This is a genomic window from Haloleucobacter albus, assembly GCF_052492075.1.
Window position 1 is genome coordinate 1 of sequence record NZ_JBQWAS010000021.1, and the last position, 162,500, is coordinate 162,500.

The following is a 162,500-nucleotide window of genomic DNA, read 5'->3' on the forward strand; positions in this document are numbered from 1 at the left end:
AAGACCGTCAACGTCAATGGCCCGCTCGCTCAGGGTCTTGAAGTTGACTATGATGGTGAGAAGCGCGCTGACCTGACGCTCAACGTCTCCGCCAATATCGGCAATGTCGGTAACGGCTCCAGCGTGCGCGTGCTCGAGGCCACCTCTCTGGCCGTGCAGTTCCAGGGTGCCTCCATCCTGAACTCCAGCATCCAGGTTGACGAAGACACCACCCAGACCGTTTCCATCGTGAACCAGTCTGTGGGTGATGCCGTGGTCAACGGTGACGGTTCCTTCCGCGACACCGCGATCGAAGATGGCGACGCCATCCGCACTCTCACCATCGCGACCGAAAACTCCGGTGACCTCACCGTGGGTGACGTATTCGTGGATGCCCTTGCCAACGCCAACAGCCTTCAGACCCTGAACGTGTCTGCGGCTTCCAACGGCGACATCCTGCTCGGCCTGATCGGCAATCGCCGCGGTGGTGAAGCTAACGATCTCGAGACGGTTTCCATCCAGGCTGCCGACTACGCCAATATCGCCTCCTTCGGTATCGACGCGGACGAGACTGATGGCGCCGGCAACAATGCGGCTGATATCTCCCGCATTGACGTTGTTGGTGGCGCGGAAACCCGCATCGGGCTGCTCGGCGCTGGGAATGATCTGCAGCTAGTCATGAATAGTCATGCTAACGTGCTTGGTACCGAGACCGCCACCGCCGGCCATAACTGGCTGCAGGCTGGCTCTGTTGGCGCCATGAACATCACCACTGCCGGTGAAGTTGTGGGTGGTGTCTTCGAATTTGCCTTCCAGCCGGATGGTCAGGGTTCGCTCTCCACCGTACATGAGTTCCTCAGCCTGGTTGGCCTTGATCTGGAAGCTCCTTCCACTGGCACCCTCAATGTCAGCGGCACGGGTTCCGTGAACGGCTTCTTCTTCGAAGACGAAGTGGTGAAGACCCTCGACGCTTCCGGTCTGGCTGGCGGTGACGCCGGCACGGTGACGACGGATGGCTTCGCGGCTTATCTCGGTGCCGATGTCGCCGGCGAGCTTGGTGTTGACACCGGTCGCGACTACGGCTTTGCCGTGCTGACCACGGAAGATGCCTCCTCCGGCTTCACCGTTCTCGGCTCTCAGGACGCGAACTATGTGGTCGGCACCAACTCCGACGACAGCCTGACGGGTGCCTCGCTCAGCGATCTGCTCATCGGTAATGCCGGCAATGACGCCCTCATCGGTGACGCTGGTGACGATATCATCTTCGGTGACAACACCGGTGCTGAACTGGCTGAACTGCCTGAAGGTGTTTCGTTCGGCAACGACACCATTGATGGTGGCGCTGGCAACGACATCATCATCGGTGGCGGTCAGGCTGCTGGCGGTCAGGACACCATGATGGGTGGCACGGGCGATGACGCCTTCGTCTTCCGTCTGGGCGAAGACTTCACCGGCCTGAACAGCGAAACCGGCAAGTCTTCGGTGGGTGCTGAAGTGTCTAACGACATCATCACCGACTTCGGCAACGGCAACGATGTTCTCGTGTTCGACGTTGATGCACCGAACGATTCCACCATTTACCTGTATAATGGTGCGAATTGGCAGCAGGTTAGCGGCACTATCGGTGCAGCGGGTAATGTGATCCTCCGTCAGGGCACCTATGCGGATGGCGGCGAAGGTACCTTCGTGGTCGACGCCAATGGTTCCGACTATCAGGTTCTCCTGATGAACGAAGGCGCGGACTTCGGCGCAGGTGATGGCAACGGCCAGAACCTGTTCAATGACGCCGATCACGAGATCGCCCTGCTCGGCGCGGCTGACGGTTCGGGTTCGCTCTCTGAAGGCAACTTCGTCTTCGTCTGATCCTCGCGGGTCACAAGACCAGACAATATGGACCCCGGCGCTATCCGCGCCGGGGTCTTTTTGCATCAGAACGTGTGGTGAACTGCTGCCGGCTTTCAGGGCATTTGGTGGGGCGCGCAGGGCGAATCACAGCCTGGCCAGCTGGCATTCCGCACAATCTCTGGAATATGGGTGCACGGGCTGGCTGAATAGCTGAAGCTGATGATGCGGGTGCAGAACTGAACGACATGCGTTCAGCAATTGGCCATTCTCAGGCTTCAACCACAGTTCACTATGTGTCTGACCGTCTTGGAAAGAGACGGAACGCGGCGGAGCTGGGCCAGTTCGTCGGAACAAACAGCAACGGAAATGTGGGTATGCGTCGTTCAATCACGAACACAAGCTATTCGCATCGTTCGCGAATTGGAGCGGGTGAAGGGAATCGAACCCTCGTATGCAGCTTGGGAAGCTGCCGTTCTACCATTGAACTACACCCGCATCTGGGGGCACCATAGCCAAGCTGCCCCCCTGCCAGCAAGAAAAATGCGCGCCGCCCGGCTGCTATCGCCCTCTCCTGTGCACAACCCTTTCTGCCCATGAGGCGAGCCAGACGCCTGCTCCGCCCCCAGAGCCTGCGCCCGGTTTTCGGGCTTGAGCTTGCCTGCCGCGCATGAGACATGAAGCCCAGAGACAAGCCCCTGTGTGCAACACCGCACCTTCTAGGAGAGCAAAGACATGGCTGATGGCAGCGGCGCACCCGCCCGCCCCGAGGCTCCTCCCGTCATTTCCGGTCTGTCGGCCTTCGCGGAAGATTATGATGTGATCCTCTGCGATGTGTGGGGTGTGGTGCACAATGGCCTTGCGGCCTTCGCCGCCGCCTGTGATGCACTGGAAAAAGTGCGCGCGGCTGGTGGCCATGTCATTCTGGTCTCCAATGCCCCGCGGCCCAGCCGCCATGTCGCTACCATACTGGACCAGCTCGGTGCCTCGCGCACAGCTTATGATACCATCGTGACATCCGGCGATGTCACCCATTTGCTGCTGGCGGCGCAGCCCGGCGCGCAAGTGTACCATCTGGGGCCAGACCGGGATCTGGGCCTGTATGAGGGGCTGGATCTCACTCTCGCCCCGCTTGAAGCCGCACAAACCGTGGTCTGCACCGGCCTGTTCGATGACACCTGCGAAACGGCGGATGATTATCAGCCCATGCTGCAACAGATGAGGCTGCGCAACATGCCCTTCATCTGCGCCAACCCGGATATTGTGGTGGAGCGGGGAGCGCAGCTCATCTATTGCGCCGGCGCCATCGCCGAGGCTTATGATGCCTTGGGCGGGCAAGCAGTCTATTGCGGCAAACCCCATGCGCCCATCTATGAAATCGCCATGAAGAAGGCCGAAGAATTGCGCGGTCGCCCGGTGGAGCGCACTCGCGTTCTGGGCATTGGCGATGCCCTGCGTACTGATATTACCGGCGCATCCCGAGCCGGGCTCGACAGCCTGTTTATTGCCGGCGGCATCCATGCGGCAGAACTGAATGCGGAAGATGGCGCTGCGCCGGATCTTCAGGCCCTGTCCCATCTTTTCCAGGGCCAGCCCCAGCCTCGCGGTGTGATGACGCGCCTCTCCTGGTAATGGGCCTGCTTCCAATGCGCCCCCTCTCCGGCTTGACGCATACGGGAAAGGGCGCGCATAGAGCGTCTGACATGTGAAATGGGCGGTCGCGCTGCGCATTGTGTGGAAGCCACCACCCATTCCACATTCATCCGGCCATTCCTGGCCTTCGGAGCGTAGCTGTACCAGCCTGCATGGCCCCGCCGCCGTGCAAACCGGGCGCAGAACACGCTCTCTTCAACCCTCGTTGAGAGGGCGATCCTCCGGGGCTGAGTGTCCGGGGCGGATCGCGCTCAAGCAGATCACTGCCGGATCATACCGCGATGATGCCTTCACCCGCCCCCGCCTTTCAGGAACTGTACGGGCCTGCTCCCCTGCCGGCAGAGCTGGCCCATCCGGTGCTGGCCATTGGCAATTTCGACGGGGTCCATCGGGGGCACCAGGCGGTATTCGAGGCCGCGAAATCCATGGCCAATGCGGTTGGTGCCAAGGCTCTGGCCCTGACGTTCGAACCGCACCCCCGCAGTTTTTTCAGCCCCGAAACCGCCCCTTTCCGCCTCACGCCGGAGGCCGAAAAGCTGCATCGCATCCGCGAGGCGGGCCTTGCCGGGGCCATCGTACTGCCCTTTGACAAGGCGCTGGCCACCATGGAAGCCGAGGATTTCGTGCGCGATATTCTGGTGGCGCGCTATCAGATCCGCGGCATTGCTGTGGGGTTTGATTTTCACTTCGGCAAGGCCCGCGCCGGTTCACCCGCCTTTTTGCAAGAGGCTGGCCAACGCTATGGCTTCGAAGTGAAAGTGGTGGAAGCATTGCGGGATGAGGGTGATCCCATCTCCTCCAGCGCTATTCGCCGGGCGCTGGCCTCCGGGCAGGTCGGCCATGCCACCCATATGCTGGGCCGCCCCTTCAGCGTAAGCGCCGAGGTGCGCCATGGCGAAAAACGCGGGCGCACCATCGGCTTTCCCACCGCCAATCTTTCTCTGGAAAACGGGCTGGAGCTGGCCTTCGGCATTTATGCGGTGCACGTCACCACCGCGCAGGGGCAGTTTAATGGCGTGGCCAATTATGGCCGTCGCCCCACCTTCGATAATGGCGCTGCCCTGCTCGAGGTGAATATCTTCGATTTCTCCGGCGATCTGTACGGCCAGACCCTGCATGTGGATTTCATCGCCTGGCTGCGACCGGAACTGAAGTTTGACGGAGTGGATGCCCTCGTTGCCCAGATCCGCGAAGATGCCCGCCACGCCCGCGAGCTGCTGGAAAAGAGCTGAAAGCCAAGCGCACGGAACCGCACCGAAACGCACGACAGAAAAGCGACCCCGCTCACCACTTTTGCAAGTTGAGTTAGCCACACCTTAACCGACGTCACGGCACAATTCACGCCAATCGTTCAGTCAAGGCTGTGTCTCTTGTCCGCATCCCCTACTGCACCGGCGCGTGATGATGAGCGCCGTTCCCCCTTCGTCCGCCTCTCCGCCCTGCTGGCGGGGAATGAGCCCGGCCGCGCGCCGCTCAGCGCCGCCGTGGGCGAGCCGCAACATGCCATGCCGGGTTTCGCAGGCGCAGTTCTGGCGGAGAATATCGCCAGCTTCAGTCGCTACCCTCGTGCGGAAGGCACCCCCACTTTTCGGGGCGCGGTCGCACGCTGGCTGCAACGCCGTTTCAACCTGCCCCGCCCGGTCGATCCCGAAAGCGAGGTGCTGGCGCTCAATGGCTCGCGCGAAGGTCTGTTCTCGGCCGCGCTGGTCGCCCGCCGCCTGCTATCGCACAAGGCGCGGCCGGTCATGCTGCTGCCCAATCCCTTCTATGCCGCCTATGCTGCGGGTGCCGAAGCTGCCGGCTGCGAAGCCATGGTGCTGCCCACCACCCGTGGCAGCGGCTGGCTGCCGGACCTTGACGCCCTGACACCCGAATTGCTGGAGCGTACGGTGGCGATCTATCTCGCCTCACCGGCCAATCCCCAGGGAGCCGTGGCCTCTCGCGCCTATCTCAGCCGACTGCTGGAGCTGGTCCGCCAGCACGATGCCTATCTGTTTTCCGATGAATGCTATTCGGAAATCTATCTGGGTGAAGAGGCCCCTACCGGCATTCTCGAAGTGGCGGGGCCGGATTATGCCCGCGCCATCGCCTTCAACTCCCTCTCCAAGCGCTCCTCCCTGCCGGGGCTGCGCGCCGGATTCTGCGCGGGTGATCCAGAATTTCTGAAGGCTTTTCTCGCCTTCCGCTGGGTAGCCGCCCCGCAGGTGCCGGAGCCCCTGCAAGCCGTGGCCGCAGCCGCACTGGATGATGAGGCCCATGTGGAGCATTCGCGCGCCCTGTATCGCGCAAAGTTCGATCTGGCCGACCGCATCCTTGAAGGGCGCTTCGGTTATGAGCGCCCTGGCGGCGGTTTCTTCCTGTGGCTGGATGTGTCGCATCTGGCCACAGCCGAATGCACAGGCGGCGAGGCCGCAGCACTGAAGCTGTGGCGCGAGCAGGGCCTGCGGACCGTGCCGGGGGGCTATCTCGCCCGGCAGGACCTGACCGGCGCCAACCCCTGCCAGAACTGGCTGCGCGTGGCTCTGGTGCATGATCTTCCCACCAGCGAAGAGGTGCTGAACCGCCTCGTCGCGGCACTGGACTGAAGGAGAGCCGCCCATGGCACGCCGCATGCCCGTGGACGCCGTGATGCATTCGCACCTGCAACCGCAGCGCTCGCGTTTTGACTTCATCCCCGAAGGGGTGCGCCAGGCGGTGCGGCGGCGCAGCCGGCAGATTGCCGGTCTCGCCATGATAGCAGCCGGCCTGCTGATGCTGGCCGCGCTGGCGACATGGTCGGCCTCCGATCCCAGTTTTTCCAATGCCACGGATTCGCAGGTCCATAATCTTCTGGGCCGGCCCGGCGCCATTCTGGCGGATCTGCTGATGCAGCTTTTCGGGCTGGCCTCGCTCGCTTTGGTGCTGCCACTGCTCTATTGGGGCTGGCGACTGGTGACTCACCGGCCCTTCGCCCATGAAAGGCTGCGCCTGACCGCATGGGGGGCCGGCCTGCTGGGGGCCTGCGCCTTTCTGGGCGCATTACCGCATCTGGGCACCTGGCCCACCCCCACCGGCCTTGGCGGGGCGATTGGCGATATGTTCCTGCGGCTGGCCGCCATATTCTCCGCAGACACACCCAACTTCATCGAACGTCTGGTCACCGGCATTGTCGGCGGCGTCATTGGTGCGACGGGCCTGTTTCTGGCCATGGCCGGCGGTCGTCGCAAACCCCTCAGCGCTTCCAGCACCGAATGGGATGAAGACGACGCCGATGAGGATGAAGAGGATGACAATACCGCTGTCTCCCTGGGGGCGCTCACCCATACGCTCCTGATGCTCAAAGCCCGGCTGACAGGCGCGGGCCTGCTGCATGGCCGCCGGCGCAAGGGGCAGAACAAGGGCGCAGCCAGCGCCCGCCAGGACAGAACGGAGCGTGCATCATCCGGCCGTGTCGAGCCCAATCTTGGCGGGGCGCGCCCCAGCCCTGTGGAGGCGGCCGCTCTCGCCTTCAGTGATGATGAGGCTCTGACCGGCGACACCCCGGCAGATGAAGACCGGGAGGATGGCCCCCTGCGCCGCCGCAAGGCCGGCCGCACAGGCGCACGCATGTCTGGCCGCTACCGCTTCCCCAGCCTGGATCTGCTGACCCCTCCACCGGCCAAGAGTGCCCCGGCCCTGAGCCCCGAAGCCCTCCGGGAATCCGCCGAACTGCTGCACAGCACGCTGGAGGATTTCGGCGTGCGTGGCGAGATTGGTGAAGTGCATCCCGGCCCTGTCGTGACCCTTTATGAGCTGGAGCCCGCGCCGGGCATCAAATCCAGCCGTGTCATCGGCCTGGCGGATGATATCGCCCGCTCCATGAGCGCGATTTCCGCCCGCGTGGCGGTGGTGCCGGGGCGCAATGTCATCGGCATTGAACTACCCAACCCGAAGCGCGACAAGGTGTTGCTGCGCGACCTTCTGGCCACGCGGGATTTCACAGATTCCGGGCAGAAGCTCGCCATCACTCTGGGCAAGACCATTGATGGCGAGCCCAAGATCGTCGATCTGGCCCGCATGCCGCATCTGCTGGTGGCCGGCACTACCGGCTCCGGCAAATCGGTGGCCATCAACACCATGATCCTCTCCCTGCTCTACCGCATGAAGCCGGAAGAATGCCGCTTCATCATGGTGGACCCGAAGATGCTGGAACTCTCCGTCTATAACGGCATTCCGCACCTTCTCACCCCCGTTGTCACCGACCCGAAAAAGGCCGTGGTGGCGCTGAAATGGGCGGTGCGGGAGATGGAAGACCGCTACAAGAAGATGTCCAAGCTCGGCGTGCGCAACATTGACGGCTTCAATGCCCGAGTACGCGATGCCGCCGAGCGCGGCGAAACCATGTCACGCACGGTGCAGACCGGCTTTGACCATGAAACCGGGGAAGCCATTTACGAGCGGGAGGAAATGAACCTCACCGCCCTGCCCTATATTGTCATCGTGGTGGATGAAATGGCCGACCTGATGATGGTGGCCGGAAAGGAAATCGAGGCTGCCATCCAGCGTCTGGCGCAGATGGCGCGTGCGGCCGGCATCCATCTCATCATGGCGACCCAGCGCCCCTCGGTGGATGTGGTGACGGGCACCATCAAGGCCAATTTCCCCACCCGCATCTCGTTCCAGGTTTCCAGCAAGATCGACAGCCGCACCATTCTGGGTGAACAGGGTGCAGAACAGCTTCTGGGCCAGGGCGACATGCTTTATATGGCCGGCGGCGGGCGCACCACCCGCGTGCATGGCCCCTTTGTCTCGGATGAAGAGGTGGAGGATGTGGTGGCGCATCTGAAGATGCAGGGTGTCCCGGCCTATCTGGATGACATCACCGCCATGGATGAGAACGAGGATGACAGCGCCCCCTTCGACAAGGGCAGCTTCGGCTCCGACAGCTCGGATCTTTACGATCAGGCTCTGGCCATTGTGATGCGGGATCGCAAATGTTCCACATCCTATATCCAGCGCCGGCTGCAAATCGGCTATAATCGTGCCGCCTCACTGGTGGAGCGCATGGAGGATGAAGGCGTCATCAGCCCACCAAACCATGCCGGCAAGCGGGAAATCCTGCTCTCCGATGAAGCCGCTGAATAGATGAGAGGGGTGGCATCCGCCCCTTTTCATTCCTGTGCACCTGCCCCATATGGTGCACCACAATCACAGGATCGCCATAGGCTTGCCTTAGGAAACACCGCGACCCTCACCAGCGAGTGCCCCACCACCGTGTCCTGCCTCCGAGCCCGAGAGCCCAAGATGATGCCGCACCGCCCGCGCGACTGGCGCGCCCTGAACGGCAGGCTGTTTCTCGCCCTGACTCTGGCAGGCAGCCTGCTGCTGTCTGCCAGCCCCAAGGTGCAGGCCCAGGATTTTCTCACCAATACGCTCGACAAGATCTTCAAGCCGCAAAGCCAGCAACCTGCCCAGCCGGACTGGCAAGCCAACCCGGAACCGGGCGGGCCGGCGGGGCAGCCCGCCCCCGTCCAGCCCATACCCGGTCATGCGCCGCCACAGCAGGGCGACGCCTTCTCTCCCGGTTTTCTGGGCATGGGCGGTGGCACCGCGCCGGAACAGGCGCAGGCCCCCGGATATGCCGCCCCCCTGCCCTCGCCGAACCCGCTGGCCCGCAGTGGCGCGCCCGCACCCGCGCAGACTGCCACCGCCCCCTCCGCCCCCGTGCAGGACAGCGGACCAACAGAGGATGGCCGCGCCACCCTCACCACGGTCCAGCGCATCAATGATTATTACAACTCCGTCCAGTCCATGACCGGCACCTTCACGCAGGTGGACCCGGACGGCACCCGCCGCACCGGTGATTTCTACATGCAGAAGCCCGGCCGCGTGCGTTTTCAGTATGATGCGCCGAGCCCGATGGAGTTGATCTCCAACGGCCAGTCGGTCGCGGTACGTGATCGCAACCTCAATACGCAGGACATCACACCCCTGAGCCAAACCCCACTGCGCTTCCTGCTGGCCAAGCATGTGGACCTGCTGCGCGATCCCCATGTGGTGGATATCGTGCAGGATGAGCGCTACGTCACCATCGTGATGGAGCAGAAGGTGCCGATGATGGGCACTTATCGTCTCCTGCTGATGTTCGACCCGAAATCGGGCGCGCTGAAACAATGGATCGTCACCGATCCTCAGGGCTACAACACTCAGGTGATCCTCACCGCGTTCAAACCCAACACCAATCCGGACCCACGCCTGTTCGTCATCAATTTCCAGCGTTTCCTGCGCTGATCCGGCAGGCCGCATATGGTTGATGCGGGGCCATGGAGGCCCCGCATCCCGTTTTCAGATCACGCCACCATTCACGCGCAGCACCTGGCCATTGACCCATGCGCCATCCGGCCCCGCCAGAAAGGCGACCGCCGCTGCGATATCCTCCGGCTCTCCCAGCCGCTCCAGTGGAGATTGGCGCGCCAGGCCAGCCACAACCTCCTCCGGCTTGCCATCCAGAAACAGTTCGGTCGCGGTAGGGCCGGGTGCAACGGCGTTGACGCTGATGGACCGGCCACGCAATTCCCGAGCCAGCACCTGTGTCATGGCCTCCACGCCCGCCTTGGTAGCGGCATAGACCCCGTAACTGGGCAGATACAGCCCCACAAGGCTGCTGGACATGCTGATGATGCGCCCACCCGCGCGCACCCGCCGCGCGCCTTCGCGCATGCCGTTGAACACCCCCTTCAGATTGGTGGCGATATGCTCATCGAACATGTCATCGCTCGCATCCCGCAACGGGGCCTGTTGCAGAATGCCGGCATTGTTCACCAGCACATCCACCCCTCCGAATGCCTGTTCTGCGGCATCGAACAGCCCCGCCACATGCTCGGCCCGGCTGACATCCCCGCGCACCGCCATGGCCTTGCGGCCGGTGGCGCCCAGCTCCGCCGCCAGCGTCTCGGCCTTTTGGCGGGAGCCGACATAATTGATAACGAGATGAAAGCCATCCGCCGCCAGCCTGCGGGCGATCGCGGCACCTATGCCCCGCGCACCACCCGTAACGATGGCCACCTGCGCATCCATCTTCCGCTCCATGCTCTTTCTCCTGTCCCGGTCTGAAGCAGAGCTGAAGATGGGCCTTCCCCACATGCGGATAATGAGGCAAATTCCGCCATCATTATCCGAACTATCCGAACAGAATGATGGATCGACTGGAGACCATGCGCATCTTCACCCATGTGGTGGAATTGCGCAGTTTCACCCGTGCTGCGGAAAATCTCGGCCTGCCGCGCTCTACGGTCTCCGATGCCGTGCGCCGGCTGGAGGCGCGCCTTGGGGTGCAGCTGCTGCAACGCACGACACGTCATGTCCGCCCCACCCCCGATGGCGACCTGCACTATCAGCGCTGCCTGGCCATTCTTGCCGATGTGGAAGAGGCGGAGAATGCCTTCTCCGGCTCGCAACCCAAGGGCATGGTGCGCGTGGAAATGCAGGGCTCTCTGGCCCGGTTCTTCATTCTGCCCCGGCTCCCGGCCTTTCTGGCCCGCTATCCAAATATGGACCTGCGCCTCAGCGAGGGAGACCGCTGGGTGGACCCGGTGCGGGAAGGCATGGATTGCGTGCTGCGCGTGGGCGCACTGCCGGACAGCGACATGATCGCCCGCCGTGTGGCGATGCTGGAGGAGACGACCCTCGCCTCTCCCCTCTATCTGGCCTGCCATGGCACACCCCGGCACCCCGATGATCTGACCAATGGGCATGAAATGGTTGGATTTCATTCCACTGCGACGGGGGGCGTTCTGCCTCTGGAGTTCATGGTTCGCGGTGAGACCCGCACCATCAGCCTGCCCACCCGGCTGACCGTCACGGCCGCAGAAAGCTATATGGCGGCGGCCGAACAAGGCCTCGGGCTGGTTCAGGTTCCGCGCTATCATGCCCTTGAGGCACTGGAACAGGGCCGCCTGAAGCCGGTTCTGGCCGAGTTTCCGCCCTCTCCCACCCCGGTCTTTCTGCTGCATCCACGGGGCCGGCAGCTTGCCCCGCGCGTGCGTATCTTCATGGATTGGGTGAGCCAGCAATTGGCCTCACAGGCATAAGGGCCAGCGGCGCGGCCTCTTGCCTGCCCTCTGCCTTCCACCCTTGCCTTCCACCCTTGCCCCCATCCGCCTCACAGGGTAAGCGAAAGGCTCCCTTTTCCCAACAGCGCGGCCCTGCCTTGTCTCTCACCGTCTGCACCTGGAACATCAATTCCGTCCGCATCCGCCTAGACCTCGTTCAGGCTGCAGTGGACGCCCTGAAGCCGGATATTCTATGCTTGCAGGAAACCAAGTGTCAGGATGACAAGTTTCCTCTCAAGGCGCTGCGAGGCATGGGCTTTGACCATATCGCCCTGAATGGCCAGAAGGGCTGGCATGGGGTGGCAACCCTGTCGCGCCACCCGTTCACTCAGGTGGAAAAGGGCGATTTCTGCGAAAAGGGCGAAGCGCGCCATCTCTCGGTGACGCTCGGTACCGAGGCCGGGCTGGACAAGCCACTGACCGTGCACAATTTCTATGTGCCCGCGGGAGGCGATGAGCCGGATGTGGAGATCAACCCCAAATTCGCCCACAAGCTGGCCTTTCTCGACCGCATGACCCAAAGCCCCGCGCTGTTGGCCGATGCTTCCGCACAGGATCATTATGCAGTTCTGGTGGGAGACCTGAACATCGCCCCGCTGGAGGCTGATGTGTGGAGCCACAAGCAGCTTCTGAAAGTGGTGAGCCACACGCCCATTGAGGTGGAAAAGCTCAATGGCGCACAAAATGCTGGCGGCTGGGTGGATACCATGCGCCGTTTCGTGCCCCCTCAGGACAAGCTCTTCACCTGGTGGAGTTACCGCTCCCGCGATTTCCGCGCCAGTGATCGCGGCCGTCGGCTGGACCATGTGTGGGCCAACCCGGCGCTGGCCACCCAGGCGCGCGCCATGACGGTGCTGAAAGATGCCCGTGGCTGGGAAAAGCCCTCCGACCATGTGCCCGTGGCCGTGACCTTCGGCTGACAGGATCACGCCGCGAAGCATTCATGGGATGGCAAGGCCCAAGCCCCGCTCCAGCTTACCCCCGCTCCGGCTTACCCCCGGCGCGGCAGGGGGCGACGGGCCGATGACCGGGGCATGGGGCGCGAACGCTCCAGTTCCGCACGCACGTCACCGAGTGCACCCATGGTCTCTTCCAGCCGGCTGGTCATGGCCCGCCGCAGCTTCTGCGCAGACTGGGGCGCGCTTTCCAGCACCTTGATGAACAGGGCGCGCGGCACATGAAACAGGCGGGTCTCTTCAGCCGCCACCGCCGTGGCAGGACGCTTCGTTTCCAGAAGCAGAGCCGTTTCGCCAATCAGAGCGCCGGGCTCCACAGTGCGCAGAAACGGGCCAGACGGCCCCGCACCATCCTGTAGCAGAATGGCGCCAGAGGCCACCACATAGCCGCCATCGGCCGCCTCACCCGCCTGAAACAGCACCGTACCGGCCGGAACATGCAGCTCTTCCACGCCGCAGGCCAACTGCCCCAGAGCCAGCCCATCCAGCACCGAGAAGGTGGAAATAGCGCGCAACAGCGCAAAGGTCTCGTCCACGCTCAGCAGCCTTCCTGTTTCATCTCATTTGTCTTCATGCGCCACCCGCGCGCCTCACGGCACCAGCCTGTAGCCACCCGCCTGCGTTTCCAGGAGGCTGGGATTGGCCGGGTCCGGCTCGATTTTCTGGCGCAGGCGGTAGATGTGCGTTTCCAGCGTGTGTGTCGTCACACCCGAATTGTAGCCCCACACCTCTTGCAGCAGCGTTTCACGCGGCACCGGCGTTTGCCCGGCCCGGTAAAGGAAGCGCAGAATGGCGGTTTCCTTCTCCGTCAGGCGGATTTTCGCGCCATGCTCGGTCATCAGCACCTTCGCGCCAGGGCGGAAGGAATAGGGGCCAATGGCGAAAACCGCATCCTCACTGGCTTCATGAGAGCGCATCTGCGCGCGCAGGCGCGCCAGCAACACCGAGAAGCGGAAGGGCTTCACAACATAGTCATTCGCCCCCGCATCCAACCCCATGATAGTGTCAGCGTCACTGTCATGGGCCGTCAGGATGACGATGGGTGCCTTGAAGCCATTGGCGCGGATCTGGCGCACAGCATCCCGCCCGTCCATATCCGGCAGGCCGATATCCATGATGACGAGATCCGCAGCGCCATTTTGCGCCGCAGCAATCGCGGCTTCTCCGGTTCCCGCCGGAATGGGCTCGAACTCTTCCTGAAGCGCCAACTGCTCGATCAGGGCATCGCGTAGTTCCGGGTCATCCTCGACCACCAGAATCTTCCACGCATTAGCCATAATACCCCTCCTGCCCCCTGAGCGGACACGCGAATCGTTCAACTACAGCATGGCATAAGACGACATAAAAATTATCCTGAAGGTGACGGCACGTAATTTGGTATTATAATACGCCGCTGCGGGGAAGAAGCTGTGGGTCTTTCACATCTCATGGTCCATCGTCGGGCCGGTCGGGCGCATCAGGGTCTGCTGCGGGCCGGGGCTCTTACCCTGCCGGTCGCCATTGGCCGCGCCGGCATATGGCCGGATAAGCGCGAGGGCGATGGCCGCAGCCCGGCCGGCACATGGCGCATTGAAAGGCTGCTTTACCGGCCGGACAGAGCCACCCGCCCGCGCACCCGCCTGCCCTGCTTTCCCCTGCACCCGCAGGATGGCTGGTGCGATGCGCCCGGCCACCGGCTCTATAACCGGCCCGTTCGCCTGCCCTTCCCCGCATCCCATGAGAAGATGTGGCGCGAGGATGCCCTTTATGATTTCGTGCTGGTGCTGGATCACAACAGCCGACCGGCGATGCAGGGGCGTGGTTCGGCTGTCTTCATCCATCTGGCCCGGCCGGGCTTTGCGGCAACAGAAGGCTGTGTGGCCCTGCGCCGGGCGGATATGCTGCGCCTGCTGGCGCGCCTTCAACCCGGCGCGCGCATCACCCTGCAACCGGGCTGAGGCTCATCACAGGCAGGGATGGATCAATCCAGTGTCTGGCGATAGCGCGCCATTGCAAGGCCCATGGCCATCAGCATCAGCACCACCAGCGCGAGAACATCCATCTGCAAATCGGCAAAACCCGCTCCCTTCAACATGACCCCGCGCACAAGACGCAGATAATGGGTCAATGGAAGCCCTTCCCCAAGGGTTTGCGCCCAATCCGGCATGCCCGCAAAGGGAAACATGAAGCCGGAGAGCAGGATGCTCGGCAAAAAGAAGGTGAAGGACATCTGCACCGCCTGAAGCTGGTTCCGCGCCAGGGTGGAGAAGGTGTAACCGATGCACAGATTGACAATAATGAACAGCAACGTCACGGCAGCCAGGAACAGCGGGCTCCCCTCCAGCGGCACCGAGAACAGCGCCATGCCGCACCCCAGAATAAGCAGGGCCTGCAACACCCCCACCATGATATAGGGCAGAACCTTGCCCAACATGATTTCCACCGGGTGGATGGGCATGGACAAGAGGCTCTCCATGGTGCCGCGCTCAAGCTCCCGCGTGACGGAAAGCGCAGTGAATACAAGCATGGTCACTGTGAGAATGGTGCCCAGAAGGCCCGGCACAATGTTGATCTGCGTATTGCCCGCCGGATTATAGCGCCGGTGCTGGATAATCTCGAACGGCGCATCGGCGCTGCCCTCCCCGCGGGTGCTCACGAAGCGCTCCCGCATCAGTGCGCTTTGCGTCACGCCCGCCAGCGCAGCCAGGGCATGGGCTGAACCGATAGGGTCTGTCGCATCTGCCGCCACCAGCAAGGCCGGCTTTTCTCCCCGCCTCAAGGCGCGTTCAAAACCAGCCGGAATTTCCACAAAGAACACCACCTCGCCGCTCCGAATGAGATGCTCGGCCTCAGCGGAACTGTCCACCTGCCGGACGAAGGAAAAGAAAGCGGTGTTATGCAAGGCGGCCAGAATGGCCCGGCTGACATCCGTATTCTCATGCACATGCACAGCCGTCGGCAAATGACGTGGCGTGGTGTTGATGGCGTAACCGAACAGCACCAGTTGCAACACCGGCGTGAGGATCATGGTGGCGAAAGTCACCCGGTCCCGCCGCAACTGGATGAACTCCTTCATCACCATGGCGCGGATGCGCCGCAGGCTGTTCATGAAGGAAGAGACCAGAGACAGGCTCATTGCATATTGTCCCGGCTCCGGTTCATCAGGTCGATGAACACATCCTCCAGCGATGAAGCCGCCCGTTTCCACAGCAGGCCCGGTGCATGGCGATATGGGGCGATGGCTGCCTCAAGGGCCGCCTCATCATGCCCGCAAACATGAAGAGCCGTACCGAAGGGCGCCACCATATTCACCCCTTCGCAAAGCTCCAGCTCGCGCGTAAGACGGGCAAGGGCCAGCCCCGCCACGCGGCTTTCCATGCCCTGCGCCGTCACTGTCCATGTCACAAGGCCGGAGCGTGATATCACCTCCTGCACCGTGCCGCGTGTCAGCAGTTTGCCATAGGCGATATAGGCGATCTCATGGCAGCGCTCGGCTTCATCCATGTAATGGGTGGAGACCAGAACCGTGAGCCCAGAAGCCGCCAGATCATGAATCTGCGTCCAGAATTCACGCCGCGCTTTCGGGTCCACCCCAGCGGTAGGCTCATCAAGAAGAAGCAGATCCGGCCCTGGCAGAATGCAGGCACACAAGGCGAGGCGCTGTTTCCACCCGCCTGAGAGCGAACCCGCCAGTTGCCCGCCGCGCCCACCCAGCCCCAGCTTTTCCAGCGTCTCCTGCGCAACCCTCTCCGGCTGCGGCACCCCGTAGAGCCGGGCGACGAAGTGCAGGTTTTCCTCGACAGTCAGATCCTCATAAAGAGAGAAACGCTGCGTCATGTAGCCCACATGCGCGCGAATGCGCCGCGCCTCGGTGCGAATATCCATGCCCAGGCAAGTGCCATGGCCGGCATCCGGGGTCAGCAGGCCGCACAACATGCGGATCGTGGTGGTTTTGCCCGATCCGTTGGGCCCGAGAAAGCCGTAGATCTGTCCCCGCTCCACCCGCATGGACAGACCATCCACCACCTTGTGACCACCGAAACTTTTGGAAAGCCCCTCAACATCAATCACCACATCCGGGGCGATACGGGCGGGTGGGGCCACCCCCCTCATATCTCATCCCCTCCGGCAAGGGAGACCGTAACGGGCTGGCCCGGCCGGGCATTGGCCGGCACATCAGGCCGCGCCTCCACCAGATAAACCAGCTTGGCGCGCTCCTCCCGGCTGTAGATGACAGGTGGAGTATATTCCGCAGTCTGCGCGATATAGCTCACCTTTGCTGTCAGCGGCGGGCAGCCATTGCAACTCACATTCACCACCATGCCGGGCTGAATGCGCGGCAAGGTTTCTTCCGGCACGAAGAAACGCACGCGAATACGCCCCGGCGGCAACAGCGAGAGAACAGGGCGACCTTCCGGCACCAGTTCACCCTCACGATAATAGACGGTCTGAATCGTGCCACCCTGTGGCGCGGTCAGTGTGCGCCAGCCCAGCCGCACCCGCGCGACATCCAGATCCGCAGCCGCAGCGGCCGCAGCTTCCCGCGCCGCCTCGATCTGTTTCTCGCGCGAGGCGATACGCGCGGCGGCGATGCGCTGGCGCACTTCATCCAGCGCCGCCTGTTTTTGTTCATACTGGTGCAAGGCGGCGTCCAGCATAGCCTGAGAGGCTGCCCCTCTGGGCACCAGATCCTTCTGGCGCTCCAGCTCAATGCGGGATAACCCCAGCGCGGCAATCGCACGGCGCTCCGAAGCTTCAAGAACGGCGATTTCTTGCGGACGCTGCAAGGGCGCCTGTGCATTTTCAAGCTGGGCCTGCGCCTGCTTCACCCGCGCTTGCGCACCCTGCATGGCCGCTTGCTGCGCTTCGGCCTCCAACCGGGCCAGACGCGCGCCGGCCTTCACCGTCTGCCCTTCTTCGACGACCGGCTCCACCACCCGGCCGGGCTCGATGGGGCCTATGAAGAGCAAATCTCCTTCAACATAACCGGAGAACTGGCCCCTCTCCCCATCATCACATGCGGCCAGAAGCGGCAGCAAGGCAAGCAGACCGACCAGATGGCGAATGGGCTTGCTTCCAAACACTAAGCGCATACAGGCCCGCATCATGTCTCCCCCCCCCGGATCGTTGCATTTCGACATATCGTCTTCAAAGCCCGCACCTTCCGCGGCGCCCCTGCGGAACAGGTTCACAGCGCCTCTTCAAGTGCGTGACGCACATGCAGTGATGAATGAAAAGAGCCAGAGCCGCGAGAACAGGGCAGAACAACGCCCTCATCTCACGAAAAAGTAACAACCGATTCGCAATGGATAGAAATGAAGTCAAATGGAGTCTTTATTCCAGATCCGGGAGATCTGGACACTATACACACCCGCATGTCGTAACCAGAAAATCCCAGAAATACACCCGACTTATCTGCTTTTCTCTACTCGCCATCACTGCAATCAGGACCAGCCTCTACATGAGCTACAGGTCAGTCATGTGACAAAGCCAAAACAGAGGCCAATCTTTTCATATCAATGGCAACGGGAAGGGAAGATTGGGGCCAGACAAACAAAAGGCCCCGCACAATGGCGGGGCCTTCTTTCTTGAACCGGGCCATTCCTGGCTGGCCCGCTCCTGTTCATTCAGCCGGGGGAGCATATTGCGGCGGCGGTGGCGGAAGCTTCCTTCGTCCCCCACCCAGATTGCCCAGCCAACGGCAGAACACATAGAAGACAGGCGTGAACACCAGACCAAACAGCGTCACGCCAATCATGCCCGCGAACACAGCCGTACCCAGCGCCTGACGCAGCTCCGCACCCGCGCCCGTGGCCCACACCAGCGGCACCACGCCGAGAATGAAGGCCATGGAGGTCATGATGATGGGGCGCAAACGCAGACGCGCCGCTTCCACCGAGGCTTCCCGCGTGCCATGCCCTTCATCCTCGAGCTGCTTGGCGAACTCGACGATGAGAATGGCGTTCTTCGCGGCCAGACCAATAAGCACGATGAAGCCCACCTGCGTGAGAATGTTGTTGTCCATTCCCCGCATGTTCACGCCCAGCAAGGCCGCCACCAGACACATGGGCACAATGAGAATGACCGCCAGCGGCAAGGTCAGGCTCTCATATTGCGCCGCCAGCACCAGAAACACGAACACCACACCCAGCACGAAGGCGAAAATAGCGGTGTTTCCTGCCTGTTGCTGCTGATAGGCCAACCCGGTCCATTCATAGGCGAAGCCCTGCGGCAGCACCTGCGCGGCAAGCTGCTCCATAATGTTCATCGCCTGCCCCTGCGAATAACCGGGAGCGGGCGAGCCATCCAGCTCGGCGGCGGGGTACAGATTGTAACGCGCCACACGATAGGGGCCGGAAATATCGCGAATGGTGGAGAAGGAGCCCAACGGCACCGTCTCACCCGTCGCGGAACGCACGCGGATGGCCAGAATATCCTTCGGGTCAAGCCGGAAGGGGGCATCCGCCTGCGCCTGCACCCGGAAGGTGCGGCCGAACATATTGAAGTCGTTCACATAGGTCGAGCCGATGAAGGTTTGCAGGGCTGCAAACACATCCGCCGTATTGATCTGGAGCAACTGCGCCTTGGCGCGGTCAATATCCAGATAGATCTGCGGCGTCGAGGTCTCGAACAGGGAGTAGACCTGCATCAGCCCCGGCGTCTGGGCGGCTGCGCCCATCATGCCATAGGTCGCATTGCGCAAGGCGAGGAAGCCCGCGCCATCACGATCCTGCACCATCATGCGGAAACCTGCGGCATTGCCGATGCCCTGCACGGGCGGCGGCTGCACCACGATCATCTGTGCTTCCTCAATGGAGGAAAGCTTGCCCATCAGAGCCTTCTGGATGGCTTCCGCGGTCTGATCCGCATGGCCAGTGCGCTTGGAGAAAGGCTCCAGAATGACGAACATGGCACCGGCATTCGGGGCATTGGTAAAGGTGGCACCCGAGAAACCGACAATATTGACGATATGGCCCACGCCGGGCGTGCCCATCACCAGATCACCGGCGCGCGTCATCACGTCCTCGGTGCGCTGCATGGCAGCCCCCGGCGGCAGTTGCGAGGCGACGATCAGATAGCCACGATCCTGCATGGGAATGAAGCCCTGCGGCGTGGAGGTGAAGATCCACCCGCCAAAGGCAAACAGGCCGGCATAGAGCACCAGCATCAGCGCCACACCGCGCACCAGCCGGGCGGTGAGCCAGGCATAACCGTTGCCCAGCCCCTCAAACATGCGGTTGAAACCGTTGAAGAAGGCTGTGAACGGCCGGGCGTACCAGGCCGGCCTCTGGTGGCCTTCCTTGTGTGGCTTCAGCAGCAGGGCGCACATGGCCGGAGACAGGGTGAGCGACACCAGCAGCGAGATCAGCGTGGAACCTGCAATGGTCAACGCAAACTGCTGGTAAAAGGCCCCCGAAATACCGGTAATGAAAGCGGTGGGAATAAACACCGAAGACAGCACCAGCGAGATGGAGACCAGCGCACTGCCCACTTCATCCATGGTCTTGTAGGCGGCATCACGCGGGGAGAGCCCGGCCGCGATGTTACGCTCCACATTCTCCACCACCACGATGGCATCATCCACCACGATGCCGATGGCCAGAACCAGCCCGAACAGGGAAAGATTGTTCAGCGAGAAGCCGAACAGACTCATGACGAAGAAGGTGCCAACCAGCGAGATCGGAATGGCGAGAATGGGGATGACAGCCGCCCGCCAGCTTTGCAGGAACAGCACCACCACCAGCACCACCAGAATGATGGCCTCAATGATGGTATGCACCACCGCATCCACGGACTGCGAGATGAACTCCGTCGGGTTGTAATAGGTCCCGTAGGCCATACCCTCGGGGAAGTTCTTCTCCATGCGCTTCATCTCTTCGAGCACGGCATTGCCGGTATCGAGCGCATTGGAGCCAGGCCGCTGGAACACGCCCAGCGCCACGGATGTCTGGCCATCCAGGAAGGAGGTGGAGGAATAATCCTGCGCGGAAATTTCCACACGCCCCACATCTTTCAGTCGCACCAGCGCATCGCCAGTCTGCTTGATGACGATATTGCGGAACTCATCCGGGTCGGTCAGGCGGCCCAGTGTGCGCACGGCAATCTGGAAGGCGCGCTGCTGCGGCACCGGCGGGGCGTTCAGCACACCGGAGGCCACCTGCACATTCTGCGCCTTCAGGGCCTGCACCACATCGGTCGAAGTCAGATTAAGCTGGGACAGCCGGTTGGGATCCAGCCAGATCTGCATGGCGTAATCGCGTGAGCCAAACACGGTGATGGAGCCCACGCCATCAATACGCGACAGCACATCCTTGATCTGGATGTTGGCATAGTTGGACAGGAACAGCGCATCCCGCGAATTGTCCGGCGAGAACAGGTTCACCACCATCAAAATGTCCGGGGAGGACTTGGCGGTGATAACGCCGACCTGCTGCACTTCCGCCGGCAGGCGTGGCTCGGCGATGGCGACGCGGTTCTGCACCTGCACCTGGGCCGTATCCAGATCCGTCCCCAGATCGAAGGTCACCGAAATGGTGAAGCGCCCGTCGGCCGTGGAATTGGACGAGATGTAGAGCATGCGCTCCACACCATTGATCTGCTGTTCGATGGGCGCGACAACCGTATCGGAGACCACCTCGGCCGAGGCGCCCGGATACTGGCCGCTAACGGTGATGACCGGCGGGGCGATTTCAGGATACTGCGCCACCGGCAGGCTGAAATAGGCCACCGCACCCAGAATGATAAGCACGGTGGAGACGACCGACGCGAAGATCGGCCGGTCAATAAAGAAGTGAGAAAAGCGCATATCGCCCCCCTCACTTGCCGGATGCGGCGTTATCAGACGCAGGCTTGTCCTGATCTGGCGCTGTCGCGGGCTCCTGCTCGACGGGCTCCTGCTCGGCACGAGGCCTGGCGGGCGCGGCAGGCGCGGCCTCCATGTGCGGGTCCACTGTCACACCCGGACGCACCCGCATCAGGCCATTCACAACGACCGTATCCTGTGGCGAAAGCCCGTTCTCGACCACCCGCAGATCATTACCCGCCTGTGCGCCGGGAACGATGAAGCGCTGGGCGACCTTGTTATCCGGCCCCACCACATAAACGAACTTCTTGACCTGCTCAGTGCCAATGGCGCTGTCCGGGATCACCACCGCCTCATAAGGCTCGGACGAATCCAGCCGGATGCGGGCGAACATGCCGGGGCGGAACAGGCCATCCTTGTTCTCGAATTCGGCACGCATGCGAATGGTGCCCGTGTCGCGGTCAATCACATTGTTCAGGAAGTCCAGCTTGCCGGTATGCACGAAGCCGTCATCATCAATCAGCTTCAGCTTCACCACATCACCGGCCACCCCTGCCCCGCCCTTGCGGCGCGTGAGCTTGAGGAAAGAGGCCTCGTCCATAGTGAATTCAAAGCGGATCGGATCAATGGAAACGATCACAGCCAGCAGGGTGGGAGAACCACTGGTGCCGCCGGTGACATAGTTACCCACGGACACCCGCCGGTCGCCGATCTGCCCGGAGACCGGCGCGCGCACTTCCGTGAAGTCCAGATCAAGCTGGGCTGCGCGCATCTGCGCTTCCTGCGAGTTCACCGTCGCAGTGGCTGTGCGCTCGGCCTGGGTGCGCTGATCGAAGGTTTGCCTGGAAATGGCGGTAGAGTTGCGATCCTTCAGCAACTCGGTTGCACGGGCCAGGTCGGCCTTGGTGAAATCCAGATTGGCCTTGGCCTGATCCAGATTGGCCTTGGCCTGATCCAGCGCGATCTCGAACGGGCGCTGGTCGATAGTGAAAAGCAGGTCACCCTGCTTCACCATCTGGCCATCGGTGAAGTGAATGGAATCCAGATAACCGGACACACGGGCGCGGACATTGACTTCATCCACGGCGATGAAACGGCCGACATATTCGTCATAGTCCGTCACGGTCTGGGTGCCGGGATGGGCGACCGTCACTTTGGGTGCCGGGGGCGGCCCCTGTGTGGTCTCCGCCTCGCCGCAGGCCGCCAGAGGCAGCAGAAGGGCAAGGGCGACCACAGGCAGCCGGCCGGAAAAGGGGCGCGCGAAAAACGGGCTGCCGGACAGCAACCCTCTGGAAAAACGGGACTTGGAAGACAAGCGCTTGATATGCGTCATCGAATCCGGCTCCTGACGGATGTCAGCCATCCGTGAATGATGTGGAGAAGGTTCGGCACCTCCCGCAACCGATGAGCCGAAACCGGAATGGGCAGACCGGATAGCACAGCCTGCCGCATTGCAAAACCCCTGAAAGATTGGAAGACCTTCAGACTGGCTGCTGCGGTGCGCGACGCCCCATCACGCCCGCAAGGAAAGAACGCCCGAGAAAAACAAGAACGCAACAGGCATAAACGATAGCCCCCCCGACGACAACAACCGCAAGGATCACCTCTTCACGGCCCCACATCGTGGCTGGCAACACATGGCGCGCCCCCTGCTCCAGCCCGAAAAGCGCGCCAGCCACCACCAGCAGCACCACGCCCAGCCGCAGCAAATGGCGCAGCAAGGGTGCATCCCCCACCGGGTAGCCGAAGCGACGGGCAAAAACGATCAGCAGCGTCAGGTTCACCCATGTGCCCACGGCTGTCGCGAAAGCCAGCCCCACCTGCGCCAGATGCCCCATCAGCGCAATTTTCAGTACCAGATTGAAGCTGAGCGCCAGCAGCGAGGCGATCATCGGCGTGCGGGTGTCGCTGCGGGCGTGGAAGGGGGCGATGAAGGCCCGCACCAGCACCACGGAAAGCAGACCCAGCCCATAGGCCTGAAGTGTGTCGGCCGCTGCGGCGGCATCAGCAGCTGTAAAGGCCCCGCGTGCAAACAGCGCCTGCATCAGCAGATCCGGCACCACCATAACGGCGGCGGCGAAGGGAATAGAAAGCAGAATGGCCAGTTCCACCGCCCGCGCCTGCGCATACGCCGCGCCGGCCTCATCTCCATTGGCAATGCGGCGCGACATGTCCGGCAGCAGCACCGTGCCCACAGCAATACCCACCACACCGATGGGCAACTGATAGAGCCGGTCAGCATAATAGAGCGCAGACAAGGCCCCCGACGGCAGGAAGGAGGCGATGATCGTATCAGCGAAAGCCGCGATCTGCGCACCGGCCGCCCCGATGATGGCCGGCCCCAAAGCCTTCAGAAAACGCTTCGTACCCGGATCCATCCGCGGCCGGCCCAGACGTACGCCAATCCCAGCACGCTCGGCATCCGCCCCCACCATCAGCACCTGCAACACGCCGGCAATGAGCACCCCCCAGGCCGCCGCATGCCCCGCGCTGGGAAACAGGCCCGCCGCCAGCAGGGTTCCAATCATGGAGAGATTGAGCAGAACGGGGGCCGCTGCGGGCACGGCGAAGCGCTCACACGCATTCAGCGTGCCCGACATGAGCGTGACCAGCGAAATCAGCGCCAGATAGGGAAAGGTGATCCGGGTAAGTGAAACCGCCAGATCAAAACGGAAAGGATCATCCGAAAGACCGGGCGCCAACAGCCCGACAAATTGTGGCGTGAAGCCCAATGCCAGCGCAAGCAGCACAATATGCGCAAGCAGCATGGCGGTAAGAATTTCATTGGCGAATGTTTTCGCCACCGACAGCCCATTCTGTTCCTTCAGCCGGGCATAGGTGGGAATGAAGGCCGCATTGAAGGCCCCCTCCGCAAAAATGGCGCGGAAATGGTTGGGCAGGCGGAAGGCCACCAGAAAGGCATCTGCCACCGGCCCGCCCCCCAGCACGGCCGCCATCACCACATCACGAAAAAAGCCCGCAATGCGCGAGAGCAGGGTGAAACCGCCGACGGAGAGGATGTTGCGGAACATGGAAGCCGATTGCGCCCTGAAACCCGGCCATGCCGGAAACTACGAATGAAGATGCGCAAATATGCGCCCTTGCGGCCGGGCCCATGAACAGGCGGGGCCTGTGCATATGCCACGAACCGTTCAACCCCACATCATGCCCGGTCAGACGGCCCCGACAGAGCCAGCATGATATGGTACGCGTTAAAAAATCGCCCCAGCCCCCGGCTGTTTCAGGCTGGCCGGAAACGATCGCGGATCTGCTGCTCCAGCTCATCGCGCACCGCGCGATAGGCTTCAAGCCGCTGTTCACGGTTGCCATTTTCCGTCGTCGGGTCGGGTGTCGGCCAGTATTCCACATCCAGCGCATTGGTGCGGGTGAGCTCCAGCGCCCGGTGATGCGCGCTTGGAGCCAGGGAAATCACCAGATCGAAACCCAGCCCCTCATATTCTTCCAATTCTTCCAGGCTGCGCGGGCGATGCCTGCTCACATCCAGCCCAATCTCATCCATCACCGCCGTGACGAAAGGATCCTGCTCTCCGGGAATGACCCCGGCTGAGCTGACATAGATGGATTTGCCGAACATATGCCTCGTCATGGCCGAGGCCATTACCGAACGCACGGAATTGTGCCCGCACAGAAACAGAACCGATTGCGGCCGTGCCGCACGCCCCGACATGAGCGCAGGTTCGGCGACGGACGCCATGCGTTCAGCCCTTCCAATGCAGCGCGCAAATCAGCGTGAAGAGACGCCGGGCGGTATCGAAATCAATCTCGACCTTGCCTTTCAGGCGTTCCCGCAGCAGCTCAGACCCATCATTATGCGCCCCCCGCCGCCCCATGTCGATCGCCTCGATCTGGCTGGGGGACGAGGTACGGATGGCCGCATAATAGCTTTCGCAGATCAGGAAATAATCCTTCACCACCTTGCGGAAGGGCGTGAGGGAGAGGTGGTGCTGCACCACCGGCTCCCCATTCTCGCGCTTGATGTCCAGCACGAGGCGGTTGTCCATCAGCGAGATATGGAGATGGTAGGGCCCCTCTTCCGGGTCGCCGCAGGGTACGAAGCTGTTATCCTCGATCAGGTCCCAGATGGCAGTGGCGCGCTCATGCTCGATATCCGAGCCGGCATGCCCGATTGAGGCCTCATCAAGGGTCACTTCGCTCAACCGCGCGGGCGACTTCTGTGGCATCTCTACATCCCTTCTCCTGCATTGGTGCGGATGGAAACAGAGCGCCCATGCGCATCCAGCCCCTCCACACCGGCGAGGCACACTGCGGCCGGGCCCAGCTTGTTAAGCGCATCCGCCGTGAGCTTCAGGATTGACGTCCGCTTCATGAAATCGAGCACAGAAAGACCCGAAGAGAAGCGCGCCGAACGGGCGGTGGGCAACACATGGTTGGAGCCGCCCACATAATCGCCAATGGCCTCGGGCGTGAACCGCCCGATGAAGATGGCCCCGGCATGGCGGATGCGATCCACCATGGCCTCGGCGTCCTTGATCTCGATTTCGAGATGCTCAGGCGCGATGCGGTTCACCAGTTCCGGCGCCTCATCGAATGTCCGCACCTTGATGAGCGCCCCATGGTCGCGCCAGGAAGCCGATGCAATTTCGGTGCGCGGCAGGGTGGCCAGCATGCTCTCCACGGCCTGTTCCACACGGGCCAGAAGATCAGCACTGTCACTCACCAGAATGGACTGGGCGGCCTTGTCATGCTCGGCCTGGGCCAGAAGATCAGCGGCGACCCAATCCGCATTGGCATCTTCATCGGCCACGATGAGCACCTCGGAGGGGCCCGCCACCATATCAATGCCCACCTGCCCGAAGACCTGACGCTTGGCCTGGGCCACATAGGCATTTCCGGGTCCGACAATCTTGTCCACCGGGCGAATGGTTTCGGTGCCATAGGCCAGCGCGGCCACGGCCTGCGCCCCGCCCACGCGATAGACCTCATCCACCCCAGCCAGCCGCGCCGCAGCCAGCACCAGCGGGGCAATCTTGCCATCCGGGGCGGGCACAACCATCACCATGCGCTGAACGCCGGCAACCTTGGCCGGCACCGCATTCATCAACACCGTAGAGGGATAGGCCGCCGTGCCGCCGGGCACATAAAGGCCCACCGCATCAACAGCCGTCCAGCGATGACCCAGCTCCACGCCGGCGGCATCGGTGTAGCGATCATCCGCCGGCTTCTGGCGGGCATGATGCGATTCGATCCGCCCCTTGGCGAATTCCAGCGCGGCGCGGGTCTTGGGGTCGATGGAGGCCAGCGCGGCATCCAGTTCGGCCTCGCTCACCCGCAGGCCAAGCGCATCGAGATCCACCCGGTCAAAGGTACGGGAGAGTTCCACCAGCGCCTTGTCGCCACGCGCACGTACATCCGCGATGATGGCGGCGACCTGCTGCTGCACATCCACGGCGGATTCACGCTTGGAGCCGAGAAACTCGGTGAAGCGGGCGGAGAAATCGGGCTGTTCGGTATCAAGATGAATGGGCATGATGGCCTTGCTAGATCAGGTTTGCCGTGGAGGGAAGCCCTGCTTGCGCACAACATGCAGGAAGCGATGCCAGAGTGCGTGGGTACGGCGCGCCATTCGGCGCAACCCAACAGCCCGAAAATGAGAAAGAGCCGGGCTCAGGAAGAACCTGACATGCGCCCGAAGGCCCGCTCAGACCCGGCGTCCGGCTTGTCACCCCGCTCCGCCTCATGGTGGGGCGCATGGGCGCAGCCCCAAGCCGGGCCCAGATCTCCCAGCCCCACCTCGATGCACTCCACATCCAGCCGCACTTCCGCGCCGCCGGAGAAGGTCAGCAACACATGGCCGGATGGCGCATCACCCGGAATGAAGGTGACCGCCAAAAGGTTCAGAACGCCATCCTGCTGCGCCACATCCATGCCCCGGCACTGCACCCCACGCACACGCTCGAAATGCAGCCCCGCCCTGCGGCGCAACTGGGCGCCTTCCTGAAGGCTCTCATCCCAATCGAACCGGTTAAGCACCAGGGCAAAGCGCTGGGCGCGGGGCAAAAACCCCATATCCACCCTCTGCACCACCGCATCCTGAAGATGGGCGGAGATGATGGAGAGGTCTTCCTCATCCAGAGCGAGAAGTTTCAGATCAGACATGGCAATCCCGCGGCTCCGGCATCATGGCAAGGTTGCGGCCCGTAAACAGCCGCACATCACCATGAAACTGAATACTCAAAGGGAGATAACCACCCGACCGCAGGGTTTCAATGGCGTCAGCCCCGGCATCCGCTCATGCCTGCCCTGCCCTGCCTTGCCTGCCCTGCCCGGCCTTCTCAGGCCCGGCCGGGAAGCTCGGCGGGTTCGGCAGCGGGGGCAGCTTCGGCAATATAGAGCCCTGCATGTTCCGCCGACATGGGCTGCGCGAACAGATAGCCCTGTCCCAGCTTGCAGTGATGGAAACGCAGCCACTGCTTTTCTTCCGGGTGCTCCACCCCTTCCGCCACGGTGGTGAGCCCCAGCGCCTCCCCGAGCCCGATCATGGAAGTGATGATCTTTCGGCATTGCGGATCAGACGCAATCCGGCGCGTGAAGGAGGAATCAATCTTGATCTTGTCGAAGGGCAGCTCCTGCAAATGGCGGAAGCCCGAATAGCCGGTGCCGAAATCATCCAGCGACATACGCATACCATTGGCCTTCAAGGCCGTCATGGCACGACGCGCCGCATCGAAATCCGCCAGAAAGGCTGTTTCCGTCACCTCGATCTCCAGGCGGTGCGGCGGAAAATCATGCTCGGCCAGAATGCTGAGAATAGTATGCGTCAGGTTCTGATCGAGAAGCTGGGAGGATGACAGATTGACGGCAATGACAATCTCCGGGTCCCAGTTGCGCGCATCTTCGCAGATACGCTCCAGCATCCGCGTCAGCACCATGCCGATGAGCCCGTTATCCTCCGCCACGGGAATGAACTCATCCGCCCCCAGAAGACCACGCTGAGGGTGCTGCCAGCGCGCCAGCGCCTCAAAGCCCACGATACGATGGCTCGTGAGATCCACCAGAGGCTGATAATAGGCCACGATTTCCCGGCGCCCCAGTGCCCCGCGCAATTCCAGTTCCGCATCGTGCCGCCTCTGCCGGCACTCATCCAGCTCACGATCATAGAGAGCGTAGCGATCCTTGCCGGCGGCCTTGGCTTCGCTCAGGGCCACATTCGCGCACTGCAACAGTTTGCTGGCCGAATTTCCATCCCCCGGATACCGGGAAATGCCAATACTGACCGTAATCTGTACATTCTTCTCGCAGCAGGCGAAGGGCTCCCGCATCATATTCAGAATGCGGGAAGCCGCCGCAAACAAGTCTCCTTCATCACCGCGCACCAGCAGGGCGAATTCATCGTCGCCCAGGCGGGCGACCATGTCATCATGGCCCATAATCTGCCGCAGACGCTCGGCCACCCGGCGCAGAACATGATCGCCATTGCCGTGGCCGCAGGCTTCATTGATGGTCAGGAAGCGGTCAATATCCAGCACCAGAACGGCCAGCTTCTCATCTTCCAGAGACGCCTGAACGATATGCTTCTTCAGCCTGTCCTGAAACAGCCGCCGGTTGGCGATCCCGGTCAGCGCATCATAATGCGCCGCAGTAGCCGCCACTTTTTCCGCCCGGTGGCGCTGGCGCATTTCCGCCTGCAACTGCCGCGCATGAATGAATGACAGAATAATCAGGGCGAATGTGAGAACGATATACAGAAGCAGCAGGCGGCTTTCCCGCCAGGGCTCCATATAGCTCAAAAACTGATACACGCCGCGATACAGCCCATCACCAGACAAAACCGCAAACGCCACCAGGCACAGTACAGCAACCGCCCCATACAAGACCCGGCGATCGCCTGAGAAAAGAACAGCACTTTCCTTTTTCGGCATATCCAGCCACCTCTGGATAATCAGCGCCTTCGCTCATCAGGCGATGTCGAACACATGTGCTGAACGCTCGCATGAGTGCCCTGATTATTTATGTCCGCACAGCTCACAGGGCGAGTCAATGCAGACTGTTGTTCACAGAGAACACTCCAACACCGGATACGAAACCGCTTTCTCGGGCGGCCGCAGCCAGCAAGGGCCTTCTGATACTTGCCCAAATACAAGCTATGGGCGCACAAAAAAGCCCGGCAACCTGAAGAGGCGCCGGGCTATGACATCAATTACTGATGCGCTCGATGACTGCACCGCAACGAGAAAGCTTTTCTTCCAGCTTCTCGAAACCGCGATCCAGGTGATAGACGCGCTGCACCAGCGTCTCACCCTCTGCTGCAAGGCCAGCAATCACCAGCGAGACAGATGCGCGCAGATCCGTCGCCATGACAGGCGCACCCGTGAGACGCTCGACACCTTCGACCGTGGCGGTATCACCATCCAGATGAATGCGCGCACCCAGACGGGCCAGCTCCTGCACATGCATGAAGCGGTTTTCAAAAATGGTCTCGGTAATGCGGGATGAACCACCGGCGCGAGTCATCAGCGCCATGAACTGGGCCTGAAGATCCGTTGGGAAACCGGGATAGGGCGCGGTGGTCACATCCACCGGCTGGATGCCGTTTCCTGTGCCGCGCACCCGGATGCCTTCATCCGAGCTGTCAATCTGCACGCCGGTTTGCCGCAGCACATCCAGTGCATTTTCCAGCAGATCCGCGCGCGCACCCTTCAGCATCACATCGCCACCCACCATGGCCGTGGCCATGGCATAGGTACCGGCCTCGATCCGGTCCGGCTGGACGGAATGGCGCGCCCCACGCAAACGGGAAACACCCGTAATCCGCAGGGTGGAGGTGTCCAGCCCCTCAATCTTCGCCCCCATCTTGATGAGGCATTCGGCAAGGTCTGTCACTTCCGGCTCACGCGCGGCATTTTCCAGCACGGTCTCGCCCTCGGCGAGCGTGGCCGCCATCAGCGCGGTATGCGTCGCCCCCACCGACACCTTCGGGAACACCACGCGCCCGCCCCTGAGCCCGCGCGGCGCGCTGGCCACCACATAACCGGCATCAATCTCGATATCCGCTCCCAGCGCCCGCAGGGCGTCCAGATGGAAATCCACCGGCCGGGTGCCGATGGCGCAGCCACCGGGCAGAGACACGCGGGCCCTGCCTATCCGCGCCAGAAGCGGCCCCAGCACCCAGAAGGAGGCCCGCATCCGCGACACCAGATCATAAGGTGCCGTGGTATCCACAATCACCCGCGCATCCAGCTCCAGCGTCTGGCCGGCGAAAGGATCATCGCCTGCGCGCTTGCCATTGGTGGTGATATTGACACCGTGATTGCCCAGAATGCGCTGCAACAACGCCACATCGGCCAGGCGCGGCACATTTTCCAGAATCAGCCGTTCTTCGGAAAGAAGGCTGGCGATCATCAGCGGAAGAGCGGCATTCTTGGCACCTGAAATGGGAATGATGCCTTCCAGCGCGTTGCCACCGACGATGCGAATCTTGTCCATACTGGTCTTGTCTCCGGCTGCCGGCGGAGCGGCCCAGGAGATCGGAAAGAGCTCGGCAAGGGCACAGCTGGCAGATGCAGATATCCGGAGCACATCCCGGCCGTCAGGACAGGAGTGGCTCCATGTTCAGGGCCCGTACTGCCGGTACGCCTGGCAGAGGGACGGGTGTTCCGCTTCCCTTTACGCGATGCGGAACGCAAAAACACCTCAGGACACCATCCACCGCACCGATGGCACCCCTTGCCTGCCGCCATTTCCAGCCCTGATGATGCCGACGCAACCAAGCGCGGGCCTCTCAGCTCTCGTCAGCCCTGCGCTTTTCATCCGGCGCACCCACCGCATCATGCACAAGCGTGCGCGGCGCTTCAGCACTGACATTCTCACCGCGAGCAGCTTCCTGCGCGCCGGCCCCTTCCGCAGCATCCGCCGTGCGGCGGGCGCGGGACTGAGCCTTGCGGCGCGCCAGATTGGCGCGCAAAGCCGCCGCCAGGCGATCTGTCTTTCCATTGGCTACAGACATGGAAAAGCAGGTAGCGCCGAAATTCGCTCGCGGCAAGACAGAAAAACTCACAACCCGCATACATCCATTCCTTGCACCACACTCCGGCATTAACCCTTGGTTAACCATGAAGAGGGAAGCTGGAAAGCATCCGGGAAGCCAATTCCTCCTCATCAGCATCTGCTTGCAGCCCGGACAGATCATCCTCCCAGCCAGACTGCGAGCCGCCGAAAGGCGGCTCTTCTTTGGTTAAAACCGGATGATGCGCCAGCAAGACGCCGTCTTTGCCCGATATCCCCAGCCTTGGCGGTGCGCGCACGCTTTATTTTTGCGCGCGCTGCCGCCTTGATGGCCCGGCATCAGCGGAGGCGTTCACAGATGCAGCGCGGCGAAAATGAACAGGCAGGAAGCGCCCGGCTTCCGCCACCCCGACACGGGTTCGAGCTGACCTTCCATCATGGGGTGGAACTGGTGCGCGCCGTGGAAGTGCGTCTGAGGCAGGCCGATGCGTGGCTGGATGTTTCCGCCCGCCCCGATCAGGCCACGCGTCTGAAGCTACTGACCCTTACCATGGAACTTTCCAGCGCCCTGCAATTGCTGCGCACCGCGCGCGAAGGGCAACTGCCGGCCCCCATCGCCCGGCGTGAGGCTGGCCGCCAGCTCCAGCGCCTTCAGGCCCTGCGCTCCATATCGCGGGGCGGGGCCTGCACAACCGAAACCCATGATCTGCTCCAGGCCGAATATCTGCCGCCCTTGCTGCGCCTGCCCCTGCTGCAACTTGCCGGCCTTCAGGCGGCCCTGACGCCCCGGCTTGAAACGCTGGCGGAAAATACCCTGCACCCGTCACACGACCTGTAACTGCCCCAATCTGCAACTGTGGGCGCTGCTGTCTGGGCGGATCTCAGGCCCAACGCCCCTCAGGGGCAGCCCAAAGCAAAACGCCCGGACCTGCGGCCCGGGCGTTTTGGATTCTGTCAGAATGAGAGGCTGGCAGCCCGGCCCAATCGACCGGCTGCGCCTCATCAGACTCACTTCAGCAGAGAACCGAACTTGTTCTTGAAGCGGGTCACGCGGCCACCGCGGTCCATCAGCTGCTGGGTGCCGCCGGTCCACGCCGGATGCGTGCGCGGGTCGATATCAAGCTGGAGGCTCTCGCCTTCCTTGCCATAGGTCGAACGCGTCATATACTCGGAACCGTCCGTCATAACCACCTTGATGAAGTGGTAGTCGGGATGGATATCGCTCTTCATTGGTCCAATCCTTTTCGCTGCGCCGGGCTTGCGGTCTAATCCGTGATCGACTCTTCGTGCCCTTCGCGCGCACAAATTCGTTTCCAGACGGAAGTGGCGGGTCTATAGCCGAGAGCATGGCCGGAGACAAGACGCAGCGTGCATTCTGCCGTCCTTTCCTCCCGCGTTTCATGCGCGATTTATAGCCGCATATGCCTGCGGCAGCCCTTACGCCTCTTCGGTTTTTTCGGCGACAGGCCGCCATTCCATACGATATGTACACCGCCCGGAGGCTGGATTCTCCCCCTCCCCGACGATTTTCAGGCCCATCTTTTCATAAAATCGCACGGCACGTGGATTTTCCTGGTTCACATCCAGCGCCACAAGGGCCGGAGAAACCTGTTTCGCCCCCGCCATCAGGGCTTCGGCAAAGCCGCCCCCCCAGAAAGACGGATGCACGGCCAGTTGATCAAGATATCCGGTGCCGGGATGGATCACCACGAAGCCCGCCACCGCAAAGCCCCCCTCCGCATCCGGCGCTTGCGCCACCACCATGCGGGCACCCTCCTCAACCAGGTGGTCGAGATGACTTTCCAGCCATGGGCGACGGGCTGAAAAATCAATATCCGGCAAGGTCTTCACCCAGCTTTCCACCCACAGATCCACCATGGCGGGACGATCTGCCGGAATGGCCGGGCGCAGGTGACAGGCGGCGGGCGCGGAAGAAGGTATCATGCGTCACATCCGCTGTGTGTGGCCAGCGCAGGCGCGAAGGGCCGCACCATCATCGCTCTGTCAATTTCAGTTCAATGCGGCGATTGCGAGCATAGGCTTCCGGCGTATTGGCGGTATCCATGGGCTGATATTCGCCAAAGCCTGCCGCAATCAGATGGCTGGGGCTCACCCCGCGGGCAATGAGATATTGCACCACCGCAATGGCCCGCGCGGAGGACAGCTCCCAGTTGGAGGGAAACTGGGCGTTGGAGATGGGCTGACGGTCGGTATGCCCATCAATGCGCAATGCCCAGCTCATATCCTGCGGAATGTCCTTTTCCAGCTCCAGCACGGCATCTGCCAGCTTATCCAGTTCCGCCCGCGCTTCGGGCCGCAGCGTGGCCGATCCGGGATCGAAGAATACTTCCGATTGAAAGACGAATCGGTCTCCCACAATTCGGATATCCGGCCGGTTGCCGAGAATGGCCCGCAGGCGACCGAAAAACTCTGAGCGATAGCGCGTCAATTCCTGCACACGCTGCGCCAGCGCCACATTCAGCCGCTTGCCGAGATCCGCAATCTTCGCCTGACTTTCCTTGTCCCGCGTTTCGGCGACATTCAGCGCCTCTTCCAGCGCAGCCATCTGCCGGCGCAGGGCCGCGATCTGCTGGTTGAGAAGATCTATCCGGGCCAAAGCGCTGGTTGCAGCGTCCTTCTGCAACTCCACCTCACGGGTCAGAGCCTGCTCACGCCCATTGTCGGAAGGGGCCGGCACGGCGGCAATCTGGCCACGCAGATGATCCCGCTCGGCCTCGGCCTCTTCAAGCGAAGCCCGCAAGGTCGCCAGTTCGCTGTCCGCCGCCTGGCCGGAGGCCCGCTCCAGCGACAGCAGATCCGTCAACTGGCGGATCTGCGCCTCAAGCCGTTGCAGCACCGTATCCTTGCCCATCATCTCCTGGGTCAGGAAATACTGGGTCAGGGTGAAAACAGAGAGCAGAAAGATGAAGACCAGCAGCAGGGTGGACAGCGCATCCACAAAGCCCGGCCAGTAATTGATGGAACGGTCGCGACCGCGCCGGCCAAGCGCCATGGGCTCAGCCCTCCCGATCCGAAGACGGACGGCCGGATGACGCACCGCCCGGCCCGGCGGGGTAGGAGACGGGACGGCTGGCAGGCCCGCCTTGAGAATGCCCACCCTGAATGTGCCCGGCTTGCGGGTTCCCGCCCTGCGCGGGGCTGATGGGCCGGCGCGGCACGAGGCGGCTCAACTCTTCCTGCTGGCGCGCCTGCGCCTCCACCACCTGTTTCAGCAGGGCCTGTTCGCTGCGCATATGCGTCACCAGCCCTTGCAGGCTTTCCGCCAGATGGGTGATGGCCCCGGTCACGCGCTGTGAACCGGCCTCTTCCATGGTCCGCTCCAGCCTGCTGATGGCCTCCACCAGCGGCTCATAGTCCATGATGGGTGGAGCAAGCTGCGGCGCATAGGGGCTGGCCTCGCCAATGGCGGCGGCCTGTCCCGGCTGGTCCATATCCCGCACAGTGGTGGAGAGCCAGTCTTCCAGATCGGTGTAGAAACGGTTCTGCGCCTGCCCGGCCTGAAGATCGAGAAAACCGAGAATCAGCGAGCCGGCAAGGCCGAACAGAGAGGAGGAGAAGGCCAGCCCCATGCCGCCCAGCGGCGCGGCCAGCCCGCTCTTCAAATCATCGAAGATGGTGCCCGAATCCGGCCCCACCTGGAGGGAGTTGATGACCCCGCTGATGGACGACACTGTTTCCAGCAAACCCCAGAAGGTGCCCAGAAGGCCCAGAAACACCAGCAGGCCCGTGAGATAGCGCCCAATATCGCGGGTTTCATCCAGACGAGTGCCGATGGAATCCAGAATGGAGCGCATCGTGGTCTGGGAAATGGCCATGCGCCCTACCCTGTCGCCCAGCAGGGCAGCCATGGGGGCCAGCAGGGTGGGCTGCTCGGCAATTGCGAGGCCGGGGTCGGAGAGGCGGAAGGAATTCACCCAACCGACTTCCGGGAACAACTGCGTCACCTGCCGGATGGCCAGCACGATGCCCACCACCAGCACGCCAAAGATCACCCCGTTGAGGCCGGGATTATTGAGAAACGCCTCCCAGATCTGGCGATACAGAACCGCACCCAGCGCCGCGCACAGGGCCAGAAAAACCGCCATGCGCACCAGAAAAATGCGCGGAGATGAGACCTTCACGAAAGGATCGACGACCCGTGCCATGGACGCTCCAGCAACCTCGACAGGCCCCGACTATGGCACAGTGCGCCGCAAATGAAACCGCAGAAGGCACAAAGCCGCAGCCTTTCCGGCATGTTCAGCACCATTCCGCTGAACCGCCCCCCTTTGCCGGCGGCTCACAAACGGAACACTGCATCCGCCGCCATGCGGGAAGCCTGCTTCTGTTCCAGCATCCCTTCCAGACGGATGATTTCCGCGCGCAGCGCAGCGATGCGGGCCATGATCTCTTCTTCCGAAAGGCGCGATACATCCGCGCCCACAATGATCTCCCGCGGCGGCGCAGGCTTTTCATGTTCATCCATGATGACTTCTCCCCTTCACCCTGCCGGACGGATGGCCGGCCTGTGCACAAAACCCCGTAATCCCCGGTTTCATCCCCTTCCCAGCCGGGGCCGGAAGCGGGAATATGCGGGTGAGACCATCTTGCCTCTTTCGCATGGGATTCAAAAATCCCAGAATCAATGTCTCGTCATATTGTCTTCCGGCCTGTCCCAGCGGGCGGGAAACGATGCCTCCCCATCGCCTCCTGCCCGGAGGCCCTGCACCGGAGTTCACCATGTCCACCACATCCGCACCGCTTCCCGCCAGTGTGCCCGCCACCATGACGGCCATCACCATCGGCGCATTTGGCGGGCCGGAGGTGCTGACGCCGGGCGAACGCCCCACTCCGGCCCCCGGACCGGGCGAAATTCTGGTGAAAGTCGAGGCAGCAGGCGTGAACCGACCGGATGTGATGCAGCGCAAGGGGCTTTATCCCCCGCCGCCCGGTGCTTCAGATGTGCCCGGCCTTGAAATTGCCGGCACCGTGGTGGCACTGGGCCCGCAAACCTCCCGCTACAAGCTGGGCGACAAGGTGTGTGCGCTGGTGGCCGGCGGCGGCTATGCGCAATATTGCACGGCACAGGAAGCCATAACCCTGCCGGTGCCGGAAGGTCTCTCCATGGCCGAGGCCGCCGCCCTGCCGGAAACCGTCTTCACTGTGTGGAACAACATATTCGAGCGGGGCCATCTGGCGGCCGGGGAATGGCTGCTGGTGCATGGCGGCACCAGCGGCATCGGCACCACGGCCATCCAGATGGCGAAGGCCTTCGGCGCACATGTGGCGGTGACCGCCGGCTCGGATGACAAATGCGCCGCCTGCATCCGGCTGGGAGCGGATCTGGCCGTGAATTACCGCGAGAAGGATTTTGTCGCCGAGGTGAAGAGCGCCACCGGCGGCAAGGGTGCCAATGTCATTCTGGACATGATCGGCGGCCCCTATATCCAGAAGAATTACGAGGCCGCCGCAGTGGATGGCCGCATCGTGCAGATCGCCTTCCAGAAGGGCGCGAAAGCCGAGGTGGATTTCATGCGCGTGATGATGAAGCGCCTTGTCCATACCGGCTCCACCTTGCGCGCCCGTCCGCTCGCCGAAAAAGCTGCCCTGGCCGAAGGCATCATGCAGAAGGTGTGGCCGCTCATCTCCGAAGGCCGCCTGCGCCCGGTGATGGACCAGAGCTTCCCCCTGGCCGAAGCAGCGCGCGCCCATGAGCGCATGGAGGCCAGCACCCATATCGGCAAAATCGTGCTGACAGTCTCGTAAGGGCAGAAGGCCGGGCGAGCAGAAGGGTCCACCCCACTGTGACCCACAGTCGCGCCCGCTCACCTTGCTGTACAAGCATTTTCAGGGGCTGAGAGCCGGAAACCGTGCACAAGCGGCTTGCCTTGCTCCAGCCCCATGGCTCATTTAGGGAACATGTTTCGCCCCGCCCGCAACGCCTGCCGGGCCCGGCGCGATGATCCGATTTTGGTCCGGAGACCAGATGTTGCGCCTCTTCCTCACCACACTGTTCGCCCTTCTGGTGAGCGCTTTTGCCATGCCCATGCCCGCCCTTGCGGTGGAGCCGGTGGCGGTGCAGGGCGATGCCAAGGTGACAGACCTGCTGCCCGCCGTGGAACAGAAACAGACCGAGGATGGCCGCTTCCAGTTCTCCACCGCCCCCGATGCCGAAGGCGTGGTGCGGCGTATTGAAGTCAACACCACCCAAGGCCAGCCTGACGGCAACTGGGTGCTTTTCGCGCTTTCCAATGAAAGCGACGAACAGGTGGACCGCCTGATTGTCGCCCCCCATTACCGCATGGTGGGCTCCGGCTTGTTCTGGCCGGATCTCGGTGAAAAGCGCATCCTGTCCCTCACCCCCAGCCAGGGCTTCAAGCCCGAACGCCAGAACTCACCGGATGCCGATGTGTTTCAGGTGACGCTGGACCCCGGCTCCACCGTCACCTTCGTGGCGGAAGTCAGCAAGGATGGCACGCTGCCCCAGCTCTATCTGTGGGAACCGGACGCCTACAAGGACAGGGTGAACGCCTTCACCCTTTATCATGGCATCGTTATTGGCATTGCCGCCCTGCTGGCACTGTTCCTCACCATTCTGTTCGTGGTGAAGGGCTCTGTCATGTTCCCCGCTGCGGCGGCGCTGGCCTGGGCGGTTCTGGGCTATATCGGGCTTGATTTTGCCTTCTGGTCCAAGGTGTTCGGGCTTTCGCCCGTCGCCGAGCAATTCTGGCGGGCGGCCGGCGAGGCCATCCTCACCGCCACGCTGCTGGTATTCCTGTTCGCCTATCTCAATCTCAACCGCTGGCATGTGCGTTATGTGCATGTGGCAGCCGGCTGGCTCACCTTTCTGGCTGCGCTGGTGGTGGTGGCGCTGCTGGACCCGCCGGTTGCCGCCGGCATTGCCCGGCTCTCCCTGCTGATTGTGGCCGTGAGCGGCTTTGGCGTGGTGCTGTGGCTCTCCCAGCGCAATTATGATCGCGCGGTGCTCATCATTCCCACATGGTCACTGCTGGTGGTTTGGGTGTTCATGGCCGGGCTCACCGTGGGCGGGCTGGTGAACAATGATCTCGCCGCGCCAGCCCTCTTGGGCGGGCTGGTGCTGATCGTAATGCTCATCGGCTTCACCGTGATGCAGCACGCCTTTGCCGGCATAGGCGCCATAGAAGGCTCCACCTCCGATCTGGAACGCCGGGCGCTGGCGCTGGCGGGCTCCGGCCTCATTGTCTGGGATTGGGATGTGGATTCCGACAAGATCTTCACCTCCCCGGAGGCAGAGGAAGCGCTGGGCCTGAAGCGCCATTCCCTGGAAACAGAGGCCGCCGGCTGGCTGGAAGTGCTGCACCCGGCAGACCGGGACCGCTTCCGCGCTACGCTGGATGGCATCATTGACCAGCGCCGCGGCCGCATTGACCAGGATTTCCGCCTCAAGGCAGTGGACGGGCATTATCTCACCTTCAACCTGAAGGCCCGTCCTGTGGTGGGGGCGGATGGCGAGGTGGTACGCTGCATCGGCACCCTGTTTGATGTCACCGGCGAACGCATCGCCGCCGAACGCCTGATGCATGATGCCGTGCGCGACAATCTCACAGGCCTGCCGGGGCGCGAACTCTTCCTCGACCGGCTGGACCAGGCCCTCATCATGTCGCGACAGGACCCGAGCCTGCGCCCCACCGTGATGATTCTCGATATTGACCGCTTCCGACAGGTGAATGTGGAAGTGGGCATGACGGTGGGCGACTCCATCCTGCTCACAGTGGCCCGGCGCATGTCGCGGCTGCTGAAGCCGCAGGATACGCTGGCCCGTATTTCCGGGGACCAGTTCGGCCTGATCCTGCTCTCTGAAAGCGATGCCGAGCGCATCACCACCTTTGCCGACACGCTGCGCCGCGCCCTGCGCGCACCGGTGACACTGGCCAGCCGCGAAGTGTTCGTCACCGCCTCGGTCGGTCTCGTGCTGCTGGGCCGTGAGCTGGGCAAGCGCGACGAGGTGCTGAAAGATGCGGAACTGGCCATGTATTATGCCAAGCGCATTGGTGGCGACCGCATCGAGGTCTATCGCCCCGCCATGCGCCAACAGAAAGTGGACAGCACCACACTGGAAAGCGAACTGCGCGAAGCGCTGGCCAAGGGCGAAATCGCCGTGCGCTACCAGCCCATCGTGCGGCTGGGCGACAGGGCCATTGGCGGCTTTGAAGCCTATATGCGCTGGAACCATCCGCGGCTGGGCGAACTGGCCTCGGCCGACTTCCTCGCCCTGGCGGAAGAAACCGGGCTGGTGCTGGATCTGGGCCTGCATGTGCTGGAAACTGCGGCAGCCCAGCTTTCAGAATGGCAGCGCATGTTGCGGGTGGACCCGCCCCTGTTCCTGCATGTGAATGTCTCTTCCCGCCACCTGCTGCGCCATGAGCTCATTCAGGATCTCAAATCCGTTCTGGCCCGCCATCCGGTGGCCCCCGGCTCCCTCAAGATGGAAGTGTCGGAAGCCATGGTGATGGAAAACCCGGAATATGCCACCGTTGTGCTCAACCGCGTGCGCGAGCTGGGTGGCGGCCTGTGCCTGGGTGATTTCGGCTCGGGCTTCTCCTCGCTTGGCTATCTGCAAAGCTTCCCGTTCGACACCATCAAGATCCACCAGCGTTTCGTGAGGGATACCGCCAAGGGTCCGGCGCGCGCGGCGCGCCCGGTAATTGTGTCTTCGATGGTCAATCTCGCCCATGATCTGGGTATGGACGTTGTCGCCGAAGGGCTGGAGCGCGAAGCGGAAGCCGATGAGATGACCCAGTTCGGCTGCGAATACGGGCAAGGCGTGGTGTTTGGCGAACCGCTGACCATGGAAGACTGTCGCGCCCTCATCGCCCCGGCCCCCGCCCCTTCCAGAAAGAAACAGGCCATGGCGGAGTAACCGCTTTCCTGTTTCCCTCATTCATATAACGGGGCGGGATGGTACGCGAGCATGGCACGGGGCATGACACGGGGCATGGCCAAACAGCCTGCCCCGCACAGGCCGGCCGCACACGCTTCTATTCAGGATAAGTCCCGCCGGAGGCGGCCTGATGCAACCTCGCGGAGAAGACAGCATCATCTGATGCCGCGCACTCCCACCGGCATGGCCAGATAGACGTACAGCCCCGGCTTTTCAGGCGTGCCCGGCTTCACTGGAGAGCATGGCCGGGTCAATGCCCAGCGCACGCAGGGCCAGCCCATAACGGCCTTCGAAATTGTCGCCGAAGATCAGATCATCCTGCGCCGGGCAAGTCAGCCAGCCATTGGCCTGGATTTCAGCTTCCAGCTGCCCCGGCCCCCAGCCGGCATAGCCCAGCGCCAGAACCGCCTTGTGCGGCCCCTGCCCGCAGGCTATCGCCTTGAGAATATCCAGCGTGGCCGTCATGCAGATATCATTCTCGATCGGCAGGGTGGAATTATCGACGAAATAATCCGCCGAATGCAGCACGAAGCCACGACCGGCCTCCACCGGGCCACCCTTCAGCACCGGAATGCCCGGCACGCTTTCCGGCAGCATGATGCGCTCGGATTCCGGCACCACATCAAGTTGCACCAGAATATCCTGAAAATTCAAACCCTCAACCGGCTGGTTCACCACAATACCCATGGCGCCTTCGGGAGAATGGGCGCACAGATAGACCAGCGTGCGCGCAAATCGCTCATCACTCATGCCCGGCATGGCGATCAGCATCTGCCCTTCAAGGAAGCCTTTGTCCTTGTCCTGGGTCGGGGATATCTCGGGTGCAGTCATAGGTTGAGGGTAACCCGCCAAGCTCCGTTTGGGAATGGACCGGGGAAAATGCCCCCTGTGGATACAGTTGTGCAGCCGGGCACAGCACGCTCAGGCGATGATGTCGGGAAAAAGCTGATCCTCTAGAATGCTGATACGATCCTTGAGGACGAGCTTGCGCTTTTTCAGCCGCTTGATCTGAAGAATGTCGGCGCCCACAACCATGTCCAGCGCTTCGATGGCGGAATCCAGATCCCGATGTTCCTGACGCAGCCGCTCCAGAAGCAGGCGCAGTTCCCGTTCATCATCAGCGCTCATGTTCTTGTCCGCCATTGCCGCCTGCCTCGTGCCAGTCTCCCCGTTCATGCCACAAGGCGGCGCATCTGTCTGCATCCGCCATCAGCCCACATGAAGCGAGTCGCCTCGCATATACGGGATTTCCCGTCTGCTGGCACACGGCTTCATGCATATCTCCCAAGGCATGGGGCATCCGCCCGCAACCCTCGCTGCACTGCGGAACATGTTGCGAAGCAAAAAACAAGAATTGCGGTCGACACGGTGTCACTCCCATGACAGACTTCAGATCTGCTGACGTTGACAAGGAGTGGCTTACATATGTCCATCCAGTCGCACCTTCAGGAGTTGAAGCGGCGCCACGCGGCACTCGACCAGGAGCTTGACCGCGAGCTTGCACGTCCCGCCACAAATGATGGCCGGGTTGCGGAACTGAAACGCAAGAAACTCGTTCTCAAAGAACAAATCCTCAAACTTGATGACAGCAAAACCGTACATTGACGCCTGATGCGGCAAGGATTATTTTCTGCCGCATGAAGGCTTGATGCGCGTATTTTTGCGCCTGCACCGACAGGATCTGCAAACCCTTCCGAATTTGCGATATCGAATATTTGCAAATTCGGATTGGCGCAGCTTCTGTGTCGCAGCGCAGACAATTTCTCCGCAGTCAGACCACCTGGGCGCAGCGCCCTGCACGCAGTGCCTTTACTTTGCGAATACAACAGCCCTCGAGCGCACCAAGATAAATCCCCCGGATTTTTCTTCTTTTTCTCGAAGCGTGCCGGGAAGAGCTTTCACGCGCCACCTCCGACGCCTTTGCGCATAAAAGCAGCCCGGCGCTCCAGAAATCGTGCCCGGCCGTGAATAGATGCACCGAACCCTTTGCCTTCTGCGGCAAGGGGCATTAATGCGGCATCATGGCTCCTCCGCTCATACTGCTTCAGGATATTCACCTGCGCTTCGGCGCGACCCCTCTTCTGGATGGGGCGGAACTCTCCGTTTCCGCAGGTGACAGATTGTGCCTTGTCGGGCGCAATGGCTCCGGCAAATCCACCTTGCTGAAAGTGGCTGCCGGAATGATGACGCCGGATGACGGCACACGCTTCTTCCAGCCCGGCGCCACGGTGCGCTATCTGCCACAGGAGCCGGACTTTACCGGCTTCCCAACCACGCTGGCCTATGTGGAAGCCGGCCTGGGGCCGGGCGATGAACCCTATCGCGCTGCCTATCTTCTGGAACAGCTCGGCCTGACAGGGCAGGAAGACCCGGCCCATCTTTCCGGTGGCGAGGCGCGCCGGGCCGCTCTGGCCCGCGTTATCGCTCCAGAGCCGGACGTGCTGCTGCTGGATGAGCCCACCAACCACCTCGACCTGCCGGCCATTGAATGGCTGGAAAAAGAGTTGCGCGGGCTGAAATCGGCCATCGTGCTCATCAGCCATGACAGGCGCTTTCTGGAAAACCTCTCCCGCACCACCATCTGGCTGGATCGCGGTACCACGCGGCGGCTGGAGCAGGGCTTCGGCGCATTCGAAGCCTGGCGCGACGAGGTGCTGGAGCAGGAAGAGACCGAGCGTCACAAGCTCGATCGCAAGATTGTGGCGGAGCTGGACTGGCTGCGCTATGGTGTCACCGCCCGGCGCAAGCGCAATGTGCGTCGCCTTGGCCTGCTCAAATCCATGCGCAAGGACCGTTCGGAAGAGCGCCGCAGCACCGGCAATGTGAAGATCACCGTCACCGAGGCCGAAACCTCCGGCAAGCTGGTGATCGAGGCGAAGCACATCGCCAAGGCCTATGATGATGTGCCGGTGGTGAAGGATTTTTCCACCCGCATTCTGCGTGGGGACCGTATCGGCATTGTCGGCCCCAATGGTGCGGGCAAGACCACGCTCATCAAGCTTTTGACCGGCGAAATTTCGCCAGACAGCGGCACTGTCCGCCTAGGCACCAATCTGGAAGTCGCCTCGCTGGATCAGAAGCGCGCAGCGCTGGCCCCTACCACGACCCTGCGTGATGCGCTGACGGGTGGCGGCTCCGATACGGTGATGGTGGGCGGCGAATCCCGCCATGTCATGGGCTATCTGAAGGACTTCCTGTTCACGCCGGATCAGGCCAACTCGCCGCTCAGCGTGCTGTCCGGCGGCGAGCGCGGCCGCCTCATGCTGGCTCGCGCGCTGGCCCTGCCCTCCAATGTGCTGGTGCTGGACGAACCCACCAACGACCTGGATCTGGAAACGCTGGATCTGTTGCAAGAGATGGTGGCCGATTATCCCGGCACCGTCATTCTCGTCAGCCATGATCGTGATTTTCTGGATCGCACGGTCACCAGTGTCGTCATGGCCGAAGGTGAAGGCGTGTTCCGCGAATATGCCGGCGGCTATGCTGATATGGTGGCCCAGCGCGGCAAGGGCGTGGAAGCCAAAAAGGGCACGGAGAAATCCACCCCGAAAGCCAGGGCCGCACAGCCAGCAGCTTCTGGAGGCGGCGCGGACAAAAAGCGCCTCTCCTTCCATGAACAGCATGCGCTGAAGACCCTTCCCGCCACCATGGACAAGCTGCGCGCTGAGGCTGAAAAACTGGAAACGCTGATGGCGGACCCGGAACTTTACAGCCGCGAACCGGCCAAATTCGAGAAGGCTTCGGCAAATCTCACCCGCATCCATGGTGAGCTGGAAGCGGCTGAAGAAGAATGGCTGCGGCTGGAAATTCTGAAGGAGGAGCTGGGCGGCTGAAGCGCCCAGCCCTCACGGCCCCTCTTATTTGCGGATCATGGTGAAAAGAATATCTCCCTTCACCATGCCGCGCAGACGCGAAAGATGCGTATCAGCCGGCAAGTGAATGCGACCCATCTGCGGCTGGGCAATACCAGAGAGCACAATGCTGTCGCCCTCCCGCCGCCATGATCTCACATCCGCAAAGCCATGCAGACCACCCAGCCCCTCCAGACGGTGACATGCGAAGGGTTCCACCCGGCCTTTGCCATTCATGCCCGCCGGCCTGAAGGTGACAGTGCAGCCGCGGGCATTCGGCCCAATCATCGGCGTGACATCCCATTTTCCCACCACCGGATCTTTCTGCCCGGCCACCCCTGCTGATGGTGCCCCTACGGCCAGCATCACCCCCATCGCGGCCGCAAGCACACGGGTAAAAATCCGGCTCAATCTCATCCGCCACATCATCAGCTTTCCTTGCTCAAGTTCCCTTGCTCCAGTTCCCCTGGCCCCTGCCGAGCGCGGCTTTGGCGCAGCCGGAGGAGTGTGGCAGGCCATTCTTTCAGGAATTGAAGGGACAGCGGTATCCTTCCCGCTTTTTACGACCATGTCACCCGTCCCAAAGCCCTTTTCCGGCCTCGCACACCTGTGCCTGCCCAAGCGTGCAGCGCACAACCCATCCGCATGGGGACTTGAGCGAGGAAGCAAGACATCCCATTTCTATGAAATCCCGGAAACGGGCTTTCAACGGAACATGCCGATGCTTTCAGATGCCCTGACCGCTTTGCAACAGACCTTCTCACCCCTGCTGCGCAATGTGCTGCTGAAATCCATCGGCCTGGCGGTGCTGCTGCTGATCGTGCTGGCCCTGCTGCTGCATTCCGCCATCGCCTATTTTCTCAACATCCCCTCCTACCCCTGGATTGAACTGACACTGGCTGTCATTTCCGGGCTGGGGCTGGTGTTTGGCGGGCTGTATCTGGTGCCCACCACCTCTGCGCTGGTGGCCGGCCTCTATCTGGATGATGTCGCCGAAAAGGTGGAGCAGGACAGCTACCCGCAGGACCCGCCCGGCATGGCGCAGCCCGTCTGGCAGCAACTGGTCTTCTCCCTGCGCTTTTTCGCGCTGATGCTGCTGGTCAATCTGTGCGCCCTGCTGCTGCTTCTGGTGCCGGGCGTCAATCTCGTCGCCTTCTATATGGCCAATGCCTATTTGCTGAGCCGCGAATATTTCGAAATGGTGGCGATGCGCTACCGCACCCCGCAGGAGGCCCGCGCCTTGCGGCAAGCCCATGCCACGCAGGTGTTTCTAGCCGGACTGCTGATTTCACCGCTGCTTTTCATCCCCATTCTCAACCTCATCATGCCGGTCTTCGGCACTGCCTTCATGGTGCATTTCCAGAGGCGCATCGCCCCCCTGCCAGCCCGGCGCACCGAGGATGGCGCCCTGATGATTGAGGGCAAGGCCCTGTAGGCGGCACCAGACAGGCATATGCCAAAAGCCGGGCAGACTCAGGCCAGCCCGGCCATCTGCAAGGCCGCCTGCTGGCGTTGCGCCACCTCCCCCACCTCAAAATCCGCGATCGCGGTCTCGAACAAGGCGTGGAAATTCAGTTCCGCCCGCAAATGCAGAAAGACCGCGCCAAGGCCGATGGCCGCCCTGTCCATGAAGACGAATTCGCGCGGCACTGTCACCGGCCCCAGCCGCTTCAAGGCGCTGTGCACCTCAAAAGCCTGCGCCCGCCCATACTGGCCCGGCTCCACCCCATCGGCGATGGTGCGCACCCTGTCATCCATCAGCGGGCCATAGATGAAGCGCGCCCAAATGTTCAGCACCTCGATCAGCTCTCGCTTCAGGCCAGCAAAGCCCCATGTCTCATAAGCATGCACCACGCGGGCTTCATCCCCCTCCAGCAGGCCGCGATACAGATCCACCACCCCGGCCACAAAGGCCGGCGGAAAGATGCGGATGCAGCCATAATCCAGCAGATTGATGCCGCCCGGCACACCCGCTTCATCCCGGAATACAGTGTAGTTGCCCAGATGCGGATCGCCATGGATGACGCCGAACCGGCTGAAGGGCATCCACCAGGCCGTGAACATGGCGCGCGCCAGCACATTGCGCTCATCCAGCGCATGTTCCTTGAAAGCGAGGATTTTCTCCCCCTCCAGCCACGCCATGGTGAGCAGTCGGCCGGTGGATAATTCCGAATGAATGCGCGGCACCCGCACGCCGGGTTCGTGCGCCAGAATATGCGCGTAAAGGGCAACATGCTTCGCCTCGCGCCGATAATCCAGCTCCTCGCGCACCCGCTCACCAATTTCGCGGGCAATCTCACTTGTATCAATCGCACCATCCATCCGGCGATGCAGGGAGAACAGAAGGTCAAGCTGGTTGAGATCCGCCTCCACGGCAGCCTGCATCTCGGGATATTGCAGTTTCACCGCAACCGGCTCGCCCTCCAGCGTCACGGCGCGATGCACCTGCCCCAGAGAGGCCGCAGCCGCCGGCTTGCGTTCGAAGCTGGAAAAGCGTTGTTCCCACTCCGGCCCCAGTTCAGCGCGCATGCGGCGCTTCACGAAACTCCAGCCCATGGGCGGCGCATCAGACTGCAATTTCTGCAATTCGGCGGCATATTCGGGCGGCAGCGCATCCGGCACGGTGGCCATGAGCTGCGCCACCTTCATCAAAGGCCCTTTCAACCCGCCCAGCGCAGTAGCCAGGGCTGCGGCATTGGCCTCACTTCCTCCCGCGCCACCCAGCAAACGGCTGCCAGCCATGCGCGCGGCGACGCCACCCACATTCGCCCCCACCCGCGCATACCGCAAGGCGCGGGCGGAAAAGCGGTTTCGTTCATCATCCGTCATGTTTCGCCTGCCCCCCACGCCGAAATGTCAGCGCCAGTAATACCAGCAGGGAAAGTGGCGTGAGCATGTCCGTATAGAGAATGGAGCCGGCATTTCCGGCCGCCATGTTGCCGGTTTCGGAAATCTGCACCAGATGGCCCACCGCCGCACCACCCAGAAAGCCGCAAACCATCACCGCCACCGCCGCGTGCCCCCCAATTGGCATAGAAGGCCGCGATCACCCCCGCCGTGCCGATGCCAAGATTGGCCACGCCCACCTCGAACTGAAACGGGCTGAACGCCCAGCCAATGGCATGGGCCGCCTGCTCGGGAAAGACCAGACGCCCCAGCGCCGCCCACAGCCCCATCACTCCCACAGGAAACAGCACGATATAGCGCAACAGCTTCTGCGCCATGAGAGGCAGGCTCCGTGAGAGGCAGGCTCCGTGACGCAGGTGCACGAGCCACGGCCACCCCTGCACACAGCAGTACTGCCAGCCCGAACAGAATGGGCGCCCAGAAGACCATATTCCTGTCCTTGTTCTCCTTGCCCCGCTCACTGCGCCGGAGGTGTCTCCAGAACTGGCGGCCGGGAGAGAACCGAGGCAGTTCCGGCGGAACCAGCCGATACAGCCGCGCCGACACCCGCCCCCACATTCGCCCTCTCCTGGCGAGGCGCTTCCGGTGCAGGAGATGGCGCGGAAGATGAGGCAGGATGCGGCTGTTCCGGCGCGGCCAGCGACGGCTCAGCCTGTTGCGATGCCGGGGCGGAAGCGGCAGCCTCCCCCACAGGCGCCCCTGCCGACAAAGCCGGTGTGGCAGGCATCCCGGCCGGAGGCCCTGCCGGGGCTGTCGCCTCAACCGGGCGAGGTGGCGGCAAAGGCGCGATACGCGGACGGGCTGGCGCGGGCGCACGCGCAGCACCAGCGCCATCTCCAGGCATCGGCGCTTCCGGTGGGTAATAGCCACGCGGGCCACGCCCATATTCCAGCGGGCGCACATCCACCACCCGCCCGCTATAGGCATCCACCCGCAAGGTCATGGGCGCACCATCCATGAAACCCGTAAGCGCATAATGGCGCCCCACCAGCGCCGGCCAGGACATGTTCCGGTAGCCAAGATTGCTCACCAGATCCAACACATCATCCGGTTGCAACATGCGCCCGGAGCGCATCCCCGACCCGCCAGGTGGTGTCATGAAACCTCCGATTTCTGCACCTCCATATTGCGCCAAAGCTGGCCCAGAAGGCAGCAGAGCAGCTCCATACAGGGCCAGCACACCACTCAGGACAAATCGCGATGCATTTTTCATGAGCACTTGCCCAATTTTTGAACAGACAAAAGAACAATAAAGTCTCACTCATCACCCGTCTGAAAAGCCGCCCGCATCAAAGGCCACAACCGTGCCAAAGAGCCCTTCAGGAGCTGACCCGGCATTTTCCTTTTTATTCTGCGCAAAAACAGTACAAGGTCACGACGCTTGTGACACCGCCGAAACTCCGTTACGTCACAATATGTTGTGATGTACTTTTGTTGCGTTGCGAACGGCTCGCGCGAAATTTATGCCCTGTCCGCCTGTTTTGCATCCTTCCAGATGCTTGTGGCCGGCGGCATTTTCTGTCATGTTCCGCGAGATAGGGAAGCCATCCTGCCCTATCCTCCAAAATTCGAATCTTCCCCGCGGCGCAGTCGCCACGTGGAAGCTCGTGCGCCGGGGATTTTGTGGCATGGAAATTGCTTACAAAACCAGCGCTCTGCATGTGATAACATGCCAGGGGGACGGGTCAGGCACCGGATTGTGAGGGCAACCGCCTTCACGCCCGGATGAACATAGAGAGACGACAAAATGGCAGGAACAGATCGCACCAACGGTCTGAACGGAAACGCGACTCGATCCGCCGCCACCGCCGTCAAAGGCGCCACCATTGCTGGCCGCCCGGCACCGTTCGGCCTGTTCGACCCGGCTCAGGAAAAAGACTCCTGCGGCGTCGGCTTCGTGGCTGATATCAAGGGCCGCAAGTCTCACCGCATCGTTGAGGACGGTCTGAAGATCGTCATGAATCTCGAGCATCGCGGCGCGGTGGGTGCAGATCCGCGGGCGGGCGATGGCGCGGGCATGCTGGTGCAGATTCCGCACAAATTTTTCCTCAAGGAAGCCGCCCGTCTCGGCTTCGAGCTGCCTGAACCCGGCGAATACGCTGTCGGCCATATCTTCATGCCGCGCGACAAGGCCGGCCAGCAGATCATCCGCGAAACCTACGAGCGCGCGGTTGCCGACGAGAATCTCGTGCTGCTGGGCTGGCGCGATGTGCCCACCGACAATTCCACTCTCGGCGTGAGCGTGCTGCCCACCGAGCCGGACCATGTGCAGGTGTTTATCGGCCGCGGCGAATCCGTGGCGGATGAAAACGCCTTTGAGCGCCGCCTGTTCGTGCTGCGCAAGGTGATTTCCAACCTCATTTACAATGCGCATGATCCGCGCACGGGTGATTATTACCCCGTGTCGCTCTCCTGTCGCACGCTGGTCTACAAGGGCATGTTCCTGGCCGACCAGCTCGGTGCCTATTATCCCGATCTGCATGATCCGGATTTCGAAAGCGCCCTGGCGCTGGTGCATCAGCGCTTCTCCACCAACACCTTCCCCGCCTGGCCGCTGGCCCACCCCTATCGCATGGTGGCGCACAATGGCGAGATCAACACTCTGCGCGGCAATGTGAACTGGATGGCCGCGCGACAGGCCTCGGTGGATTCCGAACTGCTGGGCGCGGATATTTCCAAGCTCTGGCCCATCTCCTATGAGGGCCAGTCCGATACCGCCTGCTTCGACAATGCGCTGGAATTTCTGGTGCAGGGCGGCTATCCGCTGCCCCACGCGGCCATGATGCTGGTGCCCGAGGCCTGGGCCGGCAATCCGCTGATGGATGAAGAGCGCCGCGCCTTCTACCAGTATCACGCCTCGCTCATGGAACCGTGGGATGGCCCCGCCGCCATCTGCGCCACCGATGGCCGCCAGATCGTAGCCACGCTGGACCGCAACGGCCTGCGCCCCGCCCGCTATCTGGTGACCAGCGATGACACCATTGTTCTGGCCTCAGAAATGGGCGTGCTGACCATCCCCGAGGAAAAGGTTATCACCAAGTGGCGGCTCCAGCCCGGCAAGATGCTGCTGGTAGACCTTGAGGAAGGCCGCCTCGTGCCTGACGAGGAGGTGAAGACCGAACTGGCCAAAGCCCATCCCTACAAGGAATGGCTGAAGCGCACCCAGCTGGTGCTGGAAGAGCTGCGCGAGGTGGATGCCCGCGCGGTGCGGACCACCGTTCCGCTGATCGACCGCCAGCAGGCTTTCGGCTACACTCAGGAAGACCTGAAGCTGCTCATGGCCCCCATGGCCATCACCGGCCAGGAAGCGATCGGCTCCATGGGCTCGGATACCCCCGTTTCCGTGCTCTCCGACAAGCCGAAACTGCTCTATTCCTACTTCCAGCAGAATTTTGCGCAGGTGACGAACCCGCCCATCGACCCGATCCGTGAGGAACTGGTCATGAGCCTTGTCTCCTTCATCGGCCCGCGGCCCAATATCTTCGATCTGGAAGGCACCGCCCGTCGCAAGCGCCTGGGCGTGCGCCAGCCCATCCTCACCAATGAGGATCTGGAGAAGATCCGCTCCATCAGCATGATGGAAGAACGGTTCGACACCCGCACACTCGACATCACCTACCCCGCTGACAAGGGCGCGGCCGGGATGGAAGAGGCGCTGGAGCATCTGTGTGACCGCGCGGAAGCCGCGGTGCATGGCGGCTATAACATCATCATCCTGTCCGACCGTATGATCGGCCCGGATCGCATTGATATTCCCACCCTGCTGGCCACGGCGGCCGTGCATCATCACCTTATCCGCAAGGGCCTGCGCACGTCGGTCGGCCTTGTGGTGGAGACAGGTGAAGCACGCGAAGTGCACCATTTTGCCTGCCTCGCCGGCTATGGCGCGGAAGCCATCAACCCCTATCTGGCCTTCGAGACGCTCGTCGCCATGCGTGACGATATTCCCGAAGAGGTCGACGCCAAGGAGGTGGTGAAGCGCTACATCAAAGCGATCGACAAGGGCCTGCTGAAGGTGATGTCCAAGATGGGCATTTCCACCTATCAGTCCTATTGCGGCGCGCAGATCTTTGATGCCGTGGGCCTCTCCTCGGAGCTGGTGAACCGCTATTTCTTCGGCACAGCCACCACGGTTGAAGGTGTGGGCCTGGCCGAGATTGCGGAAGAAACCGTACGCCGCCACCGGCTGGCCTTCTCCGATGCCCCCATTTACCGCAATGCACTGGATGTGGGCGGCGAATATGGCTTCCGCATGCGGGGCGAAGACCATGCCTGGTCTCCCGATACGGTCTCCCAGCTTCAGCACGCTGTGCGCGGCAACGCCAAGGAGCAGTATCGCGCCTTCGCCAGCGCGGTGAATGCCCATGACAAGAAGCTGCTGACCCTGCGCTCCCTGTTCCGCATCCGCGAGGCGGAGGAGATCGGCCACGAACCCATCGACATCAATGAGGTCGAGTCCGCTGCCGAGATCGTGAAGCGTTTCGCCACAGGCGCCATGTCGTTCGGCTCCATCTCCCGCGAGGCGCACACCACGCTGGCGATTGCGATGAACCGCATGGGCGGCAAGTCCAACACCGGCGAAGGCGGCGAGGAATCCGAGCGCTTCAAGCCTCTGCCGAATGGCGATTCCATGCGTTCCGCCATCAAGCAGATCGCTTCGGGCCGCTTCGGCGTGACGGCGGAATATCTCGTCAATTCAGACGTGATGCAGATCAAGGTGGCCCAGGGCGCCAAGCCCGGCGAAGGCGGCCAGCTGCCCGGCCACAAGGTGGATGCGGTCATCGCCAAGGTGCGCCACTCCACGCCGGGCGTGGGCCTCATCTCCCCGCCGCCGCACCACGATATCTATTCCATCGAGGATCTGGCGCAGCTCATCTATGATCTGAAGAACGTCAATCCCGATGCGGATGTGTCGGTGAAGCTGGTGTCCGAGGTGGGCGTCGGCACGGTTGCCGCCGGCGTCGCCAAGGCGCGGGCCGACCATATCACCATCTCCGGCTTTGAGGGTGGTACGGGCGCCTCGCCGCTCACCTCCATCAAGCATGCCGGCTCCCCGTGGGAGATGGGTCTGGCTGAAACCCAGCAGACCCTGGTGGCCAACCATCTGCGCTCCCGCGTGGCGTTGCAGGTGGATGGCGGCTTCCGCACGGGCCGCGATGTGGTGATTGGTGCACTGCTGGGAGCCGACGAGTTCGGCTTCTCCACCGCCCCGCTTATCGCGGCGGGCTGCATCATGATGCGCAAGTGCCATCTCAACACCTGCCCGGTGGGCGTGGCCACGCAGGACCCGGTTCTGCGCAAGCGCTTCAAGGGCACGCCCGAGCACGTCATCAACTACTTCTTCTTCGTTGCGGAAGAAGTGCGTGAATATATGGCGCAGCTCGGCTTCCGCACCATCAATGAGATGATTGGCCGGGTGGATGTGCTGGATCAACAGCACGCCATCGACCACTGGAAGGCCAAGGGGCTGGACTTCTCGAAGCTGTTCGTGAAGGCCGATGTGGGCCCCGAAGTCGGCATTCGCCACACCGAACGCCAGCATCACCCCATCGAGAAGGTGCTCGACCGCACCCTGATCGAGAAGGCCATGCCGGCGCTGGAAAAGGGCGAGCGGGTCGAGATCGAGACACCTATCTGCTCGGTAGACCGTTCGGCCGGCGCCATGCTCTCCGGCCAGGTGGCCAAGCGCTATGGCCATGAAGGGCTTGAGGATGACACCATTCACGTCACCCTCAAGGGCACGGCCGGCCAGGCCTTCGGCGCCTTCCTCGCCTCGGGGGTAACCTTCGACCTGGTGGGCGAGGCGAACGACTATGTGGGCAAGGGCCTCTCGGGCGGGCGCATCATTGTGCGGCCTCCGCAGAACAGCGCCATCGTGCCGGAAAACTCCATCATCATCGGCAATACGGTGATGTATGGCGCGACCGAGGGCGAATGCTTCTTCCGCGGTGTGGCGGGTGAGCGCTTCGCGGTGCGCAATTCCGGCGCCATTGCCGTGGTGGAAGGCACCGGCGACCATGGCTGCGAATATATGACGGGCGGCGTGGTCGTGGTGATCGGCCCCACCGGGCGCAATTTTGCGGCCGGCATGTCCGGCGGTGTGGCCTATGTGCTGGATGAGGACAAGAGCTTCGCCAAGCGCTGCAACCTCTCCATGGTCGATCTGGAGCCGGTGGAAGAAGAAGAGGACCTGCTGGAGCGCCTGCATCACCATGGTGGTGATCTGGAGTTCAAGGGCCGTATTGATGTCCACTCCGACATGTCGCGCCATGATGAGGAGCGCCTGCATCAGCTCATCGCCAAGCATGTGCACCACACCGGTTCGGCCCGTGGCCAGGCGATCCTCGACAACTGGGCCGAGTATCGTTCCCGCTTCGTGAAGGTGATGCCGGTGGAATATCGCCGCGCCCTGCGCGAGATGGAAAAGCTGCGGGGCCTCCAGGCCGCCGAATAAGCAACAGCATCGGCAGCCTGCCTCATATCCGGGGCTGGCTGCCGGCAGATCTGGTGAGGGCTTCCGCCTCATGCGGAAGGTGGCACGGCACCCCAAAGCCGGGCGTTCAAGCGCCGCCTCAGGGCCCTCACATTGTTCAAATTCCTAAGGAGCCCTGGCGCAGGCTGCGCCGGCTCCCTCAGCGAGGTTCTTCGCATGGGCAAGGTCACCGGCTTCCTGGAGATCGATCGGCGCGAGCAGAAGTATCAGCCTGCTTCGGACCGTATCCGCCACTTTCGTGAGTTCACCCTGCCGCTGCCCGAATCCGAGGTGGTGGAGCAGGCTTCCCGCTGCATGGATTGCGGCATTCCCTTCTGCCATGGCCCCACCGGCTGCCCGGTTCATAACCAGATCCCGGACTGGAATGATCTGGTCTATCGCGGCGAGTGGGAAGAGGCGGCGCGCAATCTCCACTCTACCAACAATTTCCCCGAATTCACCGGCCGCATCTGCCCCGCCCCGTGCGAAGAGGCCTGCACGCTGAATCTTGAGGACATGCCCGTCACCATCAAGACGGTGGAGCAGTCCATCGCTGATCGCGCCTGGAAGGCTGGCTTCATCAAGCCGGAACCCGCTGGGGAAAAGACCGGCAAGAGCGTGGGCGTCATCGGTTCCGGCCCGGCCGGCATGGCGGCGGCCCAGCAGCTCGCCCGCGCCGGCCACGAGGTGCATCTGTATGAGCGCGAGCCCAAGGCTGGAGGCCTGCTGCGCTATGGCATCCCCGATTTCAAGATGGAGAAGCACCTCATCGACCGTCGCGTTGCGCAGATGGAAGCTGAGGGCGTCATCTTCCATTACGGGGTCAATGTCGGCGTCAACACCCCGCTTCAGGATCTGCTGGACAAGCATGACGCTGTGCTGATGGCTGGCGGCTCGGAAGCCCCACGCGATCCCGCCCTGCCCGGCCAGGAACTGGAAGGCGTGCATTACGCCATGCCCTATCTGGTGCAGCAGAACCGTCGCAATGGCGGTGAAGAGGTGCAGGATCTGCCCATTCTGGCCGATGGCAAGCGCGTGGTCGTGGTTGGCGGCGGCGATACCGCCTCAGACTGCGTGGGTACGGCCTTCCGTCAGGGGGCTCTGTCTGTCACCCAGCTTGACATCCGCCCGGTGCCGCCGGTGAAGGAAGACAAGCTGGCCACCTGGCCCTACTGGCCCACCAAGTTCCGCACCTCCTCCTCTCAGGCTGAGGGTGCCGAGCGTGAATTTGCCTGCGCCACGCTGGGCGTTGAGGGGCGCAATGGCCGCGTGACCGGTGTGAAGTGCGCCCGCGTGGACGCCAAGCGCCAGCCCATTCCGGGCACGGAATTCATTCTGCGGGCGGATCTGGTCTTTCTGGCCATCGGCTTCGCCCACCCCGTGCATGAAGGCATGCTGGCTGAAGGCGGCGTGGAGCTGGACAAGCGCGGTAATGTAGTTGCCGATGACATGTCCTATGCCACCTGCACGCCCAAGCTTTATGTGGCCGGCGACATGCGCCGCGGCCAGTCTCTGGTGGTGTGGGCCATTCGCGAGGGACGTCAGGCGGCCCATGCGATCGACACCGCGCTGATGGGTGAAAGCACCCTGCCACGCTGAGTACAAACAAAGACAGGTCTGCCCCGGCAGGCCCCGGCTTTCACCCCCGTCGGCCCAGCCGGCGGGGGTTTTCATTTCCACCCCGCCCCTGCGGCCTGTTGAGGATGCGGCCTGTGGAAACAGGTCTTTTTTCTGTCTTCCCAACCCGTTGCCGCATAGGCTTCAGGAAACGCATGCGCCGCGCGAAGCGCCCTGCGACTTGCAAGTTTGCCCGTGAGCCCGCATACAATTCGGGCTTACACCATGCAACATATGAGTGTGTGGCCGTTTTTCCCTCCGGCGCCGGCCGAACAGATGCGGACAGGTCATGGAACCTCAGCCCTTTTATGTTCGAATTGCAAAATGCGAGACCGCACAAATTCCTCAAAACTCCGAGGAATTTCAGATTAACGGTGCGGGCGTCACATTTTTTTCAGATGCTATTACGCACAGCAGTCTCTTCCGGCATGATCTGGAAAGCGATGACATCTTCGCCACCTTCTTCGAGGGCACGCCCTTCGAAAGCAGTTGGCGCGCCACCTTCTATGAGCCGGCGAAAGGGGAAACCGCGCGCATCAACCCACCGCAGTCCTCCAAGGGCGTTTTCATCCGCACATCCGGCCACGCGGATTTCGATATTGAAAAGCAGATGTTGCGGGTGGCCCAATTCACGCGCGGTAGCAACACCCTGCCACGAGCCAGCGTGCGCGAAACCGCGCCCAACAGCATCTTCATCTCGGACAATGGCGCTTTCGGCTATATTTCCGGCAATGCTGACCAGTTTCTGAGGATTTTCGCCACCCAGATGCTGGCCATGGCCTATCTGGACGCCATCAGCTCCACGCTCCACGCCCTGCGCCAAGCCGTGATCCAGCATCGGACGGATGACAACGGCACCCATGACGCCATTCGGCTGGTGCATGAGCGTGGCCTGCTGTTCAATGCCGGCTTCCATCAGCGCAACCCCATCAAGGCCGAGAATCCAGAATTGCAGCATGTGTGGGAAAGCCTCTCCCAGCATCTGCATCTGGAAGCTCAGCACAGCGAGCTGAGCGCGCATCTTTCCGCCCTCACGGAATGGCTGCGGGCCGATGAGATGCGCAAGGATGATGCCGGGCGCGAAGAGCAAATCCGGCGGGAAAAGAAAATGCAGGCTGAGCAGCAGGCGCTCGATGCCCGGCGCGAAGCCGAGCAAAAGAGAAACACCTATGTTTCCTTCGGTTTCCTCGGCCTTATCTCCATTTTGCTGATAGCCCTCGTTCTGGCGCGATAAGGCGAGAGGGGGGCGAGGGCGCAGCTTTCACCCGCCCCTGTTGCTTCAAGTGAAACATCTCACCCTTCGCCTCAACGCCTCTTTTCTTGCGTCCATGGCTGGCCTAACCCGGAGCAGCCCGCCATAACAGCCTGCATGCCAGCCAGATGGGCGGGCGTTCAGAATTTTCCGCTCCTGAAACTCGCCCAAGGTTTCGCCTCAGATTTCGCCTCAGATTTCGCCCAGGATCTCGCCCATGAGCCAGTATGTTCTCACTGTCACCTGCCCGGCCCGCCGGGGCATTGTTTCAGCGATTTCCACCTATCTGGCCTCCAAGGGCTGCAATATCGTTGACAGCGCCCAGTTTGATGATGCCGATACCGGCCGCTTCTTCATGCGTGTGGGCTTCAACTCCCAGGAAGGCGTGGCACTGAAGGAGATTGAAGAAGGCTTTGCAGAGGTCGGCGCTCCGCTCAACATGACCCACGCCTTCCATGACAGCGCAAAGCGCATGAAGGTCGTCATCATGGTCTCGCGCTTCGGCCATTGCCTGAACGACCTGCTCTATCGCTGGAAAATCGGCGCACTGCCGATTGATATTGTGGCCGTTGTTTCCAACCATCTGGATTATCAGAAGCTGGTGGTGAACCACGATATTCCCTTCTTCTACATCAATGTCACCAAGGCCAACAAACCGGAGGCCGAGGCGCGCATCATGGAGGTGGTGGAACAGACCGGCGCGGAACTCATCGTGCTGGCACGCTATATGCAGATCCTGTCGGATGCGATGTGTCAGGTCATGTCTGGCCGCATCATCAATATCCACCATTCCTTCCTGCCCAGCTTCAAGGGCGCGAACCCCTACAAGCAGGCCTATAGCCGCGGCGTGAAGCTGATTGGCGCCACCGCGCATTATGTGACGGCGGATCTGGATGAAGGCCCCATCATCGAGCAGGATGTCGCGCGTGTGACCCACGCCCAGAATGCGGCGGACTATGTCTCCATCGGCCGGGATGTGGAAGCGCAAGTGCTCGCGCGGGCCATCCATGCCCATATCCATCACCGTGTCTTCCCGAATGGTGATCGCACAGTGGTGTTTCCCGCCAGCCCCGGCGGCTATGCCTCCGAGCGCATGGGCTGAGCCATTGTCGTGAACACGCCGTCGCGCCCCGCCTCTCCTGTTTTGCCACCCGCGCATGACGTAGGGGCCGGCTCCACCGTGCAATATGTGGTCGATACGCTCACCATGCGTATCGTCTCGCAGGAGTATGGCACGGATGAACGCCTGCCCTCCGAGCGCGCGCTGGCGCAAGAGCTGGGCGTGGCACGCAATACGGTGCGCGAGGCGCTGGATCTGCTGGAAACCCGAGGCATGATCCGCCGCCGGGCCGGCTCCGGCTCTTTCGTCACCTATGACCCTGAAGGCGAAAGCGAGGCCCTGAGCCCCGTGGCTGCCGAAACCGGCCCGCTCCAGCTTCAGGTTGTCCGCAGCATGCTGGAACCGGAAATGGTGCGCCTCGCCATCATCCACATGTCGCCCCGGCAGATCGAGGCCCTTGGCGCCACGCTTTCGGATATGGAGGCGGAGCACACAGACGCCGTCGCCTTCATGCGGCTGGAAGAGGAATTCCACCGTCAGATCGCCGCCGGCACCGGAAATCCGCTTCTTATCGCCTGCTACAATCTGGTGATTGATACCTGCCGCCAGGCTTTCCGCACGGCCATGTATCGCCGGCATCTCACCCCCCGGCGCATAGAGGCCCGGCAGAATACCTATAATGCACTGTTCAACGCCATCGCCGCACGAGACATTGCCGAGGCCAGCGAATTCATGAAACTGGCCCTGATCGAGGATCAGAAATTCCTGTTGCAGGAAGATTGAAACCGCAGGGCTACCCGGCTTGCACCAACGCCATCAACCTTCCGGCTGGCGAGAAGACAGGCGCTGCTCCCACAACAGGCCCAATTGCTCCATATGGCGGCGCAGCAGAGGCCCATGGCGCTCCAGCCAGTCCAGCACGGAGCCAAACTCCAGAATGCGCGCGCGCCCCTCGCGCAGACCCACGACCGGCCAGCGTCCAACCAGCGCATTGTCTATGCCGAAAATCTCCGCGCCCCACCAGCGCGCCGCTCCAAAGGCGTGGGGAATGAGCTGACGGCGTTTCATGGCCGCCAGCACCGTGGCCGGGGCGATACTGTCTGCATTTTCAACCGCATTGTGCCACAGGTCCAGAATGGCGGCATATTCCCAGCTCACGGCCGTCCACGCGCCGGGGAAGCGGGCGTTGTAATCCTCGAAGAAGGTTTTCGGGCTGCTGAAGAAGAAGGGTGCATCCGCCAGCAGGGGATCATCAAAATCCGGGAACTGGAAGATGAAGTCCGCCATGAAAGCCGACGAGGTCTGTGCCATCATCTGCGGATAATGATCGGCGGTGCTGGAAAGAATGGGGCCACGATAGCCCTGCGCCCAAGCAGCCTGTGTGAGAGCCTGCACCATGGGGCCAGGTGAAGTGCACCAGCACAGCAGATCCGGCTTTTCCGCCAGCATGGCGCGCACAATGCCGGCCATATCGGCATCATCCGGGGCATAGCGCACCTCCTTCACAATTTCCCGGCCGGCCGCCTCGAAGGCTGCACGATAGATGGCGAGAGAGGGCTGGCCCATCCTGTCCTCCTGGCTGCACAAGGCCACCCGCCTGGCGGAAGGATGGTTGCGGGCCATCCACTCCACCCCGGTCACATTGTAGAGCGGGTGAATTTCCACGGGCGCAATGAGGCTGGGCGTATCAGGCGAGAGATCCGACGGCAAAAGGGTCGCGACCAGAATACGCCGCGCCATCAGCCACGTCATGGCCGGGGCAAAGCTGTCGCCCCCCAGGGTCAACACCAGCGGCACACCATGCTGCTCCACCATGTCACGGGCAGCGGCCAGGGTGCGTTCCGGTGAAAGAGCGCTGTCATGCACCAGCAGTTCCACCCGGCGACGCTGTCCGGCCACCATCAGCCCGCCATGGGTGTTGATCCAGTCCACCCAGATTCGACAGCCATCCAGCCCCGGCCCGCCCCAGCTTGATTCCGGCCCGGAGAGCGGTGCGAGAAAGCCGACAGGCAGCACGGCAGGCGATATGACACTGCATTTCGGCAACGCGCCCATTACAGCAATACGTTGAGAAAAAGAAGTATTCGCCATTCCAGACCTCAAAATCTATTCTTGAAAACCGTGTATTGGAGGGCCATTCCCACCCCGAGCTGTCGTTGCGGAATGATGAGGAGAAGGAGAAAAATTCGGAACGGTCTGGTTCTTGTGGGTCCAACTGGTATAATCTGGGGCACCAATTCCGAAAATCGGTCCATGCCACAGAAGGAGAATGGAGCACATGACGAAACGCGTTGCCATCATCGGTGCCGGACCTTCGGGGCTTGCGCAATTGCGAGCTTTCCAGTCTGCCGCCGAGAAGGGCGCAGATGTTCCGGAGGTTGTCTGTTTCGAAAAGCAATCCAACTGGGGCGGCTTGTGGAATTATACATGGCGCACAGGGCTCGATGAGAATGGAGAGCCGGTTCATTGCTCCATGTATCGCTATCTGTGGACCAATGGCCCAAAGGAAGGTCTTGAGTTCGCGGATTATTCCTTCGAGGAGCACTTCGGCAAGCAGATTGCCTCCTACCCACCCCGCGCTGTCATGTTCGATTATATCGAAGGGCGCGTCATCAAAGCCGGTGTCCGCGACAAGATCCGTTTTTCCACTGTCGTCCGCTTCGTCGAATATGACAAGGATGCCGACGATTTCACCGTCACCGTGCATGACCTTGCCGAGGACCGCGTCTACAAGGAGCGGTTCGACCATGTGATTATCGCCTCCGGGCATTTCTCCACCCCCAATGTGCCCGAATATGAAGGCTTCGAAAGCTTCAACGGTCGCATTGTTCACGCGCATGATTTCCGCGATGCCCGCGAGTTTGAGGGCCAGGATGTGCTCATCATGGGCGCCTCCTATTCAGCCGAGGATGTCGGCTCCCAGTGCTGGAAATATGGGGCGAACAGCATCACCTCCTGCTATCGCTCCGCGCCCATGGGCTTCAACTGGCCTGACAACTGGGAAGAAAAGCCCGCCCTTGTGAAGATTGAGGGTAAGACGGCAATCTTCAAGGATGGAAGCCGCAAGGATGTCGATGCCATTATTCTGTGCACCGGCTACAGGCACTATTTCCCCTTCCTTCCTGATGATCTGCGTCTGAAGACGGCCAACCGTCTGGCCACCGCCGATCTCTACAAGGGCGTGGTGTGGGTGAACAATACGAAGCTGTTCTATCTGGGCATGCAGGACCAGTGGTTCACCTTCAACATGTTCGACGCCCAGGCCTGGTATGTGCGCGACATCATCATGGGCCGCATCCGCATCCCCGCCGAGAAGGAAGTTCTGCTGGCGGATGTGCGCGAGCGCGAGGCCCGTGAAGACCTCTCCGGTGACGTGAAATACGCCATCAAGTATCAGGGCGATTATGTGAAGGAACTGATCGCCGAAACCGATTATCCGGCCTTTGATGTCGATGGCGCGTGCGAGGCTTTCTATGCCTGGAAGAAGCACAAGGCCGAGGACATCATGAACTTCCGCAACAACAGCTACAAGTCGGTCATCACCGGCACCATGGCTCCCCGGCACCATACCAGCTGGAAGGAAGCGCTGGACGATTCCATGGAATCCTACCTGCTCAACTGATGCTCTGGCATCCGACAGGATAGAAACCGGAACATGAACAGGGGGCGGGTTCACCGCCCCCTTTTTTCAGTTTTTCTGCTGCGCCGGCTTCTCACCCGGCTGCTCAGAATCCCGCCGGCCATGAGGGCGGGCCATATATTCTTCCGAGCGCATTTCCGTCAGGCGCGAAACCGTGCGGGCGAACTCGAAAGCCTCGGTGCCATCAGCCCCCACATACAGGTCATCCGGCATGGCTTCCGCCGAGGCCACCAGCTTCACATTGGCATCATAAAGCGTGTCAATCAGCGAGATGAAGCGCTTGGCCTCATTGCGCTGCTCCGGCCGCATCACGGGAATATGCTCCAGCACCACAGTGTGGAACTGGCGGGCAATGGTGAGATAATCCGGGTTCGGCCCCAGCGGCTTCTCACACAGATCGGAGAAGGAAAAGCGCGCCGCGCCATGGCCCATCTGCGGCACCTTCAGCGTGCGTCCCTTCAGCTGCAATTCCCCCGGCGTGGACCCCAGCGGCCCCACAATCCGCGCCCAAGCGGCATCCACCGCAGCATCCGCTTCCGATCCGGGGGGACAATGCCAGGTGCTCACACCTTCCAGTTTTTCCATGCGGTAATCGGTGGGGGAATCAAGGTTCAGAACCTTCATCCGCTCACGGATCATGTCGATGAAGGGCAGGAAAAGTGCACGGTTGAGCCCGCCCGCATAGAGATTTCTGGGCGCGACATTGGAGGTGGTCACCACCACCACGCCATCGGCGAACAGCTTTTCGAAGAGCCGGCCGAGAATCATCGCGTCGGCAATATCCGTGACGGAGAATTCGTCGAAACACAGCACCTTGGCTTCGCGGGCCAGCTCTCCTGCCACCACGGCGATGGGGTCCGCATTCTTGCGCGGCTTGGTCTTCTGCGCCTCGCGCTCGCGGAAAATCCGCTCATGCACATCTCCCATGAAGGCATGGAAATGGGCCCGGCGCTTGCTCTTGTCTGGCAGGGATTCGAAAAACAGATCCATCAGCATGGATTTGCCGCGACCGACCTCGCCATAAATATAGAGGCCACGCGGGGGCTGCGTCGTATTCTTGCGTTGGAACAACCAGCCCAGAGCCGAACTTTTCTGCGCCATCACATGCTGGCGCAATTCCAGCTCCAGCCGGGCGAACTCCTTCACCACCGCTGCCTGTGCAGGGTCCGAGCTGATGTCTCCCGCTGCAAGGCGCGCGGCATAAAGCTCTGCCACCCGTGCGGTTTTTTCGTTCGGCATAAATGCCTCCCCTGCCTGCGTCTGAACGGCTCCATACGATACCTGCGTACCGGATACCCCCGCTTAAAACATATGGTGGCAAGTTTGAAGCCACACTGGCCAGAGGCAGCATAAAGCCAACCTGAGGATACGCCCGGACAGGGTGGCGGAAACATGACAGATGGCGACCTCATCCCAGATCTGAAAGCCTCATCGCAGTGAACCGCGCCCTGTCGCCATGGCCCGCAGGCCCCCTGTCAGCCGCCTGGTGCACATCTCCACCCCATATTCTGCAACCCGCTCTGTTTTCTGAACTCTTTCTCTCCCCTCCCCCTTGCCATGGCCACACAGGTGCCTTTTTCATGGTGTCATGGCACATGCCCCGCGGACCTTTGCCCCACTGATCTTTGCCCCGCTGACCTTCTCACCCGAGAGGCGCATGAAGGCACATGCCTCAGACATGATGCCTCAGACATGCCCCTGGCCCCCTAAAGGTGACCCGTCGTCATGCCCCTGCACCCTCCGAAGGTGACTTTTTCCCAACGCCGTCCACTGCTGGAACGGCTTGCGGTATGGCGCGCTCATCATGATCCGGGTGGAGTGGATGCAGCACGCGCCGTGCATCTGGCGCTGTGCTTTCTCATTGTCATCGGCACGGGTTCCATCACGGCGGCGCTGTTCGTGCCAGCCATGGCCATCACCTTCCCGCTGATGGCTGGTGCCGGCGTACTGGCGATGATTTCCTTCACCCCCGGCGCCAGCCGCGCAGCTGAAGCCCGCAACATGGCGCGTGTTTTCAGCGTAGCGCTGGCCTTTCTCATCCTGTTGGCCCTGATCGGGCCGGGAGCGGGGGAAACCAATGAGCTGATCCAGAAACTGCTGCTCATTCCCCTTTCGGTCGTCGCCCTTTTGTTGCGGCGCTGGGGCATGCCCGGCCAACGGCTGGGGCTGGCCCTCATCATGGTGGCGACAGTTGGCACGGTGTTGCAGCCCACGCATCAGGAAGCACTCTGGCTGATTGCCGCCTTCTGCCAGGGCGCGCTGGTTGGCGCTCTCATTCGCCTGTCTCCCTGGCGGCCTTCAGCCGTGGATGCCTATCTGGATTCCACGCACAATATGCAGGCGGCAGTGGCGGCCTATCTGCGTGAAATGTCCGAGGCCGTGCGCGAGGGCCGGCCTTTTCCAGAAACAGCAGCCCTGCCGGTGGAAGCCCTGCGCGGGCAGGTGTGGGCCGCGCTGGCCAATGCCATAGCCGAAGCGCCGCAGGCGCAGGATGCCTTCGAGGCGCTGCGCGCCAAGCTCTATCGCCTGCGGGTCGCGGTAGAACTGCTGGCCGGCTGCGTGCCCGATACGCCGGGTGCCGAACATCTCCCCATTCTCGGAGACCGCAATACCGACCCCACGGGCTGGCGACGCCCCTTCGCCTCAGCCACGGATTATCTCGCCCGCCGTTTGGAGGCATTGGACCGGCACGATCTGCCGGGGCAGGAGCGCTTCGCCCGCGCCCTTGAACGGCTGCGCGAAAGCGCCTTCTGCCCGGAACTGCCAGCCGAAACCCGGTTTGCCCTGCTGCGCGCACTCACGGCCTTCGAACGGCTCGTGCTGGTGGTGGACGCCATGGCCGCCATGCAGAACAGGCGGTTTCTGTTCGGCACGGGCAACTTCTCCGGGCGCACGCCCCTGCCCCCCACCCCGCTTCTGATCGCCGGGCCAGATGGACGACGCACCCTTTCCGATCCGCTCAAGGTGGCCATTCAGGGGCTGGTCGCAACCAGCCTCACCACCGGGCTGGATCTCGTCTTCGGCCTCGACCATGCCTATTGGGCGACGATGACGGTGATGTTCGTGCTCGGCAACAGCGTGGGCGAAACCTATATGCGGGTGCGTTATCGCACGCTGGGCACGCTGGTGGGCGTGCTGCTGGGCATGGCGGTGTTTCTCAGCCTGGGCGAATATATCTGGTTGCTGGCCGGGGCCTGCATGGCGGCGCAGACCATCGCCATCATCACCCAGAAGGACCGTTATGATGTCGCCTCGGCCGCTATCGGTTTTTCCGTGGTGCTGGGCCTGTATCTGATTTCCGGCCTCGGCGCAGACGGCATGTTGGCGCGCATTTATGAAACCATCATTGGCGCATTGGTGGCGCTGGCGGTCTCCTTCCTCGTACTGCCGGTCTATCTGACCGATCAGTTGCGGCCGGAGCTGCACGATATTCTCAAACGCGGGCAGGATATTTTCGCCACATGGTGGCCCCGCCGTGGCCAGCCCGAGCCGGTTGGCCCGCTGGCACAGATGGTGCGCGCCTTCGATCTGAGCCTGCCGACGCTCGGCGCGGAAAACATTTTCGGCCATTCGGCGGGCGATGTAGTGAACCTGATTTCCACGCTGGATGTGGTGGTGACCTATCTCGCTTTGCTGGAGGATACCGCCCACCGGCTGTCCGACGCCGATGTGAAGGATGAGATTCTGCCGGTGCTGGAGGCCGCCCGCTCACGTACTCTCACCGCGCTGGAACTGGCCAGCGCTGCGGCTCTGGAAGAGCCCCTGCATGATGCCGCGCAGGGCGGTGCGGCGGCGGCAGCTCCAGCGCTGGACGCCGCCATTTCCACCGCCCTCAGCATGGCAGATGACCCTTCGGTGAAAGCCTCGCTGCCGCTGGTGGCGGATTATCTGGCCTATTCGGATGCGCTGATGCGGCCCCTGCGCGAGCTGCGCGTGGGCCTGCGCGACCAGACACCCTGGAAGCGCGAGCACACTATTGACGCCGACCGGCCGGAGCGACGCTAGCGCCGCTTCAGCCTACGGCCTTGAAATGCTTGGAGAGCTTCAGCCCCTGCCCCTGATAGTGGGAATGCAGCTCCACGCCATAAAGCGCGCCCGGACGAGTCGCCATGCGCTCATAGACGAGGCGGCCCACGGTCTGCCCATGTTCCAGAATGAAGGGCACCTCGCGTGAGCGCACCTCCAGCACCGCCCGTGCCCCATGGCCGCCCGCCCCTGCATGGCCGAAACCGGGATCGAAGAAGCCCGCATAATGCACGCGGAACTCGCCCACCAGCGGATCAAAGGGCACCATTTCAGCCGCATAATCCGGCGGCACATGCACACATTCGCGCGAGGCCAGAATGTAGAAGGCATCCGGGTCCAGCACGAGTTGCCCGGTGGTGCCGGGGCGCACGCGGATAGGCTCCCAGAAATCCTCCACATCCAGCACGCCAGCGCGGTCCACATCCACCACACCGCCATGGCGCTTGGCGCGAAAGCCCTGCAACCCACCCCAGGCATCACCGGCCAGATCCACCCCCAGCGCAATGCCGCCAGCGGCAACATCCGGCTTGTCGGAATCCACGAGACGCTCGGCGGATTGCAGGTTCAGCAATTCCAGATCGCTCAACCGCGCCACCCCCCGGCGAAAGCGCACCTGCGAGAGGCGCGAGCCGGTGCGCACCAATATGGGAAAGGTGCGCGGGGAAATTTCCAGATAAAGCGGGCCCTTGTACCCCGCAGGAATGGTATCGAACGCCCGCGCGCCATCGGTAATCACACGGACGAACACATCCAGCCGGCCAGTGGAGCTTTTGGGGTTGGCCGCTGCGGCCAGATCCACCGGCAGCTTCATATGCTCAGACAGCTCCACCAGATAGACGCAGCCGGTTTCCAGCACCGCGCCACCGGAAAGATCAAGCTGGTGAAGCGCCAGATCCTTCAGGCGGGTTTTCACCGAAATGCCCTCGCCCGGCAGGAAGCTGGCGCGGATGCGCCAGGCGGTGCGGCCCAGACGCAGATCCAGGCTGGCCGGCTGGATCTGGTCTTCATCCAGCGCCCGGCGACAGGTGATCTGCCCCCCTTCCTTCAGGGCCGCTATAGCCTCGGCCGGCAAAATTCCCGGCTTTGCAATTTCCGCCCCGCGCGTTGCCATCACCTGTCCCTCACCGTTCTTCCGATCACACCGTTCGTTTTATCGAACGAAACCCTTGACGTCATCCAGAGGACGGACGTATCTGACCCTGCTCGTGGTGAATTTGGAGCCGGCCGGCTTGCTGCCACGTTAAAATTCATGAGCTAAAAGGCCGGGATGAGCGAATTGCCCTGCATATGCGTCTTTGATGCAATCAGGCAAGCTTTGCCCGTGACCCGGCCTTCCAATGGAGGCATCCATGTCCTCGGCGTCTGATACCACCCGCACACCGTCCACATTCGTTCCGGCAGACCCCGCCACCCTGCACCCGGAAACCCGGCTGGTGCATGGCGGCACGCTCCGCTCCGGCTTTGGCGAGACCTCTGAAGCGCTCTTTCTGACGCAGGGCTTTGTCTATGACAATGCCGAATCCTGCGAAGCCCGTTTCAAGGGCGATGAGCCCGGCTTCGTCTATTCGCGCTATGCCAACCCCACCACGGAAATGTTCGAGCAGCGCATGGCGCTGATCGAGGGGGCTGAAGCGGCACGCGCCACGGCATCGGGCATGGCGGCGGTGCATGCCGCGCTGCTGTGCCAGGTTTCCGCCGGAGACCATGTGCTGGCGGCCCATGCGCTGTTCGGCTCCAGCCGATGGATTCTGGATGAGTTGCTGCCGCGCTTTGGTGTGGAGGTCACCCTCGTGGACGGCACCGATCTTGACGCCTGGCGCAACAATATCCGCCCCAATACCAAAGCATGCCTGCTGGAAAGCCCCACCAACCCTACGCTGGATATCATCGACATCCGCGCCGTGGCCGAAATCGCCCACAGTGTTGGCGCGAAGCTGGTGGTGGATAATGTGTTCGCCACCCCACTGCTTCAGCATCCGTTGCAACTGGGGGCGGATGTGGTGGTCTATTCCACGACCAAGCATGTGGATGGGCAGGGCCGCTGCCTGGGCGGCATGGTGCTGTGTTCACGCGCCTTCATGGATGAGCATCTGCAAACCTTCCTGCGCCAGACCGGCCCCGCCATTTCACCCTTCAATGCCTGGGTGATGCTGAAGGGACTGGAGACCCTCTCGCTGCGCGTGGAGCGGATGCAGGCCAGCGCGGCGAAAATCGCCGATGCACTGGCGGCAGATCCGCGCGTGGAAAAGGCACTCTATCCCTTCCGCCCGGATCACCCCCAATATGAGCTGGCGCGGCGGCAGATGTCCGGCGGCGGAACGCTGGTGACCTTTGCCCTGAAGGGTGGAAAGGATGAAACCTTCCGCTTCATGAACGCACTCAGAATCATCCGCATTTCCAACAATCTGGGGGACACCAAGAGCCTGATTACCCATCCGGCCACCACCACCCATCAGCGTTTCACGCCTGAAGCGCGCGCAGAAATGGGCATCAGCGACGGGCTGATGCGCTTCTCGGTGGGGCTGGAGCACCCGGATGACCTGATAGCGGATCTCACCCAGGCTCTGGATCGCATCTGAAGACACAGGAAGAGGGCCGGTGTTTCCTGACCGGCCCTCGCCAACCGGGCCTTGTTCCCTTCCGGGTTGACGCCAGAACGCCTTGCCCTTGAGGCCACCATGTGGGAGAGGCTTTTGCCGCAACCCACGGATACGTTTCATAACGGACACGCTCCATAACCGAGGCCACCATGACCGAGGCCACCCGCCGTGCAGACGCTCATCAGCCCGCCCCCTTTGCCGATCTGACACCGGCACTGAAAGCCGCCCTGCCCGGACTGCGCGGCACGCTGAAAGCCAATGCACCGCTGGCCCCGCTCACATGGTTCCGGGTCGGCGGCCCGGCGCAATTGCTGTTCGAGCCGACAGATAGCAATGACCTCGCCTTGCTGCTCGCGCATCTACCGGCCGACATGCCCATCACCCCCATCGGGCTGGGCTCCAATCTCATCGTGCGGGATGGCGGCGTGCCGGGGCTGGTGATTCGTCTGGGCAAGGCATTCGGCGATATTACGGTCGAGGGCGACACCATCACCGCCGGCGCAGGGGCAGCCGATGTAAAGGTGGCCCGCGCCGCCGCCGAAGCCGGCCTCGCCGGCTTTTCCTTTCTGCGCGGCATTCCCGGCGCGATTGGCGGAGCCCTGCGTATGAATGGCGGGGCCTATGGCGGTGAGGTGAAGGATATACTGGTGGAGGCGCACGGCCTCTCCCGCTCCGGCGCGCCCCTGCGTTTCACCTCTGCCGATATGGGCTTTTCCTATCGGCACTGCGGCGTGCCGGATGATGTCATCTTCACGCGCGCCGTGTTTCGCGGCACGCCCGGCGATGCCGCCGCCATCACTGAAGAGATGAACCGCATCACCCAGAGCCGCGAGGCCTCCCAGCCGGTCAAGAGCCGCACCGGCGGGTCCACCTTCGCCAATCCGCCCGGCACCAGCGCCTGGAAACTGGTGGACGCCGCCGGCTGCCGGGGCCTCACCATGGGCGGGGCGCAGGTTTCCGAGCTGCATACGAATTTTCTGGTGAATCTGGGCGGCGCCACCGCAGCCGATATCGAAGGGCTGGGGGAAGAGGTGCGCCGGCGCGTGCGCGCGCAATCCGGCATCGAGCTGCGCTGGGAAATCCGCCGCATCGGCCTGCCTCTGCAAGACTGAGCCCCTGAAGAGCCGGCTGAACAGCCACCTGCTCTGGCCTGCCCTCTGATCCGCGTCCTTCTTCTGCCGCATCGTCACGGCATTAGCAAAAGCGCAAGGCGGGTCGGCCATGCTGGGCTGACCGCAGTTTCGCGACATTTTTCCGCGACGGACAGGTCGCGACAGATCAAGAGCAGGAAGGCGCAAATGGCCAGACATGTGGCAGTGCTGATGGGTGGCTGGTCCTCGGAGCGGGATGTCTCACTGCGTTCAGGGGCGGCTTGCGCGGCCGCGCTGGAGACAGCAGGCTATCAGGTAACCCGCGTGGATGTGGGCCGGGATATCGCCGAAGTGCTCACCCGCCTGAAGCCGGATGTGGCGCTGAATGTGCTGCATGGCACGCCCGGCGAGGATGGCGTCATTCAGGGCGTCCTTGAAATTCTGCAAATTCCCTATTCCCATTCCGGCGTGCTGGCCTCGGCGCTGGCTATGGACAAGGCGCAGGCGCGCATCGCGCTGGCCGCCGCTGGCGTGCCGGTGGCCAACGGCCGCACGGTTTCCCGCCTTGAGGCGGCCGAGGGCCATGTGATGGCCCCGCCCTATGTGCTCAAGCCCGTGGCGGAAGGTTCCAGCTTCGGCGTGTTCATCGTGCGCGAGGGGCAGGCTCATCCGCCGCAGGAGCTGACGCAGGAGGACTGGACCTTCGGCGAAACACTTCTTGTGGAAGAATTCATTCCCGGCCTGGAGCTCACCTGTGCCGTTCTGGGTGACCAGGCCCTTGGCGTCATCGAGATTGAGGCCACCCAGCCCTTCTATGATTTCGAGAGCAAATATGCGCCCGGCGGCTCTCGTCACATTCTTCCGGCCCGTATTTTACCTGACGTTTACGAGAAAGTGCGGATGTTAAGCCTAACGGCGCACCGAGCTCTCGGTTGCCGGGGGGTGTCCCGGTCGGATTTCCGCTTCGACCCGTCCAGAACAGATGGTTCCGGCCTGATCTGCCTGGAAGTGAACACCCAGCCCGGCATGACGGAGACCTCGCTGGTGCCAGATTTGGCAGCCCATGCGGGCATTTCATTCGGCGAGCTTGTGACATGGATGGTGGAGGACGCTTCCCTGGATCGGTAGACCCCCGGCGGACTGCACCGGGGCAGAAGCCGCCTCACGGGGCGTCGCCTCATGGTGCAACTTATGGGGCGCACCCCGGCCCGTCCCAGCGGGCGCCAGCGGGCGCTTTTCGCCCGGCACAAAAGGCCCAGCGCCCAGCGCCGGGCCACATCCCCCCCGGCCGCCACAAGCGCCTGCCGCCAGAACCGCGCCCGGCCAGCCGCTCCGCACTGTTGCTGCGCCGGCTCACCGTCCGTCTTTCCGCCTCGCGTCTGGGCCGCCATGGCACCGGGCTGCTCACCGCCGCCGTCATTGGCGGATTCGTGGCCCTCGGCGTCTCGCTGGGCGGCCATGTGGAAGACACCAAGACCATCGGCCTCGACATGGCCGACGCCGTGGCCAATGTCGCCGGCTTCCAGGTGAAGGAAGTCAAGCTGGCCGGCTATAATCACGTCACCCCGCGAGACATCCTGAAGACGGCCGGTATCAAGTCGTCCACCTCCATCCTGTTCGTCAATGCCGATGACATGCGCAACCGGCTGGAGGCCATGCCGTGGATTCAGTCCGCCAGCGTGCGCAAACTGTTTCCAGACCGGATCGAGATCGCCATCACGGAGCGGCAGGCCTATGCGCTCTGGCAGGTCAATGGCGAGATCAGGGTCATCGCCCGCGACGGCACGCCCATTGCCCCTTATTCAGATGATCCGCGCTATGTGCATTTGCCCATCGTGGTGGGTGAAGGCGCACAGGACAAGGTGGAGGAGATCGTCGATGCTCTCGCCCGCCTGCCGGACCTGAAGAACCAGGTGCGCGCCGCCATCCGCGTGGCCGACCGGCGCTGGACCCTCAAGATGACCAACGGCATTGATGTGCGCTTGCCGGAAAACGGCTTCGAGGACGCCATGATGCAACTTATGGCGCTCGACCGGGACAAGCAGCTTCTCACCCGTGACATCACCATCATTGATCTGCGTCTGCCCGACAGGGTGGCGGTGCGCCTGTCTGACGCTGCTGCCGCGGCCCGCGCCGAAGCGCTGAAAGCAAAGAAGAAGAAAGGAGGCCCAGCATGAGGTCCCGGCTCGCTCAGGGTTTTGCCCCCAAGATGCGCCCCATTCCGCCCCGCAAGAGCGGTATTGTCGGCGTGCTGGATATCGGCACCAGCAAGGTGGTGTGCGCCATCGCCCGGCTGAAGCCGCGCGGGCCTTCCGATGTGCTGCGCCGGCGCACCCATGCCATCGACGTGCTGGGCATCGGCCATACCCGCGCCTATGGCATCAAGGGCGGGGCCGTGGTGGACATGGCCAAGGCCGAACTCGCCATCCGCCAGGCGGTGGATATGGCCGAGCGCGCCTCCGGCGTGCAGATCGCCTCTGTCATTGTTGGTGTTTCCGGCGGCCGCCTCACCTCCCAGCATTATGAGGCCAGCGTGCGCCTCACCGCCCCGGCGGTGGAGGAGTTCGATATTCGCCGCGTGCTGGAAGCCGCCTCCACCTATGGGGTGGGCGATGGCCGGGCCGTGATGCATGCACTGCCGGTGGGCTATTCGCTGGATGGCCGCTCCGGCATTGGCGAACCCTGCGGCATGCTGGGCAAGGAGCTGGGCGCCAATATGCATGTGGTGACCGCAGACCTCACCGCCCTGAAAAATCTTGTGCTGTGCGTGGAGCGCTGTCACCTCTCCATCGAGGCTATGGTGGCCTCGCCCTATGCAGCGGCACTTTCCTCCCTCACCGATGATGAAATGGAACTGGGCGTTACCCTCATTGATATGGGGGCCGGCACCACCACCTTCTCCATCGTGCAGGGTGGACACTGCGTCTATATGGACGGGGTCGCTCTGGGCGGACAACACATCACCAATGATGTAGCGCGCGGCCTGCCGGCCCGCCTTTCCGATGCCGAGCGCATGAAGGCGCTGCATGGCGCGGTGGTCGCCGTCTCCTCCGATGAACATGACATGCTCACCGTGCCGCCGCTTTCCGGCGATCCGCGCGACCAGGCCAACATGGTGCCGAAGTCCCGCCTTGTCACCATCGTGCGCCCGCGCGCCGAGGAAATCGTGGAACTGATTCGCGAGCGCCTCAAGGCTTCCGGCCATGCCGGAGATGCCGGGCGGCGCATTGTGCTCACCGGCGGGGCGGCGCAACTCCAGGGGCTGGCCGATCTGGTGGCCCGCGCGGTCGGTCCACAGGTGCGCATCGGCCGTCCGTTAGGAGTTTCTCGTCTTCCTGAAGCAGCGCGCGGCTCGGCCTTCGCGGTCACCGCCGGGCTTCTTGTTTACCCGCAAGTGGCTGGACTTGAACACTTTGAGCCTCGCCGCCGGCAGGCTGCCGGCGCGGAACAGGCCGGTTATTTCGGCCGTGTAGGACGGTGGTTGAAGGACAGCTTTTAGACAAGATTAACCAAATCACCCGTATCTAGATAGTCAGCCAGATTCATTCAGGGACGCACTGAGCCGAGCCGGGTTCGACGGAGCAAACAGCATGACGATCAATCTTCAAATGCCCGACATTCGTGAGCTCCGTCCGCGGATCACGGTGTTCGGCGTGGGTGGTGCCGGGGGCAATGCGGTCAACAACATGATCGCTTCCGGGCTGACAGGTGTGGAGTTCGTGGTGGGCAATACCGATGCCCAGGCGCTCTCCCTGACCCGTGCCGACCGTGTGGTGCAGATGGGCGTGGCCGTGACCGAAGGTCTCGGCGCCGGCTCCCAGCCGGAAGTGGGCCAGGCCGCCGCCGAGGAAGTGATTGACGAGATCCGCGATCACCTCTCCGGTTCGCACATGGTGTTCATCACCGCCGGCATGGGCGGCGGCACAGGCACAGGCGCTGCCGCAGTGGTGGCCAAGGCCGCCCGCGAGCTGGGCATCCTCACCGTGGGTGTGGTGACCAAGCCCTTCCACTTCGAAGGCGCGCGCCGCATGCGGGTGGCCGAGCACGGCATCATCGAGCTCCAGAAGAGCGTCGATACCCTCATCGTCATCCCGAACCAGAACCTGTTCCGGGTGGCCAATGACAAGACCACCTTCGCCGATGCCTTCGCGATGGCCGATCAGGTGCTCTATTCCGGCGTGGCCTGCATCACCGACCTGATGGTGAAGGAAGGCCTCATCAATCTCGACTTCGCCGACGTGCGCGCCGTGATGCGCGACATGGGCAAGGCGATGATGGGCACCGGCGAAGCCTCCGGTGACAAACGCGCCCTTCAGGCCGCCGAAGCCGCCATCGCCAACCCGCTGCTGGACGATGTGTCCATGCAGGGTGCCCGCGGCCTGCTGATCTCCATCACCGGCGGCAAGGACATGACGCTGTTCGAGGTGGACGAAGCGGCAACCCGCATCCGCGAGGAAGTGGACCCGGACGCCAACATCATCCTCGGCGCAACCTTCGACGACATGCTGGAAGGCATCATCCGCGTTTCCGTGGTGGCCACCGGCATCGACCCCGAAGTGATCCCCGACCAGATCCAGCCCACGACGGAAATGCACGGTCGCAAGACCTCCAATGCCGGTCGCATGGCTGTTGAGGCTGCCCGTGAATCGCAGATCCATGCTGCGGTCGCCGGCATCTCCACCGAAGACCTGATCGGCATGGAAGATTTTGGTGCGGAAGCCCAGCACCAGATGGATGCCTATGCGCCCTCCGCCTATGCCCCCCAGCCGGCTCACGAGCCGCAGCCGGTGGCCATTGACGATGTGACCATTCGCACCGCCGCGCCGAAGCCTTCCTTCTTCGCCGAGCCGGAGCAGTCCGCTGCCCCCGCGCCCATGATGGAGGATGACGAGTTCGCGCCCTACATCCCGCCGCAGAGCGAGCGTCCGCGTTCCCCGCGCATGCCGCGTGTGGATGAGCTGCCGCTGCCGGCCCAGAACCAGATCCGCGCCCAGCGTGGCGAGCCGCCGGTTCCCCAGCCCCAGCCGGACAAGAAGCGCATGACCCTTCTCCAGCGCCTGGCCAATGTTGGCCGTCGCGAAGAAGAGCCTGCTCATGAGCCGGTGCAGCACGAGCAGCCCGCCATGCGGGCCCAGGAAGCGGAATATCAGCCCGCTGCCCGCCCCACCCTGCCGCAGGGTCGCCCGGCTGAAGCGCACGCCGAATATGGCAAGCGCCCCCAGTCCCGCCCCATGGCCGAGGTGCCGTCTCGTCCCGCACCGCAGCGTCATGACGAGGATGACCAGCTCGAAATTCCGGCCTTCCTGCGTCGTCAGGCGAACTGAGGTCTCCGGGAAAAGGTCAGCGTCATTGCTCGATTCGACCTTTTCCGCCTCACAAAGGCTGTTACACAAACCGAAAGGCCGGCGTTTTCGCCGGCCTTAGTCATTTGTTATATATAACAAATTCTGAATTTCAGATTGGTAACAGGCGGTAAGCAAGCGTGATTTGGCGCACGCCCTCCGCCGGACTAGTGTGCCCCCATCTCGCAGGTGCCATATGTCGCGCCCCAACCGGGCGCTGCGGCTCTCCACCTCGGGAGCAAGTTTAAAACGGAATGTGTGGCCGCCTTGAGGCACCCCTTCCGGAGATGGGACCGTACCGATCATGCAGACGACACTGGCTCGCGAAGTAACCCTCAAGGGTGCAGGCGTTCATGCCGGGGTTGAGGCCACCCTCACCCTGAAGCCGGCGCGCGCGAACACTGGTCTGGTCTTCACCCGCTCTTTCGCAGATAGCGCCCCGCGCAAGGCCGTGGTTTCATGGCAGTCCGTGCAGGCGACCGATTTCGCTACCGTGCTGGGCGATCGTTCCGGCATTCTGGTCTCTACGGTGGAACATCTGGTTGCCGCCTGCTCCGGCCTTGGCCTGGATAACGCCATTGTCGAGATCGACGGACCGGAAGTGCCGATCCTTGATGGCAGCGCGGCCCAGTTCGTTCAGGCGATTGATTCGGTCGGCCTCACCACGCTTTCCAACCGTCGCAAATATCTGAAGGTGCTCAAGCCTGTGCGGGTTGAGAATGGCGCCTCCTTCGGCGAGCTGCGCCCCTATGACGCCGGCTTCCGCCTTGAGGTGGAGATTGATTTTGCCCATGAGGCCATTGGTCGGCAGCGTTTCGCCGCCACCATGACGCCTTCCGTCTTCCGCCGCGAACTGGCCAGCGCCCGCACTTTCGGCTTTCTGAAGGATGTGGAGATGCTGCGAGCCGCCGGCTATGCCCGTGGCGCGGCGCTGGAAAACACCGTGTGCCTCGATGACAATGGCGTGATGAACGAGGATGGCCTACGTTTCGCCGACGAGTTCGTGCGCCACAAGGCGCTGGATGCCGTGGGTGACTTGGGCCTTGCCGGCCTGCCCCTGCTGGCCCGTTACAGCTCCTATCGCGGTGGCCACAAGCTGAACGCCGCTATGGTCAGCGCCCTGCTTTCTGACCGCTCCGCCTATGCCGTGGTGGAAGAAGCGGTGCGCCCGGCACGCGAGCCCATCGGCGCCGAACTGCCCGGCATCAGCCCCGCACCGGCTTTCGCCCCCGAGCGGTGAGCTTACCGGGCGAACAGAACCCATCAGAATCAGAAAAAGCCGCGGCACCTGCCCGCGGCTTTTTTCATGTGCGCTCCAGAGAGCTGGTAACAGAACATCCGGTAGTTCATTCAGCACCGGGCTATTGGGCAAAATCAGCACTACCGCCCATTTTCATCTGCAAAACCCAACACCGGACTTCAGACATGAAGGGCACGATCTGGCGCGCCAGAAAGTTCACCACAACCGCCACCAGCCTACCGACCCTCGCCTCTGGTTGATAATGCAGCCTGATATGTGCCGAGACTGATTTCAGGCTCCGAACCCACTGTCAGCTTGTCCCTCGCTTTGCCCGCCTGTGGAAATAGATCCGCCACCACAATGGTGCCGCCCCGCACATCACCTTTGAAAAGTTCACCAAGCCCGATCTGGCTTCGATTTGCCTTATCGCGCCACCGCGGCAGAATCTGTCACGGCCCGCCGCTTCCCCGCCCGGCAGCTCACAAGAAAACGGGGCGGCACAGCCGTGCCACCCCGCTTCACATTGCAGATGAATGCCGCCACTCAGATGGCGGAATTGATCCACTGCACCAGCTTCGCCTTGGGGGCAGCGCCCACCTGGCGGGAGGCGATTTGGCCATCCTTGAACAGCAGCATGGTGGGAATGGACATGATGCCGAACTTCGCCGCCGTCTGCGGGTTTTCATCCACATTCAGCTTCACGATCCGCACCTTGTCGCCCATCTCGCCGGACACTTCGTCGAGAATCGGCGCCACCATGCGGCACGGGCCGCACCACTCCGCCCAGAAATCGACAACCACCGGGGTCGCGGCGTTGACGACTTCTGCCTCGAAATTCTGATCGGTAACCTTCTCGACGGCCATGACACACCTCTCAGGGGGGTAAGAACCCCGAACAATCGAAAGGGAACGTAAGAACGCGCCCCCCCATGGTCAAGCCGTGAGCCCATCATATGGCGGGGATCAGCCGCCCGGCTTCGTGCTCAAGCGCGGCGGCATCCAGCCGGAAAAGCGTTGGCCCAACCGTATAAACCAGCCATGCTTCCACTGGTTTGCCCGGAAAAATGCGCTCCAGTGCCGCACCATACAGGGCCAGCTGCGAGATATGTGCCGGTGCAATTTCTTCCGCGCGGGCCGGCAGCAGACGATCTGTTTTGAAATCCGCCACGATAATTTTTTCATCACATACGGCCAGCCGGTCGATGCGCCCGTTGAGATGCAGCCGGGCGCCATCCGCCCCCCGGAAAACACCACCCACAGCCACCTCGGCCCGACTTTGCGCGCCAAACAGGGGAGCAAGCGGCGCATGAGCCAGCACCCCCAAAGCCTCGGCCAGAATGGTGTGCAACGCCTCTTCAGGCACGCCATGGGCCGCATGGCGCAGCAGGCGCAAGCCCGCAGTCTCCCGCTCTGCCGGCGACACATCCGGCAGGCCCGCCAACAGGCGATGCACCAGATCACCACGCAGCAGGGGCGGCAGAATCTCGGCCATCTCCTTCAGCGTTTCAGCATTCATGGCGTCTGAACTGGCGATTGCCGCACCAGTTGCCGCACCCTTGCCGGCCAGAGAGGGCCGCAAAATGCGCACCACCGGTTCAGGAGGCAAGCTTTCAGACAGGGTGACAGGTGGAACAGATGGCTTCCGCACCTCCGGGCCGGGCTGCGTGTTCGCGTGTGAACGAACAGCCGTATCCGGCACATTCAGCCCACCTGCCTGCCGCCCCCCATTCTGCCAGCGCAACACGTCCCCCTCGAAGCCCAGAGCCGGCACACGCGCGGCCTCCGGCTCCAGCGCCTCCAGAACGAGATCATACCAGTTGCCCTCGGGGCGGGCATGGTCTTTCCCCTCTGCCGGCAGGCGGGTTTCCGCTCCACAGACGATGAGTGCATCTTCCGCACGGGTCAGCGCCACATAGAGCAGGCGACGATATTCCGCCCGCTCCCGCGCCATGCTCTCCGCCCGCGCTTCCGATAACGCCTCGGTATCTTCCGTCTTGCGCGGGGCCAGAAGGGGAATCTCCCGGCCCTGCCCATCCGCCACGGAAAGAAAGCCGCCATCATTGCGTCCGCGCGGCACATCCACCGTATCCGCCAGAATGACGATGGGCGCTTCTAGCCCCTTGGCACCATGCACGGTCATTACGCGCACCTCATCGCGCCCGCTCTCCATGTCGCGCTTGGTCTCCGCCCCACCGCGCCGCAGAAAGGCAAGGAAGCCGGCGAGGCTGGCCGGCTCGCTCATCTCATAGGTGCGCGCCAGCGTCATGAATTCATCCAGCACATCGGCCGCTTCCGGGCCAAGACGCGCCAGCATGGCCGCCCGCCCGCCATCACGCCCCAGCACACGGGCGTAAAAATCGAACGGCCGCAACGCGCGCGCATCCTTGCGCCAAGTTCGCAGCCGCTGAACGACAGCCGCATGGCGGGGCGCATCCTCACCGGCCTTGTGCAGCGCCGCCATCAACCGGCCCGGACGCTTCGGACACAGGGCGATGAGGTCATCATCCGTGTAACCAAACAGCGGGCTTTTCAGCACGCAGGCCAGCGCCAGATCATCATCCGGCGAGAGCAGCGCATCACCCAGCGCCATCAGGTCCATGGCCGCGATATGCTCGGCCACCACCAACCGGTCCGCACCGGCCACCGCCACCGTCTTCAGCTCTTTCAGCGCACGGATGATGGCCTCGAACGCCTTGCCGCGCCGGCGCACCAGCACCAGCACATCCCCCGCCTGCATCGCCCGCCCGTTGCGGGAAGGCACCGGCAGCCCGGCTGAAATGCCAGCCTGTACAAAAGCCGCCACGCGCCGGGCGAGCTGGTTCACCGGGTCATCCGCCGCCACCTCATCCAGCGGACGACGCCAGTCATCCACCGTCTCCACCTCGGCCGGGCATGTGGTGGGCCAGATCTCCACCAGAGCCGGCGCATCAGCGCGAATGGCGGCATGGGCCGGTGCGGTATCATCCAGCGTCAGACCGGCCTTGGCGGCATCGGCGGCGAAGATCCGGTCCACCGCTTCCAGCACACCGGGGGCAGAACGGAAGGAGTGGGGCAGCTCCACCTTGCGAAAACCCTGATCCCCCGCGCGCATCATGAATTCCGCCCGCATGCCGCCAAAGGCCCGCGGGTCTGCCCCCTGAAACGAGAAGATGGACTGCTTCTCATCGCCCACCACAAAGATGGTGCGTGTCACGCCTTCTCGCGCCCCCTCGCCGGAGAAGAAATCCGACGTGAGGCCATGCACCACCTGCCATTGGGCGGGGCTGGTATCCTGCGCCTCATCCACCAGCACATGGTCAATGCCCTGATCGAGCTTGTAATGCACGAAGCTGGAGGGCACCGTATTCAGCAGGCTGGAGGCACGGGCGATGAGATCATCAAAATCCAGAAGCCCCCGCGCGGCCTTTTCCGCCTCATAGCGCCGGCAGGCTTCCGCACCCAGCGTCAGCGCGGCCTCGGTGCGCTCCAATATGGCGGCGGCACGTAATTCGCCTTCCAGCGCGACGATGCGCTCACGCTCCTCCACCATGCTTTCATAAAGGCCGGCATGGTTGGTCTGGATGAATTTTGTGAGAAAGGCCCTGTCCGAACGCGGCGTGCGCTCCTTGGTGAGAAACAGGCTGGTGTAATGCGCCACCGCCTCTTCCTCGTTATCTGCGGCATAGGCCGCCAGCAGGGCGGCAGCGCGGTCCCTGTCGGTCTTCTTGTCGGATGTGGAGAGCGTGCCCGCAATCTCCTCCCAGGCATGATAGGGAATATTCGGGCCATCCAGCATCTGCTTACGGATGGACGCGGGCGAGACATGGGGCAGAACGCCCAGAGCCCCGGCCAGCGCCGCATGGCGTGCCTCCTCATCCGGCCCCAGAGAGCCGATCTTCTCGCGCACCGCCACGGCCGCTTCCAGCATGGCGCTGATGCCGGCGTCGGAAAGATCCTCCATCATCCGCACCAGCGCGCGGCCCAGCGGCGCCTCCAGATCGGAGGCAGCCTCGATGATGATGCGCTCGCGAATGCGAGCCATCAGCTCGGCACGGCCCACCTCATCCAGTTCACGGAATCCGGCCGCCACCCCCGCCTCGAACGGGAAGCGATGCAACAGGCCGCCGCAAAAGGCGTGGATAGTCTGGATCTTCAGGCCGCCCGGCGTTTCCAGCGCGGCGGCGAACAGGCGGCGGGCGCGCGCACGCATCTGCGGCGTGGGCGTGCCACCATCGGTCTCGCGCAGGGCCTCATCCAGTTCGGCGTCCGAGAGGCTCACCCAGCGGCCCAGCATGGCCAGCACACGGTTCGACATATTAGCCGCCGCAGCCTTGGTGTAAGTGAGGCACAGAATGCGTGAGGGCTGGGTGCCGGCCAGCAACAGGCGGATAACCCGGCGCGCCAGTACATGCGTTTTGCCCGAGCCGGCATTGGCCGAAACCCATGCGGAATGGGCCGGGTCTGACGCCAGCCCCTGTCGGCGGGTGGCCTCCGCCTTCGGAGAAGAAGCCTGCGGAGAGGAATCCTGCGGGGAGGAGATTTGTGGTGATGCTTCCATCCGGGCGTCGCTCATTCGTCCTCATCCCCGCCAAGGGCCCATTCACGCACGCGGGCCAGATGGTCATAATCGCCGAAACGGCCCTTCCATTGCGGGGCGGCCAGCGCGCGATAGCCCTGTCGTTCATCCTCGAAGGCCTGAAGCAGCCCCATGAGGCCGGAAAGCGCAGCTTCCGCCACCTCCATGGGCGTGCGGTCCTTCCAGAAGATGGCTTTTTCCTCGCCGCCCTGCGCGCCGCCCTTCAGCTCCACATAGGCCAGTTCGGACACCTCAAGGGCCGGCACATCCTTAAAGCCGCCACGCACCGCCATGGCGGCCTCCAGCACAAGCTGGGGAGAGAGGGAAGCGACCTGAGACCGCGAGGGTGCGGTGCCGGTCTTGAAATCCAGAATGGCCAGCGTGCCATCCGTCCTGATCTCGATACGGTCCGCCCGCCCGGCAAGGCGGAAACCTTCCGTGCCCACCTGAAGATCAATCTGGCCGGGCGTTTCAGCCACCACCGCATCCAGCCTTGCCCGCCGGGTCCGCTCGAACTCGACCAGAAAGGCCGCCACACGCTCAAACCGCGCCCACCACAGCGCATGTTCCGCCGGAAAGATGGTGAGCGGCGCAAACGCCTTGCGGCCATGGGCAATGAGCTGCTCATAGGCATCCGGCGGCAAATCCTTCGGAAAATCGCGCGCGAAATTGCCCACGGCCTCATGCAGCGCCGTGCCACGCTCTGCTCCGCCGGGGGCGGCATCCAGCGGTTCCAGCGGCTGAAGGCGCAGCACATGGCGGGCGAAGATGGAATAGGGATCGCGCAGGAAGGTCTCGATTTCCGTCACCGTCAGCCGGCGCGGGCGCAGGGCCAGCGGCGGGGTGGGTGCGGGGCGCTGGGCGCGGGGCACGGGCTCTGCGGCATCCAGCGCATGGGCCGCCACCTTCCAGCGCTCACCCCGATCCCGCGCCTCGGCCCATCGTTCCGGGCCAGCCACCGTTTCCAACCGCTTGAGAAAGCGCGAGGGCACGCTCTGCGCCCCGCCCACCTTCGCGGCATAGGTGAGCACCACTTCCTTCGAACCGAACCCCTGCACGAAATCATGGGCGGAAAGGCCAGTGCGCCGTTCCGGCAGGGCCAGCCCCAGTTCCGCGCGCATGGGGCGGGAGAGCCAGGGATCGCTCTCGCCCTGCTGGGGCCAGATGCCTTCCACAAGGCCGCCCATCACGATGCGATCCAGATGCACCATGCGCGCTTCCAGTGGGCCCAGCAGGCGCACGCGGGACACGCCAGGGCTGGTTTCCGGCCGCACCATGGCGTCGGCGATCAGCAGGCCGGCCACATCGGCATAATCCGTAAGGCTAAAGGCCGGACCATCCTTGGCGGCCTGCTCCACGGCCTCGAACACACGGGCGAGCGTGGCGGCGGCAGCATCTTCGTCATTCACATCCAGCGGGCCGCACATGCCCTCCAGCGCCGCCTTGTGCGCGGCGACCAGTTCGGGCAGCGGCACTGGCTCATGGCGTTCACCCAAAGCCAGCAGCGGACCCAGAGCCGCCTCCAACCGCGCCAGCAGATCCCGCGCGGCGACCAGAGCCGGCTCATCCACCCGTCGCCGCGGATCATTGCTGCGGATCTTGTCCGGGTGGAAGCCATCCAGCGCCGCCTTCAGCCCACTTATGCCGCTACGGGGGCGCGGCCCCCGCAAGGCCACCAGCTCCAGCGCGGCCAGCGCATCGGCCTTGGCGTGCGGTTCCAGCCCCAGCGTGGCGCGCGGCATGGACAGCAGAGCGAAGAGTGGCACCGGGGCGCAGCGCTCCGCCGCGACCTGCGTGATGAGCCGCGCGAGACGCCCGGCTTCCGTCTCGGCCAGAGGCGTTCCAGAGGAATCATCAACCTTCACGCCGAAGCGTGCCATTTCCGCCGCCACACGGCGCGCCAGATCCCGATCCGGCGTCACCAGCGCCACCATTTCGCCGGGGCGCTCCAGTGTCTCGCGCAGCAGCAGGGCGATGGCGAGCGCCTCCTGTCGCGGATCATCCGCTGCCACCACACTTACACGGGCCATCGCTTCGGCCACATCTTCCGCCGGCAGACGCTCCGGCAGGGTGGCCCACAAATCCGATGTCTCGGCCGGGCGCATCACCTCGCTCAGCAGCCGTTCTCGGCCATGGGCGGAAGGAGGAGACAGCACGCCCACATCCGCTCGCGTCACCTCCAGCGTCTTAAGCAGGCGCGCCATGCCATATTGCGGGTGGTCAGGCGCACGGGTGGCTGCATCGGTGATGAGAGCGAAGGCGTCATCCTCCATCTCCATATCCAGCCCCGGCAGCACCACCGCCCCATTCGGCAGGCGTGAAATGATGCGCAGCAGCCTTGCCGTCGCCGGCATGGAACCCGTCGAGCCCGCCGCAATCACCGGCCCCATGCCCGCCCCCAGAGACCGCCCCAGACCGGCTAGACGCTGGCCTTCCGCATCCATCAGCGCATCGCGGCGCACGGCGGGCTCCACCAGGCTCTTCTCATCCAGAAAGCCGCTGAAAGCCGCACGGGCAATGCGCAGGAACTCAAGGCTGATCTGAAAATAGGGGTCCAGATCCTGCGGCACGAGGCTCTCCAGCCGCGACACCGGAACACCAGCTGTCGTCAGATCATCGAAGAGATGGGAAAGCTCATCGGCCAGCGCCAGAGTGGCAGCCGGCCCTGCGGCGACGGCCGCGCGCCCCTCGCCCTCCCGCAGCGCATCGCGCCAGGCCGCCACCAGCCGGGCCAGCACCACACGGCGATGCACCGGCGAGATGGCATGGGGCGCAGCCAGAACCGGCGCATCTTCCGAGAAGGCCAGTGCATCTTCATCCACATCGCCCAGCGGCACGATATGGGGCAGCAGCAGGGCCGGCTTGCCCGTCACCTCCAACAGCGTATCGGCCAGCATGCGCCCGGCGCGGCGGGTGGAGACGAAAATGGTGACACCGGCCAGCGCCATCGGGTCTCCATCCGGCCGGAAACCCGGCACCAGAGTGCCATCCAGCAGAGCCCGCGCCAGCACGGGCAGGAAGGCAGCCGAAGGCGGAATGGTCAGGATGCGCGGCATGAACACCTCTTTCCGGGCCGCCCCAATCGACCGCCCTGCCTCAGAGCTTCTCCGGGCGGAACACGCGGTGCAGGGTCACAAGCGCGAACGAACCGGCTTCTGCCCGCTGTCTAGGAAGCCCGCATGTCAGATCCGGTCATAACGGGGATGAATGGAGCTGGGCAAAGCCCGGCTATTCTGTGGAATTGGCGATGGCTTCTTCCGCCAGTGCAATGGCCTCCGGCGTACCGACATGCATCCAGATACCATCCAGCCGCAGGCCAAACAGCCGGCCGGCCTCATTGGCCTTGTCAAAGATACGGTTGAGAGAGAAAGCCCCTTCCGGCGCGCCTTCAAACAGCTCCGGCTTCAAAATACAGGCCCCGGCATAGACAAAGGGGGCCATCTGCCGTTCTGGCCGGCGGGTGAGGCGACCATCCGGCTCCATACGAAAATCACCAGCGCCATCATAGCCGATACTCAGGGCCACAGGGGCCAGCAGCAGCAGCGCGTCCATCTGCTCCGGGTCGAAGTTCTCCATCAGACGGGCCAGATTGGGATGCGCGCCTTCCACCCATATGGTGTCGGAATTGATCGCCAGAAAGGGTTCCCCTCCCAATAGGGGCAAGGCACGATGCACACCACCACCGGTTTCCAGCAAGGCATCGCGCTCATCGGAAAGGGTGAGATGCGGCGCGCCTTCACGCGCGGACAGATGGCTTTCGATCAGATCGGCCAGATAGTGCACATTCACCACCGCCTCAGCCACGCCAGCTTCTGCAAGACGATCCAGCACATGATCCAGCAGAGGCTTGCCCGCCACCGGCACCAGAGGCTTGGGCAGCGTATCTGTGAGCGGCCGCATGCGGGTACCCAGCCCTGCGGCCAGCACCATCGCGCTGAAAGGGCGCGCGCCGCCTGGCAGGCCGGAAGGTTGCACGCTCTCACTCTGGCTCGTGTTCTGCACCTTGCGCGCCTGCGTCACGGCTAGGCTCCTTTTGCTGGCAAATCTTTTGGCGGAATATCCTGCGCCGGCAAAATCTCATCATACCAGGCCCGCAGCTCCGCCAGATCCGGGTGGCCGAGCCCGCGCGCGAGATAACGGCGCATATGCGGAATGTGGCGCAGATAGCCGGGCTTTCCATCCCGCCTGTCCAGCCGGGTGAAGATGCCCAGAATCTTGGTGGCGCGCTGGGCCCCCATCAGCGCATAGCTGCGGGCGAAGCCGGCCATGTCGAAGGCCGGGTCCGCCGTCTTGCGGCTGCGCATATAATGGCTCACCAGATGAAGCTCGGTCTGCTCCGGCACATCAACCCGTGCATCCTGCGCCAGAGACACCACATCATAGGCCGCTGGGCCCAGAAGCGCGTCCTGAAAATCAATCAGCCCCACCTTCTTCAGCCCCTCACGCCGGGGCAACCAGATGAAGTTGGGGGAATGATAGTCCCGCATCACCCAGGTGCGTGGTTCTGCCAGAGCAGGTGCCAGCGCCTTGCGCCACAATTCATGAAAAACACCGTGCTGCGCTTCATCCAGAAAGATGCCATGAGCCGGCAAATACCAGTCCACCAGCAGATCCAGCTCGGCCAGAAAGGCGCGAATATCATAGGTGGGCAGCGGGCTTTCCACCTGTGGCGCAACATGCAGAATATGCGGCAAGGGGCGGCTGTGCAGCATGGCCAACACATCCATGGCGGCCTCGTAACGCTCCCGGATCGGAGCGGGCGGAGAACCGGCCAGCACCCCTTCCTGGCCCAGATCCTCCAGCACCAGCAGGCCAGCCTCAATATCCGCAGCATAAATCAACGGTGCGGAGAAGCCCTGCGCAATCAGCGCCCGGTCCATTGCCACAAAGGGCTTCACATCCTCGGCCAGATGCACCAGCCGGCTATAGGGCACCCCGCCACGCCGCACAGGGGCACCATCCGGCCGGGGCGGCGCATTCATGAGAATGGCGCTGCGATCCGGCCCCACAAGGCGCGTATAGGAGCGTGGTGAGGCATCACCCTGCATGAACACCCGATCGGCCGCACTAAAGCCGGCGCTTTCAATCAGCACTTCAGCCAGATGCAGCCGCTCCAGCCGGGCGGCCATTTCGCCATGCCCTGTCAGTAACGCAATGCGCGCCTCCGGCCCCATATCCGGCGCAAGAGACAGCGAGATATCCAGAAAGCTGCGCGGCATCCTCTCGCCGGCACGATCGGCCCATTCCACCAGAACAAGGGCGTCATCCGCCAGTTCATCCCAGCCGATTTCATCCAGTTCCTCTTCCTCCACAATGCGGTAGAGGTCGGCATGAACAACCGGAAAGCGGGGAAAATCATAGGTGATGACAATAGGAAAAGTGGGGCTGGGCACATCGGTGCGCGGCTCCGCCGCCACGGCACGAATGATGGCGCGGGCCAGTTCCGTCTTGCCCGCCCCCAGATCGCCCGAAAGGGTGATGACATCATGCGCCCCGAACCAGGAGGCGATAATCATGCCCAGCCGTTTTGTGGCGGCAAGGTCCGGCAACACCACACGGCAGGTTCCCCCTGCCCCCGGCACACGCTGGATGAAGGCACTCATGCGGCCACCTCTTGTCGCTGGGGCGCAGCGCTCAGGGGAAATTCACAAATGGCGCGGGTGCCGGCAGGGGCAGCCGGCTCCAGCCGGATAGAGCCGCCATGCAGCTCCATGAAGGAGCGCGCGATGGACAGACCCAGCCCCACCCCACGATGATCGGGATTGGCGCTGCGGCTTTCAAATCTCTGGAACAGGGTTTCCACCAGCTCCTGCGGCACGCCCGCGCCTTCATCCCGCACACTCAGAACCAGCCTGCACTCAAGCCGTGTGGCGCTGAGTGTTACGGTGCAGCCCTGCGGTGAGGCGGTGATGGCATTGGAAAGAAGATTGAACAGAACCTGACGCACCCGGCGCGGGTCCGCCGTGAAACAGCCTGCCTGCGCAGGCACATCCAGCGCCAGATGCACGCCCGCCGCGCGAATCTGGTCCTGAATGGCATCGGCCACCCCTTCCAGCATCTCGCGGACATCAATCTCCTTCATCTCCAGTTCCATCGCACCTGCGTCAATGGTCGCGAGATCAAGAATGTCGTCGATCAGCGCACGCAGCAGATCCGAGGAATGGTGCATATGGTCGAGATATTCGCGCTGGCGCTCATTCAGCGGGCCGGCCATGCCCTCACGCAGCATGTCGGCATAGCCCATCAAGGTGTTGAGTGGCGTGCGCAGATGGTAGGAGACATGCCCAACAAAGGCGTTCTTCAGCCTGTCGGCCGCCTCCAGCGCCTCCGCGCGCTCAATAAGGGCGCGTTCCACCTTCACACTGTCCGTCACATCGCGGAAGGTCACCATGGTGCCGCCATCGGGCAATGGCTGGGCGGTGCTGTCCAGCACCTTTCCATCCGGCCTCTCAAGGCGCATCGTCTGCGCCTCGCGCTGCTCCATCGCCGTCACCACGGAGCGTATCCGCGAGAAGGCCGAACTTTCACCATGCAGCGGGCGACACAGGGCTGCTACCGCATCCACATGCGGCTTGTTGCCCAACGCGGCCGCATCCAGCTGCCACAGATTGAGAAAGGCCAGATTATAAAGCCGCAATCGCCCATCCGAGCCAAATACCGCGACCGCCTCTGCCAGCCCATCCAGCGTTTCACCCTGAATGCGGTTCAGGCTGTTGAAACGGCTTTCCAGCGCAACATGTTCCGTCAAATCATCGAACAGATAGGTCACGCCGCCTTCGGCGTTGGGCGTGATGACCACCCGCAACACCTCATTGCCGGGCAAATACCACCAGTCATTCACCGGCTCGAGGGCGCGATAGGCCTCACGAAGCTGGGCCCGCCAGGCGCGGAAATCGGCCTGCTCCGGCACCTTGCGGCGGGTGCGCAGGCTTTCCAGAATTTCGCTGTCCGAGGGGCGCTGATCGAGGAAGGCGGGGGAGAAATCGAACAGTTGCTCATAGGCGGTGTTGTGAAACACCAGCCGCTCATCCGGCCCGAAAATGGCGACCGCCGTTGTGAGATGATCCAGCGTATTGCGATGGGCTGTCACCACGCGGCTGGTTTCGGCGCGGGCGGCGGCCTCTTCCGTCACATCCACGGCCATGCCGGCAATGCCGAAGGGGCCGGCGGTTTCCACCACATCCATCTGGCGACGCTGGCCATGGGCCACAGCTCGCACACGCCCCCTGAAGGCACCCTCGCCCTGCTCTGCGCTTTCGGCGGCGGCACGGCTCTTGCTATCCAGAAGGTCCAGCCCGTCCGTCCGGGCCTGTTCAAGAGAGGACGCCCCTACCGCATCCAGAAAGGCCGGGTTGGCATAAAGCAAAGCGCCATCTGCACCGCGCAGCCAGGCGGGCGTGGGCGCGGCATCCAGCACGGCGCGCAAACCGGCCTGCAATGGCCCGGCCTCATCCACAACTGCCCCTGCCCCTTCCGCAGCGCCGGGGTGCACCAGCACCATGCCCGCCCCATTGAGCGTGCGCCCCACAAGGCGGAACATGCGCCCATCCGGCGCGCGCAGGGGTTGATCCAGCGTGCCATCCGTACTGCGCAGAAGGGCAACGGCCTTTTCCACCGCCACAGCTCCTTCCGCCCCCAGCCAGGAAGCCCGCTCTGCCTCCGGCACACCAAAGGCGCACACATCGCCCTCTCCTCGCAGCCAGATCAGCGCGCAGGGCGCACTTTGGGAAAGAAGAGCACGGGCGTCATAAGCATCTGCACGGGCAAGGGCGACGCGTCGTTCCGCCTCATCAATACGGGCGTCAGCAGCCATCAGGGCCTGCCGGGCCCGGCGCTGTTCCCGCGCAAACATGCCCCCCCCCGCCAAAAGAGCCCCTGCGGCGACAGCCAGCCATGCTGCCGGAGATGACATGAGAGAAAAGCCCGCCAATACGGGCATATGGCCGGCGGCAAAGCTCAAATCAGCCAGACCCACCAAGCCGACGCCGCTGGCCGTCTCAGCCGGGGCGGCCAGGGCCGTGCCACTCATCAACGCCAGAGAGGTCAGCGCGGTAGAGGCGCATAGCGGATGCTTCAGCCTTCCGCGCGACAACCATCGGAGGGGGGCGTCTTCCCTGCGGCAGATTTTTGCACCCAGCTTTTCCATCCGCCCCATCATCTGCCCGGTGCCTCCCCATGCGGGGGAGATTGCCATGGATCGTGCACCATGACACCCCGCCGCCATCCGAATCATCCGGACTTTAGCGGAGCGACAGAATCGGTTGAAGGCCCGTGCGGGCCGAAGCAGCACCCACACACCGCAAGGGCTTCATGTGAGGAATAGCGGGGAAAAGCCGGCTAAAAATTCAGCCTCCACCATCAAAAAAGCCAGCTCAACGCACTGGCGTGCCATTGGCCTCCAGCACCGCACCGGCAAGATAGAGCGATCCGCAAATCAACACCCGTGGCGGCGCGGCGGATGTGCGGGCCAGAGAGGCCAGCGCCTCCCCCACCCCATGAGCCACCCGCACCGGAATGCCAAGGCCCGCAGCCACGGCAGCCACCTCCTCGGGAGGACGTCCGGCATGTTCGCCCGGCATGGGCACGCAAATGGCCTCGCGCGCAAGCCCCGCAAAAGGAGCCAGAAAGGCGCGGGCATCCTTCGTGGTCAGCATACCCAGAACCAGAACCAGCGGGCGCGGACAGCGCTCCTCCAACTCACACAACGCATGAGAAAGAGTAATGCCGCCAGCGGCATTATGGCCGCCATCGAGCCACACCTCCGCCCCTTCCGGCGCACGCGCCACAAGCCGTCCACTGGTCAGGCGCTGCATGCGAGCCGGCCATTCGGCACGGGCCACGCCCTCTTCCTGAGCCGCATAAGGCAGACGGAAGCTGCGCAGGGCGGCAACAGCCAGGCCGGCATTGTCGATCTGATGCGGCCCCATCAGGCGTGGACGGGGCAGATCCACCAGCCCTTCCTCATCGGAATAGACCAGCCGCCCACCTTCTTCATGCACATGCCAGTGCTCATCCCGCACAAACAGGGGCGCATGCGCACGCAGCGCCGCACGCTCAATCACCGCCAGCGCCTCGGGCGGTTGCGCCCCCACCACCACTGGCACGCGCGGCTTGATGATGCCCGCCTTCTCGCCCGCAATGGCCTCAATCGTGCTGCCAAGAAAATCCACATGGTCGATGGAAATCGGCGTGATGACACTGGTGCGCGGGGCTTCCACCACATTGGTGGCGTCGAACCGTCCGCCCAGCCCCACTTCCAGCAACAGCACATCGGCCGGATGCTCGGAAAACAGCAGCAGGGCCGTGACGGTTGTGATCTCGAACAGGGTGATGGGCTGGCCGGCATTGGCGACCTCAACCCTGTCCAGCGCATCGGCCAGCGCCGCATCGCTCACCAGTTCGCCGCCCCCCGGCACGCCAAGGCGGATACGCTCATTGAAGCGCACCAGATGGGGCGAGGTGTAGACATGCACACTGCGCCCGGCAGCCTCCAGCATGGCGCGCATGAAGGCGATGGTGGAGCCCTTGCCATTGGTGCCCGCCACATGGATGACAGGCGGCAAACGCTTTTGCGGCTCCCCCAGCTTTGCCAGCAACTGTTCCGTCCGCCCCAGCGAAAGATCAATCTTGCGCGGGTGCAGTGTGCTCAGTCGGTTCAGGATCGCATCAGGATCAGGCATCTGGAGCGGCAACGCCATGGCCGTGCACTCAAACTTTTGCTCTGCGAACCACCATGCTTACAGCCATGCGCAAGGCCGGACTGATGGCCATAAGGGCCCGCAGATGAAAATGAAGAGGCCGGAGCGCAAACACTCCGGCCGGGAACAGGATCATCTCTGGAATCACGCTTCGGAAGAAGCCGGGGCTGCGGGCTCGGCCACCGGGCCACTGATACGCCCCTTGGGCGGCACAGCCGGCGCCTTCATCATCAGCCGGCACAGGCGGCCCAGCGTCTCGCGCATCTGGTGGCGATGCACCACCATGTCGAGCATACCGTGATCGTAAAGATATTCCGCCCGCTGGAAACCATCCGGCAGCTTCTCGCGGATGGTCTGCTCGATCACGCGCGGGCCGGCAAAGCCGATGAGCGCGCCGGGCTCGGAGAGCTGCACATCACCCAGCATGGCGTAAGAGGCCGTGACCCCGCCCGTGGTGGGGTTGGTGAGCACGACGATATAAGGCTTCTTTGCCTCGCGCAGCTCCTGAATGGCGGCCGTGGTGCGCGGCATCTGCATGAGAGAGAGAATACCCTCCTGCATGCGCGCCCCACCGGAGGCCGCAAACATGATGAAGGGCGTGCCCTTCTCTGCCGCAGTTTCCAGCCCCGTCACCACAGCCTCGCCGGCCGCCATGCCGAGCGAGCCGCCCATGAAGGAAAAATCCTGCACGGCGATGGTTACGGGCAGTTCGTCCAGAAGCCCCGTCGCCACCTTCACGGCATCCTGATAGCCGGTCTTGGCGCGAGCATCCTTGAGGCGATCAATATAGCGGCGCTCATCACGAAATTTCAGCGGATCAATTGTCACGCTCGGCAGCGCCACTTCATCGTAAGCGCCGTCATCGAAGGTGGCTTTCAGCCGCTGTACCGCATCCATCCGCATGTGATAGCCGGAGGATGGGATGACATAGAGATTGGCTTCCAGATCCTTGTGGAACACCATCTGCCCGGTTTCGGGGCATTTCACCCAGAGATTTTCCGGCACTTCGCGGCGCGCCAGGAAATCACGGATCTTCGGGCGGACGACGTTGGAAATCCAGTTCACAGGCTTTACTCCGACGGCGGGCGGCTGGCGCGGTTTCGCAGCGCAGCATATCCACACCCGGCCTTCCAGGCACCCCCGTTTCCTGAAAAGCGGGAATGTCCCTAACAAATTGAGTGCCCCGCCCTGAAAGACCATGGCACCCGTGACATCACCCTTCCGCGACGCGCCGCTTCCCCGGCCCGCCCGCATTCAGGCATCAAACCCTGCATCCCGGCCTCATCCCGGATGAGACAAAGACCCGGCGCCAGAAAAGGCGCGCCAGATAGAGGGCATGAGACAGGCCCTGCGTGGCATCATCCTTTTCCGGGGATGCTCTAGAACATTTTGACATTTCGATGAAGCGGCAAAATGCCCAGACAGCACCTTTGCCGCGCCTGCGCGGCACAATGCTGGCTGCGATTATCCATGATGAGGGGGCAGCGCGGCAAAAATGCGGCCAGCCCACACGGCAGGCCGCAGGCTTGCGACTCAACGGCGAACGGAACGCACCGCCTCTGCCAGCCCCCGCACCACCTTGCACACGGCGGGCACGGTTTCAGCTGTGGCATGGCCGGCTTCATCCAGTGAGCAGCGCACGGTTTCCACCAGAGCGGACCCCACCACCACGCCATCTGCACCAGCGGCAATGGCGCGGGCCTGTTCGGGTGTTTTCACGCCAAAGCCCACAGCCACCGGCAGCGGCGTATGCCCCTTGATGCGCGCCACCGCTGCGCCCACCACATCCGCATTCGGCGTGGCCGAGCCGGTGATGCCGGTGATGGAGACATAATAGACAAAGCCCGCCGTGTTCTTCAGCACCACCCGCAAGCGCTTGTCATCAGTCGTAGGGGTGGCCAACCGAATGAAATCCAGCCCAGCCTCCAGGGCCGGCAGGCACAGCTCATCATCTTCTTCCGGCGGCAGATCCACCACGATGAGGCCATCCACCCCGGCTGCACGCGCATCCACGAGAAAACGCTCCACCCCATAGATATAGATGGGGTTGAAATAGCCCATGAGCACAATGGGGGTTTCATTGTCAGCAACCCGGAAGGCCTTCACCATGGCCAAGGTCTTGGCCAGGGTCTGCCCGGCCTTCAGCGCGCGCAGGCCACCGGCCTGAATGGCGGGGCCATCGGCCATCGGATCGGTGAAGGGCACGCCCAGTTCGATGATGTCCGCCCCGGCTTCGGGCAGCGCCCGGAGAATCTCAAGAGAGGTCTCTCCATCCGGATCGCCGGCGGTAATGAAGGTCACGAGCGCCGGGCGGCCCTCCTCCCGGAGTGCAGCAAAACGGGTGGCGATACGGGTGGTCATCAGTTGAAAAGCCGTGGTTGCGCCCTGTTTCCAGGGCGTGCACCCTCACTGGGCGCTGGTGATTCTACAGGAAGCGGAAGTGGCGTCGGCGCCAATCAGGCGCACCTGCCCATGGCCGGTTTCCCCCGGCGGTGTGGCATAAATGGGCGTGGAAGCCGAACCGGCGGCGTTGTCCCCGTCCAGAAACAGGCATCTCACATTAATCTGGTTCAGCGTCTTGTCTGTCTCATTCTTCACGGAGACCGAGACGAAAGCGCCGCCCGGATCAGTCCCCACCGTACCGGAGACAAGGGTAAGACGGGTAAGAGCGCCCGCATCCGCAGAAGCATCCGCCTGCTGCCCCAGCGCCGCGCCCAGAGGCAGCACCACTGTTGCGCCCGCCAGCAGACCGGCAACGGCCATGCGCCGCCCGAACCGCCCGGAAAGAAACCCGCAAGAACGGGAAGCTCTCATAGCTTGTCTCCCAGAATCTCGGCGACCTGAGGCACATCCTTGTCGCCCCGGCCGGAGAGGTTGACCACCATGAGATCATTCTTCCCGCGTTTGGGCGCAAGTTCCACCGCTTTCGCCACCGCATGGGCAGATTCCAGAGCGGGAATGATGCCCTCAAGGCGGGTCAGAAGCTGGAAGGCGTCCAGCGCTTCCTGATCGGTGCAGGGCAAATAGGTCACGCGGCCGGTATCATGCAGCCAGCTATGCTCCGGGCCAATGCCGGGATAATCCAGCCCGGCCGAGATGGAATGGGCTTCCAGAATCTGCCCGTCATCATCCATCAGCAGATAGGTACGGTTACCATGCAGCACGCCGGGGCGGCCACCCGCGATGGAGGCGGCATGCTCGCCCGAGGAAATGCCGTGCCCGGCCGCTTCCACACCGAAAATCTCCACCGAAGGCTCATCCAGAAATTCATGGAACAGGCCCATGGCGTTGGAGCCGCCTCCCACCGCCGCCACCAGCAGATCCGGCAGCCGCCCTTCCATCTCCATCATCTGCGCACGGGTTTCGCGGCCAATGATGGACTGGAAATCACGCACCATGCCTGGATAGGGGTGCGGGCCGGCCACAGTGCCGATGCAATAGAAAGTGTCGGTGACATTGGTCACCCAGTCACGCAAGGCTTCGTTCATCGCATCCTTCAGGGTGCGCGCGCCGGACTGCACCGGCACCACTTCCGCCCCCAGAAGCTTCATGCGGAACACATTGGGAGCCTGCCGCTCGACATCGACCGCCCCCATATAGACCACGCATTTGAGGCCGAAGCGCGCACACAGGGTCGCCGTCGCCACGCCATGCTGGCCAGCGCCGGTTTCCGCGATGATGCGCTTCTTGCCCATGCGCCGGGCCAGCAGAATCTGTCCCAGCACATTGTTCACCTTGTGAGAGCCGGTGTGGTTCAGCTCCTCACGCTTGAGATAGATCTTCGCCCCGCCCAGATGCTCGCTCAGGCGCTCCGCATAATAGAGAGGAGAGGGACGACCAACATAATGGGCGAGATACTCATTCATCTCCGCCTGATAGGCGGGGTCGGCCTTGGCAGCCTTGTAGGCCTGCTCCAGTTCCAGAATGAGCGGCATCAGCGTTTCGGCAACGAAACGTCCGCCATGAATACCGAAGTGGCCCCGATCATCCGGGCCGGTGCGATAGGAATTGGGAGCGTTCACGAAGCCTGCGCTTTCAATGAGAGGTTTGAAGCTGCTGCCTTGCGGGCCGCTGCCACAAAGGCGCGGATCCTGTCAGGCGATTTCACGCCCGGCGCGTCTTCCACGCCGGAAGAAACATCCACGCCATCCACATGAGCATGAACGAGGTGAAGACGGGAGAGCGCCTGCGCGACATTACCCGCATTCAGCCCGCCGGAAAGCATGAGGGGTCGGCCCGCACGGAAGCCGGCCAGCACATCCCAGTCAAAAGGAACGCCATTGCCACCGGGCAACACCGAATCGCGCGGCGGCTTTGCATCCAGAAGCAGCCTGTCGGCCACAGCCTCATAAGCGGGGATGACGGCCAGATCTTCCACCCGCTCCACGGCCAGCGCCTTCATGACAGGAAGCCCGAATCGCGCCCGTACCTGCGCCACCCTTTCCGGGCTTTCCGCACCATGTAGCTGGAGCAGATCCGGCCCGAAGGCCAAGATGATCTGTTCCAGCAACGCATCATCGGCATTCACGGTCAACGCCACTTTCTGCGCCCGCGCACCCACCCGTGCGATGAGGGCCGGCGCATCCGCCAATGCGAGATGGCGCGGACTTTTGGGGAAATGCACAAAGCCGAGAAGATCCGCCCCCGCCTCCAGCGCCGCATCCACGGCATCAGCGGTCTTCAGGCCACAGATCTTCACTTCAAGCGTCATTGCACAGCTCTCCCGCGCGGCCGGAGCCAGATCCGGCCGCCCTATCCTGCCCTGCTCAGGCTCACGCCTCAAGATGCGTAAACTGACCCGCCTTGCGGAAGCGCCAGAGATAGCTCGGCAGCACGATGGACAACGCCGCTGGCGTGATTCCGAATGCCGAAAGCACACGCCCTTCAGCTTCGGCCGCAGCCGACACCACATTATCCGAGCGCAACAATGCGACCTGATCGGAGGTCAGCGGCGCACCGGGAATCCACTGCGTCAGGCCGGCCACGAAGCTGGCGAGGCCGAAAGGCAGGTTCAGATAGGGACGCGTGGTGCCGATTTCACGCTGGGTCAGGTCCATCAGCTCACGGAAGGTCCGCACTTCGGGGCCACCCAGCTCATAAACAGCGCCCGGCTGGGCCGCGCCATCAACCGCCTTCTGCACCACCTGCGCGACATCTGTCACGAAAACCGGCTGGAAACGGGTGCTCCCCCCGCCCACCAGCGGCACCACCGGTGATGTCCGGGCCATGGCGGCGAAGCGGTTGAAGAAATCATCATCAGTGCCAAACAGCAGCGAAGGACGCAGAATCACCGCATCCGGCTTGGCGGCCAGCACAGCGGCCTCACCATCCGCCTTGCTGCGCGCATAGGCGGATGCCGCCTTCGCATCCGCGCCGATGGCGGAAACATGCACCAAGCGCGCGCCAATGCGCGCTGCGGCCACGGCCACATCCCTGGCGCCTTCCACATGCACCTTGTCGTAACGCTGGCGACCACCCTCGCTCAGAATGCCGACGAGATTCACCACAGCGTCCGAACCCTGCATCACATGAGCGACAGAATCAGGGAAGCGCACATTGGCCTGCACCGGCTCGATCTGCCCGACAGCCCCCATGGGACGCAGGAAACCAGCCAGTTGTGGCCGGCGTACAGCCACGCGAATCCGGTAGCCCTGCGCCGCCAGCGCCCGCACAACATAGCGACCCAGGAAGCCCGAACCGCCGAACACCGTTACAAGGCTGCCATTCAAAGGACGACCGTTCACCGCCATCTCGCTCATGCCTGAACCCCCGGCTTTCGCACCCGCTACGCAGGCGCCGCCTCCATATCATTACTACAGGAAGCACATACGCGAAGGAGACGCCCCGCGTCCAGCACCTCAATAGGCCATGGCGGAACCCCATCTTCCCGACGCCAGCCTCCACATGAAATCGGGCACCCCTGCAAAGCCCGGACTGTCGCACAGCAGCCATATTGACGAGCGCGCCCTTGCCGACTATAAGCCAGCTCAATCCGCAGGCAGCCCGGCTGCCCGCACGGAATCCTATTTTCAACGTCAGGACGGGCCCGCACCAAGGTGCTCCGTTCTCGCAAACCAGCAAGGACGGCCGATGGCCAATACGCCCTCCGCCAAGAAGGCGGTTCGCAAGATCGCGCGTCGCACCGAAGTCAACCGCAACCGGCGTTCCCGCATGCGCACCTATCTGCGCAAGGTGGAAGATGCGCTGGCGACCGGCAATGCCACCGCTGCGACGGAAGCCTTCAAGGCTGCCGAACCCGAGATCATGCGCGCCGTGACCAAGGGCATTCTGCACAAGAACACTGCTTCCCGTAAGGTTTCGCGCCTCGCCTCCCGCGTGCGCAAGCTGAGCGCCTGATCTTTACTTTCATCCGAAAGTAAAACGAGAAAGGTCCGGTCATCCGGGCCTTTTTTCGTTCGCACAGCTCCAGCCTCCACCAGATGGCTCCGCGCGCCGGAATGCCCGCACCCCGCCTCCAGCCCATGACAGGGCGAGCCGGCCGTTTGCGCATGCCTGAACGCGCCTGTCCATATGGGCTCCAAACTCCCGACATTCCCCTCGCCGGAGGCTACAGAATCGCCCCCGGAGAATCGTTCGCGCTTGCCCCAGCAGAGGGTCCAGAGTCAAGCAGGGCCACCCCTTTGAACGCCCCTGCGGCGGCTTTTTCCAGCACCCAGACCGCTCAAAAATACCCCTTATAATTCAATGCGTTATAGCATAAGAGCCTGACAGCACCCCCGCTGGCGCGCCCCAGCCGCCCTGCCGCCCTGCCGCGCCATTTGGTGCGTCCGGCCTCCGCCATTTTCCGCCTGATCGGGATTCTCGCTGTCCTCACAGCGGTTTGCCGACTGACCTAAAACCCCACCGGAAAGCGCCATGAATTTCGCTTGCCCCCAGAATTCTCCCAGCGCAGGGGAAAGGCGTTGCACCCCCCGGAGCGCCTGTGTATGGTCAACCTCGTTCCGGGGGAGACTCCCGGGTTCCACTACAGACCGAAGCTTTTACAGCTCTTCGTGGATGAGGAGGGGTGTATTGTGACTTTGCCACGACTGCATTTCTTCCGCGTTGCGCGCATCCCGACCGAGCGGAACCTTCACATTGCCACCAAGGTGCAGGGGCCTCTTCTTGCCCTGAGCTTTGGGCACCCATAGGAACCAGACATTCTGTTTCATTCAAACGTCGCAGGCGCCAAACGTCTGTGGCAGACGGGGCGGTTATGACTTCAGGCACAGTATCGGCACCGGATGCAGCACCTTTCATGCAGGTTTCGGCCTTTGTGTTCCGCATCCAGGCCGCAGGGCATGTGACGCACCCTGACAGGCAGACGCATATCTGCCGGGATGGGTTCCGCTGCCCGACCAATGCCGATGGCATGACCGCGCCGGCATAAACCGGCCCCTCCGTCTTTCGTTTTTGCCGTCTTCAAGATCAACGACGCCCCGGCCCACGCAATCTGTTTCAGGTGCGTGAACGGCTTTCGCGTCACAATAAGGAACGCGCCCATGCGCGGCAGGACTGCCATGCTCAAGCCTCAGCCTCACGATGCCACCCAGACCGGCTCCGGCTTTCAGCCGGGATTCGCGGATACGGCGGGCATGGATGATGAGAGCCCTTGGCCGCGTGTGCGCCAGCGCCTGCATGACGAAATTGGCGAGGAAAAGTTTTCCAGCTGGTTCGCCCGCATGGAAGTGGACGCCATCACCGGTGAAACCGTGCGCCTTTCCGTGCCCACGCGCTTCCTGAAATCCTGGATTCAGGAAAACTATCTGCCCCGTATCGCCGAGCTGTTCGCCGAGGAAACCGGCGTGCGCCGTCGCATGGATCTGACGGTGCGCTCCGCCGTGGCGCGTCCTGTGGCTGTCAAAAGCGCCGCCGTGCGTCGTCCCGCCTCGACACCGACCGCAGGTGGTGCGCGTCTGCGCGCCGTGGAAACCCATACGCCGGCACGCGCCACCCCCGCCTCTTCCGGCCCGGCCCTTGCTGCGAACGCCCGAAATGCCGATTCTGCTGGCGCCGATGCCTCCGATATGTCGTCCGGCTCGCCACTTGATCCGCGACTGACCTTCGAGACCTTCGTGGTCGGCAAGTCCAACTCGCTGGCCCATGCTGCGGCCAAGCAGGTTGCGGAGGCCGCAAGCGGTGCGAGCCCGGTCTATAATCCGCTCTATCTCCATGCCGCAGTGGGCCTTGGCAAGACGCATCTGTTGCAGGCCATTGCCTGGGCGGGCAGGCAGCATGGCCGCCGCACCACCTACCTTACGGCAGAGCGCTTCATGTATGGTTTTGTGGCGGCGCTGAAAAGCCACTCCGCCATCGCCTTCAAGGACGCCCTGCGCAGCATCGACACGCTGGTGATTGATGACCTGCAATTCCTGAAGGGCAATAATCTGCAACAGGAATTCTGCCACACCCTCAATGCCCTGCTGGATGGCGGGCGACAGGTGGTGGTGGCGGCGGATTGCGTGCCGGCCGATCTTGAGCATCTGGACGAGCGTGTGCGTTCACGCCTTGCCGGCGGGCTGGTGGTGGAACTCGCCACGCTGGAAGAAGAACTGCGCCTGCAAATTCTCAAGAGCCGCTATCAGACTCTTCAGGAGCAGCATTCCGGTTTCAGCGTTCCCGCCAATGTGCTGGAATTCCTGGCCCGCAGCGTGGGCCAGAGCGGGCGCGATCTGGATGGCGCCCTCAACAAGCTGCTCGCCTTCAACCAGCTGACCAGCGAGCCTGTCACGCTGGAAATGGCTGAAAATGCCGTGAAGGATCTCATTCGCCCCTGTGATCCCAAGCGGGTGCGGGTGGATGATATTCTGCGCATCGTAGCCAAGCATTATAATGTCTCGCGGGCCGACATCCTCTCCCAGCGCCGGACCGCCAATGTGGTGAAGCCCCGTCAGGTCGCCATGTATCTGGCCAAGACACTGACGCTGCGTTCCCTGCCCGAGATTGGCCGTCGCTTTGGTGGGCGCGATCACACCACCGTGCTGCATGCGGTGCGCAAGATTGATCGCCTGCTGGCCACCGATCGCGGCCTCTCCGACGAAATCGAATTGCTCAAGCGCACCGTCCAGGAAGCCTGAGCCTTGCAAGAGGGGGCGAACTGACGCCCCCTTTTTTGCCTGTCCTGATGCCGGATGACGCCGCCCGGCACGAAAATTCTTCCGCCGGCCTTGCCTTGGGGCCGAACGGGCGGCAATCTTCCCGGCCCGGCCTTCGCGCGTGCAGCAGTTCTGCCTGCATGCTCGTGAGGGCCACCACCCCAAGGGGCCAGTTCCGCAATTGTGGGGTCATGGCCCATCCCTGGAATCTGGAGGCGAACCTGAAGCCCGGCCCGGCCGGTGCGCTGGAGCGCCAGAGCGAAGAGATAACGGGCCATGAAGGTGACCGTCGAGCGCGTTGAGCTTCTCAAGTCGCTCAGCCATGTTCACCGTGTTGTGGAGCGCCGCAACACCATTCCGATTCTCGCCAATGTGCTGATCCGCGCGGCCAGCAGCGGGCTGGAACTGAAGGCGACCGATCTGGACCTCGAGGTGGTGGAAAGCCTGCCCGCCGAGGTTTCGCAGGAAGGCGCCACCACGGTGCCCGCCCATGTGCTGTACGATATCGTGCGCAAGCTGCCTGACGGGGCACAGGTGATGCTGGAAAGCTCCGGCGAGCATGGCACGCTGACAGTGCGCGCCTCCCGCGCGCGTTTCCAGCTTCAGACCCTGCCGGAAGCTGATTTCCCTGATCTGGCCGCTGGCGAATTTGCCTATAATTTCAAGGTGAAGGCGCTGGATCTGCGCCGTCTGGTGGACAAGACCCAGTTCGCCATTTCCACTGAAGAAACGCGCTACTATCTCAATGGCATCTATCTGCATGTCACGGGGGAGGCCAGCGCGCCGATGCTGCGCGCGGTGGCCACCGATGGCCACCGCCTAGCTCAGGCGGAACTGCCCGCCCCGGAAGGTGCAGATGGCCTGCCAGGCGTGATCGTACCGCGCAAGACAGTGGCCGAAATCCAGAAGCTGCTGGAAGACAAAGAGGCAGAAGCGTCCGTCTCGGTCTCCACCACCAAGATCCGCGTGCAGGTGGGGGCCATCGTGCTCACCTCCAAGCTGATTGACGGCACTTTCCCGGATTATGGCCGCGTCATCCCCCAGGGCAATGACAAGCTGCTACAGGTGGACAAGGACGCCTTCGCCGCTGCGGTGGACCGTGTCTCCACCGTGTCCAGCGAGCGCGGGCGAGCGGTGAAGCTGGCCATGGCCGATGGGCGGCTGACCCTCTCCGTCAGCAACCCCGATTCGGGCAGCGCCACAGAAGAGCTGGAAGTGGAATATGGCGCGGAAGCGCTCGAGATCGGCTTCAATGCCCGCTATCTGCTGGACATCATGTCCCAGATTGAAGGTGACACGGCCGAGCTGAAATTCGCTGATTCCGGCTCCCCCACCCTGGTGCGCGACGCCAACAAGCAGGATTCGCTTTATGTGCTCATGCCCATGCGGGTGTGATCGCCTCAGTTGAAGCGATACCGGACAAGCAAAAGGGCGCGCCACGGGCTGCGCCCTTTTTCATATGTCGGCGGCTTGCTCGCAGCCGCATACGCCCTCCCCGCTTGCCTTGAAAGCACAGACCGGCCTATTTCATCTCACACAAGGCGCGTGGCCTGTCACCGCGAGAAACAGCCGCGCCCGCATTGGTATATCGCCTCACATCTATGCTTCACGCCCGTATCCGCACCCTTACCCTCAGCCGCTTTCGCTCCTATGGCGCAATGCGACTCAGCGTGGAAGCCGGGCCAGTGGTGCTGACGGGACCGAATGGCGCGGGCAAGACCAATGTGTTGGAGGCCATCTCCTTTCTCACCCCCGGCCGGGGCCTGCGACGGGCCCAGCTCACAGATATTGGCCAGCGGGAGATGGGGGCACACGCACCGCAGCATACGCCCCATGGCCCGGCACACGCCTTCCCTTGGGCTGTGTCCGCGCTGGTGGAAGGGGCCTATGGTGAAGTGCGTCTCGGCACCGGCATGGAAGGGCCAGAAGCCACCACCCGCCGCAGCCGGATTGATGGCGAACCCGCGGGTTCCGCCAACGCCTTTCTCGATCATCTCAAGGTGATCTGGCTGACCCCGGAAATGGACGGCCTGTTCACCGGCCCCCCATCTGACCGACGGCGCTATCTGGATCGACTGGTTCTGGCCGTTGATGGCAGCCATGGCAGCCGGGTCAACAGCCTTGAGCGGGCCTTGCGCGCGCGCAATCGCCTGCTGGAAGAGAATGGCGCCCCGCGCTTTCTGGATGCGGTGGAACATGAGCTGGCGGAGCTGGCGATTGCCGTTTCCGCCGCACGAGTGGAAACTGTCGCCCGGCTGGCCGCCGAAATCGCAGCCCACCACGATGAATCCTCTCCCTTCCCCTTTGCCGATGTCACGCTGGATGGGGCTGTTGAGCGCATGCTCGCCACCGCCCCCGCGCTGGAGGTGGAGGACCGCTACCGCGCTATGCTGCGCGACAATCGCCCGCGGGACAAAGCCGCCGGCCGCACGCTGGAAGGCCCGCACCTGTGTGACCTTCTGGTGCGCCACGGCTCCAAGCACCTGCCGGCCGCACGTTGTTCCACCGGCGAGCAGAAATCCCTGCTCATCGGGCTCACCCTCTCCCATGCCCGCCTGATTACGGCCATGCAGGGGCTTTCGCCCGTACTGCTGCTGGATGATGTGGTGGCCTATCTCGACAGCGCCCGCCGTGCGGGCCTGTTCAGCGCCCTGGCGCAGCTGGGTGCACAGGTCTGGATGACGGGTGCCGAGCCCGCCGCCTTTACACAATTGGACGGCGGGGAACATTTTACCGTCTCGCCCGGCACCATTTCCCGTGCAGACTGAACCGATTTTCACGCGCTGAAATATTGCACCGCACATGGTGCATATGCGCCACAGAACAGGGTGGCGGGACGCCCCCCTAGTGGCGAGCAAAACCCTGTGATTACAACCGTGTACAAGAACAGGCTCAAGCCCCCGGTCCGCCCGTATCATTCCCGCCACACTGTGGCATATGCGCAACCCGGAACATGAGCGACCGTGCTACAGCAAAGATGTTCGCGGGAGAGGTGTGACTTTTTTCGCGGCGTTAACCTTAATGCCACCTTACCGCGATTGAATGCGCTGACAGACAGGCGGAACCGCCGCCCCTGCCGCGCGGAATACGCGATGGCAGCATCCCGTTTCGTATTTTCGTGTTGGGCAGACCATGGCACTTGATCTGACGAAAAGCCGATTTTTGACTCGCCTCCTGCTCATTCTGGGCGCTCCGCTGGCACTCGCCGCCTGTGTCACCAATCAGACCCCGCCGCCTTCCGCTGGCGTGTTCGATTCCCGATATGCCGCGATTGACACCGAGCCCCACCCCGTCAATGCGGTGGATCTGTCAGAGGTTGACCCGAAATATCGTCGTCAGGTGGTCAGCTACCCCACCAAACATGCCCCCGGCACCATTGTGGTCGATATCACGGATCGCCACCTCTATCTGGTGCAGAAAAATGGCAAGGCCATTCGTTACGGTGTGGGCGTGGGCAAGCAGGGCTACTCCTTTTCAGGTTCGGCCACCATCAAGCGCAAGCAGGAATGGCCGCACTGGACGCCGACCCCCAACATGATCAAGCGTGAGCCCAAGCGTTATGGCCCCTATGCCGGCGGCCTGCCAGGCGGCGAGACCAATCCGCTGGGTCCGCGCGCGCTGTATCTCTATCAGGGCAACCGCGATACGCTGTTCCGCATTCATGGCACCACCGAGCCCTGGTCCATCGGAAAGCAGATTTCCTCGGGCTGCATCCGCCTGCTGAATCAGGACATTATCGACCTGTATTCGCGCGTACCGCTGGGCACCCGCGTGGTGGTGAAGCGCTAAAACGCGTCACCCTCGCCCTCGGGCCATATCATCCCGTTCAGAAGGCCGGGTCTGGCGCTGCGCAAGCGGTTCAGGCCCGGCCTTTTTACATGCGCCCCCCCAAACGCCATGGGAAAGCTGGCCAATGGTCCTTAGCTGAGTCACTGTGGGCAGTGTCAGGGCGGGCGGCTTTTGAGCCCGTCAATCATCTGGAGTCGGCACATGACCATGACGGTTCGTTCGGTCACATATGATCTGTTACGCCAGCTCGGTCTCACCACATTTTTCGGCAATCCCGGCTCCACGGAAGAAACATTCCTGAAGGATTTTCCAGCGGATTTCACCTATCATCTGGCCTTGCAGGAAGCCTCCGCCATCGCCATGGCTGACGGTTATGCGCAAGCCACAGGCAAACCCGCGCTGGTGAATGTCCATACGGCAGCGGGCCTGGGCAATGCGATGGGCAATCTCATCACTGCGGCCCTGAACAAGACACCGCTGATTGTCACCGCTGGCCAGCAGACGCGTGAGATGCTGCTGATGGAGCCATGGCTCACCAATGTGGAGGCCACACGCCTGCCCCAGCCCTGGGTGAAATGGTCATATGAACCCAGCCGCGCGGAAGATGTGCCGGGGGCTTTCATGCGGGCCTGCGCCACTGCCATGCAAGCCCCATGTGGTCCTGTTTTCCTGTCTCTCCCGCTTGATGACTGGGACAAGCCGATGCAAGCTCCGGCCGTGGTGCGCACCGTTAGCCACCGCATTGCGCCTGACCCGGCCCGACTGATGGAGTTTGCGGAAATTCTCTCCGCGGCCCGCTCCCCTGCGCTCATCTTTGGCGCTGCCATTGATCGCGGCAATGGCTGGGATGTCGCTGTCGCATTGGCCGAAAAAATGGGAGCAACCGTCTACGCCGCCCCTGCCAGCGAGCGCGCGCCCTTCCCCGAAACCCACCCGCTCTATGCCGGCGGCCTGCCCTTCGCCAAGGGGCCGCTCAGCGCGCGGCTGAAGGGGCATGATGTCGCCATTGTCATCGGCGCCCCGGTGTTTCGCTATTATCCGTGGGTGCCAGGTGAATATCTGCCGGAAGGTCTGCATCTGCTCCATATTTCTGATGATCCGGCAGAAACCGCCCGCGCCCCGGTGGGCGACAGTCTGGTGGGTGACGCCGTGCTGGCTACACAGGCGCTGCTCCATCTGGTGCATACGCCGGAAGCGCCCGCCACGGTCAGCGCTGTAACACCTGCCCCGCACCATCTGGCTCCGCAGCCCGCCCATCCGCCCCATCAGGATGCCAGCGGCCTTCCCACTGCGGCTGATGTGTTTGCGGCCTTGGCGGATGTTCGGCCGGAACATGCTGTTCTGGTGGAAGAAAGCCCTTCCAATCTGGCCGATCTGCACCGCGCCTGGCCTATTACGGAACCGGCCACCTTCTTTACCTTTGCCTCTGGCGGGCTGGGCTGGAATCTGCCGGCTTCCGTTGGCATTGCCTTGGGTGAACGTGACACCGGCCGCCATCGTCCGGTCTTGATGGTGGTGGGCGACGGCTCCTTCCAATATTCCGTGCAGGCTTTGTGGTCTGCCGCGCAAAACAATCTGCCCATTGTGTTCATCGTGATGCGCAACGGGCAATATGGCATCCTCAAATCCTTTGCACGGCTGGAGGAAACCCCAGGCGTGCCGGGGCTGGACATTCCTGACATTGATATTGTCAGCCTGGCCAGAGGCTATGGATGTGCAGCCGAACGCATCACCAATCTGGACACCCTGAAGGCACAGGTGAAGGCTGGCTTTAGCGGCGCAGGCCCGGTGGTGCTGGAAGTGCCCATTGCTCCCACCATTCCCCCGCTCATCTGAAGCCGCAGCACCATCTTCTTCAGGGCACTGCCGGCAGGCAACATCATGCCACCGCCTTGTCGTGTGCCGCCGCATCTTTTAAGAGCAAGGCTGTGTGGTGCGTGCGATGCGTGCCGCACCACACAGCCCTTTCATGTCCCTAGAAATATCGAGAGTCCCATGGCGAAAGACTTCAAGCCGAAGGCCCGGCTTCCCCGCGGCCTTGCAGACCGCACCGGCCCGGAGCTTTCCGCCACCCATTCCATGCTGGACAAGATCCGCGCTGTCTACGCCCTCTACGGGTTTGACGCGCTTGAAACACCGATGATGGAATATACGGATGCGCTGGGCAAATTCCTGCCGGATCAGGACCGCCCGAATGAAGGCGTGTTCTCGCTGAAGGATGATGACGAGCAGTGGCTCTCGCTGCGCTATGACCTCACCGCTCCGCTGGCCCGCCATGTGGCCGAACATTATGACACCCTGCCCAAGCCTTTCCGCTCCTATCGGGCCGGCTATGTGTTCCGCAATGAAAAGCCGGGGCCGGGGCGTTTTCGCCAGTTCATGCAGTTCGATGCCGATACGGTGGGCGCGCCCGGCGTGCAGGCCGACGCCGAAATCTGCATGATGGCCGCCGATACGCTGGAAGCGGTGGGCGTGCCGCGGGGCGATTACATCATCCGCGTCAACAACCGCAAGGTGCTGGATGGCGTGATGGAGGTCATCGGCATTGGCGGGGACGAGAATTTCGGCCGTCGCCTCACCGTGCTGCGGGCCATCGACAAGTTCGACAAGTTCGGCCTTGAGGGCGTAGCCCTGCTTCTGGGCGCGGGCCGCAAGGATGAGAGCGGCGATTTCACCAAGGGTGCCGGGCTGGATGAACGCCAGAGCGCCGTTGTACTCGCCATGCTCTCCGGCGAGAGCGGCCTTTCCGCTGATGGTGATGGCGCGCAGATCGAGATGGGGGGTGATGTGGAGATGGCCGCGGCCCTCGTCTCCAACGCCAGCTTCCAGGAAGGCATGACAGAATTGCGCGACATTGCCGCGCTGGTCGCCGCAGCCGGCTATCAGGACCGGGTGAAAATCGACCCCTCCGTCGTGCGTGGGCTCGAATATTATACCGGCCCCGTCTATGAGGCCGAGCTGACCTTCGAAATCCGCGATGAGAAGGGCCATCCGGTGCGCTTCGGCTCGGTGGCCGGTGGCGGGCGTTATGATGGGCTGGTGGCCCGCTTCAAGGGCGAGAAGGTGCCGGCCACGGGCTTCTCCATCGGCGTCTCCCGCCTGCTTTCGGCGCTGGCCGCGCTGGGCAAGCTGGATGCGGAGGCAGAGCTCGCCCCTGTCGTGGTGCTGGTGATGGACAAGCAGCCCAGCCGCATTGCCGACTACATGAAGATGGTCTCCAATCTGCGCGCCAATGGCATCCGCGCCGAAATGTATATGGGCGGCGGCGGCATGAAGGCGCAGATGAAATATGCCGACAAGCGCGGCGCGCCGGCGGTCATCATTCAGGGGTCCAACGAGAAGGAAGCCGGCGAAGTCCAGATCAAGGATCTGGTGGAGGGCGCAAGGATCGCCGCCTCCATCGCCGATAATGCCGAATATCGTGCCGTGCGCCCGGCCCAGTTCGCAGTGAAGGAAAGCGAGCTGGTGGATGCCATTCGCGGTGTTCTCGAACGCCGGGCCGAGCCGACTCTGGAACTGGATGACTGAACGCCACGCGGCGCGCATCTCCATGAGATTGCGCGCCGGCCCGGCTGAGGCCAGATAATCAAAAGGCCGGAGCAATGCTCCGGCCTTTTCAATATGTGAATATATCTGGCGAAATCTGGAGCCTACTGCCCCAACGGGCAGCTCTGCACAGTGCTACCCACCACCTCTTCAGCCTCGAACTCATAGGTGCGGCCACAAAATTCACAGGTCACGGTCAGCTTGCCGTCATCCTGCACCATGGCCTCCTGCTCATCGCGCGGGAAGGCGGCGAGAACGCCGGCCACACGCTCGCGCGAGCAGGAACAGTGCGCCGTGATAGGCACGGTATCAAATACCCGCACGCCATTTTCGTGAAACAGGCGAAACAGCAGTCGCTCACTGGACAAATCACGATCCAGCAGTTCCACATCCTCCAGCGTGCCAATCAGTGCACGGGCCTCGGCCCAGGCATCATCTTCCGCAGCGTCCGCACCTGATGCACCACCCGGCGCATCACCGGGATGCAGGTCCACCATGCGGGCGCGGGAAGCATCCTGTGGGAAGAACTGAATCATCACGCCGCCGGCTCGCCATTTTGAGGCATTGCCGCCGGCCTGCATTTCCTCACCCACGGCCAGACGCACCAGAGTGGGGATCTGCTCCGACTGGCGGAAATATTCGTGAGCCGCCTCTTCCAGCCCCTCACCTTGCAGAGCCACAACACCCTGATAACGATTGGTGGACAAGCCCTGGTCAATGGTCATCACCAGATGGCCGCGCCCAAGAAGCGCGGGAACATCCACCTCACCCTTCTGCACGGCTTCCGCCAACGCCTCGTCATCAAAACGGGCATAGGCGCGGATCTTGTCTGGAGCGACAAAATCCGCCACCACCATGTTCACGGGCCCATCCGTCTGGGTTTGCAGAATGAAGCGCCCCTCAAACTTGAGCGAGGAACCCAGCAGCACGGCAAGCGCCACCGCCTCACCCAGCACACGCTTCACGAGGGCGGGGTAATCATGATGGGCCAGCACCGCATCCATGGCCGCACCCAGCCGCACGGAGCGCCCGCGCAGATCCAGCGCATCCACCTGGAACGGGGTGACGATATTATCGACCACCTCGGCGCTGGCGCCACGGCTGGTGGAGCCGGCCTTGTCATCAGCAGGCTGGCTCGCGCCCCCCTTGCCGGAAGCGCCTTTACCGGAAGCACCCTTATCGTCAGCGCTCATGAGGTTCTCTCCTCATTCCCCCGCGGCGTCAAAACACCAGGCGAGGATGCCCTTCTGGGCGTGCAGGCGGTTTTCCGCCTCATCAAAGACCACAGATTGCGGACCATCCATCACATCGCTGGTCACTTCCTCCCCGCGATGGGCGGGAAGGCAATGCATGAAGAGCGCATCCTTGTGCGCCAGCCCCATCAACGCACTGTTGACCTGATAAGGCGCCAGCAGCTTGTGACGTCGATCCGCCTCCTTGTCGCCCATGGAAACCCAGGTATCTGTGATGATGCAATCTGCACCTTCCACCGCCGCTTTCGGATCTTCCATGAACTGGACCTTTGCCCCGGTCTTCGCGACGAAATCCAGCATATCCTGCCGGGGCGCGAACGCCTTGGGCGTGGCGACATTCAGCGTCACGTCAAAGCGTTCCGCAGCGTGTATCCACGAGGCCAACACATTGTTGGAATCGCCCACCCAAGCCACCTTGCGGCCGGTGATGAGGCCGCGATGCTCTTCATAGGTCATCACGTCCGCCATCACCTGGCACGGGTGGGAGACCCGCGTCAGGCCATTGATGACCGGGATGGTGGCGTATTCCGCCAGCTCCAGCAACGCATCATGATCCAGAATGCGGATCATGATGGCATCCACGAAGCGCGAGAGCACGCGGGCCGTATCGGCGATGGTTTCGCCGCGGCCGAGCTGCATCTCAGCGCCCGTGAGCATGATGGTTTCGCCACCGAGCTGGCGCATGCCCACATCGAAAGACACGCGCGTGCGGGTGGAAGGACGATCAAAAACGGTGGCGAGGATCTTTCCGGCCAGCGGCTTTTCCTGCGTTCCTTCCCGGAAGCGCCCCTTCAGGGCCTTTGAGAAATCCAGCAGCTTGCGCAATTCGGCGGCAGAAAGTTCCGTCAGATCAAGAAAGTGGCGCACAGTGTTCTCCGTCCCCATCACGCTGCGCCCTCCGGCGCTGCGGCCTTGCCCTGCCGGGCCGCAACAGCCTCAAGATACTGGCAGGCGGCGCCAATCTTCTCCGCAGCCAGATCCACCTCCTCCGTGCTCACCACGAGCGGAGGCAACAAACGCAACACATTATCGCTGGCGGCCGGCGCCAGCAGACCTTCGGCCCGCAGTGCGGTCACCATGTCACCCACCGGAACCTTGAGCTTCAGGCCAACCAGAAGGCCCTTGCCCCGCACCTCCTGCAACACAGAAGGGTAGCGCTCCACCAGCGCATGCAAAGCCTTGTGCAGATGCGCGCTGACCGCATTCACATGCACGAGGAAATTGTCTTCCAGCACCAGATCCAGCACGGCATTGCCCACGGCCATGGCCAGCGGATTGCCGCCATAGGTGGAGCCATGCGTGCCCAGCGTCATGCCCTTGGCGGCTTCTTCCGTCGCAAGGCACGCCCCCATGGGAAAGCCGCCGCCAATACCCTTGGCCACGGCCATGATATCGGGCGTGACGCCCTCCCATTCATGGGCGAAGAGCTTGCCCGTACGGCCCACGCCGCACTGCACCTCATCCAGCACCAGTAGCAGGCCCTTTTCGTCGCACAGGTCGCGCAGCGCCTTCAGGAAGCCGGGAGGGGCGACACGCACACCGCCCTCCCCCTGCACCGGCTCCAGCAAAATCGCCCCGGTGCGCAGTGTCACGGCCGCGCGCACGGCCTCGATATCACCGAAGGGCACATGGGCGAAGCCTGGCAGATTAGGCTCAAAACCAGCCATATAGGCCGCGTTGCCGCCAGCCGCGATGGTCGCCAGCGTGCGCCCATGGAAAGCGCCCTTGAAGGCGATGATCTCGTTCTTCTCCGGCTCACCATTCGCATAGTGATATTTCCGCGCCATCTTGATCGCGCATTCCAGCGCTTCCGCACCGGAATTGGTGAAGAACATGGTATCGGCAAAGGTGGCGTCACACAGCCGCTGTGCCAGCCGCTCCCCACCGGGAATGCGGAACAGGTTGGAGATGTGCCAGAGCTTTTCAGCCTGCCCTTCCAGCGCCTTGACCAGATAGGGATGGGCATGACCCAGCACATTCACCGCAATGCCGGCGGTAAAATCCAGAAAACGTCGCCCGTCCGTCGTGACGAGCCAGCAGCCCTCTCCCCTCTCGAATTCGAGGTCGATGCGCGCATAGGTCGGCAGAACGGCGGTAATCAAAGGACCCTCCTGAGGGTACTGGGTTCAACGTTTCAGAGCGCCCCTCCTCGTGGAGCGTCTCGTGGACTGGATCTGCGAACCGGCTAGAAACCGGAAAAACGTGCCGCACCCGGAGCCTTTTGGGCACCAGTGGCCACGCGAATAAAAACTAAAAAGGGCCGCCCCAGCGGGGGGACGACCCTGCAAAATGAATTCTAATGAACGCGCGCGCGAGGTCAACAATTCTCGCCCGCAGATAAGGACTTCATTTCCGCACAGCACGCAACACCCCCCATGATCGAGCCAGACAGGAAGCCTGCCCCATGTCGGCGGCACGGGCTCTACAGTTGCGGATGGCCTTTTTCAAACTGCGCCCCGGCAACCATTCGCCCATTTTCTACAGGCACTTGTACAGGCACATGCGACAACGGCTTCATATCCGGGCGCAGCACAAATGCCGAGGCTGGACACAGGCAGGAACAAGCCCTGAGCAGCAGACACGGCAGCATTGAGCACGAAAAGCTCGCAAGGAGCTGGGGAAAACGCTAATGATTCGTTAATGGAGCCTGTCACCCGGATGGAGCATATTGTAGCTTCTCCCGAGCGACCTACGAGATGTCGTGCACCCTCATGATCCGCACACAAGGGGTGCCCGTCGCGCAGATCTGTGGCCTGCGCCTTCCGCCTGAGAGGCCCTCCGCCAGTGAGGTTCAGGGAAGGCCTGTCAACGGCAACAGGCCCGGTATTGTGAAAGGTTTGCGGCAGAACCTGCAATCTGCCGCGCGGCGTGGCGACGCCGCGGATCAATTGACCAGCCCGGCCTTCACGCAGGCCGGTGCTGAAGATGCGGCAATTTGGAGAAGAGCGATGAGCTGGACCGACGAGCGCGTCGAACTCCTGAAGAAGCTGTGGAGCGAAGGCCTCTCTGCAAGCCAGATCGCCAGCGAGCTTGGCGAAGTCACCCGGAATGCGGTCATCGGCAAGGTGCACCGCCTGGGCCTTTCGGGCCGCGCCAAAACCGTGGCCGCGCCGGCCCGCCCGCGCACCACCACCAAGGCCAAGGTTGAGCAGGCACCCGAGACGCCTCAGGCTGCGGCACCCCAGCGCCCGGCCACGCAAGGCAACGCCGCTCTCGCCCCGGTTCTGGAAGAGCTGGTGGAAGAGGCCCCGGCCCCGGCGCCGCGCCCGGTGGAAGCCAATGTGGTGCCCATGGGCCAAGGCTGCACCATCATGAACCTCACCGAATATACCTGCCGCTGGCCGGTAGGTGAGCCTGGTAGCGACGATTTCCATTTCTGCGGAGCCCGCTCCAACCCCGGCACGCCTTATTGTGCGCACCATGCGCGCATTGCCTACCAGCCGGTGCAGGACCGCCGTCGTGACCGCCGGGTTTCTTTCGTCTGAGAAAACCTTTGCGCAACATGACGTATCCAGCATGAATTATGGGGCCTTCGGGCCCCATATGTACATCCGCCCCGTGCAAATGCGTCACTCGGCGAGCGCATATTGAAGACCCGCTCTCCGCCTTCTCAGCCAGCCCTCGGGGGCGCTTGACGGGATGAACAGCCCTCCAGACGAACCAGCAGCCCCTTCAAGCACTTTCTGCGATTGAACTCACGCTTGGCCAGCCAGCGCTGCGCAGTTTCCGATGCAGGGCGCATTTCTTGACATCGCCCAACTCAAGACCGACATTTTCGTGGACTGGCCAACCATTCCATTCAAGATCCGGGGCTGGGCCGTATCCATCTCGATCCGTGAGCTTACCCTTGAGAGCCTCATTCAGCCGCTGGCAAACGCGCTGCGAAAGGCTGATTTTCTGTACAAGTAGAGCCTTCTGGCCAGCCCTGATGTCGTCAGCCCGACTTAAAGAGCCGTCTATCTTTCGAAAAAACACAGACCCTGTGCCTTCAGCCGGCAAGCTCCAGATTTTTTGCGGCTGACAGGTCCAGCGACTGGAGGGGGCAATCCACGGGCAAGCAGCGCTACAACTGCTAATGGCAGCGTGGCACGTGGCAATTCGCCAGATGATAAAGCCGGCACATACCACTTACCCGCAAAACAGTGTAGGCGCGCTGGTCGAGAATCCTCAGGCGCCGCGAGATCTCGGCTGTTGTGAGTTCCTCTCGCGCCAGCCCTAAATACTCTCTGAAACACTCATGCGGAAAGCCCATCTTCACCATTACAGAGACGGTCATAAGCCAAAGAGTATAAAGGCTTGTCTCGCATCAGGTGCGAGCAGTCGCAGCGGCCGATTCGCCCCCCTGCCACGCTCCCAACACTGTTCAGTTCCACCGCTCAGCGCCAGCCTCCCGGAACCACGCCATGCCCCGCCTGACAAACCTGCTGCTCACCGCCATGGCCCCCATCATCTGGGGCAGCAGTTACATTGTCACCACACAGTTTTTGCCAGAAGGCTACCCGCTCACCATCACGGTTCTGCGGGCGCTGCCAGCAGGGCTGCTCCTGCTACTGCTGAGCCGCCAACTGCCATCAGGCATCTGGTGGTTGCGCGCTTTCCTGCTTGGCGGGCTGAACTTCTCCCTGTTCTGGGCCCTACTCTTCATCTCTGCCTATCGGCTGCCCGGTGGCGTGGCGGCAACGCTCGGCAATTTTCAGCCGCCAATCGTCATTCTGCTGGCGTATCTGCTGCTTGGTGCGCCCATCCGGCCACTTTCCGTACTGGCCGTTTTCGCTGGCATTTCTGGCGTAGCCATGCTGGTACTGACGCCCGTAACACAACTGGACCCGCTGGGCATTGCAGCAGCCCTCGGCAGTGCCGCTTCCATGGCGACGGGCATCGTGCTCACCCGCCGATGGCAGCCTCCGGCCTCGTCACTGAGCTACACGGCTTGGCAACTCAGCGCAGGAGGACTGCTACTGATCCCCCTTGCCATTGCCTTTGAACCCCATCGCCCCGAGTTCACCTGGGTGAACATTGCTGCCATCAGCTGGCTCAGCCTTGCCGGCGCTGCGCTTTCATGCCTGCTCTGGTTTCGGGGGCTCGCCCGGCTGGAAGCGCCTGTCGTCTCATCTCTCGGCTTTCTCAGCCCACTGACCGCCGTTCTTCTGGGCTGGGTCTTTCTGGGACAGAGCCTCACCGCATGGCAACTTCTTGGTGCCGGGCTGGTTCTGGGCAGCATCTGGCTCAACCAGCGCACTTACAGCGCACCTTCCCACTCTTCACCTGCATGAAAGAACGGAGGGGCGATGTGATAGAAAATCCGCCCCGACACCACTATTCCGCAGTCTTCAGCCGCGCGCGAACATCTCGTTGAAGCTGTAACCCGCCCCACGTACCGTACGGATGGGGTCCAACTGTCGACCACGATTGATCGCCTTGCGCAAACGCCCGACATGCACATCCACCGTGCGCTCGTCGATATAGACATCCTGTCCCCACACGCCATCCAGCAGTTGCTCGCGTGAGAAGACCCGACCAGGGCTCTGCATCAGAAATTCCAGCAACCGGAATTCTGTGGGGCCCAGATGGATTTCCCGTCCGGCGCGATGAACACGATGGGTTTCCCGATCCAGCTCGATATCGCCGGCTTGCAACAGCGTGGCAACATGCTCCGGCTTGGCCCGACGCAGAAGGGCGCGCACGCGAGCCACCAGTTCCGGCACAGAGAAGGGCTTCACCACATAATCATCGGCCCCGGTGGAAAGTCCGCGCACCCGCTCGGTTTCCTCGCCTCGTGCCGTGAGCATGATGACAGGCAGACGCTGCGTCTCGGGTCGGCTGCGCAGGCGGCGGCATAATTCAATGCCAGAGAGGCCGGGCAGCATCCAATCCAGCACAACCAGATCCGGCACGCTTTCACGCAAACGCGTTTCCGCTTCGTCTCCTCGATCCACGCTTTCGACGCTATAGCCTTCCGCTTCCAGATTGTAGCGGAGCAGCAGGGTGAGGGGCTCCTCGTCCTCGACGATCAGAATACGCGCCGGCACTGTTCACACCTGTCTGTATAAAGCGAACGGCACCGGCCAGAATACTCTGCGCCTGCAAGCCGTGCGCCCGGCGGGCACAAAAGCGCCCACCCGGTTTCGCCCGAGAATATGAAGGCCTACCGTGAGGTGGCAGGCCCTTCCCTTCCGACCAGGGCCGGAAGGGAACAGCACCCTTTCCCGAAAGGCTCAATCTCCGGGAAAAGCCACCGTGGTATCGCTGGAAGCATCCGCCTTTGGCCGATTTTCCGGCAGCACCTGCCCCGTGACCATATAATAGATGATCTCTGCAATATTGGTGGCATGGTCGCCCATACGTTCAATATTCTTGGCAGAAAACAGAAGATGCGTGCAAACAGAGATGTTACGCGGATCTTCCATCATATAGGTCAGAAGCTCGCGGAACAGTGAGGTATACATGGTGTCGATATCACTATCGCGCCCCCACACCTCAACAGCCTTGGCCGCATTGCGCCCCGCATAGGCATCCAACACTTCCTTGAGCTGCTCCAGAACCAGGTCTGAGATATGCTCAACACCGCGCACCAGCTTCTGGGGGTGATACTCACCCTCAATAGCGATCACACGCTTGGAAATGTTTTTCGCCAGATCGCCAATACGCTCGATGTCATTGGCGATGCGGATGGCAGCCACGATCTCACGCAGATCCCCCGCCACCGGCTGACGCTTCGCGATAATGAGGACAGATTTCTCCTCAATATCGCGCTGCATCTGGTCAATGCTATCATCAAGCAGCACGACCTTCTGTGCCAGAGTCACATCGCGCTTGATCAGCGAATTGACGGAATCGGCCACCAGCCGCTCCGACTTGCCGCCCATCTCGACGACGGCGCGGCTGATTTCCTTCAGCTCTACATCGAACGAGGTCACAATATGATCGGGCATCCCCACGGTCCTTCCCTCCTCAGCCAAAGCGGCCGGTGATGTAGTCGCGCGTCTTGATTTCCTTCGGGTTCGTGAAGATCACATCCGAAGGCGCCACTTCGATCAGTTCACCCAGATAGAAGAAGGCGGTGTTATCAGCACAGCGCGCGGCCTGCTGCATATTATGGGTCACGATGACGATGGTGAAGTCACGCTTCAGCTCATCGATCAGGTCTTCGATCTTCGAGGTGGAGATCGGGTCAAGCGCGGAGGTCGGCTCGTCCAGAAGGATCACTTCCGGGCGCACCGCAATGGTGCGGGCAATGCACAGACGCTGCTGCTGACCGCCGGACATGCCGAGCGCCGAAGTGTTGAGGCGATCCTTCGTCTCGTCCCAGATGGCAGCCTTGCGCAGGCACCATTCCACACGCTCATCCATCTGCGCCTTGGAGAGCTTCTCATGCAGGCGCACGCCGAAGGCGATATTGTCATAGATGGACATGGGGAAGGGCGTGGGCTTCTGGAACACCATGCCGATGCGCGAGCGCACCACGGTGGAATCCAGCTCCTTGCCGACGATATTCACGCCGTCAAACATCACCTGGCCCTCGGCGCGCTGACCGGGATACAGGTCATACATGCGGTTGAAGACGCGCAGCAGAGTGGACTTGCCACAGCCCGACGGGCCGATCATGGCCGTCACGCGCTTTTCCGGAATATCGAAATTGATGTTCTTCAGGGCGTGGTTCTGCCCGTAATAGAACTGCAGGTTCTGCACCTTGATCTTGGAAGCGGCAGTCGCTGCGCCGGGCTTGGCCGCGACCGAAGATGCGATGTTGAAGGTGGGGTCGACCGCAGACGTCATCTGAGCCTCACTTGAAATTCTGCTGCCCGGCCAGATCAGCCACTGGCATGTTGGACACGGGGAAGATGCAAGCCCGGCGAAAAGAACGTCGGGCGAAGGTGATGGTGGCTACGCAAGCATTGAGCTCGCGCCTCAGTTCATCCGCGACAAGACCAGACGTGAAGCCACGTTCAGGAACAGCACGCCAACCGTAATCAGAAGGGCACCCGCCCAGGCCAGCGCAACCCAGTCATCGAAGGGCGCACCAGCGTACTGGTAGATCGCCACCGGGAGACTGGCCATAGGCTTGGACAGATCCACCGACCAGGCATTGTTGCCCAGAGAGGTGAACAGCAACGGCGCCGTTTCACCAGCCGCACGGGCAATGGCCAGCAGCAGACCGGTGACAATACCCGCACGAGCCGCACGCCAGGTGATGAAAGTAACCACCTTCCACTGCGGCGCACCGAGTGCGAAGGCCGCTTCACGCAGCCCCACCGGCACCAGGTTGAGCATATCTTCCGTGGTACGCACCACCACCGGAATGACGAGAATGGCCAGAGCCAGCGCGCCCGCCCAGCCGGAGAAGCCGCCGAACGGCACCACCAGAAGAGTATAGATGAACAGACCCACCAGAATGGAGGGGGCGGAAAGCAAAATGTCGTTCACGAAACGCGTGATACCCGCAATTTTCGTGCCCTTGCCATTCTCCGCCAGGAAGGTGCCGGCGAAGATACCGATGGGCGCGCCGATCACCAGTGCGATGCCGACCTGAATAAGCGACCCGACAATAGCGTTCAGCAAACCGCCATTCTGACCCGGCGGCTGGGTGATCTGCGTGAACACATTCAGACCCAGCGCGGGCAGGCCGCGGGCCAGAAGGGTCCACAAGATCCAGCCCAGCAGAAAGATACTGAGGACGGCGAAGCCGACGGACACCGCCTTGATGGTGGTATCCTTGGCGCGACGGACAGCGAGAGAAGCCATGATGCGTGCCTTTCCCGATCAATCCATCCGCGAGCGCACGAGCGCCCGGGACAAAGCCAGCACGATGAAGGAAATCACGAACAGGATGAAGCCCAGCTCCAGAAGCGAAGTGAGCTTCAGCGAGCCCAGCGGTGCTTCGGGAAATTCGTTCGCGATAGTGGAAGCGATGGTGGCACCCGGCGCAAACAGGGAAGCGGAAAGGCGCGTGGCGTTACCGATCACGAAGGTCACCGCCATGGTTTCACCCAGCGCACGACCCAGACCCAGCATCACCGCGCCCACCATGGCTGTACGACCATAGGGCACCGAAACATTCTTGTAGACTTCATAAGTGGTGCAACCCACGCCGTAAGCTGACTCTTTCAGCATGGTCGGCACGGATTCCAGTGTCTCCACGAACATGGAGGTAATATAGGGCAGGATCATCACAGCCAGAATGAGGCCCGCAGTCAGCATACCCGAACCCAGCGGCGGCCCCTCGAACAGAAGGCCAATCAGCGGCAGTTCACCCAATGTGGCAATCAGCGGCGGCTGCACATAGGTCGCCATCAGCGGAACGATGACGAAAAAGCCCCACATACCGAAGATGATGGAGGGCACGGCGGCCAGAAGCTGCACCGCCACGGAAATGGGCTGCTTGAGCTTGGGCGGCGCGATCTCCGTGAGGAAGAAGGCGATACCGAAGGACAGAGGCAGCGCCACGACAACGGCGATGATGGCACTGAAGACCGTGCCGTAAATCATCACCAGCGCGCCGTACTGATCCTTCACAGGGTTCCAGGACGCTGTCCAGATGAAGTCCAACCCAAAATGCTGAAGGGCCGGAAGACCGCCCTTGAACAGCTCTGAGATGATCAGCCCCAGCAGGATGAGAACAAAAATGCCACTTGCCCACAACAAGCCCACAAAAATGGGATCTGCGAGCGCACCGCGCTTTTTTGCCAGATGGATGGGTTGGCCCCCACCCCCCTTCAAGCCGTCCACCGTCGCGTCCATCGGATGCCAACCCCTCGCGCGCCACCAAGATTGTGGCTGATTTTACAATCGCCGCGGCTGCATACCGCGACAGAATTCCTGAAGACGCCGCTCCAGCGCGCGCCCACCCCGGTTCATCTCCGCAGATCACGCCAGATGCGTGCTGCGTCAATTCCCGATCTTCGTAGCTGTTTTGCCATACCCTCGCGCACGGAACGCGAATTGGAACGCCAACCGGCACACCACTGGCGCACCCTGTCTCGGCGTTTCTCCCTTGCGGCCCACTCTCCATCTACAGACAGGAGCTGTGCCATGCCCGCTTTGCGGTGCTGTCTTCTGCGACGCTTGATGCGTCTTCAGAGTATGGACCCGACCGAGAGGCCGGAATCACACGTCAATATCGTGCCTTTGCCACCAGACATACCCGGCCTGAGGTCACAAGGCTTTTACCATCAACCTCAAGGCCCGCCCTTCCACAGATATGAAAGGGCGGGCGCTCGAAACTTCAGCGGCTCGATTGAACCACCAAGAGCATCAAGCTCAGAGAACCGGCTTTCCGTCCGGGCCCTTCACTTCAGACTTCCAGGCATCTTCGATGCGCTTCACGACAGATTCCGGCAGCGGAATGTAGTGCAGCTTCTCGGCGACATCGGAACCTTCCTTGGTGAAGGCCCAGGTGAAGAAGTTCATCACTTCGCGAGAGGCTTCAACGTTGGTCGGGTTGGTCGGCAGCAGCACATAGGTGGGGCTGACGATCGGCCAGGCATTCGCGCCGGCGGTGTTGATCATGGACGCGGCGAAGTTCTTCGCATTGTCCCAATCAGCGGCAGCGGCGGCTTCGACGAAGTTCGGCACATCCGGCTTCACGAAGTTGCCAGCCTTGTTCTGCAGCTGGGTCACAACCAGATCGTTCGCGGAAGCGTAGATATATTCCACGTAACCGATGGCGCCCTTCAGGTTCTTGACGTTGGAGGCAATGCCTTCATTGCCCTTGGCGCCAGAGCCGGCCGGCCACTGCACGGAGGTGGCAGCGCCCACTTCGTCGTCCCACTTCTTGCTCACGGAGCTGAGGTAGGAGGTGAAGATGAAGGAGGTGCCGGAAGCATCCGAACGATACACCGGGATGATGGCCTGATCGGGCAGCTCGATATTGGGATTGAGCTCGGCGATCGCCTTGTCATTCCACTTCTTGATGTTGCCCAGATAGATGTCCGCCAGCACCGGGCCGGTCAGCTTCAGGTCACCGCTCTTGATACCATCCAGATTGAAGGTGGCAACCACAGCACCGATGACGGTGGGGAACTGGAGCAGCTTGTTGGCTTCCAGCTTGCTTTCGTCCATCGGCTTATCGGAAGCGCCGAAATCAACCGTACGGTTGATGATCTGGTTCTGGCCGCCGCCGGAACCGATGGACTGGTAGTTCAGGGCATTGCCCGACTTGGCCTTATAAGCCGCGCCCCAGCTCTGATAAACCGGCGCAGGGAAGGACGCGCCAGCGCCGTTGAAATCGGTCGCGGAAGCCGCACCCGTGAACATGGTGCCGGCAACGGCAATGGCGCCGAAAGTGGTGGTGAACTTCACGTTCTCTCTCCTAGCCTGTTTCAATGCTGTCTGACGACCCTTGCCGTGCTGCAACAATCGAGCGCCGGACTCTTAGTCCGTGTGCGCTCCCCTTCTATGACGCGGACGCGACAGTTGAATGACGGAACAACGTACTGATTTACCTCAACAATTACCTTCATCCGGCAAAATATCGAGTCGGAAGGCAAAGGTTGCCCCTTCATCCGGCACGCTTTCGATGTTCATTCTCCCCCGATGGCGCGCCACAATGTGCTTCACAATCGCCAGTCCGAGGCCGGTACCGCCCTGCCCACGACTGGCCGCGACATCCACCCGGTAGAAGCGCTCTGTCAGGCGCGGCAGGTGCTCCGGGGGAATGCCGGGCCCGTAGTCCCGCACACTCACCACCGCGACCTGTCCCGATCCGCTGTCCTCCCGTACCAGACGGACAGTGACTCGCTTGCCGCTGGCCCCGTATTTGAGGCCATTTTCCACCAGATTCTCGAGCAGACGGATCAATTCGTCACGATCGCCCCGCACACGCACAGGGCCGCTGGCACCCTCACACTCCACACTCACCCCCCGCTCTTCCGCAAGCGGAGAGAGCGTGTCACAGACATGGGAGAGAATGTCATTGAGGTCCACCACCGTCTCGGGCTGCACATGAGCATGCAGCTCAATACGTGAGAGCGACAGCAGATCATCAATCAGCCGCGACATGCGCGTCGCCTGCGCCGCCATGATGCCCAGAAAACGCTCTTGTGCCGGCGCATCATTTCGGGCTGGACCCTGCAAGGTTTCGATAAAACCGGAAAGCGAGGCCAGCGGCGTGCGCAACTCATGGCTGGCATTGGCCACAAAATCGGCCCGCATCTGTTCCACCCGCCGCTGCTGGGTCAAATCCCTCAGGATCAGCAGAACCGCATCCGGCCTCCTGCCGGTTGCCGGCGCTTTAGGGCCCGCATCCAGCTGCAATGGCACCACATGCGCCTCCAGCCAGCGATCCAGCGGCACGCGCTCGGCAAACTCCACCCGAAGCTGAGCCCCATCCGCAGCCGCAACACGCACCGCATCCAGCACTTCCGGCACACGCACCAGATAGGAAAGAGGATCTCCCGGCCGTACCGGGCCAAGCGCCAGAGGCACACGGGCATTGGCGATTATCACCTCACCTCTTGGCGTCAGCAGCAAAGCAGGTTCTGGCAAGGCCGCCACCAGCGCCTCCACGCGGGCATCATGGGCAGCAGGAGGCTGCGGAGGCATAGCCACCGCCCGAGCGGCGACAGGTGTGCGGCCCCCCGGCCACAGCACCGGAACAGCAGCCAGAATGATGATGGCGCAGGCCAGCCAGAGCTGAACCCCGCCCACAAACCACCCCGCCATGCACAAGACCACCAACATGCTCAACCATAGCCAGCCTGGCCGATGGTTCGCCCCCAGCCGCGCCAGCTTGCCAAGCCAGGGAAGAGGCCGCGCGACAGCATGCTTCCCGGCACCCTCCCCGGCTTGCGCCCCCTCTGCACCACCTGCTTGTGCGCCATCTGCCCTTGAGGTTTCCGCCAAGGCGGCAAACTGGACATCGTGCGGAAGCGGGAGCTCTGCATCAGATCCCTCTGACTGGCCCGCCCTTGCGCCCTTGCGCTCAAGACGCAGCGGAGCTTCTTCCCGCCCCTGCTCCGCTCTGACATCTGTCACCCTGTTCCGGCCCGACATCTTCTGCTGCGCCCTGCTCTGTTGCGGTTTGTTATTGTGCGCCCTGTTCGGCTGCGCCCGGCATCCCTCTGGCATGGCTGCCTCCCTGCACCACCATGACCCCATGTTTGCGCGCAAGGCACGAACAGCCCCTCAGCGCCCTTCGGCCCTGTTTGTGGCAGATCTTGCTTAGGACGAAAAACGCGGCTGCGCCCGGCGCGAATCCAAGCGCACAAGATCGGACATGGACGCGAAGACTTTACGACACCAGAGGGTTTCGACGATAAGAGGACGGATATACACGCAAAATACAACTTTAGAGTGTAAAGAAAGTATAAACTGTAGCCGTGCCAGAATCAGGCTTCCAAGGTTCAGATCACCTCCAAGGGTCAGATCACCTGCAAATGACGTGGCCCACCAGCCCAGCTCTCTCCCACTCTTCCGCCTGCCTTGCCTTCCGCCCGGCCGATGAAGGACGCCCCATGAGCCAGTCTTGCGCCCAGCCAGCACCCTCTCTCCAAACCCAGCCTCGCACGACGCCGCGTACTCTTGGGGCCATCACGTGCATTGGAGCGATCACGTGCATTGCTTCTCTCGCCCTCAGCCTGCTCATGCCCTCCACGGCTCAGGCGCAGAATGCGAGGGCTAAGGATGATCTGGCGACAGATGCCGCCATTCTGAACCTGCCATCAGAGCCTCTGCCCCTGCCAACGGGCGATTTTGCCGTGAAGGCCCGCTCCATGCGCGGATCTGATATGGATATGGCCTATCATGAAGGCATGCTTCTGGTGCATGTGCGCCCCCCGAACAAGGACATTCAGATGACCGGCATCATCAAGCTCAAGGCGGGCAGAATGGTGATGTTGATGCCCAACCTGCCGAATATGGCTCTGGAAATGGCATTGCCGCCGCAATATGCCGTCACGGCCCTGAAGGGCACCGGCAAGAAACTCGGCGCCTCGGAAGTCGCGGGCGAAGTCTGCCATCTCTGGCTACTGGACAAGGCGAAGGCCGGGCGCACCATTTCTTGCATCACACCAGACGGCATCGCCTTGCGCACCCAGATGGAAAACAAGGGTGCCGTACGCACGGTCTATGAAGTGACGCAGCTGACCCGCGCCCCGCAGGACCCGAGCCAGTTTGAAATTTCAGAAGATGTGAAGCTGATAAAGGTTTCCAGAGAGACACTGGGCGGCCTCTCCAGCCTGCCCGGTATCGGACGCCTGCTTTCCAATGGCCTGCCAGCCCTCAGCCCGGACTGAAGCGTCCTGCCAATCACGGGGCGGAGCACACAGGCGCGCATGTTCCGCCCATCAGATGACGCTCGGGCATCCCCTCACGCCAATATCCGGCAAATTCCACCCCTGAAGTTCACCCCCGCCCGGATGCGGAAGCAGGCCCTCTCGCCTTGCTGCTCCCGACCTTCACCCGCGGCGAGGCCGGGGTAGCGACAGATGAGGCCCCCTCCTCAGCCATCGTCATCTCAGCCGAAGGCCCTTCAGCGCGCCTGTCTTCCTCGCTCACACCTTCGCGCCCACCCTTGCCCAGTCTGCGACTGCCAAGGCGCGCCTCGCGGATACCCAGAATGACAAGAGCCAGCGCAAAAGGCACGATATAGTAGAACAGGCGAAACAGAAGCAGCGCCCCCACCATCTCATTCTTGTCAAACTGGGGCAGCGCGACCAGCAGTGCGGCATCAAACACGCCAATGCCCCCTGGCGCATGGCTGGCGAAGCCCAGCAACGTGGCGGTGATGAAGATGACAGCCAGAGAGATCGGGTCGATATAGGGCTCTCCGGGCATCAGCATATACATGGCTGCTGCGCACAGGCTGAGATCCAGAATACCGATGCCGATCTGCATCAGGGTGGAGCGGCCCGCCGGAAGACGCACGAACCATGACGAGCGACCAATATCGCGCGGCGCCATGGAGACCCAGATCACATAACCCACCAGTCCCACCAGCGCAGCGATGCCGATGAGACGATTGATATAAGCCGGCAGATGATCCACCGCCGAGGCTGCCTCGGGATGAATGGTGATGCCCAGCCCCAGCACGGCGATATTGCCAAGCCAGAAGGTGAGCCCGGCGATGAAGCACACCTTGGCGACATCAATGGCACCAAGCCCCCAGGCCGAATAAATGCGGTAGCGCACGGAACCGCCGGTAAAGACGGTGAAGCCCACATTATGCCCCACCGAATAGGAGCAGAAGCCGGCCATGGCAGCGACACGATAGGGCACCGGCTTGTGAATGGTGTGCAGGGCGAACCAGTCATACAGGGTCAGCGTGGCATAGGCGCACCCTACCAGCACGAAGGCCAGAGCGACATGCAGCGGGTCCTTGGCGGCCATGGCCCGGCCAACATCCTCAAAGCTGAGGTCGTGCAGCATGCGATAGAGCACCACCGCAGCAAAGGCGATGATGACAAGAGTCAGCACAAGGCCAAGCCCATGCAGCCCCACCTTGTCACGCAGAAAAGCCCAGACTCGGGAGACACCTGACCGAACAGACATACTGATTCGTTACCCCCGTCTGAGAAAGGTGCCAGTTCCGAGCATGGCTCAGGACCGCACAATGTTCATGCCAGATGAAGCCGACATGACCAGACACGCCGCATGCACAACAGGCCGCAACACTCATAACGGCAGTGGCCTTCCACCACCACCCCACGCCAGCCTCTGCGACACATGGAATGAAACTTTTGTTGAATCAGACATGATCGCCCAACAGCCTGTGCCAACGATCTGCCTGAATGCCCTCTCATCGCACCCGGCCGGGACCAAAAGATGGCATGACGCAAGGGAATACAGAAGCAACACAAAAAAATGAAGACAGCTCAGCTCCCCGGCGGATTTGACCTTCCGCCCGGCCTGCGTCATGCCTGCCCCCTCTACACCCACCTTTGCCGCCCCCCGCAATGAGCGCATCTGAAACATGACATTCAAGGCCAGCGTCCTCACCCTTTATCCGGAGATGTTTCCCGGCCCGCTGGGCCATGCACTGGCTGGCAAGGGGCTGCAACGCGGACTGTGGGCGCTGGATGCCGTGCAGATTCGCGACCACGCCACAGACAAGCACCGCTCGGTGGATGATACCCCTGCAGGCGGCGGCCCCGGTATGGTGATGCGTGCGGATGTTTTGGCCCGAGCCATTGATGCCGTTTCCCCGCCGGATGATCCTCGTCCGCGCCTGCTGATGACCCCGCGCGGACGCCCTTTGACACAGGCCCGCGTGCGCGAACTGGCGGCCGGGCCCGGCGCTGTCATTCTGTGCGGGCGGTTCGAGGGGGTGGATGAACGCATCATTCCGGCCCGCAATCTGGAAGAGATCTGCGTGGGTGATGTGGTGCTTTCAGGCGGAGAGGCAGCGGCCCTGTTGTTGCTGGATGCCTGCGTGCGCCTTATTCCCGGTGTGATGGGCAAGCTGGAAAGCGGCACGGACGAGAGTTTCTCGCACAATCTGCTGGAATATCCGCAATATACCCGCCCACAACTGTTCGAGGGCGCGCCCGTGCCGGAGGTGCTCACCAGCGGCAATCATGCCCGCATCCGCGCCTGGCGTCAGGCTGAAGCGGAAGCCGTGACTCGCGCCCGCCGGCCCGACTTGCTGACGCAAGAGGTAGCATCGCACAGCAACACCCCCGAACAGGCAGAAGACTGAGCCTGTTTTCAACCCGATACAGCCCACCGTCATGGAAAAGACATGACAAATGCGCCCATCTCATGTATGGAGCCGCGTCCCCTTAACTTACAACGACACGATGGGGCGCCGGGCAGACCGGACAGTCTGCACCTGCCGGCGGCTCCTAGAGGTTGGCGACAATGAACATCATTCAGACCCTTGAGGCCGAACAGGCTGCCAAGCTTGCCGAAAAGCGCCCGATTCCCGAGTTCCAGCCCGGTGATACCGTGATTGTGAACGTGAAGGTCGTGGAAGGCACCCGCTCCCGCGTGCAGGCCTATGAAGGCGTTGTGATTGCCCGTTCCGGCGGTGGCCTCAATGAGAGCTTCACCGTCCGCAAGATTTCCTATGGCGAAGGTGTGGAGCGCGTGTTCCCCCTCTACTCGCAGATGATCGACTCCATCAAGGTCGTGCGTCGCGGTAAGGTCCGTCGCGCGAAGCTCTATTACCTGCGGGACCGTCGCGGCAAGTCCGCACGTATCGCCGAGCGTCAGGACCGTAACGCCGGTGGCAAGAAGGCCAAGGCTGCTGCTGCGGCCGCTGCCGCCGCCGCTGCTGCTCCCGCCGAGTGAGACTGAACAGCCGGGCTGCACCCTTGCGTGTGCGCCCCGCTTCCATACTGCTGAAGCGCCGCCGGTTTCCGGCGGCGTTTTTTTATGCCCATGCGCCATGACCGGAATAAAATGACTGGGATGAGCATGAAAGAAGAGCGGGCACCTGAACAACAGACCCAGCCCAAAGTTGCCCGAAGCCCGAAACCGCGCGGCAACAGCCCGCCCCAGCGCCGTAATAATCGCCGGCTGTGATGCAACACGCCCGATGCCCCGGTGAGCCATCACATCAGCTTTTCCAGCCCAAAGTGACCACACAATATCTGACGGCAGAGAGCCCGCGCCCCGTCAGGCCTGCTCCTTCAGCCTTCGGCGGGCTTCACATCCACCAGGGATGCCAGAAGCCCTTCCGGATCAGCATCATAAACCTGCCGCATCAGGGAAAGGGCCGTCACGCCGCCACGATAGCTGGCTCCGCCCACATGCAGCCAGCCATTCACCAGCATCTTGGGTTCGCTGTAAGAGCCATCCGGCTGAGGCACGCGCACGGTGCGCACCTTGGGCCAGGCCATCTCCTTGCGGTTCATATGACGATACAGCGCATACCAGTTGCGCCCGCCCGTATCCGTCGCCAATAACCTGTCCGGTCCGAAATCGAGACTTTTTCCGGCGATCGCCCGATCAAACACCGCAAAGCCCGGCCACAGATACCACGCATCCGTGCGCGCGCTGGGGCGATACAGCCCGTAAGCCGGCTGATGTGCCACCAGAGCGGAAAAATCCACCGGCGCCAGCGGAATCAGGTCGTGGTCCAGAAAGGCAAAAGTTCGGGGCCGCACCTTGCGGATGATATTGTGAAACACCCAATTGGCCGCCGCCGCATGAGAACGGGCCGACCGCACCCGCACGAAAGGGGCCTGCGGCAGAGAGAGATAAAGCACGCCCCGCTGTTTTGCGATCTCTGACAGGGCAGCCCGCGCCTCCGGCTCGCTGGAATTGTCACAGATCAGGAAGGGTGTATCCGGCGCACACCGCGCCATGGCTTCGGCGAGAAAATCCACCGCCTCCGGTACATTATAGGCAATGGTCAGCGCCAGCGGGCGTTCACGCCGGGCCTGAAGCTGCGCCACCATCTCGGCCTGCCCCGGCGCTGAAACCGCCCAATAGGCCCTGTCCAGCACCATGTAACGGGCATGGTTGAGCCAGTGCAGCCCCGGCACGGATGCTACCAGACCACCCAGACTCATGCCGTTCCGCCTCTGCCCCATCGTGCTTCCTTTCGGCCGGGCAACATGATGCCCCGCAGCCTATTCCTCTTGCCGGAAAAACCCGCCAGGCCGAAAGCCCTGCCAGAGACCGGCCTATTGCGCAGTTTTCTTGTTCCGGCCTTTTCCGCGCCCCTGCGGCACCGGCTCCAGCGCGGCCAGCAAGCCTTCCGGGTTTGCTGCATAGGCGCGCTGCACGCTGGCGAAAGCGCCCTCACCGCCATGGCCCGCGCCACCGGCATGCAGCCAGCCATCTACCAGCAGATAATGTGCCCGGTCTCCGGTCAAAGGGTCCCGCACATACATGGGGGCCATGGGTGCTGTACACGCGGCCTGATCCAGATTGCGATACAGCACAGACCAGTTCTGCCCACCCGTATCCAGCCCCAGCGGCGTATCCGTGCCGAAATCCAGCGGCAGATGCCCGACCGATCGGAAATCAAACACGGAATAGCCCGGCCACAGATACCACGCCTTTCCGTGCGTACGCACCATGCCATAACAGGGGGTGGCGGCCACACGCGCACACAGATCCACAGGCTGCAATGGCAACAGATCGTGATCCAGCAGCGCAAAGACCCGCGGCGCGGCGGGACGAATGAGATTATGAAAAATCCAGTTCAGCGCCACGGCATGAGAGCGCGAGCCATTTCGCCCGACCTGATAGGGCGAAATCGGCATATCGCAATAAGCCACACCGCGCGCCGCACAGGCCGCCGCAATCGCCTGCCGCGCCTCTGCGCGACTGGAATTGTCACACACCACCAAGAGTGTTTCCGGCAGAAAGCGGGCCATGGCGTCCATCAGCAGCTCAACAGCTTCCGGCATGTTGAAGGCCACGGTGAAGGCCATTGCGCCCTCATGCCCGCTCAAACGCGCCACCAGCTCGGCCTGGCCCGGCGCAAGACGACGGCGATAGATACGATCCACCGTGCGGTTGCGCGCCCGCCGCAAATATTGAAACAGCGGCGCGCCCCTCAACCACTCCTGCGCATTATAATCACGAAGCTCCCGCATGGCCCGGCCTCAGCGCGCCGAAGCCGGAGAGGCTTTTTCCCCGGAAGGGCGACCATTCACCGGCGCGGCAGCGGGCGTTCCCGTTTCAGCCTCACCTTCCGCATGATGCCCCACTCCGCTTGCGGCCGGAGACGCCGCGCTGTCGGGCTCTCCTTCCAGCTCATCCAGAGAGGGCATATCCGGCCATTTCACATCATCTTCCGAGCCCGAAGGCAGCGCCGGATGGGCGGATTTCGCCGGATGCGTCAGCCGGTAAAGCCGCGCTTCACCACGTCCATCCCCGCGGGGGAAGGTGGTGAGCAGTTCAAAATGATCGGGGAAGCGGGAAAGAACCTCGCTCACCTCCGCATGGATTGTGCCCTGTCGGGATTCCGGGGCGGTATCTATGGCCAGATAGCCTGGGGCCATGGCCTCCAGCCCGGCCAGAAGATCCTGCGGATCAGGATAAAGCGGCGCCCCGGATGCCGGCCCCCGGCCCGGCACTGCTAGCATGCTGCTGGCGGGCAGCGCGAAATTCTGTACCGTCCTGTCCTGCTGGGCCATGGCTGCTATCAGCGCGTTCTCCCCACGCGGATCGGCCACCACAAGCACGGATGTGGGCGCGCCGGCGCTACGGGCCAGAACGGCCTCTGCCAGCTCATCCATGGCGTTTCCGGCCTTGTGCAGGGGCTCCAATATGCCGGGCAGCGCCAGCAGCAGCAGGGCCAGCGCCGTGCCCAGCCCCACAATGGTGGGCCAGCCGGAGATGACCAGCCCTGCAAAACGCACCAACCCATAAGTCGCCAGCATCATAGCCGGAGCAATCAGCGGCAGAATGGCGCCATCCTCAATCCCCAGCGGCAAGATGCACAGCACCGCCCCGGCCGAAACCGCGAGCGCCGCCATGGCCACCATAATTTCGGCGCGCGGCTTGCGCCGCCAGCCATCAAGCACAGCGAAAATGATGCCGATTCCGGCGAAGGCCACCAGAACCACCCCCAGCGCCACCAGCAGGGCATGGCCATAGGCATAGCTCGCCAGCGCCATGAAGGCGGTGCCGAAATGCGATGGGAAAACTGCTGAAACCATGGGATAGGTGCCGATGGTCCACGGCCCGGCCAGCACCAGAATGATGAGCAACGCCAGCCAGAAGCCCCGCCGGCGCACCAGTTCAAAGCGACCGGAGAACAGCAGGCTCACCAGTGGCAGGGCCAGCAGAAAGACCCCCGTGCCCTTGGTAAGAATGGCCGCGCTGGCCAGAAGAGCGAAGGGCACCGCCCCGCGCGCGCCATCGCTGGCCATGAAGCGGGCCCAGGCCAGCCCCGCCCACAGGGCGAACAGCGCCAGCGGCAGATCCAGCCCCACAATGATCGTCGCCTCGCGGATGGAGGGCATCGCCAGCAGCGCGACAGAAGCCGCAGCGCCCGGCAGAGGGCCCAGCACCCGCCCGGTGGCCCAGCCTGCGCTGACCATGAGCAGCGCCGACAACACCGCCGGCAACAACAGAACCGCCGGGGTGGACGGCCCCAGCACCGAAACCCACGCCCCTTCCAGCACATAATAAAGAGGCGGCCAGATGCCGATGACGACGCGCGGAAAATGCAGCGCATAATCGGCAATGAAGGCCAAAGGCGCAGGCAGGCCGCTGGCCAGATAATCAGCCACCATGAAGCCCGTCACCACATGGCCGGCCTCGCTGGCGCGGGTGGCGGCGAATTCAGCGCCATAGGCCCCCGAAGCCCGCTGAAGCGCCACGATGATGGATGTCATCAATGCGCCCAGAATCAGGAAACCCAGAACCCGCAGCGATCTGGCTCCTGGCCCGTCCTCATCATGTTGATGCACCAAGGTGCGCCTCCGCCTCATTGCCTTTTAGCCTGTTTTCCGGCCCGACTCCGCCCTGCGGAACCCGGCATATGGAAAAGATGGCTGCGCCTGCTGCGGAACCTTCTAAAAGGAGAGCAAGGCAACGTCCATGCCCGATCACATTCAGTCCCTCCCGAACAGGGCCCCAGCCGGATCACCCCGCCGGATTTTCTGATTTTTCAGCCTCCGCAGACTGTGCAGCCCCCCGGCTTGCCACCAGAATGGCCCGGAATGGCCCTGCGTATCATCCGGCAAAAAGGAGATAGGAACATGACGTTTCGGTTCTTGCGCGCGGCCTTGCCACATCGGCGGCCAGCCCTTCTGCCCTTTGTACTTCTCACCTTCGCCATGGCTGCCGACGTCATGGCTGCCGAGCCACGCGCCGATGTGCCTCTGCGCGCATCCGGCCTGCCGGAAGGCTACCTGAAGAAGGGGGAGCTGCCGAACAGCGCCCTTCTTCTGCCGCCCCCGCCTGTGGAAAGCTCTCCCGCCGCCCGCCAGAATGCACAGATGCACCAGCGCGCACAGGCCCTGCGTGGTTCAGACCGCTGGGCGCTGGCGGCGCGCGATGCCAATCTGCAAGATGGCGGACCCATGGATGCCTTCGCCTGCGCCCTTGGCGTGCGGGTGGATGCCACGCGCACGCCCCGCCTCTACCAGTTGCTCTATCGCACCCAGCGCGATGCCTCCCGCTCCACTGAGGCCGCAAAGAAGAAATATCGCTTCGCCCGCCCGTTCGTGGCCCTTGATGAAACCACCTGTACGCCGGAGCGTGACGAGCATATTCGCGCGGAGGGTTCCTATCCCTCCGGCCATGCCGCCACGGGCTGGGCGCTGGCACTGGTCCTGACGGAACTGGCTCCGGAAAGGACCGACGCCCTGCTGGCGCGTGGCCGCGCTTATGGCGAAAGCCGCATGATCTGCAATGCCCACTGGCAAACGGATGTGCTGCAAGGCCGGGTCATGGCTTCAGCCACGGTAGCCCGCCTTCATGCCGAAGCCGATTTCCGCGAAGATCTCCGCCTCTCCCGCGCCGAGCTGGATGCCCTGCGTCAGCACGACCTCAGCCCACCCCCGAACTGCGAGGCCGAAGCCAGAACTTTGGCCCGTGGCATTCCCGGTGCGCTGTGAACCGCCCCCATCGCGAACCACAAGCAGACCCGCCTCCGCAAATTGATGCCTTCAGAGATTTTCTATTGTCTTCCAGCATGTTGGAGAGAGGCAACCGATATGCCCCACCGCGCCGCATCGGCCCGGACTTGATATGCGCACATGAAGGGCCCTTGCCTCAGATGCTCCAGAGGCTTAAGGGGCCAGCCGTCGCTCCCCTCGCGGGAGCGTGGGTTGAAAGGGTCCGGGTGAAAACTGGTGGCCCCCTCAAAGTCGCTCCCCACACGGGCTCGTCAGTCATATCGGCCCAGAACCAGCCCCAACCAGCTCTGCCCGCACACAGCTCCAGCCATGTGCGGGCGTTTTTTGTCTGGCAACCAAGACCGGTGCCCGGCCTGTTTCAGAGCGTATCCACCAGCACCAGTTCGCTGTCGGCCAAAGCCTTGACAGTGAACTGTTCCAGATCCGCAATAGCCACGCCATCACGGGCGGCGGCCTTTACGCCATCCACCTCGATCTCACCTGTGGCGGCGACCAGATACCCCTTGCGCGCCGCCCCCAAAGGATAGGTTACACTCTCGCCAGCCTTCAGCGTTGCACCCAGCACCCGCGCCTCGGTGCGAATAGGCAGGGCTTCAGCATCATCATAGCCCGAGGCCAGCACCACGAAACGGCCGGAGCGATCCCCCTTCGGGAAGGGCTTGGTGCCCCAGCCGGGCTCATCGCCCTGCCTGGTCGGCAAAATCCAGATCTGAAACAGGCGCGTGGGCACGTCTTCCTTGTTGTATTCGGCGTGCACAATGCCCGTGCCGGCCGACATGACCTGCACATCGCCCGCCGCCGTGCGGCCCTGATTGCCCAGGCTATCCTCATGGCTGATCGCCCCCTCGCGCACATAGGTGATAATTTCCATGTCGCGATGCGGGTGGGGTGGAAAGCCGGTATGGGGGGCGATCCAGTCATCATTCCACACCCGCAGATTGCCCCAGTGCATGCGGTTGGGATCGAAATAACTGGCGAAGCTGAAATGATGCCTGGCATCCAGCCAGCCATGGTGTGCGCTGCCGATACGGCTGAAAGGGCGCAGTTCGATCATCACCCGTCTCCTGATCTTGTGCGACGCGCCTGAACCGGTGCGTCCTGTCTGGCGTGAAGATGGGGCTTGCCTGCTTTTAATGATAGATGGATAATTTTACCTGTATTATTCAGGAAAATAGAAAAGTTATGTCCACCCCAGGCACGCCCACCTTCGAGCAATTGCGCACCTTTCTGGCCGTAGTGGAGGCAGGCAGCTTTGCCGGAGCGGCCCGGCAGATGCACAGGGCTGTATCGGCCGTCAGCTATGCCATCGCCAATCTGGAGATGCAGCTTGGCCTCACCCTGTTCGAGCGTGAAGGCACCCGCAAGCCGCGCCTCACCCCGGCTGGCCGCGCGGTGCTGGCGGAGGCGCGCGCCATCACACAGGGCATGGATGGGCTGCGCGCCCGCGTGAAGGGTTTGCTGGATGGCATGGAGGCAGAGGTGGACCTCGCCGTAGATGTGATGCTTCCCGCCGAAACTCTGGGCCGGGTGCTGCGCGGCTTTGCCCGCGCCTGCCCCACGGTGGCGTTGCGCCTGCATGTGGAGGCGCTGGGCGCAGTCAACGCCATGGTGCTGGATGGACAAGCCGCTATCGGCATTTCGGGCCCGCTGGCGGGTGGGGTGGATGAGCTTGAACGAGTGGCTGCCGGTTCTGTCATCATGGCTCCGGTGGCCGCACCGGATCATCCTCTGGCACGGATGGACCCTATTGCGCCGGGCGCCGCGCGCGACCATGTGCAACTGGTGCTGACGGACCGCTCCCGCTTTACCGAGGGGCGCGATTTCGCCGTGCTCAGCCCGCGCACATGGCGGCTGGCAGATCTGGGCGCGAAACACGCCCTGCTGCGGCAGGGCATCGGTTGGGGCAACATGCCCCTGCCTCTTGTGCAGCCGGATCTGGTGGCTGGCACATTGCGCCGCCTGCATATGCCGGATCAGCCTGCCGGCACCTATCGCTTCTTCGGCATCTGGCGGCGCGATACCCCACCCGGCCCCGGCGCGGGATGGTTGCTGGAACAGTTCGCCACACTGGGCCGGGAGGTACCCCCCACCTTGCCGGATCTCTGAATGCTTGAGGCAGGTTCTCAATCAAACAGGGACAACTGTTCCCCCGGCTGGCCAGATGGGCGATGGAAAAGCTCAGTGGTCAATTTCAACCCTCGCCCCTGCAAGCCCAGCCGCCGGGCGGCGATCTCGAATCTCCGGCCGATGGTCCAGGCATAAGGGCCTTCCCCGCGCATGCGCTTGCCGAAGGTGGGGTCATAATCGCGCCCGCCCTGCATCTGCCGCACCAGCGAGAGCACATGGCGGGCCTTGTCTGGAAAATGCGCCACCAGCCATTCGCGAAACAGATCCGCCACCTCCAGCGGCAGGCGCAGCGTGACATAACCGGCCTCGCGCGCGCCAGCCTCTTTGGCAGCCTCCAGAATGCGCTCGATTTCCATATCGTTGAGGGCCGGGATCAAAGGTGCCGTCAGCACCACCACGCGAATACCCGCCGCTGAAAGCCGACGCATGGCCGCAAGCCGACGCTGCGGACTGGCGGCGCGCGGCTCCATCAGCCGCGAGAGTTTCGGGTCCAGCGTGGTCATGGAGATGGCCACCTTCACCAACCCCTTTTCCGCCATGGGGGCGAGAATATCAATATCACGCTCCACCAGGCCGGATTTGGTGACAAGACCCACCGGATGCCCGAATTCCGCCAGCACCTCCAGAATACGGCGCGTCAACTCATACTGGCGTTCAATCGGCTGGTAACAATCAGTGTTGGAACCAAGGGCGATCACCTTCGGCTTGTAGCGCGGGCTGGAAAGCTCCCGCCGCAACAGCTCCGGCGCATCCGGCTTGATGAACAGACGGGTCTCGAAATCCAGCCCGGCGGAAAGCCCCTGCCAGGCATGGCTTGGCCGGGCGTAACAATAGATGCAGCCATGTTCACAGCCGCGATAGGGGTTGATGGAGCGATCAAACCCCACATCCGGGGATGTATTGCGGGTGATGATGGATCGTGCCCGCTCCTCCCCCACCTCGGTTCGGAAGGGCGGCAGATCCTCAAGGCTCTGCCAACCATCGTCAAAAGCCTCATGGGTCGTGGGCTCAAATCGGCCAGCGACATTGGAAACCGCCCCCCGCCCACGCCGACGCTCCGGCGAAACCGCCACCCCACAAGGCGTTTGCGCACACCCAGCCCCCTGTTCTTCCGGTATGCCACCGGGCATGGCCGGGCTGGCAGGCCCGCCGGGGGGCGGATGGGAAAGACCGGAGTGAGGATGAGCAATCATCCATCCTGCCTATCACCCTAAAACGAACAAAACAAGAACAAATAGATTGCAACCCATGATACAGGGTGCGGTGCAAACTCAAAGCACCGCTCTGCTGTTGCCAGATTTCGGGTGGTCAGCTATGCCCAAAAGGGAGGGCATGACGTATGGGGGAGAAAATGAACGCAACTGCGATCATTGAACAAGGCTGTGCCGGGCGGGTTTGCGCCTCTCTGGCACGAAAACGCACGCGCCGTTTTGCCGCGGCCCGCAAGGTCTTCACACACCGGCTGGCCGTATCTTCCGTTCGCGGATGCAGCAGCACCGGAGCCGCCCTTTCCGACAACGAATCGTTCTGCCTCCTCTGACCCTCAGGGCCGGGCGCTCCGCAGCTTTGCCTGAGGAGCCTCCGCCAGAAGGGTTCTGGAGCACTGGAGACAACCCAGATGAAAATCGCTGTCCCCGCCGAGACGGACCTCGGCGAACCGCGAGTCGGCGCAACTCCGGATACCGTAAAGCGCCTGATCGGCCTTGGCGCCGATATTGCCGTAGAGACTGGCGCAGGTGTTCAATCCGGCATCCTTGATTCCGATTACAGCGCTGTGGGCGCCACCATCGCCGCTTCGGCGAGCGAAGCGCTCTCGGGCGCGGACGTGGTACTCAAAGTTCGCCGTCCAACGGAAGCCGAACTTTCGTTGTATGCGCCCGGCATGCTGGTTCTGGCCATCATGGACCCGCATGGCCATGAAGCCGCGCTGGAAGCCATGGCCAAGGTCGGCGTCAGCGCCTTCGCCATGGAGCTGATGCCCCGCATCACCCGTGCGCAGGTGATGGACGTTCTGTCCTCGCAGGCCAATCTTGCCGGCTATCGCGCCGTGATCGACGCCTCCGCAGAGTTCGGACGCGCTTTGCCCCAGATGATGACCGCCGCCGGCACCGTGCCCGCCGGACGTGTCTTCGTGATGGGCGCTGGCGTTGCCGGCCTTCAGGCCATCGCCACCGCCCGCAGACTGGGCGCGATCGTCACCGCGACGGACGTGCGCCCGGCCGCGAAGGAACAGGTCGCCTCTCTGGGCGCAAAGTTCATCGCTGTGGAAGATGAAGAGTTCAAGCAGGCCGAAAGCGCCACCGGCTATGCCAAGCCGATGTCCGCCGAATATCAGGCCAAGCAGGCCGCTTTGGTGGCCGACCACATCAAGAAGCAGGACATCGTCATCACCACCGCCCTCATTCCCGGCCGGCCCGCGCCGCGCCTGGTGACGGCGGAGATGGTGGCCTCCATGCGTCCCGGCTCCATCATCGTGGATCTCGCGGTGGAGCGTGGCGGCAATGTGGAAGGCGCATTGCCTGGTGAAGTGGTGGATATCAACGGCGTGAAGATTGTCGGCCATCTCAATGTGCCCGGCCGCCTCGCCGCCTCTGCCTCGCCGCTCTATGCGAAGAATCTCTACAACTTCTTCGAAACCATGGTGGACAAGGACGCCAAGGCCCTCGCCGTCAAATGGGACGACGAGCTGGTGAAGGCCACACTCCTCACCCGTGACGGCGCTGTCGTGCACCCGAATTTCGCTCCGAAGACTGAGGGAGCTGCTCAATGACCCCTGCTTCTGCCAATCCCGCGGCGCAACATGCCGCAGAACAGGCGCGTGTGGCGGCCGAGGTGGCCCGCCAGGCCGCTGATGCCGCGCAGGCCTATGCCGATCAGGCGGCTTCCGCCCTTGGTGCGGCGGCCCATGCCGCCACCGGCGGCGCGATCGACCCCTTCGTCTTCCGTCTCGCGATTTTCGTGCTGGCGGTGTTCGTGGGTTACTATGTGGTGTGGTCGGTGACGCCCGCCCTGCATACGCCGCTGATGAGCGTGACCAACGCCATCTCCTCCGTGATCGTGGTGGGCGCGCTGCTCGCCGTCGGCGTGCCGACCATTGTGGACACCGGCCATGCCTGGTGGGCCCGCATTTTCGGCTTTCTCGCCCTCATCCTTGCATCGGTGAACATTTTCGGCGGGTTCCTTGTGACCAGCCGCATGCTCGCCATGTACTCGAAGAAGAAGTGAGGCGCGGGACATGAACGCCAATCTCGCAGCCCTGCTCTATCTCGTTTCGGGCATTCTGTTCATTCTGGCCCTGCGGGGCCTGTCCCACCCCACCACCTCACGACAGGGCAACCTGTTCGGCATGGTGGGTATGGCCATCGCCATTCTCACCACGCTGGCCCTGCAACCCCCATCCGACGCCATCGGCTGGGTGCTGGTGATTGCCGGCATCGCCATTGGCGGCGGCATCGGTGCCGTGGTGGCCAAGCGCATCGCCATGACGGCCATGCCCCAGCTTGTTGCAGCCTTCCACTCTCTGGTGGGTCTTGCGGCGGTGCTGGTGGCGGCGGCCGCCCTCTATGCGCCGCGCGCTTTCGGTATTGGTGATCCGGGCCACCTGCATCCGGCCAGCCTGGTTGAAATGTCCCTGGGTGTGGCCATCGGCGCCATCACCTTCACCGGCTCCATCATCGCCTTCGCCAAGCTCAATGGAAACATGAGCGGCAAGCCGATCATGCTGCCCATGCGCCACTGGATCAATGCGGGACTCGCCCTGCTGCTGATCGTGCTCATCATCGCCTTCGTGATGACGGGTTCCATCGCGCTGTTCTGGATCATCACCATCCTGTCGCTGGTCCTGGGCGGGCTGCTCATCATCCCCATTGGCGGCGCGGACATGCCTGTCGTGGTGTCGATGCTGAACTCCTACTCCGGCTGGGCGGCGGCTGGCATCGGCTTCACGCTGGGCAACACCGCGCTCATCATCACCGGCGCGCTGGTGGGCTCCTCGGGTGCGATCCTGTCCTACATCATGTGCAAGGGTATGAACCGCTCCTTCATCTCCGTCATCCTCGGCGGCTTCGGCGGCGATGCCGCGGCAGCCGGTCCGGGTGGCAGCGCTGAAGCCCGCCCGGTGAAGCAGGGTTCGGCAGATGATGCGGCCTATATCATGCGCAATTCCGGCAAGGTCATCATCGTGCCGGGCTATGGCATGGCGGTGGCCCAGGCCCAGCATGCCCTGCGCGAAATGTCCGACTTCCTGAAGGAAGAGGGCGTGGAGGTGAAATACGCCATCCACCCCGTCGCCGGCCGTATGCCCGGGCACATGAATGTGCTGCTGGCCGAAGCGCAGGTGCCTTATGATGAAGTGTTCGAGCTGGAGGACATCAACTCCGAGTTCGCTCAGGCGGATGTCGCCTTCGTCATCGGCGCCAATGACGTGACCAACCCGGCGGCCAAGACCGACCCGCAGTCTCCCATCTTCGGCATGCCGATCCTCGATGTGGAGAAGGCGAAGACCGTGCTCTTCATCAAGCGCGGCATGTCGGCCGGTTATGCCGGCGTGGAGAACGAGCTGTTCTTCAAGGACAACACAATGATGCTCTTTGGCGACGCCAAGAAGGTGACCGAGGACATCGTGAAGGCCTTCGGTCACTGAGATCGCGTCTTCAGGCTGAACGCCTCTGCACATTTTGCGGCCGGCCCTTTCGGGGGCCGGCCGTTTTCGTTCCGGGGGCCGAGCTTCTCTCTCCTCCTCCCATCCCGCATTAAAAAAGCCGCCGGACATCGCCCGGCGGCTTTTCCTGTCATGAAGGCCCGTGCTGCCTCAGCCGCGCACGAGACCGATAATATCCTTCACATCACGAATGGTCTGATCCGCGATCACCCGCGCCCGGTCCGCGCCATCGGAGAGGATGGCGTCGATGGAAGCCGGATCGTCCATCAAGCGCTTCATCTCGCCACCAATGGGGCCCAGCTTCTCAACCGCCAGCTCCACCAGCGCCGCCTTGAAAGCGGAGAATTGTGCCCCGCCGAAATCACGCAGCACATCTTCCTTCGCCCCATCGGAGAGAGCCGCGAAAATCCCCACCAGATTATCTGCCTCGGGCCGCCCCTTCAGACCTTCCAGCTCGGAGGGCAGCGGCTCGGGGTCCGTCTTGGCCTTGCGCACCTTGGTGGCAATGGCGTCGGCATCATCCGCCAGATTGATGCGGGAATTATCGGAAGCATCCGACTTGGACATCTTCTTGGAGCCATCACGCAGGCTCATCACCCGCGTGGCGGGGCCGGCGATCAGCGGCTCCGTCATGGGGAAATAGCCATCCTCATGGCCATTGGCCGCAATGGTGCGAGCATAATCATTGTTGAACTTCTGCGCGATGTCGCGCGTCAACTCCAGATGCTGCTTCTGGTCCTCGCCCACCGGCACATGGGTGGCGCGATAGAGCAGAATATCCGCCGCCATCAGCGTAGGATAGGCGAACAGGCCCACAGAGGCATTCTCGCGGTCCTTGCCGGCCTTTTCCTTGAACTGGGTCATACGGTTGAGCCAGCCCATGCGGGCCACGCAGTTCAGCACCCAAGCCAGTTCGGCATGGCCGGAAACCTGACTCTGGTTGAACACGATATTGGCCTTGGGGTCGATACCGCAGGCGATGAACGCCGCCGTGACCTCGCGGATATGGCGCTTGAGGTCTTCCGGCTCCTGCCAGATGGTGATGGCGTGCAGATCCACCACGCAATAAATGCACTCGCGACCTTTCTGCAAATCCACGAAGCGCTTGATGGCACCGAGATAATTGCCGAGGTGCAGATTGCCCGTAGGCTGCACGCCGGAGAAAATGCGTTCCGCGACCGCCGCCATGGCGACCTCCTGAAGGGCCGCAACCGGCCCGGCCTGTGCCGGCGGGCCATGCGACCCGCCCGCATTTTGCAATCCATGAAGGCCCGCAACCGCGCCGCCTTCCATCGAAACCTTGCCTCAAGCCCATCCACCCGCCGCATGTCGGCCAGATGGCTCTCGCATCCACCGGCTGGCAGAGCCGGCGCAAACTGAAGGGTCGGCTGCGTCATGCCACCGTGAAAGATGGGATGCAAGGCCGCAGCCGCCGCGCAGGCATGAAAGCCGGCGCTGAAACCCGTAGGAAAACCCCGCACGGGCACGGTTCAGGAGCACCGCAAGACCCTATCGCGGAAAGCGCAAGACCCCGCGCAGCATCAAAAGCGAAAGCCCATAGACGGCCATACCACCTCCAATCAGGAGGGCCAGTCGGGGTGCGCCGGCAAGGCCGGGAGCAGCCATGGCCAGCGTGAGCCTCTCCAGCGCCATCACGGCAAGGGCCATCAGCAGGCAGGCCACAACAAGACCAACCAGCCACAACAAGGCGCGCCCGTTCAGCCGCAGATGACCAGCGCGCCATAACAGCACCAAAAGCCCGATACTGGAAAACAGGGCCGAGCCCACCACCGCTCCGGCCACAATCTCCGGCGGCACCAAAATGGCCGGTACCTGCGCCATGCGCCCGGCCATCTGCATGCCCAGCCCGGCCAGAAGACACAGCAGAAGAGAGAGCAGCGCCAGTTTTTCCGCCCTGCGCATCAGGCCCGCGGCGGCTGCGGTAACGCTCAGCACCCGCTCCAGCCCCTGCAACGGTAGGGAGAGCGCCAGAACGGCCAGGAAAAGGGCCGTCACCTGCGTATCCTGCGCCGTGAAGCTACCACGCTGGAACAGGGTGGCGACGATGGGCTGCGCCAGCACGGCCAGCCCGGTCGCCGCCGGCAGGGCAAAAGCCAGCGCCGCCAGAACAGCGGATGCGGCTGGCCCCTCCCCCCGTGCGCGCTCCTGCTGCAACAGCGCCGGCAGCAACACCGCCCCGGCGCTCGCCCCCACAAGCCCCAGCGGCAGATCCATCAGGCGCTGGGCGTAATTCAGGGCCGCCACAGCGCCATCCGTGCCGGAAACGAGTGCGGCCACAATCATCAGGCGAAACTGGCTGAGCCCTGCGAACAGCAAGGCGGGAAGAGATGTGCGCAGAATGCCGGCCGCCTTGCGCAGCATGGCGAAGGATGGCGCAGCCGCCTCCACCTTGTCTCTTCTGAAAAGCCCTCCGAAACCCGGCGCAGCGTCACAGCCACGGGCCGCCCACAGCATCAGCGCAAGCTGGCTGACGCCCGCCGCCACCGTTGCCGCAGCAATGGCCAGCGCCGCCGTATCGCTCTCCATCAGACCACGCCACAGCAGAACGCCGATCACCGCCAGAACGGTCACATTCGCAGCCATGGGCGCAAGAGCCGGCAACAGCACCCGGCGCGCGCCATTGGCAATACCGCCATAGATTGCGGAGATCCCCGCCAGAGGCAGATACAAAAGCGCAATGCGCCCGCACCAGATGGCGATATCCGCCCGCGGCCCATCCGCCCGGAAACCGGGAGCGAGCACGCCAATCAGTTGCGGCATGAAAAACGCCCCGAGCAGCGCCGCCAGCGCAAGTGCCCCCGCCAGAACCAGCAGAGTGGCCCGCGCCAGACGGGCCGGCTCTGCCCCTTCCTGTGTGAGAGCCGGCAGAAAGGCGAGATTGAAGGCCCCTTCAGCCAGCAGCCGCCGCGCCACCAGAGGAAGAGACAGCGCCGCCGTCAGCGCATCCGCCACCGGCCCGGCCCCCAGCACCGCCGCCGTTGCGGCATCGCGAACAAAGCCCAGCAGGCGAGAGCCCAGCGTGGCCGCAGATACGATGGTGCTGCGTGTCCGCAAGGCGGAATCCTGCGCGGATATGGCCGGATTGGTAGAAGGGCGTGAAACCATATTTCCGCCTATGCCCGCTCGCATCTGCAATGTCGACCCGCAATAAGGTGCACACCCTGCCCTGGCTGCACGCCGCCTGTTTACCCCTCCCCTTCTTTTACCCCATTACCCCTTGGCATCCCCGCTCGGGAGGACTACGAAACATAAAGGTTGCCGCTATTCCCTATGGTGAGGGAGGCGCAAGGCCATGTGGCCATATGAGGCCGTGGAGTGGAACGAAAGCCCCACCCCGCACCCCGCCACACAGCCCCGCCCAGCATCATAATGAAAAGACGGCGCCCAGCAGCCTTCGCCGGCGGGGCTGCTGAACAATCGGGGGATGGAACCGGCTCCACAGAGGAAGTGAAACCTATGCGTAACAAGGTTTTCGCCGACGCGAAAAGTGCCCTTGAGGGCACCCTGACCGACGGCATGACCATCATGGCCGGAGGGTTCGGCCTGTGCGGCATCCCGGAAAATCTCATTGCTGCAATCCGGGATATCGGGCCGAAACAACTCACCGTCATTTCCAACAATTGCGGTATTGACGATTTCGGCCTCGGCATTCTTCTCGCCAACGGGCAGATCAAGAAGATGATCTCGTCCTATGTGGGCGAAAACAAGCTGTTCGAGAAGCTGTATCTGAGCGGCGAGCTGGAGCTGGAATTCAACCCGCAGGGCACGATGGCCGAGCGTATCCGCGCCGGCGGCGCCGGCATTCCGGCCTTCTACACCCGCACCGGCTACGGCACCATCGTGGCCGAGGGCAAGCCCACCGCCGAGTTCAACGGCCACCAATATGTGCTGGAAACAGCGCTGCATGCCGACCTCTCCATCATCAAGGCATGGAAGGCTGACAAGGCGGGCAACCTCATTTTCCGCAAGACCGCGCGCAACTTCAACCCGATGATGGCGACCGCCGGCAAGCTCACCGTCGCCGAAGTGGAAGAAGTGGTGGAAACCGGCTCGCTGGACCCGGATTTCATCCACACGCCCGGCATCTATGTGGACCGCATCATCGTCAGCAAGAATGCCGAGAAGCGGATTGAGAAAGTCACGACCCGCCCGCGCCCTGAGGAGATGAAGTGATGGCCTGGAACCGCGACCAGATGGCGGCCCGCGCCGCCCAGCAGATCCGTGACGGCTTCTATGTCAATCTCGGCATCGGCATTCCCACTCTCGTGGCCAATGCCCTGCCTGAAGGCATGGATGTGACCTTCCAGAGCGAGAATGGCATGCTCGGCATCGGCCCCTTCCCCTATGCGGGCGAGGAAGATGCCGACCTCATCAATGCCGGCAAGCAGACCGTGACGGAAGTGGCGGAAACCGCCTATTTCTCCAGCGCCGATTCCTTCGCCATGATCCGTGGCGGCCATATGGACCTGTCCATCCTTGGGGCCATGCAGGTCTCCGAGACCGGCGACCTCGCCAACTGGATGGTGCCCGGCAAGATGGTGAAGGGCATGGGTGGCGCGATGGACCTCGTGGCCGGTGCCAAGGAAGTCATCGTGCTGATGGAGCATGTGGAGAAATCCGGCGCGCCCAAGCTGGTGGAGCGCTGCACCCTGCCCCTGACCGGCACCCATGTGACCGATTTCGTCATCACCGATCTGGCCGTGTTTGAATTCACCAAGCGCGGCGGCACGCTGGTGCTGAAGGAACTGGCCCCCGGCGTCACCCTTGATGAGGTGAAGGAAAAGACCGCGGCCAAATTCGAAATCGGCCTGCCCTGATCTTCTGGCCTTCAGGCTGAAGTTTCATGAATCCGAACCCTCCCCGTTTGCGCGGGGAGGGTTTTTCATGCGCGGGAACCTTTTGCAACGCAAGCGCCGGTTTCAGCGATGTTGCAAATGCGGAGTGCGTCTGGAGAGGAAAGCATCAACGGCTTCGTGAAAATCCGCCGTGGCCGCCCCTTCCAGAAAAGCCCGCTTTTCGGCCTCCATCTGCTCCGGCAGAGGGCGGGTGGCTGCGGCCCTCAACAGCGCCTTGGTGCGCGCCAGCGCCGGCAATGAGCGGCTGGCCAGTTGGCGAGCCATCTTTCGGGTTTCCTCTTCCAGAGCCTCACGCGGCACCAGCCGGTTGATGAGGCCGAGGCGCAACGCCTCCTCGCCACCCACAACCTCTCCCAACAGGGCCAGCTCCATGGCCTTTCGCACACCCAGAATCTGCACCAGATTCCATGAGGTGCTGCAATCCGGACTGGCGGCGATGGCCAGATAGGCGGTTGAGAATTTCACGTCATCGGCCGCAATGGCCAGATCCGCCGCCAGCGCCACACCCATTCCACCGCCAGCCACCGGCCCTTTCAGGCTGGCCAGCACCGGGCGGGCATCCTGCGACAGGCGCAGCAGGGGCGCATGCAGCGTATCAATCAGCTCCGCCACCACAGCCGGGTCGTCACTCTCCCGAAAACAGCTCAGATCACCACCGGCAATGAAGGCCCGCCCCGCGCCGGATAGCACGATGACGCGCACTTCCGGGTTCTGCGTCACCTGCTCCACCACCACACGAAAGCGGCGGGCAGCCTCCTGATTCATGGCGTTGAGAACATTGGGCCGGTTGAACTGCAATTCTGCGACGCCATCAGCGATGGAGACGAGAAGAGGCTCGGCATCCTGCGGCCTTGTCATGCTGCTTCTCCAGCTCGTTTGCGTGGCAGTTTCAACTTGCGAAAGAGTCCGTCGCACAGGCGTGCATGGCGGTGCTGTATTCTTCCACCAGACGGGCGCACAATTCACGTGCGGGGAGAATATCCCGAATGGCGCCCACGCCCTGCCCGGCCGACCAGACGGTTTTCCAGGCGCGCGCCTCATTGCTCATATCCAGCGCTCCGGCATGGCTGTCCGCATCCAGATCAATACCGGCGGCAGCGATGGAAGGCCGGAGAAAATTGGCTGGCACGCCGCTGATTTTCGGCGTGTAGACGATATCCGCCGCACTCGCCTCCACCAGCATGTGTTTGTAGTCTTCCTGCACCAGGCATTCGCGCGTGGCCAGAAAGCGCGTGCCGAGATAGGCCATATCCGCCCCCAGCATGCGTGCGGCGGCGATATGGCGGCCATGGCTCATGGCCCCGGCCAGAACGATCGCCCCCTCGAACCAACAGGCAATTTCCGGCACCAGCGCAAAGGGGCTCAGCGTGCCGGCATGCCCCCCCGCGCCCGCACACACCGCAATCAACCCATCGGCCCCGGCCTGCGCGGCCTTTTCGGCATGGCGCACATTCACCACATCATGAAACACAAGGCCACCATAGGAATGCACAGCCTCCACCACATCCCGCACCGCACCGAGCGATGTGATGACCAGCGGCACCTTGTGCTTCACCGTCAGTTCCAGATCCGCCGCCAGCCGGGGGTTGGACTTGTGCACGATAAGATTGACCCCGAACGGTGCGGGCGCACGCCCCTGCGGCCCCTCGGCTTCCGCAAGGCCAGCACGCACCTCCTCCAGCCAGGCCTCATAGCCTGCACTGGAGCGCTGATTAAGCGCGGGAAACGTGCCCACAAGCCCGCTGCGGCAGACTTCCACCACCAGATCTGGCCCGGAGGCCAGAAACATGGGTGAGGCAATGGCCGGCAAGGCCAGGTTCCGAAACAGGGATGGCAGGGCCATGGTTGTGTTCTTCCTCCCGAAAGGGCCGGTCTTTTGCGCCGGCCTCTGTTTTCAGGCGAACGCTTCCGCGCCCGCCTTCAATCACGCGGCATCAGGCCCTTCAGCAGAAATTCTGCCGTGGCGCGGGCAATCTCTTCGGCGGACTGAGCACCTTGCGGATCGTACCAGAGGGCGATCCAGTTCAACGCGCCGGCAATGGTGAAGGCGGCGAGGCGCACATCGCAAGGGGCCAGAGACTCATCCGCCACGCCTTCGGCGATGGTGGCGCGCAAGGTCTGGTCCACATGGGCTTTCAGCCGGCGCAATTCCCGCCGGCTCTCTTCGGAGAGGTCTGCATCCGAGGTACGGATCAGGCTCATGCCGAAATCCTGCGTCATGATCTCGGCATATTTTTCCATCAGCACGCGCAACCGCTCGCGACCATTACCGCTGGCCCGCATCTCTTCCGCAACCGCCGCCTCAATCTGCTCAAGGCCCATGCGACAGCATTCAAAGAGCACCTCGTCCTTGCTCTTGAAATAGTGATATATGGTTGGCTTGGTCACGCTCAGCCGGCGAGCCACATCATCCAGAGAAGTGGCATGAAAGCCCTTCTCATTGAAAAGCCGCACGGCTGTCTTCAGCACCGCTTCGCGCTTGTATTCGCGCGCCTGCCGGCGCTGGGCGGCTGAAGGCCAGGGGGATTCGTCCACATCCTGCGTTCCGCCCATCCCGCTCTGCCCCCGCTTCGCTCTGCCTGCATGACACAGGCCGGCCCGCACGACAACCTGATCGTCAGCATGCTACTTGCGAGTATAAAAGGCGTCAATGCGCCGTATGGGATGACGACATGCCCGCCTCGACGACCGCTGCGCGCACCTGCCGCGCAGCGGTCGGTCAGCCCTCAGCCTTCGGCTTCGGCGTCACCCTCGCTCTCCTCACCCAGCATCGGGTTGGGGCGCGGACGGGCGATACGGCGCATGGTGTTGGTATCGTGATGGTTGAAGACCGGCTCCTTGCCGCGAATGGCCAGATCCGTCCGCGTCAGATAGGTCCAGCTACCATCCTCATTGAAGGTAATATCAATGCGGTAATAGTCGGTCCGAAAGGCTTCATCCAGGAAAGGCGAGGAGCTGATGCCAAAACGCGGATCGCCCCGGCGAGCTTCCACCGCAAGGGTCTTGTCGCCCGGCTTGGCGGAACCGCCCGCCAGCACCACCTGCCCCCGCGGGATCGCGATGGTCTGCATGATGAGGCCCGTGGCCGGCTCATAAAGCCAGTAGCCCACCTGATCGTGGAAAGTGCCATCCTCACCCGGCGCGGTGATATGGATGTGATAGCGCAAACCATACAGAAGCTGCGGGCCATTGGTCTGCGGATCAATCGGCTCCATCCGGATAATTTCGCGATATTCGCGCGTTTCCGGCCCATCCGCCTTGGGGTTCACATCCACCCCACGATCAGACTGCCACATCCCGGCAAGACCGCGCAGCGGGCCCAGGCTGGCTAGTGTATCGGGGGAGAAGTCTTCCGGTTCGGTATAAATATCGTCAGGAATATTCGACATGGGATGTCCTGTTTGGCGAGACCGGTGCACAATGCCCATTTTCCCCTTCCAAGACAAGAACTTGCACCATGAATTAAAGAGGCGACGAACAATGTCGCATACCCGGCGCGGGATACGCCCCCTTCTCCTGAACCAGGCATGATGGAAGCATCTGATCTGCCTCATACTCGGCCATCATTACGCTTTCGCCTCCCGATACCGGTAGAGATGAAATAGCGTACAACACATCTACACCTGCCCGAAAAAACAGCGAATTCACGACGAATATCAACACCTCTCGACCAAGCACAGAAGCGTTCAGAAGGACTAGATAATACGACGACACACAAATTACTTTATATAAGATGCAATCGCGGCAAAACGGCCAAAGGCACTCCAGAATGCAGAGTTATGACATGATAATAAACATAATTATAATATAGAATATACGCCAAAATACTCAAAAAGCAGATCATCCATATAAGTCGCTGCATAATAACCATACACAGCCTTTCAGATGTGATGCCTGCCCATTTATGCGCCATCACCCCATCCGCCCGCCGACACGCTGTGCACAGGCCCGGACACGGATATATGCAGCGCGAAATTTCACGTACCGCACAAAAAATACCCCAAGTTTGCCCTCCAGCCCACCTGAAACACAGACATATCAAAGCCTCAGAATGCCCCGGCCATAACCTTACACAGCACCCCCGCCCCTGCCAGCTCAGCCCAGATGATTTTGCATCGCACACAGTGCTCACAGAGATGCAGCTAAATTTTGTGCTGCACTGCATGAATTGAAGGCAGATAAGAACCGGGAGAAACAAGTATATTTTATTGCAAGGCTTGTCTCATCCTGCGCGATAGTGCCATCCTGAAGCATGAGGTCGACACGGATCCCGAGGAGAACCCATGAAAAAGCATCTGCTTATCGCAGTTGGCGCTTTGATGATGACCAGCAGCGCCTTTGCGCAAGACGTTGATGTGATCGGCAAAATCAAATCCAGCGGCACCATTGTGGAAGGGGTGCGGGAATCGTCCGGGCTGTCCTACACACTGGGCAATGGCAAATATGCCGGCTTCCATTATGAAGTCTGCGCGCATGTGATCGACGACATCAAAAAAGAACTGAACCTGCCGGATCTACAGGTCAAGTATCAGCCCGTCACCTCTCAGAACCGCGTGGCACTTGTCACCAATGGGACGGTTGATCTGGAATGCGGCTCCACCACCAACAACATGGCGCGCGCGCGGGATGTGGCCTTTGCGAACACAACCTTTGTTGAGGAAGTGCGCATTGCGGTGAAAAAGGATTCCGGCATCAATTCGATCACCGATCTGAAGGGCAAAACCGTCGCCACCACCACTGGCACCACATCCGTGCAAACCCTGCGCAAGCACCGCCATGCCGAGGGCGTGAATTTCCGCGAAGTCTATGGCAAGGACCACGCCGACAGCTTTCTGCTGCTGGAGAGCGGACGTGCGGACGCCTTCATCATGGATGGCTCCATCCTCGCCGCCAATATCGCCAAATCCCGCAATCCGCAGAATTTCGCCATTGTGGGTGAAGTGCTCAGCGTGGAACCTATCGCTATCATGATGCCGAAGGACCCCGCCTTCAAGAAGATGGTTGATAACAGCCTGAAGACGATGTTCGAATCCGGCCAGATGGAAAAGATCTACGACAAATGGTTCATGCAGCCCATTCCGCCCACGGGCGTGACAATCGGCCTGCCTTTGCCCCAATCCACCAAGGATGCCTGGGCCAACCCCAACGACAAGCCAGCTGAAGACTACAAGAACTGATCCCTCGACATGACCCGCCGCCCCTTTTCCATTCGGGCTACTTCCTGTGGCGGCGGGTTATTTCAATATATATGAGGGCCCCATGGTATTGGACTGGCAATTCCTGTTTCAGGACACAGGAGCAGGTGAAACCTATTTCGACTGGATGATCCGGGCCTGGGGCTGGACGGTTTCCATCGCTCTGTGCTCCCTGTTCGTCTCCATCAGCCTCGGCATCGTGGTCGGCACCCTGCGCACCCTGCCCAACAGCCGGTTCTGGGCGCCGCTGGCCGTGGTGTGGATTGAGGTTTTCCGAAACATTCCCCTGCTTGTACAGGTCTTTCTCTGGTACATGGTGATCCCGGAATTCATTCCGGCCCTCAAGACCACGCCAACCTTCTATCTGATGGTTGCGGCGCTTGGCCTGTTCACCTCCTCGCGTATTGCCGAGCAGGTGCGCGCGGGCATCCAGTCTCTGCCGCAAGGGCAGACCTATGCCGCCAAGGCTATGGGTTTCACAACCACCCAGAGCTATCGCTATGTCATTTTGCCGATGGCACTGCGTGTGGTGCTTCCGCCGCTAACATCGGAATCCATGAATCTCGTCAAGAACTCGGCAGTCGCCTTTGCGGTCTCTATCGGTGATCTGACAATGTTCGCGATGCAGGCGCAGGAGGAAACCTCCCGTGGCATTGAACTCTATCTGCTTGTGACAATCCTCTATGCGGTGACGGCCTTCGCCATCAACCGCGTGCTGGCCTTCATCGAGGCGCGCAGCCAGGTGCCGGGCTTCATCGTCAGCACCGGCGGGGGAGGACACTGAACATGAATCTCGATCTGAGCTTCTATAACTGGGACATGTTCTCCACCTATGTGGTGCGGGGCTTCTTTTTCAGCGTCCAGCTGACAGTGGTCGCAACGCTGGGTGGCATCATCCTTGGCACCACGCTGGCGCTCATGCGGCTTTCCGGCCGGCGCTGGCTGGCCACGCCAGCCACCTTCTATGTCAATATGATGCGCTCCATCCCGCTGGTGATGGTGATCCTGTGGTTCTTCCTGCTGATCCCCATGATTATCGGCCAGTCGATTGGCGCGGAGTTTTCGGCCTATATCACCTTCATCGCCTTTGAAGGGGCCTTCTTCTCCGAGATCATGCGGGCCGGCATTCAGGCCATTCCGCGCGGGCAGGTTTTTGCCGGGCAGGCTCTGGGCATGACCTATGCGCAGAATATGCGCCTCGTCATTCTGCCACAGGCCTTGCGCAACATGCTGCCCGTGCTTCTCACGCAGACGATTGTCCTCTTTCAGGATACGTCACTGGTCTATGCCATCGGCGCCTATGACCTGTTCAAGGGTCTGGATATCGCCGGAAAGATTTATGGCCGCCCGGTGGAAGCTTATCTGATGGCGGCCTTCGTCTATTTCTTCATCTGCTTTGTCCTGTCCTATCTGGTCAAGCACCTGCAAAGGAAGACAGCCATTGTCCGCTGATGGGAAGAGCGCCATGATCGAAATGAAGCATGTCTCCAAATGGTACGGGGACTATCAGGTCCTGACCGATTGCTCGACCCAGATCGAGAAAGGTGAGGTGGTGGTGGTGTGCGGGCCATCCGGCTCGGGCAAATCCACCCTGATCAAGACCATCAACGCCCTTGAGCCTATTCAGCAGGGCGAAATCTATGTGGATGGCACTGCGGTGCATGACAAGGCCACCAATCTGCCCAAGCTGCGCAGCCGGGTGGGCATGGTGTTCCAGCACTTCGAGCTGTTTCCGCATCTGTCCGTCACCGAAAATCTGACGATTGCGCAAGTGAAGGTTCTCAAACGCAGCAAGGAAGAGGCTAAAAAGCGGGGGCTTGCCATGCTGGATCGCGTCGGCCTTTCCGCGCACAAGGACAAGTTTCCCGGGCAACTCTCCGGCGGCCAGCAGCAACGTGTGGCCATTGCCCGCGCCCTGTCCATGGACCCCATCGTGATGCTGTTCGATGAACCCACCTCAGCCCTTGACCCGGAAATGGTGGGCGAGGTGCTGGACGTGATGATGGGGCTGGCCAGAGAGGGCATGACCATGATGGTCGTTACCCACGAAATGGGGTTTGCGCGCAAGGTCAGCAACCGCGTCATCTTCATGGATGTGGGCGGCAAGATTCTGGAGGATTGCTCCAGCGAGGACTTCTTCAGCAACCCGGAAGCCCGCCAGCCCCGCACTAAGGACTTTCTGGAGAAGATCCTTCAGCATTGACACGCGAATGGCCCTGTTTGCCATTCAGCAATACACATTGAAAAGGCCAGCGCTTCGCCGGCCTTTTCAGATAGGGGCTTGCGAGGCAAGGCAAGAAGGCGCTCCCCGCGCAAGAAGCCCCCTATTGAGGCGTATTCAGTGTTGCAGACAGTAAATCCTCACACCCATATTTTCTGAGCGCCATATCCAGCGCCCTGCCATAATCAGCTTCCGCCTCTTGCAGACGTGCCCGCCCCCGATCCGTCAAGACCGTGTAAACACCACGCTTGTCATCCGGGCAAAGGTCACGAACCGTGAGTTCCGCACGCTCCAAACGCTCCACCAGCCTTGAGATGGAGCTTTGGTTCAACTGCAATTGCACCGCTAGTTCCTGCATGCGCAATTCGGAACTCGGCGAACGGGAAAGCACCTGAAGCGCCCGATACTCCGAAAGCCCCAGGCCATGCCTGTCCTGCATCGCTTTCCCGATATCCGCCTCAATATTGCTGACGGCCTGGACGAGCTTGAGCCATGCATCGCTTTTTCCGGACATCATTTCTGCGGGCTCCCATCAGGCCAGTGTTTCTCATATGTATGTCCATGCAATGACTGGATCAAGTGTCCAACAGGCCGCCTAGCGCATACGCCCTCCCGCATCGAAAACCTGAAACGGAGCCAAACCATCAGGCACAGCCAGTTTGCTCACCGCAGGAGATGTCCACCCGGCCGGATCAGCCGAGAACAGGGCGTAGCCCCCGCGATAATCGAAGCCGTGAGATGCAGCCTCGTCGCGATCAACCGCGAAAAGCACCCGCGATACACCCGCATAGAGCGCGCTCATATAACACATCGCACAGGGCTCGCCCGAAGCCAGCAGCGTGGTGCCGTGAAGATAGGGCACGGCATGGGTGCGGCAGGCATCCCGTATGGCCTCAATCTCGGCATGAGCGGTCGGATCATGATGCTCCCGGACGCGATTGACCCCGCGCCCAAGCAGCCGTCCATCCGGCGAGATGATGAAAGCGGAAAATGGAATCCCGCCATCATGAACATGCGACAGAGCGTAAGAAACGGCCTCTTTCATGAAGGGCGCGAAGCTGGAGCTGGGATCGGTTGTCATGGCAAGTCCTCTCTGTGGCCGATCACGTCGCGCCGGTTTCACCGGCCTGAAACATCGGGCTGTCGGCGAGCTTCAGCCAGACAACACCGGCAATGATGAGCGCCAGCCAGGCAGCCTGGCTCAAGGTGAGAGGTTGATGAAGCAGCAGGCTTCCGAAGACAGCAGCCCCCACCGCACCAATACCCGCCCACACGGCATAACCAATCCCCACATCAATGGATTTCAAGGCGACACTCAGAAAGTAAAGGGTCAGCAGGAAGAAGACGATTGCTGCCAGAGACCAGCTCAAGACAGTAAAAGCCTGACTGCCGCCCACACTGAGGGCGTAACCAATCTCGAAAACGCTGGCGAGCAGCAGCATGAGCCATGCCCGGCCCTTGGGGGGCGCGGTCTGTTCCACATGTGGCATGTCGATTTCCTTTCCGTTCTACGATGTTTTGCAAATAGAATGAGGCTTGCCCCATTCATCACGCCCCGCCGCTGAGCCGCAGCCCCACAACCCCGCCAATGACCAGAACAATTCCCAGCGCCTTCTTCCATTCCAGCTTCTGGCCAAAGAAGAGCGCACCCAGAATGACGATCCCGACGCCTGCAACCGAGGTCCAGAGGGCGTAGCCCACGCCAACATCGAAGGTGAGCAGGGCAAGACTGAGAAAGAAGGTGGCAATGGCGCCGCTGACCAATGTGGCCGCAGTCCACCATGGCTGGGTGAAGCCTTTTGCGTTACCCGCCGAGATCGCCACCGCGATCTCAAAAATCACAGCAATTCCAAGGTAGAGCCAGTGCATCATCATTCTCCGACATGGGGTTGGGTGGTGTGATCGAGTTGGTCCAGCGCCGCTTCCAGCTCCCGCAGGGGCGGCATGCCGCGAAATACCTGCTCGCCAACGACGATGGTGGGCACAGACGTGATCGCCATTTCCTCACGGGCATGGCGCAGCGCCTCCCGGTGAGGTTCGATGTAGGCGCCACTTTCCAGAGCAGACCGGGCTTCGGCGCGATCAAGACCCGCCTCGCCGGCAAGGACGATCAGAACCTCGTCATTGCCAATATCCAGACCATCCTGAAAAAAGCCCCGCAAAACCCGCATGGAGTAAGCGTGGTCCAGCCCTTTCTCCTGAGCGAGCGCGAGCAGCTGAAAGGCTTTGGCAGTGCGCGGCTGCGGAGAAATGGCGGGCAGACGAATGGGCACATTCAACCGCTCCGCCAAGGGGTAAACAGACTGCCGCCAAACCGTTGGCAGATATGGATCTTCCGGCCTCAGGGTCGGCACAGGCTCCGGCCGCAGCTCAAAAGCCCGCCACGACAAGCGGATATTCCGCCCCTCAATGGCCTGCGAGAGCACCTGCTCCGCCAGCAGACAATAGGGACAGACATAATCCGAATAGATGGTTATCTGGTTCATCACCGCCTCATAAGTTGCTTGCACATGCATATATAAGAATGAGCGGCGCGTCAATATGATTGCATGCGCATGCATTTTATGGCGTGAGAAACATCCCGACGGCCGGACTGCGGCGCTGCATGTCTGCTATGAAAATGAAAATTGTGAGGCCCAGAGGGAAACCGCCCTCACCCCATCACAGCTCTGAGAAGCCTTGCTCACGAGCGACAAGGCTTTGGCCATCGTCGCCTGCATGTGCAGCCAGGTCGGGATGGCCTTGTCGTCAAATACAAGGCCATCCCGACCCTATCGCGAGGAGCACCTTTAAGCCCCCTCAACAAAGCGCGGCCGCAATGCTCTACCAAGCCAATAAAGAACGGGACAAGACCCGCTCCGTACAGGACCGACGGACACCACCGGCCACCATCACAACCTTAAGTGCAAGAAGAGCTGCCACAATACCAGATGAGTGACCCTGCGACAGCCCCTTATTTAACACACCACAACCCAACCACAGAACACATTCAGGGCCAGATAAAGCTTGGGAGTAAGATCACGCTAAATATATATCGTGCTTATGTATTTGCACCGTCATTCGCGACATCTGCGATCCAAGGCCGTCCGATCCGGGAAAAATCGAACGCGCCCAAGGCCGCCTGGAAGCGATCAGAAAACCGCAGACCATTCCTCTGCAAAAAGATATGAAAGCGTGCAATCTTGTTGTGGTAATCAGAGATCATTGGCGTGAAGTCAGCCCTGTCAATATAACTAGAGACAGGGAGATTTGCTTGAAACTCATCTTCCTCAATGAAGGGGAATGAGAAAAACTCTGCCAATTCCCGAGTCCGCGTATCGCACACAATGACGAGCGAACGAATTCCGGCCAGAAATGCTATGACATTTCCATGGAACCTCGATCCCATCGAAAAATCATAATGACTGCAATAGTCCACCCATTCTGAAAGAGAAAACATGACTTTCTCATTTTCTGAGATCCATGCCCGAATTCGATCATAGTCAGGCTCAGAAAAGGGCTTCATCTCAGAGAAGCGCAAATGTGTCTGCTCCGCAAACCCTTGGAAGTTGTCGGCGAAGTATCTGAGCGTCTCAATTTCTTGAGCTGACAAAGCTTCGTAAAACGTTCGGAAGTTCGCCGTATAACGCCCACTCTCTTCAGCCGCCATCGACCGGTCTAAAATTGTGTGAAATGACTTTTGATAGAGGGGGTATTGATATACTGACGGGCAACCGATGACTTCGATATTCCGAATCCCATATTTACTCAGTATTTCAGCCGTATAATTACCCCGAACGGCAATCGTAGACCGATCTGCAATCCGCTCAAGCGTATATTTCATATCCGGGCTGAGAGCGAAATCCGACCTATATTCCTTTGAATGAAGCCCAACACTGATCGCAACAATTTTTTTATCAGAATGGCGATCAAGCAGTGTCTTTATCGTATCGGGAGCTTCAACGCCCTGCCTGATCCAGATGAGATCTGATGTTACGAATGTGCTGTAATCAGCAAGCTCGCCATTCGAAGCATGTATATAGCCTCTTGGCAAGACATCCAAATCGATGATCGCTGCAATTCCAGAGATGAATGCGCAGTTACCGGTATTTCCACCAATAATTGAAAAGTTAATCGACTCACTATAGACCGGATCTGTCGCATCAACAAAATACGCTGCGCTTCTCATTGGCCACCAAATCTCCAGCTTACATACTGTAAGCACAATGTCTGAAATTCGCAGTCGTATCAAGCAACACACGGTTGATATTGAGCGGTATCGACAGATTTAAGAATATACTCTTGTCTATTGAAATCAAAACAGATTGCATCGGGGTATTTACATTGCAGAAAAATTCCCGCCTGGATTGAGATCCATCACGTCGCAACCCGCACCAGAAACATGGTGCCCAAGGCCTCAACTGTTCATGCCACGGCCCATGTCGACATCACTGCGGCGGGTGACGCAGCAGATCCCGTTTCGCGTTCATATTGTGGGCGTACTCGGTTGGGGTCAGCCAACCGAGCCGGGAGTGATGTCTTTTGAGATTGTAGCCGTTTCACCAAGCCTGCCGGATTGCCCGAACGTGCAAGAGCGAGGGGAACAGCGTCTCATTGAGCAGTTCATCCCTGAGCCGACTGTTGAAGTTTTCGATGAAGCCGTTCTGCATCGGCTTTCCCGACGCGATGTCGCGCCAGTCGATCTGCATCTGGTCAGCGAAGCCCAGGATGGCATTCAAGGTGAACTCGGTCGTTATCGCTGACCACCATATTGGGCCTTCCGCGCCTCGCCATGAGCACTTCCAGTTCCTAGGCCACACACAGGCCAGAGAGCGACGTATCGCGTCAAGCGCCAGGCTTTCGCGGGTGCAATCGTCCACGATCGTAAGGACACGGAAGCGCCGGCTGTCGGTAAGCTGGCCATAGGCGAGGTCGCACCCACCCCTCGTTCGGAGCCGCAGGGATCAGCACAGGTCCCTTGTGCCCATTGCCCGCTTCCGGCGACCGCGTCGACGCACAGACAGCTTTTCTTCCCGGTAAATGTGGAACAGGCGCTTGTGATTGACCTCATATCCTTCGCGGCGAGCAGGACGTGTAGTCATCGATAGCCGAACCGTCGCCGCTCATGGGTAATCGCTTTCATCCACTCGCGCAGCACCACATCGTCCACTCGTTTGGTCTGGTAGCGCCTTGTCATGCGGCAACAGCCAAGGATCTTGCACGCCTGCCACTCGCTCTACAGAGAGCGTCACCATTTTTTGACAAGAAGTCTTTCCGCGCCGCGTTGTCGAGCATGCTGTCGGCCCGAAACTTCTTCAGCTTGGCGCTCTCATCTTCAATCGTCTTTAGCCAGTTGCCGCTGACATACATGCCGCCATACTTGGCCTTCCACTTGTAGGTGCCAGCATTGCTAACGCCGTGCTTGCGGCACAATTCCGCGACAGGAACATCCGTCTCGTACTCCTTCAATATCCCAATGATCTGCTCTTTGGAAAATCGATTGCACTTCATCTCTGGTCCTTTTCACGGTGCCAGAGACTACTTCAAACCGGATTAGTTCAATGGGGTAACGTCAGTGACCCCGTGTCCCGGCTCCTCAGTGCAAAAAAGCCTTATGCGCGGCCTTGCACCAGATTATGAATATAGCCAAGCTTGCCCACCACTGGTGGTGGAATCATGAATGGGTAAAGATCAGGCTGCCCCATTGAGCGGTTCAGGCAGTTGATGGCGTATGTCAGCGGAAGCCATGCTTTCACCAATACATCCATATCATTGGCCTGCATCGGGCTGAAGATGGCGTTCATTCCCATATGCTGATCCGATGTGATGCCCGGATCAATGCGAATACCAAAAGCGCCAGCCATTTCCAGCGTGTCGAGAATGTGCAGATAGTGCGCCCATGTTTCGGCCCAGTCTTCCCAAGGATGCATGGTGGCATAGGCGCTGACGAAACTGTTCTGCCAGCCAGCCGGTGCGCCCTGCTGATAATGCTGGTCCAGAGCGACGGCATAATCTTTCCGCTCATCACCGAAGACCGCGCGGAAACTCTCCAGTTGCCCGCCGTCACGCACCAGCCTGTCCCAGTAATAATGGCCAACCTCATGGCGGAAATGCCCCAGCAGCGTGCGATACAATTCGCCCATGGAGGCTCGCGCGGCCTCCCTTCGGGCGTCATCCGCTTCGCTCAGGGCGATGGTGATGAGGCCATTATCATGCCCTGTCTTCACTCGAGGCCCGGAAGGTGGGTCTGCCGGAAAATCAAAAACCAACGGTTCTGCATCTCCGCTCACCACCGTGGGAATAGGCAGTTGCAGGCGAATGAGAGAATAGAAGAGACGACGCTTGGCCTCTTCTATCTTCTGCCAGTTACGCAGATGATCCGACAGGGACACATCCGGTATTGTGCGGTTATGCTGGCAGGCCAGACAGTAACTCTCCCCGCTCCCCGTATCGACCATCCAGTTGCAGGCGCTCTGTTCCCAGTTGGCGCAGAAACGATAGCGCCGGTCTGGGCTGGCCAGCGCTATCCAGTTCGGCCCATCGGGCACCACAGCGCTCAGCGTTCCCATATCCGGCAGGTAGCCAATGCGGTGGCCACAGATTTGGCAGATCGTATTCTCAAAATAGAGAACCTGCCCGCAGCTCTGGCATTTGAAAAGCAGCATCAACGCCTCGCGCAATGGCCGACCACCTCCAGACTGTGCACGCAAAAAATCCGGGAAGCCAGACTTCCCGGATCTTGCTCTCTAAAACGTGCCGCTATTCCCTCAGGCTGGGGCCGCCTCCCAGGCCGGAAAGGGGTCTGGCAGATATTGCAGGGCTTCCGGGTTGAATTCCTTAGGGTCATCCGGGCCGATCAGGCAGGCATCCAGCTCCGCGCGCATGGCCGCTTCATCCATCCCCATGCCAATAAACACCAGCTCCTGTCGCCGGTCGCCATAGCCGGGCACCCATTGGGCACGCAGCCAGGAACGCCAGTCTGGTTGGGTGGGCCAATATTCCTCCGGCACGCTGGCCCACCAGCGGCCGATGGAACCTGTCTGGCAGATCGCCCCGGCCAGGCTCATCTCTCCCACGCGGCGCGGGCGGGTCGCCAGCCAGAACAAGCCCTTGGCCCGCACCAGCCCCGGCCATGTCCGCGCCAGAAAATCATTGAAACGCTTCGGCTGAAAGGGACGGCGTGCCCTATAGACGAAGCTGGAAATGCCATACTCCTCCGTCTCCGGCACATGGTCCTTGAAACCGTTGAGTTCCTTGGCCCACATGGGGTGCAAGCTGGCCTTGTCACTATCGAACCGCCCGGTGCCCAGCACATCACGGGTGGAAACGCGGGAATAATCGGTCTCGATCAGACGGGCATCGGGGTTCAGCGCTTTCACCACGCCACGCACTGTGGCCCGCTGTTCCGGGGCAACTTCCGAAACCTTGTTGAGCACGATCACATCGGCAAATTCGATCTGCTCCGTCAGAAGATCCACAAGAGTGCGGTCATCTCCCTCGCCGGCAATCTCACCCCTGTCGCGCAGGAAATCGCGCGAGCCGAAATTGCGCAACAGATTGGCGGCATCGACCACCGTCACCATGGTATCGAGACGGGCGATGTCGGACAGGGAGAAGCCCTCCTCATCGCGAAAATCGAAGGTGGCGGCCACGGGCAAGGGCTCGGCGATACCGGTGGATTCAATCAGCAGATAATCAAACCGCTTTTCATCGGCCAGCCGACGAACTTCACTCAGCAGATCATCACGCAGGGTGCAACAAATGCAGCCATTGGTCATCTCCACCAGCTTTTCCTGGGTGTGAGACAGATCCGCCCCACCGGAGCGCACCAGCTCTGCATCAATATTCACCTCGCTCATGTCATTGACGATGACGGCAACCTTCAGCCCCTCGCGATTGGCGAGGATGTGGTTGAGCAGTGTGGTTTTTCCGGAACCGAGAAAGCCGGACAGCACCGTTACCGGCAGGCGGGTTTCCCGCATGTCACATCACTCCGGTTGATGGATGAAAGACGAGGGCGCGTGGCCAGACAGCACAAGCAGAAGAACCTGCCCGACCACGCGCCGCACTCGACGACACAAAATGATATATTATATCTCTAGATGGCGCGTAAAGGGGTAAAGCGCACGCAAGCCGTAAAAAGCCGGCTTCGCAGGATGTGCGCCATATCCGTCGCGAAACGACGCGAACCCATTCATTGCGGAGAAGAAGCACTCGCGCCTGCTGTCCGCCCAGACAGCGCCCGAGCCAAAACAAAACCGGCCCCATGGATGCGCCATGGAGCCGGTTCTCATAAACAGGCCATATGTCAGAAGCGCCCATGAAGGCGCATCAGGATCAGCTCGCGTTGCCGCCAGCCCCCTCAGGCGTTTGCGAACATCTGCGTCACCAGACCATGCACGCGATGGAAGGCGGCCTCAGCGCCTGCCGCCACGCGGGCTTCACCGGCTTCATCCAGATCCACCTTGTCCAGCGCTGCGGTGAAGGTGCGCCAGTGCAGGCCACGCCCTTCCGGTGCCCCCGCCAGATGATGCGCCCCGAATGTTTCGGAAAGCCCCAGCCCAGCCGCCGCCTTCAGCAGGAAGGCCGCCCCCATGTTGGAACCTTCTGCCACATAGAGCCAGCCCATCGCCGTGGGAATATCCACTTCGCCGCCTTCAAAAGCTGGCGGCTGGGTAGCATCCGGCGGCGTAATGCCGAGATCAGCCAGATCCTGCGCCACTTGCGCAAAGCGCCGACGCCCCTCCAAATCCGGCAACATGCCATCCAGAACCGGATTGGAATAGAGCGCCTCAATATCGCGATGAAACAGATACTGGACCTTCAGGAACAGACCATAACGTTCCCGGCTCTCAAATGGCCGGCCGGCCATGATGGATTTATCGAGCTTGTCGTGGGTCTCGTGGGTCAGCGCCTTCAGCGCCTTGGCCCGGCTCTCAGCAGGGCGTTCCAGCGTATCGGTGGTCATCTCGTTCCTCAAATCGCATGCCGCAGACATATGCGGCGGCCCGGCCTGTGACGCACACATCTGCCACAACCGCCGCTGGAATGGGTACATCTCCAGCTGCAACAGAGCGCGCGGATTTCCCTGCCAAGACCATAAACCGAACCAGAATCGAGAACCACCACCTTCCCACGTCAGAAAGGCATCGCCCACCCCTGCGACATGCAGGGGTGGGCGAACAGGATCACTTGAAAGGCCGGAGCACGACAGTCTGGCGCGCGCCCTGAACTTTCACAACCGGGCTCAGCTACAGCCCGTCGTGGCACCGCAGGTGTCGCACTTCAGGCAGGTGCCATTGCGCACCAGCGTGAAGTTCATGCACTCCGGGCAAGCCTCACCCTCATAGCCCTTGGCGCGCGCCTCTGCACGGGCTTCGGCCTTGCGGGCGGAGGCATTGCGCCAAGGCAGTTCCGCCGTGGTCTCGCCCAGATCGACTTCCGTCTCCACCACCGTTTCCGTCAGTTCGGCAGTTTCCACCTTCAGCGCCACGGTGGTCTCACTGCTGCGACCGCGCAGAACGGTGACATTATCCCCCTGCCCGCGCGTCTCGCCATTTCCGGGAGCCGGCGTGCTGACGGTGGGCTGCGGCACCACAAGATTCACCGCCTTGCCGCGCACCAGCCCCTTGGAGACGATGCGGGCCGGGTTGGAAGCCTTGCCCTCATCCGCACCCTTGCCCAGCGCATCAAAGCCCGTATCGCTCAGATCCACATGGCCCAGATCATTGCGGCCCATATAGGAAACGGCCAGCTCGCGGAACACATAGTCCAGAATAGAGGTCGCGTATTTGATCGCCTCATTGCCCTGCACCGGGCCGGCTGGCTCGAAGCGGGTAAAGGTGAAGGCGTCCACATATTCATCCAGCGGCACGCCATATTGCAGGCCGAGCGAGATGGCGATGGCGAAATTGTTCAACAGCGAGCGAAGGGCCGCGCCCTCCTTGTGCATGTCGATGAAGATCTCACCGAGGCGGCCATCATCATATTCACCCGTACGCAGATACACCTTGTGTCCGCCTACAAGCGCCTTCTGGGTATAGCCCTTGCGGCGATCCGGCATCTTCTCGCGGGCACGCACGCGGTGCTCGACAATCCGCTCCACCACCTTTTCCACGACCTTCTCGGTCACGACAGCGGCGCGGGCAACGGCCGGCTGGGCCATCAGCACCTCAACGGCATCGTCCTCATCATCCTCATCCGCCACCAGCTGGGCATTGAGGGGCTGGGAGAGCTTGGAGCCATCGCGGTAAAGGGCATTCGCCTTCAACGCCAGCCGCCAGGAGAGCATATAGGCGGCCTTGCTATCCTCGACGCCAGCCTCATTCGGCATGTTGATGGTCTTGGAAATCGCGCCAGAGATGAAGGGCTGGGCCGCAGCCATCATGCGGATGTGGCTTTCCACCGAGAGATAACGCTTGCCCATGCGTCCGCAAGGCGAGGCGCAATCGAACACCGGCAGATGCTCATCCTTCAAATGCGGCGCGCCTTCCAGCGTCATGGCACCGCACACATGCACATTGGCGGCGTCAATCTCAGCCTTGGAGAAGCCGAGGAAAGCCAGAAGATCAAACTTCGGGTCAGCAAGCTGGGCCGATGTCACCTTCAGCTGCTTCGTCAGGAATTCCTCGCCGAAGGTCCAGCGATTGAAGGCGAACTTGATATCGAACGCGGTCTTCACCGCAGCCGCAGCCTTGGCCAGCGCGGCATCATCAAAACCCTTGGCCCGCAGGCTGGATGGATTGATGGCCGGGGCCTGATCCAGCGTGCCATGGCCCACAGCATAGGCTTCCATCTCGGCGATTTCGGCCTCGCTGTAGCCCAGCGCCCGCAGGGCATCCGGCACGGCACGGTTGATGATCTTGAAATAGCCGCCGCCGGCCAGCTTCTTGAACTTCACCAGAGCGAAATCAGGCTCAATCCCGGTGGTGTCGCAATCCATCACCAGACCAATGGTGCCGGTGGGGGCGATGACGGAGACCTGCGCATTGCGATAGCCGTGGCGCTCGCCCAGCTCCAGCGCACGATCCCACGCCCGTGCGGCATGGTTCACGAGGCGCGAGGGGCAGGCCGTCACATCCAGCGGCACCGGGGCGATGGAGAGTTTCTCATACCCTTCCGCATGGCCATAGGCTGCACGGCGATGGTTGCGGATGACCCGCAGCATGGAGCCGGCATTCTCGTCATAAGCCGGGAAAGCCCCCAGCTCGCGCGCCATTTCTGCGGAGGTCGCATAGGCCACGCCCGTCATGATGGCGGTGAGCGCACCGCAAATGGCCCGGCCTTCCGCAGAATCATACGGAATGCCGGAGGACATCAGAAGGCCGCCAATATTGGCGTAGCCCAGCCCCAGCGTGCGATATTGATAGGACAATTCCGCAATGCGGCGCGAGGGGAACTGCGCCATCAGAACCGAGACTTCGAGCACCACGGTCCACAGCCGCACGGCGTGCTCATAGCTGGAAACGTCGAACTGCTTGTCCTTGTCGCGGAACTGCAAAAGGTTCAACGAAGCCAGATTGCAGGCCGTGTCATCCAGGAACATATATTCCGAGCACGGATTGGAGGCGCGAATATCGCCGCCCGCCGGGCAGGTGTGCCAATCATTGATGGTGGTGTGGAACTGGATACCCGGATCAGCACAATGCCATGCCGCCGAACCGATCTTCTCCCACAGGTCCCGCGCCTTCACGGTGCGCGCCACCTGGCCATCGGTGCGGCGGATCAGGTTCCAGTCCTCATCAGCCTCGACAGCCCGCAGGAAATCATCCGACACCCGCACGGAATTGTTGGAATTCTGGCCGGCCACCGTCAGATAGGCCTCGCCATCCCAATCCGTGTCATAGATATCGAAATCAATATCCTTGTAGCCCTGCCGAGCGAACTGGATGACGCGACGAATAGCGGTATCAGCCACCGCCACCTTGCGCGCTGCGCGGATCTCGCGCTTGAGAGCGGGGTTGCGCTCCGGGTCGAAGCAGGAATCGCCCTCGCCATCACAATTCACGCAGGCCTTCATGATGGCCTTCAGATGCCTGGCGTTCAGACGCGACCCGGTGACGAGCGCCGCCACCTTCTGCTCTTCCTTCACCTTCCATTCGACATAGGCTTCAACATCGGGATGGTCGGCATCCACCACCACCATCTTGGCCGCCCGCCGCGTGGTGCCGCCGGACTTGATGGCCCCGGCCGCCCGGTCCCCGATCTTCAGGAAGCTCATGAGGCCGGAGGAGCGCCCGCCGCCGGAGAGACGCTCGCCCTCCGCCCGCAGAGAGGAGAAATTGGAGCCCGTGCCCGAGCCATATTTGAACAGGCGCGCCTCACGGACCCACAGATCCATGATGCCGCCCTCATTCACGAGATCATCACCCACGGACTGGATGAAGCAGGCATGCGGCTGGGGGTGTTCATAGGCCGAGGTCGAGGCCAGAAGCTCACCCGTGCGATAATCAACGTAAAAATGGCCCTGCCCCGGCCCGTCAATGCCATAGGCCCAGTGCAGGCCGGTATTGAACCATTGCGGGGAATTGGGCGCAGCCATCTGCATGGCGAGCATGTAGCGATGCTCGTCAAAGAAAGTCTGCGCGTCGGCTTCGGTATCGAAATAGCCGCCCTTCCAGCCCCAATAGGTCCAGGTGCCAGCCAGCCGGTCAAACACCTGCCGGGCATCCGCCTCACCCACATAACGCCCGGCTTCGGGCAGCAGAGCCAGTGCATCCTGATCCGGCACGGAGCGCCACAGGAAGGAGGGCACATCATGCTCCTCCACCTTCTTCAGCCGTGCAGGCACCCCCGCCTTGCGGAAATATTTCTGCGCCAGAATATCGCTGGCCACCTGCGAGAACTGGGCCGGAACCTGAATCCCCTCCTGGCGGAACACCACGGAGCCATCCGGATTGCGAATTTCGCTGACGGTCGTGCGGAACGCGATATCAGCGTAAGGGGAACGTCCTTCCTGCGTGTATCGACGTTCAAAGCGCATGACCTTCTCCCTTATGTCAGCCTTATCTGGCGACAGCTCTCACTGACGATCGCCCTGCCTGAAGCAGGGCATAACGAGGCGTTCCCGGAAGCCTGCGGAAACGAGGCCCCAAGGGTGCAAACTATATTGTGCAGCAGACGCAACCAGCCTCCGAACGGGCAAAATGCCTGCTATGGGAGGCTGAGTTGCGAGACGCTAGAGCGAGTCCCATACCCCGTCAATGGGGTCGATTTGCGCATATATTGTACGCGCATCATGACAGACGCACAACATATCGCATCAGAGCGTTGGGGAGAGCGACGAAGAGTCTTGTGCTGCGGGGGGTTAGGAGGAAGCGGCCCATGCCACCCGACACTGTCTCAAAAAGGTGACAGGCTCGGCCTCTTCACCGTCTTCCACAAGCCCACGGCAGAGTTGAAGGCGTCGATCTTTACATCTTGACGATGAAGATGGGGTGCAAAAATGAGATTCTGCACGCATGCGGCGCATAGACCACAGGCGTGCAGACTCAGCCGTTCAATCTGGATGACCCGCCTTTTCGGCCTGCCAAACCTTCATGAGCCGCCGGTATCGCAGAGTCGAAATTGGCAACAAGGCCAGATACAAAACCGAGCATACGGACAGCACGATCCACGGATAGCTGGCAAGCAAGGCAAAGAAGAGCGCCACCAGCACGAAAAGCGGCAACACCATATCTCGCCGCACGCGACGGCCCATGGTTTTGCCCGACCAGGCAGGCACCGTCGATATCAT

At 62.1% G+C, this 162,500-nt stretch carries 129 protein-coding genes, 1 tRNA gene, 2 pseudogenes and 1 riboswitch (1 of these 133 running past the window's edge); of the genes and pseudogenes, 53 read left to right on the forward strand and 79 right to left on the reverse strand.

Annotated features, from left to right (window positions below; all coding sequences use genetic code 11):
• The coding region (locus ACT6QH_RS04560) for a beta strand repeat-containing protein (protein ID WP_444973632.1) at window positions 1-1,842 on the forward strand (1,842 nt) is incomplete at its 5' end.
• Between the two features lie 403 nt (window positions 1,843-2,245).
• Here the strand turns inward: ACT6QH_RS04560 and ACT6QH_RS04565 are convergent.
• Window positions 2,246-2,319, reverse strand: a tRNA-Gly gene (locus ACT6QH_RS04565).
• 237 nt (window positions 2,320-2,556) lie between these two features.
• Between ACT6QH_RS04565 and ACT6QH_RS04570 the strand changes: the two genes are divergently transcribed.
• The 5 genes from ACT6QH_RS04570 to ACT6QH_RS04590 all read left to right on the forward strand — a co-directional run bounded on the left by ACT6QH_RS04570 (window position 2,557) and on the right by ACT6QH_RS04590 (window position 9,723).
• A complete protein-coding gene (locus tag ACT6QH_RS04570; RefSeq protein ID WP_444973633.1) occupies window positions 2,557-3,453 on the forward strand; it encodes a TIGR01459 family HAD-type hydrolase in 897 nt (298 codons plus the stop codon).
• 302 nt (window positions 3,454-3,755) lie between these two features.
• On the forward strand, window positions 3,756-4,706 hold the full coding sequence (locus tag ACT6QH_RS04575) for a bifunctional riboflavin kinase/FAD synthetase (protein ID WP_444973634.1): 951 nt from the start codon (window positions 3,756-3,758) through the stop codon (window positions 4,704-4,706).
• Between the two features lie 138 nt (window positions 4,707-4,844).
• A complete protein-coding gene (locus tag ACT6QH_RS04580; protein WP_444973635.1) occupies window positions 4,845-6,059 on the forward strand; it encodes an aminotransferase class I/II-fold pyridoxal phosphate-dependent enzyme in 1,215 nt (404 codons plus the stop codon).
• 13 nt (window positions 6,060-6,072) lie between these two features.
• A complete protein-coding gene (locus tag ACT6QH_RS04585) occupies window positions 6,073-8,577 on the forward strand; it encodes a DNA translocase FtsK (RefSeq protein ID WP_444973636.1) in 2,505 nt (834 codons plus the stop codon).
• 159 nt (window positions 8,578-8,736) lie between these two features.
• Window positions 8,737-9,723, forward strand: coding sequence for a LolA family protein (locus ACT6QH_RS04590; protein ID WP_444973637.1), 987 nt, complete (start codon window positions 8,737-8,739; stop codon window positions 9,721-9,723).
• A 54-nt stretch (window positions 9,724-9,777) separates the two neighbouring features.
• Here the strand turns inward: ACT6QH_RS04590 and ACT6QH_RS04595 are convergent, their stop codons facing one another.
• Entirely contained in the window at window positions 9,778-10,521 is a 744-nt protein-coding gene (locus ACT6QH_RS04595; protein ID WP_444973638.1) for an SDR family oxidoreductase, read from the reverse strand.
• 107 nt (window positions 10,522-10,628) lie between these two features.
• Here ACT6QH_RS04595 and ACT6QH_RS04600 point away from each other — a divergent pair, with 107 nt between their 5' ends.
• Together ACT6QH_RS04600 and ACT6QH_RS04605 are read left to right on the forward strand one after the other, a co-directional pair.
• Entirely contained in the window at window positions 10,629-11,522 is an 894-nt protein-coding gene (locus tag ACT6QH_RS04600) for a LysR family transcriptional regulator (RefSeq protein ID WP_444973790.1), read from the forward strand.
• 119 nt (window positions 11,523-11,641) lie between these two features.
• A complete protein-coding gene (locus ACT6QH_RS04605; protein ID WP_444973639.1) occupies window positions 11,642-12,463 on the forward strand; it encodes an exodeoxyribonuclease III in 822 nt (273 codons plus the stop codon).
• Between the two features lie 71 nt (window positions 12,464-12,534).
• On the opposite strand, the gene ACT6QH_RS04610 is transcribed toward ACT6QH_RS04605, so the two are convergent.
• On the reverse strand, window positions 12,535-13,035 hold the full coding sequence (locus ACT6QH_RS04610; protein ID WP_444973640.1) for a cyclic nucleotide-binding domain-containing protein: 501 nt from the start codon (window positions 13,033-13,035) through the stop codon (window positions 12,535-12,537).
• A gap of 54 nt (window positions 13,036-13,089) precedes the next feature.
• Entirely contained in the window at window positions 13,090-13,776 is a 687-nt protein-coding gene (locus ACT6QH_RS04615) for a response regulator transcription factor (RefSeq protein WP_444973641.1), read from the reverse strand.
• A gap of 132 nt (window positions 13,777-13,908) precedes the next feature.
• Here ACT6QH_RS04615 and ACT6QH_RS04620 point away from each other — a divergent pair, with 132 nt between their 5' ends.
• Window positions 13,909-14,436 carry a L,D-transpeptidase family protein gene (locus ACT6QH_RS04620; protein ID WP_444973642.1) on the forward strand — a complete coding sequence of 176 codons (528 nt, stop codon included), beginning with the start codon at window positions 13,909-13,911 and terminating at the stop codon, window positions 14,434-14,436.
• Window positions 14,437-14,459: 23 nt separating this feature from the next.
• Here ACT6QH_RS04620 and ACT6QH_RS04625 read toward each other — a convergent pair whose 3' ends face one another.
• The 13 genes from ACT6QH_RS04625 to ACT6QH_RS04685 form a co-directional block, all read right to left on the reverse strand.
• Complete coding sequence (locus tag ACT6QH_RS04625) at window positions 14,460-15,614, reverse strand: ABC transporter permease (protein WP_444973643.1); 1,155 nt, start codon at window positions 15,612-15,614, stop codon at window positions 14,460-14,462.
• The gene (locus tag ACT6QH_RS04630; protein WP_444973644.1) at window positions 15,611-16,591 is read right to left on the reverse strand and encodes an ABC transporter ATP-binding protein; all 981 of its coding nucleotides are present in this window, start codon (window positions 16,589-16,591) and stop codon (window positions 15,611-15,613) included. Before ACT6QH_RS04630 ends, ACT6QH_RS04625 begins: the two co-directional genes overlap by 4 nt.
• A complete protein-coding gene (locus ACT6QH_RS04635; RefSeq protein WP_444973645.1) occupies window positions 16,588-17,571 on the reverse strand; it encodes an HlyD family secretion protein in 984 nt (327 codons plus the stop codon). Before ACT6QH_RS04635 ends, ACT6QH_RS04630 begins: the two co-directional genes overlap by 4 nt.
• Window positions 17,572-18,101: 530 nt before the next feature.
• Window positions 18,102-21,284 (reverse strand): efflux RND transporter permease subunit, encoded by a 3,183-nt coding sequence (locus tag ACT6QH_RS04640; RefSeq protein ID WP_444973646.1) that lies wholly within the window; start codon window positions 21,282-21,284, stop codon window positions 18,102-18,104.
• Window positions 21,285-21,294: 10 nt separating this feature from the next.
• Window positions 21,295-22,614 carry an efflux RND transporter periplasmic adaptor subunit gene (locus ACT6QH_RS04645; protein ID WP_444973647.1) on the reverse strand — a complete coding sequence of 440 codons (1,320 nt, stop codon included), beginning with the start codon at window positions 22,612-22,614 and terminating at the stop codon, window positions 21,295-21,297.
• Window positions 22,615-22,762: 148 nt separating this feature from the next.
• The gene (gene murJ / locus ACT6QH_RS04650) at window positions 22,763-24,313 is read right to left on the reverse strand and encodes a murein biosynthesis integral membrane protein MurJ (protein WP_444973648.1); all 1,551 of its coding nucleotides are present in this window, start codon (window positions 24,311-24,313) and stop codon (window positions 22,763-22,765) included.
• A gap of 209 nt (window positions 24,314-24,522) precedes the next feature.
• Window positions 24,523-24,996 carry an arsenate-mycothiol transferase ArsC gene (locus ACT6QH_RS04655; RefSeq protein WP_444973649.1) on the reverse strand — a complete coding sequence of 158 codons (474 nt, stop codon included), beginning with the start codon at window positions 24,994-24,996 and terminating at the stop codon, window positions 24,523-24,525.
• Between the two features lie 4 nt (window positions 24,997-25,000).
• Window positions 25,001-25,483, reverse strand: a complete 483-nt coding sequence (locus tag ACT6QH_RS04660; protein WP_444973650.1) for a UPF0262 family protein — start codon at window positions 25,481-25,483, stop codon at window positions 25,001-25,003.
• A gap of 2 nt (window positions 25,484-25,485) precedes the next feature.
• Window positions 25,486-26,790, reverse strand: coding sequence for a histidinol dehydrogenase (gene hisD / locus ACT6QH_RS04665; protein ID WP_444973651.1), 1,305 nt, complete (start codon window positions 26,788-26,790; stop codon window positions 25,486-25,488).
• A gap of 137 nt (window positions 26,791-26,927) precedes the next feature.
• On the reverse strand, window positions 26,928-27,419 hold the full coding sequence (locus tag ACT6QH_RS04670) for a DUF2948 family protein (protein WP_444973652.1): 492 nt from the start codon (window positions 27,417-27,419) through the stop codon (window positions 26,928-26,930).
• Window positions 27,420-27,595: 176 nt separating this feature from the next.
• Entirely contained in the window at window positions 27,596-29,182 is a 1,587-nt protein-coding gene (locus tag ACT6QH_RS04675; RefSeq protein ID WP_444973653.1) for a putative bifunctional diguanylate cyclase/phosphodiesterase, read from the reverse strand.
• Window positions 29,183-29,456: 274 nt separating this feature from the next.
• The gene (gene murA, locus ACT6QH_RS04680; RefSeq protein WP_444973654.1) at window positions 29,457-30,746 is read right to left on the reverse strand and encodes a UDP-N-acetylglucosamine 1-carboxyvinyltransferase; all 1,290 of its coding nucleotides are present in this window, start codon (window positions 30,744-30,746) and stop codon (window positions 29,457-29,459) included.
• A gap of 295 nt (window positions 30,747-31,041) precedes the next feature.
• A complete protein-coding gene (locus ACT6QH_RS04685; RefSeq protein ID WP_444973655.1) occupies window positions 31,042-31,317 on the reverse strand; it encodes a hypothetical protein in 276 nt (91 codons plus the stop codon).
• A gap of 306 nt (window positions 31,318-31,623) precedes the next feature.
• Here ACT6QH_RS04685 and ACT6QH_RS04690 point away from each other — a divergent pair, with 306 nt between their 5' ends.
• Window positions 31,624-32,103, forward strand: a complete 480-nt coding sequence (locus tag ACT6QH_RS04690; protein ID WP_444973656.1) for a hypothetical protein — start codon at window positions 31,624-31,626, stop codon at window positions 32,101-32,103.
• Between the two features lie 170 nt (window positions 32,104-32,273).
• Here the strand turns inward: ACT6QH_RS04690 and rpmE are convergent, their stop codons facing one another.
• From rpmE to ACT6QH_RS04715, 5 genes are all read right to left on the reverse strand, one after another.
• Window positions 32,274-32,495, reverse strand: coding sequence for a 50S ribosomal protein L31 (rpmE, locus tag ACT6QH_RS04695; RefSeq protein ID WP_444973657.1), 222 nt, complete (start codon window positions 32,493-32,495; stop codon window positions 32,274-32,276).
• A gap of 207 nt (window positions 32,496-32,702) precedes the next feature.
• Complete coding sequence (locus tag ACT6QH_RS04700; protein ID WP_444973658.1) at window positions 32,703-33,209, reverse strand: GNAT family N-acetyltransferase; 507 nt, start codon at window positions 33,207-33,209, stop codon at window positions 32,703-32,705.
• A gap of 49 nt (window positions 33,210-33,258) precedes the next feature.
• The gene (locus tag ACT6QH_RS04705) at window positions 33,259-34,278 is read right to left on the reverse strand and encodes a peptidoglycan -binding protein (RefSeq protein ID WP_444973659.1); all 1,020 of its coding nucleotides are present in this window, start codon (window positions 34,276-34,278) and stop codon (window positions 33,259-33,261) included.
• 4 nt (window positions 34,279-34,282) lie between these two features.
• Window positions 34,283-35,431, reverse strand: coding sequence for a flagellar motor protein MotA (locus tag ACT6QH_RS04710; protein ID WP_444973660.1), 1,149 nt, complete (start codon window positions 35,429-35,431; stop codon window positions 34,283-34,285).
• Window positions 35,432-35,565: 134 nt separating this feature from the next.
• Entirely contained in the window at window positions 35,566-35,751 is a 186-nt protein-coding gene (locus ACT6QH_RS04715) for a DUF1192 domain-containing protein (protein WP_444973661.1), read from the reverse strand.
• Between the two features lie 254 nt (window positions 35,752-36,005).
• On the opposite strand from ACT6QH_RS04715, the gene ACT6QH_RS04720 reads away from it, so the two are divergent.
• Window positions 36,006-37,031, forward strand: coding sequence for an NAD(P)H-quinone oxidoreductase (locus tag ACT6QH_RS04720; protein ID WP_444973662.1), 1,026 nt, complete (start codon window positions 36,006-36,008; stop codon window positions 37,029-37,031).
• 223 nt (window positions 37,032-37,254) lie between these two features.
• A complete protein-coding gene (locus ACT6QH_RS04725; protein ID WP_444973791.1) occupies window positions 37,255-40,167 on the forward strand; it encodes an EAL domain-containing protein in 2,913 nt (970 codons plus the stop codon).
• Window positions 40,168-40,401: 234 nt separating this feature from the next.
• Here the strand turns inward: ACT6QH_RS04725 and ACT6QH_RS04730 are convergent, their stop codons facing one another.
• Together ACT6QH_RS04730 and ACT6QH_RS04735 are read right to left on the reverse strand one after the other, a co-directional pair.
• The gene (locus ACT6QH_RS04730; protein WP_444973663.1) at window positions 40,402-41,019 is read right to left on the reverse strand and encodes a YqgE/AlgH family protein; all 618 of its coding nucleotides are present in this window, start codon (window positions 41,017-41,019) and stop codon (window positions 40,402-40,404) included.
• A 90-nt stretch (window positions 41,020-41,109) separates the two neighbouring features.
• Complete coding sequence (locus ACT6QH_RS04735) at window positions 41,110-41,316, reverse strand: YdcH family protein (RefSeq protein WP_444973664.1); 207 nt, start codon at window positions 41,314-41,316, stop codon at window positions 41,110-41,112.
• Window positions 41,317-41,613: 297 nt separating this feature from the next.
• Between ACT6QH_RS04735 and ACT6QH_RS04740 the strand changes: the two genes are divergently transcribed.
• Window positions 41,614-41,793, forward strand: coding sequence for a YdcH family protein (locus ACT6QH_RS04740; RefSeq protein WP_444973665.1), 180 nt, complete (start codon window positions 41,614-41,616; stop codon window positions 41,791-41,793).
• Between the two features lie 416 nt (window positions 41,794-42,209).
• Window positions 42,210-44,021: an ABC-F family ATP-binding cassette domain-containing protein gene (locus tag ACT6QH_RS04745; protein WP_444973666.1), complete on the forward strand. Its 1,812-nt coding sequence runs from the start codon at window positions 42,210-42,212 to the stop codon at window positions 44,019-44,021.
• Window positions 44,022-44,045: 24 nt separating this feature from the next.
• Here the strand turns inward: ACT6QH_RS04745 and ACT6QH_RS04750 are convergent, their stop codons facing one another.
• Window positions 44,046-44,456, reverse strand: coding sequence for a hypothetical protein (locus ACT6QH_RS04750; protein ID WP_444973667.1), 411 nt, complete (start codon window positions 44,454-44,456; stop codon window positions 44,046-44,048).
• A 304-nt stretch (window positions 44,457-44,760) separates the two neighbouring features.
• Here ACT6QH_RS04750 and ACT6QH_RS04755 point away from each other — a divergent pair, with 304 nt between their 5' ends.
• Window positions 44,761-45,474 carry a sulfate transporter family protein gene (locus ACT6QH_RS04755; protein WP_444973668.1) on the forward strand — a complete coding sequence of 238 codons (714 nt, stop codon included), beginning with the start codon at window positions 44,761-44,763 and terminating at the stop codon, window positions 45,472-45,474.
• A 38-nt stretch (window positions 45,475-45,512) separates the two neighbouring features.
• Here the strand turns inward: ACT6QH_RS04755 and ACT6QH_RS04760 are convergent, their stop codons facing one another.
• The 4 genes and pseudogenes from ACT6QH_RS04760 to ACT6QH_RS04775 all read right to left on the reverse strand — a co-directional run bounded on the left by ACT6QH_RS04760 (window position 45,513) and on the right by ACT6QH_RS04775 (window position 48,045).
• Window positions 45,513-46,868 carry an ABC1 kinase family protein gene (locus ACT6QH_RS04760; protein ID WP_444973669.1) on the reverse strand — a complete coding sequence of 452 codons (1,356 nt, stop codon included), beginning with the start codon at window positions 46,866-46,868 and terminating at the stop codon, window positions 45,513-45,515.
• Window positions 46,858-47,073, reverse strand: coding sequence for a DUF6790 family protein (locus tag ACT6QH_RS04765; protein ID WP_444973670.1), 216 nt, complete (start codon window positions 47,071-47,073; stop codon window positions 46,858-46,860). The genes ACT6QH_RS04760 and ACT6QH_RS04765 overlap by 11 nt, the downstream gene beginning before the upstream one ends.
• 58 nt (window positions 47,074-47,131) lie before the next feature.
• Window positions 47,132-47,263 (reverse strand): annotated as a pseudogene (locus ACT6QH_RS04770) (DUF6790 family protein); the annotation flags it as partial.
• A 140-nt stretch (window positions 47,264-47,403) separates the two neighbouring features.
• Window positions 47,404-48,045 (reverse strand): hypothetical protein, encoded by a 642-nt coding sequence (locus tag ACT6QH_RS04775; RefSeq protein ID WP_444973671.1) that lies wholly within the window; start codon window positions 48,043-48,045, stop codon window positions 47,404-47,406.
• Between the two features lie 648 nt (window positions 48,046-48,693).
• Here ACT6QH_RS04775 and gltB point away from each other — a divergent pair.
• The 5 genes from gltB to ACT6QH_RS04800 all read left to right on the forward strand — a co-directional run bounded on the left by gltB (window position 48,694) and on the right by ACT6QH_RS04800 (window position 58,130).
• Window positions 48,694-53,400, forward strand: a complete 4,707-nt coding sequence (gltB, locus tag ACT6QH_RS04780) for a glutamate synthase large subunit (protein ID WP_444973672.1) — start codon at window positions 48,694-48,696, stop codon at window positions 53,398-53,400.
• A gap of 195 nt (window positions 53,401-53,595) precedes the next feature.
• Window positions 53,596-55,017, forward strand: coding sequence for a glutamate synthase subunit beta (locus ACT6QH_RS04785; protein WP_444973673.1), 1,422 nt, complete (start codon window positions 53,596-53,598; stop codon window positions 55,015-55,017).
• Window positions 55,018-55,324: 307 nt separating this feature from the next.
• Window positions 55,325-56,269 (forward strand): hypothetical protein, encoded by a 945-nt coding sequence (locus ACT6QH_RS04790; protein WP_444973674.1) that lies wholly within the window; start codon window positions 55,325-55,327, stop codon window positions 56,267-56,269.
• Between the two features lie 235 nt (window positions 56,270-56,504).
• Window positions 56,505-57,389, forward strand: coding sequence for a formyltetrahydrofolate deformylase (purU, locus tag ACT6QH_RS04795; RefSeq protein ID WP_444973675.1), 885 nt, complete (start codon window positions 56,505-56,507; stop codon window positions 57,387-57,389).
• Window positions 57,390-57,398: 9 nt separating this feature from the next.
• On the forward strand, window positions 57,399-58,130 hold the full coding sequence (locus ACT6QH_RS04800) for a FadR/GntR family transcriptional regulator (protein ID WP_444973676.1): 732 nt from the start codon (window positions 57,399-57,401) through the stop codon (window positions 58,128-58,130).
• 33 nt (window positions 58,131-58,163) lie between these two features.
• Here the strand turns inward: ACT6QH_RS04800 and ACT6QH_RS04805 are convergent, their stop codons facing one another.
• Window positions 58,164-59,438, reverse strand: coding sequence for an ABC transporter substrate-binding protein (locus tag ACT6QH_RS04805; RefSeq protein WP_444973677.1), 1,275 nt, complete (start codon window positions 59,436-59,438; stop codon window positions 58,164-58,166).
• 187 nt (window positions 59,439-59,625) lie between these two features.
• On the opposite strand from ACT6QH_RS04805, the gene ACT6QH_RS04810 reads away from it, so the two are divergent.
• Complete coding sequence (locus ACT6QH_RS04810; protein WP_444973678.1) at window positions 59,626-60,969, forward strand: trimethylamine monooxygenase; 1,344 nt, start codon at window positions 59,626-59,628, stop codon at window positions 60,967-60,969.
• A gap of 66 nt (window positions 60,970-61,035) precedes the next feature.
• On the opposite strand, the gene zapE is transcribed toward ACT6QH_RS04810, so the two are convergent.
• On the reverse strand, window positions 61,036-62,226 hold the full coding sequence (zapE, locus tag ACT6QH_RS04815; RefSeq protein WP_444973679.1) for a cell division protein ZapE: 1,191 nt from the start codon (window positions 62,224-62,226) through the stop codon (window positions 61,036-61,038).
• A 486-nt stretch (window positions 62,227-62,712) separates the two neighbouring features.
• Here zapE and ACT6QH_RS04820 point away from each other — a divergent pair, with 486 nt between their 5' ends.
• Complete coding sequence (locus tag ACT6QH_RS04820; RefSeq protein WP_444973680.1) at window positions 62,713-64,992, forward strand: FUSC family protein; 2,280 nt, start codon at window positions 62,713-62,715, stop codon at window positions 64,990-64,992.
• A gap of 7 nt (window positions 64,993-64,999) precedes the next feature.
• Here the strand turns inward: ACT6QH_RS04820 and ACT6QH_RS04825 are convergent, their stop codons facing one another.
• Window positions 65,000-66,124, reverse strand: a complete 1,125-nt coding sequence (locus ACT6QH_RS04825; RefSeq protein ID WP_444973792.1) for a 2'-deoxycytidine 5'-triphosphate deaminase — start codon at window positions 66,122-66,124, stop codon at window positions 65,000-65,002.
• Between the two features lie 84 nt (window positions 66,125-66,208).
• A riboswitch (SAM riboswitch) is annotated at window positions 66,209-66,291 on the forward strand.
• A gap of 71 nt (window positions 66,292-66,362) precedes the next feature.
• On the opposite strand from ACT6QH_RS04825, the gene ACT6QH_RS04830 reads away from it, so the two are divergent.
• The 7 genes from ACT6QH_RS04830 (at window position 66,363) to lpxC (ending at window position 75,286) form a co-directional block, all read left to right on the forward strand.
• Window positions 66,363-67,592, forward strand: a complete 1,230-nt coding sequence (locus ACT6QH_RS04830) for an O-succinylhomoserine sulfhydrylase (protein ID WP_444973681.1) — start codon at window positions 66,363-66,365, stop codon at window positions 67,590-67,592.
• Window positions 67,593-67,762: 170 nt separating this feature from the next.
• Window positions 67,763-68,725, forward strand: coding sequence for a UDP-N-acetylmuramate dehydrogenase (gene murB / locus ACT6QH_RS04835; protein WP_444973682.1), 963 nt, complete (start codon window positions 67,763-67,765; stop codon window positions 68,723-68,725).
• Between the two features lie 186 nt (window positions 68,726-68,911).
• The gene (locus ACT6QH_RS04840) at window positions 68,912-69,832 is read left to right on the forward strand and encodes a D-alanine--D-alanine ligase (RefSeq protein WP_444973683.1); all 921 of its coding nucleotides are present in this window, start codon (window positions 68,912-68,914) and stop codon (window positions 69,830-69,832) included.
• Window positions 69,799-70,881, forward strand: coding sequence for a cell division protein FtsQ/DivIB (locus ACT6QH_RS04845; protein ID WP_444973684.1), 1,083 nt, complete (start codon window positions 69,799-69,801; stop codon window positions 70,879-70,881). The genes ACT6QH_RS04840 and ACT6QH_RS04845 overlap by 34 nt, the downstream gene beginning before the upstream one ends.
• Entirely contained in the window at window positions 70,878-72,203 is a 1,326-nt protein-coding gene (ftsA, locus tag ACT6QH_RS04850) for a cell division protein FtsA (protein WP_444973685.1), read from the forward strand. The genes ACT6QH_RS04845 and ftsA overlap by 4 nt, the downstream gene beginning before the upstream one ends.
• A 91-nt stretch (window positions 72,204-72,294) precedes the next feature.
• Window positions 72,295-74,028 (forward strand): cell division protein FtsZ, encoded by a 1,734-nt coding sequence (gene ftsZ / locus ACT6QH_RS04855; RefSeq protein WP_444973686.1) that lies wholly within the window; start codon window positions 72,295-72,297, stop codon window positions 74,026-74,028.
• Between the two features lie 322 nt (window positions 74,029-74,350).
• Entirely contained in the window at window positions 74,351-75,286 is a 936-nt protein-coding gene (gene lpxC, locus ACT6QH_RS04860) for a UDP-3-O-acyl-N-acetylglucosamine deacetylase (protein WP_444973687.1), read from the forward strand.
• 543 nt (window positions 75,287-75,829) lie between these two features.
• On the opposite strand, the gene trxA is transcribed toward lpxC, so the two are convergent.
• The 13 genes from trxA to ACT6QH_RS04925 all read right to left on the reverse strand — a co-directional run bounded on the left by trxA (window position 75,830) and on the right by ACT6QH_RS04925 (window position 95,298).
• Entirely contained in the window at window positions 75,830-76,150 is a 321-nt protein-coding gene (gene trxA, locus ACT6QH_RS04865) for a thioredoxin (protein WP_444973688.1), read from the reverse strand.
• An 85-nt stretch (window positions 76,151-76,235) separates the two neighbouring features.
• On the reverse strand, window positions 76,236-79,838 hold the full coding sequence (gene addA / locus ACT6QH_RS04870; protein ID WP_444973689.1) for a double-strand break repair helicase AddA: 3,603 nt from the start codon (window positions 79,836-79,838) through the stop codon (window positions 76,236-76,238).
• Complete coding sequence (gene addB, locus ACT6QH_RS04875) at window positions 79,835-82,897, reverse strand: double-strand break repair protein AddB (protein ID WP_444973690.1); 3,063 nt, start codon at window positions 82,895-82,897, stop codon at window positions 79,835-79,837. Before addB ends, addA begins: the two co-directional genes overlap by 4 nt.
• Window positions 82,898-83,069: 172 nt before the next feature.
• Entirely contained in the window at window positions 83,070-83,771 is a 702-nt protein-coding gene (locus ACT6QH_RS04880; protein WP_444973793.1) for a nucleotidyltransferase family protein, read from the reverse strand.
• A gap of 92 nt (window positions 83,772-83,863) precedes the next feature.
• Complete coding sequence (gene tsaE, locus ACT6QH_RS04885; RefSeq protein ID WP_444973691.1) at window positions 83,864-85,444, reverse strand: tRNA (adenosine(37)-N6)-threonylcarbamoyltransferase complex ATPase subunit type 1 TsaE; 1,581 nt, start codon at window positions 85,442-85,444, stop codon at window positions 83,864-83,866.
• Window positions 85,441-88,035: a PAS domain-containing sensor histidine kinase gene (locus ACT6QH_RS04890; protein WP_444973692.1), complete on the reverse strand. Its 2,595-nt coding sequence runs from the start codon at window positions 88,033-88,035 to the stop codon at window positions 85,441-85,443. Before ACT6QH_RS04890 ends, tsaE begins: the two co-directional genes overlap by 4 nt.
• 178 nt (window positions 88,036-88,213) lie before the next feature.
• A complete protein-coding gene (locus tag ACT6QH_RS04895; protein WP_444973693.1) occupies window positions 88,214-89,539 on the reverse strand; it encodes a bifunctional folylpolyglutamate synthase/dihydrofolate synthase in 1,326 nt (441 codons plus the stop codon).
• A gap of 144 nt (window positions 89,540-89,683) precedes the next feature.
• Window positions 89,684-90,604: an acetyl-CoA carboxylase, carboxyltransferase subunit beta gene (gene accD / locus ACT6QH_RS04900; RefSeq protein WP_444973694.1), complete on the reverse strand. Its 921-nt coding sequence runs from the start codon at window positions 90,602-90,604 to the stop codon at window positions 89,684-89,686.
• 468 nt (window positions 90,605-91,072) lie between these two features.
• A complete protein-coding gene (gene trpA, locus ACT6QH_RS04905) occupies window positions 91,073-91,900 on the reverse strand; it encodes a tryptophan synthase subunit alpha (protein ID WP_444973695.1) in 828 nt (275 codons plus the stop codon).
• A gap of 45 nt (window positions 91,901-91,945) precedes the next feature.
• Window positions 91,946-92,353 carry a hypothetical protein gene (locus ACT6QH_RS04910; protein ID WP_444973696.1) on the reverse strand — a complete coding sequence of 136 codons (408 nt, stop codon included), beginning with the start codon at window positions 92,351-92,353 and terminating at the stop codon, window positions 91,946-91,948.
• Window positions 92,350-93,561 carry a tryptophan synthase subunit beta gene (trpB, locus tag ACT6QH_RS04915; RefSeq protein ID WP_444973697.1) on the reverse strand — a complete coding sequence of 404 codons (1,212 nt, stop codon included), beginning with the start codon at window positions 93,559-93,561 and terminating at the stop codon, window positions 92,350-92,352. Before trpB ends, ACT6QH_RS04910 begins: the two co-directional genes overlap by 4 nt.
• Window positions 93,558-94,250, reverse strand: coding sequence for a phosphoribosylanthranilate isomerase (locus tag ACT6QH_RS04920; protein WP_444973698.1), 693 nt, complete (start codon window positions 94,248-94,250; stop codon window positions 93,558-93,560). The genes trpB and ACT6QH_RS04920 overlap by 4 nt, the downstream gene beginning before the upstream one ends.
• Before the next feature lie 61 nt (window positions 94,251-94,311).
• Complete coding sequence (locus tag ACT6QH_RS04925) at window positions 94,312-95,298, reverse strand: complex I NDUFA9 subunit family protein (protein ID WP_444973699.1); 987 nt, start codon at window positions 95,296-95,298, stop codon at window positions 94,312-94,314.
• 331 nt (window positions 95,299-95,629) lie between these two features.
• Here ACT6QH_RS04925 and rpsT point away from each other — a divergent pair, with 331 nt between their 5' ends.
• The 7 genes from rpsT (at window position 95,630) to hisS (ending at window position 105,951) form a co-directional block, all read left to right on the forward strand.
• Complete coding sequence (gene rpsT / locus ACT6QH_RS04930) at window positions 95,630-95,896, forward strand: 30S ribosomal protein S20 (protein WP_444973700.1); 267 nt, start codon at window positions 95,630-95,632, stop codon at window positions 95,894-95,896.
• A gap of 1,238 nt (window positions 95,897-97,134) precedes the next feature.
• The gene (gene dnaA, locus ACT6QH_RS04935) at window positions 97,135-98,616 is read left to right on the forward strand and encodes a chromosomal replication initiator protein DnaA (protein WP_444973794.1); all 1,482 of its coding nucleotides are present in this window, start codon (window positions 97,135-97,137) and stop codon (window positions 98,614-98,616) included.
• A gap of 294 nt (window positions 98,617-98,910) precedes the next feature.
• Entirely contained in the window at window positions 98,911-100,029 is a 1,119-nt protein-coding gene (gene dnaN, locus ACT6QH_RS04940; protein ID WP_444973701.1) for a DNA polymerase III subunit beta, read from the forward strand.
• Window positions 100,030-100,235: 206 nt separating this feature from the next.
• Entirely contained in the window at window positions 100,236-101,402 is a 1,167-nt protein-coding gene (gene recF / locus ACT6QH_RS04945) for a DNA replication/repair protein RecF (RefSeq protein ID WP_444973702.1), read from the forward strand.
• A gap of 364 nt (window positions 101,403-101,766) precedes the next feature.
• Window positions 101,767-102,423: a L,D-transpeptidase gene (locus ACT6QH_RS04950; RefSeq protein WP_444973703.1), complete on the forward strand. Its 657-nt coding sequence runs from the start codon at window positions 101,767-101,769 to the stop codon at window positions 102,421-102,423.
• A 201-nt stretch (window positions 102,424-102,624) separates the two neighbouring features.
• On the forward strand, window positions 102,625-104,259 hold the full coding sequence (gene mdlC, locus ACT6QH_RS04955; protein WP_444973704.1) for a benzoylformate decarboxylase: 1,635 nt from the start codon (window positions 102,625-102,627) through the stop codon (window positions 104,257-104,259).
• 159 nt (window positions 104,260-104,418) lie between these two features.
• Window positions 104,419-105,951: a histidine--tRNA ligase gene (gene hisS, locus ACT6QH_RS04960; RefSeq protein WP_444973705.1), complete on the forward strand. Its 1,533-nt coding sequence runs from the start codon at window positions 104,419-104,421 to the stop codon at window positions 105,949-105,951.
• Window positions 105,952-106,073: 122 nt separating this feature from the next.
• Here the strand turns inward: hisS and ACT6QH_RS04965 are convergent, their stop codons facing one another.
• Genes ACT6QH_RS04965 through ACT6QH_RS04975 form a run of 3 tightly spaced genes read right to left on the reverse strand, consistent with a single transcriptional unit; the run spans window position 106,074 to window position 109,324 of the window.
• A complete protein-coding gene (locus ACT6QH_RS04965) occupies window positions 106,074-107,162 on the reverse strand; it encodes an Hsp33 family molecular chaperone (RefSeq protein WP_444973706.1) in 1,089 nt (362 codons plus the stop codon).
• A 12-nt stretch (window positions 107,163-107,174) separates the two neighbouring features.
• Window positions 107,175-108,107, reverse strand: coding sequence for an ornithine carbamoyltransferase (gene argF / locus ACT6QH_RS04970; protein WP_444973707.1), 933 nt, complete (start codon window positions 108,105-108,107; stop codon window positions 107,175-107,177).
• Window positions 108,107-109,324, reverse strand: a complete 1,218-nt coding sequence (locus tag ACT6QH_RS04975; protein WP_444973708.1) for an aspartate aminotransferase family protein — start codon at window positions 109,322-109,324, stop codon at window positions 108,107-108,109. Before ACT6QH_RS04975 ends, argF begins: the two co-directional genes overlap by 1 nt.
• Window positions 109,325-110,170: 846 nt before the next feature.
• Between ACT6QH_RS04975 and ACT6QH_RS04980 the strand changes: the two genes are divergently transcribed.
• The 3 genes from ACT6QH_RS04980 to ACT6QH_RS04990 all read left to right on the forward strand — a co-directional run bounded on the left by ACT6QH_RS04980 (window position 110,171) and on the right by ACT6QH_RS04990 (window position 112,495).
• Window positions 110,171-110,707 (forward strand): GcrA family cell cycle regulator, encoded by a 537-nt coding sequence (locus ACT6QH_RS04980; RefSeq protein ID WP_444973709.1) that lies wholly within the window; start codon window positions 110,171-110,173, stop codon window positions 110,705-110,707.
• A gap of 244 nt (window positions 110,708-110,951) precedes the next feature.
• The gene (locus ACT6QH_RS04985) at window positions 110,952-111,131 is read left to right on the forward strand and encodes a hypothetical protein (protein ID WP_444973710.1); all 180 of its coding nucleotides are present in this window, start codon (window positions 110,952-110,954) and stop codon (window positions 111,129-111,131) included.
• Window positions 111,132-111,625: 494 nt separating this feature from the next.
• The gene (locus ACT6QH_RS04990; protein ID WP_444973711.1) at window positions 111,626-112,495 is read left to right on the forward strand and encodes a DMT family transporter; all 870 of its coding nucleotides are present in this window, start codon (window positions 111,626-111,628) and stop codon (window positions 112,493-112,495) included.
• A 57-nt stretch (window positions 112,496-112,552) separates the two neighbouring features.
• Here the strand turns inward: ACT6QH_RS04990 and phoB are convergent, their stop codons facing one another.
• The 7 genes from phoB to ACT6QH_RS05025 form a co-directional block, all read right to left on the reverse strand.
• Window positions 112,553-113,251, reverse strand: a complete 699-nt coding sequence (phoB, locus tag ACT6QH_RS04995; protein ID WP_444973712.1) for a phosphate regulon transcriptional regulator PhoB — start codon at window positions 113,249-113,251, stop codon at window positions 112,553-112,555.
• Window positions 113,252-113,437: 186 nt separating this feature from the next.
• The gene (gene phoU / locus ACT6QH_RS05000; RefSeq protein ID WP_444973795.1) at window positions 113,438-114,154 is read right to left on the reverse strand and encodes a phosphate signaling complex protein PhoU; all 717 of its coding nucleotides are present in this window, start codon (window positions 114,152-114,154) and stop codon (window positions 113,438-113,440) included.
• A gap of 19 nt (window positions 114,155-114,173) precedes the next feature.
• Window positions 114,174-114,998: a phosphate ABC transporter ATP-binding protein PstB gene (pstB, locus tag ACT6QH_RS05005; protein WP_444973713.1), complete on the reverse strand. Its 825-nt coding sequence runs from the start codon at window positions 114,996-114,998 to the stop codon at window positions 114,174-114,176.
• Between the two features lie 132 nt (window positions 114,999-115,130).
• Entirely contained in the window at window positions 115,131-115,964 is an 834-nt protein-coding gene (gene pstA / locus ACT6QH_RS05010) for a phosphate ABC transporter permease PstA (protein WP_444973714.1), read from the reverse strand.
• 18 nt (window positions 115,965-115,982) lie between these two features.
• Window positions 115,983-116,960, reverse strand: coding sequence for a phosphate ABC transporter permease subunit PstC (pstC, locus tag ACT6QH_RS05015; RefSeq protein ID WP_444973715.1), 978 nt, complete (start codon window positions 116,958-116,960; stop codon window positions 115,983-115,985).
• Window positions 116,961-117,479: 519 nt separating this feature from the next.
• Window positions 117,480-118,520, reverse strand: coding sequence for a phosphate ABC transporter substrate-binding protein PstS (pstS, locus tag ACT6QH_RS05020; protein WP_444973716.1), 1,041 nt, complete (start codon window positions 118,518-118,520; stop codon window positions 117,480-117,482).
• 144 nt (window positions 118,521-118,664) lie between these two features.
• A complete protein-coding gene (locus ACT6QH_RS05025; RefSeq protein ID WP_444973717.1) occupies window positions 118,665-119,882 on the reverse strand; it encodes an ATP-binding protein in 1,218 nt (405 codons plus the stop codon).
• 920 nt (window positions 119,883-120,802) lie between these two features.
• Here ACT6QH_RS05025 and ACT6QH_RS05030 point away from each other — a divergent pair.
• Window positions 120,803-121,453: a hypothetical protein gene (locus ACT6QH_RS05030; RefSeq protein ID WP_444973718.1), complete on the forward strand. Its 651-nt coding sequence runs from the start codon at window positions 120,803-120,805 to the stop codon at window positions 121,451-121,453.
• A gap of 109 nt (window positions 121,454-121,562) precedes the next feature.
• On the opposite strand, the gene ACT6QH_RS05035 is transcribed toward ACT6QH_RS05030, so the two are convergent.
• The gene (locus ACT6QH_RS05035; protein WP_444973719.1) at window positions 121,563-122,708 is read right to left on the reverse strand and encodes a putative bifunctional lysylphosphatidylglycerol flippase/synthetase; all 1,146 of its coding nucleotides are present in this window, start codon (window positions 122,706-122,708) and stop codon (window positions 121,563-121,565) included.
• 421 nt (window positions 122,709-123,129) lie between these two features.
• Here ACT6QH_RS05035 and trmD point away from each other — a divergent pair, with 421 nt between their 5' ends.
• Together trmD and rplS are read left to right on the forward strand one after the other, a co-directional pair.
• Window positions 123,130-123,855, forward strand: coding sequence for a tRNA (guanosine(37)-N1)-methyltransferase TrmD (gene trmD / locus ACT6QH_RS05040; protein WP_444973720.1), 726 nt, complete (start codon window positions 123,130-123,132; stop codon window positions 123,853-123,855).
• A 161-nt stretch (window positions 123,856-124,016) separates the two neighbouring features.
• Complete coding sequence (rplS, locus tag ACT6QH_RS05045) at window positions 124,017-124,448, forward strand: 50S ribosomal protein L19 (RefSeq protein ID WP_444973721.1); 432 nt, start codon at window positions 124,017-124,019, stop codon at window positions 124,446-124,448.
• Between the two features lie 341 nt (window positions 124,449-124,789).
• On the opposite strand, the gene ACT6QH_RS05050 is transcribed toward rplS, so the two are convergent.
• From ACT6QH_RS05050 to ACT6QH_RS05060, 3 genes are all read right to left on the reverse strand, one after another.
• Window positions 124,790-125,674: a hypothetical protein gene (locus tag ACT6QH_RS05050; RefSeq protein ID WP_444973722.1), complete on the reverse strand. Its 885-nt coding sequence runs from the start codon at window positions 125,672-125,674 to the stop codon at window positions 124,790-124,792.
• Between the two features lie 114 nt (window positions 125,675-125,788).
• Window positions 125,789-126,709, reverse strand: a complete 921-nt coding sequence (locus ACT6QH_RS05055) for a hypothetical protein (protein ID WP_444973723.1) — start codon at window positions 126,707-126,709, stop codon at window positions 125,789-125,791.
• Between the two features lie 9 nt (window positions 126,710-126,718).
• Window positions 126,719-128,533 (reverse strand): ArnT family glycosyltransferase, encoded by a 1,815-nt coding sequence (locus ACT6QH_RS05060; RefSeq protein ID WP_444973796.1) that lies wholly within the window; start codon window positions 128,531-128,533, stop codon window positions 126,719-126,721.
• Window positions 128,534-128,824: 291 nt separating this feature from the next.
• On the opposite strand from ACT6QH_RS05060, the gene ACT6QH_RS05065 reads away from it, so the two are divergent.
• On the forward strand, window positions 128,825-129,685 hold the full coding sequence (locus ACT6QH_RS05065) for an acid phosphatase (RefSeq protein WP_444973724.1): 861 nt from the start codon (window positions 128,825-128,827) through the stop codon (window positions 129,683-129,685).
• A 379-nt stretch (window positions 129,686-130,064) separates the two neighbouring features.
• Here ACT6QH_RS05065 and ACT6QH_RS05070 read toward each other — a convergent pair whose 3' ends face one another.
• Window positions 130,065-130,760, reverse strand: a complete 696-nt coding sequence (locus ACT6QH_RS05070; RefSeq protein ID WP_444973725.1) for a pirin family protein — start codon at window positions 130,758-130,760, stop codon at window positions 130,065-130,067.
• A gap of 128 nt (window positions 130,761-130,888) precedes the next feature.
• On the opposite strand from ACT6QH_RS05070, the gene ACT6QH_RS05075 reads away from it, so the two are divergent.
• Window positions 130,889-131,812, forward strand: coding sequence for a LysR family transcriptional regulator (locus ACT6QH_RS05075; protein ID WP_444973726.1), 924 nt, complete (start codon window positions 130,889-130,891; stop codon window positions 131,810-131,812).
• Window positions 131,813-131,829: 17 nt separating this feature from the next.
• On the opposite strand, the gene ACT6QH_RS05080 is transcribed toward ACT6QH_RS05075, so the two are convergent.
• A complete protein-coding gene (locus ACT6QH_RS05080; protein WP_444973727.1) occupies window positions 131,830-133,026 on the reverse strand; it encodes a PA0069 family radical SAM protein in 1,197 nt (398 codons plus the stop codon).
• 425 nt (window positions 133,027-133,451) lie between these two features.
• Between ACT6QH_RS05080 and ACT6QH_RS05085 the strand changes: the two genes are divergently transcribed.
• Genes ACT6QH_RS05085 through ACT6QH_RS05095 form a run of 3 tightly spaced genes read left to right on the forward strand, consistent with a single transcriptional unit; the run spans window position 133,452 to window position 136,475 of the window.
• On the forward strand, window positions 133,452-134,603 hold the full coding sequence (locus tag ACT6QH_RS05085) for a Re/Si-specific NAD(P)(+) transhydrogenase subunit alpha (protein WP_444973728.1): 1,152 nt from the start codon (window positions 133,452-133,454) through the stop codon (window positions 134,601-134,603).
• Window positions 134,600-135,058, forward strand: coding sequence for a proton-translocating transhydrogenase family protein (locus tag ACT6QH_RS05090; protein ID WP_444973729.1), 459 nt, complete (start codon window positions 134,600-134,602; stop codon window positions 135,056-135,058). Before ACT6QH_RS05085 ends, ACT6QH_RS05090 begins: the two co-directional genes overlap by 4 nt.
• 10 nt (window positions 135,059-135,068) lie before the next feature.
• Window positions 135,069-136,475 carry an NAD(P)(+) transhydrogenase (Re/Si-specific) subunit beta gene (locus ACT6QH_RS05095; protein ID WP_444973730.1) on the forward strand — a complete coding sequence of 469 codons (1,407 nt, stop codon included), beginning with the start codon at window positions 135,069-135,071 and terminating at the stop codon, window positions 136,473-136,475.
• 168 nt (window positions 136,476-136,643) lie between these two features.
• Here ACT6QH_RS05095 and trpS read toward each other — a convergent pair whose 3' ends face one another.
• Window positions 136,644-137,681 carry a tryptophan--tRNA ligase gene (gene trpS, locus ACT6QH_RS05100; protein ID WP_444973731.1) on the reverse strand — a complete coding sequence of 346 codons (1,038 nt, stop codon included), beginning with the start codon at window positions 137,679-137,681 and terminating at the stop codon, window positions 136,644-136,646.
• A 321-nt stretch (window positions 137,682-138,002) separates the two neighbouring features.
• Window positions 138,003-139,619: a murein biosynthesis integral membrane protein MurJ gene (gene murJ / locus ACT6QH_RS05105; RefSeq protein ID WP_444973732.1), complete on the reverse strand. Its 1,617-nt coding sequence runs from the start codon at window positions 139,617-139,619 to the stop codon at window positions 138,003-138,005.
• A gap of 351 nt (window positions 139,620-139,970) precedes the next feature.
• Between murJ (ACT6QH_RS05105) and ACT6QH_RS05110 the strand changes: the two genes are divergently transcribed.
• Together ACT6QH_RS05110 and ACT6QH_RS05115 are read left to right on the forward strand one after the other, a co-directional pair.
• On the forward strand, window positions 139,971-140,687 hold the full coding sequence (locus ACT6QH_RS05110) for a CoA transferase subunit A (protein ID WP_444973733.1): 717 nt from the start codon (window positions 139,971-139,973) through the stop codon (window positions 140,685-140,687).
• Entirely contained in the window at window positions 140,687-141,331 is a 645-nt protein-coding gene (locus ACT6QH_RS05115; protein ID WP_444973734.1) for a CoA transferase subunit B, read from the forward strand. The genes ACT6QH_RS05110 and ACT6QH_RS05115 overlap by 1 nt, the downstream gene beginning before the upstream one ends.
• A gap of 102 nt (window positions 141,332-141,433) precedes the next feature.
• Here the strand turns inward: ACT6QH_RS05115 and ACT6QH_RS05120 are convergent, their stop codons facing one another.
• The 4 genes from ACT6QH_RS05120 to ACT6QH_RS05135 form a co-directional block, all read right to left on the reverse strand.
• Entirely contained in the window at window positions 141,434-142,228 is a 795-nt protein-coding gene (locus ACT6QH_RS05120) for an enoyl-CoA hydratase/isomerase family protein (protein ID WP_444973735.1), read from the reverse strand.
• A 31-nt stretch (window positions 142,229-142,259) separates the two neighbouring features.
• Entirely contained in the window at window positions 142,260-143,213 is a 954-nt protein-coding gene (locus ACT6QH_RS05125; protein WP_444973736.1) for an NAD(P)H-dependent flavin oxidoreductase, read from the reverse strand.
• Between the two features lie 77 nt (window positions 143,214-143,290).
• A complete protein-coding gene (locus tag ACT6QH_RS05130; protein WP_444973737.1) occupies window positions 143,291-143,923 on the reverse strand; it encodes a TetR/AcrR family transcriptional regulator in 633 nt (210 codons plus the stop codon).
• Window positions 143,924-144,096: 173 nt separating this feature from the next.
• Entirely contained in the window at window positions 144,097-144,759 is a 663-nt protein-coding gene (locus ACT6QH_RS05135) for an FABP family protein (RefSeq protein ID WP_444973738.1), read from the reverse strand.
• An 894-nt stretch (window positions 144,760-145,653) separates the two neighbouring features.
• Between ACT6QH_RS05135 and ACT6QH_RS05140 the strand changes: the two genes are divergently transcribed.
• From ACT6QH_RS05140 to ACT6QH_RS05155, 4 genes are all read left to right on the forward strand, one after another.
• Window positions 145,654-146,547 (forward strand): amino acid ABC transporter substrate-binding protein, encoded by an 894-nt coding sequence (locus ACT6QH_RS05140; protein WP_444973739.1) that lies wholly within the window; start codon window positions 145,654-145,656, stop codon window positions 146,545-146,547.
• 88 nt (window positions 146,548-146,635) lie between these two features.
• Entirely contained in the window at window positions 146,636-147,349 is a 714-nt protein-coding gene (locus tag ACT6QH_RS05145) for an amino acid ABC transporter permease (RefSeq protein WP_444973797.1), read from the forward strand.
• 2 nt (window positions 147,350-147,351) lie between these two features.
• Window positions 147,352-148,017 (forward strand): amino acid ABC transporter permease, encoded by a 666-nt coding sequence (locus tag ACT6QH_RS05150; RefSeq protein WP_444973740.1) that lies wholly within the window; start codon window positions 147,352-147,354, stop codon window positions 148,015-148,017.
• Between the two features lie 13 nt (window positions 148,018-148,030).
• Window positions 148,031-148,768: an amino acid ABC transporter ATP-binding protein gene (locus tag ACT6QH_RS05155; RefSeq protein ID WP_444973741.1), complete on the forward strand. Its 738-nt coding sequence runs from the start codon at window positions 148,031-148,033 to the stop codon at window positions 148,766-148,768.
• Between the two features lie 121 nt (window positions 148,769-148,889).
• Here ACT6QH_RS05155 and ACT6QH_RS05160 read toward each other — a convergent pair whose 3' ends face one another.
• The 12 genes and pseudogenes from ACT6QH_RS05160 to ACT6QH_RS05215 all read right to left on the reverse strand — a co-directional run.
• Entirely contained in the window at window positions 148,890-149,303 is a 414-nt protein-coding gene (locus ACT6QH_RS05160) for a MarR family winged helix-turn-helix transcriptional regulator (protein ID WP_444973742.1), read from the reverse strand.
• Window positions 149,304-149,381: 78 nt separating this feature from the next.
• A complete protein-coding gene (locus tag ACT6QH_RS05165; RefSeq protein ID WP_444973743.1) occupies window positions 149,382-149,867 on the reverse strand; it encodes a nucleoside deaminase in 486 nt (161 codons plus the stop codon).
• A 22-nt stretch (window positions 149,868-149,889) separates the two neighbouring features.
• Entirely contained in the window at window positions 149,890-150,276 is a 387-nt protein-coding gene (locus ACT6QH_RS05170) for a DMT family transporter (protein ID WP_444973744.1), read from the reverse strand.
• Between the two features lie 58 nt (window positions 150,277-150,334).
• Window positions 150,335-150,655 (reverse strand): DMT family transporter, encoded by a 321-nt coding sequence (locus ACT6QH_RS05175; protein WP_444973745.1) that lies wholly within the window; start codon window positions 150,653-150,655, stop codon window positions 150,335-150,337.
• Window positions 150,656-150,657: 2 nt separating this feature from the next.
• On the reverse strand, window positions 150,658-151,272 hold the full coding sequence (locus tag ACT6QH_RS05180; RefSeq protein ID WP_444973746.1) for a DsbA family oxidoreductase: 615 nt from the start codon (window positions 151,270-151,272) through the stop codon (window positions 150,658-150,660).
• Window positions 151,273-151,826: 554 nt separating this feature from the next.
• Window positions 151,827-152,954, reverse strand: a complete 1,128-nt coding sequence (locus ACT6QH_RS05185) for a polysaccharide pyruvyl transferase family protein (protein ID WP_444973747.1) — start codon at window positions 152,952-152,954, stop codon at window positions 151,827-151,829.
• A gap of 259 nt (window positions 152,955-153,213) precedes the next feature.
• Window positions 153,214-154,276 (reverse strand): annotated as a pseudogene (locus ACT6QH_RS05190) (IS3 family transposase).
• A 101-nt stretch (window positions 154,277-154,377) separates the two neighbouring features.
• On the reverse strand, window positions 154,378-155,430 hold the full coding sequence (locus ACT6QH_RS05195) for a zinc-binding metallopeptidase family protein (RefSeq protein ID WP_444973748.1): 1,053 nt from the start codon (window positions 155,428-155,430) through the stop codon (window positions 154,378-154,380).
• A 102-nt stretch (window positions 155,431-155,532) separates the two neighbouring features.
• A complete protein-coding gene (locus ACT6QH_RS05200; RefSeq protein ID WP_444973749.1) occupies window positions 155,533-156,747 on the reverse strand; it encodes a GTP-binding protein in 1,215 nt (404 codons plus the stop codon).
• A 380-nt stretch (window positions 156,748-157,127) separates the two neighbouring features.
• On the reverse strand, window positions 157,128-157,733 hold the full coding sequence (locus ACT6QH_RS05205; RefSeq protein WP_444973750.1) for a biliverdin-producing heme oxygenase: 606 nt from the start codon (window positions 157,731-157,733) through the stop codon (window positions 157,128-157,130).
• 279 nt (window positions 157,734-158,012) lie between these two features.
• On the reverse strand, window positions 158,013-161,747 hold the full coding sequence (locus ACT6QH_RS05210) for a vitamin B12-dependent ribonucleotide reductase (RefSeq protein ID WP_444973751.1): 3,735 nt from the start codon (window positions 161,745-161,747) through the stop codon (window positions 158,013-158,015).
• A 516-nt stretch (window positions 161,748-162,263) separates the two neighbouring features.
• On the reverse strand, window positions 162,264-162,500 hold the end of the coding sequence (locus ACT6QH_RS05215) for a CDP-alcohol phosphatidyltransferase family protein (protein ID WP_444973752.1). Its footprint extends 585 nt past the window's final position; the window shows 237 of its 822 coding nt (coding positions 586-822); its start codon lies beyond the right edge, outside the window; it ends in the stop codon at window positions 162,264-162,266.

Excerpts from the sequence above, each read along its gene's own strand:
- trpA (WP_444973695.1), bottom strand. The coding sequence starts at position 91,900 with ATGACCACCCGTATCGCCACCCGTTTTGCTGCACTCCGGGAGGAGGGC.
- trxA (WP_444973688.1), bottom strand. The coding sequence starts at position 76,150 with ATGGCCGTCGAGAAGGTTACCGATCAGAATTTCGAGGCAGAAGTCGTC.
- ACT6QH_RS05050 (WP_444973722.1), bottom strand. The coding sequence starts at position 125,674 with ATGAGTCTGGGTGGTCTGGTAGCATCCGTGCCGGGGCTGCACTGGCTC.
- tsaE (WP_444973691.1), bottom strand. The coding sequence starts at position 85,444 with ATGAGTGCCTTCATCCAGCGTGTGCCGGGGGCAGGGGGAACCTGCCGT.
- ACT6QH_RS04910 (WP_444973696.1), bottom strand. The coding sequence starts at position 92,353 with ATGAGAGCTTCCCGTTCTTGCGGGTTTCTTTCCGGGCGGTTCGGGCGG.
- ACT6QH_RS04805 (WP_444973677.1), bottom strand. The coding sequence starts at position 59,438 with ATGGCGAATACTTCTTTTTCTCAACGTATTGCTGTAATGGGCGCGTTG.
- ACT6QH_RS04990 (WP_444973711.1), top strand. The coding sequence starts at position 111,626 with ATGCCCCGCCTGACAAACCTGCTGCTCACCGCCATGGCCCCCATCATC.
- murA (WP_444973654.1), bottom strand. The coding sequence starts at position 30,746 with ATGGACAAGATTCGCATCGTCGGTGGCAACGCGCTGGAAGGCATCATT.
- ACT6QH_RS04950 (WP_444973703.1), top strand. The coding sequence starts at position 101,767 with ATGGCACTTGATCTGACGAAAAGCCGATTTTTGACTCGCCTCCTGCTC.
- addA (WP_444973689.1), bottom strand. The coding sequence starts at position 79,838 with ATGAGCGACGCCCGGATGGAAGCATCACCACAAATCTCCTCCCCGCAG.
- rpmE (WP_444973657.1), bottom strand. The coding sequence starts at position 32,495 with ATGAAGAGCGATATCCATCCCGACTACCACTTCATCAAGGTGGTTATG.
- dnaA (WP_444973794.1), top strand. The coding sequence starts at position 97,135 with ATGGATGATGAGAGCCCTTGGCCGCGTGTGCGCCAGCGCCTGCATGAC.
- ACT6QH_RS05030 (WP_444973718.1), top strand. The coding sequence starts at position 120,803 with ATGCCCTCCACGGCTCAGGCGCAGAATGCGAGGGCTAAGGATGATCTG.
- ACT6QH_RS04590 (WP_444973637.1), top strand. The coding sequence starts at position 8,737 with ATGATGCCGCACCGCCCGCGCGACTGGCGCGCCCTGAACGGCAGGCTG.
- ACT6QH_RS04845 (WP_444973684.1), top strand. The coding sequence starts at position 69,799 with ATGGATGGTGGAGGACGCTTCCCTGGATCGGTAGACCCCCGGCGGACT.
- ACT6QH_RS04965 (WP_444973706.1), bottom strand. The coding sequence starts at position 107,162 with ATGAGCGCTGACGATAAGGGTGCTTCCGGTAAAGGCGCTTCCGGCAAG.
- ftsZ (WP_444973686.1), top strand. The coding sequence starts at position 72,295 with ATGACGATCAATCTTCAAATGCCCGACATTCGTGAGCTCCGTCCGCGG.
- ACT6QH_RS04675 (WP_444973653.1), bottom strand. The coding sequence starts at position 29,182 with ATGCCGAAAAAGGAAAGTGCTGTTCTTTTCTCAGGCGATCGCCGGGTC.
- ACT6QH_RS04635 (WP_444973645.1), bottom strand. The coding sequence starts at position 17,571 with ATGCGCTTAGTGTTTGGAAGCAAGCCCATTCGCCATCTGGTCGGTCTG.
- ACT6QH_RS04840 (WP_444973683.1), top strand. The coding sequence starts at position 68,912 with ATGGCCAGACATGTGGCAGTGCTGATGGGTGGCTGGTCCTCGGAGCGG.
- zapE (WP_444973679.1), bottom strand. The coding sequence starts at position 62,226 with ATGCCGAACGAAAAAACCGCACGGGTGGCAGAGCTTTATGCCGCGCGC.
- ACT6QH_RS05065 (WP_444973724.1), top strand. The coding sequence starts at position 128,825 with ATGACGTTTCGGTTCTTGCGCGCGGCCTTGCCACATCGGCGGCCAGCC.
- recF (WP_444973702.1), top strand. The coding sequence starts at position 100,236 with ATGCTTCACGCCCGTATCCGCACCCTTACCCTCAGCCGCTTTCGCTCC.
- ACT6QH_RS04570 (WP_444973633.1), top strand. The coding sequence starts at position 2,557 with ATGGCTGATGGCAGCGGCGCACCCGCCCGCCCCGAGGCTCCTCCCGTC.
- murJ (WP_444973732.1), bottom strand. The coding sequence starts at position 139,619 with ATGGTTTCACGCCCTTCTACCAATCCGGCCATATCCGCGCAGGATTCC.
- dnaN (WP_444973701.1), top strand. The coding sequence starts at position 98,911 with ATGAAGGTGACCGTCGAGCGCGTTGAGCTTCTCAAGTCGCTCAGCCAT.
- hisD (WP_444973651.1), bottom strand. The coding sequence starts at position 26,790 with ATGCCCATTCATCTTGATACCGAACAGCCCGATTTCTCCGCCCGCTTC.
- ACT6QH_RS04670 (WP_444973652.1), bottom strand. The coding sequence starts at position 27,419 with ATGTCTGATCTGAAACTTCTCGCTCTGGATGAGGAAGACCTCTCCATC.
- ACT6QH_RS04765 (WP_444973670.1), bottom strand. The coding sequence starts at position 47,073 with ATGCCAATTGGGGGGCACGCGGCGGTGGCGGTGATGGTTTGCGGCTTT.
- purU (WP_444973675.1), top strand. The coding sequence starts at position 56,505 with ATGAGCCAGTATGTTCTCACTGTCACCTGCCCGGCCCGCCGGGGCATT.
- ACT6QH_RS04980 (WP_444973709.1), top strand. The coding sequence starts at position 110,171 with ATGAGCTGGACCGACGAGCGCGTCGAACTCCTGAAGAAGCTGTGGAGC.
- ACT6QH_RS04690 (WP_444973656.1), top strand. The coding sequence starts at position 31,624 with ATGCAGCGCGGCGAAAATGAACAGGCAGGAAGCGCCCGGCTTCCGCCA.
- ACT6QH_RS05120 (WP_444973735.1), bottom strand. The coding sequence starts at position 142,228 with ATGACAAGGCCGCAGGATGCCGAGCCTCTTCTCGTCTCCATCGCTGAT.
- ACT6QH_RS05150 (WP_444973740.1), top strand. The coding sequence starts at position 147,352 with ATGAATCTCGATCTGAGCTTCTATAACTGGGACATGTTCTCCACCTAT.
- ACT6QH_RS05090 (WP_444973729.1), top strand. The coding sequence starts at position 134,600 with ATGACCCCTGCTTCTGCCAATCCCGCGGCGCAACATGCCGCAGAACAG.
- hisS (WP_444973705.1), top strand. The coding sequence starts at position 104,419 with ATGGCGAAAGACTTCAAGCCGAAGGCCCGGCTTCCCCGCGGCCTTGCA.
- ACT6QH_RS05185 (WP_444973747.1), bottom strand. The coding sequence starts at position 152,954 with ATGAGAAGCGCAGCGTATTTTGTTGATGCGACAGATCCGGTCTATAGT.
- ACT6QH_RS04645 (WP_444973647.1), bottom strand. The coding sequence starts at position 22,614 with ATGACGCATATCAAGCGCTTGTCTTCCAAGTCCCGTTTTTCCAGAGGG.
- ACT6QH_RS05205 (WP_444973750.1), bottom strand. The coding sequence starts at position 157,733 with ATGACCACCGATACGCTGGAACGCCCTGCTGAGAGCCGGGCCAAGGCG.
- ACT6QH_RS05075 (WP_444973726.1), top strand. The coding sequence starts at position 130,889 with ATGTCCACCCCAGGCACGCCCACCTTCGAGCAATTGCGCACCTTTCTG.
- ACT6QH_RS05115 (WP_444973734.1), top strand. The coding sequence starts at position 140,687 with ATGGCCTGGAACCGCGACCAGATGGCGGCCCGCGCCGCCCAGCAGATC.
- ACT6QH_RS05170 (WP_444973744.1), bottom strand. The coding sequence starts at position 150,276 with ATGCCACATGTGGAACAGACCGCGCCCCCCAAGGGCCGGGCATGGCTC.
- ACT6QH_RS05125 (WP_444973736.1), bottom strand. The coding sequence starts at position 143,213 with ATGGCCCTGCCATCCCTGTTTCGGAACCTGGCCTTGCCGGCCATTGCC.
- ACT6QH_RS04600 (WP_444973790.1), top strand. The coding sequence starts at position 10,629 with ATGGATCGACTGGAGACCATGCGCATCTTCACCCATGTGGTGGAATTG.
- pstC (WP_444973715.1), bottom strand. The coding sequence starts at position 116,960 with ATGGACGCGACGGTGGACGGCTTGAAGGGGGGTGGGGGCCAACCCATC.
- murJ (WP_444973648.1), bottom strand. The coding sequence starts at position 24,313 with ATGTTCCGCAACATCCTCTCCGTCGGCGGTTTCACCCTGCTCTCGCGC.
- ACT6QH_RS04825 (WP_444973792.1), bottom strand. The coding sequence starts at position 66,124 with ATGGCAACGCGCGGGGCGGAAATTGCAAAGCCGGGAATTTTGCCGGCC.
- ACT6QH_RS04735 (WP_444973664.1), bottom strand. The coding sequence starts at position 41,316 with ATGAGCGCTGATGATGAACGGGAACTGCGCCTGCTTCTGGAGCGGCTG.
- ACT6QH_RS05200 (WP_444973749.1), bottom strand. The coding sequence starts at position 156,747 with ATGCGGGAAACCCGCCTGCCGGTAACGGTGCTGTCCGGCTTTCTCGGT.
- pstB (WP_444973713.1), bottom strand. The coding sequence starts at position 114,998 with ATGACGTCTGCGGTCGACCCCACCTTCAACATCGCATCTTCGGTCGCG.
- ACT6QH_RS05195 (WP_444973748.1), bottom strand. The coding sequence starts at position 155,430 with ATGCTGCTTTTCAAATGCCAGAGCTGCGGGCAGGTTCTCTATTTTGAG.
- ACT6QH_RS05210 (WP_444973751.1), bottom strand. The coding sequence starts at position 161,747 with ATGCGCTTTGAACGTCGATACACGCAGGAAGGACGTTCCCCTTACGCT.
- ACT6QH_RS04640 (WP_444973646.1), bottom strand. The coding sequence starts at position 21,284 with ATGCGCTTTTCTCACTTCTTTATTGACCGGCCGATCTTCGCGTCGGTC.
- ACT6QH_RS05175 (WP_444973745.1), bottom strand. The coding sequence starts at position 150,655 with ATGCACTGGCTCTACCTTGGAATTGCTGTGATTTTTGAGATCGCGGTG.
- ACT6QH_RS04575 (WP_444973634.1), top strand. The coding sequence starts at position 3,756 with ATGATGCCTTCACCCGCCCCCGCCTTTCAGGAACTGTACGGGCCTGCT.
- ACT6QH_RS04810 (WP_444973678.1), top strand. The coding sequence starts at position 59,626 with ATGACGAAACGCGTTGCCATCATCGGTGCCGGACCTTCGGGGCTTGCG.
- ACT6QH_RS05095 (WP_444973730.1), top strand. The coding sequence starts at position 135,069 with ATGAACGCCAATCTCGCAGCCCTGCTCTATCTCGTTTCGGGCATTCTG.
- ACT6QH_RS04615 (WP_444973641.1), bottom strand. The coding sequence starts at position 13,776 with ATGGCTAATGCGTGGAAGATTCTGGTGGTCGAGGATGACCCGGAACTA.
- trpS (WP_444973731.1), bottom strand. The coding sequence starts at position 137,681 with ATGGCGGCGGTCGCGGAACGCATTTTCTCCGGCGTGCAGCCTACGGGC.
- ACT6QH_RS05025 (WP_444973717.1), bottom strand. The coding sequence starts at position 119,882 with ATGGCGGGGTGGTTTGTGGGCGGGGTTCAGCTCTGGCTGGCCTGCGCC.
- gltB (WP_444973672.1), top strand. The coding sequence starts at position 48,694 with ATGGCAGGAACAGATCGCACCAACGGTCTGAACGGAAACGCGACTCGA.
- ftsA (WP_444973685.1), top strand. The coding sequence starts at position 70,878 with ATGAGGTCCCGGCTCGCTCAGGGTTTTGCCCCCAAGATGCGCCCCATT.
- ACT6QH_RS04585 (WP_444973636.1), top strand. The coding sequence starts at position 6,073 with ATGGCACGCCGCATGCCCGTGGACGCCGTGATGCATTCGCACCTGCAA.
- ACT6QH_RS04985 (WP_444973710.1), top strand. The coding sequence starts at position 110,952 with ATGCAGGGCGCATTTCTTGACATCGCCCAACTCAAGACCGACATTTTC.
- ACT6QH_RS05160 (WP_444973742.1), bottom strand. The coding sequence starts at position 149,303 with ATGATGTCCGGAAAAAGCGATGCATGGCTCAAGCTCGTCCAGGCCGTC.
- ACT6QH_RS04895 (WP_444973693.1), bottom strand. The coding sequence starts at position 89,539 with ATGGCGTTGCCGCTCCAGATGCCTGATCCTGATGCGATCCTGAACCGA.
- ACT6QH_RS05130 (WP_444973737.1), bottom strand. The coding sequence starts at position 143,923 with ATGGGCGGAACGCAGGATGTGGACGAATCCCCCTGGCCTTCAGCCGCC.
- ACT6QH_RS05080 (WP_444973727.1), bottom strand. The coding sequence starts at position 133,026 with ATGATTGCTCATCCTCACTCCGGTCTTTCCCATCCGCCCCCCGGCGGG.
- ACT6QH_RS04710 (WP_444973660.1), bottom strand. The coding sequence starts at position 35,431 with ATGGCACGGGTCGTCGATCCTTTCGTGAAGGTCTCATCTCCGCGCATT.
- ACT6QH_RS04785 (WP_444973673.1), top strand. The coding sequence starts at position 53,596 with ATGGGCAAGGTCACCGGCTTCCTGGAGATCGATCGGCGCGAGCAGAAG.
- ACT6QH_RS05085 (WP_444973728.1), top strand. The coding sequence starts at position 133,452 with ATGAAAATCGCTGTCCCCGCCGAGACGGACCTCGGCGAACCGCGAGTC.
- ACT6QH_RS04705 (WP_444973659.1), bottom strand. The coding sequence starts at position 34,278 with ATGGCGCTTGGCCGGCGCGGTCGCGACCGTTCCATCAATTACTGGCCG.
- phoU (WP_444973795.1), bottom strand. The coding sequence starts at position 114,154 with ATGCCCGATCATATTGTGACCTCGTTCGATGTAGAGCTGAAGGAAATC.
- ACT6QH_RS04740 (WP_444973665.1), top strand. The coding sequence starts at position 41,614 with ATGTCCATCCAGTCGCACCTTCAGGAGTTGAAGCGGCGCCACGCGGCA.
- ACT6QH_RS04750 (WP_444973667.1), bottom strand. The coding sequence starts at position 44,456 with ATGAGATTGAGCCGGATTTTTACCCGTGTGCTTGCGGCCGCGATGGGG.
- addB (WP_444973690.1), bottom strand. The coding sequence starts at position 82,897 with ATGCCGCGCATCCTGACCATTCCGCCTTCGGCTGCCTTCCTGCCCGTG.
- ACT6QH_RS04775 (WP_444973671.1), bottom strand. The coding sequence starts at position 48,045 with ATGACACCACCTGGCGGGTCGGGGATGCGCTCCGGGCGCATGTTGCAA.
- ACT6QH_RS04890 (WP_444973692.1), bottom strand. The coding sequence starts at position 88,035 with ATGGCAATCTCCCCCGCATGGGGAGGCACCGGGCAGATGATGGGGCGG.
- mdlC (WP_444973704.1), top strand. The coding sequence starts at position 102,625 with ATGACCATGACGGTTCGTTCGGTCACATATGATCTGTTACGCCAGCTC.
- ACT6QH_RS05165 (WP_444973743.1), bottom strand. The coding sequence starts at position 149,867 with ATGACAACCGATCCCAGCTCCAGCTTCGCGCCCTTCATGAAAGAGGCC.
- lpxC (WP_444973687.1), top strand. The coding sequence starts at position 74,351 with ATGCAGACGACACTGGCTCGCGAAGTAACCCTCAAGGGTGCAGGCGTT.
- ACT6QH_RS04920 (WP_444973698.1), bottom strand. The coding sequence starts at position 94,250 with ATGACGCTTGAAGTGAAGATCTGTGGCCTGAAGACCGCTGATGCCGTG.
- ACT6QH_RS05110 (WP_444973733.1), top strand. The coding sequence starts at position 139,971 with ATGCGTAACAAGGTTTTCGCCGACGCGAAAAGTGCCCTTGAGGGCACC.
- murB (WP_444973682.1), top strand. The coding sequence starts at position 67,763 with ATGACCGAGGCCACCCGCCGTGCAGACGCTCATCAGCCCGCCCCCTTT.
- ACT6QH_RS04790 (WP_444973674.1), top strand. The coding sequence starts at position 55,325 with ATGGAACCTCAGCCCTTTTATGTTCGAATTGCAAAATGCGAGACCGCA.
- ACT6QH_RS04730 (WP_444973663.1), bottom strand. The coding sequence starts at position 41,019 with ATGACTGCACCCGAGATATCCCCGACCCAGGACAAGGACAAAGGCTTC.
- ACT6QH_RS04760 (WP_444973669.1), bottom strand. The coding sequence starts at position 46,868 with ATGACGGATGATGAACGAAACCGCTTTTCCGCCCGCGCCTTGCGGTAT.
- ACT6QH_RS04715 (WP_444973661.1), bottom strand. The coding sequence starts at position 35,751 with ATGGATGAACATGAAAAGCCTGCGCCGCCGCGGGAGATCATTGTGGGC.
- ACT6QH_RS04720 (WP_444973662.1), top strand. The coding sequence starts at position 36,006 with ATGTCCACCACATCCGCACCGCTTCCCGCCAGTGTGCCCGCCACCATG.
- ACT6QH_RS04830 (WP_444973681.1), top strand. The coding sequence starts at position 66,363 with ATGTCCTCGGCGTCTGATACCACCCGCACACCGTCCACATTCGTTCCG.
- ACT6QH_RS04625 (WP_444973643.1), bottom strand. The coding sequence starts at position 15,614 with ATGAGCCTGTCTCTGGTCTCTTCCTTCATGAACAGCCTGCGGCGCATC.
- pstA (WP_444973714.1), bottom strand. The coding sequence starts at position 115,964 with ATGGCTTCTCTCGCTGTCCGTCGCGCCAAGGATACCACCATCAAGGCG.
- argF (WP_444973707.1), bottom strand. The coding sequence starts at position 108,107 with ATGGGGACGGAGAACACTGTGCGCCACTTTCTTGATCTGACGGAACTT.
- ACT6QH_RS04595 (WP_444973638.1), bottom strand. The coding sequence starts at position 10,521 with ATGGAGCGGAAGATGGATGCGCAGGTGGCCATCGTTACGGGTGGTGCG.
- ACT6QH_RS04660 (WP_444973650.1), bottom strand. The coding sequence starts at position 25,483 with ATGCCACAGAAGTCGCCCGCGCGGTTGAGCGAAGTGACCCTTGATGAG.
- ACT6QH_RS05070 (WP_444973725.1), bottom strand. The coding sequence starts at position 130,760 with ATGATCGAACTGCGCCCTTTCAGCCGTATCGGCAGCGCACACCATGGC.
- ACT6QH_RS05035 (WP_444973719.1), bottom strand. The coding sequence starts at position 122,708 with ATGTCTGTTCGGTCAGGTGTCTCCCGAGTCTGGGCTTTTCTGCGTGAC.
- trmD (WP_444973720.1), top strand. The coding sequence starts at position 123,130 with ATGACATTCAAGGCCAGCGTCCTCACCCTTTATCCGGAGATGTTTCCC.
- ACT6QH_RS04755 (WP_444973668.1), top strand. The coding sequence starts at position 44,761 with ATGCTTTCAGATGCCCTGACCGCTTTGCAACAGACCTTCTCACCCCTG.
- rpsT (WP_444973700.1), top strand. The coding sequence starts at position 95,630 with ATGGCCAATACGCCCTCCGCCAAGAAGGCGGTTCGCAAGATCGCGCGT.
- ACT6QH_RS04655 (WP_444973649.1), bottom strand. The coding sequence starts at position 24,996 with ATGGCGTCCGTCGCCGAACCTGCGCTCATGTCGGGGCGTGCGGCACGG.
- ACT6QH_RS04925 (WP_444973699.1), bottom strand. The coding sequence starts at position 95,298 with ATGAGCGAGATGGCGGTGAACGGTCGTCCTTTGAATGGCAGCCTTGTA.
- ACT6QH_RS05180 (WP_444973746.1), bottom strand. The coding sequence starts at position 151,272 with ATGAACCAGATAACCATCTATTCGGATTATGTCTGTCCCTATTGTCTG.
- ACT6QH_RS04745 (WP_444973666.1), top strand. The coding sequence starts at position 42,210 with ATGGCTCCTCCGCTCATACTGCTTCAGGATATTCACCTGCGCTTCGGC.
- ACT6QH_RS04630 (WP_444973644.1), bottom strand. The coding sequence starts at position 16,591 with ATGAGGGGGGTGGCCCCACCCGCCCGTATCGCCCCGGATGTGGTGATT.
- ACT6QH_RS04820 (WP_444973680.1), top strand. The coding sequence starts at position 62,713 with ATGCCCCTGCACCCTCCGAAGGTGACTTTTTCCCAACGCCGTCCACTG.
- ACT6QH_RS05135 (WP_444973738.1), bottom strand. The coding sequence starts at position 144,759 with ATGTCGAATATTCCTGACGATATTTATACCGAACCGGAAGACTTCTCC.
- ACT6QH_RS05140 (WP_444973739.1), top strand. The coding sequence starts at position 145,654 with ATGAAAAAGCATCTGCTTATCGCAGTTGGCGCTTTGATGATGACCAGC.
- ACT6QH_RS05055 (WP_444973723.1), bottom strand. The coding sequence starts at position 126,709 with ATGCGGGAGCTTCGTGATTATAATGCGCAGGAGTGGTTGAGGGGCGCG.
- rplS (WP_444973721.1), top strand. The coding sequence starts at position 124,017 with ATGAACATCATTCAGACCCTTGAGGCCGAACAGGCTGCCAAGCTTGCC.
- ACT6QH_RS04700 (WP_444973658.1), bottom strand. The coding sequence starts at position 33,209 with ATGATACCTTCTTCCGCGCCCGCCGCCTGTCACCTGCGCCCGGCCATT.
- ACT6QH_RS05155 (WP_444973741.1), top strand. The coding sequence starts at position 148,031 with ATGATCGAAATGAAGCATGTCTCCAAATGGTACGGGGACTATCAGGTC.
- ACT6QH_RS04880 (WP_444973793.1), bottom strand. The coding sequence starts at position 83,771 with ATGGTGCTGGCCGCAGGGCTGGGTACCCGCATGCGGCCGCTCACAGAT.